Source organism: Leifsonia sp. Root227 (assembly GCF_001428745.1).
Lineage (GTDB): Bacteria > Actinomycetota > Actinomycetes > Actinomycetales > Microbacteriaceae > Leifsonia.
On sequence record NZ_LMIO01000004.1, the window covers coordinates 278,853 to 502,371 of the forward strand.

Consider the following 223,519-nt stretch of genomic DNA (forward strand, 5'->3'; position numbering starts at 1 on the left):
TCGACGACCTCGGGAGGAAAGCTCTGCATGCCTCGATCGTATGCTGCACGGACCGCCCCCCATCAGCGGTTAGAATCCTTGGACCAGGGACAACGATCCATCGGGGGATGGCAGATGCGGCGACGAGCGAGCGGGGCGAGACGGTTCACCGTCGTCGCTGTGGCGAGCGTCATCGCCCTGATCCTCACGGCGTGCACCCCCAACGCCGGCGCGACCTCGGATCTCCCCCAGCAGGTCGCAGGCGGTTTCTCCTCCGACGTCTCCGGCAAGCTCAAAGCGGCCGTGACCGACGCGATGAAGCAGGCGGGCGCCTCCGGTGCGATGGTCGGCGTGTGGGCGCCATGGGCCGGCAGCTGGACGGCCGGTCTCGGCACCACGACGCTGAAGGGCTCGACGCCCGTCACGGCGAACATGACGTTCCGGATCGCGCAGAACACGATGCCGATGACCTGCAGCGTTCTGCTCTCCCTGGTCGATGCAGGCAAGGTCGAGCTGGACGACGCGCTCACGAAGTGGCTGCCTGGCATGGTCGGGGTCGACGGCGTCACGCTGCGCGAACTGTGCCAGAACACGTCCGGCATCGGCGACTATCAGGGCCAGCTCAACTCGATCTTCCTCAACAACCCCACCAGGCAGTGGCCGGCGCTCGAGCTCGCCAGCGACGGCCTCGCCACCCAGCCGTTCGGCAAGCCTGGCGAGAAGCTCGGGGTCTCGTCGACCAACTTCGTCCTGCTCGGCATGGCCCTCGAGAACGCCACGGGCAAGAGCTGGCAGGACCTCTACTCCAGCTACATCTTCTCCAGGCTCGGGATGCAGTCCAGCTCGTACCCCGGGTCGTCGCAGCTCACCGTGCCCGGCGCGCATCCGACCGGGTACTCGGTAGGCATCGACGCCGCTGGGGCCGTGGTGTGCACACCGATGCGGGATGTGACGGAGCTCTCGAACTCGATGGGCTGGACCGCATCCGGTGTCGTCTCGAACGTCCCGGACCTGAAGGCGTACGTGCAGGCGCTCGCGACCGGTTCCCTGCTGTCGAAGGCATCGGCGAAGGCGCAGGCGACCGGCATCCCGAACGGCTCGGACTGGCAGAAGTACGGGCTCGGGATGCAGATCCTGGGTCCGCTGCGCGGCAGCGCAGGCGCCATGCCTGGCTACCTGTCGGCGATGTACAGCGACCCGACGTCCGGGCTCACGATCGTCGTCGCTCTCAACAACTCGACGCCTGGACCGGCGTTCGCGCAGTACCTGGCGCAGCGGCTCGCGTCGATCGCGTCCAAGGCGCCCGCGAAGGTGAAGGGCGCGAAGGTCGTCGCCGGTCTTCCATGGTCCGAGGCGCAGATGACAGAGGCGATGGGCAAGACGGTGCCCTGCCCGCCCGCCAAGTAGCGGTCAGCGGGTAGCGGTCGGCCAGCTGGTTCGCGCTCAGGCTCCTGCGAGGGCGGCGAGTTCGGCCTGCACGGGGAACACGTCGTCGTCGAGCACGAGCTGCAGCCCTGCGCCCGTCGCGCGGTTCACCAGCACGGGAGCGGCGAGGTTCACCGTGCTGCCCTCGCGCGACGGAGTGACGACGACGAGCGCCAGCACCTCCTCGGCCGTGGTGACGCCGAGGTCGGCGGCCCTGTCGTCCGGCAGCTCCGGCGAGTATCCGGGCAGGTGCCTGGCCGCGTCGATCGTGAACAGCCGGATCTCCGGTCGCTCAGACGCCTGCAGCGTGTACAGGCCGTCCGCGCCTGCGACGGCGGTGAGCTCGAAGTCGACGAGCGGCTCCAGGCCGGGAGGCGGTGCGATGAAGCTGACGGCGCTCATCGGAGGAAGTCCATCAGCGTCGGCTGCAGCACGCGTGCCGTGACGGCGATCGCGGTCTGGTAGTTCACATCCTGGGTCTTCAGGTCGAGGAGGACCTTGCTGAGGTCGACGTCCTCGATGCTGGAACGCTGGCTCTCGAGCGAGGTGGAGTTGAGGGCGAGCGTGTCCTTCGCCTTGTCGATGCGGGTCTGACGCCCGCCGATCTCCGCGTGTTCTCCCACGATGGCCTTCATCCGATCGTCGATCTCCCCGAGCCGCGGCCCCGTGTTCACTCCCGTGCGCAGGTCGCTCACGGTGTTGTCGATGAGCGCGAACACCGAGGATGCGCCGACGCCGAACACGGCGGACCCGTCGGAGTCGACACGCACGGTCGAATCCGGGCCGACGCTGCGATCGACTGTACTCCCGGCGACGCCGGTGAACGAGTAGTCCGGCTGGAAGGCGACACCGGCGTTCGAGTTGCCTGCGAACACATTCCGTCCGAGGTATGTAGTGTTCGCGAGCGACAGCAGGCTCTTCTTCAGACCGTCCAGCTCGGTGGCGACCGACTCCTTCGCCTCCGGAGACAGTGCGCCGTCGTTGGATCCCTGCACCGTGAGGTCGCGCACCCTGCGCATGATCGCCTCCACGGAGGTGAGGGTGGAGTCTGCCGTGCTGAGCCAGGCGTCGCCGTTGTCGGCGTTGCGCGCGTACTGCGCGTTGGCAGCCTGGTCGGAGCGGACGCTGAGGGCGCTCGCCGTGGCCGTCGGGTCGTCCGACGGCTTGGTGATGAGGCGCCTGCTCGTCGCCTGATCGTAGAGCGCTGCCTGCCGCTGCAGGCTCGCCTGCAGGTTGTTCTGCGCGTTGAGCGTCTGGGTCGCGTTCGTCACACGGGTGAACACGGTTACCTCCCGACCAGTCCGGTGTGGTTGATGAGCACGTCGAGCGCTTCGTCGACCGCGGTCATCACGCGGGCGGCGCCCTGATACGCATGCTGGAACGCCAGCATGTTCATGTTCTCTTCGTCGAGGTCGACGGACGAGTTGGAGAGCTGCGCGTTGACGGCGCCCTTCGACGCGAGGTCGGCGAGCGAGGCCTGCTGCTGTTCCGACTTGCTGGCGACGCCGACGCGCACGACGAACGCGGACCACTGCTTGTCGATGGCGTTCGGCCCCGTGCCGAGCTGGGCGATGGCCCCGGCGAGACTGCCGTCGCTCCCGCCCGCGCCAGGCGTCCCCGTGGCGATCTGGCCGACAGTGGTCGGAACGACGGACAGGCCGAGAGCGGCCGGCTTGGTCGCGTCGATGGCGAAGAAGTCGAGGCCGGTCGCTCCGGTGGACGTGGTGCCTGTGCGGTGCAGGTCGTTGACCCGCTGCGCGAGGGTGACCGCGAACGCGTTGTAGCTGGCGGCGGCCTCTGCGAGCACTCCGCCCGTTCCGGATGCGTCTGCCGGCGCGAGCGTGGAGATCGCGCCGGAGATGGCGCCGCCCTCCATCGCGATCGCCTGGCCCGGCCGGTGCGCCCACTCCAGGCGCACGGGGTCGGCCGTCGCGTCGCCCATGACCCGTGCCCCAGCGGCCTGCACGGCATTGAACGTGGTGCCGGAGACGATCGCGTTTCCGCCGATCAGCACATCCACGGTGCCGTCGTCGAGCGGACGGACGACGCCGCCCGCGAGGTTGGCGATCTGGGTGGTGAGGACGTCGCGGCGGTCCATCAGCTCGTTCGCGGAGCCGCCGGCGGCGAGCGTCGCCCTGATGCGGCCGTTCAGGTCGGCGACCTGACTCGCGGCCTGGTTGAGGTCGGTGACCATGCCGTCGACGTTGGTGCGCAGGGCGCTCCACTGGCTGTCGACAGCGGCGTAGCCCTGCGAGATCTGGGTGACCAGGCTGCCGGCCTGGCCGAGCAGCACGCCGGCCGGCGCCTGCTCCCCCGCCTGGTTGGACACGTCGCTCCACGCCGACCAGAACTTCTGGAGCTGCGTGGAGATGCCGTTCGTGCCCGGCTCGTTGAGCGAGCCTTCGAGGGTGGCGAGCGCCGACGCCCTGGTGCCCGAGTATCCGGAGAGCGCCGTGGTGGTGCGGACGCGCGCATCCAGGGTCGCGTCGTCGAGCCGCTGGACGCCGTTGATGCTGACGCCCTGGCCTGGGCGGACGCCGCCGGTGAAAAGCCCCGCCTGGTTGAGGGCGGGAACGCCCGAGGTCGAGATGCGCTGCCTGGTGTACCCCTGCGTGTTGGCGTTTACCAGGTTCTGGCCGACGACGTCGAGGCCGGCCTTGGCCGCGACGAGGCCGGTGTACGCGGTGTTGAGTCCGCTGAAGGTGCTCATCCTGGTGTCGTCCTACGCTTCCGTGTCGAAGAGCCTGGCAGTGGATGCACCGGGCCGGCTCTCTCCGCCGGCGCCGTACACGCCGGGGTCTCCCGCGCCGCCGGCCAGGCCGTTGATGGTCTCCTGGGTGGAGCGGGCCGCCTCGCGCAGCAGACGCTCGTTGGTGTCGCGTACCTCGGCGATCTGACCGGTGAGTTCGGTCATCGCCGCGAGGTGCGACGAGAAGATGTCGGACCAGATCCCGTCCGGTGCGGCGACGGCGAGCTCACGGAGGCTGGAGTCAGGGCTGATTCCCCACTCCTCCGCGAGGGTAGCGACCTCGACCGTTCGTGCGAGGCCGACGGAGCGCATCCGCTCCATGACCTGCTCGACCTCGCGGGTCGCGTGCGAGATCCAGCGCGACTTGCCCGCGGTGAGCAGCAGCTGCTCCTCCTCGAGCTTGAAGAGCAGCAGCTCGAGCAGTTCGCGTTCTTTCCAGAGCTGTGCTGAGAGTTCGCTCGCCGCCATGTCGCCAACCTCCTCGTGAGTCGTCGTGCGCACATGGTCCCCTCGGGTCGTCGGCACACGGTCTGCGCCGTCAACAGGGACCATCGGCAGGGTTGGCCTCGATGTTAGGGGCGTCGAGCAATGAGTTCGCTGTGATCCCTAGCGCTTTTCACATGAATTTCAATATTCCCCGTACTGGGGGTACGCCCTGCCCCGTAGTGGGGGCGCGACACACGCGTGCTGGATTACTTGCAATTGTTACCGTGAACAACGAACGACCCCTAGCGCCTGTTCGGCACCCGAAGTAAGTCCGGACATCCACAGCACCGCCCGAGCACCACCCGCACCGAACCCCGGCAGACAACGCCGGCCGGCCAGCGGGCGCTCGGCAAACCAAGACAGGGGTCACCCGCGTGAACCGGACAGAACGCAACACGCTCGTCGTCGAGAACCTGCCGCTCGTCGGCTATCTCGTCTCCGACCTGTGTTCGCGCGCGACGCACCTGTCGCGCGACGACCTGGCGTCGGCCGGCGCTCTCGCCCTCGTCCAGGCGGCGGGCGCCTTCGACCCGACGCTCGGCATCCCGTTCGGGGCGTACGCGCGCACCCGTATCGTCGGTGCGTTCGCCGACGAGATGCGCGCGAGCGACTGGGCCACCCGCTCCGCGCGCAAGCGCATCAAGGAGACGATGGCGGTGCAGGAGAGCCTCACCGCTGGGCTGGGCCGCACGCCGACGGTCGAGGAGATCGCGAACGCGCTCGGCGTCGACCGCGAGACGGCTTCCGCTGCGCTCTCCGACGCATCCAGGGTGGTCACCACCATCGACGAGACCGTCGAGACGATCCTCGTCTCCGACGCCGCCACCCCCGAGGACTCACTGCTCGCCGGAGAGCAGACCGCGTACGTGCGGGCCGCCGTCTCCGCCCTTCCCGACCGGATGCGCTACGTGGTCGAGGCCATCTACTTCGACGACCGCACCGTGACCGAGGTCGCAGAAGAGCTCGGGATCACCCACTCGGCCGTGTCCCAGCAGCGCTCCGAGGCCATCCGCCTCATGCGCGAAGGCATGGCGACGCACTACGCCGACGAAGGCGACCCGGAGATCATCGAGGCCAAGACATCGCAGGCCCGCCGCAGCGCGTACCTCGCCAGGCTGGCCCAGCACGCGGTGGCCAACGTGGCGCGCCTGTCGCCCCCGCCGTCGTCCACGTCCGCACGCGCATCCTGAGCCGAGCGGCAATCGAATCGGATTGCCGCTAACGGGATGCACGGAGCGGCCGATAGAAGAAGTTGCGGCCCACGGATGGGCAGCACGAACCCAGTCATGGAGGAAAAGCAATCATGGGTATGCAGATCAACACCAACATCTCGGCACTCAACGCCTACCGCAACCTGAACAACACGCAGAGCGACCTGTCGAAGTCGCTCGAGAAGCTGTCCAGCGGCCTCCGCATCAACCGTGCGGCGGACGACGCGGCCGGCCTGGCCATCTCGGAGGGCCTGAAGTCGCAGGTCGGAGGCCTCACGGTCGCCGCCCGCAACGCTCAGGACGGCATCAGCGTCGTGCAGACCGCTGAAGGCCAGCTCACCGAGGTCCACTCGATCTTGCAGCGCGTGCGCGACCTGGCTGTCCAGGCCGGTAGCGACTCGAACAACGCCGACTCGCGCGGTGCTATCAAGACCGAGGTCGACCAGCTGACCAAGGAGCTCACGCGTATCTCCGGATCCGCGAACTTCAACGGCATCAACCTGCTCGACGGCTCGAACGCAAAGCTGACCTTCCAGGTCGGCGCAGGCTCTGTCGCCGCGAACGACCAGATCGACGTCGACCTGACCGGTGCCAACGTCGCGACGGTCGCGACCGCCGTTGGCGCCCTGACGTTCGACAGCGCTGCGAACGCGCTCACCTCGATCGCTGCGCTCGACACGCAGATCAAGGGCGTGTCCACCGCGCGCGCCAACCTCGGTGCGGTCCAGAACCGCTTCGAGAGCACCATCCGCAGCCTCAACGTCTCCAAGGAGAACCTGTCGGCCGCGAACTCGCGTATCACCGACACCGACATGGCGGAGGAGATGGTGAAGTACACCCGCTCCAACATCCTGTCGCAGGCCGGCACCGCGATGCTCGCGCAGGCCAACCAGTCCGGCCAGGGCGTTCTGCAGCTGCTCCGCTAGTAGGGCTGCGGCCGGGATGCGCAACCCCAAAGCGCATCCCGGCCGCACCACCGGCTGACCACCGCATCGCTGCGGAGGCCGGCCGACACGACGACAGAAAGGGAGTCCAGCATGGGCATGGCCGTCGACGGGCTCATCAGTGGCCTCAACACCACCCAGCTGATCGACCAGCTGATGCAGGCGGAAGCGATCCCGCAGACCCTGCTGAAGAACAAGGTCACAGACTCCACCACGTACATCAGCGCGATGCAGGCGCTCAACACCAAGGTCGCAGCCCTCGCGGACTCGGCGACCAAGGCGTCGAAGCCGACGGGCACCGACCTGCACATCGCCACCAGCAGCTCCACCTCGGTGACCGTCACCGCCGGCACCGGCGCTGTGGACGGCACCATCGACTTCACCGTCGACAAGGTCGCCCAGTCCCAGGTCATCGTCACCGGCCCGCTCACCGAGTGGCCGGACCAGCCGCCCGTGCTCACCTTCGTCGCGGCGGACGGCTCGACGAAGCAGGTCACCGCCGCGAGCTCGTCGCTCGCCGACGTCGCCGCCGCGATCAACAAGGCGGGCGTCGGCGTCAGCGCCACCCGCGTCGCCGCTGGACTCGACCCGGTCAGCGGCCAGCCGACGTACCGGCTGCAGCTCAGCTCGACAGCGACCGGCGCCGCGGCGGCGTTCACCGCATACCGCGGAACACCGGCCGATGTGACCGCCGGAACCGCCACGAACCTTCTCACCGAACCGGGCGCCGCCCAGGTGCGCGCTGCACAGGATGCACAGCTCACGCTGTGGAGCGGCACCGGCGCCGCCCAGTCGGTCACCTCGTCCAGCAACTCCTTCAGCGACGTGCTCCCCGGCGTCTCGATCACGGTGAGCGCCGCATCCACCACCCCGGTGACGCTGTCGATCGCCCGCGACGACAAGGCGATCACCGACCTCGCGAACTCCCTGGTCACCAGCCTGAACGACATCTTCTCGTACATCAGCTCGAAGCAGGCGGTGGCCACGAGCACGGATGCAGCAGGCGGGACGGTCGTCACGGCCGGATCGTTCACGGGCGACTCGACGGTGCGGGATGCGAACCAGAAGCTGATCGACGCCGCATCCGCCCCCGTCAACGGGGTGTCGCCGTCCACATACGGCATCAGCATCACCCGCGACGGAACGCTCACCTTCGACAAGGACATCTTCGGTGCAGCGCTCGCCGCCGATCCGGAGAAGGTGAAGGCGGTCGTCCAGACGATCGCCGGCCGGGTCGCCGACGCAGCGACGGCCGCCAGCGACAAGTACGACGGCACGATCACCACCAAGATCACCGGCGAGCAGGCCACGGTGAAGGGCCTCAACGACCAGATCACCGACTGGGACTCCCGGCTCGCCGACCGCCGCTCTACCCTGGAGAAGACCTACGCGAACCTCGAAGTGCAACTGCAGCAACTGCAGTCGCAGTCCTCATGGCTGACCGGTCAGCTCGCCTCGCTCTCATCGAGTTCCTCGTGAGCCTGCTGAGCGGCACGGCCGCGAAACTCAACGCGTACAACAGGGACGCGGTCCTCTCCGCCTCGCCTGTGCGCCTCCTGACGATGCTGTACGACAGGCTGGTCCTCGATCTGACCCGCGCGGAGACGGCGCAGAAGGACGGCAACTGGCCGGTGGCGTGGGAGAACCTGCGCCACGCGGACCAGATCGTCGCCGAGCTCGCCTCCTCCCTCCGCCTCGACGCCTGGGACGGCGCTGACGGCCTCCTGCAGCTCTACACCTACGTGGCCGACCTGATTGTCTTCGGCAACATCGAACGCGACCCTGAGAAGGTCCGCGAGGCCATCGACCTCATCGAGCCGCTCCGCCAGACCTGGCACGAGGCCGCGGCGCTGCTGCCGTCGGAGACAGGCGGAACCCTTGGCACAGCCTGACGACTTCGACCAGTGGGAGGCGGACGCTCCGAGTGACGAGCCCCACTCCCCCACCGGCTGGGACGACGCGCTGACCCAGATGGAGCACGACCTGCAGGGCGCACTCGCCACGATCGACCCTGTGCCGTGGCGCCCCCCGATCGCCCTCGGCCCCATCCCGCCCGAGCTGATGGAGCGCGCCGCGCGCATCCTCGAGGCGCAGATGCACACGATCCGCTACCTGGAAGACGTGCGCCAGACCACCGCGAAGCACCTCGCGGCCGTGCGCGCCGTGCCGGCGGCCGAGCCCGGCCCGCACCCGGTGTACTTCGACCTCATCGGCTGACCGGCCTGGTGCGGGTGCGCACAGAGTTCCCCACCTGTGGATAACTCTGTGCACAACAGGTGGATGAGGGCGGTAAACGTGTGGAGGACACGCGCGAGATGTGTGGACTCTCAGATCCTTTCAAGCTTCAAAATCACCTCTGATCAGGCTTTCTGAACGCCTTTCCCCAGATTCGAACGCGCGTTCGAAACTACCACCGTGTAATTCCAGGGGTGTGAACAGCTGTGGATGAAGCTGTGCACGAAGACGGTTACAGGGGAGTTCTCCACACCCGATCCAACGAATAGCTAACGACCTGCGCGCGGCTGCCGATAGCAGAGAGTGAGCACGGATCGCTCGCAGATCAGGCCACGGATCGGCCGCCACTCCAGATGATTTCCGATGGGATGCAGCTGTGCTCGAATCCGTGACCAGTGCCGCGCTCGCGAGTGCCCTCGACGGCCTCGCCGCCCGGCAGCGGGCGATCGCCAACAACATCGCCAACGTGAACACGCCCGGTTACACCGCGGAGCGCGTGTCGTTCGAGGATGCGCTCGCCCGCTCCGTCGCGCAGGGGGACGGCCATGCCGCATCCACTGTCGCCCGCTCGCTCGAGCCGACCAGGCTCGACGGCAACAACGTCAACCTCGACACAGAGACCCTGTCCAACGTGGACACCGTGCTGCGCTTCCAGTTCGCCTCGCAGGCGGCGGGCGGCCAGTTCTCGTCCATCCGAGCGGCACTGAGGACCAGCTGATGACATTCGACGCAATCGGCATCGCGGGCACGGGGCTCACCCTGCACCGCAAGTGGCTCGACGCCATCTCCGACAACCTCGCCAACATCAACACGGCGAAGCCGACGGACGGGGCGGCCTTCCAGGCGCGCTACGTCGTGGCGCAGGAGGGGGAGGGCACCACCGGCGTGTACGTCGCAGGCGCGGCATACGGCAGCGCGGAGGGCCGGATGGTCTACGAGCCGGACAACCCCGTCGCCGACGAGAACGGCTACGTGCGCTACCCGGACATCGACCTGTCGTCGCAGATGGGCGCCCTGATCATGGCGCAGCGCGGCTACCAGGCCAACGCAGCGGTCGTCGACCGCGCCAAAGAGTCGTACCAGGCAGCCCTCGAGATCGGACGCAACTGATGCCCATTCCCGCCATCGGCGCCGTCAGCGCTGTCGACACCACCGGCGCCACCAGCGCACTCTCCGCCGCATCCGGAGTCACCGGCACAGGGGGAGCGGCGTTCGGCAACTCCCTCACCGGCGCCATCGACAACCTGCAGCAGCTGCAGGGCACCAGTGACAAGCTCGCGATCCAGGCGGTCACGGGCAACCTCTCCGACATCCACGACGCCACCATCGCCTCGTCGCGCGCCCAGGTCACCCTCGAACTCGTCGCAGGCGTCCGCAACAAGGCCGTGGATGCGTTCAACGAGATCATGCGGATGCAGGCCTGATGCCACAGCAGGTCACAAGCTTCTTCCGGCGGCTCGGCGACACGATCCGCGGCTTCTCGATCGCGCAGCGCGTCATCGCGATCATCGGTGTCGCCGTGGTCGCGCTCGGCGTCACCGGGCTCGCGATGTGGGCGTCGCAGCCCGCGTACACGCCGCTGTTCTCAGGGCTGCAGGCGACGGATGCGTCCAGTATCGTCGACCAGCTCCGCACCGATGGCGTGCCGTACCAGCTCACCGACGGCGGAGGCACGATCCTCGTGCCGCAGCAGAAGGTGTACGACGAGCGCCTCAAGGCGGCGTCCGCCGGGCTTCCGACCGCGAGCACGGGCGGGTACTCGCTGCTCGACAAGATGGGGGTCACGTCGTCGGAGTTCCAGCAGTCCGTCACGTACAAGCGCGCCATGGAGGGTGAGCTCGGGTCGACGATCAGCGCCATGAAGGGCGTCAAGACCGCATCCGTTCGCCTGGCGATCCCGGAGGACACCGTGTTCGTGTCCGAGAAGAAGGACCCGACCGCGTCCGTGTTCGTGGAGACGCAGAACGGCGTGACGCTCTCCGCCGATCAGGTGCAGGCGATCGTGCATCTCACCAGCGCTGCCATCACCGGGATGCAGCCGACCGACGTGGCCGTGATCGACGCATCCGGCACGGTGCTCAGCGCGGTCGGGACCGGCGCCGTCGGGGGAGCGGACAAGCAGGCCAGCGACTACGAGACCCGCGTGAAGACGGCAGTGCAGACCATGCTCGACAAGGTCGTCGGCCCGGGGAACGCGACCGTCGCCGTCGCCGCAGACGTCAGCTCGGAGTCCGCGCAGCGCACGGAGGAGTCGTACACGACCCCGACCAACGCGCCGTCGCTCAGCGAGACGACGCAGTCGGAGACGTACACCGGCTCCGGCGGGTCTGCCGCCGGCGTGCTCGGACCGGACAACATCGCCGTCCCGAACGGCACCAACGGCAACGGCACGTTCAACTCCCAGTCCGCGACCAAGGACAACGCGGTCGACAAAGTCACCGAGCAGCGCACCATCCCGGCCGGCGCCGTGAACAGGCAGACGGTCTCTGTCGCCCTCAACAAGGATGCGGTGGGCGGCGACGTGAGCACCAACGAGATCCGCAATCTCGTCAACGCCGCGGCAGGGATCGACGTGACCCGCGGCGACTCGGTGAGCGTGGAGATGGTCAACTTCAGCAAGGCCAGCGCCACCGAGGCCGCCAAGGCGATCCAGGAGGCGAAGGACGCTGCGGCGGCCGACCAGCTCACCGGGATCATCCGCACCTCGATCATCGGGGCGGCCATCGTCGCCGCGGTGATCATCGTGTTCGCGCTCTACCGCCGCAGCCGCAAGCGCGCGGAGGAGGCGGCGGCCATCGACGGTGCCGACACCGTCGAACTGGACGCCGCGGCGTTCCCGATCGCGCTCGAACAGGCTCCGCCCACCGTGCCGATGCAGCTCGACCCGCTGCCCGAGCCGACAGCGCCGGAGCTGGAAGCCGAGCGCCGCCGCGCGGAGATCGAAGCGCTCGCAGAGCGCGACCCGCAGAAGACGGCGGAGTTCCTCCGCAGCCTGATGGATGAGCGGCAGGGCGTATGAACGAGCTCAAGGCGCCGCTGACCGGCGCGCAGAAGGCCGCCATCGTGCTGATGAACATGGATCAGCAGCGCGCGGCCCAGGTGATGAAGCAGTTCTCCGAGGAGGAGGCCGACGAGATCACCGCGGAGATCCTTCGGTTGCGCAGGGTCGACCCCGCCATCGCGGAGAAGGCGATCAGCGAGTTCCACGACATCACCGTGCGCGGCGGGATGAGCACCCGCGGCGGCAGGGACATCGCGGTCGGCCTGCTCGAAGCGTCGTTCGGCGCGGAGAAGGCCACCGGCGTCCTCAATAGGGTCGCCTCCAGCATGGCGGGAAAGCAGTTCGAGTTCCTGGACGCGGTCGAGCCTGGGCAGGTGCAGATGCTGCTGACCGGTGAGCTGCCGCAGACCAGCGCCCTGGTGCTCGCCCACCTGCGTCCCGACCACGCATCCCGCATCCTCGCCGGTCTCGACGAGACCGCGAGAGCAGACGTCGCCCACGCCATCGCGACGATGGGAAGCGCCAGCCCCGATGCGGTGCGCGTCGTCGCCGACACGCTCAAGCAGCGCGCCGGCGCGGTCGTCGGTTCGCGCGATTCGTCCGACGTGGTCGGGGGAGTGCAGCCGCTGGTCGACATCATCAACAGGGCGGATGCCAGCACGGAGAAGGCGCTCCTCGAAGCGCTCGAGCGCAGGAACCCCGAGCTGGCAGAAGAGGTCCGCTCCCGGATGCTCACCTTCGCCGACATCGTCAAGCTGGAGGACCGCGACGTGCAGCAGGTGCTGCGCGGCATCGACGCCGCCATGCTGGCCGTGGCGATGAAGGGCGCGACAGAGCAGGTCATCGAGACCATCACGGGCAACCTGTCCGAGCGCAACAGGGAGATCCTCGCGGACGAGATCCGCGTGCTCGGCCCCGTGCGCCTGTCGCAGGTGGAGGACGCCCGCGCCGAGATCGTGCGCGCCATCCGCGACCTGGAGGCGACGGGCGCGATCACCGTGCAGCGGAACGACGAGGACGCGTATGTCGAATGACGCCGTGTTCGCTCCCGTCGCGATCCCGGTGATCGCGGAGACCGCCGAGGCGGTCGCGCAGGGCGATGCCGCACGCTCGCGCGGCTATGCAGCCGGGTATGCGGACGGCCTGCGCGCGGCGGCGGAGGAGCAGCAGGCGTGGCTCGCGGCGGCGGATGCCGACCGCGAAGCGGACGACGCAGCAGCAGCCGAACGGCTCGCCGTGCTCGCCGCTGCGCTGAGGAACGCGGCGATCGAGCTGCGCGAGTCGACGGTGCCTGTGCTGGCCGAGGCGGAGAACTCCCTGGTCGAGGCGGCTTTCTCGCTCGCGCAGGCCGTGGTGGGGGATGCGCTGGCCGACCGGGTCGCCGCCGCCAACGCTGCCGTCTCGCGGGTGCTCGGCGGCGACGTTGCCGGGGCGGTGAGCGTCGTGCGGCTCAACCCGGAGGACCTCGCCGCGATCGGCCAGGGCGCTGCGGGCGACGCCGTGCGCCTGGTGGCCGACCCTGCGCTCGCACCGGGGGATGCGATCGGCGAGCTTCCGGACGGCTGGCTGGATGCGCGCATCCACTCGGCCATGGACAGGGCGAGGGAGGCGCTGGGATGAACGGAGCCGCCGAAACCGCCACCGCCGCAGGCACGGCAACGGCGACCGCCGTGCTCCCGCGCATCGCGGACGCCGTGCGCGCCGCTGGGGTGGAGAAGGTCGGTCGCGTCGTCGGGATCGTCGGACTCGGCGCGGAAGTCGAGGGCGTGCCGGCAGCGATCGGTGACATCGTCGTCGTGGGGGAGCGGCCGGGCGTGCACGCGGAGGTCGTCGCGACCTCGGCGGAGCGCATCAGGGTCATGCCGTTCGGCCGTCTCACCGGCATCGGCGCCGGCGCGCCTGTCCGCGCGCTCGGCGCCCCGCTGCTCGTCCCGACCGGGCGCGGGATGCTCGGCCGCGTCATCGACTCGCTCGGCCGCCCGGTCGACGGCAAGGGCCCGATCGAGCCGGACGGCTTCGTGCCCATCGACCACCGCGCCCCTGAGGCGATGCGGAGGGCGCGCATCCAGAGCCCGCTCGGACTGGGGGTGCGCGTGCTGGACACGCTCGTCACCGTCGGTCGGGGGCAGAGGCTCGGCCTGTTCGCCGGCTCCGGGGTCGGCAAGTCGTCGCTGCTGTCGATGATCGCCCGCGGAACGGAAGCCGAGATCTCGGTGATCGCGCTGGTGGGGGAGCGCGGCCGAGAGGTACGGGAGTTCCTCGAGGACGACCTCGGGCAGGAAGGGCTCGCCCGCTCCATCGTGGTCGTCGCGACCTCGGACGAGCCCGCCGTCATGCGCTTGCGCGCCGCGTTCACCGCCACCCGCATCGCCGAGTCGTTCCGCGACGCGGGAGCGCACGTCGTGCTGATGATGGACTCGCTGACCCGCGTCGCGATGGCGCAGCGCGAGATCGGCCTGTCGGTCGGCGAACCGCCGGCCACCCGCGGGTACCCGCCGTCGACGTTCTCCCTGCTCGCCCAGCTCCTCGAACGCGCGGGCACAGGCGAGACCGGGTCGATCACCGGCCTCTACACCGTGCTCGTCGACGGCGACGACCACAACGAGCCGATCGCCGACGCCGCCCGCTCGATCCTCGACGGCCACGTGGTGATGGACCGCCGCCTCGCCGTGGTCGGGCACTTCCCCTCGGTCGACGTCCTCGGCTCCATCTCGCGCCTCGCCTCCCGCGTCACAACGCCGGAGCAGCGCGCCGCCGCCGTCGCCCTGCGCAGCGTGCTCGCCGCCAAGGTCGCGGCCCAAGACCTCCTCGACGTCGGCGCATACAAGACGGGCACCAACCCGCGAGTGGATGCGGCCGTCGCGCACGAAGACGCCATCAACGCCTTCCTGCGCCAGAACCTCGGCGAGAACGCCGAACCGGCCGAGGCGTGGCAGCGTCTCGGCCACCTCGTGAACCTGCTCGGAGGTGTCTGATGGCACGGGCGTTCCAGTTGGCGGGTCTGCTGCGGCTGCGGCAGATCGAGAAGGACCACGCGGCGAGCGACCTCGCCGCGGCCAATGCGTTCCGGCGGGATGCGGGGGAACGCCAGGCGCGCGCCATCGCCGCCCTGCACGCTGTGCCGGTCGAGGCCACGGACGCGAGCACGCTGTTCGCGATGGCCGCTGCACGCGCATCCAGTCGCAGCATGCTCGCCGACCTCGCCGCCCTCGCCGAGCGCGCGGATGCCGACGTCGCCGAGGCGCAGACCGCATTCGGCGAGGCGAAAGCGCGGGCGGTCGGGCTGGAGAAGCTCGAGGCGCGGCACAACGCCAGCGTGATCGCGGGAGAACTCAGCGCGGAACAGGCCGCGATCGACGAAATCGCCACCGGCGCCTGGGTGCGCGAACGGGAAGGGAACGACGCATGACCGTCACCGACGCACTCACCAGGATCGCCCAGATCCAGGCCACGCTGGTGCAGATCGACAACCCGACAGCGGCGACGTCGTCGACGGGTTCGTCGTCCGGCTCGTCCAGCACCTCGGCGACCGACTTCGCGAACGCGCTCGCCGGGGCGGTCGGAGAGACCTCCGGTGTCGGCGCAACCGCGGGCGGAGGGTCGGTGACCGGCGCGGACGTGGTCGCCGATGCGAAGAAGTACCTCGGCGTCCCGTACGTCTTCGGGGGAACCACCTCCAGCGGCCTCGACTGCTCCGGCCTGGTGCAGCGCGTCTTCAAGGACCTCGGCATCGACGTCCCCCGCCTGGTCTCCGGCCAGTCGACCCTCGGCACGGAGGTGCCGTCGCTCGCGCAGGCGAAGCCCGGCGACCTGATCGTCACCAACGGCGGCGACCACATCGTCATCTACGCGGGAGACGGGAAGGTCATCCACGCGCCGAGCGAGGGCCGCAACGTGAGCCTGGTGGACAACTGGATGGACGACTCGGACATCGTCACCATCCGCCGCGTGGTGCCGGAGGCGAGCGCGGCGAGCGCGGCGCTGGCGAGCGCGCCGGCGGCGTTCAACGCGGCGGGCGGGCTGTCGGCGGCGGGGCTGAGCGGGTTGTCTGGGTTGTCCGGGTTGTCCGGGTTGTCCGGGTTGTCCGGGCTGACGGGCTCGTCAGGGCTCTCCGCTCTGTCGTCGCTGTCCGGCCTGTCCGGCCTGTCCGGCCTGTCCGGCCTGTCTGGCCTGTCTGGACTCTCCGGGCTCTCCGGGCTCTCCGCTCTCTCCGGTCAGTCGTCGTCCGGGTCCTCCGCCGCGGCGCAGGCCGTGCAACTGCAGGCGCTTCTCGCCTCGATGCTCGGCGGAGGTTCTGAATGAGCCCGACCATCGCTCCGGTGACCCAGACTCCTGCTGCGCAGGCACGCGCGGGCAAGCCCGGCACAGCGGGAGACGCGTTCCAGCAATTCCTCGCCGGCGCCACACCGGCCACGCCCTCCCCCCGCCCAGACGCCAGGGATGCGCGGGATGCGCGCCCCGCCGTCCGGGACGAGCCTTCCTCGCCTGCCGATTCGCGCCAGCGCAAGCCCGCGAAATCCAGTTCCCCTGACGCAGCCTCCGGCACCGCGAAGCCTGCTGGAACCCCCTCCGCGGAGAGCGCGGGTGCGGCCGCCCCGCCGCCCACCGCGCCGGCCACGCCGGCCGTCGCTTCCGCCGCTCTCGCCGACGGTGCGTCCGCCGCCACAGCGGACGGCACGACACCACAGACAGCGCTCGCCGAAGCGACCGCGACGGCGACCGCGGTCGTGGCCTCGGCGTCTGCTCCGGCCGGACCGGACACGGGCGGTCCCGGTCGCACCGCGAACGGAGCCGTTGACGCAACGGGGGCGACCCCGACCGTCACCGCATCGGCAGCCGCCCCCGGCCCCAGCGCACCCGCCGCTCCGGGAGGACCGGGAGACACGGGCGGGGGACGTGGCGGCGGCGCCGGTACGCCTGCTCCCGCACCGTCCGCACCGTCCGCATCGGCCGACAGCGACTCGTCCTCGCCGCTCTCGGCAGCCGGCTCGTCGGCCGTGTCCGGCTCCGCGTCATCGGCCTCGGCTTCTGCGGCCTCCGCTTCGGCTGCCGTCGCACCCGCCTCCGCTTCCGCGACCGTCGCGGCCGCGGCCGCCGTCCCGGTCGCATCCGCGTCGCCTGCCGTGCCGGCATCGTCCGCGACCACGGCAGCCACCGCGGCTTCGTCCGGGAGCGCGGCCGCCCCCGCACCCGCATCCGCAGCCACCGCCTCCACCTCGGCCACTGCCTCTACTGGCTCTGCCGCATCTGCCGCTGCCGCACCTGCTGCCCGCGCCACCACGCGCCCCGCCGACGATGCCGCCCCTTCCGCCGCGAGCGCGCCTTCCGCATCCGCGCCAGGCGTCGTCGCGGCCCCGGCCGTGGCCGCTGCCGCCTCCACCGCGCCCACGACCGCGACCTCTGCCTCGCACGCGCCCACCCAGACGGCCCAGCCCGCGCTCCCGCAGCAGCTCGCGCGCCCCATCTTCACGCTGGCCTCCGCCGGGCGTGGCGATCACGTCATGACCGTTCACGTCACCCCGGACACCCTCGGACCGGTGACCGTCCGCGCGCACGTCGGCACCGATGGCGTGCGGGTCGAACTGTTCGCCCCCACAGACGGAGGAAGGGACGCGCTGCGCGCCATCCTGCCCGACCTGCGACGCGACCTCAACGGCGCCGGGCTCTCCGGCAGCCTCGACCTGTCCAGCCAGAACCAGCCGCAGGCCGACGACCAGCGCAACGCCGAAAGCCGGCAGGGGAGCGGAGCCACCGCATCCAGGGCAGAGCCGGCAGCCGACCCCCGCACCGACCGAAGCGCGGCAGACCAGCAGCGCGCAGCGGCATGCTACGGCGGCGGCGGTCACACCATCGACCTCGTCGTCTGACCGGACGACCTCCACCATCCACCCTCCATCGACCCAACCGACCGAACCGACCAGCCTCACCGCAGAAGGGAGCCACCGTGGCCGTCGACCCCGTCACCGGAGCGAACGACACCGCCGCCACAGGCGGCATCTACTCCACCCTGCCCACCCGGCAGCCCAAGCAGTCCCTCGACAGTGAGGCGTTCATGCAGCTCCTGGTCACCCAGTTGCGCAACCAGGACCCGAGCTCGCCGATGGACACCAACCAGATGATCTCCCAGACCACGCAGCTCGCGACCATGGAGAAGCTCACCAACCTGGACACCACCAGCCAGGAGGGCTTCGCCCTGCAGATGCGCACCGCTGCGGCCGCCCTCGTCGGGCACACCGTCAGCTACATCGACAAGGACGGCGCAACGCAGACCGGCGTCGCCTCCTCCGTCTCGTACGCCGGCTCCGTCCCTGTCGTCACCGTCGGCGACCAGAAGATCAACCTCGACGCGATCTCCGGCGTGGTCACCCCCACACCGGCGCCCGCGCCGACCGCCTGACCTCACCGAACCTCACAGAAAGGCAGCATCGTGCTCCGTTCCCTCTACTCCGGAATCTCCGGCCTCCGTTCGCACCAGACCATGCTGGACGTGACGGGCAACAACATCGCCAACGTCAACACCACCGGCTTCAAGTCCTCCGCCGTGCAGTTCGAGGACACCCTCTCGCAGCTCGTGCGCGGAGCGGGCGGCGGCCAGGGAGAGACCGGCGGCACCAACCCCGCGCAGATCGGCCTCGGCGTGCTCGTGGCCGGCATCAACACCAACTTCACTCAGGGCGCAGCGCAGGCGACCGGCCGCGCCACCGACATGATGATCAACGGCGACGGCTTCTTCGTCACCAAGGTCGGCGGCGAGACCCTCTACACCCGTGCAGGCTCGTTCGACCCGGATGCGCAGGGTCGCCTGGTCGGTCCGGGCGGCGCGATCCTGCAGGGCTGGAACGCGGTCAACGGCGTCATCCAGCAGGGTGGAGCACTCGGCGACGTGACCATCCCGCTGAAGGCGGTCGCGCCGGCATCCGCCACCACCACGGGCACCGTCTCCGGCAACCTGCCGTCCGGCGCAGCGGTCGGCGACCAGCTTGTGCGCGACGTGAAGGTCTACGACTCCACCGGTGTGGCGCGCACGCTGTCGCTCACCTTCACCAAGACCGGCACCGGATGGGATGTGGCAGGCACGGACGGCACAGCCACCGGCACCGGCGCGCTCGCCTTCACGAACGGCGTGCTCACCTCCGGCGGCAGCATCACGGTCGGCGGCGTCGCGGTCGACCTCAGCTCGGTCACCGGATACGCCGACCTCACCACGGTCGCCTTCAAGGAGCAGAACGGCCGCCAGGCCGGAACCCTCGAATCGTTCAGCCTGTCCCAGGACGGCACACTGATCGGCCTGTTCTCGAACGGCGACAAGCAGGCGGTCGGCCGCATTGCCCTCGCCACGTTCGTCAACCCCGGCGGCCTCGAGAAGGCGGGCGGCTCCGGCTATCGCGCCTCCGTCAACTCCGGCAACCCGCAGCTGGGCGGTCCAGGCGACGCCGGCCTCGGCTCCATCCAGGGCGGCTCGCTCGAGATGTCCAACGTCGACCTCTCGCAGGAGTTCACCAACCTGATCGTCGCGCAGCGCGGCTTCCAGGCGAACGCCCGTATCATCACCACCTCCGACGAGGTGCTCCAGGAGCTCACCAACCTGAAGCGCTGACCAGCACCACTTCCGCCCCGCAGCGGTTCGGCGCGGAACGCATCCTCTGTCTCAGGACGGGCGTGCGTTCCGCGCCGTTCGTGTTCCAGGCGCGGGATGCGCATCCCCGCTCACTGCAGGCAGAACTCGTTTCCCTCCGGGTCGCGCATCATGATCGCGAACTCCTCGTACGGTCCCCACGCCTCCGTCAGCGTCTTCTCCACGGTCGCCCCGAGCGCCACGAGCCTGTCGCGTTCCGCCTCGAGTTCGTCCCTGGATGCGGGACGGTCCTCGAACGGCGTGATGTCGATGTGCATCCGGTTGCGCTGCCTGCGCTCGTGCGCGTAGCGGGTGAAGTAGAAGCGCTGGTGGCGCGGGTTATCGTCCCAGGCCACGGCGCGGGAGGCGATAGCGTCGTCGTCCAGCCCCGCCGCTTTCAGCTCCGCGATCTCCTCCTCCGTCCAGCCCGCCGGTTCCGGGTAACCCATCGTCGCGCTCCAGAAGCGGGCGAGGGCGGCAGGGTCCTGCGCGTGGATGGTGACGTTGGCGATGCGCGCTGTCATGCGTCGAGGATACGGCGTGACCGGCGCGGGCGGAACGCCTCGTACACTCGTCCCGTGCCCATCATCACCGAGCTCGGACCGACGCTGCTCGGCGTCCTGCTGCTTGCGGCGATGGCCACCGTCGTGCTCACCGTCTACCGGGTGCCGCGTCGGTGGGCTCCGCTGCTCGCCATCCTCCGCGGCGCGGTGCAGCTCGCGATCATCAGCGTGATCCTCTCCGGGGTCATCACCAGCCCGGTGTGGGTGGCGCTGGCGCTGCTCGTCATGTTCTCCGTCGCGGCGGCGACGGCGACGAGGCGGATCGGCTGGTCGCTCGAGCACGCGACCATGATGGGCGTCGCGATGGCGACCGGGATCGTCGTGACGCTCGCGGTGATCTTCCTCACCGGCGCGATCGAGTTCTCTGCCAGATACGCGCTCGCGATCGGCGGCATCGTCATCGGCAACGCGATGAGCATCGCCACTCTCACAGGGCGCCGGTTCACCGAGGCGACCATCGACCACTGGGATGAGGTCGAAGGCTGGCTCGCGCTCGGCGCGACCCCGAGGCAGTCGACCATGGAGCTGGCACGCGGCGCGGTCTACTCGGCGCTCATCCCCTCGGTCGACCAGACCAAGACGACCGGTCTCGTCACCCTGCCCGGCGCCTTCGTCGGCGCGATCTTCGGCGGCGTATCGCCTCTGGAGGCCGGTCGCTTCCAGGTGGTGGTGCTCGCGGCGATCATGGCGGCAGGGTCGATCACGGCGGTCATCGTGTCCGCCTGGCTGGCCCCGGTGCGGACGCGTCCCGTCGCGCTGGACTGAGTGCGGCGGCTACCCGGACGCCGTCGTCGTCGACCCGAGCGCCTGCGGGATGAGCTTGCGGATGGCGTCCGGCTGGTTCGACAGCACCACCACATCCACCCGCCGGTTGAGGGCGAGATCGGCGTCCGTCGTCCCCGTCGCGCTGGCGAGCGGACGCGCAGAGCCGTAGCTGAGCGCCACGATGCGTTCTTGCGGGAACCCGTCGGTCTCCACCAGGTGCCGCAGCACACTGGTGGCGCGTCCGGCGGACAGCTCCCAGTTGGTCGGGTACGGAGCGCCCGGCTGGCGCATGTCGGCGTGGCCCTCGACCGAGACCTGGTACGGCGTCGGCGCGAGCACCGGCCCGATGTCGTTGAGCACCTGGGTCGCCTGCACGCTCAGCTCCGCCCTGTTGGATGCGAAGAACGTCTCGTTGCCGACCAGCCCGATCGTGAGACCGCGCTCGTCGATGCGCAACTGGACCGCATCCTGCAGGCCGTCCTTCGTCAGCGAGGCCAGGATGCGCTCTTTCAGCTCCTTGAGGTTCTGCGCCTCCTGCTGGGCGAGCGCGAGGTCGGTGTTCTTGCCCTTGTCGTCGACCTGCGACGGCGGCACGATCACGCCGGTCGCCGTATCGATCTTCTGCGACTTCACCTGGCCGAAGCCGGTGGCGAGCGAGTCCTTCAGTTCCGCGAACTTCTTCTGATCCACCGTCGACATGGCGAAGAGCACGATGAACATGCACATGAGCACGGTGACCATGTCCATGTAGGAGGCCATCCAGCGCTCCTCGTTCTCGTGCTCCTCCTCTGGCTCGTGTTTGCGACGGCGGCGTGCGGACATCGCTACGCCGCTTCCTTGAGCTTCTCCGGCTTGGAGTCCTTGGCGTCCTTCTTGCTGCTGCCCGCATCGGGGACCATCGCGCGCAAGCGCTCGCCGAGGAGGCGCGGCTGGCTGCCGGACTGCACGGCGAGCACGCCCTCCATCAGCAGCGTCATGCGCTCCACGTCCAGCTCGGACAGGCGGCGGAGGCGCGCGCCGAGCGGCAGCCAGAGGAAGTTGGCCGACAGCAGACCCCACAGCGTCGCGACGAACGCGCTGGCGATCATCGGCCCGAGCTCGCCAGGCTCCGCCAGGTTCTCGAGCACGTGCGTGAGAGAGACGACGGTTCCGATGATGCCGATGGTGGGCGCGTACCCGCCCATGCCGCTGAAGAATTTGGCGGCGACCCTGTCCTTCTTCGACTTGGTGGCGATCTCGTCCTCCAGCAGGACGCGCAGCTCGTCGCCGTCCGTGCCGTCCGCGATGTTCTGCAGGGCGCGCTTGAGGAACGGGTCGTCGATGCTGTCCGCCTCCTGCTCCATCGCGAGCAGGCCGTTCGCTCTGGCCTTCTCGGCGAGGTCGACGACCTGGTCGATGACCTGCTGCGGCGGCTCGATCTTGCCGCGCAGCGCACGCGGGACGGCCTTCATGGCGACGACGAAGTCCTTGAGGGTGCCGCTGGCGATGCCGACGGCGAACGTCGCGCCGAACACGAGCACCATGGGGGCAGGCAGCACGAGCGCGCTGAGGTGCGCTCCCTCCATCGTCACCATGGCGACGACGGCGCCGAACGCCAGGACGATGCCGATTATGGTTGCGGGATCCATCACTTCTTCCTTGCACGGAGGGGAACGGTCCGAGCTTCGGGGTGCTCGCGGTGGTCATCCGGCGCCTCGTCGTCCCTGCCGGAGTCCGCAGGCGGGACGAGGCCGAGCTGAGGGGCGCCTGCGGGACGCGCGGTGGCGGAGGGCAGGTCGTGAGCGAGGGCGATGACCCTCGCCCGGTATGCGGCGATCTTCTCGATGACCTCTGACATGCTCTCCGTCACGATGAATTTCGCCCCGTCGACCATCACGAGGGTGGTGTCCGGGCTCGCGTGGATGCGCTCGATGAGGTCAGGGTTGACCGCGAACTGGCTGTCGTTCAATCGGGTGACGACGATCATGGGCGGCGAATCCTGGTCTCGGCTCCGGGTGAGCCGTCACAGGGGCACTATCGGCCGGCGGGGGCTGGGCGTAAGGTTGAGAGGCGGTGGATGAGGGAGATCACGGCGATCTCGTTCCATTCCGCGGCCGGTCCTAACGCATCCCGGCCCCCTGCCGATAGTCGGCACCGTGACCACCCTGCACGCCCCTGAGACCGCGCCCGAGGCGCCGGTGTACGACTTCCGGCGGCCGACCACGCTCGCCAGGGAGCACTCTCGCGTGCTCGAGCTCGCGTTCGAGACGTTCGCACGGCAGTGGGCGACGCAGTTGACCGCGAAGGTCCGCGTGCTCAGCCAGGTCGCGTGCGAGTCGGTCGCCATGCAGACCTATGACGAGTACGCCGCTTCGCTGCCTCCCACCACCGCCATGGTGCTGTGCGAGCTCGACGGGGTCGCTCCGAAGGGCGTCATCCAGTTCCCGACCGTCGCCGCCCTGTCCTGGGTGAACGCGATGCTGGGTGGAACCGGCACCCCCGTGGACGCTGAGCGCACGTTCACGCAGATCGAGCACGCGCTCGTGCGGCGGCTGATGGACGACGCGCTCGAAGACCTGCGGTACTCGCTCGGCGCGCTGCTCGTCACGCCCATCTCCGTCGACGCCATCCAGTACAACTCGCAGTTCGCGCAGGCCGCGGCGACCGCGGAGCTGATGATCGTGGCGACCTTCGAGCTGCGGGTGGGGGAGAACGTCGCTGAGGCGACGCTCGCGCTGCCGGCCATCGTGCTGCTTCCCCAGCTGGGAGAGACCAACCCCACCAGCAGTGCAGACGACGCACGCGAGCTGCTGGATGCGCAGCTCGCCCACGTGCCCGTCGACGTTTCCCTGCGGCTCACGCCGGCGCTGGTCAAGCCGAGCGTCGTGCTCGGGCTCGCCGTCGGCGACGTGCTGCCTATCCCGCATCCACAACACCGACCGTTCGATCTCGCCGTCGGGGGTCACCCCGTCGCCGGTGCAGCGCTGGGCTCCAGCGGCTCGCGGCTGGCGTGCGTGATCGTGAACACGGCGGACTAGAGACCACGCGGCCGAGAGATACAGAGGACTGAGACACCATGAGCATGACCAGCACAGGAAGCGCGACGGCACTGAACGCGTCCGACGCGCTCGCCGCGGCCAACGCCCTCGTCGGCGTCCTGCCGACGGGGACACCGCTCACCCCGCGCCTGCACACGCTCGGCGCGTTCGCCGGGGCGACGGGCAGTGCCGTGGTCGCCAGCTTCGTCGGCAACGTGTCCGCCGACCTCGCCGTGGTGCTGCTGGATGCGCCGAGCCTCGTCGACGACGCGGCGGACGGTTCGCCGGTCGTCGCGCTGCAGGACGTGCTCCAGCCGGCCATCGAGGCCGCGAGCGACACCCTCGGCGCCGGCGTGCTCGACGATGCGCGGGTCGAGGATGCGACGCTGCTGTTCGAGGATGCCGACACCACCGTGTTCGAGCTGGCAGGCGCATCCGGGATCGTCGGCTGGTTCGCCATCCGGGGACGCACGGGCAGCGCGGGACGCGATCTCGGCACCGGCTCGATGGCCGGGAAGCTGGGGCGTATCAGCAACGTCGAGATGGCGCTCACCGTGGAGATCGGCCGGACCAGGATGCCCGTGCGCGACGTGCTCGCGATGGAGCCGGGCGCCGTCATCGAGCTCGACCGCTCGGCGGGGTCGCCCGCCGACGTGCTGCTCAATGGACGCCTGATCGCGCACGGCGAGATCGTGGTCATCGACCAGGACTACGCGGTGCGCATCACCAAGATCCTCGACGCCTCGGAAGACCTGGACTGACTCTTCGTGGATACCGTGTTCGTCGCTCTCCGAGTGCTCGTCGTGCTCGGCGTGATCGTCGGGCTGCTCTGGTACGTGCAGCGCCGCGTCACCAAGGGCAAGCGCGGCGGCGTCCGCCGTGGGAACGCGGTGACCGTCGTCGGCCGTCAGGGCGTCGGCTCGAAGGCGTCCGTCGTGGTGGTGGACGTGGACGGGACACGGTTCGTGCTCGGCGTCACTGAGCGGAACGTCAACGTGCTCGCCTCCGGCGACCGGCCGGCTGACGTGGATGCGGAGATCACCCCGATCTCGCGGGTGCGCCAGACGTTCGCCAAACCAATCGACAGACAGAGCCCAACCGACCGGCAGAGCCCGATCGACCGGCAGAGCCCGATCCAGTCGGGCGACGTCGCCACAGCAGAATCCATCACAACCACCAAGGACGCCGCGCAGGATGCGCTCCCGTCCGCGACAGCAGCACGGCAGACGGGCGCCGCGAAGCCCGTGAAGAACACCAGGCAGGATGCCGATTACCTGACGGCGCAGGGACGCGCCTCCGTATTCGACGAGGCCCTCAAGGGCTCGATCCTGTCACCGGCAACGTGGAGGCAGGCGAGCTCGGCGGTGCGGCCCAAGAAGTGATCGCGGCGGCTGGGCGGCTGATCCGCTCCCCACGGTTCGTGGTCGCGATCGTGCTCGCCGTCATCACGGCGGTCGCCATGGTGCTCCTCACCGCGAACGTCGCGCACGCGGCCCCGCTGCCGATGGTGCCGGAGCCCGTCCCCACCCCGACCGGCCCAGCCGGCCCGGGCGGCGGAGGCACGGGCGGCGTCACCATCGACATCAACGGGCCGAACGGCACCCCCTCCGCGGCCATCCTGACGCTGCTGGGCATCACCCTGCTGTCCGTCGCGCCCGCGCTGCTGCTGATGATGTCGTCGTTCACCAAGATCTTCGTCGTGCTCGCGCTCACCAGGAACGCGCTCGCGCTTCCGTCCATCCCGCCGAACCAGGTGCTCGCCGGTCTCGCCCTGTTCCTCAGCCTGTTCATCATGAGCCCGGTGCTGGTCGACATCAACAACCACGCCGTTCAGCCGTACCTGAACGGTCACATCGACTTCACCGCCGCCGTCCATCTCGCCGAGGGGCCGCTCAGGAACTTCATGCTCGCGCACGTCCGCGAGGAGGACATCGCGCTGATGACCCGTGCAGCTGGGCGTCCCAACCCGGCGAATCCGTCCGCCGTGCCGATGCTGACCCTCATCCCCGCGTTCATGATCTCGGAGCTGCGGGCCGCGTTCATCATCGGCTTCGTGATCTTCGTGCCGTTCCTGGTGATCGACATGGTGGTCTCCGCGGCGCTGATGTCGATGGGCATGATGATGCTCCCGCCGGTGATGATCTCGCTGCCGTTCAAGATCCTGCTGTTCATCCTGGTCGACGGCTGGGGCCTCGTGATCACCAGCCTCATCACGAGCTATCGGGGTGGCGGATGAACGCGAACGCGGTCCTCGACATCGCCATGCAGGGCCTGATGATCACGGCGAAGCTGGCCGCCCCGATCGTGGTGACGGCGCTCGTCGTCGGCTTCGCCATCTCGCTCGTGCAGTCGATCACCCAGATCCAGGAGGTGACGCTGTCGTTCGTGCCGAAGGCGGCGGCGGTCGGGATCGCCCTGATCGTCTGCGGGCACTGGATGATCTCCGAGCTGATCACGTTCACGCACGTCCTGTTCGAGAAGATTCCGACGCTGCTGGGCGGCGGCTGATGTACATCCCCATCGACCTGTCCACCATCGAGGCCATCGCCCTGGCGTCGCTGCGCATGGTCGCGTTCCTGGTGATCGCGCCTCCGTTCTCCTACAACGGCATTCCCGCCCAGATCAAAGGGATGCTCGCGATCGGCCTGGCCGTCGCCGTCGCCCCGCGCGTGGCCGAGGGATACCACTCCGCCGACATCGGGATGTTCCTGATCGACCTGCTGCGGGAGCTGGCCGTCGGCGCGACGCTCGGCTTCCTCGTCTACCTGGTGTTCGCCGCCGTGCAGTCCGCAGGGAACCTGGTCGACCTGTTCGGCGGCTTCCAGCTGGCGCAGGCGTTCGACCCGCAGTCGATGGTCAACGGCGCCCAGTTCACCCGGCTGTTCCAGATGACGTCGCTGGCGCTGCTGTTCGCATCCGGTGCGTACCAGCTCATCATCGGCGGCCTCGTCCGTTCGTACGACGCCATCCCGCTCGCGGCGGGCATCGATCTCGCCGAGCCCGCGAAGCAGATGGTCGTCGGGGTGACGCAGATGTTCGTCGCGGCCGTGCAGATCGCCGGTCCCCTGATCGTCGTGCTGTTCCTGGCGGACGTCGGCCTCGGCCTGCTGACCCGTGTCGCCCCCGCGCTCAACGCCTTCGCGCTCGGCTTCCCGCTGAAGATCATGCTCACCGTCGTGCTCGCCGCCGTGCTCTTCGTGGCGCTGCCCGGCGTGGTCGAGGGCCTGACCGGAACGGCCGTCAAGACGATGCTGGGGGTGGGCCGATGAGCGACGCGCAGGAACGCACAGAGCAGGCGACCGACAAACGGATGAAGGAGGCCCGCGAGAAGGGCCGCCTCAGCAAGTCGATGGACCTCACCGCGTGGGTCGGCGTCGGCGCGGCCGCCGTGATGCTGCCGTTCACCATCGACCTCGGCACCCGCGCCGGTGTCGACCAGGTGTTCACCGTCCGCTCCATCATCGAGAACCCGGACCCTGCCGCTGCCCTGCACGCTCTCGGCGACGGCCTCGGCAGCATCCTGGCCACCATCGGCCCGCTGCTCGCCGTCGCCGCCATCGCGATCATCGGCGCAGCGGCCGCGCAGGGCGGCGTTCACCTCAAGAAGCTCGAGGGCAAGTACGAGCAGTTCAACATCGTCAAGGGCGTCGGCCGGGTGTTCGGGATGCGCGCGCTCTGGGAGGGCGCGAAGACGCTGCTCAAGTCCGCGGTCGTCGCCATCGGGCTGTACCTGGTGATCCAGGGGCTGATGCCCGTGCTGCTCACGGCGGGCAGCCTGTCGCTCACCGCGCTGCTCGGCGCGGCGACCAGCGGCGCGACCGGCCTCCTGCAGGCCGCTGTCGGGGCCGGGCTGGTACTCGCCGGGCTGGACGTGCTCGTCGTGATGCGGCGCAACCGCAAGCAGACCCGCATGACCAAGCGTGAGGTGCGCGACGAGCAGAAGAACAGCGACGGCGACCCGCTGATCAGGTCGCAGCGCCGCTCCCGCCAGCTCGCGATGAGCCGCAACCGCATGATCGCGGCCATCGGCTCGTCGGATGTGGTGCTCGTCAACCCGACGCACATCGCCATCGCCATCAAGTACGAGCCTGGCAAGTCCGCTCCGCGCGTGGTCGCGAAGGGGTCAGGAACGATCGCGCAGCGCATCCGCGAGAAGGCGGAGGAGGAGCGGGTGCCCATCGTCAAGGACATCCCGCTCGCCCGCGCGCTGCACGCCGGCTGCCAGCTCGGCGACGAGATCCCGGTCGACCTCTACAACCAGGTCGCCAGGGTGCTCGCGTTCGTCATGTCCCTCAAGGCCCGCGGCTCCGCATACGGAACCCACACCATGACCCCGATTCTGGGAGGCATCTCATGAGATCGACCACCGCCAAGGTCGCCGTCCCCATCGGGGTCGTCGGCATCATCATGCTGCTGGTGGTGCCGGTGCCCGCCTGGCTCCTCGACACGCTCATCATCGTCAACATCATGCTGGCGCTGGTCATCCTGCTCACCACGATGTTCGTCAAGAAGCCGCTCGACTTCTCGGTGTTCCCGTCGCTGCTGCTCGTGGCGACGCTGTTCCGGCTCGGCCTCAACGTCGCATCCACCCGCCTGGTGCTCGGCGACGGGTACGCAGGTCAGGTCATCCAGGCGTTCGGGCACGTCGCCGTCGGCGGGTCCATCATCATCGGCGCCGTGGTGTTCCTCATCCTCATCGTCATCCAGTTCATCGTGGTCACGAAGGGTGCGGAGCGCGTCGCGGAGGTCGGCGCGCGCTTCACCCTCGACGCCATGCCGGGCAAGCAGATGGCGATCGACGCCGACCTGAACGCCGGACTCATCACCGAGGAGCAGGCGCGCACCCGCCGCGCAGAGGTGTCGGCCGAGGCGGACTTCTACGGCGCGATGGACGGCGCGTCCAAGTTCGTGAAGGGCGACGCCATCGCCGGCATCCTGATCATCGTCATCAACGTGGTCGGCGGCATCGCGATCGGCATGATCCAGCGCGGGATGGAGCTCGGCGACGCGGTCAACGCATACACGCTGCTGACCATCGGCGACGGCCTGGTCACTCAGATCCCGGCTCTGCTGATGGCGGTCTCCACCGGCATGATCGTCACGCGCTCCAACGCGGAGACCGACATCGGCACCACGGCCAGCGGCCAGCTCAGCCAGTCCCGCAACGCTCTGACCATCGCCGGATGCGCCGCCATCGTCATGGCGCTCATCCCCGGGATGCCGCCCATTCCGTTCGTGCTGGTCGGCGCGTTCCTGATCCTCGCGGCGCAGCGCCTGAAGAACTCGCAGGCCGCCGCGAAGAAGGCGCAGGCGGCGCAGGCGGCCGTCGCCAACGCGGGCAAGGGAGAGACGACGGACGACCTGCTCGAACAGATGCGCGTGCACGCCCTGGAGATCACTCTCGCACCCGACCTGGTCGACATCGTCAGCGGCGCCTCGGACGACCTGCTCGCCCGGGTGCGCGCGCTGCGCCGCAAGATCGCACTCGAACTCGGCATCATCGTGCCGCCCGTGCGCACCAGGGACAGCGCAGACCTGCCGCCGTCCACATACGTCATCAAGATCGCCGGCGTCGAGGCCGGCCGAGGGCAGGCGCCGAGCGGGCGCGTGCTCGCGCTCGGCGACGCCCTGGATGCGCTGCCGGGCACGCCGACGGTCGAACCGGTCTTCGGGCTCGGCGCCAAATGGATCCCGAGCGAGATGCGGCACAGCGCGGAGCTCGGCGGCGCGACCGTGATCGACCGCGTCTCCGTGCTGATCACGCACCTGTCGTCGATCATCACCGCGAACGCCGCGCGCCTGCTCACCCGCGAGGACGTGCGCCAGCTGACCGAGGGCGTCAAGCAGGTGAGCCCGTCCGCCGTGGACGAGCTGGTGCCGAACCTGCTCACGCTGGCGGAGGTGCAGCGCGTGCTGCAGGGGCTGCTGGTCGAGCAGGTGGCGATCAACGACCTGCCGCGCATCCTGGAGGCGCTGGCGCTGCGGGCCAAGACGTCGAACGACCCGGAGGGGCTGATCGAGGCGGCGCGGAACGCGCTCGGCCCCGCGGTCGTCGCGCCCCACCTCGACGGGGCGACGCTGCGGGTCATCATGATCGACCCCGGCCTGGAGCAGGCGATGCTGGAAGGCCTGCGGCCCTCGGAGTTCGGCACGCAGATCGTGCTCGACCCCGCTCGGCTCGAAGCGGTGCTCGGATCACTCAGGCAGACCGCGGCGCAGCTCGACGACCAGGGAGTGTCTGCCGTACTGGTGTGCGCTCCTGCCCTGCGGCCGGCGATCCGGCGCCTCGTCGCCGGGCAGCTGAGCGGGCTCGCGGTGCTGTCGTACCAGGAGGTCACGGCGGTGCAGACGGAGATCGAGACGGTCGGGGTGGTGCGAGTTGCGGAACCGATCGCGGCCTGAATGGGTCGACGCGACCGGGCTGGTCGACGTGGAGGAGGCCGAGGTGCTGCCGGCGGTGTCCACGTCGTCGGCGGCGTTCGCGGCGATCCTGGACGACCTGGTGCGGGTGGTGGGGGAGACCGAGGCGAAGCCGGCGGTGGCGGACGAGCAGGTGGATGCGGACAGCAGGGTGGATGCGCACGGCGGTTCGGGAGCCGTCGCCGTCGCGTCCGCTCCCGTGGTCGACGAGCGCATCCTGCGCGCCGCCGCCGAGCGGGCGACGGCCGCGGAGGAGGGTGAGAGGACGGAGCCACGCGCATCCACTGCGCCTGTCGACTCCCCCTCCCCGCAGCCAGCCGCCCAGCAGCAGCCGAGCTCTCCGCCGCAGCCGCCCGCTCGGCTGCGCGGCCGGGGCGACCTCACGCTGGTCGTCGGCCTCGGCGCAGACGCCGTGACCGCATCCCGTGTCTTCGCCGCGTCCGTCGACGGCGCCGAGGTGCGCCCGGGCGGGAGCACCCGCGCATCCGCCCCGCGCGTCGACGACCGCCGCGGCGCCCTCCAGGCCCGCGCGGACGGCGTCCGCCGCGAGCGCTCCATCATCGCGGCCTTCGGTCTGGATCACGGCGCAGCGGACATCCCGGCGCTCGCCGAATCGCTCGCCGGTATTGCGCCCGATCAGGTCTGGGTGGCCGTCGACGCCTCCCGCAAGACCGAGGACACCGCCGCCTGGGTGGCCGCGGTGGATGCCGTGCTCGCGGTCGACGGGATCGCAGCGTGTGGCGCCGCCTTCACGGCGACGCCGGGATCGGTGGCGGCGCTGGGCTTCCCCGTCCTGTGGCTGGACGACGCGCCCCGCTAGGCTGAAGCAATGCTGGTATTGACGCGCAAGGTCGGGGAGCGGGTGCTCATCGGCGACGACATCGTCGTGACGATCCTGGATGCGCGCGGCGACGGCATCCGCATCGGCATCGACGCGCCGCGTGGCGTCCGCATCCAGCGCGACGAGGTCATCCGCGCGATCACCGAGGCCAACCAGCAGGCCACCGAGTCCGCAGCGACCACCGACGACCCGGAGTCGCTGATCAAGAAGTCGCTCGGTCTGTCCTGACGCGCCTGGTGTCGCCCCGTGTCCACCGATCGGCGGACACGGATGACAGCCGCCGGCCGGTGCCGCGCGCGAGCCCGCCAGGCGAGGCTGGAACCATGAAAACCTCCAGCGCGTCGAGGCTCGCGCTCATCGGCCTCATCCTCGCCGTCTCCATGACGACCATCGACCAGACGATCGTCGCCCTCTCCGCCCCGACCATCCAGCAGAACCTCGGTCTCAGCCACGACGGGATGCAGTGGGCGGTCAACGTCTACCTGCTCACCACCGCCGCGTTCTTCCTCCTCGGCGGCCGCGTCGCCGACGTGTTCGGGCACAAGCGCATGGCGCTCATCGGCATCGCAGGGTTCGGCATCACCTCGCTGCTCTGCGGCCTCGCCCCCGCAGGCGACGGCGCGGAGGCGTGGCTCGTCGCGGCCCGCGCGCTGCAGGGCGTGAGCGGAGCGATCATGTTCCCCGCCGCCATCGGCATCGTGGTCGAGGGCTTCGCCCGCGCATCCCGTGGCCGGGCGATGGCCATCTTCTTCGCCATCACCGGCGCGATGACCGCTCTCGGCCCGATCGCCGGCGGCTACCTCACCGTGTGGACCTGGCGGGCGATCTTCTGGGTGAACGTGCCGATCGCGATCGCCGCGTTCGTCATCGTGGCCATCGCTGCGCGCCCGTCCGCTCGCCGCACGGAGCGCATCGACTGGCTGGGCGCCGTGATCGTGGCGTTCGGGATGAGCGCCATCGTGTTCGGCCTGCAGCAGGCGAGCCCGTGGGGCTGGGACGACCCGTCCGTGTACGGCAGCCTCATCGCCGGTGTGCTGCTGATCGCGCTCTTCATCGTCCGACAGCGCCGCGTCGCGCAGCCGCTGGTGCAGCTCGCCGCGTTCCGCGACCGCGGGTTCACCCTCTCGACGCTGGCGACGCTGTTCTCGTCCATCGCGTTCATCTCCACGTTCTTCTTCCTCAGCGTCTACGGTCAGGTGTCGTTGCAGCTCTCCGCCCTCGACACCGGGCTGCTGTTCCTCAAGTTCTTCATCGGATTCGTCATCGCCAGCCGCATCGGCTCTGTCCGGTTCGACAAGCACGGCGCCCGCGGGGTCGTCATCCTCGGCGGTCTGGTCGGCGCGGCCGGCTTCGCGTGGCTCGCAAGCTCGGTCACGAATCTCAACATCCAGGCCGGTTCGTTCTTCAACGCGCAGACCATGCCGATCGTGGTGGCAGGCGCGGGCATCGGCCTGATGTTCAGCGCGGTGTCGACGGATGCGGTCAACCGGGCCATCGGCGCCAGCTACGGCGAGGTCACGGCCATCTCGCAGACCATGAAGAACTTCGGAGGGGCGCTCGGCCTCGCGGTGTTCACCACCATCGTCACCTCGCGGCTGACCGACCTGCTCACCGCATCGTTCGCGAAGCTCGGCGCCGGGCCGGCGGACGCGCAGCGCGCGGTCGACCAGATCTCCGGCGCATCCGGTGGCGGCAGCTCGCTCTCCGCACTGCCGCAGACCGTGCGCGACCAGATCATGCACGCCGTCCAGACCGACTACGCGTCGAGCGTTCAGTGGGCGTTCATCGGCATGGCGGTGGCGATGGCCATCGTGGCGGTGCTCGGGTTCTTCTACCCGGCAGGGCGCTCCTCCGCCGAGCCGGACGAGGCAGCAGCCGCCGCCGCCGACAGCGACCGAGCCGCTACAGTCTGAGCGTGGAGACCGTGACAGGGCAGCGCATCACCGACAGAGCACTCAGCGACTGGCTGTGGTTCTCCGGTGTCGCGACCGCGGCCACGGTCGTGATGATCCTGGCGAACCCGGTGGGCGGGTTCGCCGGCGCCGCGCTCGCCGCAGCGATCGTCCTGGCCCTCGCCCCGGTGTACTGGTTCCTGGCCAGGCCGAGCCTGGCCGGGCTGCGCAGCGACTCGCCGCGGGCGTGGGCGTACGTCGCCATCGCGATCGTGGCCTACCTGATCGCGCTCGGCCTCAACGACTGGACGAACGTCGCGCTGTTCGTGCTCTCTCCGCAGTTCTTCCTCCTGCTGCGGCCGTGGTTCGCCGGGGCGGCGATCGTCGTGCTCAACGCAGGAGGGCTGCTCGTGCGGGTCGGGCTCGGGCAGGTCGGCCCCGCCGATCTCGCCGAGCTGATCGGCTGGACCGTCCTGATCATCGCCGTCTCCATCTACTTCAGCAACAGGATGACCACCGTGACTCAGCAGAGCGAGGCGCGCGCAGCCCTCATCGAGCAGCTCAGGGAGCAGCAGACGGAGATCGCCACGCTCTCCGGCCAGCAGGGTGCAGCGGCAGAGCGCGAGCGCATCGCCCGCGAGATGCACGACACCCTCGCGCAGGGTTTCACGAGCATCGTCACGCTCGGCCACGCTGTGCAGGGCGAACTGAGCAGCGACCCCGAAGCCGCACGCAGGCACGTCGAGCTCATCACGGAGACTGCGCAGGAGAACCTGCAGGAGTCGCGCCGCATCATCGCGGCGATGACCCCCGGCAGGCTCTCCGAGGGCTCGCTCGCCCAAGCCGTCGAGCGGGTCACCCGCCGCTTCGCCGACGAGACAGGGGTGGATGCGCGGTTCAGCTCCACCGGCACGCCGCTCCCTGCCCCGCCCACCGCAGAGGTGGTCGTGCTGCGGGTGGCCCAGGAAGCCCTCGCGAACGTGCGGAAGCACGCGGCGGCGGCGCACGTCCACGTGGTGCTGGAGTACGGCGACGGCGGCGACGCAGGAGAGGGCGACGGCCGCGCGGCGGGGATCGCGCTCACCGTCTCCGACGACGGCCGGGGCTTCGACGGCGACGCACCGCGCGACGGGTACGGGATCGACGGGATGGCGTCGCGCGTGAGGGAGGTGGGCGGCGTGTTCGAACTGGACGCGCATCCCGGTGCGGGAACGACGGTGCGGGTGACCGTCCCCGTGAAGGAGGAGCAGTCATGATCCGCATCGTCCTCGCCGACGATCATCCGATGGTGCGGGAAGGCATCCGCGGGATGCTGCAGAGCTACGACGACATCGACGTGGTCGGCCAGGCGTCCAGCGGGCCGGAGGCGGTCGCGCTCGTGGCCGCCCTGCATCCCACTCTGGTGCTGATGGATCTCCGGATGCCGGGCGGCGACGGTGTCGAAGCGACGAAGGCGATCGTCTCCGCGCACCCAGGGACCAGGGTGGTCGTGCTGACGACCTACGAGACGGACCAGGACATCCTGCGCGCCATCGAGGCGGGCGCGAGCGGCTACCTGCTCAAAGACATCGCCCCTGCCGAGCTGGCCAGGTCGGTGCGCGCCGCCGCTGCAGGCGAGACGGTGCTCGCCGGGTCGGCGGCCACGGCGCTGCTCAGCCGGGTGCAGGGAGGGCAGGCCGCGCCGGCGCTCTCCGCGCAGGAACTCAACGTGCTGCGCCTCGCGGCCGACGGGCGCACCAACGCGGCGATCGGCTCCGAGCTGTTCATCGGCGAGGCGACCGTGAAGACCTACCTGAGCCGCGCGTACGAGAAGCTCGGCGTCTCCGATCGCACATCGGCCGTGCGGCGCGCCCTGGAGCTGGGACTGCTCGACTGACCGGCAGAATACCCGCATGGCAGTGATCAGAACGGAGCGCGGGCTCGACCGGCTCGTCAACTTCGCGGATGCGACGGTCGCCATCGCGATCACCCTGCTGATCCTGCCGCTCGTCGACGTCGCCGGCGACATCGCGCACGAGTCGGTCGGCGCGTTCGTCTCAGAGCACAACGGCGAACTGCTCGGCTTCGTGATCTCGTTCATCGTGATCGGCCGGTTCTGGATCATCCACCACCGCGTCTTCGAGCTGGTGCTCGACTACTCGCCGGCGATCATCTGGTACAACTTCCTCTGGCTCGCCTCGATCGTGTTCATCCCGTTCGCCACCAACCTCGTCTCTGCCATCGGCGGAGACCGCGGCGATGTGGATGCGGTCTACATCGGGAACATGGTCGTCGCGTCCGTCGCCATGCTGCTCATCGAACAGCACCTCTACCGCCATCCGGAGCTGCTGAGGGAGAACGCCCGCGACAGCATCGACCTGCTCCGCGGGCTGACGCCCGCCCTTCTGCTGGTCGTCGCGCTGGTGCTCGCCGTGCTCGTGCCGCAGGTCGGGCTGTTCTGGCTGCTGGTGCTCTTCCTCGGCAGGCCGCTGCACGCACTGCTGGTGCTGGTGTTCCGTCCGCGGGGTTCACAGAGCGGTCGGTGAGGGCTACCGTCGGCGCCACGACTAGGCAGGAGAACCGATGCGTCCCAAGTTTTTGATCATCCTCGTGATCGCCGGCATCGCTTACGTCCTCGGCGCGCGCGCCGGGCGCGAGCGCTACGAGCAGATCTCCACGGCCGTCACCTCGTTCTGGAACGACCCCAACGTGAAGAAGGCGCGCTCCGAGGCCAAGAAGAACGTCAACAAGGCCCGCAAGGCAGCTCAGAAGAAGCTCCGCTAGCGCTCGCTGGGCGCCGCTGGCCCTCGCTGGGCGCCGCTGGGCGCGAACGCCTCGTGCGAAACGTGCGGTCCCGATCTCCGGAACCGCACGTTTCGCACGACGCGTGTGTGCGTCAGCGGTCGCGTTCGGTGTAGTCGCCCTGCTCTTCCTCCGTGGTGGCTTCCTGCACCTCATCGGTGTCGGTGTAGCTGCCCTTGGTCTCCGGGTCGGGGCCGACGCCCTCCTCCTCGGTGTACTGACCGTGGACCGTGCGCTCGGTGGGTCCTTCGCCGTCCACTTCCGTGTATGTGCCCTCGAGGTCGTCCCTGTCGGCCGGTTCGCGCTCTGGCTGCTCGTTCGTGCTCATCCTGGCTCCTTCCGCCGGCGGCACAGCAGACCTCGCTCGCCGTCGGCACGCTGTCGTGAGGCAGAGCCTACGCCCGCGCCGGTGGTCCGGCTAGGGATGCGCGGCGCACGTTCGTGCAGCATCCGGCGCCGCCCGCATCCACTGCCGGCCACGCGCCCGCCGTGGACAGAACGGTAGACGACAAAACCTCATTCGGAGTAGTGTTCGCCCGTCACCAACGACGGGGTGGGCACCATGACGGACAGCACCACAGGCAGCAGCACAGGAAGCGCAGACGGCGGGCTGCAGCGGCCCCACCACATCCTCGAGTTGCGCATCCACGGGATCAAGAACACGCCACCGGCCGAGATGCTCGGCGTCGACAAGGCCGACCTGCGCCAGTACCAGGGGGATGAGAACGGCGGCTTCTGGCTGCCCACCCGGCTGCCGGAACCCGACCCGGACGACGACACCCCGAATCCCGCCGTCCCTCCGCCCGATGTGCGGCGAGAGGCGTACTCGTGGGGTGCGATGGCGCGGTACGGCGGGGGAGCGCTCGTCATCATCGGCCAGTTCTTCGTGCAGATCGCGTGGCTGCTGCTGCTCCCGTTCGGGCTGACGAACAGCGCGTACTGGACCAGGCGCATCCCGAACCAGCGGGCGGGCGGCGAGTGGCGCGGCGGCGTCGGCGTGACCTCGCTGCGGGTGTTCGCGCTCGGGCTGACGCTGCTGTACGTATGCGCGCTCGGCTCGGTGAGCCTCGACCTGATCGGCACCCAGTGCCTCGGCGGAGGGGCATGCCCCGCGCTTCCGTCCGGTGTCGTCGACTTCCTCACCTCCGGATTTCTCGCCGAGCGCGGACGGCAGATCGCCGTGCTCTCGCTCGTGCCCGTCGCCGGCGTGGTCGTGCTCTACCTCGTGTCGCACAGCGCTCGCACCCGCTACGAGGCAGGCATCTTCAACACCGTGCGCCGGATGCGCAACGCAGACACCCCCGCCCGTGCCACCGAGCGCAGGCCACTCAGCGTCGAAGGCTTCTGGCAGCAGTCCCGCGTCGGCTCGCCCACCGAGTGGCTTCATCTCGCCGGTGCGCTCTGCCTGGTCTCGCTGCTGCTCGTCTGGGACCGCGTGTTCGCCGGCGTCCCCGGCTGCGGCGAACTGCAGTCGTTCGGGCCGAGCGGATGCGTCGCCCGCCTCTTCGGCCCCGGCGGCGAGCTCTGGTACTTCACAGCGGCGGGCATCGTCGCCGCGGCGGGCATCGTCTGGATCGTGGTGCGCATCGTGCGCTCCTCCGACACGATCAACCACTCCGGCGAACGGCTCGCGGCGTTTCTCCGCGACGAGCAGCGCCGCAGGGAGACGGTCGCAGCGATCACCGTCGCCGCCGCGGTGCTGCTCTACCTGCTTGTGCTCATTGCACTGTTCCTCAATGGCGCCTATCACCGCTCTCCGTCGTTCGCGTTCCTCGGCCTGGTCTCCGCGCCCTCGATCATCCTGGGCGTGCTGGTCGCCATCTGCCTGTCGGCGCTCGGCTGGCGTCGAGGGGTACCGCACGTCCTCTCGATCGCGCTGATGACGGTCTCCGGGCTTACCTTCCTCATCGGGGTGTCGATGAACCCGGCACGGCTGGGCGGGCAGCCGGGAGCGCTCCAGTGGGTGTTCTACCTGATCGCCGGTCTGTTCCTGGCGGCACAGCTCGTGCTCGTGGGGGTGTGGCCGCGCATCCACGGCACCAGGGAGCGGTTCCGCACGGAAGGGTGGGCTGGCATGGGCCCCGGCGTGTGGATGCTGCTGTCGCTCGGCGCCGCGATGATCCTGTCCACGCTGCTGGTGCTCGGCGTGCAGAGCTGGCTGGGCAGCGGCACTCCGGCCTGCGGCTGCGCCGCCCCGGTCGGCCGTGCGCTGGAAGCCCCGATCGCGTACAGCAACTTCGGCGACGTCATCCCGATGATCGCCGTGCTGCTGTTGCTGTTCGTCGCCGGCATGGTGGTGCTCAGGCTGCTCTGGGTTCCCAAGCTGACCACCCCGCCGACCCCGGGCGGCACCCGCCCGCTGCTGGAGCCGGTCGAGGAGTACAAGGACGGCGTCGTCGAGCGGGGCAGGACGACGGACAGGCTCGCGATGAAGATGCTGCGCGCTCGCCGCTTCGCCGCCCTGTTCCACCGGGGCGAGCCGATCCTGGGCGTGCTGGCCGGCCTGCTCGCCGTCGGATTCGTGGCGGCGCTCGCCGTGTCGAAGACGCAGTTCTTCGCGTGGATCGACGGTTTCGTCGCCCCTGCGCTCGGGCTGATCGCCGTCAGCGCCGTGGTGATGATCGCCGAGAACGCGATCACCACCAAAGAGCGCCCGATCGGGGTGATGTGGGACCTGATGTGCTTCCTCCCGCGAGCGGGGCATCCGTTCGGACCGCCCTGCTACGCCGAGCGGGTGGTGCCGGAACTGCGCGACCGCGTGGTCGACTGGCTCACCCACGACCTGAAACCGCCTCCCGGCCTGACCGTCGCCGAGCAGCTCGCCTGGAAGGAGGAGCAGGAGGAGGACGCGCTCAGCCACGACCGGCCGTTCCGCGTGATCCTGAGCGCGCACAGCCTCGGGGCCGTGCTCGCCGTCTCCTGCCTGTTCACGCTGCGCCCCGACCAGCAGGATGCGCTCCGCAACGTCGGCCTCCTCACCTACGGCACGCAGCTGCGCACGTACTTCGGCCGGTTCTTCCCCGAGCTGTTCGGCCCTGGCCCGCTGGGCACGCCCACCCAGCTCACCCCGTCGCTGCGCCGCGCAGACCCCTGGTACACCCAGGTGCAGGCCGACCACGGCGGCACCGATGTGCCGCCTCCGCCTCCCGACACCACCGACCCCACGCTGGTCGGCCTGCTCACCCAGCCGGACGGCGAGATCGCCTGGTTCAACCTGTGGCGCCGCACCGACTACCTCGGGTTCCCCGTCTACAGCCACCGCCCGAATCCGGTCGACGGCGGAGCGGACGAGTTCGGGCCGCCGCGCTACCTGGTGAAGGTCGCCACGCATCCCAACTATCAGGCGACGCCCCAGTACGCCTCCAACCTCTCCCGCATGATCGCCCTCCTCTCCCGCTCCTCGCGTTGAGCCCTCGGGGACAGGGATGCGGCTTAAAACCGAGTGTTGTATGGTATTCGCAGCGACAGATCAGCCGTTCGAAGGAGAAACATGGTCAGCTTGCCCCGTGCATCCGAACTGAGCACCGAAGAGAAAGCCTCGCTCACCAGCGGGAAGAGCTTCTGGGAGTCCGAAGGCGTCGAGCGCGTCGGCATCCCGTCCATCTACCTCACCGACGGCCCGCACGGCGTGCGCAAGCAGGCGCAGGGCGGCGACCACCTCGGCATCGGCGACAGCGTGCCAGCCACCTGCTTCCCTCCCGCGGTCGCGCTCGGCTCGTCGTGGGATGCGGAACTCCTCGAACGCGTCGGAGCGGCGCTCGGCGAGGAGGCGAAAGCGGAGGGCGTCGGCGTGCTCCTCGGCCCCGGCATCAACATCAAGCGCTCTCCGCTCTGCGGCCGCAACTTCGAGTACCTGTCCGAGGACCCCATCCTGAGCGGTCGGCTGGGCGCCGCCCTCGTCAACGGCCTGCAGTCGCAGGGCGTCGGCGGCTCGCTCAAGCACTTCGCCGCGAACAACCAGGAGACCGACCGCCTGCGCGTCAGCGCCGACATCGACGAGCGCCCGCTGCGCGAGATCTACCTGCGCGGCTTCCAGCACGTCGTCCGGAACGCGAAGCCGTGGACCGTCATGTGCTCCTACAACCGCATCAACGGCGTCTACGCCAGCGAGGACCCGTGGCTGCTCACCCGCGTGCTCCGCGACGAGTGGGGCTTCGACGGCGTCGTCGTCTCCGATTGGGGCGCCGTCAACAACCGGGTGGATGCGCTGGTCGCCGGTCTCGACCTGGAGATGCCGTCGAGCGATGGCGTCACCGACGCGCAGCTCGTGGCCGCCGTCGGCGACGGCTCCCTGGACGAGTCGGTGCTCACCACGGCGGCCGACCGGGTCATCGACCTCGTGCAGAAGGCCGTCGACCACGCGGACGCCTCCGCGACCTATGACCGGGATGCGCACCACGCGCTCGCCCGCGAGGTGGCGGGGCGCAGCGTGGTGCTGCTCAAGAACGAGGGTGTGCTCCCTCTGGATGCGGCGTCGGGGCGGAGCGTCGCCGTGATCGGCGAGTTCGCCCGTACTCCGCGCTACCAGGGTGCAGGCTCGTCGCAGATCGTGCCGACCCGCCTCGACAACGCACTGGATGAGATCCGCGCCATCGCGGGTGACGGTGCCGTGACCTTCTCAGCCGGTTACGCGCTGGGCGACAGCGACAGCGACGGTGACGCCGCCGCGGACGCCTCCGCGCTCACCGCGGAGGCGGTCGCGGCTGCCGAGGCCGCAGACGACGTGCTGGTCTTCCTCGGTCTCCCCGGCGAGGACGAGTCGGAGGGCTTCGACCGCGAGCACCTGGAGCTGCCCTCCGCGCAGACCGCCCTCCTGGATGCGGTCATCGCGACCGGTGCGCGCGTCACGGTCGTCCTCTCGAACGGCGGCGTCGTCCGCGTCTCCGGCTGGGCGGACAGGGTGGCCGCGATCGTCGAGGGCTGGCTGCTCGGGCAGGCGGGCGGCGGGGCTGTCGCCGACGTGCTGTTCGGGGTGGTGAACCCGTCCGGTCGTCTGGCGGAGAGCATCCCGCTGCGGTTGGAGGACACCGCGTCCTACCTCAACTTCCCGGGCGAGAAGGGGCACGTGCGCTACGGCGAGGGCCTGTTCGTCGGCTACCGCGACTTCGACGCACGGGATGCGGCGGTCAGCTTCCCGTTCGGTCACGGTCTGTCGTACACCTCGTTCGCCTTCTCCGGCCTGACGGTCGCCGCCGACGCGGACGGCGACGGCATCGCGGTGTCGCTGGACGTCGCCAACATCGGGGACAGGGACGGCCGCGAGGTCGTGCAGGTCTACGTGTCCGTGCCCGGCTCGTCCGTGCAGCGTCCTGTCCGCGAGCTCAAGGGCTTCGCGAACGTGGCCGTGGCGGCCGGCGCGACCGAGCGCGTGACCGTGCGCATCCCGAACGAAGACCTGGCGTTCTATGACACGGCGCAGGAGCGCTGGACGGTGGAGGCAGGGGAGTACGAGGTCACGGTCGGCGCGTCCTCGCGCGACCTCCGCGGCTCTGCGACGGTGACCCTGGCCGGGGACGCCGGACTTCCGCTGCTCGCGTTCGACTCGACCATCGGCGAGTGGCTCGCCCACCCGATCGGCAGCCAGATCCTGATGGGCGCGCTCGCCCAGTCCGGCGGAGGCGCTGTCGCCGGGATGCTCGACGACCCCGGCCTGCGCCGCATGGCGGAGTCGATGCCGTTGAACCGCGTGGCAGCGTTCCCTGGCAGCCCGGTGACCGCCGAGCAGATCCAGCAGCTCGTGGCTGCGGCCAACGCGGCGACGGCGGCCAACCAGCCCGCGTAACCTACACCGCTGTCGAACCCGTCTGAACCCCCTTGCGAGAGCGAGGGGGTTCAGCGTTTGGTGGAGGGGAACCGAGGCGAGAGGAGCACCGGATGAGTGACACCAGCGGACTGCCGAACACGGACAGCAATGGCGTGCCTGCGGAGGAGGACCCGACCCGCTTCGAGAGCGGAAGCGGAGCCGACGCCGCCGACCGGGACGCACAGGCGAAAGAGCCGGCTGAGACCGAGGACCCCGGCGTTTCAGGCGCCGCCGACACCGGCGCCCAGGCCGAGCCGGACCCCACCACCGGTACCGCAGCATTCACCGGCACGGACGCCGCAGAGCCGCCCCCAGCCGAGCTCGACCCCGCTCAGAACCCGTCCAACCCCGACCTCGTCGACACCACAGAGGCCCCCGACTGACCCGAAGCAATCGAGCCGGGGGAGCCGGCGACGGATCAGCGGGGCAGGCGGGTCCAGCGGTGGATGACCACCGCTCCCGCGACACCGAGCGCAGCGGCGCAGAGCGCGCCGGCGAACACCAGGCCGACGCCGAGCCTGCTCAGCCCGGTGTCTGCGGCGAACGGGGGATGCGTCGCGGCCAGCGCGAGCGCTCCAGCGAGCAGGACGAGCAGGAGACTGGCGAGGTATCCGGCCAGCGCGTCGCTGCGGGCACGGAAACGGGTGCTGCGGTCGCTCGGTTCGCTCATCGGGCGAGCAGCCCGTCGATGACGTCCGCGATGCCGGCGCCGTACTCGTCGGCTCGCCGCAGCAGTTCGGCGTACGCCTCGGGGGAGACGCCGACCAATTCCTCGGTGCGCTCGGCGTTCACCCGCACCCGGTGGGGCACAGGCAGCCGGAGCAGCCGCCGCTCACGCAGGAACGCCAGATTGTCGGCGACCACGATGCCCATGCCGCCGTCGCGCTTCACCAGGGTGAGTCGTCCGCCGTCGACAGCGTCCGCCAGCTCGGGGTAGCGCATCCCGCACAGCTGCAGCAGGTCGGAGACGAACAGGAACTCGGGCAGTTTGTCCAGATACTCCTGCAGCACGGCCGCCCGCAACCGCCGCAGTCCAGGTCGCGGTGTGCCGCCGCCCGTTCCGCCGACGAGAGTGAGGTGCCGTTCCGCCAGGGGTTTCGCAGGCATCGGTCAGAGTCCCAACGGAGAGAGCGTGTCGACGAGGAGCTTGCCATAGAGCGCGTCCAGCAGCGCCAGGCTTCCCAGGAGCCCGCCGATGAGGAGGACCCCCGCGACAGCGCACACCACCACGATGGACACCAGTGGATGCGCTCCCCGCGGTGCGCGGACGTCATCGAGCATGGTCATGGCCGGTCTCCTCTGCGGTCGGGACCGTGGGCGGGGCCCGACCGGCCCCACCCACGAGGGACGCCGACACACCCGGTTCGGACGCCCGAGAGAGACCGCTGAGGCGAGCACCTCGCGCGATGGGATGTCTCTCACGAGAGGAGACACCGCACCGGCTGAATCCTGACGCGGAAGTGGAAGAAAATATCAGCGAGCGGAGAAAGGGTTCAGGGGCGCGGCTGCCGGGAGACGTACAGCCACACGGCGCCGACGACGAGGCCGGCGACGCACAGTGCGACGCCCGTGACCAGCACGGGCGAGCTGCCGCCGACGCGCGGAAGCACGAGGCCGAGGACGAAAGCGACCACGCCGACGTTGATGAGCACGGCCGCCAGCCAGCCGAGAGTCGTGCGCAGCGTCGCTTTCACGTTCGTATCGTAGGCCAGGGCAGCGCTGGACGGACGGGGGCGCGCATCCCGGTTGGCCCGAGACGGCTGAGTGTCTGCGGCCGGGCGGGTGCGGCCGGCTTCAGGCCTCGCCCTGGTTGCCCGTCGCACCCGGCGCGGGTTCGAGCGCTTCGTTGATGAGCGACGCGACCAGCATCTTCCAGTCCGACCCCTCGTGCAGCGTCTCGACGTGGCCGGGCGGAATGGCGCCGAACACGGGCTCGTGCTCCTCGCCCTCCCTGGAGACCCTGATCAGCACGCCGAGTTCGGCGTGGGAGTCGTCGAGCACGACCCACCGGCCCGGCGCCTGCTTCTCCACGTGGAAGATGCGGCTGCGGTATGGGAATCGCGTGCTGGACATTTCGAGCTCACTGGCGGACATGGCGTGCCCCTCTCGTCGGATGCCTCAGGCAGCATCCAACGCCCGCGCGGGCCGCGGCGCAAGAGTTTTGTACCAGCGGACGTATGTTTGGTCCCATGACCGACACCGTCCACAACCTCGACGACGCCATCGCATCCATCGCAGAGCACTGGCAGCCGCACCGGCTGACGAGCGTCAACGACTACGACGTGAAGGTCGTGAAGCTGCTCGGGGAGTTCGTCTGGCACACCCACCCGGACACGGATGAGCTGTTCCTCGTTCTCTCCGGCCGACTCACCATCCAGCTCCGCGACGGGGATGTGCACCTCGGGCCGAACGACGTGTACGTGGTGCCGCGGGGTGTCGAGCACTGCCCGCTCGCCGACGAGGAGGTGCGCGCCGTGCTGTTCGAGCCGAAGGGCACGGTGAACACCGGAGACGCAGGCGGTGAGCGGACGAGCCCGCTGCGGGAACTGCCGAGCTAACTCGCCGGGTCGTGCAGGAACTCGCGGCGTTCCTGGGCAGCGGCAGGTAACAGTTACAGCCCGCCCGTCACCCGGATGGTCGTCCCCGTCGCGTACGAGGCGTCCGGCGAGAGCAGCCATGCCACCGCCCCTGCGACCTCGTCCGGGCGGCCGCCGCGGCCGAGCGGAACCGTCGGCGCGACGATGTCCGGCCGGTCCGGCTCCGGGTGGAAGTCGGTCCAGATGGTCCCTGGCGCGACGCCGTTGACCCGGATGCCGAGCGACGCGACCTCCTTCGAGAGGCCGACGGTGACCGCATCCACTGCCGCCTTCGCCGCCGCGTAGTGGATGTACCTGCCCGGGCTGCCGAGGTAGGCCGACGCCGACGAGATGTTCACGATCGCGCCACCGGATGCGCCGGGTGCGCTCATCGCGCGCACGGCGTGCTTCGCGCAGATCAGCACGCCGACCAGGTCGACATCGATGTCGCGCCGCACCGCCGCGATGTCCGCGTCGGCCAGAGGCCCGAACGCGCTGGCCGATCCTGCGTTGTTCACGAGTCCCGTCACCGTGCCCAGCTCGGCGGCGGCCGCGAAGACCGCCTCCACCTGGGCTTCGTCCGTGGTGTCCACCGCGCAGGTGATCGCGCGCCGGCCGGATGCGCGCACGTCGGCCGCGACGGCCTCCGCTGCGGCGGCGTCGCTGCGGTAGCAGACCACGATGTCGTGACCATCGGCGGCGAGACGGCGGCTGATCGCTGCGCCGATGCCGCGGCCGGCCCCCGTGACGATGGTGAGGGGGGCTGTGACGGTCGGGGCTGCGACGGTCGGGCCTGCGGTGCGTGCTTCGGGGGTGCTCTGCGCGGCGTCGGACATGCTTTCAGAGTATTGCGTCGAGGTTCTCCAGCAGCGCGGCAGGGTCGTCGAACACGGCGAACGCTCCGGCGTCGGTGAGCTCCCGCGCGCCGACGCCGCCGCTGAGCACGCCGATCGAGCGCAGGTGCGCCCGCGCCGCCGCGGTCAGATCCCAGACAGAGTCGCCGACCATGATCGCGTCGGACGGCGTCGCCCCCGCCCGGTCGAGCGCCACCTCCAGGATGCCGGGGTCGGGCTTGGCCGTCTCGACGTCGTCGGCGGAGGTGGTGGCGTGGATCGCATCCGGAGCGTCGATGGTGTCGAGCAGCACCTTCAGCTCGTCGTCCGGCGCCGACGTGGCGAGCACCACCGCGATCCCGCGGGACGCGATCGCCCGCAGCAGCTCCTGCACCCCGTCGAAAGCGCGCAGGCGCGGCGCGAGCTCTTTGTAGTAGCGGGAGTGCAGGTCGGAGGCCCGGCGCATCCACTCGTCGTCGTGGTCGCCGGCGACCGAACGGAGCAGGCGGTCGGAGTCCTGCCCGATGGACCGGTGGATGCGCCAGGCGTCCGTCGGCGAGCCCAGCTCGGCGAGCGCGCGCTGCCAGGCGTCGACGTGCAGGAAGTTGGAGTCGACGAGCGTTCCGTCGATGTCGAAGAGCACTGCGGTGACCGTCATGCTCCCTGTCTACTCGTCGCTGGGCGGCTTGCAAGCCCGGGCACCTCGCGGTCAGGCCGGCAAGCGTTCGCGCGCGGTGAGCAGCCGCTTCTGCAGACCGGGCACCGCATCCGTCGGGAGCGCGTCGAGATCGAACCACTCGACCGCCTCGCTCTCGTCGCTGACGATCGGCACCGCATCCCGTGCCGTCTCGGCGGCGAACAGCAGGTCCAGGTGGATGTCGCAGCCGTTGAAGCGCTCGCCGAGCTGCTGCGCCTGCAGGTCGACGGCGTCGTCCGACAGCATCCGGAACGACGCCAGCCCGCTCTCCTCGCTCACCTCGCGCGCTGCCGCCGCCGCGATGTCCGCATCCCCCTGTTCGAGATGCCCGCCGAACTGCACCCAGAACCGCCCTTTGCGGTGGAACGCCAGCAGCACGCGCGTCCTGTCGGGGTCGAACACGACGCAGCTCGCCGTGACGTGCACGGGGCCGCCCTTGAACAGCAGGTCTTCTCCGCCCCGGATGCGCGTGGCCACAGAGTCGAAAAGCGTCCGCTCCGGCCGCCCGAACCAGGGCGGCGCCGTGGTGAAAAACGTGGTGGCAGTCTCGCGGTCCACGGTCCTCCTCTGCGGGGCGGCTCTCGGTTGCCTCCGAGAGTATCGCTCCGGGCCTCCCGCCGATACAGTTCCGCCGCCTCGGATGGCAGGGGGTGAGGAAGCCACGGGGCGGCGAAACTGTGGCGTTCGGCGACGCCGCTTCGACGGTACGCGCCCCCGTCATCCACACCACCCGCTTGACGCGGCCGCGAGATGCCGGTAACTGTCGCGCATCCCGGGCGTTTCGCGACAGTTACCGGTGTTTCGTCGGCCGCCCTACACCGTGGCGAGCGACGGCACCTCTGCGACCGCGCGCGTGCGAGCGGACTCGTACGCGCCGAGGATGATCCCGAGCACCTCGATGCCTTCCTTCTGCGTGTGGATGGGGCGGGTGCCGTTCAGGATGCTCGTTGCGAAGTGGCCGAGCTCCTCGCCGAACTGGTCGACAGGGTCGAGGGCGAGCACCACCGGTTCGCTGCCACGGAGGTGGTAGCTGAGCGTCGTGCCGTCGCTGGTGAGGCTGCCAAGCGAGCCGACCGCGGAGAAGCGCTCCGTGCTGTCCGCCGCGTCGTACGCCCAGCTCGTGACCACCGTGCCGATGACCCCGTTGTCGAACCGCACGACCACCGTCGCAGAGTCCTCGCCCTCCATGAAGCCGAGGCGGTGCGTCGCGAGCATCGCCGTCACTTCGACCGGCGCGCCGCCCGCCAGGTGCAGCAGCAGGTAGGTGGGGTGGTATCCCGTGTCGATGAGTTCGCCGCCCCCGCTCGTGGCCGCGTGCGCGCGCCAGCCCATCGTGGACGGGTCGAAGTCGTTGTAGAAACTGTCGGTGGTGCGCACCTCGTAGACCGTGCCGAGCGTGCCGGACTCGATCAGCTCCTTCGCCGCCGCCACAGCGGGGAGGAAGAGCTGGTTGTGGGCGCACATCAGCGTCACCCCTGCCTCCGAGACGGCCTCGGATACCTCGCGCGCCTCCTCGGGGGTGAGGCAGAGCGGCTTCTCGCACAGGATGTGCTTGCCTGCGCGGGCGGCCGCCACGATCGCGTCCTTGTGCAGGTGGTGCGGCAGGCAGATGTCGACGGCGTCGATGTCTGCGTCGGCGAGCATGTCGCGGTAGTCGGCGTAGATGACGGCTCCGGTGTCGCCTGCGCGCGCCTCCGCGTTCTCGCGCACGGGGTCTGCGACGGCCGCGAAGGTGATGGTGTCGGGGTTGAGCGCGTATCCGGCGACATGCGCGCCGGCGATGCCGCCGGCGCCGATCAGGCCGATGCGGACGGTGGATGCGGTGGTGGAAGTCATGATTCTCCTAGAGAAAAGAGGGTCGAGAAAGGAAACGGGGTCGCCGAAGCGACAGTGAACGGGGGGATGCGCGCGGCCGGCGTCAGCCCGCGCTGTGCACCGTGCGTCCTGTGACCGGCACGGCAGCGCCGCTCGCGGCCGAGGCGTTCGACGCGGCGACGATCCTCGTCAGGGCCAGCGCGTGGTCGAGGTTGCCGTCCGCCGTCGTGCCGGTGCGGATGCGCTCCACCCACTCCGCGAACGCGCCGTCGAGCGCATCCGGGATCGGCAGCTCCTGCCAGCCGTCGCCGTACGTGCCGCCGGTGACCAGCAGCTTCTCGCCGCCGAACCCGTAGATCGCCACGCCTTCCGTGCCGCGCAGCTCGATCGTGAACTGGCCGGGCGCAGAAGCGACGCTCGCCTCGAACACCCCGAGCGCTCCGCCGGGGAACGACGCCGTCACGACGGCGTTGTCCTCGACAGGATGCCCGGTGACCGACCCGTAGACCGCACTCACCGAGAGCGGTTCCGCGCGGTGGAACAGCCGGGTGAGGTATGCCGGGTGGCAGCCGAGGTCGGTGAGCGCGCCCCCGATCGCCTCCTCCGGGTTGCCGAACCGGTCTGGAAGCCAGCCGGCCACCCAGCCGTCGTGCGCGAGCCGCACACGCGAGTACGTGAGGGTTCCGAGGGTGCCGGAGTCGACGATGGCGCTGAGCGCCTGCGTGTATCCGTCGTAGAGGCGGGGCAGCGAGACGACGAGCGCGACACCGGCGGCCGTCGCAGCTGCGACGATGTCCTCCGCCTCGTCTGCGGTGGGGGCGAGCACCTTCTCCGTGAAGATGTGCTTGCCAGCTGCCGCCGCACGCAGCATCACGTCGTGGTGCTGGTCGGTGGAGGTGGTGATGGTGACCGCATCCAGGGTGTCGCGGGCGAGCAGTTCGTCGAGATCGGCGACGAACTCGACGCCGAACTCCTCGGCTGCGGCGCGGCCGCGTTCTTCGTCGTCGTCCCAGACGGCGACGAGCTGAGTGTCTGGATGCTGTTGCGCGGCGTGCGCGTAGTCTCCGGCGTGCACGTGCCAGAAGCCGATCGCGGCGACGGTGAGGGGTTGGGGCATTGCAGTAGGCCTCCCTGCCTGTATTCGTTGCGCGCGAACACATCCAGCCTAGCCAGTTCTGCCCGCCGTTCGTCAACTTTTGCCAGACCGCGAGCTGAAGTCGGCGGCCACGGTGACGGCGGCGCGCCGCGTTCGTTCACGAGGCGTTCAGACTGCGGTGATGGGATGGGTCCGTGAACACGCGAATCGCGGAGTACCCACGACCGGACCACTTCCTGGTCCACATCAGCGACACTCACCTCCTGGCGGGGGGTGAGAAGCTTTACGGCTCCGTCGACAGCACGCACCACCTCCGGTCACTGCTCGCGGAGCTCGAAGCGTCCGGCGGGCGACCGGAGGCGATCGTCTTCACGGGCGACATCGCCGACAAGGGGCAACCGGATGCGTACGCCACCATCCGCGACATCGTCGACCCTGTGGCCGAACGGCTCGGCGCCCGCGTCGTCTGGGTGATGGGCAACCACGACGAGCGCGGAGCGTTCCGGTACGGCCTGCGAGACGAACTGCCGGCCGTCGAACCGGTCGACGACGTGTTCTGGTTCGGAGGCCTGCGCGTGATCGCCCTCGACTCGAGCGTTCCGGGCCACCACTACGGAGAGGTCACGGACGCCCAGCTCGACTGGCTCGCCGCCGAGCTCGCGTCGCCCGCCCCGGAGGGCACGATCCTCGCCATGCACCACCCGCCCGTCCCGAGCGTCCTCGACCTGGCGGTCTCCGTCGAGCTGCGCGACCAGTCCGGGCTCGCCGAGGTGCTCGACGGCAGCGATGTGCGGAGCATCCTGGCCGGCCACCTGCACTACTCGTCGATGGCGACGTTCGCGGGCATCCCGGTCTCCGTCGCGTCGGCGAGCTGTTACACCCAGGACCTCAACGTGCCCGTCGGCGGCACCCGCGGCCGCGATGGAGCCCGCGCGTTCAACCTGGTGCACGTCTACCCGACCACCGTGCTGCACTCGGTGGTGCCGCTCGGCTCGCACCCCGCGCTCGACTACATCGATCCAGACGAGAGCGCTCGCCGCCTCGAGGCGGACGGCATCCGCATCCCGCCGGCGCTGGTGGATGCGCGGGGCCAGGTGACGTCGGCCGTGCGCCACGACCCGTCGCCCACCACCCCGATCCAGGTCATGGCCTGACCGACGCGGCTCCTGTGCTCTCGCGGGGCAGAAGCATGTGCGGTGCGACGATCTCCTGAGCGGGAAGGCTCGGGTCGTCGATCCTGGCTGCGATCCGCGCGATCGCCTGCTCGGCGATGAACGGCGTGTCCAGGGAGACGGTGCTGAGCGACGGCCGTGCGTACCGTCCCTCCTCGATGTCGTCGATGCCGACGATCGCGATGTCGTCCGGCACCTGCAGTCCTGCATCGAAAACGGCGCGTGCTGCGCCCATCGCGAGCAGATCCGAGAAGCAGAAGATCGCATCCGGTCGCGGCGACTCCGAGAGCAGCGACGTGGCCGCGGCGTAGCCGTCCGCCCTGCTGTAGTGGTCTGCCGATCGGACGAGCGATGGCTCAGGGCCGAGTCCGGCGCGCCGGAGCGCCGTGGTGTATCCCTCCGTACGTTGCAGCGGAGTCGTGTAGTGCTCCTTGGGCTGCGCGCCGATCGCGGCGATGCGGGTGCGGCCGATGGCGATCAGGTGGTCCGTCGCGTCGGCGGCCGCCTGCACGTTGTCGATCGCGACGTGGTCGAACCGGCCGTCGAAGGTGTGCTCGCCGAGGAGCACGAGCGGCATGCCCTGGGAGGCGTTGACCTCGCTGAGCTCCGCCTCTGTGGCGAGCGGGGCGAACAGCATCCCGTCGAAGAGCATGTTGCGGTCGGTGCCGCGCAGCAGATCCTGTTCGCGCTCGTGGTCGTGGCCGGTCTGGTCGATCATCACCTGGTAGCCGACCTCGGCCGCCGCCGTGATCACGTCTCTGGCCAGTTCGCTGAAGTACGGAACGTCGATCTCGGGGACGACGAGGGCCAGCAGGCCGGTCCGGCCGGTCCGCAGTGTGCGGGCGACAGGGTTGGGGCGATACCCGAGTTCGTCGATGGCCTGTTCGACGCGGGCGCGCATCTTCGAGCTCACGTGCTCGTAGCCGCTCACCACGTTGGAGACCGTGCGCACGGACACGTTGGCGTGTTCGGCCACATCCCTGAGCGTTGCTGGCATCCACATTCCTCTCGCCGCCGCGGCTTCAACCCGGTGTTTGCAACGATAGCAAACATCGAGTACGGTTTTGCATACGTTGGCAAACGGTAGACCGGGGAGCGACCAAGACCCTGGTCGCCGACACGAGGAACCCGTCCGGGACCCCCACCCGGACGACCGCACAAAGGAGTGTCATGAAGCCCACCACCCCGAGAGGGCGAAAGGCCGCGATCACGCGGATCGTCGCCATCGGAGCAGCAGGTCTCGTCGCCGTCGGCCTGTCCGGCTGCGGTCCGGAGATCGGCTCTGCCGACACGACGACCACGTCGAGCACGGTGCTGAAAGCGCCGACCGAGAAATCGCCGAAGGGCGAGATCACCATCTGGGACCGCTCCGGCGACCTCTTCAAGGTCTTCGACGCCGCTATCGCCGACTTCAACAAGGTGTACCCGGACATCAAGGTCAACCACGAGGCCGTCGACATCGACGCCAAGCTGCAGAACACCCTGATCACCGGCACCGACGTGCCGGACGGCGTCTTCCTCGACGACGCGAAGGTCGGCGGATACGCCGACTACCTCTGGAACCTCAAGGACGTGCTCGCGCCGTACAGCAAAGACATCGCGAAGCAGAAGGTCGACGTCAACACGGTGAAGGGCGGCACCTACGGTGTCCCGTTCGACCTCGATCCCGGCCTCCTGTTCTACAACGCCAAGGCCCTGAGCGCCGCCGGGATCGACCCGAGCTCGATCAAGACGTACGACGACCTCGTCGCGGCGGGCAAGAAGTACCAGGCGTACAAGCCGGGATCGAAGCCCATCCACCTGGAGCAGAGCGCCTTCCTCGGGCAGCTCCAGCTCGAGATGTACGCCAGCCAGCTCGGCACGAGCATCGCCGACGCGAACGGCAAGCTGCGCCTCGACTCCCCGGAGTACAAGCAGATCCTCGGCTGGCTCGACGATGTGCAGAAGCAGGGTCTCGGCACCCGCGCCGAATACCTCAGCCCCAGTGACATCGGAGCTCTCGACTCCGGCGACGAGGTCTTCTACCCGTGGTCGATCTGGTTCGACTTCGCCCCGCAGCAGCAGCTCACCGCCACGAAGGGCGACTGGAGGGCCATGCCGCTCCCCGCCTGGAAGGACGGCGGAGCGCGAAGCGGCGCGATGGGCGGATCGTCGTTCGTGCTGCCGAAGGCGGGCAAGAACTCGCAGCTCGCCTGGCTGTTCTACAAGTTCCTGATGTACGACAAGGCCGGTTACACGGCGGTCTACGGACCGAACGACGTGTACCCGGGCGGCCTGAACACCTCGATCCCGGCATACGAGCAGGCAGCCGACCCTGACAAGCCCCTGTTCAAGCCGATCGAGGCGATGGGCAACCAGGATCTCTGGTCGACGGCGATCGAAGCGGGCAAGGAGATCCCAGGCGGCGCCCCTCTGCCGACCTGGTGGTCGGGAGCTGTCGACTACCTCGGCAACGACATCCAGAAGATGCTGGACGGCTCGCTCACTCCCGACCAGGTCATCGAACAGTCCTCGAAGGACATCCAGACCAACCTGATCGACCGCCAGTAGCGATGCCAGGCCGACCCGACCGCCGAACCGAGGAACACCCGTGACCACAACGACAGCCGCGCCTCCTGCGCCCTCTGCTCCGCCCCGCGCGGCGAGGGGGAGCAGAGGTTATTCGATCCGCAGAGCGCTCGCGCCCTACCTGTTCGTGTTGCCGTTCGTCGCGATCTTCCTCGCGTTCAGCATCTATCCGCTCGTGTTCACGCTGCGTCTGAGCTTCACGAACTGGCACGGATCGGGTGCGGCGGAATGGGTCGGCCTCGGCAACTACGCCTACCTGCTCGGCAACGGCGCCTTCTGGGCGTCGCTGGGGAACTCCGGCATCCTCTGGTTGCTGATCGTTCCCATCCAGATCGTCGGATGCATCGTCGTGGCTGTGCTGCTCGACAACGCGAAGCTCCGGATGCGCGGGTTCTACCGGGTGGCGTTCATCGTCCCGTTCGTCACCCCTCTTGTCGCGGTGGCGCAGATCTGGATCGTGCTCTTCGACCAGAACTACGGGGCGGTGAACGGCCTGCTGAACCTCGTCGGCCTGCCCGATGTCGGCTGGCTGGTGACCAGCCAGTGGGCGAAGCCGACCCTGGCGCTGCTGTTCCTCTGGAAGACCAGCGGCTTCATCATCATCATCCTGCTCTCCGGCCTGCAGTCGATCGACGCGAACATCTACGAGGCAGCGTCGATCGACGGAGCCAACCGGGTGCGGCAGGTCTGGAGCATCACGGTCCCGCTGCTGCGACGCACGATCATGTTCGCCGTCGTGCTGCAGACCCTCGCGGTGTTCCAGATGTTCGCCGAGCCCTTCGTCGTCACGAAGGGGGGACCGTACGGCTCCACCACAACGGCGGGGCTCTACCTCTACAACCACATCACCAGAGCCGATCTCGGCACCGGTGCTGCCAACTCGTTCCTGCTCGTCATCGTCGTCATGGCGCTGTCGCTCGGGTTCGTGCGACTCCTGCGGGCGAAGGACTGAACCGTGACGACCATCACAGAGAACCCGAAGGCTCAGCGCACCGAACCTGCTGCGCGCCGCATCCGTCGACGGCCGCTGATCGGCTCCAACATCTTCCTGCTGATCCTCACCGTCGCGTTCCTGGCGCCGGTCGCCTGGGCGATCCTCTCGGCGTTCAAGCCGGCAGGGGACATCATCCGCGACCCGCTCGGCTTCGACCCGACCACGTTCACGCTCGACAACTTCCGCGGGATGTTCCAGGACGTGCCGATCGCGTCCGGCTTCCTCAACACCGGCATCGTGCTGGTGATCAAGGGCGCGATCACCCTGTTCTGCGCCCCGCTGGCCGGGTATGCGTTCGCGAAGTACGACTTCCGCGGCAAGAACCTCATCTTCGGAACCGTGCTGCTGACGCTGATGCTTCCGACGATCGTGCTGATCATCCCGCTGCTGCTCGAGATGAAGGAGCTCGGCTGGGTGAACACGTACCAGGCGCTGATCCTGCCCGGCTCGGTCGACGCGTTCGCGATCTTCTGGATGCGCCAGGTCATCTCCGCGGTGCCGGACGAACTGCTCGACGCCGCACGCGTCGACGGCTGCGGCGAGTTCGGCATCTTCTGGCGCATCGTCGTTCCCGTCATCCGGCCGGGCCTCGCCGGACTCGCCGTGCTCACGATCATGAACATCTACAACGACTTCGTCTGGCCGGTGGTCGTGGCGAGTTCGAGCAAGATGGCCACTCTCCAGGTGGTGCTGTCGACCCTCGCTCAGAACATCTCCGGCAACAAGGTCGGGGCGGACTACGCCACCGTCACCGGCGAGCTGCTCGCCGCGAGCTCCGTCGCCCTCATCCCCCTGCTCATCCTTTTCATCGTGCTCCAGAAGCACTTCATCAACGGCATCCTCGCCGGAAGCGTCAAAGGCTGACCGTGCTCGCCGAACGAACGAAAGGCACTACATCCATGTCCGTCCCGAAGCCCGAGTATCCGCGGCCAGACTTCGACAGGTCAGATCGCTGGCTCACCCTCAACGGCGAATGGGGGTTCGAGCCGGCCGAGGGCGAGCCGACCGCGATCGTGGTGCCGTTCGCCTGGGAGACCAGCGCATCCGGTGTCCGGCGCACCTGGCTGGAACGCGCTGTCTATCGTCGCGAGCTCGTGGTGCCAGGCGACTGGGACGGCAGGCGCGTCATCCTCTCCTTCGGCGCCGTCCACCATGTCGCACGCGTGCTGATCGACGGTATCCACGTCGGCACTCACACCGGCGGATACACCTCGTTCGAGTTCGACATCACCGGCTTCGTCACGCCGGGCGAGCCTTCGGAGCTCGTCGTCGAGGTGGACGCCCCCGCCGACAAGCGGGAGATCCCGCACGGCAAGCAGCGTTCGATCCCGCGCGACGACTACGACGGTGTCTCGTTCACGCCGACCTCCGGCATCTGGCAGTCCGTCTGGCTCGAAGCGCGCGGGCGCACCTACCTGGAGTCGGCCGCGCTGCGCGGCGACTCGCTGACCGGGTTCGCGGTCTCCGGCCGTGTGGCGGGCGACGCCCCGGCTGGCGCGGAGGTCGTCGCCACGGTCCACGGGCGCGCCACGACTCTTGTCGCCGACGCCGAAGGCAGGTTCGACGGCCTCCTGACCGTGGATGCGCCGCGGCTGTGGAGCCCGGCCGATCCGCACCTCTACGCCGTCGAGTTCCGCATCGGCGACGGCGATGCCGCCGACCAGGTGGTGGCGACGGCAGGGCTGCGCAGCATCGAGACGCGCGGAGAGCAACTCTTCCTCAACGGCCGGAGGCTCTACATCCGCGGCGTGCTCGACCAGGGGTACTGGCCGGAATCCGGTCTCACTGCGCCGGATGACGCCTCCCTCCTGCGCGATCTGGAGCTCGCCCGCGACCTCGGTTTCACCCTCGTCCGCAAGCACCTCAAGTTCGAGGAGCCACGCTGGCTGCACGCGGCGGATCGGATGGGCATGCTCGTCTGGGCGGAACCGGCCTGCCCCAGCCGGTTCACCCCTGACGCGGCTCTGGCGTTCGAAGAGCAGCTCCCCGGCCTTGTCGAGCGCGACGGCAACCATCCCTCCATCGTCGTGTGGGGACTGTACAACGAGGAGTGGGGCCTCGACTGGGACATCCCAGGCAGCCAGGAGCGCGCCGCCGCCGCGGTGCACGCGTACGACACGATGCGGGCGCTGGACGATTCGCGGCCGATCGTGGAGAACTCCGGCTGGGCGCACGTGCGTACCGACCTGGTCGACTGGCACTACTACGACGAAGATCCGGCGGCGTGGGCGGCGAACGTCGCTGCACTGGCCTCCGGCGAGAAGGAGACCTTCGAGGTCAAGCTCGGGCCGGACTTCGTCGTCGACAAGTCCTTCTACGGTTCCTCCGACTTCCCTCGGACGGGCGTCCCCATCCTGAACAGCGAGTTCGGAGCTGGTTTCACCAGCCTGGAGCGCGCCTGGCACGTCAGGTGGCAGACGCAGGAGATCCGCCGCCACGACCGGTTCGCCGGGTACGTGTACACCGAGCTCACGGACGTCGAGCACGAGATGGCAGGGCTGCTCGACACCGAGCGCCGTCCGAAGGACTGGGGCGGGCTGAACCCAGCGGACAGCAACGCGGACACGGTCATCGTGGTCGACATCGTTCCCCAGCGCGCAGGGGCGGACATCCCTGTCCCGACCGGCCCGCTGACGGTGGAGGTGCACGTCTCGCACCACGGGGATGCGCCGATCGACGCCACCCTGCACGCCGCCTGGGCGGCGTCCGGCTCCCCCGATCATCCCGTGACGGCCGAATCCGTGGATGCCCGTGCCGAGCTGACCGCCGCTCCGTACGCGGTCACCGCCCCTGTGGCCGTCACCGTGCCTGCGCCGTCCGGCGCAGCGCGGCTCCACCTCTGGCTCGAAGAAGGCGGCCGGTCGATCGCCCACACGTTCGTGGACGCGGCCGTCGTCGAGCAGCCGAACCGCCGCGGGGCTCGTCAGAGCTGAGCCGCGGACGGACGGACGGCGCGCGCTCTCCCTGCCAACGCGAGCGCGCGTCGTCTCCGTCTCAGTCCTCCACGCGCTCCCACGGCGCAGGGAAGGGGAAGTACCGCTCCAGGAAGTCGGTGACGGACCTGGTCCGCTCCTCCACACTGATCTCCGGCTTCGAGCCGTCGTTGAGGCAGAACATGTCCTGGTCGCGGCGCTTGAGCAGGCGCCGCATCTTCTCGGCAGCCTCGTGCAGCGTGGTCTCGATGTACTGCACCCTGGCCTGGGTCTGCACCACGGCCCGCCCGCTCATCAGCGCGTAGTAGTGGTACAGCGAGTTCGTCACCGAGATGTCGGTGGCCGAGCGGAACGGGCTCGCCGCCGTGCGCGCGAAGTCGTCCGGGAACTCCCGCTCCATCTCGTTGAGCACACTCACTCTGAGTGGCGCGGCGCAGTGCTCCAGGTGGCGGGTGGTGACCGCACCGAACCGCTCCCAGAGCAGGCGCCGGTTCACTCTGGCCGCGTTCTCGAAGCCGCTGCGGGCCGGGTCGCTTTCACCGAGGCCGATGCGTGTTCCCGCCTCGACGAACTTGGTCACGCCGCCGGGCGAGAAGAACAGGTCGGGGGAGATCGGACGGCCGATAAACATGTCGTCGTTCGAGTACAGGAAGTGCTCCGCGATGCCGGGGATGTGGTGGAGCTGGCTCTCGACGGCGTGCGAGTTGTGCGTCGGCAGCGTCGAGGTGTCGACGAAGAAGTCCTCGCTGCGCATGATGTGCACGTTCGGATGCGGGGCCAGCCAGTCCGGGAGCGGTGAATCGGTTGCGATGTAGATGTTGCGCACCCACGGCGCGAACATGTGCACGCTGCGCATCGCGTACTTGAGCTCGTCGATCTGCCGGTAGCGCGCCTCGTTGTCGTCGCCGTCGCCAACCACGTATGCGGCCTGCTGCGCTGCCCGCTTCCGCTGGAACTCGGCGCTCGACCCGTCCACCCAGGAGAACACGATGTCGATGTCGAACGCGATGTCGCTCGCCAGCGGATCGAACATGTGCTCCAGCGTGCGCCAGGTGCGACCGTACAGCTCCACTGCGGCCTCGATCGCCTCGTTGCGGGGGAGACGCGTGCGCATCAGCGCGTTAGGGCGCGGCGCCTCGATCTCCTCGTCGCCGAACCGCCAGAACTCGAGCTGCATGGCGGTGTCTGCGCCGTAGCGCAGGCGGCCGATCGGCTCCAGGCGGGGACGGTAGACCCGGAGGACGGAGGCCTTCCTGCTGGACAGCCTGCCGTCGGCGATCAGCGCGTCCACGCCGTCCACATCCTCTGGCCTGGCGTAGAAGGGCTCATCGGCGAACGCGGTCGCGAGCGCGGCGGTGACTTCCTTCCTGCGACGGCGGTCGACGGCGATCACCCTGCGGTCGTCGTCACCGCGCACCAGCAGGTGCTCGATGCCCGCCGCATCCAGGGCGTCCCGCACCGCGAGCAGGTCTTCCACCATGGATTCGCGCGGCGTGAACGGGCCGGATACGAGGGTGAGGACGCCCTTGCGCATCACGACATCGTCGCGGCGCAGAGTCGGGATGCTCGTGCGGGAGTCGCCGGAGACGACGACGGGTTCTGGCTGGTCGGACAGGGCTGGAGACGGGTGTTCTGCCATATGGTTGCCACTCTATGTCGTCCGGCGCGAAGTTCCAGTGCCGGGGATGTTCGGGGTCGCGTCCTGGCCGGCAGAGCGCCGGACCCGTATCGGCTTTACGGGGTTCGGTCAATCCCCCTGGTCGGGAAAGTTTTCCGCGCCGGGAATAGTGGACAATGGCGGTATGGGAAAACTGGTCTACGGCTCCGGACAGGAGTATGACCTCGACGATCGCGTGCTGAGTCACGTCAAGCTCGCCATCGTAGCGAAGCTTCGTCGGCACGAGAGTTTTCTCCTCAACTGGGATGTTCCGGTCGAGCAGGGCTCCGGCCGCGTCTCGCTCTGGATCAGTCGCGAGGTGCCGCTGTCGTTCCAGTTCAGCGGCAGCCGCCCTCCCGCGATCAACCCGCAGTGGCTCGAGGCGCTCATGCACACCTCGCAGCGCACGGGCGGGATGGTCGTGATGAGCGAGGACTCGGTCGAGCAGCACCTCCCGGCCTGATCCGCTCGGCGCCGTCGGTCGCGCTCAGTCGCGGGCTGCGCGCAGCGCCTTCTCCGCGTCCCTGAGCGCGGACTGCGCCTGGGTGATCCTGCGGCGCAGCTCCCGCTCGGCGGCGCGCGACTCCGCTAGTTCGTCCTGGGTGCGTTCGAGGCGGCGGGCGAGCGCGTCCCGTTCCGCCTCGAGGTCGGTGCGCCTGTCCACCTCCTCGTCGAGCTCGTCGTCGAGGGCGTCCGCGTCGGTGCGCGCGCGTTCGAGCGCTTTCTCCGCCGTCCGGATGCGACGCTCCCGCTCCCTGCGCTCGCTGGGCGACTCGGCGGGCTCTGCGGAGGCGGAGGCGGAGGCGGAGGCGGCTGTGGACGTGCCGGAGGCCCGCTTCGCGCGCACAGGCGGTGGCGCATCCACGTCGATGGGAAGCGCGACGGCGTCCGACACGTCCACCTGATCGACGCCGGTCGACTCCAGCGACCGCACCAGCAGGCCGCTCCGCACCGCCGCTGCTGCCGCCGCGTCGATGACGGCGGCCTGCAGGGTGTCCTCCACCTCGCGCAGCACGCCGGCGCTCGCGGCGCCGGCCGTGCGGGTCGCCTTCTGCAGGAGTCTTTGACGTTCACCGGTGAGTTCGCGGATGGCTGCGCGGTCCCGTTCGGCGAACGCCTCCCGCATCCGGTCGCCGACCTCCAGGATCGCGTCCACCACATCCGGATGCTCCCGCACCAGCGCGTTCACGGCCGCCGCAGACGCGGACGGCTTCCTGAGGCCGCGGATCTCCGCCGCAAGCGGGCTGCCTGCTTTGCCGGCCGCGGCGTTCCGCGATGCGGTGAACTCGGCCGTCGGCAGGGCGTACAGCTCGTCGGCCACCTCTCGCAGGTCCATGCCGTGAGTGTACGACGCCGGGTCCGCGCCGGTCAGTGGTTGCGGAGAGCGCTGATCAGTTCCTTCTTGTTCTTCGCTGAGTATCCGTGGAGGCCGAGCTCTTTGGCGCGCTTCTTGAGGTCGGGGACGGTCCAGTCGTCGTACGACCCCGATTCGCCGCCCTTCTTCCCCACCGACGAGCGCCCGCGCGCCGCTGCCGCGTTGGAGATCCTGGCGGACTTCTCCTTCGAGTTGCCCTCATCGCGGAGCTCTTCGTAGAGCTTCTGGTCCTTCAGTTCCGGTTCGCTTCGCCCTGGCATCGGCGGCTCCTTCCGTTCGCCCGGCACGGTACCCCGCCGGTGCTGGATGCGGAACCCGGCCCCCGCGATACGACGGATGGAGAAGACATGGGATCAGCGGGAGGCGGCACGCACCTGGGCAAGGAGGGTTGCGGCGACCGCGTCGAAGGCGGCGGTGTCGCCCGTGGCGCGGGAGAGCAGCACGGCGCCCTCGGAGGCGGCGAGCAGCAGGGTCGCGAAGCGCGCTGCGTCGTCGGTGGAGAGGCCGCCCCGGGTGAGGAGCGCGGCCAGGTGGTCCTGCCAGGTGCGGAACGCCGCCGCCGTGCGTGCGCGGAGGTCGGCGGAGTCGGTGTCGACCGTGACCGCGACGAGCGCGCATCCGGCTGCGAACCCGGAGCGGGTGAGCAGGAGGCGCCAGGAGTCCAGGAACAGTTCGGCCACCCGCTCCGCCGATTCGCCGGCGCGCTGGTCGAGCAGGGTCACCGCGTTCTCGGCCGAGCGGTCGATCGCCGCCGCGACGAGCTCGTCCTTCCCGCCGGGGAAGTGGTGGTAGATCGAGCCCCGCGGGGTCTCGGTGAGGTCGATCACGCTGGAGAACGACGTGCCGGCGAGGCCGCGGGTGGCGAGCAGGCGGATCGCTCCATCGACCATCCTGGTGCGCACATCGGTGGCCACGGCACTCCCTCCTTGACTATGACGGTCGTCATAATCTATCGTCTATGCACACCATCATAATTTCGTGAGGAGCATCCCATGCCCATGATCGACGTCTACGCGCCGGCCGACCTCTTCCCCGCAGACGCGGACGAGCAGCTCGGACACGAACTCACCCACGCCGTGCTGCGGGCGGAAGGCGTCGCCCAGCCGGGTCCGTTCCACCTCGACAACACGGCCGCGTTCATCCACCGGCTGCCGGCCACGGCCGTCTCGACCGCGAACACGCCATCGGCGCGCACCGTGCGCATCCAGGTGATCACCCCGCCCGGTTCGCTCGACCGAGACGGCCAGAAGCAGCTCGTGCGCGAGGCCACGGAGATCGCTGCGAGGTTCGCAGGGGACGAGACGCAGGCGGCCCGCACCTGGGTCATCCTGCAGGAGGCGGCGGAAGGCGGCTGGGGCCTCGCGGGCACCGCGTTCGGCGTCGAGGAGTTCACCGCCCTGGCGAAGGCGGCTGCAGCGGCCCGCGGCTGAGCGGCTGACGGCGAAGGGCCCCGGATGCACGTGCATCCGGGGCCCTTTGACGTCCGAGTCGTTCTAAACGGAGCGCCGACCACTGATCATGCGTACCAGCCACACGATGATGGCGAACACCAGGAGGATGATTCCCACCCAGAGCAGCCAGTTGAGGGCCTGCACGAATCCGCCGGTGAACAGGAGCACGATCGCGACGATCGCGATCACGATGAGCAGAATGTTCATTTTCCGTTACCTGCTTTCTTTTCCGGTCGACCATGACGACGACCGGCGCCCACGGTAGACCGGGGATCGCAGCGTGTGAAGTGCCTGTGCCGAACTAGCTCGTGCGGATCTGCTCCGGCGAGGTCAGGCGCGTGGCGCGCGCGACGCCTTCACTGCGGCGAAGTACTCGGAGGCGGGCCGCAGCCAGATCAGGATGGTCGCCACGATCGCCGCGATCACCTGGATGCCGCCGATGAAGTAGATGGTCGCGAGGTTCAGGAACGAGATGACCGTGAGGATCGTCAGCACGATGCGCGCCCAGTTGCGGCCGCGGCGCATGAAGGTCGCGAACAGTACGAACACGAGCGCCCAGAAGATAAGCGTCACGATCGCCCAGACGATGCCGAACGTTACCGCGGCGTCCGCGAGCGAGTTCGCGTCGAGGTTCGTGCCGTTGGTCTGCGCGTTCTTCAGGCTGTCCGTGACCTGCTGGAGGATGATCGCGCGGTTCGCCGACACCGAGATGGCGGTGGCGATGCCGCTGATGACGCTGAGCACGGCGGCCGCGATGTACAGCCAGAATGCGATCGTTACCTGCTGCGGCGGAGTGGTCGGGGCGGCGACGGGCGCTGAGGGCGTCGCCGAGTACGCTGGGAAGCCGCCGGTCGCGGCCGCCGGCGGGTAGCCGGGTGCCGAGGTGGGCGCCGCGAACGCCGGCGGCTCCGGCGCTGCGGGCTGCTCCGGCGCTGCGGGCGGCTCCGGCGCTGCGGGCGGAGGGGTGACGGGCTCCGCGGCGGCAGGCGGCTGGGCCGGCTCGGTGGGCGGAACGGGCGGGACGGCCCCTCCGGCGTCCGGCACAGGGGGAACGTTACCGCCGGTGGGCTGTTCCGGCTTGCTGTCGTCGTTGGGAATAGTCATGCCGCGACCCTACTGCGGGACAGACCGCCGTGACTACTCCTCGCCAGGCGCGGCGGGCGGGGGCGCGCTGTCGACCCTGGCGAGCGCGGCCGTCGCAGGGCCCTCCAGCACACTGCCGTCCGACGCGAACCGGGAACCGTGGAGCGGGCAGTCCCAGGACCGTTCCGCATCGTTCCAGCGCACGACGCCGCCCAGGTGGGTGCAGACCGCAGAAAGCGCGCAGGTCACCCCGTCCACGGTCGAGACGGCGACAGGCGCGGCGCCGCGATGACCGACGACACCCGTTCCTTCGGCGGGAGGCGGCGCATCCACCGCCAGCTGCTGCCCGGTCTCCGCACCGGCCCACTTCGTCAGGGCCGCCTTTCCGACGCCGGCGCCGAACGCGGCTCCCGTGGCGATGTCGATCGGATGCGTGACCCTGTGATGCAGCACGCGCGCCCACTCCAGGGTCTCGCCGGTGAGGTCGGCTGTGAGGCTGATGGCGGCGGCGACCGCATTGGTCATGCCCCACTTGTTGTAACCGGTCGCGAGGAACACCCGGCCTCTGCCGCGCGGCAGCCAGCCGACGAACGGCACCTGGTTGGCCGACCGGTAGTCCTGTGCAGACCACCAGTGCGTGCGGACGGCACCGGGGAAGGTCGTCTCCGTCCAGGCGGTGAGCTCCGCGACGAGCTCTGCGGGAGAGTCGGCGCGCCCGGCGACGTGGCCGTTCCCGCCGACGACCAGGAGCTCGCCGTCCGGCGTCGTCGCGGTCCTCAGCGAGCGCGCAGGAGACTCCGCCGACAGGTACATCCCCCGTGGAAGCTCGCCCGGCACCCGGAACGCCGCGACGTACGAGCGCAGCGGCTCCGTCTTGGCGAAGTACAGCCCGCGGTCGAGGATGGGTGTCCCACTCGCGAGGATGACGTTGGCGGCGCGGGTGGTCCCGGACGTGCTCGTCACCACGGCAGGCTCGGACGCCGACACTCCGGACACGCGCTCGCCCTCCACGATCACGCCGCCCAGCGCGCGCAGGTCGGCGGCGAGCGAGGCGAGCAGCGGCATCGGGTCGAGCTGCGCCTGCGCAGGCAATCGCAGGGCGGCCTCGACGGCGAACGGCAGCTCGCAGCCGCGCTCCTCCGTTGCGCCCAGCCCGGCGATGCGCGCGGCGGCGAGCTCGGCGTCCAGGCGGTCGCGTCCGTCGAGCGTCGTCGCGTACGTGTACGCGTCGCGCACCTCGTACGGGACGCTCCTGGCGTCCAGATAGTCGAGCAGCCAGCCCTGTCCTGCTGTGTTGGCGTCGACGTACGCGCACATCACCCTGTCTGTGGTGTGCCGTCGCATCTGCGACAGCGTCGTGCCCTGCAGCAGGCTGACTTTGCCCGTGGTGTTCCCGGTGGTCACGGCACCGACGGTGCGTGCTTCGAGGACGGCGACGCGCATCCCGTGCCTGGCCAGCATGAACGCCGTGCTGAGCCCGGTGAGCCCGGCGCCGACGACCACCGCGTCGTACTCGGCGTCCCGCTGGAACCGATCCGTGGGGATCTCGGCCGCGAGGTCAAGCCAGAGCGAGGTCATGTCGGACGCCGCGCGATCAGTTCAGCGAGTCGAAGTCGAACCAGAAGGCGTCGTCGTCGTCCGCTCCACCGTCGCCTGGGTCGCGCGGAATGGTGGCCGTCTCGATCCTGACCTTGGTCTGGCTCGTGACGAACACCTCGCTCGGCGGTCTGCTCGATTGCGTGATCTGTACGAAGTCTCCATCGGAGCGGCTGGCCTTCACGACGTTGCTCTTCAGCTCTTCAACGGGAGCGCGGTCGACGAAGGTGAACCGGAGGTCGTCGATGTAGACGTGGAACACCTGCATACCCTCTCCCGTATCCTCTGCTGTCTCGTCGCGATAGTACGCGGCGATTCGGGATGCACCAGTGCATCGGACGAACTTTCAGAGGTCGCCCGCGAAACGCCTCAGAGCAGATCCAGATCCAGACCGTCCGATTCCTCGGTTCCGCTCGTCACGAAACCGGCCCTGCTGGTGAGCGCCGCCATCTTCCCCTCGAGCGCTGCGACGAACTCGTCGTCGACGAGTTCCTCGATGCCCGGTGCGTTCTCCGCGAGGATCTGGCTGGCGGGCCCGAGGACCAGCATCACCTCTGTGACGTCTCCCGCCTCCGCGACCGCGGGAGCTGACACCTCGGCGGCCGTGCGATTCGACGCCAGTGCCGCGGCGTAACGCAGCAGCACATCGGCGATCGCGTCACCGGTCAGGAGGGACCCGCTCGCGTAGTGGATGCGTTTCATGAACCCATCCATACCGCCTCAGGGGAGGAGGTCAAGGGCCTTGAGGTTCGCGGAGGCGAGGGAGTCGGGGCCTGGCGGCTGTCGTACCTCCCCTGTCCGCGGCGCTAGCATGACCTCCGTGACCACGCCAGCGAGGGCCCCCGACCCGGCCCCCGACCCGGCCATCGTCGCGCGCCTGCGTGCGGCGGGCTGCGTGTTCGCGGAGGACGAGGCGCGCCTCATCGCCGAGGCTGCCTCGAGCCCACAGGAGCTGGAAGATCTCGTCGCCAAGCGCGTCTCCGGCCTGCCATTGGAGCCGCTGATCGGCTGGGCGGAGTTCTGCGGGCTGCGCATCCGCGTCGCGCCCGGCGTGTTCGTGCCGCGGCACCGCACGGAGTTCCTGGTGGAGCAGGCCGTGGCACTCGCCGCTCCGGATGCGGTGGTGCTCGATCTCTGCTGCGGAGCCGGCGCGATCGGGGCGGCGATCGCATCCAGGGCCGGCGCTGGCGTGGAACTGGTGGCGTGCGACGTCGAGCCCGCTGCTGTGCGGTGCGCGCGAGAGAACATCGAGCCGGCCGGCAGCGTCTACGAGGGCGATCTGTACGACGCGCTTCCCGCATCCCTGCGCGGGCGGGTGGACGTGCTCGCCGTGAACGCTCCGTACGTTCCGACGGACGCGATCGCGCTGATGCCTCCCGAGGCGCGGCTGCACGAGCCGGCTCTCGCCCTCGACGGAGGCGGTGACGGCCTGGACGTGCAGCGCCGCGTCGCCGCCGGCGCAGGCGAGTGGCTGGCGCCGGGCGGCTCGCTGCTGATCGAGACCAGCGGCGAGCAGGCGACGCAGACGGCAGCGCTGTTCCAGCGGGAGGGGCTGAGCGTTCGGATCGCGACCTCCGACGAATACGACACCACGGTCGTGATCGCTACGGCGTGACGGAGCGCCGTTGATGTCTAGCCCGGCTAGGCATATCGTGTGCCGCATGACCTCCGCCTCCACCTCCACCGCCGCGGCCACCTCGATCGGCGCCCGCCCTGTCGCCGCCGACCGGGTGCGGCAGGTCGCGGTGCTGGTCTCCGCCGTGCTCGCGCTCGTCGGCGCGTTCGTCGGCTCGGGAGCGGCGGGCGGAACCCCGATCGCCAAGGCCGCAGGCGGCGCGCTGAGCGCGGACGCCACGATGCTCTCGCCCGCCGGACCGGCTTTCGCCATCTGGACGGTCATCTACCTCGGCCTCGTCGGCTACGCGATCTGGCAGGCGTTCCCGTCGCAGGCCGCCAAACCGCGGCAGCGCGGCATCGGCTACTGGATGCTCGCCTCCCTCCTGCTGAACGCCTTCTGGATCCTCAGCGTCCAGTTCGGGATGCTCGCGGTCTCCGCCGTCCTCATCGCAGCGCTGCTCGTGGTGCTGATCGTGGCGTTCGTGCTGCTGCAGCGCATCCACGGAGGGTCGACGGCCGACGCGATCCTGTTCGATGGGACGACGGGCCTCTACCTCGGCTGGGTGATGGTCGCGACCGTGGCCAACGTGACGAGCCTGCTCGTCGCCGCCGGATTCGACGGCTTCGGCTGGAGTCCGCACGCCTGGGGGATCGCGCTCGTCGTGGTCGCGACCGTCCTCGGCGCCGCGCTCGCGATCTGGGACAGGGGTCGCCTGACGCCGGCCGTCGCCAGCGCGTGGGGTCTCGCCTGGATCGGGGTGTCCCGGCTGACCGGCACACTCGTCTCCGCCCCCGTCGCCATCACGGCCATCGCCGCCGCGGTCGTGTTGCTGATGATCGCGCTCGCCGTGCGGGTGGGCGGGAGGGGGAGAACCCCGGCTCGGTCGTGACGCCGGCTCCGTCCTGACGCCGGCTCGGTCGTGATCCGGGCTAGATCGTGATCCAGCCCGCCGCGAGCGCCACGATGGCCGCGACGGCCAGCAGCACGGCGACGACGCACAGCACCGCCTCGTACGGCCGGAACACCCGCAGCCCCCTCTCCCGCCTGGCCGCCACGAACAGCAGCGTGCCCGGAGCGTAGATGATGAACGTCAGCAGCAGATAGCCGGGCCCGGCCGCGACGATCAGGAACAGCGTGTAGATGGTCGCGATGATCGCCACCGTCAGCCCGCGCCTGCTGCGGCCGCCAGGGTCGTCGCCCGCGCGGGTCTCGAGCTTGAGGGCGTAGCCGGCCGTCAGCACGTACGGGATGAGGGCGAGCGAGCTGCACAGGCTCAGCATGAACTGGAAGGCGTTCTCCGAGAACAGCGTCACCACCAGCAGCGCCTGCACCAGCAGCGTCGTCAGCACCAGTGCAGCGACAGGGACGTTCCGCTTGCTGACAGCGGCGAGGAACCGCGGGGCGTCCTCGTTCCTGGCCGTGGTGAACAGCACCTCCGACGCCATCAGGGTCCACGACAGGTATGCGCCGAGCACGGAGACGACGAGACCGACGCTGATGAGCGTGTATCCCCACGGCCCGACGACCGCCTGCAGCACGCTCGCGACCGATGGCTCCCGCATCCCGCCGATCTCCGCCCGAGGGGCCACGCCGAACGACAGCACCGTGATGAGCACGAACAGGCACAGCACGCTGAGGAAGCCCAGCAGCGTCGCACGCCCGACATCGCGCCGGTTCTTCGCATACCGGGAGTAGACGGATGCGCCCTCGACGCCGAGGAACACGAACACCGTCAGCAGCATCGTCTGCTGGATCTGCCCGAACAGCGACGACAGATCCGGGCTGCCCGTGCCCCACAGGTTGAGGGTGAAGGTGTTCCAGTTGAAGCCGATCGCCACGACGATCACCAGGAACACCACCAGCGGCACCACCTTGGCGACCGCGACGATGGTGTTGATGAACGCGGCCTGCGGCACCCCGCGCCTGATCAGCAGGAAGAACCCCCACACGCCCACCGTCGAGACGGCGACGGCGAGCACGGTGTTCCCGGCGCCGAACGCGGGGAAGAGGGCGCCGATGGTGGAGCCGATCAGGACCCAGTACGTGACGTTCCCCGCGCATCCACTCGCCCAGTATCCGAACGCGGAGAAGAACCCGACGTAGTCTCCGAACCCGGCCTTGGCGTACGCGTAGATGCCGGAGTCGAGCGCGGGCTTGCGCACGGCGAGCCGCTGGAACACGAACACCAGGGTGAGCATCCCCGCTCCGGCGATGGCCCAGGCGGCGATCGCGCCGATCGCCCCGGTCGCGCCGGCGAACGTGCCAGGCAGCGAGAACACGCCGGCCCCGACCATCGAGCCGACGACCATGCCGGCCAGGACGAGAACGGGAAGTTTGCGTGTTGCGGTCACGTGCATCCATAGTACTTTCGCCTGCGCCCCCGTGGATGCGCGGGCCGCCTGCCGCGCCTACCTGTGCCTGCTGCCGCGCCCTGCTGCGCCTCCTGCGGCCCAACCGAATCTCCTTCCGAACGGACTCAGCGGCCCTGCGCGGCACGATCTCCTTCCGAACGGAGCCCGCGGCGGCGTGTCGTCCGAAGGTTCCTGCAATAGGGCCGTTCGGCGCTAACGCAGGAGGTCCCGGTCGACACGCCGTCCGCCACTCCGTCCGGAAGGAGATCGCGGTCGGCAGGAGCTCGGTTCTCCTTCCGAACGGAGACCGCGTGCGGCCGGGGCCGTAGGCTGGGACGATGGGCGGAGTGGTGATCGGGTTCGCGATCATCGCGTTCGTGATCGCCGTCGGCTACGTGGCGGGGCGCGCGGGGATCGGCGGCCCGCAGGCGGCGTTCGTGCTGAACCGGATCGCGTTCTTCGTCACCAATCCGGCACTGCTGTTCGTCACCCTGGCGAAGGCCGACCTGCATGTGGTCTTCTCGGCCCAGCTCGTCGTCTCCGCGGTCGCAGCCCTCGCGTCGGCCGGACTCTTCGTGCTGCTCTCGCGGCTGTTCTTCAAGCGGAAGGCGGCGGAGACCACCATCGGCGCGCTCGGAGCCGGGTACGTCAACGCCAACAACATCGGGCTGCCCGTCGCGGTGTACGTGCTGGGCAGCGCCTCCTTCGTCGCGCCCGTGCTGCTGCTGCAGCTCATCGTGTTCGCGCCGATCGCGCTCACCGTGCTCGACGTCACCTCCAGGGGCTCGGTCTCCGTGCGGTCGATCCTCACCCAGCCGATCCGCAATCCGATGATCATCGCCTCCGTGCTCGGCATCCTCGTCGACCTCAGCGGTGTCAAGCTGCCGGATGCGGTGTTCCAGCCGTTCGTCCTGCTCGGCGGAGCAGCGGTGCCGCTCGTGCTGATGGCGTTCGGGATGTCCCTGCACGGCTCCCGCCCGCTGAACGCCGACCACGGACGCGTCGAGATCCTGACGGCCTCGGTCATCAAGGCGGCTGTGATGCCGCTGATCGCGTTCCTCGTCGCCTGGCTCGGCTTCGGGATGCACGGGCACGCGCTGTTCGCGGCCGTCGCGCTCGCCGCGCTGCCCACCGCGCAGAACGTCTACAACTTCGCCGCCCGCTACGAGCGCGGGATGCCCGTGGCGCGCGACATCGTGCTGCTCACGACGCTGTTCGCGGTTCCCGCCCTGCTCCTCATCGCTGCCCTGCTCGCCTAGCGCGCTTTCGCACGGGTCGTGCGGAACGTGCGCTTCGCGCCTCCGCGACCGCGCCTTTCGCACGAGCCGCGACCGCGCCGAGCGCGCGTCAGCCGCGGTCGAGCGAGTGCAGGTACTCCGCGTTGCCGCGGATCGCCGCTTCGTACCGCAGCAGGTCCTCGGTGCGGATGTGGTCGACGGCCAGCTCCATCAGCGAGGCCACCGCCGCGTCGCTGCGCCCTGCCGCGTGCAGCGACAGCGCGTGCCACATCCGCACCGATTCCGACTTCGGGTACAGCGCGAGAGCCTGGTCGAGGGCCGCGAGCGATTCGTCGTACCTGCCCAGGTTGCGCAGCGTGCTGCCGTACTGCAGCAGGCAGCGGCGCAGCGTGTCGCCGGTGAGACCCGCATCCATCGCCTGCTCGTAGTAGCCGAGCGCCGTCTCCTCCTCGCCCGCCGTGTCGTACGACCCTCCGACGTCGTAGAGCACGTACGCGTTGCCTGGGTTCTCGGCCAGCACCTCCAGGAAGGCGTCGATGGTCGGCTGCATGTTCTGCCTGTCCCTGCGGTCGAAGATGTCGCGCAGACGCTGCTCGAGGTGCGGGGTGACATGGGCGACCATCGGGGTTCCTGTTCCTGTCGGGTTGAGGCCACTAAGTTGAGGCCACGATACCCGTGGGATGCGCGGCCCTGGTCAGCCGCGCGCGAGCAGCCCTAGAAGCGGCCCGGGCACCCGATCGGCGGGAAGGGCGAGCACAAGCGCGCGGCCGTAGTGCTCCTTGCGGCCGGAGGTGGTGCCGAGGAACCGGTGCAGCTGCTGCTCGACCGTCCTCGGCCGTTGCGCCGGCTGCTGCTGAAACATCCGGAACAGTCGCAGATCGCCCTCGTCGTCGAGCACAGCCTCCACTCCGGCCGTTCCGAGCGCCCGGATGAGCTCCCCTTCGAGGTCGGGACGGCAGACGTGGACGTCTGCCGGGCGCATCCCCGCCCTGTCGAAGAATCGCACCTCCGCCGCATCGCAGAGCCCGCGGAGCGCGAGCCCGAGCCCGTCCGGACCGAGCAGGCCGACGTACCGTCTGACACTCATGGCGCCGCCCATCGGGAGCACGGCCCAGCCGTCCGCTGCCAGGGAGCGTCCCTGCGTGTCGGCCAGCGCCTCCACCGCGGCGCGGTCGCTGGCACCTTCGACGAGCACGGCGACGTCGACGGACCCCGGTGGTGCTGGGGCGGCGGCGTCCCCGGCAGACCAGGCCGCGACGGCGTGCTCGAACGCGCGCACCTCTGCGCTGGTTCCGCTCTCGGAGCGGCGGACGCTCGACGGCTCCGACACGCAGCCATTCTGGCACCGAGGCGCTCCGCCGCGCCGCGCCGCGACGGTCGGCCCCCTGTCGCATCCGGAAGGGCGCGGGTACGGTGCGTGCAACAGACCACCATCGAGAGGACAACGATGAAATTCATCATCTTCCTGGCAGGAGCGGCCGTCGGCTTCGTGCTCGGTTCGCGTTCCGGCCGCAAGACGTACGACACCATCAAGCGACAGGTCAGCGGCTTCACCCACTCCGAACCCGTGCAGCAGGTGAAGGGCGCGGCAGGCGACCTCGCCAGTAAAGCCGCGAGCGAACTGGGCGACCGGGTGAGCGACGCCGTGGACAAGGCGAGCGGCAAGCTCGACGACCTCACCGGCAAGAGCACCAGCTAGAGCGGCGTCATGCCCCGAGCGGAGGGTCGGCCAGCAGGCCGACCCGCTCCGCGAGGTACGCCTCCAACGGAACGGCCGCATCCGGGGTCGCGGCGTTCCACCGCACGAACGCCCGCCCGTCGCGCACGAAGACGGGACCAGTGGATGCGCGCAGACCGTCCGCATCCACCTCGATGACCTCGGCGTCGTAGTTCACGGTCTCCCCGGCAGGGAAGTGGCCGCGTTGCGCTGCCGCCCGGTACGCGCGCCTGGTCTCGGCCGACAGCGATTGGTATGCGGGCCTGCCCGGCTCCGTCGCCCGCACGATCGAGCCCGTCGCCCGCAGCACGCCGTCGCCGTCGAGCAGCAGCACGCCCAGCCGCCACACCCGCCCGACCGGGCGCAGCACCGCCTCCCGCGTGACGAGCATCCGGCGCTGGCGGGGGACGAACACGGCCAGCGCCTCGTCGCGCGCACCGGCAGCGACGAGGCGCGCCACCGCGTCGGCGAGCGCCAGGTGGATGCGCGCGACGACGTCGGCATCCGCGCGTGCGTCTGCGTCCGCGCCGCTGGCCTGCCCTGCGTCTCCTGCCTCGCTCACGCAACGAGGATACCGAGCGCGCTCAGCGCAGAGGCCAGAGCTCCCGCACTTCGATCCGCCCGAATCGCGCCATCGGGTGCCGCGACGCCAGGTCGATGGCGTCTTCCATCGAGTCGCAGTCGATGACGTCGTACCCGGCCACCCACTCCTTCGCCTCGGTGAACGGCCCGTCCACCACGTCGAGCCGCCCGTGCCGAACCCGCACGGTCTTCGCCTCCTCGATCGGCCGCAGACGGTCCCCGTCCGCCTCCCTGCCGCGTGCATCCACCTCGGCGATCCACTCGTCGATGTTGTCCTCGCTCTTCCGGTACGGTTCGCCGTCGAGAGCGGTCTGGATCAGAAACAAATAGCGCATTCCGTGCCTCCTGAAGGGTGACGTTACGGTAATACGTCGAACGGCTCGTGGTGGTTTCGACTAAACGGTCAGCGCGCCGCATTAGACGTTTCGGACCCTCGGCTCGCTAGCATGAGGGTTCCGAACGAAGGACGGGTGTTCTGAAAGCCCCATCTCGCAGCCCACGCGGAGCAGTGTCGAGCATGATGCTCGCGACGACGATCTCCCGAGCGACGGGGTTCGCCCGAAACGTGCTGATCGTGCTGCTGATCGGCGGCACCAGCGCCGCCGTCGGCGGTCAGGCGTTCGGCGTCGCCAACGAGTTGCCAACGCAGGTGTACGGTCTGATCGCCGGTGGCCTGCTCGGAGCCGTGCTGGTCCCCGACATCGTGCGCGCCAGCCGGGCAGGCGATCACGGTGACATCAACCGGCTGATCACCTTCAGCGTGTGCGCGTCGCTCGTCCTCACCGTCGCCCTCACCGTTGCGGCGCCTGCACTGGTCCGGCTCTTCGCGTTCGGCTGGCCGGAGGAGTGGCTGACGCTCGCCACTTCGATGGCGTACTGGTGCATCCCCCAGGTCTTCTTCTTCGTCGTCTACACCGTGCTCGGACAGGTGCTCAACGCGCACCGAATCTACGGCCCGTTCGCGTGGGCTCCTGTGGTGTCGAACGTGGTCGCCGTCGCCGGGCTGGGCGTGTTCGCGCTCGCCTTCCCGTCCACGAACACGGCGCCCGATGCGTGGACGACGCCGATGGTCATCGTGCTCTGCGGAGCCGCGACGCTCGGGGTGGCGGTCCAGAGCGCGATCCTCGTTCTCTACCTCCGACGCCTGCCGTTCCGCATCCGCTGGCAGTTCGGGATGCGCGGGATGGGCGGGTCCGGGAGGACGGCGGCGCTCGCCTTCGGCGGTGTCGTCGCCGGTCAGCTCGCGTTCCTGGTCGTCAGCAACGTCGCCAACGGCGCGGGCGCCGAACTGCACGCGGCCGGGATCGACGGGGCCAGCCTCAACTCGTTGAACAATGCGTACCTGGTCGCGCTCCTCCCGCACGGCGTGTTCGCGGTCGCCCTGACGACGGCCCTCTTCACCCAGATGAGCCACCACGTCGAGGAGGGCCGACGCGACCTGGTCATCGAGGACACGCGATCCTCGCTGCGGCAGCTCGCGTTCGTCTCCGGGCTGTTCACGGCGATCCTCGTCGGTTGCGGCGCCCTGGTCGGCGCCGTCCTGTGGAACAGCACCGTGATAGGGGACGTGCTCACCCTGCTGGCGATCGGGATGACCGGGTTCAGTCAGATGTACGCGCTCAACAGGGTGAGTCTCGCACTGCGGTCCGGCGCGAGCGTGCTCGTCGCGCAGGTCGTCGTGGCGATCATCACGGCGGGAGCGGGTGTGGTCGCTCTGTTCGTGCGAGCCGACGTCGCCGTTCCGACGATCGCGGTCGGCATCTCGGTCGCCAACCTCGTGGGATTCCTGGTCAGCGCGTCCCTGCTCATCCGCACCCTGCGCCGACTTGGTGAGAGCGTGCGCATCATGGAGCTCTTGCGTCCGCTGTGGCCGAGCGCTGTCGGCACGGTGGCTGCCGGGGGCGGGGCATTGCTGGTGCGGACGACGTTGATCGATGTGCCTACCGGATGGTGGGAACGCGCGGGGCTGCTCGTCGTGAGTGCGTCTGTGGTCGCCGTCGTCTATCTGGCGGTCACCCGGATCTGTGGGGACCGGATCATGCAGTCGTCCGCGGCGGCGCTGTTTCAACGCGGACGGCGCTGAGCCGTCAGATCACCCCGTCACGCCGTCAGCGCGTGCGCATCCCGCGTCGCCTCGACCGCATCCTCCTGCCGGATGGAGAACGCGTTGTCGTCGCGCACCAGCAGCAGTTCGACGCCGTGCGCGTGCCGCAGCACCACGAGGGCGGAGGTGTCCGTCTCGAGGACGCGTTCCACCTGGCGGAGGAAGATGCGCGCCATCTCGTCGCTGACCCGGAATTCGCGGCCGAGGGCGTGCACGATGTAACCGGGCGCAGCCGCCGGGCGGGCTTCGAGGTGGGTCTCCGCGCGGAAGCGGTCGCACGCGTGCTGGTCAGCGTGGGAAATCGTCATGGTTCCTCCGTCGGTCGGAACTCGAACGGTAGACCGTTCCCCGAGGGGGTACAGGGGTTGCGCGACGGCCCAAGTCATGCATCCGGGCGGGGAGGGCGGCGATGAGCGCAGAATAGGGCAATGAAGACTTTCACCCTTCCGAACACCACCGTCGAAACCTCGAACATCATCCTCGGCCTCATGCGGATCACTCCGCTGGACGACGAGCAGATCCGCACGCTGGTGCGTTCGGCTCGGGATGCGGGCATCACGATGTTCGACCACGCCGACATCTACGGCGACGAGCGGCACGGCTGCGAGAAGCGGTTCGGCGACGCCGGTGCGATCCCCGCTTCGGAGCGCGACCAGGTGCAGATCCAGTCGAAGGTGGGCATCAGGGACGGCTACTTCGACTTCTCCCGCGAGCACATCCTGACCACGGTCGACGAGTCGCTCTCGGCCCTCAAGACCGACTACCTCGACCTCCTGCTCCTGCACCGCCCGGACACCCTGGTCGAGCCGGATGAGGTCGCTGCGGCGTTCGACGAGCTGTTCGAGTCGGGCAAGGTCCGCAACTTCGGCGTCTCCAACCAGACCCCAGGGCAGGTCGAGCTCCTGAAGCGTTCCGTCCGTCAGCCGATCGTGGTCAACCAGGTGCAGCTCAGCATCACCCACTCGCCGATCATCGCGCAGGGCATCGCGGCGAACATGGCCGCCCTCGACCAGTCCATCGACCGCGACAACGGCATCCTCGACTACAGCCGCCTCAACGGCATCACACTGCAGGCCTGGTCGCCGTTCCAGAAGGGCTTCTTCGACGGCGTGTTCCTCGGCGACCGCGAGAACTACCGCGAACTGAACGACGTGATCGACGCGCTCGCCGCGAAGTACGACGTGCAGCCCGCCGCGATCGCCGTCGCCTGGATCACCAGGCACCCCGCCAACATCCAGGTCGTGCTCGGCACCACGAACATCCACCACCTGCTCGACTCCGCCGCGGGCAGCGACGTGCCCCTCACCCGCGAGGAGTGGTACCGCCTGTTCACGACGGCGGGGCACATCCTCCCGTAGCGCGGGCGGACGTGGGAGGATCGACCCGTGACCGGGCGAACGATGCTTCTGGACAGTGCCTCCCTGTATTTCCGCGGGTTCTACGGGGTTCCGGATACGGTGCGCGCCCCAGACGGCACGCCGGTGAACGCCGTGCGCGGGTTCCTCGACATCATCGCCAAGCTGGTCACCGACTTCGGGCCGGACGAACTGGTGGCGTGCTGGGACGACGATTGGCGTCCCCGGTGGCGGGTCGACCTCATCCCGAGCTACAAGGCGCACCGGGTGGCCGAGGAGAACCCTGGCGGCGTGGACGTCGAGGAGACACCGGAGGCTCTGGTTCAGCAGGTCCCGATCATCCGGGAGGTGCTCGGCGCCATCGGCATCCCTATCGTCGGCGCTGCGCAGCACGAGGCGGATGACGTGATCGGCACGCTCGCGACGGGGGCCGCGCATCCCGTGGATGTGGTCACGGGCGACCGCGACCTGTTCCAGCTCGTCGACGACGCCGCGGACGTGCGCGTCATCTACACCGCGCGCGGCATGAGCAACCTGCAGACGCTGACCGAGTCGGTCGTCGTCGACAAGTACGGCGTGCGGCCGCAGCAGTACGCCGACTTCGCCGTGATGCGCGGCGACAGCTCAGACGGACTGCCTGGCGTCGCCGGCATCGGCGAGAAGACTGCGACCGCGCTCCTCACCGAATACGGCGACCTGGACGGCATCCTCGCCGCCGCGGCCGACCCCGGCAGCTCGATGAAAGCGCCGATGCGCGCCAGGTTCGAAGCCGCAGCCGACTACCTCGAGGTCGCGCCGCGCGTGGTCGAAGTGGTGCGCGACCTCGACCTGCCCACGGTGGATGCGCGCATCCCCACGCCGGACGGCACCCAGCTCGCAGCCCTGTCCGCCCTCTCCGAGAAGTGGGGCCTCGGCGGCTCTCTGGAGCGGGTTCTGCTCGCTCTCAAGAAGGACCGCTAAGCTCTGAGGCAGCGTCCGGCGATTTTCTGGCCGTTTCTTCGCAGCGATCCGCTGCCGAACGGACACTCACCGCACCATCCGCCCCTGCAGGTTCCGCGCAGCATCCGCCGCCGACCGCATCCAGGGGCCAGCAATCTCGCGCGTACCGCCGAACGGTTCGCGCAACACCGTCCGCGTCTTGAAAGGCGTGGTCGACGGGTCGCATCGCGTGGCCCGCAACACGAATAAAGGAATGACGATATGGCCACCGGCACCGTCAAATGGTTCAACTCCGAAAAGGGATTCGGGTTCATCGCACCCGATGACGGAACGAAGGATGTCTTCGCGCACCACAGCGCGATCGTCGGCGGCGACGCCGGCCACCGCAACCTCGAAGAGAACCAGAAGGTCGAGTTCGACACCGCCAACGGCCCCAAGGGTCCGCAGGCGGAGAACATTCGCGCCCTCTAGGGTTCGCTTTGCACGACGGGCAGGGCGGCTGAGCCGCCCTGCCCGTTTCTTGTGCCCAGGAGGCGCCCCGCCCCGCCGCCTACTGCTCGCCTGGCTCCCAGCGCCACAGCTCACGCTGAGCGAGCAGCGCCAGCTCGCGGAGCACGTCGAGATCCGTCTCGGACTCCGTCGGGTCGCGCGCCGTGCGGCCGAACACGCAGATCGCGCCGATCCTGGTGCCGTCCGGCGCCTCGACGGGGTAGCCGGCGTAGAACCGCAGGTGCGCGGGGCCCGTGACCATCGCGTTCTCCGAGAACCGAGGGTCGTCTTCCGCGTTCGGGACCACCATGCCGTCGTCGGTGGCGATCGTGTAGATGCACACCGACTCCTCCAGCGGGAACTCGGTCAGCGCCGTTCCGCTCGACGCGAGATGCCACTGCTTCTCGTCGTCCAGCACGGAGAACAGGGCGATGTCCGACTGCAGCGTGCGCCTGGCGGTGCCGATGAGACCGTCGAGCCGTGCATCGGGCGAGCGCTCGTGCAGGCGGAGCCGCTTGATCGCATCCACCCGGTCGGTGGCGGGCGCCGGTGGGATGGCGGTGACGGAGTCGGCGAGATCCGGCGCGACGACATCGGCGATCTGCCGCGCCCAGAACAGGTAGTCGGCAGGGGTGCGGTGCCCGGCGCTCGCGTTGTGCGGGGGCGCGCCCAACGGGATGAAGACGGTCGCCGCCGAACTCGCGCACACCTCGGCGGCCCGGCGGTTGAGCTCGGTGGCGGTGCGCTGCACGATGTCGCCGTACTCGTTGTCGTACGGCCGAATCGAGCGGATCGGCTGGCAGCCGAGCCACACGATGGTCGCGTCGGTCCGCGACCGGATGCGGCCGACCAGCGTGCGCATCCTGGCCTCCCACCGCTCGGGTGCCACCCGGTGCAGTGCATCGGTCATGGTGACGCTGACGACGACCGCCGCGTACCGGGACAGGTCGGCGTCGTCGAGGAGTGCGCCCACCGAGCGCACGCCCGTGTCGGTGCCCGGGATCACATCGACGACGGCACCGCGGCCGGTGGTCGCAGCGACGGCGCGGGCGAGCGCGCCCGGCAGGGCGAGATCGTGACTGCCGACGCCCCAGCCGGCGACAGGGCCGGAACCGACGACGAGCATCCGGATGCTGTCGCGCCCTGCTGCGTACGCCTGCGGCGCATCCCTCGGTCGGATCGTGCGCGAGCGCGCCGATGCGACGCGCCACAGCCACACCCGCGACGCGAGATTGCGGAGCGGGGACGGAAGCGAATCGACCTGCACTCTTCGACGGTAGCCCGGTAACGCGCGTGCAGCGAGCGTGCGGGCGGCGACACGCTGGCGGTCAGAGCGCGCCAGGGAGCCGGTCGAGCGTCATCGACCAACCGGCGTGGCAGTCGATTCCGTCCCAGTACGCCACCTGCTCCTCGGTGAGGTGCGGCGGCAGCGCCTGGTGCAGGCGCAACTCGGTGCGGTCGCCTGGCAGCGGCACGAGCTCGACCGTGACGCGGGGGACGTCCACGGCGTCGCGAGCGGCCGCATCCACCGGCAGCTCCGGCCAGCCGTCGACCGCTCCCCAGTCGAACACGATGCGCTGTCCGGGGGTGAGCTCGCGGTACACGCCGCCCGTCAGGTAGCTGGTGTCCTCGTCGATGACCATGCGCTGCCGCCATGCGCCCCCGACGGTCGGGTCCACCTCGATCGGCTCGTCCACGTGGCCGTTACCGCTGTAGAACCAGCCGAGCATGTCCGGTTCCGTCCACGCCTGGAACACCCGCTCCGGCGGCGCATTCAGCACGCGCACCACCGTGAACCCACGCTCCGCGTCGCCCGCGCGCGCCCCGCTCCCCGTGTCGTCTGCTTCGCTCACCGTTCCTCCTCGATTGCGCCCGATCTTCCCACGCCCACGGTCTCCACGACAGGGCGGACGATAGGGTGAACGCGACCCCTTCCCAGCTCGAAAGGCTCCGACGTGTCCGATCTTCGCCCGATCGCCGCAGCACCCAGCATCCTCCGCACGTCGTTCTGGCTGTGGATCGCCAGCGCCGTGGTGTCGTTCCTCTCCGGGATCGTCGGGGTGATCGTGGCCGTGCAGGCAGGGGCGTCTGGCTCGTCGGCGACGGCGGTGATGGCCGGTGCTGTCGTCGGCGCCATCATCGGCGCCGGCCTCAGGGTCGTCATCGCCGTCTTCATGGTGAAGGGCGTCAGCTGGGCGCGCATCATCCTCACGATTTTCGGCGGTCTGACCGCTCTCACCTCGCTGCCGTCGCTGTTCACCGGCGACCTGCTCGGGATCCTCGTGCTCGCGCTCACTGTCGCCGCCGGGATCATGATGTGGTCGCCCGCCGCGAGCGCGTACCTGCGCCGCCGGTACTGACAGTGCGAAGAGTCTCAGAAACAGTTCCGTCACGAAACCCGCGCTAGCCGGTCTTATCTGCTGAGCACACTCGGGGGGAGTCGGCTCCTGGCCCATTCGGGTTTGGGTCAGCGAAGGACCGGTGCATCGGGCGATGGTCCTTCGTCGAGGTGCCGACGGGAGTGGAGTCGGCGCCTCGGCTACCTCATGCCCGGCGCGCGAGAATGCCAGCATTCCTGAGAGTTCGATGAAACGGAGCGCCTCGGCGTCATAGTCGGCGCCGAACCCGGTCTTTTGAAGCGAGTCCGGCGATCTCGCCCCTCCCGAAAAGGAGGCGAGCGCTGGAGGAGGCGCTCACCCGAACGCCGCGACAACCATTCCTAGACCCAGACACGGGCCCCGTTCATCCGGGGTCCTCGCTTACCCGAGCACTCGTGCACACGCTGCGCCGTCCCTTCGGCGTGCGCGCGCACCGTCGCGCCACGACACCCGTACCGGCGCGCGGCCTGAGTGCACACACCCGAACCCGAATGCCCGAAAGGAACCGAGACATGCTCGGTCGCCACAGAACGACACCCAGCGACGCTCCCCCTGCGTCGCGCCGCCGCGCCAGGCATCGTGCCGACGGACGCGGCTGGTTCTCCACCCGCCGTCGCACCACGAAGATCGCGGCGACCGTGGCCGCGGCCGCCATCGCACTGTCGTCCCTGACCATCCTCAGCCCCGCCACGATCGCCGAAGCGACGACGCCCGGCACCCCAGGGGTCGCCCAGCCTGGGACCCCTGTCTACACCGAAGACTTCTCCAATCAGAGCGCGGCCGGCGGCGCCATCAGCATTCTGAACTACACGGGCAGCGCTGCGGCGGCCAACATGAAATACACCGCTGACCCGCAGTACACGCCGGCGGGCAACCAGTGCAACGGGTGGATCCTCGGCCCGTCCACTCCCCTTCCGGCGTCGGACAGCGGATGCACGAACAATCAGCCGGTCGGTTGGCAGCAGATTCAGCAACTCGCCCGCGAACTCGGCGCCGCGCAAGGACAGACTGCCGCGCAGGCGGCCACGAACCAGGCACTTTCGGAGTACACGAACAATTCGTCGGGAACCATCGCGGCAGGCACGGAGTTCAAGACGGCAAGCTCGAACGCCATCCCCGCGGTCGCTGGGCACTACTACGCCGTCTCCGCCTACTTCGCGCAGGCGAACTGCTTTGCGGCGCACGCCAAAGAGACGTTCAGCCTGATCATCAACGGCGTCCCCACCGCGCTCAGCTCCGGACTCGACCCGTGCGGCACGTACACGGGCGCCGTCGACCAGATCACGAAGCTGCAGTCCGCTGCGATCCAGATTCCGGTGGGGACGACGGCGTCCCTCGGGCTGTCGCTGTACAACGCGACCGCGAGCGGCAGCGGGAACGATGTGGCGTTCGATCTGCCCCAGATCGTGGATGTGACGCCGCAGATCGACAAGTCGTTCAGCCCCGCGTTGATCGCGCCTGGTCAGACGTCGACGGTCACGCTGACGGTGACGAACACCGCCGACCTGATGGCGAAGAACGACTGGAGCATCACGGACGCGCTCCCTGCCGGTCTGGCGATCGCGCCGACCCCCGCGGTCGGTGGGACGTGCGGGCAGGTCACCGGCGCAGCGTATGTCACGACGGCGGTCGCTGGGACCGGCACGTTCACCGCGACGGGCGGCGACCTCGCTGCCGGGCAGACGTCGTGCACCATCACGTTCAACGTCACCGCCGCCGCGGAGGGTACGTATACGAACGGTCCTGGCAACATCGTCTCGAATCTGAACCCGCCCGCGAACGCGGTCCTCGTGGTCCGCGCCCCGCGCATCACGTTGACGAAGGCGTTGGGTGCCCCGCGTGAGGCGGCGACGGATCAGTTCACGGTCGCGCTCAAGACCGGCGGCGCATCGGGGTCCGCGGTGGCGAGCGGGACGACGATCGGTACGGGCGCGGCGGTGACAGCCGGGTCGGGAACGACGGGCGCGTATGTGGCGACGGTCGGGACCGCGTACACCCTGACGGAGGCGGCGTCGGGGACGACGTCGCTGGCGAACTACGCCAGCACGATCACCTGCACCGACAGTTTCGGATTGCAGTCCGGTTTGCCGAACGGCGCCGCATACAATCCGGCGTCTCCGCCGTCGATCACCCCGGTCGCCGGCGCGAACATCGCCTGCGTGATCACGAACACGGCGCAGCCGATCATGTCGTGGAACAAGGTGGTCGACAAGGGCGCAGGGACGGTGGTGAACCCGGGCGACACTGTGAAGTACACGATCTCGGTGACGAATGCGGGGTCGGTGGCGAACCCGTCGTTCTCGGCGTTCGACGATCTGACGAATGTGGTGAACAACGCCACGTTCAACGCCGGCTCGATCGTGGTGTCTCCGGCGGGGACGGGGACCGCGACCTACGACGCGACGTCGAAGCATTTGACGTGGACGGGACCGGTGGCGGCGAACGCGACCGTGTCGGTGTCGTACACGGTCACGGTGAACGCGGGCGCGTTCGGGCAGTTGAAGAACGCGTTCATCGACAAGTCGGTGGTGAACCCGATCGGCGCGAGCCTGCAGTGGCGGAAGGTCGATGCGACCGCGGCGAAGAACGTCCTCGCGGGCGCGTCCTGGACGCTGACGGCGCAGCCGTCGGGCACCCCGATCACGGTCACCGACTGTGTGGCGGCGTCTGCTGCTTCCTGCACGGGTGCGGACACGGACCCGGCCGGTGGCCAGTTCCTCGTCAGGGGTCTGACCCCTGGCGGGTATCAGCTCGTGGAGACGAAGGCCCCTGTCGGGTTCGTCCTGAACTCCACCCCGATCGCCGTGACGGTCTCCGCCACGACGCAGACCACGGTCCTTCCGGATGTGGTCAACCAGCAGCAGACGGTTCCGGTCATCCCGTTGACCGGTGGTCTCGGCACCGACTACCTCGTCATCACCGGAGGCGGCCTGCTGGCCGTGATGGCCGGTCTCGGTCTCTGGCAGTTCCTCCGGCGGAGGCGCCTGGCATGAGGCATCCGCACCCGCAGCATCCGTTGCACCCGCACATCCCGCACAACCTCCCGCCGCAGCTCGCGGCGGATTCGAAAGGAAACGACAGCATGTCCGCAATCACCCGGAACCGGGGGCGCGCAGCGCTCGCGGTCGCGACGGCGCTCTCGCTCGGAGTGTTGGGAGCTTTGGCTTCCGGCGCTGCCGCGAATGCGTCGACGATCAACACCTCTTCGCAGGGTCAGATCATCGTCCACAAGTTCACGAACCCCGGCAACGGCACGATGAACCCGGACGGAACGGGCACCGCCCCGACCACCGCGCCCATCGCGGGCGTCGTGTTCCAGTACTGCACGATCAGCGGGATCAACCTGCTCGACGGCACGAACACCGGCTGGAACCAGATCAACGCGATCACGCCGGCGCAGAAGCAGGCGTCCGCCGGCGCCGGAGTGACCACCCTCGGCGCGTACACCCTCACCGGATGCACGTCCCTGCCCGCCACGGACGCCACCGGCACCGCGGCATCGGTCGCGACCCTTCCGCTGGGCGCGTATTTCGTGCGTGAGATCTCGGCGCCGTCGAACGTCGTCGCTCCTGCGGCCCCGTTCATCGTGACCCTGCCGACCCCGCAGAACAACACGACCCTCAACGGCAACTGGGTCTACAACGTCCACGTGTACCCGAAGAACACCACGGCGCAGGGTCCGGCGAAGAACGTCGTGAACCAGACCACGGACGGAGTCGCCCTCGGCGCTCCGATCGAGTACCAGGTGACCCAGCTCATCCCGGCGCTCGCGACCGGTCAGACGTACACGAAGTTCATCATGACCGACACCCTGGATGCGAAGCTCACCCCGATCACCACATACCCGGTGACCGTGAAGGCCGGCGCGACCACGTTCGTCTCCGGAACGGACTACAACGCGGTGTGGTCGGGTCAGACCCTGACCGTCACCTTCACGACTGCTGGCTTGGCGAAGCTTCAGGCCGGTCAGAACGTGGTGTTCGACTTCCAGGCGAAGGCGAACGCGGCAGGCACGATCACGAACCAGGCGTTCGCCAACCTGAACGACTTCACCCTCACCCCCGGCACCCCGAACGGACCGAACGGCTCCCCGTCGACCACGATCACCAGCCGCTGGGGCGACCTGACCGTGCAGAAGGTCAACGCGGCGAACACCTCCGACGGCCTCGCAGGCGCCCAGTTCCAGGTCTACATGGGCACCACCGACCAGCAGGCCTCCTGCACCGCCAGCATCACCGGCCTCACCCAGGTCACCACACCAGGCACCAGTAACCCGTACGTGGTCACCTCCGGCGCCAACGGAACGGTCACCATCCCCGGCCTCTGGGTCGGCGACACGCAGATGACGACCGCCGCCGACGGCACCGTGTCGAACACGACCGTCGCCGGTCACGACCTCACCCAGCGCTGCTACGTGCTCCAGGAGATCGTCGCCCCCACCGGCTACGTCCTCCCCACCGGCACCGCAGCGCTGACCCCGGTCATCGTCAAGGCAGGCGCCAACGGCACCACCCCGATCGCCACCATCGCGAACACGCAGCAGGGCGTCCCCTCGCTGCCGTTCACCGGCTCCAGCGTCCAGCTCGCCATGACCATCGGAGGCATCGCCCTCGTCGTCATCGCGCTCGGCGGACTGCTCCTGATCAGCCGCCGCCGCGCCCGTAAGAACGAGGCGTAACACAGACCGAGCGGGTGGCGGGCGTTTCCCCACCCCGCCACCCGCTCACCACACCCAACACCCCGAACCATGAACGAGCACCCGACCACACGCCGCCGCTGGCGGCCGAGCATCCTCCTGATCGCGACCGCCGTCGCCGCCTTCGCTGGCGCCACCGTCCTCGCATACTCGCCGGCCGCATCCTGGATCTCCTCCTACAACCAGTCCCTGATCGTCAGCCACTACACCGAAGACGTCCGCACCACCCAGCCGTCCGCCGCCGAACAGCTCGCCGAAGCCCGCGCATACAACGCCGCCCTCTCCTCCGGCGCCCTGGTCAAGGCCAACAGCAACATCCCCACCGGCAACGGCACCAGCAGCGACCAACGATTCGACTACGAAAAACTGCTGTCCACCCCGAACGGCACGATGGCCCGCATCCAGGTCCCCGCCATCGGCGTCGACCTGCCCATCTACCACGGCACCAGCGACGCCACCCTCGCCAAAGGCGCAGGCCACCTGGAAGGCACCTCCCTCCCCGTCGGCGGCGTCAACACCCACGCCGTGATCACCGCCCACCGCGGCCTCGCCGACGCCACCATGTTCACCGACCTCGACAAAGTGAAGACCGGCGACACGTTCATCATCACCACGTTCGGGAAAGTCCTCACCTACCGCGTCGTCGACACCCGCGTCGTCGACCCGTCCGACACGACCACCCTCCGCCAAGAAGCCGGACGCGACCTCGTGACCCTCATCACCTGCACCCCGCTCGGCATCAACACCCAGCGCATCCTCGTCACCGGGCAACGCGTGCTGCCCACCCCCGACAAAGACGCCGCCACAGCCGCCAAACCCCCCGTCCTCGTCACCTTCCCCTGGTGGCTGATCTTCTACCTCACCGCCATCGCCCTCATCAGCATCTACCTCTGGTGGGCGGGCAGGGTCCCCGACAAGACCCGCCGCACGGGCGCGGTCGACACAGCGCGAACGTTAGGAGGGCGGGCGCCGTAGCGTTCCGCGCGCGTGTTGCGTGCGCTCGTTCTCCGACGGAACGTCATCCGGTCTCGGCTTTTCCGAGCGAGACCGGCGCGCGCGGCGTCCAGGGGTCAGCGGCTTGTCACTGGTGACGAAACGCTCCCCGGCGTTGCGTTCGGACTCCAACTGCTCCACCCGGGCGAGCAGCGCTGTGGCGACGAAGTCCGACCACGTCTCGACGCCGTTCTCGCCAGCGGTGTGACGGTATGCGGCGCGAGCGCGCTCCCGATCTGAGCTCCTCAGGTAGAAGCTGACGCTCACGACCACGTCGTGCGGAGTTAGGGGATCGTGCGCAGGCGGGGTCACACCGAAGGGACCGGCAGAACGCCGATTCATGACGGCGACGGTGCGACCGGTCGCGCGACGGTGCCCGCGTTCGACATGGCATGCGATAGATTCCAGGCTATGTCGAACCAGCCGGATGCGCCGCAGCCGTCGCCCGCCGAGCCGGCCCCTTCGCCTGCGTACGCGAGCGTGCCGACTCCTCCGCCTCCATATGCGAGCGTGCCGACTCCTCCGCCTCCTGGATACTACGCCGCACCCGTCGTGCCAGGGCGCGGGCTCGGTATCGCCGGCTTCGTCCTGTCGTTGTTCGTCGTGGCTAACGTCGTCGGCTTGATCCTGAGCATCGTCGCGCTTATCCAGTCCAAGCGGGCTGGACGCCCCAACGGCTTCGCACTCGCCGGCATCATCATCGCCTCCGTCGGTGTCGTGCTCACCATCCTCGTGGTCGCGCTGACCGTGCCTGCCATTGTCCACGCCGCCAACACGTGTGCCCGCCTCGGGGATGGGGTCCACGTGATCGGCAATTCGACGTACACGTGCACACCCACGTCGTTCAACGTGTCCACTCACTTCTAACGCGTCGACCCTGACAGGTACGCCGCAGCAGTCATCCCCGCGCTTCGGGGTCACGCCCCTCGTTCGAGCCCGTCTGGTTGAACAGATAGTAGATGCTCAGCCCGGCGATCCCGACCAGCATGGCCGGAGCGTAGATGACGCCCACGCCGGTGAGCAGCGGGTAGAACAGGATCCCGGCCCCGAATCGGCGGAGCGCGCGGCGACGGTCCACCGGCTGCATCGAGCCCGACCGCACCTGAGCCAGGGTGATACGCCCGTACACGAACGTGAAGGCCACCGCGAAGCCCGTCGCGACACCACCATAGAGAACGGCGGCGACTCGGATGTCGGCCGGGCTGCCATCGGCGAGGGCGCCGGCAAGCGTCGCGGTGGTGAACGGGACGGCCGTGACGAACATGAGCAGGATGAGGTTCCAGAACATCAGTACCCTGTCCACGGTCGTCGCCAGCCGGAAGATCGAGTGGTGGTTGACCCAGATGACGCCGATGACGAGGAAGCTCACCACGAAGGCCACGAACGACGGCCAGGATGCGGCGAGCTGGGACACGAGGCTGCCGCCCTTGCCGGGGTCGAGATGCAGATCCAGCACCAAAAGCGTGATCGCGACCGCCAGGACTCCGTCACTGAACGCCTCGACGCGCCCTTTGTTCATTGCTCGTCCAGCACTACACGGTCAGCCATACTCAACGTCTCCCGGTTCCTCGTTCCCGCCCGAACAGCTCGAGCTAGCGCCATCCAGCGGCTTCGAGCACTTCCTGGGCGATGTCGCGGACGGATCGTCCGTCGGTCGATACCCGGTATACCGTGCTGTCGGTGTCCAGTCGAGCCGCCGCGGCCCTGCTGCGTTCGACGTGCTCCGCGAGCGCCGTGCCGATTTCCCGCTTCGCGAGTCGCCCGGCTGCCGTGTCGTCCGACGCTGTGAGCAGTACGCCGAACGAGCGGACGTCCGTGCCGAGCGCATCCGTGAGCGACGGCATCTGGAGCACGCTGACCGTGTTGGTGAAGATCAGGCGCGAGTAGCCGGCGATCCGGTAGTTCCGCCACATGGCGGCCAGATTCTGCTCGGCAAGGTCGACGCCCTCTCGCCACGGCTGCGGGTAGGCCTGGTCCAGATTGTCGCCTTCGATGAGGGCGTGACGGATGTCGTCTTCCGCCAGCATGAGCGATGCCTCCGCCGCCACACTGGACTTCCCGACTCCCGAACGGCCGCCGATGAAGATCACGTCGGTGTGGCTCTCGCTATCCATCCACTCATCCTTCCGTGCGTCGCGGCCGCAGACGATGTACCGGGACGTTCAGGGCTTCCCAACGATCAACCGGAGCGACCCGTCGAACGATGGCTGGGTGCGCAGGTGACCGTACCTGGCGTCCCACGCGCCGCCGGCGAGGTCGGCGCGGAGAGTGCGTTCGAACCGGTCGTGGACGGCTCGGTCGACGAAACTCCAGGCCGAGTTCGCGAGCCGCGCGCCAGGGTCGAGAAGGGATTCCGGTCTGCCGTAGTACGCCTCGGAGAAGCCGTCGGTGCACGTCAGCGGGATCGGAAGCGCCGTGACCGTCACGGTTCCGCCGACGCCTGACCGGATGGCCGCGATGGATGGGTACCGCCCTGCCTCCGTCGCGATGACCTCCGGCGCGTAGTCGTTCAGCCAGGACGACCGCAGCGCGTCCGGGTCGCAGGTGAGGATCACGACAGGTCCGCTCGTGACCCGGCGCGCCTCGCGCAGGCCGGCGTGCAGGTCGCGCCACTGGTGGACAGTGAACGAGGCGAGGGATGCGTCGAAGGCTGCGTCGGGGAACGGAAGGTGCTCGGCGACGGCGTCGATAACGGGAGCGGAGCCTGCTGGCCGTTGCGCGCGCATCGCGGCGCTTGGCTCGACGGCGGTCACGTCGAGGTCGGCCGGTTCGTACGAGCCTGCACCTGCGCCGATGTTCAGCAGGGTGGTCGCGTCGCCCAGCGCATCGTGGATCGCGGCCACGAAGGCGGGCTCCGGTCGCCGGTAGCTGGCGTAGTCGAAGCCGATGCTTCCGTAGTCGGCGTCACCGGCACTGCCGTCCTCGCTCCGGGGAGCTGTTCTGTGCTTCTCTTCGGACATGAGACCACTGTCGTCCCAGAAGCGGAGCGGCGCCATTGGCCTGCAGGTCAGTGCCAGCAAGGATCACGCCAATAGCGCAGAGCCCGACTCTAGGCAGCGGTCGCGTATGCGAGCTTGCTCTCCGGCGCGCTCACGAGGTCGCGGAGGCGTCTGCGTGCTCGGTAGGCGAGGGACCGGGCGGCCTCGGGTGTGATGCCGAGCGCCGCCGCCGTCTCGGCAGAGCTGCGGCCTTCGACGTCGCTCAGCCAGAGCACCGTCCTCCACTGCTGCGGCAGCAGCGCGAATGCGTCGCGGAGGGACAGGACATCGTCGTGGTCTGCGAAGCGGGCTGGAGTGGCGAGAAGTTCGGCGTCGACGAGGTCGGTCTCGCCGGCGGCCTGCCGCTTCGCACCCCAGTTGTTCACGACGGCGCGGAGGGTCTGGCGGAGGTATCCGCCGAAGCTCGTCGTCGGGCCGGACTGGTTCCGCAGCGCAGCGAGGATGCGCGTGAACGCTTCGGCGGCGACGTCGTCAGGGTCGAACGAGGAGGTGAGGCTGCGCGCGGTCGCGAACGCGAACCGGCGATAACGTCGCCAGAGCTCCGCGAAAGCGGTCATGTCGCCGGAGCGGGCGGCGCTCAGCAGTTCGGGTTCGCTGAGCAGTTCGGGTTCGCTGAGCAGTTCGGTGTCGAGCAGGGCGGTATCTCTGGTGGTGTGTGCGTTGATCATCCGGGTCTGGCCCGAGCGGGAAACGCACGTGGATCGGGTTCCACGGATTCGGGGCGTTCTCGGGCTCTTCCAGCCTTCCCGGCGGGGCGCGCGGGCATCAGGCGGAAACTACCTGTCCACTACGCGACCACTACCTGTCTCCGGTTCTCCGCTCGGTGTCGAGGTGGTCGCGGACCCACCCGGCGAGTTGCACGCGGGAGGTGAGTCCCAGCTTGCTCAGGATGCGTTGGACGTGCCCCTCCGCAGTGCGGACGGCGACGACCAGCGTTGTGGCGACCTCCTTGTTGCTGCGTCCTGCCGCGACCAGCCGCGCGACCTCCAGCTCCCGCTTGGTCAGTCCGCCGTCCGCGTCGGCGATGGGAGCTGCCGCGGGGGTCGCGACATCGGCCGCGAGCACCCAGTCGAGCCCAGCGGCGGGCGACGAGGCCCTGCCTTTGTCGTATTCGGCGGCGAAGTCGTGCTCGGGCACCGCGTTCCTGATGCGTCGTTCGTACGTGTCCCTCGGGGTTGTCGGCAGCCCGATGTCGTCACGCCGCATCCCGATGGCCGACCAGATGCTGTCCGCGATCCCGATGCACCGGGAGGCGTCTGCCACCCGCCCTGTGTCGACGTATGCGGCCGCGACGGCTTCGACAGTGTGCGCGGTCAGCGCGGACGGCGACAGCTGCCTGCGCATCCGGAGCGACGTCGTAGCGAAGTGGACCGCCTCCTCGGCGTCATTGCGTTCGATCGCGTCAACGGCGAGCCCGAACAGCAGGTATGCCCTGTCGTACATCTCGCCGGTCTGCTCGCTGCGGCTCAGGATGGTGTCCCGCAGCTCAGACGCCCGCTCCGTGTTCCCGAGTCTGTCGTGCAGCAGCGCGAGCCGGATGTGCGCTCCCGTCCTGGTGAGCATCAGCAGGTTCTGTGCGCCGTACGCCACGGCGCGTTCCAGAAGCTCGGCGGCGGCCGGTCCGTCCGGCATGAGCACGCCGACCCCTGCGTCGACCGATCTCGCCGTCCATTCGTCTCCCACGGCTTCTGCCTCGATGGTCAGTCGCCTCAGCTCGTCCGCGACCGCATCCAGCCCCAGCCGGGAGCCGACGATGTAGCCGTGCAGCAACCGGGCGCTCAGCCGAAGCGGATGCGCACCCGTCGTGGCCGACAGAGCCCTGTCGAGCAGGCGCTCCAGATCGCGCGCGCGCCCACGGGCCAGCCAGAACACGCGCCACATCGGGATGAGCAGCCCGAATGCCCTGTCGGGGTCGCCGCCTGGCCCGAGTGCCAGATCGAGGGCGGCGCGGATGTTCGGCATCTCGAGTTCGTGCCGCGCGATCCAGTCGAACTGCCGCGGACTGAACCAGTCCCGCTCCGCGGTGTCGAGGAATGCTGTGCACCACTCGCTGAGCAGCTGTTCGGCCGCCTCGATCTCGCCCTCGGCTCTGGCCTGCTCGATCCCGAACTCGCGGATGGCGAAGAGCATCGAGTATCGCGTGTGCGGCAGGCCGGGAGTCTTGGAGATGATCGACTTGTCCACGAGCGCTCGCAGCGGTTCCAGGGCGTCGACGCGACCGTCGCTCGACGCCGCGACGGTCTCGGCTGCGGCGATGTCGAAGCCGCCGGGGAACACGGCCAGGTACCGCCACAATCGGCGTTCGTCCTCTGTGCACAGCTCGTAGCTCCACTCGATCGAGGCGTACAGCGTGCGCTGCCTGGCCGATTGGATGCGCTTGGCGCTCTCCAGGAGGCGGAACGGCTCCTTCAACCTGTGCAAGATGTCGGCGATGGACAGGATGCGCGTCCTGGCCGCCGCGAGCTCGATCGCGAGGGGGAGCCCGTCGAGCCTGCCGCAGATCTCGAGAACGATCGAGAGGTCTTCTCCTGGATCGAATCCGGGATCGAGCGCCCTGGCCCTGGACACGAACAGGTCGACGGCCGGACTCGCGCCGGTGTCGTCCGCCTCGACCCTGAGCGGGGTGACGGGGTAGATCCGCTCCGCGTCGATGGCGAACGGCTCGCGGCTCGTCGTCAGCAGGACGACGTTCCCGCAGCGCGCGATGATCGTCTCCGCGATCGCCGCGCAGGCGTCGATCACCTGCTCGCAGTTGTCGATCACCAGCAGGATGCGGTGCTCCCCGATCCGGCGGACGACCGCGTCCAGGCTCGCGTCGCCTACCCGCAGCGCGACGCTCAGGAGCTCGATCGTCTGCTCAGGGGTGCCGGACGCTGACAGGTCGACGAAGCAGACGCCGTCGGGGAACGCGCGCCTGGCCTCCACGGCGACCCGGATGGCCAGCCGCGTCTTGCCGACGCCGCCGGGACCGCAGACGGTGACCAGCCTGGAGGACCCCAGGAGCGCCCGGATCTCGGCGACCTCGTCGCGACGCCCGACGAACGACGACACCTCCGCAGGCGGCGGCGTCAGCGACGCGACAGCATCGCTCGTCATGGGCAGGCACCCGGCGTTCTCATGTCTCTCATCATGCCGCGTGCGTTCCCGTTCGCGGGGACGGCTAGACGAACGACTCCAGCTCCAGCAGGTCCTCGATCGTCTGCCGCCGACGGATGAGGCGCGCAGCCCCGCCGTCCACCAGCACTTCCGGCGCCAGAGGGCGCGAGTTGTAGGTGGACGACATGCTCGCCCCGTATGCGCCTGCGTCGTGGAACACGACCAGGTCGCCGACCTCGACCGCGGGAAGCGGGATGGTCAGCACCTCTCCGCCCTCCGCCTGCGTGAAGACGTCGCCTGACTCGCAGAGCGGACCGGCGAGCACGGTCTCCGTCGTCCCTCCCGCTCGCTCGGCGCCGTCGGCGTCGAGGACCGTCACGCGGTGCGCAGCGCCGTACAGCGCAGGCCGCATCAGGTCGTTGAAGCCGGCATCCACCAGCACGAACCGGTTGGCGCCCACCCGCTTGAACGCGCGCACCTCGGCGACGAGCACGCCGGAGGACGCCACCAGGAACCGTCCGGGCTCGATCTCCAGCCGCACCGGATGACCGAGGTGCGCAGCCAGGCGCTCGCGGGCCGCATCCCAGAGCCGGAAGTACTCGTCGGTGTCGAGCTCCTGGTCGTCCTCGGCGTACGGGACCGGCAAGCCGCCGCCCGCCGAGATCGCCGGCACGTCACGCCCGGAGGCGATCACCAGCTCGACCATCGCATCCGCCACCCTGGCGAGGTGCTCGAAGTCGGCCCCCGAGCCGATGTGCATGTGCAGCCCGGCCAGTTCGAGCCCGAAGCGGTCGACGATCGCGAGACTGTCGGCCAGCTCCTCGTGCCAGATCCCGTGCTTGCTGAACGCGCCGCCCGTGTTCGTCTTGCGACTGTGCCCGTGGCCGAAACCGGGGTTGACCCTGATCCAGACGCGATGCCCTGGAGAGGCCTGCCCGAGCTGTTCCAGCATCTGCGGCGACCCGCAGTTCACGGTGACCCTGTCGCGCACCACGCGCGCAAGGGTGGGGCGGTCGAGAACGTCGGCGGTGAACACCACGGGGTCGTCGTCCTCATCGGCACCGGCAGCACGGGCAGCGTCAGCGCCCACCGGATACCCTGCTCGCCGCGCCCGTTCGAGCTCCCCGGCGGAGACCGCATCCACCTGCACCCCCTCCTCCCGCATCAGCGACAGGATGTGGATGTTCGAGCACGCCTTCTGCGCGAACCGGATCGTGTCGAACGACCGCAGCGCGGCGATCCTGTGCCGGATGCTCGCGGCGTCGTACACCCACACCGGCGTCCCGGACTCGGCCGCGATCCCCGCGAGGCCGACGGCCCCGGCGACGACGGGCACTAGTCCTCCACGTACAGGCCGAGCTGTTCGCCGAGCCTGTCTCGTTCGAGGAGCCGGCGACCTGCGCCCTTCGCGCTCGCCGTGGTCAGGGTGGTGAGGATGTGGATGACGAGGGCGACCGAGGTCGGCGAGTTCGCGAACGACGCGCTCGCCGTGTCGACGACGAGGCACTCGTCCGCGATCGCGACGAGGGGCGCATCCGGAGCGTCGGTGATCACCACGAGGGTGCCGCCGGCCTGCTTGAACAGTTCGGCCATGTCGATCGTGTACTTGCGGTAGCGGGCGAGCGAGAACGCCACGAGCACGTCGCTGGTGCGCACGTCGCTGAGGACGTCGAGCGGGCGCACGATCGTTCCGTCGATGAGCGTGACGTTGGCGAGCCCCGCGCTCAGGTCCATCGCCAGCAGCGACGCGAAGGTGAACGACTTGGCCGCGCCGAGCACGAAGCGGCGGCGGGCGGCGACGATGAGTGCGGCGATCCGCTCGAAGGACGGGTCGTCCTTTGCCCAGTCGAGCGCGTGCGAGAGCTGTTCACGCTCCTGTTCGACCACGCGACGCTTGAGGACGAGCGCCGATCTGCGCTGCACCCTGGCGTCGTATCGTTCGTGCGGACTGTTGAGTTCTCCCGGATTCACAGTTCACCCTTCCGAAGCCGTAGACAGCAGTATCACAGGAGATGCCTCCGCAGTTCATCGCCGGCAGAGCGCATGGTCGCGAGCACCCGGTCGCGCACCTCGGAGCCGCGCTGCCAGTTGGCGAGCACGGCGTACGCGATCCTCCGGCCGGGCGACATCACGAGCCCGGTGTCGGCTCGCACGGTGGAGATCGTTCCCGTCTTGTTCCAGAGCCACACGTCGCGATCGAAGTAGTAGTGCGCGAGCGGGTCGAGGCCGAACGCGGAGGCCACCATCGACAGATCCATGCCGGCGCCGAGCCAGCGCTGCAGCGTGTCGGAGGAAGCAGCGCTGAGGTCGGCGGCGTGCGCCGTCCTGGTGACGAAGCGCACGAGCTCGTCGGCGTTCGCGTGCGAGAGCGTCCGGGGCGCGCCGGGAGGCAGGGGCCAGCGGACGACGTCGTCGAGGCCGGAGTGCTCGTAGCCGAGCGCGCGGGTGTGCTCCTGCACGGTGGGAAGGCCGATCACCCTGCAGAGCGTGTTCGTGGCCGCGTTGTCGCTGACGGCTCCGATCAACGCGGCCACGTCGTAGAGCGACAGCGTGTCGGCCTGGAGCAGATACCAGAGTCCTGAGTTGTCCATCCACTCCGATGGGCGCCGCGTGACGCGGTCCTCGAGGGAGCGGGTTCCGGCATCCACCTCGGTGAGCAGCCGGTGCAGCAGGAACACCTTGCCGACGCTGGCGGTGTCGAGGACGAGGTCTGGCCGGTGGCTGAACAGCGTCTCACCCGAGTCGATGTCGACAGCGAGCGCCGAGAACCGGAGCCCGGGCAGGTCGTGTTCGAGGTCTTCGAATGGCACGTTCACGAGGCTGGGATTCCTGTGACGTGCGCGCGCAGCTGCTCGCCGATGCCGTGCATGGCGCGCAGCACGGGCGCGCGCAGATCGTCGGCAGAGTCCTTCCAGTTCGCCGCCACAGCATAGGCGACGGTCGCTGCGCGGCCGGCGAGGTGACCGATCTCGATGCGGGCGAAGGAGGTGCTTCCCGTCTTGTGGCGCAACACCATGCCCTGGTACTCGTCGTCGACGTGCGCGAGCGGATCGAGGAGGAGCGCATCGGCGACCATCGAGGTGTCGACGTCCGCCGAGAGCCAGTCCAGCACACGCGCGCTGACGGAGGGCGAGACCACGTCGCCGGAGCCCAGTCGGCGCATGAGCTGCGCGAGCTCCGCCCCCGTGCCGTACGACGGCGTCCACGGCAGGTCGGGGGTGCGCTCGTTGCGGATGAAGTCGTGCAGAGAGGTGTCGGAGAAGCCGAGCGACGGCGCCACCGCGCGCACCCTGTCGAGCCCGCACAGCCAGAGGAGGGCGTTGGTCGCGAGATTGTCGCTGACGGCGCCGACGAGCAGGGCGGCGTCGAGCACGGTGACGCGCTGATCGCGCATCCGGTAGAGCAGCCCGGAATCGGCGACGCGATGCTCCTCCGGGATCTCGATGCGCTGGTCGGGATCGAGCTCTCCTGCCTCCAGCCCGCGGGCCACCTCGATCAGCAGGAACACTTTGCCGATGCTCGCCGTCTCGCAGACGACGTGAGGCTCGTGGGTCGCGAGGGTGCTTCCTGTCACGGCGTCGATCACGCTGACCGACCACCGCACCCGCTGGTCGAGCGGGGGGAGACGGACAGCCATCAGAGCGATCCCCCGATGGTCAGCCGGACGGGTTCGTCCGAACGGGCGATGAGCGCTCCGTCGACATTGAGCGGGATACTGAGGGCGTCAGGGTCGTGCCCGAAGCCCTGCTCCCACAGCACAGGCACGCCGAGGCTCGGCAGCAACTCCTCCGCGAGCGCCCGCACCGCTTCGAGGTCGCCGCAGTTGTGCCACGACCCGAGGACGATCCCGGATGCGTCCGCCAGTCGTCCGGCGCGGCCGAGCTGCACCAGGAAGCCGTCGAGCCTGTACGTCTCCTCGTCGACGTCCTCGAGGAAGAGGATGCCGCCTGGACGGTCGAGCGACTCCGCCGCACCCATCGCGCCGGCGAGCAGGCTGAGGTTGCCCCCGGTGAACCGTCCCTCTGCGACCCCTGGCACGAGTACGGACGTCTCCCGGCCGACGATGTCCCGGCCGCGCCACGGCTCGAACAGCCAGCGTCGCACATCGTCGCGCACGAACGCCGAATCGCGGAACACGTCGTTCCCGACCATCGGGCAGAACAGCGTCGGAACGTCCAGGTTCACCCGGAACGCCTCGTGAAGGGCCGTGATGTCGGAGGATCCGGTGAGGAGCTTCGGGCGTCCATCGCGACGGAGCGCAGCATCCCGCAGCTGCCCCCAGTCGAGACCGTCGAGCAGCCGCATTGCGCCGTAGCCGCCCCTGATGCACACCACGGCGTCCGCGTCGGGGTCGAGCCACGCATCCACCAGGTCTTGCCGGCGTCCGTCGTCGGCCCCGGCAAGGTAGCTCGCGCGTGGATGCGGGTCGAGCACGTGCTCGCCGACGACCACCTCCAGCCCCCAGTCCCGGTAGTAGCCGACCGCGCGCTCGAGGCTCTCGGCGCTGCCCAGCCCGGACGGCGACACGAACCGCACGCGGTCGCCTGGCTGCAGGGGAGCGGTGTCGAGGTACGCGGACCTGTCGATCGCGATGGTCGGCGTGCTCATGCCAGCCTCCGCTCGATGCTGGGTGCCGCCGCGAGCAGACGGCGCGTGTACGGGTGCTGAGGATCGAGCAGCACCTGTTCCGTCGGTCCGTACTCCACGATGGCTCCCTCGTACATGACGGCGACGGTGTCGGCGATGTTCCACGCCAGCCCGAGGTCGTGCGTGATCACGAGCGCGCTCAGGTCGAGCCTGTCGCGCAGCGAAAGCAGCAGCGCCAGGATCTCGCCGCGCACCGAGGCGTCCAGCGACGCCACCGGCTCGTCGGCGACCAGCAGTTGCGGGCCGACCGCCAGCGCGCCGGCGATCACCGCTCGCTGCCGCTGACCGCCGGAGAGCTCCTGCGGGATGGCGCGGAAGAAGCGTTCCGGCGGGAGCAGCTCGGCGTCGGCGAGGCTCTGCGCAACGCGTTCCTGCTCGTCGCCCTGGAAGCGTTGCACCCGCAGGCCCTCTGCGACGGATTCGTAGACGCTGATCTTCGGGTTCAGAGCGGCAGACGGGTCTTGGAGCACCATCTGCACCTCGCTGCGGAAGTCGCGCAGGGCGCGTCCGCGGTGCGGGATGTCCTTGCCGCGGAACCGGATGACCGACCCCTCGTCCGCCCGCTGCAGCCCGACGATCGTGCGGGCCAGCGTGGTCTTGCCCGACCCCGACTGCCCGACGAGCGCCAGGATCTCGCCCCGCCGGAGGCTCAGGTTCACGTCCTTCACGGCTGCGAGCGGTTTGCCCCGCCCGTGATACGTCACGGTGACCCCGCGCGCTTCCAGCACAACATCGTCCGAGAGTTCGCGCGTCTTGTCCGTGACGGCGTCCGTGCGGCGGGTCACGGGGTTGAGGCGTGACGCGGGGTCGCCGATGGTCGGGAACGCCTCCGACAGCTGCCGGGTGTACGGGTGTTGTGGGCTCGTGCACACCTCGTACGCGTCTCCGACCTCGACCAGCTCGCCGTCGCGCATGATGGCGATCCGCTCGCAGGCGGTCGCGAGCACCGACAGGTCATGGCTGATCATCAGCATCGAGATGCCGCGCTGGGCGACCAGGGCGCTGATCATGTCCAGGATCTGCTTCTGCACGATCACGTCGAGGGCCGTGGTCGGCTCGTCGGCGATGATGATGTCCGGTTCGCACGCGAGGGCCATCGCGATCATGACGCGCTGCTTCTGGCCGCCGGACAGCTCGTGCGGATACGCCTCCGCCTTCGCCGGTGCCAGATCGACGGCGTAGAGGAGTTCGAGTGCGCGCGCCTTGCGGGCTTTGTCGGTGCGCCAGGCGTCGGAGACGTGCAGTTCCAGCGCCTCCACGATCTGCTGGCCGACCGTGCGCACGGGGTTGAGGGAGTGCATCGCGCCCTGGAAGACGATGGAGGCCTCCGCCCACCGCAGCGCCCTCAGCTCGCCGAACCGGAGGTCGGCGATGTCGGTGTCGCCGATCAGGACGCGGCCGCCCAGCCTGGCGTTCGCGGGCAGGAGACGCAGGACGCTCATGGCCAGGGTCGACTTGCCCGATCCGGACTCGCCGGCGATCCCGAGGGTGCCGCCTGCGGGCAGCACCAGCGAGACGTTCTTCACCGCGGCGATCTCGCCCTCGTCGTTTCGCCCGGCTGTGCGGTAGGTGATGCAGACGTCGTCGAAGGTCAGATCCGGCATCAGCGGCTCCTCAGAGTCGGGTTCACGATGGTCTCGACGGCACGGCCGATGAGGGTGAAGGCGAGGACGACGAGCACGATCGCGATACCGGGCACGAGGATGTACCACCAGTAGCCGGCGGTGGCTGCCGAGACGTCCATCGAGTTCTTCAGCACGGAGCCCCACGATTGAAGCGTGGTGTCGCCGAGCCCGAGGAACGACAGCGTCGACTCCGCGATGATCGCCGAGCCGACGGTGAGCGTGGTGTTCGCGAGCACGAGCGGCAGCACGGCGGGAAGCAGGTGCTTGACGATGATGTGCCAGTGCCCCGCCCCCAGCACCCTGGCGCGCTCGATGTAGTCGCGCGATTCGACAGAGAGGGTCTGTGCCCGCACCACGCGCGCTGTTCCGGCCCACGAGGTCAGGCCGATGGCGATGACGATCGTCCACACGCCGCGCGAGAGCACAGAGGAGAGGACGATCGCGAGGATGAGCGACGGCAGCACGAGGAAGAAGTCGATGATGCGCATCAGGAGGCCGCCGGTCCAGCCGGTGAAGTGCCCGGCAGCGATGCCGACGATGGTTCCGATGATCATCGACACCGCGGTGGCGGCGAAGCCGACGAGCAGCGAGACTCTGGCGCCCCAGATCATCCGCACCCACAGTTCGCGTCCCTGGTCGTCGGTGCCGAGTGGATGCGCGAACGACGGGGGAGCGAAGCGCGGCTGTTCGAGGAGCTTGGTGACGTCGAGCATCCACGACGGCGCGAGGACGGGGGCGAGCAGCGCGAGCAGGATGACGACGACGAGGAAGATCAGTCCGGCCATCCCAGCGCGGCTGTGGGAGAACTCCCGGCAGAAGCCGCCGAAGGCGTGCCGCCGCCGCGCCCACGCCATGCTGCGGGGTGAACGTGCTGCGGTTGCGGTGGTGCCGCTCATCCGCGCCTCACTCTCGGGTCGAGCCGACGGTACACGAAGTCCGCGACGAGGTTCATGACGATGATGATGGCCGAGAACACCACGAAGGTGCCCTGCAGCAGAGGCAGGTCCGGTCCCTGGATCGCCTGGTAGGTGAGCTTGCCGAGACCGGGCCAGGAGAAGACGGTCTCCACCGTGACGGCGCCGGCGATGAGCCCGCCGATGTGCATGAACACCAGCGTCACCGTGGGGAGCATGGCGTTCGGAACGGCGTGGCGCCTGCGGAGGTCGTCATCCCTCAGCCCTTTCGCCCGCGCGGTGACCAGGTAGTCGGCGCTCTTCTCCTCCATCACGGATGCGCGCATCACCATCACGTACTGGGCGTACACCACGGCGACCATCGTGATCACCGGGAGCACCATGTGCGATGCGACGTCGAGCACGACGCCGAGCGGGTCGTCTGGAGGGTTGGGAGACGTCATGCCGCCGGTGGGGAACCAGTGCAGCGTGCCGCCGAACACCATCAGCAGGATCAGAGCCAGCCAGAACGTCGGCACGGACCACAGCACCAGCGAGGTGCCGGTGGTGACCTTGTCGAACAGCGAGCCGGGTCGCCAGCCCGCCTTCTGACCCAGCCAGAGGCCGAGGGCGATGGCCAGGATCGCGGACGTCCCCGTCAGCAGGATCGTGTTCCAGAAGTACTCGCCGATGAGCGATGCGACGCTCTGCTTGTAGACGTAGCTCTGGCCGAAGTTGAGGGTGAAGACGTTGCCGAGGTACTCGCCGAACTGTTGCCAGAGCGGCTTGTCCAGGCCGAGCTGCTCGCGGAGCTGCGCCATCTGCGCGGAGGTCATCGGATGCTCGCGCGCCATCGCGGCGACCGGGTCGCCCGGCAGGATCTTGAAGGCGAAGAACCCGAGGACGATCACCATCAGGAGGCTGATCGCCGCTCCGCCGATCTTGTTGAGCGCGTATTTCAGCGCGGGGGCGCTGCGGACGGTCGCCTCGCCTTTTTCCTCGAGGATCACCGCCTCGGTGACGGGGGTTGCGTTGCTCATATGCCTTCTCTTCTGACGCGACGGGAGAGCGGTGGCCGCGACGGGAGTCCGCCGCGGCCACCCGATCGACTACTCGACGTCGGCGCTCTTGCGTCGGCGCACCACGAAGAAGATGATCGCACCGATCACGATGAGGACGATCACCCCTCCCGTGACGAGAAGGCCGACGTTGGGGCCCGAGTCGCTGCTTGAGCCGTCTGCGACGGGGGCGACGTCCATGAAGCCCCAGTAGCCGGACTGGTTGGCGATGATCCCGCCCTTCGACGGCATCATCCGGAAGTCCGTGAACCGGTCGGAGCGGTATGCCTCGAGGCCGTTGGCGTACCAGTACACGATCTGAGCAGTGTCGGTGAAGTTGAGCTGCAGCATCTTCTGGACGATGGCTTCGCGCTTCTTCGCGTCCGTCTCGGTCTGCTGCTCCTTGTAGAGCTTGTCGTACTCCGGGTTGCACCAGCCGTCCTGCGAGGTCGCTCCGGTGCCGTCCGTCTTGGTCGGCAGGCTCGAGCAGGTGTTGATGCTGAGCTGGTAGTCCGGGTCGGGTCCGACGCTCCATCCGCTGAAGTAGATGTCGTAGTTGCCCTTCAGCGTGTCGGCGTTGATGGTGTCGGAGTCGGTCGAGATCAGCTGGATGTCGATGCCGATCGCCTTCATCCACGGCTGGAAGTACTGCGCGGCGGTCTGCTCCTGCGGGTCGGTGGCGTCGACGAAGAGGCGGAGCGAGAGGCGCTGGCCGTCCTTGACGCGGATGCCGTCCGCTCCGGCCTTCCAGCCGGCGGCGTCGAGCTTCGCTTTCGCCTTCTCCGGGTTGTACGCGAGCGCCTTCACGGCCGAATCGTCGGTGGGAAGCGTCCACTGCGGGTACGACGACGGGATGAAGCTCGTGCCGGGGTTGCCGAGGCCGTTGAGCACCTTCGACAGCAGCGTGTCTGTGTCGGTGCCCATCCGGATGGCCTGACGCACGTCCACGTCCTGCAGTGCGGGGTTTCCGTTGCCGAACGGCTGGCCGTCGACCGTCTTCAGCCCGGAGTTGAAGCTGAACGAGGAGAAGCGGCGGCCGATGCCCGAGTGCTCGGTGATCCCCTCCGCGCCCTTCAACGCCTGGTACTGGGTGGGGGTGAGGCCGGTCACGAAGTCCACGTCGCCGGAGCGGAGCGCCTGGACCTGCGCGTCCGAGTTCGTGTAGTACACGTACTGGATCGTGTCGATCTTCGGGGCGCCCTTCCAGAACTTCGGGTTCGCCTTCATGGTGATGAACTGGTTGGCCTTGTAGCTCTCCAGCAGGAAGGGGCCGGAGCCGACGACGTCTTTGTCGTTCGCGTATGTGGCGGGGTCGGAGATCTTCTCCCAGATGTGCTTGGGGAGGATCGGGACCTCGATGCCCGGGTTCGGTGCCTGCGGTGCCTTGAGGTCGATGACGACGGTCTTGGCGTCCGGCGCCTTCACGTCGGAGAAGTTGGCGAGGAAGTTGCCGTTCGCGACGGCGAGGTCGGAGTTCGTCATCATCTGATCGAAGGTGTACTTTACGTCGGCCGACGTGATGGCCTTGCCGTCGGACCAGGTGAGTCCGTCCTGCAGGGTGTACACCCACTTCTTGCCGCCGTCTTCGACCTTCCAGTGGTCGGCGAGGCCCTTCGTCGGCGAACCGTCGACGTCGCTGTTCTGCACCAGGTTCTCGTACATGTAGCGGAAGAGGTTGGTCGGGAGCAGGTAGATCGAGGTCCACGGGTTGAAGCTGTCGACGAAGCCGGAGGTCGCGATCCGCATCGTCTTGGCATCCTTGCCGGACGAGGGGGACGAGCTCGGGTCGGCGGCGTGAACGCTGTGCGGTTCCGCGGCATTCGCTGCGCCGGCCGGTGCGGCGATGATCGCTGCTGCTGCAACGAATGACAGCGCGCGGATCAGATGTTTGCGGTGCCTGGTGCGCATAGGAGTCCTTCCATCGGCCGAGGTCCAGAGCAGGACCACGAGGGTTGCAGTAATGGAACAGCATGGAGCACGTCCGGGTCAACGTATTCGTACCAGATGTTAATGAATTCGTAACGGCGCGGGGATGGAGCGCATTACTGCCAGTTCACGAATTCTGCACACAATTGCGCGCGCAATCGCCCGATTCGCACACCAAACCGGCGCAAAACGCCGGATTCGTGAACAAAGTGCCATTCAGCGTCCCGTCCGGTATTCGCGAATATCCGTTGCGGGTGGAAGATGATCCGTACCGGATAATTCCACTCAGGCGAGGAGAAGCGATGCCAGGGGTACCGAGGGCCGATCCGCCGGACATGTGGCGCACCCGGCTGGTACGCGCAGACACGGACGCAGGATGGACCGGGCGACAGTGGATGTCCGGCGTGCTCGAACCGGGATGGGCGGGCGATCCTGGCGCAGACCAGGCCGTCGCGTCGTGGAACCTGGACCCGGCCGCCACGGCCGTGGTCGAACTGCGCGCGCGCACCGCCGACGGCCGCTGGCATCCCTGGCAGACCCTGGCGCACTGGGGCAGCGAAGGCGAGCGCAGCAGCCTGGCGCAGCCGGAGGCCGGTCTCACGCACGCGGCGCCGACGGTCGACACCGACGTCCTGACGGCGGGGAGCGCTGGCCGATTCGACGCTGTCCAGCTGCGCGTCACCCTCGGAGAGGCGGCCGCGGACAGCCAGGCGCTGCGCCTCGCCGCGGTGAGCTTCAGCTCCCCTGGTGCTGCGTCTGGGCCCGCCGCCCTCGGCCCAGGAGCCGCGACGGGAGCGGTCGGCGTCGCCGCCGCCGTGCAGCCGCTGTCCCAGCGCGCCTATCCCGCTCGCGGCGACCTCGGCGGCGGAGGCCCGGCCTGGTGCTCGCCGACGTCGCTGACAATGGTCGCGGCGGCGTGGGGTGCGGAGATCCCGTCCGCAGCGGACGAAGACGTCCCGCCCGGCGCCGACCCGCGCGTCCCGTGGATGGCGCGCGCTGTGTACGACACGGCATACGGCGGCACGGGCAATTGGTCGTTCAACGCCGCTGTCGCCGGGGCGCTCGGCTTCGACGCGCTGGTGACGAGGCTGTCGTCCCTGCACGCGGCTCGGACGCTGACGGATGCCGGCATCCCGCTGGTGGCGTCCGTGTCGTTCGCTGCAGGCGAGCTCCCCGGCGCGGACTACGACACTCCCGGTCACCTGCTCGTGATCCGCGGCTTCGACCCCGACGGGGATGTGCTGGTGGCCGACCCGTCGAATCCCGGCGGCGTCTCCGGCCTGCGCAGCTATCCCCGCCGCGCCTTCGACGACGCATGGTCGCACAGCCGCCGCACGGCCTACCTGATCGTGCCGCGCGGCCACGCGCTGCCGCCGAGCCCGGCAGGGGAGTGGTGAGGTGACGCCGGAGCGGCGGTCAGCGAGCCGGACGAGCGGGCACGGCCGGGTCCTCGAGCACCGCCGTGAGCAGGTCGATCCGTTCGCCGAGCGAGCTGAGCGACAGATGCTCGGTCGCCGCGTGAGCGCCGCCGCCACGCGGGCCGAAGCCGTCGACCGTCGGGATGCCGAGGCTCCCGAGAAGGTTCGTGTCTCCAGCGCCGCTCGCCGGCCGGCCGGTCACGACCTGTCCGATACGCGCGCCGGCGGTCGCGATCGCCGACAGCAGCTCGCCGTCGGCGGACGACGGGCTCCAGGCGGGGCGATGACTGAGCAGCTTCGTCGCGATGACCGCCCCGCTTCGCACCGGGGAGAGCGTGCGCAACGCATCGAGCACGGCGCCCTCCGCCTGCCCGTCCAGGAACCGCAGCCCGATCTCGGCTTCCGCCTCCGCCGGGATGACGTTCGCCCGGCCGCCGCCCGCGATCGTGCCGACGTTGCAGAGCACCTCCGAGCGCAGCGATGCATCCGCCACGATGGCCCTGAGCGCCACCAGCTGGTCGACGAGCTCGTCGATCGCCGAGATCCCGCTGTCCGGGTCGAGGGCGGCGTGCGAGGCGCGTCCGCGCACGGTCAATCCGACGCGCGTGCTGCCGCGCCTCCCCACTTTCAGCGCGCCATCCGGATGCGGAGACTCGAATCCGATCGCACCGGACACGCCACCGGCGCAGGCGCGAAGGAGCGCCTGGGTGGTGGGCGAGCCGACCTCCTCGTCGCACACGACGACCACCCGCACGCTGCGGTGCCTGCGACCGCGCAGGCGCTCGGCGGCGGCGAGCATCACGAGCAGCCCGCTCTTCATGTCGTAGACGCCAGGGCCGCCGACGGTGTCGCCGTCGACGTACCACGGCACCTGGTCCTCGATGGCGCCGTGCGGCCAGACGGTGTCCGAGTGTCCGACGAGCAGCAGAGGGTCGCCGACGCCATCGAGGTCGGCGACGAGGCTGGCGCCCGCCGCCGTCCGTTCGATGCGCACGGCCGCGCCTGCCGCATCCCACCATCCGGCGAGGACCTCCGCCATCCGCTCGCTCGCCTGTGCGTCGAACGACGGCGATTCGATGCGCGCGAGGCCTTCCAGCCGCGAGAGCGTTTCAGCTGCTTCTTCGTTCACCTCGTACGCCACGCCGGCCTCTCTCCATTGTTTTACGAATCATATCGTTTGCTTGATCGGGCCGCGATGAACGCGATAGCCTGGCGGTCCACGCCTTCCGCGCTCAAACATAGGAAACGTATCGTGTCCCAGGCCTCTCTTTCTTCGCTTCGCGCGGAGACGTTGATTTCGGGTGAGGAGTTCCGCGCGGCGGCCGCTTTGTACACCAGGGTCTTCGGATACGAGCGTCCTGAGTTCTCGCTCAACCCCAATCTTCTCAGCGCGCTCGCGCGCAACGGCGGGTCCGCGGTCGGTGTTCGAACCGCGGACGACGAACTCATCGGTTTCGCATACGGCTTCGCAGGCCGCGACGCGCTGGGGAACGACTTCCACTATTCGCAGGCTGCCGTGGTGGATGCGGCGCACCAGGGCGCCGGCGTCGGCCGGATGCTCAAGGAGCGACAGCGCGAGGTCGCCCTGGGCTGGGGGCACCGCACAATGCGCTGGACGTTCGACCCCGTGCTGTCGAGGAACGCGCACTTCAACTTCTCGTCGCTGCGCGCGGAGGGCGTCGGGTTCGTACCGGACTACTACGGCAGGCCTGGCACGGACCGCGTGGTGGTCGAGTGGGACCTGACTCGCGACGACGACCCGTTCTCCGACCCGTTCGACGACCTCAGACGCGCTGAGCCCCCTGCCCTCGGCCGTGGCGACTGGGGCCGGGCCGTCTACGGGCCGATCTCCCGCCGAGACGGCTCCGTCGGGGAGGCTGCCTGGCTGGCCGTCCCCGCGCAGGCCCCTGCCGTCTCCGACGACGAGGAGGAGCGCGCCTCTCACGACCTTCTGCGCGCGAACGTGCGCCAGTCGCTCGCTACTCTGATCGGCGACGGCGCCGTCCTCGTCTCCTGCGTGCGCGTCGACCAGGCGACCGCCGTCTACCTCGCCGTCGAGCGTCCATCCCGCCCCGATTCCGGCAAGGAGCCCTCCGTATGAGAATCGACCGGTTGCGCCTGTTCGACGTCACCCTTCCCCTCGTCCACAGCTTCGAGACGAGCTCGCATCGCAAGACGGGGCTGAACCACATCCTCGTCGAGGCGACGGATGCGGACGGCCGGGTGGGCTGGGGGGAGATCGCGACGCCCTCCGACCCGTACTACGGGTCGGAGACGACGCAGACGGCGTGGAGCATCGCGGAGCGCTACCTCGCGCCCGCCGTTCTCGGCACCACCTGGGAGACGCCGGAGGACGTGGAGGCGGCCTGGCGGCGCGTCCGCGGCCACGAGTTCGCCAAGGCGGGCTTCTCCATCGCGTGCTGGGATCTTCATGCGCGCTCGACCGGTCGCTCGCTCTCCTCGGATCTCGGGGGAACGCGCACCGCCGTCGAGGCCGGAGTCTCCCTCGGCATCGAGCCGACGGTGGACGAGCTCCTCGCGCAGGTCGGCCGCCAGGTGGATGCGGGCTACGGGCGCGTGAAGCTGAAGATCGCGCCCGGCTGGGACGTCGAGCCTGTGCGCGCCGTCCGCGCCGCGTACCCGGACCTCGACCTCCACGTGGATGCCAACGGCGCATACCAGGACACGGAGGCGTCCACGGCGGTGATGCTGGCCCTCGATGCGTACCGCCTGACGATGATCGAGCAGCCGTTCGCCCCGCGGGACTTCGTCGCTCACGCGCGCCTTCAGGCCGCCATCGACACCCCCGTCTGCCTGGACGAGTCCGTCGTCGATCTGGGCGATCTGCGCACGATGCTGGCGCTGGACGCCGGGCGGGTGCTCAACATCAAGGTCTCCAGGATGGGCGGCCTCGCCTCCGCCCGTCGTGCGCACGACATCGCACGGGATGCCGGCGTCCCTGTCTGGTGCGGCGGGATGCACGAGTTCGGGGTTGGGAGGGCGGCGAACGTGGCGATCTCCTCGCTGCCGAACTTCACGCTCCCCTCCGACGTCTCCGGCTCCGACAAGTACTACGCGCGCGATGTGATCGTGCCTCCCGTCGTCGCCACCGCCGGAATCGTGCAGGTTCCGGCCACGGCGGGCATCGGTCACGATGTGGATGTGGAGTGGGTATTCCAGAACGCGGCTCGCACACTCGACACCTCGGCTGTGGCCGACTGATCAGGAGGACACCATGAAGACCCTCACCCTGCACCGCCTCGACCTCGGCTCGGACGCGAAGGCGGAGGACTGCCTGACCAGCATCGACCCGCAGTCGGCGCTCCTGACCGCCACCGATCTGTCCGCGACCCGCGGAGACGGCATCTTCGAGACGGTCGTCGTGGTCGACGGCGTGCCGCAGGCGCTGGAGGCGCACCTCGATCGTTTCGAGCGTTCGGCCGCGATGCTGGACCTGCCTGCGCCGCGCCGCGAGCTGTGGCGCCTCGTCGTCCTGGAGGCCGCAGCAGCTCTCCGCATCCACACCGCGCGCGGCGCCGTGAAGTTCGTGATGTCACGCGGCGACGAGGCTGGCGATCCGGTTCCGACGGGATGGGCGATCGGTTTCGCCCCTGACAGCCGCCCGGGAGGAGAGACGCCGGAAGTGGACGTGGTGCTGCTGGATCGCGGCTACCGTCACGATGTCGCTCAGACCTCCCCGTGGTTGCTGCAGGGAGCGAAGACCCTCTCATACGCCGTGAACATGGCGGCCTTGCGCGAGGCCAGGCGTCGCGGCGCTCAGGACGTGGTCTTCGTCAGCAGCGACGGCTACGTTCTCGAGGGACCGAATTCCACGGTCATCGCCAGGATCGGCGGCGCATACGTGACGCCGCCCACCGAGCTGGGGGTGCTGCCCGGCACGACGCAGGCGGACGTCTTCGCCGCGTTGGCCGCGTCGGGCGATCCGGTCGAGACGCGCGTTCTCGACGTCGCGGAGCTGCGTTCCGCCGACGCCGTCTGGCTCTGCTCCAGCACCCGCGGCGCCGCCCCTGTCCGCTCGCTCGACGGCGAAGCGGTCGCTGTCGACGCAGACGTCACCGAACGGATGAACGGCGCTTTGAACGAGCGGACGGCATGACGGCGATGATCCCGGTCGTCGACGGTCACAACGATCTCGCCTGGGCTCGCCGCGAGCACCACCGCTACGAGGTCGCCGGGCTGGATGCGTCATGCCCCGACCTGCACACCGACCTCCCTCGCCTCGTGGCCGGCGGTGTCGGCGGCCAGTTCTGGTCGGTGTGGGTCGATCCCGTCCTGCAGGGAGCGGAGCAGGTGACGGCCACCCTGGAGCAGATCGACTTCGTGCACCGGCTGGTGCAGGAGTACCCGGAGCGGTTGCGGTTCGCCCGCACAGCGGACGACGTGCGTGCCGCGATCGCAGAGGGTCGAATCGCGTCGCTGATCGGAGTCGAGGGCGGCGATCAGCTGAACGGCTCGCTGGCCGTCCTGCGGCAGTTCGCCCGTCTGGGCGCGCGCTACGTCACGCTGACCTGGTCGCGCACGACGGACTGGGCGGATTCCGCGACAGACGAGGCGCGCCACGGCGGCCTGACCGATTTCGGGCGCGAGGTGGTGCGGGAGATGAACCGCATCGGAGTGGTGGTCGACCTCGCGCACGTCGCGCCGTCCACCATGCGCGACGCGCTGGCGGTCTCCACCCGGCCGGTCATGGTGAGCCACTCCTGCGCGCGTGCACTGTGCGATCACCCGCGCAACGTGCCGGACGATGTCCTGCGCGCGATCGGCGATGGCGGAGGGGCGGTCATGGTGGCGTTCGTTCCTTCGTTCCTGTCGCAGGAACGCGCCGAGTGGGTGCGCGGCGGCCAGCACGGTGAGGCCCCGCCGGTCGGCATCGCCGACGTCGCGGATCACGTCGAGCACGTGCGTGACGTCGCCGGCATCCACGCGGTCGGCCTCGGGGCGGACTACGACGGCACGGATTCCATGCCGTCCGGCCTGGGGGATGTGTCGCGCTATCAGGACCTCCTCGACGAGCTGCGCATCCGTGGCTGGTCGGAGCACGAGCTCCTGGCGCTCGCGCACGAGAACGTGCTGCGCGTCCTCGAAGCGTCCGACCCCGACCATCTCGCGTTCCTGAACGGTTCTGCGCCGTCTCCGCGCCCGGCGGCGCTTACTCCCGCCGTGGATGTGGCAGCGCGCGAGGCGCCGGACGGACCGGATGCGCCGCGCGTGCTCGTGGTCGTCAACGCGAAGGAGTCCGCCCCACGCCGCCTCGGACGCTGGCTCGAGGAGCAGGACATCGTCGTCGAGCCCGTGCTCGGAACCGACGGCCTCCCTGACAGCCTCGACGGGTACGCGGGGCTTGTGATGCTCGGCGGCGGACTCATGCCGGACGACGACGCCCGCGCTCCGTGGCTCGCACAGGAGCGCGCCCTGGCGAGGGAGGCCATCGACGCCGATCTGCCGACCCTGGGCATCTGCCTCGGTGGGCAGATTCTCGCCCACGTCGCGGGCGGGGAGGTGCGCGCGGCTTTCGGGCCGAAGGAGCGGGGCGCGACCCTCATCTCGACGTCGGATGACGGCCGCCGCGACCCCGTCATCGGCGGGCTGGGCGCAGCGGCCCCCATGATCGAGAACCACCAGGACATGATCACGGCGCTTCCTCCTGACGCGGTGCTCCTGGGATCGAGCGAGGCCATCGACATCCAGGCGTTCCGCCTCGGCGAGCGCGTCTACGGGCTGCAGTTCCATCCCGAGGTCTGCGCGGACGACCTGCTGCGCTGGAAGGAGCCGACAACGGCGGCGCCGGGTGACCGCCCGGTGGCCGAGCTGGTCGAGGAGGCCCGCAGTGTCGACGAGGAGAACACGCGCGCCAGCCGCGCGCTCGTGAGCGGTTTCGCCGACCACGTGCGCACGTTCGCCAGGGAGAGGGCCGCCGGATGACCGAGGATGCGGCGCTCGCCGGCGGTGCCGGCACTGCCGATCTCGCGGCAGCGGCCGGAGACGCGCTCGCTGCGCGCCTGGACGGCTCGACGGTGCGGCGGGCACCCGCATCCATTGCCGCTGTCGTCTGCAGGGGGCGCGTCGTCGCGGTGAGCACGCACGGCGAGCCGCGCAGAGACGGCGCAGTGACCGCCGAGAGCACGATCTTCCGGATCGCGTCCATGTCGAAGAGCTTCCTGGGTGCGACAGCACTCGCGCTGCGCGATGACGGGCTGCTCGACCTGCATGCGCCGGCGACCGAGTACGTGCCAGAGCTGTCGGCCACGCGATTCGGGGATGCGGGGGCCGCCGTGACCCTCGACGCGCTGCTGTCGAACAGGGGCGGTCTCGCGGAGGACAACGCGTGGGGCGACCGGCAGCTCGGCGCATCCAGGGCGGAACTCGCGGCGGTGGTCTCCGCCGGGCTCACGCTTTCCACTCAGCCCGGCACCGAGTACCAGTACTCCAACATCGGGATCTCCCTCATCGGCCGGGCCATCGAGAGGGTCACCGGCCGCGAGGTCGAAGCGGTGGTGCGCGAGCGGATGCTCGAGCCGCTCGGGCTGACGGACACGCGGGCGGCGGCGGACCTGTATCCCACCGGCGCCGACCTGGCCGCCGGGTTCCGCACCTTCGACGACGGTGAGACCTTCGCGCAGGAGCCGTACGTCGGCTCCGGGGCGCTGGCGTGCATCGGCAGCTTGTTCAGCACCGTGAGGGACATCGCGCTGTGGGCCGACTTCCTCGGCTCGGCGTTCGGCGACGAGCCGGCGGGGAACGCCGTGCTGAGGGCCTCGTCCCGGCGCGAGCTGCAGACGGCGCGCACGTTGATCACCGGAGGGGCGCCATCCGGCGGCCGCGAGCTCGACGGTCTCGGGTACGGCTACGGCCTCGTGGTCGAGCACGATCGGCGCTTCGGCCGCATCGTGCAGCACGCAGGAGGACTTCCCGGATTCTCGTCGCACATGCGCTGGCAGACCGCCACCGGCATCGGGGTGATCGTCTTCGGCAACTCGGACGCGTTCGGCGCCGGCAGCATCGCGACCGACATCCTCTCCGATGTCCTCTCCCGTGTGGATGCGCCTGCCGCCGTCGTTCGTCCCTGGCCGCAGACGCTGACCGCTGCGCGCCGGATCGACGAGCTGGTCGCGGCCGGCCGGTCGCTGTCCGACGCGCAGGCGCTGCTCGCGGCCAACGTGCTGATGGATGTGCCGGAAAGCGTCCGCGCGGACCGGCTCGCCACCGCGCTGGCGGAGGTCGGCCCGGTTCGCCGGGACGGTGCGCCGTTCGCCGAGCGCATCGTGGCCGCGGCGGATCAGTCTGCTCTGCGCTGGGTCGTCCCGTGCGAGCGCGGTGCTCTCGTGTGCGACGTGCATCTGGTGGGCCTGCACGACCCTGTCGTGCAGGAGTTCACCGTCCGGGTGGCCGGAGAAGGTGGAAGCAAGCCACGTGACGAGACCGCCCGCGTCACCGACCACCATCGGATCGCTCTCGACCGGGACCTGCTCGACCGGCACTCGCTCTAGGGGCGCCCGCCGCCGGTGAGGTCGGGAGTCAGATCGTCGAGCACGTCGTTCAGGAAACGAAGGAACAGCGCCGTCGAGTCGGCGGGCGCGGCAGGGGAGACCAGCGCGAACACCTCGCGGCTCAGCCGCGCATCCTGCACTTCCAGTACCTCGACGCCGGCGGGCAGCTCGCCGAGCGCCACCTCGGGCATCAGCGTTGCCGCGTATCCGGTTGCCACGATGTCGAGCGTCACGGCGAAGTCGTCGCAGCGCGCCACCACGCGCGGACGCAGACCGTGCTCGTCGAAGAACGCGTCGATGACGGCGGCGTCGCTGGACCCGGGGTGGTGCAGGATCCACGGACGCCCGGCGAGCTGATCCACCGCGATGGGACGCTGCCCGTGAAGCCGCCACGCGGTCGGGACGACGAAGCGCATCGGGTCGTCTCCGATGCGGACAGGACGGGCGGAGCGCGGCCAGGTCAGTCCGCTGTCACCGACCCAGTAGACGAGCGTGACGTCTGTCTCCTCGCCCCGTCGCATCGCCTGGATCGCGGGCGACGGATCACGCACGCTCAGCCGGAGCGCGATGTCGGAGGCAAGCCATTCCGGCGATCGCAGCAGGCGGGGGAGCACAGTGCGCGCGAGGCTGGGGTAGAGGCTGACCCGCAGCTCGGCCCGCGAACGATCAGCGCTCCCCGCCGATTCCAGCAGCCGGTCGATGTCGGCGAGCACCGTCGTGGCGTGACCGGCCATGACGATGGCGGCCTCGGTGGGGCGGACGCTCTTCGCCGTCCGCTCGAACAGCCGGGCGCCCGTGTCGTGTTCGAGCGCCGCCATCTGCTGGGACACCGCAGAGGCCGTGTAGCCCAGTCTGTTCGCGGCTGCGGCGAAGGAGCCGAGGCGGACGACCTCGAGCAACGTCCGGAGGTGCACCGGATTGACCATAAGCATTCCTTTGTCTCAGCGACGCAGACTGCTGCCCACCGCCCCTGGTTGGCGGAATTCTGCGTCGATAGCCTGGCAGGACGCGCACCCCGCACGCCCCCATCCTAAGGAACGCTGATGGTCACGACGCTGTACCGACACCGCACGATCCACCTTCTCGACGGTCGGCGGAGCACGGCGGAAGCGATGCTCGTCTCGGACGGCGTGATCGTCGCGATCGGCCGCGCAGAGGAAGTGGCCGATGCTGCGCCGGCGGGGACGGCGGTCTGCGACCTTCCCGGTGAGGCGGTCATCCCCGGTTTCCACGACGCGCACATCCACACCGCGAGCCTGGCGCGCAGCCTGGACGCCCTCGACCTGCGCGGGATCGACTCGGCGCACGAGGCGGAGGAGCGCATCCGGCAGCATCTGACAACGCATCCTGGCCGTGGCTGGCTGACCGGCGGCCGCTGGGACGCCAACCGCTGGGCAGACGGGGCGCCCACCCGGGATGCGCTCGACCGGATCGCGCCGGACAGACCGCTCTGCCTGTCGAGCGTCGACGGGCACTCCGTGTGGGCGAACAGCGAAGCCCTCCGACGTCTCGGGATGGATGCCGCGTCCGGCGATCCTGCCGGCGGACGCATCGAGCGGGACGCCGCAGGCGAACCGAACGGCATCCTGCGCGAGACGGCAGCGGACGCGATGATCGAGCGCGCCGAGCGGGAGTCTCCCGTCGACCTCGTCTCTCTTCTCGACCTGGCGCAGTCACAGCTCCTCAGCGAGGGCGTGACGCACGTCACCGATCTCGACGGCGAGGACGCGCGCGCGGCCTTCCTCCGCCTGAAAGCGAACGGCCTCCTGCGGGTCAGGGTGCACAAGGGCACGCCCGCGCAGGCGCTCGACCTCGCACTCGCTGAGGGCAGGAGGACCGGGGACGGCGACGCCTGGTTCACGAACGGCCCGGTGAAGCTCTTCTCCGACGGCGCCCTCGGATCGCACACAGCGCACATGGGCGCCGACTTCGCGGGCGAGCCGGGGAACCACGGCATCGAAGTCCTCGACGAGGCCGGGCTCTCCCTGCTGGTCGACCGCGCGGTCTCCGGCGGGATCGCGGTGGCGACCCACGCGATCGGCGACATGGCCAACCGGATCGTCCTCGACGCGTACGAGCGAGCGCACGATGCAGCCGTCCGCGCCGGACTCCGGCTGCGGATCGAGCACGCGCAGCACCTCCAACTCGCAGACGTCACGCGATTCGCACGCCTCGGCGTCATCGCGTCGCAGCAGCCGACGCACTGGGAGAGCGACCTCCCGCTCGTGTCGAGCCTTCTGCGCGGGAGGGAGCTCGCCGGCTACGCCTGGTCGGCCCTCCGCGACGCGGGCGCGGTCGTCGCCTTCGGTTCCGACGCCCCGGTGGAGCCGTCCGCACCGATGCTCGGTATCCGCGCGGCCGTGCTTCGCGGCACGAAGGGCTCGCCGGGTGGCGCGGAGACCGGCGTGCGGCCGCTCGGCGTCGAAGAGGCGCTGGCCGCGTACACCGCGGGTCCCGCATACGCGGCAGGCCTCGATCGCAGCGTCGGTCGGCTTGCCGTCGGGATGCGTGCCGATTTCGTCGCGCTGGATCGCGATCCGTTCTCCGTCGAGCCGGCAGAGCTCGGCGATATTCGTCCCGTCGCCACCGTTGTCGACGGGCTGGCGGCGTTCGGCCTCGGCTGAACCGTCCCCACCCGACTCACAGAGAGAGACGCTCATGCGAACCGCACCTTTCACCCGCTTGCCGCTCGTCGTCGCCATCGCCGGAATGATCGCCCTGGGAACCGCCGGCTGCGGCGCCCAGAGCCTCGCGGAGGCCGATGGGACGAACGCGGGTCCCGCCGCTGCTGCCATGCCGGTGCCCGCCGACGAGCCGGCCAAGGCTGTCATCGAGGCCGTCACCGCCGATGCGGGCCTCACCGCGAAGCTCAGCGACGAGCTGCGCACGAACGGCATCAAGTGGACGACCTCTGTCGGCTACCCTCCGATGGAGAAATGGGGCGCAGACGGCAAGGACGTGATCGGCGTCGACGCCGCCATCGCGCAGGCGATCACACGCAAGCTGGGCACCGGCATGACCATCCAGGACCAGGAATTCAACTCGATGATCCCCGGCTTGATCTCCGGTCGCTACGACGCTCTGATCTCCTCGATGACGGACAACGCGGAGCGGCAGAAGACCACCACGTTCGTCGACTACGTCAAGGCGGGGAACGCCTTCCTCGTGGTCGCAGGCAACCCGCAGCACATCGCGGAGCCGCAGGATCTCTGCGGCAAGACCGTCGCGGTGGTCGCCTCCGGCTCGTCCGCGGCGCTGGCTGAGCAGTACTCGGCACGCTGCGCGGCGGCGGGCTCACCCGCGTACGACATCCTGAAGTTCGAGGGGGACAGCGAGGCGAACCTGGCGGTGCAGAGCGGTCGCGCCGTCGCGACGATCACGGACTACCCGGTGGCGGAGGATCGCGCCGCCGATCCGGCCAACAAGGTGGCTGCCGTGAAGATCGAGGGAGACGAGTCGCTGTGGGGCATCGGGGTCGACAACTCCGACGCGGACTTCGCCGCCCTCGTGCAGAAGGCGCTTCAGGCCATCATGGACGACGGCAGCTACGGCAAGATCCTCGACGCGTACCACGTCGGCGGCATGGCCATCGAGTCGGCGACGATCAACGGCGGCAAATGATGACCTCCCTGGCAGGCGGGCGAAGGGTGCGACGCGGATGAGCGTGCGCCATGAGCCCATCCCCCTGGCGGACGGCACCGCGGTCCCCATCGTCCCGCGCTGGCACGCCGGGCGGTGGGTCGTCGGAGCGCTCGCCATCGCTCTGGTCGGCTGGGCGATCTCGATCGTCATTCTGAATCCGCACATCCGCTGGAACTACGTCTGGCAGTACCTGTTCTCGCCGAACATCCTGAGCGGAGTTGTGGTGACGCTCTGGGTCAGCGTGGCAGCGACGCTCCTCGGGCTCGTCCTCGGCGTGATCTTCGCGATCATGAAACTGTCGAAGAACCCCGTGCTGCGCTGGATCGCGGAAGGCTACATCTGGTTCTTCCGCGGCACGCCGGTGCTCGTGCAGCTCATCTTCTGGTTCAATCTCGCCTTCCTGCTGCCATACCTGACCCTGCAGATCCCGTTTACGCAGATCGGCTTGCGCTGGGACACCAACCAGGTGATCAGCGGCTCGGTCGCGGCTCTGCTCGGACTCGGGCTGAACCTCGCGGCGTACTTCGCCGAGACGGTTCGCGCTGGCATCCAGGCGGTGGACAGGGGGCAGACGGAGGCGGCGCTCGCCGGAGGGATGACGCAGGCGACCGCGATGCGGCTCATCGTGCTGCCGCAGGCTCTGCGCATCATCATCCCGCCGACCGGGAACGAGTTCATCTCGATGCTGAAGACGACCTCGCTCATCGTGGTGGTGGCAGGCAACGACCTGATGACCAACGCGAGCAGCATCTACAAACAGAACAACCTCATCATCGAACTGCTCATCGTGGTGAGCATCTGGTACATGTTCATGACCGCGGTCGCCACGTACCTGCAGTCATTGCTAGAGAAGCGGTTCGGCCGCGACAGGGTGCGCCTGGTGCGCGGCAGCGGGTTCAGCCAGCAGCTCATCCGGATGGCGACGGGTGCTGTTCCCGCCCAGCGGCGGCGAGCGGCGCAGCGCACAGACGAAGAGGCGGCGTCATGACGGACGCGCTCGTGGAGGCTCGCGGCCTCGCCAAGTCGTTCGGAGCGCACGAGGTGCTGCACGGCGTCGACTTCACCGTGATGCCGGGTGAGGTCAGCTGCATCATCGGCCCGTCCGGCTCGGGGAAGTCCACGTTCCTTCGCACGATCAACGCCCTGGAGACCGTCGACGGCGGCAGCCTCGTCGTCGGCGGCGAACAGGTCGGCTACGCACTGGAGAACGGCCGCTATCGGCCGTGGCGCGATCGCGATTTCGCACGCTTCCGCGCTTCCATCGGCATGGTGTTCCAGCGGTTCAACCTCTATGCGCACCTCGATGCGATCGAGAACGTGGCAGCCAGCCTCATCCACGTGAAGCACCTGCCGAAGCGCGAGGCGCACGAGCGTGCTGAACGGGAGCTCGCCCGGGTCGGCCTGGCCGAGCACGCGCTCAAACGGCCGCACCAGCTCTCCGGCGGCCAGCAGCAGCGTGTCGCCATCGCCCGCGCGCTGGCGATGGACCCCGCCCTGATGCTGTTCGACGAGCCCACGAGCGCACTCGACCCCGAGCTGGTGGATGAGGTGCTCGAGACCATGCGATCCCTCGCGCGGGGCGGCATGACGATGATCGTGGTCACCCACGAGATCGGCTTCGCCAGGGAGGTGGCCGACTCGATCGCGTTCTTCGACGGCGGCCGGGTCGTCGAACGCGGCGAGCCGGAGCGCATCCTGACCGATCCGGAGAATGATCGGACCAGGAACTTTCTGGAGAGGGTGCGGTGATGGACTCCACGGCACGAGCGCGCCTCGAAGACCTCGGGGTCAGCCTCGGCGGGTATCCGCGTGGGCGCCACAACGCGATCACGGACGTGCCAGGCGTGCTGGTGGGCCACGCGACGGTGCACACCGAGCGACTCAACACCGGCGTGACCGCCATCGTCCCGGAGGTCATCGGTGCCGGACGGCGCTGGATTCCCGCCGGGCTCGCCGTCGGGAACGGCTACGGCAAGCTCATCGGAGCGACCCAGCTCCAGGAGCTCGGCGCCATCGAGACGCCCATCCTGCTCACCAGCACGCTCTCGGCGTACCGCGTCGCGGACGCCCTGCTCGGCCACATGCTGTCGGAGCCAGGCTACGAGACGGTCACGACGCTGAACCCTGTCGTGGGCGAGACCAACGACGGGTTCCTCTCCGACATCCGTTCCCGTCCGGTCGGCGCACCCGAAGTCGAGGCGTCGCTGGCTGCCGCTTCCGCCGGACCTGTCGCCGAGGGGAGCGTCGGTGCGGGGTCGGGGACCGTCGCGCTCGGATTCAAGGGCGGGATCGGAACGTCGTCCAGGACGGTGACCGTCGGGGATGGCGCGTACACCGTCGGAGCGATCGTCCAGTCCAACTTCAGCGGCACGCTCTCGATCGCCGGGGTGCCGATGCCGTCGAGCGAGCTCGTCCCAGGCCCGACCGCGCAGACCGTCGGCAACTCGTGCATGATCGTCGTCGCGACCGACGCTCCGCTCGACGCCCGTCAGCTCGCGCGCTGCGCCAGGCGCGCGGTCTTCGCGATGCGCGGCGTCGGAGCCGACTTCGCCCAGGGCAGCGGCGACTATGCGATCGCGTTCTCGGTGGGGCACAGCACGCCGCCAGACGACGCCGTGCTCTCACCGCTGTTCCAGGCGACGATGGATGCGGTCGAGGAAGCCCTGGTGAACTCGATCCTCACCGCCACGACGCAGTCGCACGCCGACGGCCACGTGGCCCACGCCATCCCGCTGGACACGGTTCGCGAACGGCTCGCCGCCACCGGTGTCGTCGGCGTCATGGATTCGAACGGATAGAGTCTCTTTCATCGGCGGGTTGCGTCTGGCGCCAACGGCCGGCAACCCGCCGCCTTCCTTTTTCGCGGCGGCTGCGCGGCGGCTTCCACCGGTCAGCGGCCGCAGAGCCCCGCCCAGGGAGCCTCCCCCGCGCTCTCGTCCCTGGCGAGGTGACGACGTTCCGGGTCGACCTCCCGCAGTAGTGCCGCCCCTCTGCACGGGATGGCGAGCAGGTCTCCTGCACGCACATCCCGGACCAGTTGCGGCACGACGAGTCGGTCGGCGCTGTCGCCGGCCGCGCCGATCGTGCGCAGCCGCACCTCGACGTCCGCCGCGGTCGACACCCGCCCGATCATCCGCGTCTCGCTGACGAGCGCGGTGTCGTCGAGCCGCGCGTCGATCCACACGTCGAGAGCGCCGGCCATCCCTCTGCTCACCCGCACCACCCGTGCGACGACCACGGACGCGAGCTCGGTCGCAGACGGCATCCCGCCCGTGCCGGGGACGACGGCGGCCGCGGTGTGGACGCACGGCGTCCCGCACCACTCGGCGAGCCGGACCAGCGAGACACCGGCGACGGTCACGTCCGCGATGGTCGTGGTGGTGAACTCCGGCCAGAGGTCCCTGCTGATGGGGTTGGGCACCGAGGCCCTGAGCGTGGGGATGATGTGCGTCAGGGTCATGAGAGGCCCGCCTGATTCGTGTTGGTCACGAAAGAGTTCTACGCCGCGCGGCAACGGGGTGGCGCGGCCATTACGGAACCCTGACGGCCGCCCAGCGGACGCTAACGGTTCCCTAGCGCGCCGTCCACGACTGCGCCGTCCACCACTGCGCCGTCCACCACTGCGCCGTCCACCACCCTGCCGTCCACCACCGTCACCAGTTCGTCGAGCGCCGCGCTGTGCGCCAGGTCGTGGGTCACCAGCAGGGTCGCCGTGTCCAGCTCCCTGCTGAGCCGCCCGATCAGCTCCATGATCGCCGCACCGCGCTCCTGGTCGAGGGCGCTGGTCGGCTCGTCCACGAGCAGCACCCGTGGCTCCCGCACCAGGGCGCGCGCGATCGAGACGCGCTGCCGCTGCCCACCGGAGAGCTGCGCCGGGCGCCGGTCGGCCTGGTCGCTGAGCCCGACGGCATCGAGCAGCTCGTCCACCCGTCCGCGCACCGCACGCCGCACCCCGCGGGGTCCGCGTGCGCCGCGGTCGCCGAGCTCGCCCATCACCTGCAGCTGTTCGCGGGCGGTGAGGGACGGCAGCAGGTTCGACTGCTGGAATACGATGCCGATGCGGGAGCGGCGGAGAGCCGTCGCCTCGTCACGGGACAGGCCGGCCGCATCCACGCCGTCGATGATCACGCGGCCGGAGTCCGGGCGGATGAGCGTTCCTGCGATGGCCAGGATGCTCGACTTGCCGGAGCCGGACGGGCCGGTGATCCCGGTGACGCGGCCGGCGCGGCCGTGCAGGGTGACAGCATCCACTGCCGTGACGCGGGATGCGCCGTCTGGAAAGGTGAGGGTGACGTTGTCGAGGGTGATCATCTGTTGCTCCCGAGTGCGGTGAGGGGGTCCGCCGACGTGACGGTCCGAAGGGCGACGGCCGCGCCGGCGAGACCGAGGACGGCCATCGCCAGGGCAGGCACGATCGTGGTGAGCGGGCTGATGAGGAACGGCAAGGCGCCGCCCGCGAGCGCACCGAGGCCGACGACCGCCGCGAGGCCGATCCCGATCCCGACGACGAGGACCACCAGCGCCTGCCCGAGCGCGTCCCGCACCAGCGAGCCCGTCGTCGCGCCGAGTGCTTTCAGCACGGCGATGTCGCCAGAGCGCTGCATGGTCCACACCGTGAAGAACGCGCCGACCACCAGCGCCGAGATGCCGAACAGCATCACCACCATGAGCGCGAGCGAGCCGATCTCCGACTTGAAGGTCTCCAGAGCGGTGAGGCTCGCGAGGGGCGCGAACGCCACCGTGCCCGTCGCCTTCGCGACCGCATCCCAGTCCGGGTCGCCGCTCACGGCCAGGACAGTGGCCGCGCCGCTGCCGCCCATCCGCTCAGCGGTGTCCCGGGCGGCCCCGGTGGTCATGGCGATCGCGGGAGTGTGGCTGTACCAGAGGTCGCCGCCGACCGACGCGACCCGGTATGCGGTCCCCGCGATGCTCACCCGGTCGCCGACGCGTGCATCCAGGTCGGCGGCGGCGCCCGTCGACAGACCGATCTCGTTGGCGGTGTGCGGGGTCATCCGGCCGAGCGCGGAATCGTCGCCGCTCGGCATCCCGAACACCGCGACCCCCGCCGTCTTCCCGTCCGCCTGTGCGCGGCTCTGCAGGATGCTCACCGGCAGCGCCTCGTCCACCCCAGGCGCGCTGCGCCACGCATCCACGGTGTTCTCCGACAGCTCCGATTCCGAGAAGCTCGCCTTCCCGTCCGTCTGCTGCAGCACCAGCCGGTTGCCGGGCAGGTCGAGCACGGCGGATACGTTCTGGAACGCCAGACCCCCGGTCAGCCCGGCGAGAAATCCGACGAGCACGGTGATGAGCGCGACGACGGCTCCGATCAGGATGAAGCGGCCCCGTGCGAAACGGAGGTCCCGCCATGCGACGAACACGATGATTCCTTTCCGGCCGGGAGGAGGAACATCCCGGCACGTCTTCCAGCCTCCTTTCCTCGTCGTCTCCGGTCATCGCCAGCCCTGTGGATGCTGCGCTCGAACTTTCGATGGATGCCCCCGCTTCGCCGAGTGCATACGCTGGGAGCGTCATGCCGCACAACACGCTCACTCCCGTCTTTGTCGGGCTGCGCACGGGCCTCCACCTGCTCGTGGTCGGCCTGCTGACGCTGGTGCTGGCCAGGGTGTTCGTGGTCGGCGGCCCCTCGCTCGCGCCGTCGCTCGCGCTCACCGCGGCGTTCGCCGTCGTGTACGCGCTGGTCGCGCTGATGCGGTTCGTGCCGGAGCGGAGCAGAAGGATCGCGGCCGCGTGCTGGATCGCCGGGCTCTCGGTGATCTGGATCGGGCTGATCGTGCTCGTCCCCGAGGCGGCGTACCTCGTCTTCCCGATGTTCTTCCTCTACCTGCACGTCCTCCCCGGCCTGCTCGGTCCGACGGCTGTCGTCGCGGCGACCGTCGTGGCGATCGTCGCTCTCGGGATGCACAGCGGCTTCACCATCGGCGGCGTGATCGGCCCCGTCGTCGGCGCGGCCGTCGCACTGCTGATCGGCCTCGGCTACCGGGCGCTCGCCCGCGAGGCCGCCGAACGGGAGGCGCTGCTTGCCGAGCTGGTCGCCACCAGGGACCGGCTGGCAGCGAGCGAACGGGAGCAGGGGATGCTCGCGGAGCGTTCCCGGCTGGCCCGCGAGATCCACGACACGGTCGCGCAGGGCCTGTCGAGCATCCAGTTGCTGCTGCACGCGGCGGAGCGCGCCGACGGGGACCGGCCGGGCGCCGAGCATGTGCGGCTCGCGCGGGAGACCGCGGCGGAAGCGCTCGCAGACACCCGCCGCTTCATCAGGGAGCTCGCATCCCCGCTGCTCGACGACGGCCTCGCGCAGGCGCTCACCCGCCTCGCCGAGCAGCAGACGGCCGCGGACGGCGCGCTGCGCGTCGAGGTGCAGGCGTCGCAGACGGGCCACCTGCCGATGACCGTGCAGACCGCGCTCCTGCGGATCGCGCAGGGCGCCTTGGCGAACGTGCGTCAGCACGCGCACGCGACGCACGCCAGGATCGTGCTCGACGCGACGGACACCGAGGTCACGCTCACCGTGTCCGACGACGGCGACGGGTTCAGCTTCGAACCGGAACTGGTCGGCGCTCGCGCCGCTGGCTCCGACTCGTTCGGGCTGCGGGCCATCGCGGAGCGGGTCGAACAGCTCGGCGGCGACCTCAGCGTCGACACTGCTCCGGGCGACGGCACGACCCTGACGGTCACGATCCGATTGGATGCGTCGTGATCCGGGTCGTGATCGCGGACGACCATCCCGTCGTCCGCGCGGGTATCAGGGCGCTACTGGACGGCGAGGACGACATCCAGGTGATCGGCGAGGCGGGAACGCCCGACGAGGCCGTCGCACTGGCGGAGTCCACAGCTCCGGAACTCGTGCTGATGGACCTGCAGTTCGCGGAGGGCGAGAGCGGCGCGGACGCGACCAGGCGCATCAGGGCTCTGGATGCGGCGCCATACGTGCTGGTGCTCACCAACTACGACACCGACGGCGACATCCTCGGCGCGGTGGAGGCTGGGGCGAGCGGCTACCTCCTCAAAGACGCGCCGCCCGGCGATCTGATCGCCGCCATCCGCAGCGCGGCCGCCGGAGAGAGCGCGCTCGCCCCCGCCATCGCTGGCCGCCTGATGGAACGCCTGCGCTCGCCGAGGGTGAGCCTGTCTGCCCGCGAGATCGAGGTGCTGCAGCTCGTCGCGGACGGCGCTTCGAACGCCGAGATCGCTCGCCGCCTCTTCGTGACGGACGCCACGGTCAAGTCGCACCTGGTGCACGTCTTCTCGAAGCTCGGGGTCGCATCCCGAACGGCGGCGGTGTCGACGGCCCGCTCGCTCGGGGTGCTGCGCTAGGGAGGGTGCTGCGCTAGGCAGGGGTGCTGCGCTCGGCAGGGGTGCTGCGCTCGGCAGGGGTGCTGCGCTCGGGAAGCAGAGCTAGCCACACCCGCGCATCGCGTCTACCGTCCGGCGCATGGATGCGATCCCCACCGACTTCTCCGCCCTCAGTGCGCTGTTCATCAACACCACGCTCACCCGTTCGCCAGGGGTCAGCCATACGCAGCGGCTGATCGACGTCAGCGCGGGCATCATGGCGAAGCAGGGGGTGAAGGTCGATCAGTTCCGCGCGGTCGACTATCCCATCGCGTCCGGCGTGTACCCGGACATGCGCGAGTACGGCTGGGAGGAGGACGCCTGGCCCGACCTGTTCCCGCGCGTGCAGGCCGCCGACATCCTCGTGATCGCCGGGCCGATCTGGCTCGGGGACAACAGCAGCGAGACCAAGAAGATCATCGAGCGGCTCTACGCCCACTCGGGCGAGCTGAACGACCGCGGGCAGGCCGGCTTCTACGGCAGGGCAGGTGGATGCATCATTACCGGCAACGAGGACGGCATCAAGCACTGCGCATCCAATGTCCTCTACAGCCTGCAGCACATCGGGTACAGCATCCCGCCAGAGGCGGACGCGGGATGGATCGGCGAGGTCGGCCCTGGCCCCAGCTACGGCGACGAGCTCGACGACGGAACGCGCGCCGGGTTCGAGAACGACTTCACCAACCGCAAGATCACGTTCGCCACCTGGAACCTGATTCACCTGGCTGCCATGCTCACGGCGGCGGGCGGGTTCCCTGCTCACGGCAACCAGCCGGAGGAGTGGGCGGCGGGGACGCGGTTCGACTTCGAGAACCCCGAGTACCGGGGGTAGGCGAAGCCGGTCGCGGAACCCGGCCGCGTCACTTCTTCCCCAGAGCCTCCTTGACGATGAGTTCGCGCACGGTCGGTGCCCCTGCCGAGGTCGAAACTGCGACGATCTTCCTGGCGTAATCGTCCTCTGTCGCCTGCCGGAGCAGCACGTTCGCCAGATCGGCGCGGGAGGTGAACGCCCCTGGCGTGTAGCGCTCTGCGTAGTCGTACTCGCTCACGCCCGGCGCATCGAACAGTCCGGACGGGCGCACGATGGTCCAGTCGACCTCGCTCGCCGAGACGATGGCCTCCATCCGGCGCATGTCGGCGTAGAGCTGCTTGCCGAACACGTTGACGATCACCGGCTGCAGCACCCGCTCGAAGAAGAAGCCGCCGTGCGGCCCTGCTGCGGGGTCGAGGGCGCTGGAGCTCACGCAGGCGAAGCGCCGGACGCCCGTGGCGCGCATCCCGGCGAGGATGTTGGTCGCGCCGTCGGAGTACACGGTGATCGGCTGCCGGCCGTATGGGACGCCGAGGGCGGACAGGACCGCGTCGGCGCCCGCGATCACGGAGGCGACCGCGGCGGCATCGTGCACGTCGGCCTCTGCAACGGTGAGAGCCGGATGCTCCAGCGGGAATCGCGCCGGGTCGCGGGTGACAGCGGTCACGGTGTGCCCCTCCGCCAGAGCCTGCTCGACGAGAAGGCGACCGGTCGGGCCGTTGGCCCCGAAAACGACGATACGCATACGGACTCCGCTACTCTTGGGTTAGAAAACCATATAATACGGAAACGATACCATATGACTTCAGGACCATCCTCGGTGCCCGATCGGCGACTCCAGCGCCGCGCGGCCGCAGCAGTGAAGCAGTCCCTCAGAGACCTCAGGGTGCAGCTCTCGACGCTCAACCACCAAGTGGGCGTCGCCGCCGAACTGCGCGACACCGACCTCGACTGCCTCGACCTCATCTCGAACGACGGCCCCCTCAGCCCGAGCGCCCTGGCCCGGCTGGCCGGGCTGCACCCCGCGACCCTCACCGGCATCCTCGACCGCCTCGAGAAGGGTGGCTGGATCGCCCGCGACCGTGATCCGGCCGACCGCCGCTCTGTGCTGCTGCGCGCACTTCCCGACCGCAGCAGAGACATGTTCCGGCTCTATGCGGGCATGAACGCCAGGATGGACGACCTCTGCGCCGGCTACGACACAGAACAGCTCGAGCTGATCGGCGACTTCCTCCAGCGGGCGACCCGTGCGGGGCGCGACGCCGCGGAGCGGTTCGGCGACGAGAGCGCCTGACGAGCGCACGTGATCGCAGGCGCCATCGCGCGGTCGGCATCCCCGGTGGATGCTTCCGCCCGCTCCTGCCATGATCGTGACCATGACCCAGGTGCTCGGCGACCTCATCCCGTATGCCGTCGCTGTCGCGACCAGTCCGCTCCCGCTGATCGTCGTGCTCCTGCTGTTCCGCTCCCCGCACGCGCGCGCTGCGTCTGTCGCGTTCCTGGTCAGCCGCTTCCTGGTGGTGGCGGTGGTCGCCGGCGTCGTCGCGTTCGCGGCAGAGTTCCTTCCGGAGTTCGACGACTCCTCGTTGCCGCTCGCCGTGCTGCGCATCCTGGTCGGGCTTGCGCTGATGGTCTGGGCAGTCGTCAAGGTGCTGAAACGCCCGAAGCGCGGTGACGATGTGGACATGCCCGGCTGGATGGCCTCGATCGAGAACTCCACCATCCCCTCCGCCGCCCGGCTCGGCCTGCTGCTGTCGGCGGCGAATGTCAAAGAGCTCGCGTTCGGTTTCGGTGCAGGGCTCACCATCGCGAGCGCCGACCTCGCCGTGGGCCCCACGATCCTGATCGCCGTGCTTTACGCGCTCGTCGCCTGCCTGGCGCTCCTCGTCGTGATCGTGGCGTTCCTCGTCGCGGAGCAGCGGGTCCGCGGGCCGCTCGACAGCGCGCGCGGCTGGCTGGTCCGCAACAACTCGGTGCTGATCGCCGGGGTGCTGCTCATCATCGGCGCCATCCTCGTGGGCGAGGGCGTCAGCAGCCTGTGACGCTCGGGGGCAACGTGGATGCGCGGGATACCGACCCGGATGCCCGACCCGGATGCTCGACCCGGATGCTCGACATGGGCCTGCGGTGCCTGCTATGGTCCCTGAGTCCGTGACACGCACTGAGGAGGTGAGACCCATGAACGCAGTTTCCATGTGGTGCTCCCCCTCCATTTCACGGTAGGGCGGCCGACGCAGGCGTCGCCGGGAGCACCGAACACGGCTCCCGAAAGGCAACGCCCATGAAATTCAGCTCTGAAACCCTCGCCCCAACGTCCGGCTCCGTCGTGGAGCGCACCTTCGCACTGGATGCGGCGTCCGGTGATGGTCCCGTCCCCGGCGTCCTCTGGACCCCGGCCGACGCATCCATAGCAGGCACATCCACGTCCGCCCCGGCGCCCCTCGTGCTGATGGGGCACGGCGGCGGCCTGCACAAGAAGGCGGACGGCCTCGTGGCGCGCGCCGTCCACCTGGTCGAGACCTACGGCTTCCGTGTCGCGAGTCTCGACGCGCCGGGTCACGGCGACAGGACGCGCTCGCCGGAAGACGAGCGCTGGGTCGCCGCGATGTTCCGGGCGCGCGCGGACGGCGACTCCATCGCGCCCATCGTCGCCGAGTTCAACGCCTCGCTCGTCGAGCGCGCCGTGCCCGAGTGGCAGGCAGCATTGGATGCCCTGCAGACGCTCCCCGAGATCGGCGCGCACGGGCCGGTCGGGTTCGGCGGGCTGACGCTCGCCTCCGCGATCGGCATCGCACTGGCGTCCGTCGACCCCAGGATCACCGCAGCCGTCTTCGGCGGTGTCCTCGTCTATCCGGCTCTCACGGAGGCGGCGAAGCGGGTCACCATCCCGCTGCACTTCATCCTGCCGTGGGGCGATGCGGAGATCGACCGCGCATCCGGCCTCGCGCTGTTCGATGCGTTCGGCTCGGCGGACAAGTCGCTGCACACGACGCAGGGCGGCCACCACGAGGTGCCCTGGTACGAGGTGGAGGAGACAGAGCGCTTCTACGCCAGGCAGTTCGCGGCGCAGCAATCCGCGGGGCAGCAAGCCGCCCGTTAACGAACGAAACGGAGGGAAAACTCCCTCCGCCACTTCTAATATATAGCACACCAGGGGGCTTGCCACAAGCCCCCTGGTCGGGCGGAGAATCGTCCATCGTGACTCTCCTCTCCTCTGCCTTCGCCCTTCCGGAGCGTCTCGCAGCCAAGCGCGACGCCCACCTGATCGCCCGCGACGACGAGCAGTTCGCCGCCATCGCCGTGAGCCTCGCCGAGCAGATCGCCGAACTGGAACGCCGCCTGACGGACGAGCGACTCGCCCCGGTCGGCGATGGGCAGGCCGCCCTCGATCGCGACATCGAGATCCACAGGCTCACCGCGCGGCTGCGGGCACTGCGCCGCTTCACCCTCGACCTCTGCCTCGGCAGGATCGTCCAGGACGACGGGTCGGAGCCGGTGTACATCGGGCGCCTGAGCCTGTCGGACAGGGATGGGCGCAGGCTGCTCATCGACTGGCGCGCCCCGGCGGCCGAGCCGTTCTTCGCGGCGACGCACGCGCATCCGCAGGGCCTCGCCAGTCGTCGTCGCTACCGGTGGACCCGCGGCAGGGTCAGCGACTACTGGGACGAGGTCTTCACCGAGGACGGTCTGCAGAACGACGCGGCGCTCGACGACCAGTCGGCGTTCATCGCCAGCCTCGGCAGCAGCAGGTCGCCGAGGATGCGCGACGTGCTCAGCACCATCCAGTCCGATCAGGATGCGATCATCCGGGCAGGCTCGCGTGGCGCCCTGGTTGTCGACGGCGGACCTGGCACGGGCAAGACCGTCGTCGCCCTGCACAGGGCGGCCTACCTGCTGTACGCCGACCCGCGCATCTCCCGCGGCGACGACGGCGTGCTGTTCGTCGGACCGAGCCAGGGCTACCTCGCCTACGTCGACGACGTCCTCCCGAGCCTCGGCGAGGAGAGCGTGCAGAGCTGCACCATCCGCGACCTGGTGGTGGAGGGCGCCGCGGCCGTGGCGGAGAGCGATCCGCGGGTGGCGGCGCTCAAGTCGTCCGGCGCGCTGGTGGATGCGGTGGAGGCGGCGGTCCGGTACCACGAGACGCCCCCATCCACTGGTCTGACGGTGGAGACGCCGTGGGCCGACCTCCTGCTGAGCCCGGCCGAGTGGGCGGAGGCGTTCGACGCTGCCGACCCAGGCACGCCGCACAACGAGGCGCGCGACCAGGTGTGGGAGGCGCTGCTCGACATCCTCACCGACGGGTTCGACGACGAGGAGGTGCCCCCGCACCAGGTGCGCAGGGCGCTGCTGCAGAACGAGGAGCTGACCAGGACGTTCGCGAAGGCGTGGCCGGTGCTCGACCCGGTGGGCGTGGTCGGCGACCTGTGGTCGGTGCCCGCCTACCTCCGGGTGTGCGCGCCGTGGCTGACCCAGGAGCAGGCCGCGCTGCTGCACCGGGTGGATGCGCGGGCCTGGACGCTCTCCGACCTCCCGTTCCTCGATGCCGCCCGCCAGCGCATCGGCGACCCTGAGGCGTCCCGGCGTGCCAGGAGGCGGGCGGCGACCATCGCGGCGGAGAAGGAGCAGCTGGCGAAAGTCATCGACGACCTCATCGCCTCCGACGACTCCGAAATGCTTGTGATGTCGATGCTGCGCAGACCGGACGCGCAGAACAGCCTCATCGACGAGGCCGCTCTGCCCAGTGCGGACCCCGACCTGCTGGCCGGTCCGTTCGCGCACGTCATCGTGGACGAGGCGCAGGAGCTGTCCGACGCGGAGTGGCACATGCTGCTGCGCCGCTGCCCGTCCCGCAGCCTCACGATCGTCGGCGACCGCGCGCAGGCCAGGCACGGCTTCACCGAGACCTGGCAGGAACGCCTCGACAGGATCGGCCTGCCGCACGCCGAACTCGCTTCCCTCACGATCAACTACCGCACCCCGGAAGAGGTGATGACGGAAGCGGAGCCTGTCATCCGCGCCGTGCTGCCCGACGCGAACGTACCCACCTCCATCCGAAGCAGCGGTGTTCCGGTGACCTACGGTCAGGTGGTCGACCTGCAGCCGATCCTGGATGCGTGGCTCGCCGAGCACGAGGAAGGCGAGGGCATCGCGTGCGTGATCGGGGCGGCGGCAGCGCCCAGGGACGGCGCCGGACTGTTCACACCGTCGCCGCGCATCCGGTACCTGACGCCGGAACTGTCGAAGGGCCTCGAGTTCGACCTCGTGGTACTGCTCGACCCCGAGCGGTTCGGCGACGGGATCGAGGGCGCGGTGGACCGGTACGTGGCGATGACGCGGGCGACGCAGCGGCTGGTGGTGCTGGGGGTGTGATGGGTGGCACGCGATCCGGGTGATCGCGTGAGGCCGCCACCGCCCGCCCGCCGAGGTGGTTGACTTTCGAGGACGGCAATCGCGGTCTGGTCGGAGGAAACACAATGAACACAGTGCTGGAGGGCCGTCGGGTCCTGGTGACGGGTGCCGCGCGGGGGCTCGGGCGGGCGATCGCGGTCGCCTGCGCGCAGGCCGGGGCGGATGTGGCGCTGGGGGTGCGCGACGAGAATGCGGTGGGCGAGCTGGTGGCCGAGATCGAAGGCTTCGGCAGGCGGGCGCTTCCCGTGCGGATGGATGTGACCGATCTCGCGCAGAGCTATGCGGCCGTCGACAGGGCCATCGAGGAGTTCGGCGGGCTCGACATCCTGGTCAACAACGCGGGAGGCGGCGTGCCGGATCGTCCGATCGAGGCGTACACGGTCGACGTGTTCGACGCGCTGATCGACCTCAACGTCAAGTCGACGTTCTTCCTCAGCCAGTATGTCGGCGCGCACCTGATCGCGAACGGCGGAGGCTCGATCGTGAACATCGGCTCGCAGGCCGGCGCCGTGGCGCTGCCGGGGGAGGCGGTCTACTGCCTGAGCAAGGCGGCCGTGTCTCAGCTCACCAAGAGTTTCGCAGTGGAGTGGGGTGTGCACGGCGTGCGTGTGAACTGCGTCGCCCCGACCTTCGTGCGCACCGACGGCACCGAGGAGATGCTGGCCGACCCCGCGTTCGAGGCGGACGTGATCGACCGGATCGCCGCCCTGCACCGCATCGGCGAGCCGCGAGAGGTCGCGGACGCTGTGGTGTTCCTCGCATCGGAGGGGGCGTCGCTGATCTCGGGGCAGACGCTGCTCGTGGACGGGGGCTGGACAGCGCGCTGACGCGACCGCCGACTCAGGCCGTGCCGCGCTGTCCTTCCCGTGCCCTGACGAGATACCAGTAACTGCTGCCATACCGTGATTCGTGGTGCAGCTACTGGCATCTCGTTTGTGCGGGGCGCGCGAGTTGGGGAGAAGCGTGTGGACACGGCCGTGCGTCTCGCATCCACGGCACGGTGGACGATGATGGAGGTACGAGTCGAAAGCGGGAGGAGCGTCGATGAACGCAGGACCGACGAGCGGGGAGCGCGGGTCGCTCAGCGGGATGCTCGGGATCGACGTCCCGGTGTTCCTCGGGCCGTTCGGCGGACTCTCCTCGGTGGAGCTGACGGCGACGGTGAGCGAGCTCGGCGGCCTCGGCGGCTATGGCCTCTACGGGTACGACGCCGCGCGCATCCAGCAGACGGCGGCCGAACTCCGGGCGAAGACCGCGCGGCCGTTCGCGCTGAATCTGTGGCTGCCCCTCGAGGAGCCCGGCGAGGCGGCAGACGCTGCGGACGCCGCCTTCGACCAGGCAGTGGATGCCCTCCGCCCGATCTTCGACGAGCTCGGCCTTGCTGTGCCGGCCCGCCCTGACCGTTACCTACCGTCGTTCGACGAGCAGGTGGAGGCGGCGCTCGCCGCATCCCCTGCCGCCCTCAGTTTCGTGTTCGGCGTGCCGCCCGCGGAGGTGGTCGAGGCCGCGCACCAGCGCGGGATCGCCGTAGTCGGCACCGCGACCACCGTCGATGAGGCCGTCGCCCTCGCCGAGGGCGGGGTGGATGCTGTCGTGGCGACCGGGATGGAGGCGGCAGGCCACCGAGTGTCGTTCCTGCGCCAGGCGGAGGAGTCGCTGGTCGGGTCGTTCGCGCTGATCCCGCAGGTGGTGGATGCGGTGGACGTGCCGGTGATCGCGGCCGGCGGCATCGCGGACAGGCGGGGAGTCGCGGCGGCCTTCGCACTGGGGGCGAGCGGGGTGCAGGTGGGCACGGCCTTCCTGGGGACGCGTCAGTCGGCGGCGACGGACGCGCACCGTAGAGCCATCGGCGAGACTCCCGCCGATCGCACCGTGCTGACGCGGGCGATGAGCGGCCGGCTGGCGCGGGGTGCGCTCAACAGGGCCGTCCGGCAGATCGAAGACGCGGGGAGGATCGCGCCGTTCCCCGTGCAGAACTGGCTGACAGGGCGCTTCCGTGCCGAAGCAGGCAGCCGCGGCATCGGGGAGCTGCAATCGCTGTGGCTCGGGCAGGCCGCGAGTCTCGCCCGGTTCGCCGACGCCGCCGACGTGTTCGCTGAGCTGGTGGCCGGCGTCCCGGCCCGCGAGTGACCGCTGCCGACCGAGCCGACCCGCGCCGAGCGCTCCCGGTCAGTGGAACTGGGGCACGATCAGCCACAGGCCGTAGAGCACGGCCGCGACACCGACCGCGAAGCACAGCACAGCACCGACCGTGGCGACGGCCGGTCTCGGGCGCGCGACGGACGCCGAGGAGAGCGGTGGGGCATCCCGTCGCCCGCGCTCGTCCGACCCGTCCGCCGGTGAGCCGACCGCGAGCAGGCGCAGACCGACCGAGTAGAAGACCACGATGACCGTCGTGGCCACGAGTGCGACGAGGAAGACGACGACGAACGAGCCCCAGTCGACCCCGAGGAACTGGCCGGCCCCGGGGAGGCGGCGGTGCGTGCAAGCGTGAACATGGTCATCCCTCCTTCGACGCGACCGTGGTCGACACGGTGCGTCGGTCGTCGTCCTGATCCGTCGCCGGTTCCTCGTTCACGTTCTCCCTGGTGACCGGGTGCCGACGTGCGAGCACGAAGAGACCGGCCCCGCAGGCCGTCGCCACGACGGCGACCGCGATGAGGCCGACGATGCTGGTCGATGCCGCCCAGGCGGCCAGGCCGCCGACCAGCGCGGCGGCGGGAAGCGTGACGACCCAGGCGGTTGCGATCCGTCCAACCACCCCCCAGTGCACCGAGGCGAGCTTCTTTCCGAGGCCACTCCCGACGACGGCACCGGAGGTCACCTGGGTCGTCGACAGGGCGAACCCGAGGTGCGATGACACGAGGATGGTCGCTGCCGAGCTGGTCTCCGCCGCGAAGCCCTGAGGCGCCTTCACGTCGGTGATGCGCTTGCCGACGGTGCGCATGATGCGCCAGCCGCCGAGGTAGGTGCCGAGGGCGATCGCGAGCCCGCATGATGCGATCACCCAGAACTGCGGGGGAGTGTCCGCGCCCTGGTACCCGGCAGCGATGAGGGTGAGCGTGATGACCCCCATCGTCTTCTGCGCGTCGTTCGTGCCGTGGGCGAGCGACACGAGCGACGCCGAGATGGTCTGACCGTGCCGGAATCCGGCCTCCGCGCCGCGGGTGCGGGCGTTCTGGGTGATCCGGTAGGCGCAGACGGTGGCGACGAGCGCGACCGCCCCGGCGACGACCGGCGACAGAAACGCCGGCACCACCACCTTGGTCAGGACGGCGCTGAAGTTGACGGCGTCGAATCCCGACCCGATGATCGCGGCACCGATGAGGCCGCCGAGGAGTGCGTGCGTCGAACTCGACGGGAGCCCCAGATACCAGGTGGCGAGGTTCCAGAGCACGGCGCCGACCAGGCCGGCGAAGATCATCGTCGGCGTGATGTCCACGCCGGAGCTGCCCTCGTTGATGATGCCGCTGGAGATGGTCTGGGCGACCTCGGTGGAGAGGAACGCGCCCACCAGGTTGAGGACCGCCGAGATGAGGACGGCGACCCTCGGTCTCAGCGCACCGGTGGCGACGGATGTGGCCATCGCGTTCGCTGTGTCGTGGAAGCCGTTCGTGAAGTCGAAGATCAGCGCGACGACGATGACGACGATGACGGTCAGGAGCATGTCCATGATGTCGGTCCTCTCGGGGCGGAGGTGGGCGCGACTGCACCCACGCTCCTGAGTACGCCGATCCGCACCGGTCAGGGTGAACGACGGATGAACCCTGGGCGGAGAGCGCGTTGACGGACGTTCCGCGCTGCGCAGGTCAGCGGGTCAGACGAGGCGCTCGCGGGACTGCGTCGCCCAGAGGGTGCGGAGCGCGTCGGCGAGGCTGGGGAAGGTACCGAGCTGGCGGTCCGCCCAATCCCAGAGCAGGAAGCCGGCGGCGGTGCGCCACACCTGACCGGCGACGAGCAGGGTCTCGCGGAGCTGGATGTCCCAGCGTCCTTCTCCGGCGTCGACGATGTCGAATGCCTCTGTGTACGTCATGGTCCACCTCCTGGTCCGTTGGCCGCACGCTACGCGCCGAGTGTGACGCGCAGGCAAAGAGTGGGCGACATTTCATCTCCGAATCGCGCGGCCGCTGTGCAAAACTGACCCTGCCGAGCAGGAAATCCGCCAAGGAGGCCCGCAATGCCGAAACAGTCCAAGCTCCAGAAGACCGCGACCGACGCTCTCAAGAAAGCAGAGGAGGCGCTCGCCGACGCGAAACGCGCGGCCAAGAAGGTCGACAAGAAGGCCCGCAAGAAGGTCGACGAGCTCGCGAACGAGTTCGAGCGCCTGCGGAAGTCCGCAGGAAAACCGGCGCAGAAGGGCACGGGCAAGAAGGCGACGGCGAAAGAGCCCGCTGGCAAAAAGGCCGCGGCGAAGACGCCGTCCAGCAAGAAGGCCGCTGTGAAGGCGCCCGCGGTGAGCAAGCCCGGTGCGGTGAGCAAGCCCGTGTCGGCGAGCAAGCCCGTGTCGGCGAGCAAGCCCGTGTCGAAGGCCGCCCCCGCGAAGGCCGCCCCCGCGAAGGCCGCTCGCAAGGCCGCCGCCCCCGCGAGCGCTCCCGTAAAGCAGCCCGTCGCAAAGCAGCCCGCCGCACGGAAGCCCGCCGCCAAGCGCACCACCGCGCCGGCTCCCGCATCCACCACCGTCACGCCCGTCCCGGCGGCCGAGGTGCTCTCCGAACTGACCGTCGTCGAGCTGAGACGACGGGCGCGCAGCCGCAGCATCGTGGGGTACTCCTCGATGACGAAGGTCCGCCTGGTGGAGGCGCTGTCGGGGGTGAGCTGATCGTCGTTCACCTCCCGGCTACTCCGGGCGGCTAGTTTCTGGTCTCCTCACCTTTCCGGATGGAGTGACACGTGACCGAAGCTCGCACGGGCATCCTGGCGCGTGGCGCGTTCGCTGCCGAGCCCCGCACGCTGCTGGATGTCCTGCGCGCGACAGCGGCCGCGCATCCGGATGCGTCAGCGCTGGAGGACGGGCGCGGAGCACTCAGCTATCGCGAGCTGATGGCGGCTGTGGTGCGGGTGGCCGCCCGGCTGACCCTGGCCGGAGTGCGTCGCGGCGACCGGGTGGGCATCCGGCTGGCGTCGGGGACGCGCGAGCTCTACATCTCGATCCTGGCCGTGATCGCGGCGGGAGCGGCGTACGTCCCCGTGGATGCGGACGATCCGGAGGAGCGCGCCGAGCTGGTCTTCGGCGAGGCGGCCGTGCGCGGCATCATCACCGGAGACGCGGAATACGTCCCCGCCGACCCGAACGACGCCAACGACGTAGCCGACGCGCAGACGGACGACGACGCGGACGCACCTGCCCACCTCTTCGAGGGAGCCCCCGCGCATCCCAGCACCGCCACCACCCCCATCATCTCCGCCCCGACGCCCGCCGACGACGCCTGGATCATCTTCACCTCCGGCTCCACGGGGACGCCGAAGGGCGTCGCCGTCAGCCACCGGTCCGCCGCCGCCTTCGTGGATGCGGAGGCCGGGCTGTTCCTGCAGGACGAGCCGATCGGCCCTGGCGACCGGGTGCTCGCCGGACTGTCCGTCGCGTTCGACGCCTCCTGCGAGGAGATGTGGCTGGCCTGGCGGCATGGCGCCTGCCTGGTGCCGGCGCCGCGGTCGCTGGTGCGCAGCGGCATGGACCTGGGGCCGTGGCTGACGACGCGCGGCATCACGATCGTCTCGACCGTCCCGACGCTCGCCGCCCTCTGGCCGGCCGAGTCCCTGGAGAACGTGCGGCTGCTGATCTTCGGCGGGGAGGCGTGCCCGCCGGAACTCGTGGACAGGCTCGCGGTCGACGGGCGCGAGGTGTGGAACACCTACGGGCCGACAGAGGCCACCGTCGTCGCGTGCGGATCGCTGCTGCGTCCGGGGGAGCCGGTGCGGATCGGCCTGCCCCTGGACGGCTGGGATCTGGCCGTGGTGGATGCGGACGGGCAGCCGGTCGGCGACGGGGAGGTCGGCGAACTCATCATCGGCGGCGTCGGCCTCGCCCGCTATCTCGACCCCGCGAAGGACGCGGAGAAGTACGCGCCGTTCCCGACGCTCGGCTGGGAGCGGGCGTACCGCAGCGGCGATCTCGTCCGATTCGACAGGGCAGGGCTGCTGTTCCAGGGTCGCGCCGACGACCAGGTGAAGGTCGGCGGCAGGCGGATCGAGCTGGGCGAGATCGAATCGGCCCTGCAGCAGCTGCCAGGCGTCTCCGCTGCTGCCGTCGCCGTGCGGACGACCGAGGCGGGCAATCAGGTCCTGGTCGGCTACCTCTCTGCCGTCGATCCCACGGCGTTCGACAGGGCCGCGGCGATCGCACGGTTGCGCGAGGAGCTGCCCGCCGCCCTGGTGCCGCTGCTCGCGTTGCTCGGCGAGCTGCCGACGCGCACCTCTGGCAAGGTGGACAAGGCCGCCCTGCCGTGGCCGCTGCCGTCGAACCTCGGGGCGGCCGATGGCGCCGGCGGTGCGCGCGGCTCGGGCGGCGCACCCGGTTCCCCCGGCGCATCAGGCGACTCCGCCGGCTCCGCCGCCGATCCCGCCGTGGTCGCGCTCGCCGTCGACTGGCAGGCCGTCCTCGGCCTCCCGGTCTCCGGCGAGGACGACAACTTCTTCGACCTGGGCGGTGGCTCGCTCGCGGCCGCCCAGCTGGTCACGCGCATCCGGCAGCGCGACCCGGAGTTCACGGTCGCGGACATCTACGCGCATCCCCGGCTCGGCGCGATGGCCGCGGAGCTCGCTTCCCGCGCCTCCGGAGCGCACGAGGCGACCGCATCCACCCATGCTGTCCCGCCCACCCCGGCCAGGATGCAGTGGCTGCAGACCGTGCTCGGCGTCCCGCTGTTCGTGCTCAGCGGCGTGCGCTGGCTGCTCTACGCGCTCACCGCGGCCGCCATCCTGCGCGGCTTCGACGGGTTCGGGTTCCTCCCGGCGACGCCGCTCTGGTTCCTCATCGTCGGGCTGCTCGTCTTCGCGACCCCGTTCGGCCGCATGGCCATCTCGGTGGTCTGCGCCAGGCTGCTGCTCACCGGTGTGCGCGCTGGAGACTACCCGCGCGGCGGCGGCGTGCACCTTCGACTGTGGCTGGCCGAGCAGGTCGCGCACCAGGTGGGAGCGGTCAGCCTAGCCGGAGCGCCCTGGATCTCGTACTACGCCCGCGCGCTCGGCGCACGCATCGGCCCGAACGTCGACCTGCACGCCCTCCCTCCCGTCACCGGGATGCTCCGCATCGGCGAGGGTGCGGCGATCGAACCGGAGGTGGACCTCTCCGGCTACTGGATCGACGGCGACCTGCTGCGCATCGGCGCGGTGCGGATCGGAGCGAACAGCACGGTCGGTGCGCGGAGCACGCTGCTGCCCGGCACGCGCATCGGCAAGAACGCGCAGATCGACCCTGGTTCGTCGGTCTTCGGCCGCGTGCGCTCCGGTGAACGCTGGGCTGGTTCGCCCGCGGTGCGCGTCGGAGCGAGCGAGCCGTGGTGGGAGGCGGAGCGCCCCCCGCTTCGCAAGCGCTGGCTGGTCGCATACGCGGTCGGCGGCGTGGTGGTCGCTCTGCTGCCGATCGTGGCGTTCGCGGTAGGAGGCGTGATTGTGGCGTTCGGGATGGCGGGGTCTGCATCCATCGGGGAGGCCGCGCTGCGCGCCGCTGCCGCCCTCGTGCCTTCTGCGCTGGTGGCTGGCGTGGTGCTCGCCGGACTCATCCTGGCGATCGTGCGGCTGCTCGGCCTGGTGCTGAAGGAGGGCGTCCACCCCGTCCGCAGCGCGGTCGGCTGGGCGGTCTGGGCCACTGAGCGCGTGCTCGACCTCGCCCGCACGCTGCTGTTCCCGCTCTATGCCTCGCTGTTCACGCCCGTCTGGCTCCGGATGCTCGGGGCCGAGATCGGGCGGGACGTCGAAGCATCCACGGTGCTGCTGATCCCGGCGATGACGCGGGTGAGAGACGGCGCGTTCCTCGCCGATGACACCCTGGTCGCGTCGTACGAGCTGGGCGGCGGCCGGGTGAGGGTCGCCCGCTCGGACATCGGGGCGCGAGCGTTCCTCGGCAACTCCGGCATGGCCGCCGCGGGCCACCGCGTGCCGAAGGACGGCCTGGTGGCCGTGCTGTCCGCGGCGCCGCGCAAGTCCAAGCCAGGGTCGTCCTGGCTCGGCTCCCCGCCGGTGCGGCTGCGGCGCACCGCCGCGAGCGGCGACGTGAACCGCACGTACAGCCCGTCTCCGTGGCTGCGCGTCGCGCGCACGCTGTGGGAGCTGTGCCGCATCGTCCCCGTGTTCGTCACCTGCGCCATCGGGCTCGGCGTTCTGTTCACGCTGACAGCGCTCGCCGAAGCGTGGGGCGTGTGGGCGGCCGTGCTGCTGAGCGGTGTCGTGATGCTGGCGTTCGGAGCCGTGGCCGCCGCGGTCAGCACGGCCGCCAAGTGGATGCTCGTGCAGCGCATCCGGGTGGCCGAGCATCCCCTGTGGTCGTCGTTCGTGTGGCGCAGCGAGGTGTCGGATGCGTTCGTCGAGATGGTCGCTGCACCGTGGTTCGCGCAGGCGGCGTCCGGCACGCCCGCGCTGGTCTGGTGGCTGCGCAGCCTCGGCGCGCGGATCGGGCGCGGGGTGTGGTGCGAGAGCTACTGGCTGCCGGAGGCCGACCTGGTGCGGCTGGGCGACGCATCCACTGTGAATCGGGGCTGCGTGGTGCAAACGCACCTGTTCCATGATCGAATCATGAGCATGGACACGGTGACCTTGGAGACCGGCGGCACCCTCGGGCCGCACAGCGTCATCCTCCCAGCGGCCAGGATCGGAGCGCACGCGACGGTCGGGCCCGCGTCGCTCGTGATGCGCGGGGAGCTCGTGCCGGATCGCAGCCGCTGGAGCGGCAACCCGATCGGCCCGTGGCGCGAGGTCAAGGTCGCCGACTACCACGCCACCGTGTCATGACGTCCGCGACAGCGGGCTCGCGCGGCGTCGGCGACGACTACCTGCCGCACTCCGGCAACGGCGGATACGGCGTCGACCTCTACGATCTCGACCTGCGATACCGCGTGGCGACCAACCGGCTGGATGCACGCGCCGTCATCACCGCGACGGCGAGCCAGGAGCTGACATCGTTCAGCCTCGACCTAGTGCGCCTGAAGGCGGGCAAGGTCACCGTCGACGGCGGCCGTCGCACCAGGTTCAGGCAGGCGGCGTCGAAGCTGGTCGTCACCCCGGAGCGGCCGATCGCGGCCGGGCAGACGTTCACGGTGGACGTCGAGTACGCCGGAACTCCCGCGCCGCGGCGCAGCCCGTGGGGCCTCGTCGGCTGGGAGGAGCTGACGGACGGCGTGATCGTGGCCGCCCAGCCGTCGGGAGCGCCGACTTGGTTCCCCTGCAACGACCACCCGTCCGACAGGGCGCGGTACCGCATCCGGGTGTCGGCGGAGCAGACGTACGCCGTCGTCGCGACGGGCGAGCTGGTCGAGCGCACGGTGTCGTCCGGCCGCGCGACCTGGACGTACGCCTGCGACGTTCCCACGGCCACCTACCTCGCCACGGTGCAGGTGGGGCGGTATCAGCTGGTCGAGCGAGAGACGGCCGCCGCGACGGTCGGCTTCGCGTACCCGGCCGAGCTGGAGCAGCGCGTCGCGGCGGACTTCGCGCCGCTGCCGGAGATGCTGTCCTACTTCTCCGACGCGTTCGGGCCGTACCCATTCGACGCGTACACGGTGGTGGTCACCGCCGACGACCTCGAGATCCCGCTGGAAGCGCAGGCCGCGGCGATCTTCGGCGCCAACCATGCGGACGGAGCGGGAGGCTCGGAGCGACTCATCGCGCACGAGCTCGCGCACCAGTGGTTCGGCAACAGCGTCGGGCTGGCGGCGTGGAAGCACATCTGGCTCAACGAGGGGTTCGCCTGCTATGCGGAGTGGCTGTGGTCGGAGCGGGCGGGCAGGGAGCACGCAGACACCCTGGCCCGCCGGTTCCACGCCGGGCTGCTCCGGCTTCCGCAGAACATTGTGCTCAGCGACCCAGGAGCGGCCGGCATGTTCGACGACCGCGTGTACAAGCGCGGAGCGCTGACGCTCCACGCGCTGCGCCTCACGGTCGGCGACGAACGGTTCTTCGCACTGCTGCGCGGCTGGACGGAGCGCTACCGGTACGCCACGGTGACGACGGACGACTTCCGCGCCTTCGCCGCCGAGGCGACAGGGGCCGACCTGGATGCGTTCTTCGACGCCTGGCTGGACGGCGTCGCGCTCCCTGCCCTCCCGGCGACCGGCGTCACCGTTCGAGCGCGACGGTGACGAACAGGTCGTCGCCGAGGTGCGCATCCCGCACCAGGTAGCGGCGCGGATCGCCAGGCACGGCGGCGAGGAGCAGGTCGTCGGTCTGTTCGAACACGACGGTGGCAGGGTCGACACGCAGGCCGCGGCCGTCTGCCTTCAGCACGGCCTCGATGCGGGTCCACTGGCGCAGCTCGTCTGCGGTGTGCGGGGCGGGCGCGGAGTCGCCGGCGTCCGTCATCGCCGTGCTCTCCCCTGGCGTGCGCTGTTCCGCATCCACCCCCACCGAGCCGCCCACCAGCGCAGCCGCCACGGTGATGTCACCGCTGTGCGCGAGCGAGACGCGGACCTCCGTCGCTGCATCCGGAGCCATCACGACGGGGCGGCCGTGCTCCCCGCCGCAATCGGGGCAGCGCGCCACGATCCGCACGTCCTCGGGCGCGACGGCCGCCAGCTCTGCCACCAGGGTGCGCAGCATGGCGCGGCCGTCGACGGCGGCGCCGCGTCGGAGGAGCAGGTCGCCGGTGCGCACGCGCCCAGTGTGCCACGGGATTCACAGCTTTTGGTCACCTGCTCACGCCACGCTTCGAACATGCCCGAGAAGAAGACCGAACGCGCAGCGATCGACGACGTGATCACCCGGCTCAAGAAGAAGTACCCGGATGCGTCAGGCAAGCACATCGAGAAGCTGGTCGAGGAGAACTACGACTCCTTCAAGAACGCGCGTCTCAGGGACTACATCGCCGTGCTGGTCGAGCACGGGGCGAAGTCCACATTGCAGCAGGAGAAACGGAAGAAGAAGTAGTCGCCTCCGCTCTTCCCGTGACGGTGCGTCGGTCGCTACGCTCAGACCAGTCCGCGCCGCCGGGCGCCGACCCGAGAGCAGGGGTGTTTGATGAGCACTTTGACGCAATGGGAACAGGACGAAGTCGCGAAAGCGAACGAGAGCGGGAAGCGGCCGGTGGTGTTCGTCCACGGGCTGTGGCTGCTGTCGAGCAGTTGGGACAAGTGGAGGGCGCTGTTCGAGGCCCAGGGGTACTCGACGATCGCACCCGGCTGGCCGGACGACCCGGACAGCGTCGAGGAGGCGCGGCGCGACCCTGAGGTCTTCGCCAAGAAGATGGTCAAACAGGTCACAGAGCACTACCTCGAGGCGATCGACGCCCTCGAGCACGAGCCAGCGGTGATCGGCCACTCGTTCGGCGGTCTGATCGCTCAGAAGATCGCGGGCGAAGGTGTCGCAGCAGTGACGGTGTCCATCGACAACGCGCCGTTCCAGGGGGTGCTGCAGCTCCCGGCGTCATCGCTGAAGTCCGCTGCGCCCGTGCTCACCAACCCGACCAACATCGGCAAGGCGGTGTCGCTCACCTTCGAGCAGTTCCGCTACGGCTGGGCGAACCACGTGGACGAGGCCGAGGCGCACGAACTCTACGAGACCTATCACGTGCCCACCTCCGGGGTGCCGCTGTTCCAGGCGGCGACGGCCAACTTCAACCCGTTCGCGGAGACGAAGGTCGACTCGAAGAACCCCGAGCGCGGCCCGCTCCTGCTGATCTCGGGCGAGGGCGACAACACCGTGCCGACGGCGATCGTGGATGCGAGCTACAAGATCCAGTCGCGCAACGAGGGCGTCACGCGCCTGGCGACGGTCCCCAACCGTGGTCACTCGCTCACGATCGACAGCGGCTGGCGCGAGGTCGCAGACATCGCCCTGGAGTTCGTGCAGGAGTTCGCGCCCGTCGAGGCCTGATCGCCCTCTCGGGCTCAAGCGGTGAGGGATTTCAGGGAGGCGAGGGCGGCGCGGACGCTGTCGGCGATGCCGGGAGTGGCGAGGTCGGCGGCGATCCAGTGCTCGAAGCCGACCTTGAAAACGGTGACGGCCGTCTCCGCGGCGAGCGTTGCGGCCGGGTCGGCGACGCCGCGCGCCCGCAGCGCGTCGGCTGCCGCGGTGCCGAGCGTCGCCATCTTGAGCAGCTCGCGCTCCTGCAGGCTGGCGTTGGCGGCGATGACCTGTGCGCGCAGCTGCGCGTACGGGCGGCGCTCGTCCAGCATCGTCGCTGCGCGCGCGATGGCCTCCGCCGCGATGTCGACGGGCGAACCGTCGCTCGCGTCAGCGATGTTCTGCACGACAGCGTTCTGAAGCGCGTTCGACCCGTCGAACAGCGCCTCGCGCTTGTCGGCGAACTGGCGGAAGAACGTGCGCTCCGTCACCCCGGCGCGTTCGGCGATGTCCGCGACCGTCGTCCGGTCGTAGCCGCGCTCCGCGTACAGCTCGAGCGCGGCGACGGCGAGGCGCCCGCGCGCATCCGGTTCCCATCGTGCCACGGAGTCGAGTCTACTGATGACAGTCGCTGACATGAAGTGCTATCGTGTGATGACAGGCACTGACATCAATGGTCCTGCGCTGATCGCAGGACCGGAAGAAGGCATCTCATGCGCGTTTTCGTCACAGGAGCATCCGGTTGGATCGGCTCCGCTGTCGTCCCCGAACTCCTCGACGCCGGCCACCACGTCGTCGGCCTCGCCCGCTCGGACGCGTCGGCCGCCGCCATCGAGGCCGCGGGGGCCGATGTGCGCCGCGGCGGACTCGACGACCTCGACAGTCTGCGTTCCGGCGCCGCCGAGGCCGACGCGGTCGTCCACCTCGCGTTCAACCACGATTTCTCCGACTACCAGGGCGCCGGCCGCACGGAGCGCGCCGCCATCGAGACGCTCGCGGGCGAGCTCGAAGGCTCCGATCGGCCGTTCCTGTTCGCCTCCGGCGTCGCCCTGCTCGCGCCGGGCCGCCTGGCGACGGAACGCGACGTGTCGCCGTACGACGGTCCGGATGCGCCGCGCGGGGGTGCAGAGCCGCTCGCGCTGAGCTATGCAGAGCGCGGCGTCCGCCCGGTGAGCCTGCGTTTCGCCCCGACCGTGCACGGCGACGGCGATCACGGCTTCACGGCCGCGCTCGTCGACATCGCCCGGCGCACGGGCGTCGCCGGCTACATCGGCGACGGAGCGAACCGCTGGCCGGCGGTGCACCGCCTCGACGCCGCGCACCTGGTGCGTCTCGCGCTCGACGGCGCCCCGGCGGGCAGCGTGGTGCACGCGGTCGGAGAGGAGGGCGTGCCGGCCCGCGACATCGCCGCGGCCATCGGAGCGGGGCTGGACCTGCCCGTGGTCTCCGTCTCGCCGGAGGACGCACCGGAGCACTTCGGCTGGCTTGCCCGCTTCTTCGGCGTCGACGTCCCGGCGTCGAGCGCGATCACGCAGGAGCTGCTCGGCTGGACGCCGACGCATCCCGGCCTCCTCGACGACCTCGCGGCGGGGTACTACTTCCGCGCCTGACCGGCACGCGCGGCGCGCACGGCGCGCACGACTCGTGCCGACCGGCGCGGGTCGGCTCGTGCCGAACATGCGCTCGACGCGGTCGCGACCGCATGTTTTGCACGAGCCGTGCGGCAGCTTCCATGCTCGATGGTACGTTATTGGTACTGCGTGGTACAGCGCGTGTCTAGCGGCCGGGAGGCGTCATGGAAGCGGTCGGATCGAGCCCAGTCGTGCTCGTGAACCATCTCGGCTACGACAGCGCCGCGCCGAAGGCCGCGATCGTGGCGGCCCCTGCCGGTGCCGTGGTCGAGCGGCTGCGCATCGTCTCCGCTCAGGGCGACGAGCGGGCCACAGTGGATGCGTTCCCCACCGCATCCACGCCGGAGCAGGTCCCCGGCTGGCGATCCGCCGCATACGCCAGGTTCGACTTCTCCGAGCTCACGCAGCAGGGCAGCTACCGCGCCGTCGCGACGGTCGACGGCGTCGAGGTGCGCAGTGCGCCGTTCGTGGTGGCCGAGCACCGCATCCCGTCGCTGGTGGTCTCCGACGTCACCGCGTACTTCCGGTCGCAGCGGTCGAGCGGCGAGATCGACCGCAAAGACGCAGCGGCGCGCTTCTACGGCGACGACTCCGGCCGCACCGTCGACGCGCGCGGCGGCTGGCTGGATGCGTCCGGCGACTACAGCAAGTTCCTCAGCCACCTGACGTACACGCGCATGATGAGCCCGCAGCAGATCCCGCTGTGCGCGTGGGCGCTGCTGACCGCTGGGCGGGAGTTGCGCGAGGCGCACCAGGCCTTTGAGACCAGCCAGTACCCGCGCCTCCGCGACGAGGGCCTGTTCGGGGCCGACTTCCTCGTGCGGTTCCAGTCCGACGATGGCTATTTCTACACCGGCATCTTCGACGCGCTCACCAAGGACCTCGACGAGCGTGTGATCAACGCGCCCCTGCAAGATAGCGTCCGTACCCAGCGGTGGCAGGCGGCGTACCGCCACGGCGGAGGGCTCGCCATCGCCGCGCTCGCGCTGGCGTCGACCCAGGATGCGTCAGGCGACGTCGACGCCGACACCTATTTCGCCTCGGCCGTGCGCGGCTTCGAGCACCTCGAGGCGCACAACGCGGAGTACCTGTTCGACGGCCAGGAGTCGGCGCTCGACGACTACTGCGCCCTGCTCGCCGCGGCCGAGCTGGCGGACGCCGCCGCGGCGCGCGGCGCGGACGCCGGCGCGTTCCTGGACGCGGCCGCCCGTCGCGCCGACGCGTTGACCGCCCGCGTGCGCCGCGACGGAAGCGGCGCTGCCTACCTGGTGGGCGATGTGGATGGGCGCCCGTACTTCCACGCGGCGGAGTCCGGCCTGCCGGTGGTCGCCCTCCTCCGCTACGCCGACGTGATCGAACAGCGAGCAGGCGCCGCCGCCACGACAACGGCCACGGACGCGACCGCAGCCGCCGCCCGCGCCACCGCCATCGACCTCATCCGCGGCACCATCGCCCGAGTGGATGCGGTCCCCAACCCGTTCGGCTACCTGCGGCAGCGGGTCCAGCCGGTGGGCGGGGAACCTCGGGACGCCTTCTTCTTCCCGCACGAGAACGAGACCGGCTACTGGTGGCAGGGTGAGAACGCCGGGATCTCGTCCGTCGCGTATGCGGCGAGCCGAGCATCCATCGTCCCCGAGTGCGACGACGCCACCCGTGAGCGGCTGCGCCGCCTGGCCGCCGACCTCACATCGTGGGTCGGCGGCCTGAACCCGTTCGACTCGTGCATGATCCAGGGGCGAGGCCGCAACACCGTCGAATACTCCGGCGTCTACCAGAACAGTCCTGGCGGCATCGTCAACGGGATCACCGGCGGCTGGACGGACGAGGACGACATCGCGTTCCTCCCCGCCGACGCATCGGACGGCAACGAGTGGCGCTGGGCCGAGCAGTGGATCCCGCACTCGGCGTGGTTCCTGCTGGCCGTCTGCGCGCAGCGCTGACTACGGGGCCGGAGCGGGGGCTGCTGCGGGCGCCGATTCATCGAGCAGCGGCGCCGGGTCCTCTTCGGAGAAGTCCATCACCGGCGGCTTGCGGCGGAATCCGCCGGTGATGATCGCGAGGATCAGCACGCCCACCAGCACCCAGATGCCGCCGGCGATGAAGGTCGTGGTCGAGAGGCTGGTCCACAGCCAGACCGTGAGCACGAAGCCGATCGCCGGGGCGACGATGTATGCGAGCACAGCTCGCGTGCCGCGCTCCTTGCGGTCGATGACGTAGTGCTTGATCACCGCGAGGTTCACGAAGCTGAACGCGACGAGCGCGCCGAACGAGATCACGGACGCGGCGATGTCGAGCGGGAGGAACAGTGCTCCGCCGAGCCCGACGACGCCGACGACGATCACCGCGAGCCACGGCGTCTTGAAGCGGGCATGCACCACCCCGAACACGCGGCGGGGGAGCTGGCCGTCGCGTCCCATCGCGTACAGGATGCGGGCCACGCTCGCCTGGGACGTCATCGCCGAGGCGAAGCTGCCGGCGATGTATGCCGCCGTGAAGAAGGTGAACAGCGCCGTTCCTCCGATGCGGGTCATCACATCCAGTGGTGCGGAGTCGAGGTCGGTGAAGTTCTTGTAGTCGGGGAAGACCAGCCCGGCCACGTATGCGGTGACGATGAAGAGCAGGCCGCCGGCGAGCGTGCACAGCAGGATCGCCCTCGGGATGGACTTCCTGGCGTCCTTGGCCTCCTCGGACAGGGTGGACACCGCGTCGAAGCCGAGGAAGGCGAGGGCGAGGATGGCCGAGCCTGCCGCGATGGAGGAGAGCGGGGTGTCTGCGGAGAAGAACGGCGAGAGGAGGTCGGGGACCTGCGCTGCGCCGGTGAGGTAGGCGATGCCGGTGACGACGAACACCACGATGAAGACGATCTGCACGCCCACCAGGGCGAGGTTCGCTCCGGAGACCAGGTTGATCCCGATCACGTTCAGCACGGTCACGAGCACCACCGACGCCACGACGAAGGCCCACGCGGGCACGACGGGGAACGCCGCATTGAGGTAGATGCCGATCACCAGGTAGTTGAGCAGCGGGAGGGCGAGGTAGTCGAGCAGGAGCGTCCAGCCGGTGAGGAAGCCGAGGTGGCGACCGAACGACCGCTGCGTGTACGTGTACGCCGACCCGGCGACAGGGTACGCACGCACCATGTTGGCGTAGCTGTACGCGGTGAAGAGCATGGCGATCGTCGTCACGAGGTATGCGCCAGCGAGGTGGCCGCCCGTCGTGTCCGTGACGAGGCCGTACGTCGTGAAGACGGCGAGCGGCAGCATGTACGCGAGCCCGAACAACAGGAGGGCCGGTGTGCCGAGGGCGCGCTTGAGGCGAGGCGTGGATGCGGAACCGGCTGCTGCTGCGCCGGCTTGGCTGGAGGTGCGGGTCACGGGTGTTCCCTTCGTTGCGTTCACTCGTATCGATGTGGGAAAGCGTTTACCGAGAATGTACACCTTTGGTCTGCCATTGGTTAAGCAATTTCTGAAAGTCCACGAGTGGTATGAATGAGGCGTGCGTTGGGCCAGCGGAGGGTGTCGCCTGTGATCGATGAAGCCGAGGACACGGCGGCAGCAGTCGCCGTCATCCGTCCCGACTACCCTGAGCCGCTCTGGATCCAGGCCGTCAACCTGATCAACAGGGAGATCGCCGCGGGCATCCTCAAGCCGGGGATGCGCCTGCCGCCGGAGCGCGAGCTCTGCCAGCAGCTCAGCATCTCGCGCGTCACACTGCGGAAGGCGCTCACCAAGCTGGTCGAGGACGGCGTGCTCAGCGCATCCCACGGCCGCGGCTGGTACGTGGCGGAGACCGCGCGTGCTGCCGGCACGTCGGGGACCGAGTTCCCGAACAGTCTCGAATCGTTCACGGAGACGGCCGCCAGGATGGGGCTGTCCGCCGGTTCTCTCGTGCTGCGCGCGGAGACGCGGCCTGCCACGCTCGACCAGGCGGAGGAGCTGTCCATCGCGCCGGGAACGCCGCTGTTCCACCTGGAGCGCGTGCGCCTGCTCGACAATGTGCCGATCGCGCTCGACGTCACGCGCATCCCCGCGCAGATGGCGCCGTCCCTCACCGAGGCCGACTTCGCAGAGGACTCCCTCTACGAGAAGCTGGCGGAGGCGGGCATCGAACCGCTGCGGGCGGACGCGACGATCGAGGCGCGCGAGGCGGATGCGACCGTCGCGGAGCACCTGGATCTCGTGGAGGGCAAGCCGGTGCTGGTGATGCGTCAGGTCGCGGTCGACCGCTCGGAGCGTCCCCTGTTCGTGTCGACGATCACCTACGCGGGCGACCGATACCGCCTCCGGACGTTCTTCGCACGCTCCCGCTGAGCGGGGGCACGCGGCGTCACGCCGGCGTCAGCGTCCCCAGCAGCGCCGTCACCGCGGCATCGCCCTCCCACGAGCGCGCCCAGTGCGCCCCGTCGGCGCTCGGCCCTGGGTCGCTCTCCGTCACGAGCACATGCGGCGCATCCAGGTAGCGCTCAGGGTCGACCACGAACGGCTCCGACTTCGGGTCGGGCGCGGCACGCACGAGCAGCTGGGTGTACGGATGCACCGGGTTCAGGATGACCTCGCTCGATCCGCCGCGCTCCACAACGCGGCCGTTGCGCATCACCACGATCTGCGACGAGAAGTGTCGCGCCGTCGCGAGGTCGTGCGTGATGTACAGCACGGCGAGGTTGCGCTCCTTCTTGAGGTCGTCGAGGAGCTGCAGGATCTCCAGGCGGATCGACACGTCCAGCATCGACACCGGCTCGTCGGCGATCAGCACCTCCGGCCGAGGGGCGAGCGCCCGCGCGATGGCGATGCGCTGCCGCTGGCCGCCGGAGAGTTCGTGCGGGTACTTGGCGAGCATCGCGTCGGCAGGGCCGAGGTTCACCGAGTCGAGCAGGCGCCGCAGCTCGCGCTCCTCCTCCGCCCGGTTCTTCACGATCCCGTGGATGCGCAGGGGCCTGGCGAGCTGGTGCCGGATCGGAAGCGACGGGTTCAGCGACGAGAACGGGTCCTGGAACACCATCTGCACGCGCGAGCGGTACTGCTTGGTCGCCCTGCGCCCCTTCCCGATGGCCTCGCCGTCGAGCGTGATGTCTCCTGCGGTCGGCTCCACGAGCCTGATCAGCATCTTCGCGATGGTGGACTTGCCGCTGCCGCTCTCGCCGACCAGCGCGACGGACTCGCCAGGCCGCACCACGATCGAGACGTCGTCGACCGCCTTGAGGACCTTGTTGCGCAGGCCGGTGCCGCGGATGTCGTAGTTCTTGCGCAGGTGCAGCGCTTCGAGGGTGGTCATGCTGTGACCTCTTCTTCCCTGTCGATGTAGCGGGTGCCGGTGAGCGGCACGTCGCCGCGGAGGCTGGGGAACGAGCGCAGCAGGTGCCTGGTGTACTCGTGCGACGGGTTCTCCAGCAGCACGTCAGGGGTGTCCTGCTCGACCAGGCGGCCGGAGAGCATCACCCCGACCCTGTCGCTGATCTCCAGCAGCAGGCCGAGGTCGTGGGTGATGAAGAGCACAGCGAAGCCGAACTCGTGGCGGAGGCGGTTGATCTCCTCGAGGATGTTGCGCTGCACCACCACGTCGAGGGCGGTGGTGGGCTCGTCCATGATGATCAGGCGGGGGCGGAGGGCGAGAGCCATCGCGATCATGACGCGCTGGCGCATCCCGCCGGAGAGCTCGTGCGGGTAGCTGCGCAGCCGGTCGGCAGGGATGCCGACGGTCTGCAGCAGCTCGGCCGCGCGTTCGCGGCGCTGCTTCTTGCTGAGGCCGCTCTTGTGGTCGATGAAGACGTCCTCGATCTGCGAGCCGATGCGGTGCACGGGGTTGAGGGCGTTCATCGCGCCCTGGAAGACCATCGAGATCTCCTGCCAGCGGAACGCGCGCAGCGCTGGACCGTCGAGCGTGAGGATGTCGGTGCTTCCTCCGTCTTCTCGCTGCCACTCGATGGAGCCGCCGGTGATCTCGGCCGGCGCCTGGAGCAGCCGGGTGATCGTGTACGCCAGCGTCGACTTGCCGCAGCCGGACTCACCGGCCAGTCCGACGATCTCGCCGGGGTGGATGTCCAGGGACACCGCGTTCACGGCCCGGACGGGGGATGCGGTCTGGTAGTCGACCGTGAGGTCGCGGATGCTCAGCAGCGGGCTCGCTGACGATGCTGCGGTGTCGGTCATCAGTTGGCGCCTTTCGCCTTGCGTGCGTGCTTGACGATGGCGGCCGTGCGCAGGCGCGGGTTGATCCGCTCGTCGATGCTGAAGTTGATGAGGCCGAGCGCCGCACCCAGGATCGCGATGCAGAGGCCGGGCGGAACGAACCACCACCAGGCGCCGAGCGTGATCGCCTGAGCGTTCTGCGCGAAGAACAGGATGCTTCCCCACGACTTGCCGCCTGGCGCTCCGAGTCCGAGGAACGACAGTCCCGCCTCGGCCAGGATCGCGCCGAGGGCGCCGAACACGAACTGCGCCGCGATGATCGGCATGAGGTTCGGCAGGATCTCGCGCAGCATGATGCGCCAGTTCGACTCGCTGGCGACGCGGGCAGCGTCCACGTAGTCGCGCGAGCGCACGGAGAGCGTCTGCGCCCGGAGGACGCGCGCCGCTCCCGCCCAGGAGACGAGGGCGATGACGACCGAGATCACGATGATGTCGCGCGACTCGACGTAGTCCGTGACGATGATCAGCAGCGGAAGGCCGGGGATCACCAGGAAGACGTTGCTGACGAGTGAGGACGCGTTGTCCCAGAACCCGCCGAGGAATGCGCCGCCGACGCCGAAGATCATCGAGAGGACGACCGTGATCGCCCCGGCCACGACGCCGATGACCACCGAGCCGGTGGTGCCGGCGATCACCTGGCCGAGCACATCCTGGCCGATGTTGGTGGTGCCGAACAGGTGGTCGAGCGATGGCGGCTGCAGGCCGACGGGGCTCGACTGGTTCGGGTTGGGCACGAGGAACGGGGCGACGATCGCGAGCAGCGCGAAGAACGCGCAGACGCTGATGCCCACCCAGAACTTCCAGCCACGGGATGTGCGGCTCCTGCCCGTGCTGCGGCCGGCGGCGCGGAAGAAGCCGGTGCGGGGCGCTCCGTCGTCGGCGAGGTCCGGCTCCGAGCCGGACAGCTCGGGGTCGGCGAGTTCTTGTTGCGTGAAGCTCATGGTGCTCTCCTAGTCCGTCGCTCGTCAGTTGGCCAGCCGCGTGCGCGGGTCGATGAAGCCGTAGACCAGGTCCACGACGAGGTTCGCCCCGAGGACGGCGAGGGTGATGACGAGGAACAGGGCCTGCATCAGGGGGTAGTCGTTGTTCTGGACGGCAGTCAGCAGGGTGAAGCCGACGCCGGGGTAGCCGAAGACGCTCTCCGTGACGACGGAGCCGTTGACGATGAAGCCGAGTGACATCGCGAACCCGGCGACAGACGGCAGCAGGGCGTTGCGCATCGCGTACGAGCCGAACACCCGGCGCGGGCGGAGACCCTTGGCGCGTGCGGTGACCACGTAGTCCTCCGCCATCGTCGACACCATCATGTTGCGGGTGCCGAGAAGCTGTCCGGAGACCGAGGCGAGCACGATCGTGATGGCGGGGAGCATCCCGTAGAGGAGCACGGAGCCGATGAACTCGGGCGTGAAGCCGGGGGTGATGGTGAAGTCGTACCCTCCGCTCACCGGGAACCAGTGCAGGATTGAGCCGAACACGTAGACGAGCACGAGCGCGAGCCAGAAGTACGGGATGGCGGAGAAGAAGGTCGAAGCGGGGAGGATCGCGTCCGTCCAGGTGCCGCGGCGCCAGCCGAGCCAGGAGCCGAAGACGATGCCGATCAGGTAGCTGATCACGGTGGCGAGTCCGACCAGGCCGACGGTCCAGGGCAGCGCCTGCATCACGACGTCGATCGCGGGGGTCGGGTAGTAGCTGACGGAGAGGCCGAAGTTGCCGGTGAAGAGGTTGCCGAGGTAGTGCACGTACTGCACGATCAGCGGGTCGTGCGTGACGCCGAACTGCAGTTCGAGCGCGTGCCGCGCCTCTGGCGGCATGGGGGCGACGCCCTGCGTCTTGGCGAGGATCACGTCGACAGGGCTGCCTTTGACGAGTCGCGGCAGCAGGAAGTTGAGCGTGATCGCGATCCAGGCCGCGATCAGATAGAAGCCGAGCTTGTTGAGGTAATAGCGCATGGGGGTGCTTTCCGCCGGTGTCCGGGGCGGGAGGCGACCTGGACCGGCCGCCTCCCGCACGCGAGTTACTTGACTGGTTTCAGCTTCTTGGCGATGAAGCCGATGTTTCCGGACAGCCAGTTGGAGGGCGTCGCCCACAGGTTGTCGGTGGTGGGCATCCCGGTGAAGTACTGGTCGCGGTAGGTGGTGACCGCGCCGTTCTGGCTCAGGATGATGTACGGCTGGTTCTCGGCGAAGTATGTGCCGAGGGCCTGGTACGCCGCGGTGAGCTTGGCCGGGTCGTTGGTGCTTCCCGCCTCGGCGATCAGCTTGTCGACGTCCGGGTTGTCGAAGCGGACGAAGTTCGCGTTCGCCGCCTGGCCGACCGGAGCGGACTTGGCGGAGTCCAGGCTGTCGCTGAACTGCTGGAACGGGTTGGGCCCGGTCGGGATGCGGTCGTCGAGCAGGTCGAACGTCCCGTTCTGGCGAGCGGTCGAGTACGCGCCGAGCGACAGCTCCTCCGGCGTCGCCGTGACACCGATCTTGGCGAAGTCCTGCACCAGGAGCTGGTTGGCGGTGATCGTGTCCGTGTACCCGGTCACGGTCGTGATCTTGAACGCCACCGGCTTGCCGTCCTTGCCGATGAGCTTGTCACCGGAGTACGTGTATCCGGCGCCGGTCAGGATCTTCTTCGCCTGGTCGATGTTCTGGTCCAGGGTCTTGCCCTTGTACGCATCCGGGATGTACGCCTCGTCTCGCGGCTGCAGCAGGCTGGTCGGGTTGCCGGGGGTGTCGGTGCCGCCGAAGGCCTGCTTGATGATCGAGTCGCGGTCGATCGAGAGGCTGAGCGCCTGACGGAAGGCCACGTCGTTGAACGGCGCCTTGGTCAGGTTGGGCATCAGCGCCTTGATGTCGGCGGGGATGGACGTGTACTTGTTGTGCTTCGGGTCCTTGTCGACGAACGACTTCTGCACATCCTGCAGGGCGATGCCCGCCCAGTCGATCTGACCGGCGTTGAGGGAGTTGAGCGCCGCCGCGTTTCCGGTGGAGGTGACGAGACGGATGCCGGGGATGGCCGGCTCGCCCTTCTCGTAGTAGTCCTTGTTGGCGACGAGCGTGACCGACTGCGGCGTGAACGCGCCGAACGAGAACGCTCCGGTGCCGATCGGCTTGGTGTTGGTGGTCTTCTCCGGGTCGGCGATCGACTTCCAGATGTGCTCGGGCACGATGAAGGTCAGGCCGAGCAGGCGGTACTCGTTGGGGTAGTCGGCCTGGGTGAGGGTGATGGTGGCGTGCGTGTCGTCGACGGCCTTCGCATCCGCGATCTTGAGACCGTAGAGGTTGAGCGACGGCTTCGACTTCAGCAGGTTGTACGTGTATGCGACATCGGCGGCGGTGAACGGCTTGCCGTCCTGCCACTTCACGCCGCTCTTGAGCGTGATCGAGTACGTGAGGCCGTCCGGGCTGACCGAGTATTCGGAGCCGAGCCAGGGCTGCGGCTTCTCGTTCTTGGCCGAGTTGAAGTAGAACAGCGGCTCGTAGACCGCGCCGAGGACCGCACCGTTCGCCCCGTAAGCCACGTCGCTCACGAAGGGGTTGAAGTTGTCGGTGAGGTTGCCGGGGCTTCCGGAATAGACGTTGATGTACCGCGAGCTCGACGAGCCGCTGGCGCCGGAGCCGGAACAGCCCGTGATGATGAGCGTGGCGGCGGCCACGGTCGCGATCGCCGCTGCGACGCGCATCCGTAACGGTTTGCGTGGTTGCACTTCACTTCTCCTCTGAATTGCCCGATGGGTGTGCTGTGGGTGGTTCATGTGGCCGGCAGTGACGAATGCCCCGATGCAGACCGTGTGTTGACGAGAGAGTACATTGCTAGACCAAGAGGTAGCAAGAGGTATTTGTTTCTGGAAGATTAACTCTGAATATGTAGACCAATCGCGTACCACCTGGTTACTATGTGGAACACGCTTCTGAAGGAGGAAATGTGATTCGTGTCGGTCTGCTCGGTTCCGGGTTCATCAGTGACACCTATGCCGACGCGCTACAGGACGTGCGCAACGCGGAGATCGTCGCCAACTATTCGCGCGACCTCTCCCGCGCCGTGGCGTTCGCGGAGAAGTGGGGTCCCATCCCGGACCAGTACGACTCGATCGAGGCGCTCTGCGCCAACCAGGACGTCGACCTCGTGGTGATCGCCCTCCCCAACGAGGTGCACGTCGAGGCGGTGCGGATCGCAGCCGCGGCGGGCAAGGGCATCGTCTGCACCAAGCCGCTCGCCCGCACCGGCGCCGAGGCGGCCGAGATCCTGCGGATCGTCACGGAGGCGGGGGTCTGGCACGGCTACGCGGAGAGCTCGGTGTTCTCGCCGAACATCGCCAAGGCGCACCAGATGGTGGCCGCAGGAGCGATCGGCGACGTGCTCACGATGCGCGCCCGCGAAGCGCACTCCGGCCCGCACGCCCCGCACTTCTGGGACGCGGAGACCGCAGGAGGCGGCGCACTCCTCGACATGGGCTGCCACACCGTCGAATCCGCCCGTCACTTCTTCGGCAAGGACAATCCCGTCACCGAGGTGTTCGCGTGGGGTGCCACCATGGCCCACGCCGACAAGACCACCGGCGAGGACACCGCCATCGCCCTGCTCAAGTTCGCGGGAGGCCAGCTCGCCCAGATCGAGTCCTCCTGGATCGAGAAGGGCGGGATGCAGCTCCGCCACGAACTCGTCGGTAGCGCAGGCCGCATCGTCACCGACACCTCGCAGACTCCAGTCTGGGGCTTCATCGAGAACCCGGCAGGCTACCTCGTCGAGAAGGCGGATGCGGAGACCGGCTGGGTGTACCCGGTGCCCGAGGAGGCGCGCGCGTACGGCTTCAGCCAGGAGATGCGCCACTTCGTCGACCGCTTCGCCGCCGGTGAGGTGCCGATCGAGACGTTCGGCGACGGCTTCATCGTCAACTGCATCCTCGACGCCTGCTACGCGTCGATGGCCTCCGGGGTGTGGGAGAAGGTGAGCTTCGAACGATGACCGCCAACCAGCAGTTGAGCCTCGGGGATGCGGGCATCCGCGTCGACTACCCGGAGCCGCTCTGGGTGCAGGCCACGGACGCGCTGCGCGAGCAGCTCGCCTCGGAGGGGCTGCGCCCCGGATCGCGGCTCCCACCGGAGCGCGAACTCTGCCAGAACCTCGGCATCAGCAGGGTCACCCTGCGCAAGGCGCTGCAGGCCCTGGTGGAGGACGGCGTTCTCACGCCGTCGCACGGTCGCGGCTGGTACGTGGCAGGGGCGGCGGAGGACCGCAACGAGTGGCCGAACAGCCTGGAGTCGTTCAGCGAGACGGCGGACAGGATGGGGCTCGTCGCCTCCAGCCGCGTGCTGCGCTCCGAGGTCACCGCCGCGACCATCGACGAAGCGGAGCAGCTGGCCATCGCTCCCGGCACACCGCTGTTCCGGCTCGGCAGGGTCCGGATGCTCAACGAGGTGGCGATCGCGGTCGACCTGTCGCTCGTGCCCGCTTCGCTGCTGCCCGATCCCGCGCGCCACGACTTCCGCATCCACTCGCTGTACCAGGCGCTCGCGGAGGCCGGCCATCAGCTCGCGAACGCGGAGACCACGATCGAGGCCCGCGAGGCGTCCGCCGAGATCGCCGAGCAGCTGGATGTCGCGCCTGGCTCGCCGACGCTCGTCATGCACCAGCTTGTGAGCGGCCGCACCGAGCGACCGGTCCTCGCCTCCACCATCCAGTACGCGGGCGACCGCTACCGCCTGCGGACGTACTTCGCCCGCCACAACCGAACGGAGCTCCTGTGACCGACACCGCCGTCCCCCGTACCGTGCCGGCATCCGCCGGCGCCGCATCCCCCGTGGCCGCCGCCCTCGGCTCGCTGCGCGCAGAGGAGATCGAGGCGTCCCGCGCCATCCTGGTGCGCGAACGCCTGCTCGGCGAGAACACGCACGTCTCGTACTTCGGGCTGCTCGAACAGGACAAGCGCTCCCTGCTCGCCCCCGGCGCCGTGCCGGAGGCGCGTCGTTTCCGCGCGATGCTCGTCGACCTCTCCTCCGGCGCGTCGCACGACGTGGTCGTCTGCCCGGCAGAGGACCGCATCGTCTCCGCCGTCGAGCTCGACCTCGCAGACGGGCAGGTGCCGGTCGTGCTCGCCGAGTTCGGCCTGGTCGAGGAGATCGTGCACCAGGACGAGCGCTGGCTCGCCGCGATGGCCAAGCGCGGCCTCACCGACCTCAGCACGCTGCGGGTCAACCCGCTCTCCGCCGGGGCGCTCGCGCCGGACGAACAGGGCCGCCGCATCCAGCGCTGCTTCACCTTCGTGCAGAAGACGCCGGACGATCTCGGCTGGGCGCACCCGGTGGACGGCGTGACCGTGATGGTCGACGTCGTCACCCGCGAGGTGCTCGACGTGATCGACTACGTCGAGCTGCCCGTCCCGCAGGAGGACGGCAACTTCCACCTCCCCGAGTGGGTCGGGCGGCCCGACCGGCAGGGCCTCAAGCCGATCGAGATCACTCAGCCGGAAGGCCCGAGCTTCACGATCGACGACGACGGCGTGCTCTCCTGGGCGGGCTGGAACCTGCAGGTGTCGTTCGATCAGCGCGAGGGCCTGGTCTTCCACAACATCTCGATCGACGACGCAGGGGTGCAGCGGCCGGTCGTGTACCGCGCATCCATCGCCGAGATGATGGTGCCGTACGGCGACCCGAGCCCGCAGCGCTGGTTCCAGAACTTCTTCGACTGCGGAGAGTATCTGCTCGGCGGTTTCGCCAATTCGCTCGAGCTGGGCTGCGACTGCGTCGGCGACATCACCTACCTGGATGCGACGCTCGCCGACAACGCGGGGAACGTCCGCGTCATCCCGCAGGCCATCTGCATCCACGAGGAGGACACCGGGATCCTCTGGAAGCACTTCGACAACTGGAACGGGTCGAGCGACTCCCGCCGCAACCGCCGACTGGTGGTCTCCTTCTTCGTCACGGTCGGCAACTACGACTACGGCTTCTACTGGTACTTCTCGCTCGACGGCAGCATCGAGCTGGAGGTAAAGGCGACCGGGGTCGTGTTCACCTCCGCATACCCGGGCGATGGCTACCTCTACGCCTCGGAGCTCGCGCCCGGCCTCGGCGCCCCGTACCACCAGCACCTGTTCAGCGCACGCCTCGACATGATGGTGGACGGCCAGGACAACGCGGTGGACGAGCTGGAGGCGGTGCTCGTGCCGCGCGGGGAGAGCAACCCGACAGGCACGGGCATCACGCAGACGGTCACCCGCCTGCACACGGAGTCGGAGGCGCAGCGGCTCGCCGACAACGCCAAGAACCGGGTCTGGCTGGTGTCGAACCCCGGCGTGAAGAACCGGCTCGGCGGAAGCGTCGGCTACGTGCTCTTCCCGGAAGGCAAGCCGGTGCTGCTCGCGGACGAGCAATCGGACATCTACGCCCGCGCGACGTACGCGGCCAAGCACCTCTGGGTCACGCCGTACGAGCCGAACGAGCTGTACCCGGCGGGCGACTTCGTGAACATGCACCCCGGCTGGGCAGGTCTTCCGGCCTGGACGGCCGCCGACCGGAGCGTGGGCGACACCGACATCGTGCTCTGGCACACCTTCGGCCTCACCCATTTCCCTCGCATCGAGGACTGGCCGATCATGCCGGTCGACTCCGCGGGCTTCGTGCTGAAGCCGCACGGCTTCTTCGGCAGGAATCCAACGCTCGACATCCCGGCCACGGTGAGCGATCACTGCACCCCCGGCGCAGGGCACGCCCACCACGAGCAGCACGAGCCGGAGCACGCGGCGGCAGGGCACGAGGGCACGCACGAGCAGCACGAGCACCACGAGCACCACGACAACAGCGATCACGAAGGACAGCACTGATGACCACCCCGCTCGGCGTCCAGCTCTACAGCGTCCGCGACGACATCGGCCAGGATGCGCTCCCCGCCACGCTCGCGCGCCTCGCCGCCCTCGGCTTCACGCATGCCGAACCGTTCGACATCCTGAGCGACACGGAGGGGCTCGCCGCCGCGCTCGACGCCTCCGGGCTGCGTGCCACCACCGCGCACGCCAAGATCACCGAGCTGGACAGGGACGCGGTACTCGCCGCCGCCGTGCGCCTGGGCGTTGAGACGGTCATCGTGCCGTGGGTGCGCCCGGAGTCCATCGCCACGCGCGATGGCGTCGAAGCGCTCGCCGCGGCGATCAACGAGGCGTCGGCCGCAGCGGCAGCGCACGGTATCCGGGTCGGCTACCACAACCATGATTTCGAGTTCGCGCAGCACATCGACGGCGTTCCCGCCTACGAGCTGCTGGTCGGCCTGCTCGACCCGGCCGTCGTGCTGGAGCTCGACACGTACTGGGCCGCGGTCGGAGGCGCGGATGTGACAGAGCTCCTCCCGCGCCTCGGCGACCGCGTGCGCTTCCTGCACGTGAAGCACGACGACGCCAACCCGTTCGACATCGCCGACGTGATCCCCCGTGCGAGCAGCCTCGAGCTGCCGGTGGTCGAGGTCGTCGTGCACGAAGGCGACGTCTTCCCGCTGATCGAGGAGAACGCGCGCTACTTCCTCGGGCTGGTGAACGCGTGACCGGCCGGCCCACCGGCGTCGGAATCATCGGCGCCGGCAATATCTCCGACGAGTACCTGCGCTCGCTCACCACATACCCGGATGTGCTGGTCGTCGGCATCGCCGACCTCGACGTTCCCCGGGCGGAGGCGCAGGCCGCGACGTACGGCATCCCGTTCGCCGGGACAGTGGATGCGCTGCTCGCGCTCCCCGAGGTCGAGATCGTCGTCAACCTGACCATCCCCGCTGCGCACGCCGAGGTCGGCCTGAAGGCCGTCGCGGCAGGCAAGCACGTCTGGGGCGAGAAGCCGCTTACGCTCGACCTCGCAAGCGCCCGCGCGCTGCTGGATGCGGCGGAGGCCGCCGGTGTCGTGGTCGCGAACGCGCCGGACACCATCCTGGGCGAGGGCATCCAGAACGCCCACCGCCTGCTCGCGGACGGCGCCATCGGCACCCCGCAGACGCTGCTCACTCTGATGCAGGGCCCTGGCCCGGACTCCTGGCACCCTCGGCCGCAATTCCTCTTCGCGCGCGGCGCGGGCCCGCTGTTCGACATCGGTCCGTACTACGTGAGCACGATGGTCCAGCTCCTCGGGCCGGTCGAGTCGGTCGAGGCGATCGGCCAGCGTCCGCGCGCCGAGCGCGTGATCGGCTCCGGCCCGGACGCAGGTCAGTCGTTCCCGGTGGAGGTCAGCACGCACGTGAGCGTGCTCACCCGGTTCCGTTCCGGCGCCGTCGGCACGTCCATTTACAGTTTCGACTCCGCACTTCGGCGGCAGACCTTCGAGATCACGGGCTCCGGCGGTGTGCTCGAGGTTCCGGTCAGCGGCTTCGACGGCCCGACCAGGCTGCTCGCCGGCGACGACCGAGAGACCGACTGGGTGGAGCTGCCTCCGCCGGGCGCGCACCGCGAACGCGGCGTCGGCGTGCTGGAGATGGCACGCGCCATCCGGGACGGCCGCACGCCGCGGGCGAGCGGAGAGCTCGCGTACCACGCGCTCGACGTGATGCTCGCGATCGAGGAGTCCATCGAGATGGGAGGGCCGGTGCGCATCGCCAGCACGGCCGCCGCCGTCGAACCGCTCCCGGTCGACTGGGACCCTGCGGCGCGCACCGCCTCCGGGGAGCCGACAGCGGAGACGACAACAGCGGAGACGACAACAGCGGAGACGACAACAGCGGAGACGACAACAGCGGAGACGACAACAGCGGAGACGACAACAGCACTGAGGGGACCAGCATGAACGGCTACATCACTTTCGCGGAGGCGCGCGCGACCCAGGCGGAGGAGCTCGGCAGGGCGATCCCGCTGATCGCGGCGCAGCTCACCGAGCGCCAGGCGGCGGGAGAGCTGGAGGGTCCCGGGCCGGTGTTCGTCGGCATCGGCGCAAGTCTCGCCGCTGCGTGCGCTCCCGTCTGGGAGCTGCGCTCGCGCGGCATCCACTCGTGGCGGCTCGGCGCCGGCGACTTACCGATCCCGTTCCCGGAGAGCGCGCATCCCATCGTCGGCATCTCGCAGAGCGGCCGCAGCGCAGAGACGCTCGCCGTGCTCGAGTCGACGCCGCCGCAGCTCCGCCTCGCCGTCGTCAACACCGAGCCGTCGCCGATCGCCCAGCTCGCATCCACCATCTCGCTCGGCAGCCTCGCCGACAGCTACGCGTCCACGCTCGGATACACGGCCACCGTCGCCGCCCTCGGGATGCTCGCCGATGCCTGGGACGGCGGCCGCATCGACCAGGGCTGGTTCACGCTGCACGAGACGTTCGCCGCGGTGGAGGCCGACCTCACCGGGCGCGTGAGCGCCCTGGCCGAGCTGTTCCGCACGGTCCGGTCGAGCGACTTCGTCGGCGCAGGACCGGCGGTCGGCTCCGCGGAGGCCGGGGCGCTGCTGTTCCGCGAGGTCGCGCGCATCCCCGCGACCGGCATGAGCACGCGGCAGTACCTGCACGGCTCGATGGAGTCTGCGGGCGACGGCGTTCATGTCATTTTCGGCGACAGCCGCGAGCTGGACCTGGCCACGACCCTCTCCGAGGCCGGGCACCACGTCATCCTGATCTCGGGTGAGCCTGTCGCATCCACGGAGACGCTGCACGTGGTGCAGCTGCCGAAGCTGCGTGCGTCGCAGCGGGCGGTGCTCGAAGCGCTGGTGATGCAGATCCTGGTCGGGGCCGTGGCTGCCGTGCGCGGTGTCGAGATCGAGGAGTTCGTCTTCCACAACGCCGACACCAAGGTGCCGGTGGACGCCGGCGGTGCCGCATGACGGACGTCGTCGTCGGACTGGATGCGGGCGGCACCAAGCTCGGGGTGCGCGTCGAGACGCTGGATGGCACGCGCATCGCCGACGTGTCCCTGCCGGCGGAGGACTGGAGTGCGACGCCCGCGGAGAGCGCAGCCCGGTGGCTCGTCGACCGGATGGAACGCGTGCTGGGAGGCGCCGCCGACCATCGGGTGGTCGCCGTCGGCGTCGGCGCGCAGGGCTGCGACACCGCAGAGCACTGCCGCGAGCTGGAAGAAGCGCTCGCCGCGCTCGGCTACCCGGCGCTGGTCGTGAACGACGCCGCGCTCCTCGTGCCTGCCGCCGGCCTGGATGCGGGGATCGGCGTGATCGCGGGGACGGGGTCGATCGCTGTCGGCCAGGACGCCGACAGGAATCCGCTGTTCGCCGGGGGCTGGGGCTGGGTGCTCGGCGACGACGGAGGGGCGCCCGCGATCGTGCGCGAGGCCACCATCGCAGCCCTCGCGGCGCACGACGACGGCGCACAGGACGACGGCCTGCTGGCCGCGCTGCTGCGTGCGTTCGGCGTCGCCTCCGCGCCGGCGCTGGCCAGGGCGGTCAACGACACCCCGACCCCGGAGAACTGGGGGCCGAGGGCCGTGGCCGTGTTCGCCGCCGCCGACGCGGGGTCCGCGCTCGCTGTCGACGTGATCGGCGCGGCGGCCGACCATCTCGCCAGGCTCGTCGGGCAGCTCGTCCGCCGCGGAGCGGTCGGCGGCGCCGTCGTCACGAGCGGCAGCGTGATCGTGCACCAGCCCCGGCTGTTCGCCGCGCTGTCCGCGCGGGTCGCGGCCGCGCATCCACAGCTCACCGTCGTGCTCCTCGGCGACGCGCCCGTCGCGGGAGGCGTCGCCATCGCCCGCCACGTCCACCAGCGATCGAGCCCGGAGTCGTTCATGCGACACGCCGGGGTCACCGGGGTATGACTCCGGACTCGATTCCACGAGCCACAGCCAGAGCAAGAGCCACAGCCACAGAACAAAGGAGTCAGCATGGCCATCGCCACCATCAACCCGTCCACGGGTGAGACGCTCAAGACCTTCGAGCCGCATACGGCCGCCGAGATCGAGCGCATCGTCGCCTCCGCCCACGACACATACCGCGAGCTCGCAGCCACCACGTTCGCCCAGCGCGCCACGTGGATGCGCGCGGCCGCCGACATCCTCGACGCCGAACTCGACGAGGTAGCCTCCCTGGTCTCCACCGAGATGGGCAAGACCATCGGCACGGCGAAGTACGAGGTGTCGAAGTCCGCCCGAGGGATGCGCTGGTACGCCGACCACGCCGAGGAGTACCTGGCGGACGAGCACCCCGTTCAGCCGGGCGACGTCGGCGCATCGGCGGTGAGCGTGCGCTACCAGCCGATCGGCGCGGTGCTCGCCGTGATGCCGTGGAACTACCCGTTCTGGCAGGTCATCCGCTTCGCGGCCCCCGCGCTGATGGCGGGGAACACCGGCATCCTGAAGCACGCGTCGAGCGTGCCGCAGAGCGCGCTGTACCTCGGCACGCTGTTCGCACGCGGCGGCTTCCCTGACGGCGCGTTCCAGACGCTGCTCGTCGAGGGCGGCGCCGTGGCTCCGCTGCTGGACGACCCGCGCATCCGGGCGGTCACTCTCACCGGATCGGTCGGCGCCGGTTCCGCGGTGGCGGAGGCTGCTGGACGCAACATCAAGAAGTCGGTGCTCGAGCTGGGTGGGACGGACGTGTTCGTGGTCATGCCGTCCGCGGACGTGGCGGCCGCAGCGACGGCGGGCGTGAACGCGCGCGTGCAGAACTCCGGTCAGAGCTGCATCGCCGCCAAGCGCTACTACGTGCACGAGGACGTCTTCGACGCCTTCGAGGACGCCTTCGTGGCCGGGATGCGCGCCCAGGTCGCAGGCGACCCGTTCGACCCTGCGACGTCGTTCGGCCCGCTCGCCACGGAGCAGGGCCGCCGCGACGCGCACGCGCTGGTCGAGGACGCACGTGCGAAGGGCGCGAACGTGCTCGCGGGCGGCGAGGTGCCTGACGGCCCTGGCTGGTTCTACCCCGCAACGGTGCTGACCGGCGTGACGCCGGAGATGCGGATCTACCGCGAAGAGTGCTTCGGTCCTGTCGCCTGCCTCTACAAGGTGTCCAGCGCCGAGGAGGCGATCGAGCGCTCCAACGACAGCGAGTTCGGCCTGAGCTCCAGCGTGTGGACGAACGACGACGCGGAAGCGGACCTGTTCCAGAACGGCATCGAGGCGGGCGGCGTTTTCGTCAACGGCCTCACGGCGTCGTTCCCGCAGCTCCCCTTCGGGGGCGTGAAGGACTCCGGATACGGTCGCGAACTCTCGGCGCTCGGCATCCGCGAGTTCACGAACGTGAAGACCGTCTGGCGCGCGTGACGGTGCCCGCGACCGCACGACTCGTGCGAACCGTGCGGTCGCGCGATGGGGCACCGCAGGTTTCGCACGAGGCGTCGGCGTCGGCGTCGGCGTGGGCGTTCGTGCGCGAAGGGGCGATGCTCGCCGTGATGGTGGCGGTGATGGGTGCCGCGGCGCTTGCGGGGCACGGAACGGCGCCGATGCTGGGGGCGGCGCTCGTGTTCGCGGCGCTGTCGTTCGGGTATGCGCCACTGGCGCGCACGCGGGCGTGGGCGCGCGAGCACGTCGTCGATCTGTGGGCGATGGTGCTGGTGATGATCGCGCAGGCGGTGGGGGCTGGGGCGTCCGGCGCGGCAGGAGCGGGCGGGATGGCCGGGATGGCGGGGACAACCGGGATGGCCGGACACGGACTGGGCGCCACCGCCGTCGCCACCGCGGCGGCGTCGACCGTCACCGCGTCGACCACCGCTACCACCGCGGCCTCCCTCACCATCACCACCACCGCCATCCTGCTCGCGTGGCTCATCGCCCGCGCCGTCCTCGCCAGGCGGGGCTGGCGCATCCACTCGCTCGTGTCGCTCGTCGGCTGCGGAGCGTGCCTCGCCTGGATGCTCGTCGCCTAGCGGCGAACACGGCTCGGGATGCGCATTCCCGCGAGCCGGGAGTCCCGGTAGGCTGGGGCGGTGAGCGAGACGCAGAGCGACGCAGGGCCGCGCAGGCCGGCCACCCTCGACGACGTCGCGCGGCACGCGGGGGTGTCGCAGCCCACCGCATCCCGGGTGCTCAACGGCAGTGACCGCAAGGTCGCGGAGAGCTACCGCAAGCGGGTGCTGGATGCGGCGCGCGAGCTCGGATACGCCCCCAACCTGGCCGCACAGAACATGGCGCGCGGCACGTCCCGCACGGTCGCTCTCGTGATCAGCGGGATCTCCGACCCGTACTTCTCCGCGATGGCCGCCGCCATCATGCGGCAGGCGGAGGCCGCCGGTCTGCGGGTGTCGATCGCGGTCACCGAGCGCAAGGTGGACCGTGAGCTCGACCTGGTGCGCGAGCTGCGAGGGCAGCAGCCGAGGGCGATCATCCTCGCCGGCACAGGGTACGTCGATCCGCCGTCTGTCGATCAGCTCGTCGCCGAGCTGCAGCGCTACGAGGAGACAGGAGGCCGGGTGGTGCTCATCAGCCGCACCGACCTGCCGTTCGAGACGGTCACCTTCGACAACCACGATGGCGCCCGCCAGCTCGCGGTCCAGCTCTCCGGCCTGGGCTACCGGCGTGCGCTGGTGCTCGGCAGCGGCACGCCGCTGCTCTCGATGCGGCAGCGCGTCGACGGGTTCGTGGCGGGTTTCACAGAGTCGGCGGACGGCGCGGAGACGACGGTCCACCTTCCGGAGTTCAGCTGGGAGGGCGCGCGCGACCTCGTCCTCGGCCTCGACGACGCGGAGCTGCGCCGGTTGCAGCTGGTCTTCGCGATCACCGACGACATGGCGCTCGGTGCGATCGCCGGCCTCCGGGCGCGCGGGCTGCGCATCCCGGACGACATCGCGGTCGCCGGTTTCGACGACATCACCACGCTGCGGGATGTGGTCCCTCCGCTGACCACGGTGCACGTCGCCCTCGACACGGTCGCGTCCGAGGCCATCGCCCGCGCCATCGAGACGGACGGGCCGACCCGCACGGTGCCCGCGTATCCGGTGATCCGCGCGAGCACCCCACCGCTCCCCGCACCCGCCGGATAGTGCCGGCACCGCACGGGTATGGTGGACCCGTGAACGACACCGCGGCCACCCTCACGCAGGTCGCGGCGCACGCCGGGGTCTCGCTCGCCACCGCATCCAGGGCTTTGAACGGCAGCGCGCGCAAGGTCAACCCCGAGCTGCAGGCGCGGGTGCTCGCATCCGCCGCCGCCCTCGGCTACAGCGCCAATGTGCAGGCGCAGGCGGTCGCCAGGGGGACGACCAATACCGTCGCGGTCGTCGTCGGAGACATCGCAGACCCGTACTTCTCGAGCATCGCGTCCGGGATCATCCGGGTGGCGGACGAGCGCGGGCTGATCGTCACGATCACCGCGACGGAAGCGGACGCCGCCCGCGAGGGCGCAACCCTCGTCGCGGTCAAAGGCCAGCGGCCGCGCGCGGTCATCGTCGCGGGCAGCAGGCGCCTCGGTGCCGCGGACGGCGACGCGGCGGCGGAACTCGCCGCGATCGAGCGCGGAGGGGCGAAGGTCGCGCTGATCGGTGCCGCCGTGCCTGGGCTGCGGTCGGTCCCCGTGCAGAACAGGGAGGGCGCGGCAGCCCTCGCGACCGCGCTCACCGAGCGTGGATACACGGACTTCGTCGTGCTCGCCGGTCCGGACGACCTGCTCACGGCGCGCGAGCGCACCACCGGGTTCCTCGACGTCGCGCCCGGCGCGCGCGTGGTGCACGGCGCGTTCTCGCGCGACGGCGGCTACGAGACGATGGATGCGCTGCTCGCGTCAGGCGAACTCACCGCCGCCCAGCCGAACGGCCAGGCCGGCACCACCGGCCGTGTCTGCGTCTTCGCCGTCACCGACGTCATGGCCGTCGGCGCGATGGCGGCGATGCGCGACCGCGGCATCGCTCCCGGCGCGGACATCGCCGTCGCCGGCTTCGACGACATCCCCCTGGTGCGCGACGTCACACCGTCGCTGACCACGGTGGCGCTGCCCCTCGCATCCATCGGCGCCCGTGCGCTCGAACTCGCGCTCGCCGACGACCAGGATGCGACCCTCGCCGAACCCGTCGCCGGCACCGTGATCGTCCGGGCATCCACGCCATAGCGCGGCACACCTGGAGGGCACGCGCTAGATCTTCACCCCGCCCGAGATCAGGTCGATCTTCCAGTAGCGCTGGAGCGACAGGAACAGGATCGCCAGCGGGACGATCGACACCAGCACGCCGGCGATCACGATCGAGTACTGCGCCGCCTGCCCTCCCGTGATGATCATCAGCCCGTACAGGCCGAGGGTCAGCGGGTAGAGCTGGTCGTTGTTGATCATCACGAACGGCAGCAGGAAGTTGTTCCAGATGCCGATGAACTGCAGCAGGAACACCGTCACCAGCGCCGGCATCATGAGACGGGAGCCCACCGACCAGAAGATGCGCCACTCGCTGCCGCCGTCGATCCGCGCCGCCTCCATGATCTCGTCCGGCACCGACGCCTCCGCGTAGATCTTGCAGAGGTAGATCGCGAACGGCGACACCAGCTGGGGAAGGATCACCGACGCGTAGTTGTTGGTCATCCCGAACTTGGCGAGCAGCAGGAACTGCGGGATCGCGAGCATGATCTGCGGGAGCAGCACGGCCGCGACGATCAGGCGGAAGATCCACTTCGACCCGGCGAACCGGTACTTCCCGAGCGCATACCCCGCGGCCCCGGCGACCGCCGTCGAGAGGATGCCGCCGCCGATCGCGTAGATCACCGAGTTGAGTGCCCAGCGGCCGAAGATGCCGTTGTTGTACGTGAACAGCGCCTGCATGTTCGTCCAGAAGCCGCCGTTGAACTCCGGCAGGAACGGCGGGGTGGAGAACAGCTCGTCGTTGGTCTTGGTGGCGGCGATCACGATCCACAGCACGGGGAGCACGCAGTAGAGGGCGCCGACGATCAGGATGAGGGTGGGCACGATGTGCAGGCCGCTCCTGGTGCGGCGGGGGCCGGCATCCCTGGCAGCGGATGCGCCGGTCGCCTGGGTGAGCGTGGTCATTTGGTTTCCCTCCGGGCGATGCGCCGGCCGATGACGTTGACGAGCACGGTGGCCGCGACCGTCATGATGATGAGGATGAACGAGGTCGCGGCTCCCTCGTAGATGCTGTTGTTCACGAACGCGTCCGTGTACACGCGCATCAGCGGCACCCAGGTGGATGAGATCGCGTTCGCGAGCGGCTTGAGCGTCGTCGGCTCGTTGAAGAGCTGCAGCGCGCCGATGATCGAGAACAGGGCGACCATCGTGATCGCGGGGGCGATCAGCGGCAGCTTCACCCGGAGGGCGATCTGCAGCTCGGATGCGCCGTCCAGCTCCGCCGCCTCGAACAGGTCTTTGGGGAGGCTGCGGACGGCGGTGTACAGGATGACCATGTTGAACCCGACCACACCCCAGACGGCCACGTTCGCCACCGAGAAGAAGATGCCCGTGCTGCCGAAGTAGTCGATCACCTGGCCGCCGATCGGGCTGGTCGCCGGAAGGTACATGAAGCCCCAGAGCAGGGAGGCGACGACGCCGGGAACCGCGTACGGAAGAAAGATCGCGAGCCGGGTGAACCCGACCAGCCTGGTCCGCTTCGCGTCGAGGCAGAGCGCGAAGACCGTGGAGAGGACGATGGTGAGCGGCACTCCGATGACCGCGACGATGAGCATCCTGCCGAGGCTCGCCCAGAACTCCGGGTCGACGAGCGTCGAGACGTAGTTGGCGAAGCCGGCGAAGACCTCCACGGTCCCTCCGCCGCCGAGCAGCCCTCCGCCCACCTTCACCTGCAGGAAGCTGAGGATCACCGCGTAGATCGCGGGGGCGATGGTGAACAGCAGCAGCAGGATGACGGCGGGTGCGACCAGGAGCACCGGCAGGAGGCTGCCGCGTTTCCGTCGCGGGCGGCGGTGCGGTTCGGCCGCTGTGCCGACCGGGGCACGGGATGCGCTCCCTCGCGTGGGCGTCGGCGGCGTCGACGCTGTGCTGTCTCCGATGACGGCCATGTGTGAACTCCTCGGAACGGACGGTGCTGGTGCAGGCGTCGTGGTTCGGTTTCGTGGTGCGACGCCGGTGGCCGAGTCTCGCGCTCAGGCCACCGGCGTCGGTCGGGGGCGGATCAGCCGGTGATCTTGAAGCCCAGCTTCTTCATGTCGGCCACGGTGTCCGTCTGCATCTTGTCGAGCGCGCCGGAGAGCTGCGTCTTGTTCTGCAGGGCGGCGGCGAACGCGTTGGAGTACGAGTCGAACGTGACGTTCGCGTTCGGACCCCAGATGTCGAAGGTGCGGACGCCCTTGGCGACGGTCGCCATCAGCGTGTTGTAGTCCGGCTGGTTCGACATGAACGGCGGCGGGGTCTGCAGCGCGGGCAGCGACTGGTTCGGGATGCTCGCGGGGAAGACCTGCACGTTCTTGATCAGCGAGTTGACGCCGTCCTTGGAGGAGTTCATCCACTTGACGAACTTCGCGGCCTCCGCCGGGTGCTTCGAGTTGGTGGTCACCGCCTCGGTCTCGCCGCCCCAGATGCCGACCGTGTCGTCACCGGCGGTCCAGGCGGGAAGCGCTGCGGCCTGCCACTTGCCTGCGGTGTCCTTGGCGATCGACGGGAGCTGGTTGGGGCCCCACTGCGCACCGACCCAGCCGACGAGCGTTCCGTTGTTCATGTCGGTATTCCACTGCGCAGACCAGTTCGGCTCAGGGCTGACGAGCGCCTTGTTCACCAGGTCGCCCCAGTAGTCCGCGACTTTCTTGCTCTGCGCGTCGTTGATCGCGACGGTCCACTGGTCGCTTCCCGATGCGCTCCACCAGTTGGCGCCCGCCTGCTGCGCGAGCCCCGCGAACCATCCGGGGTCCGCCGCGGTGAAGTTGCCGATGTACTTCTTCGGGTCGGCCGCGTGGATGGCGGCGGCGTCTGCCGCGTACTCGTCCCACGTGGTGGGAGCCTTGAGGCCGAGGGAGTCGAAGATGTCCTTGCGGTAGAAGAACACCATCGGGCACACGTTCTGGGGCACGCCGTACGTCTTGCCCTCGAACTGCACCTGCGCCAGCGTCGACTTCGAGAACTCGCCGGAGAGGTCGCCGACGTACTTGTCGATCGGGATGACGACATTGTTCGCGATCAGGGCGGGGAGCGCCTGGTACTCGACCTCTGTCACATCCGGGTTGGTGCCGGCCTTGTTGTTGGTGATGAGCTTGTTGTAGAGGGTGTATCCGGTGCCGGACGGCTTTGTCAGCTTGACCTGGATGTTCGGGTTGGCCTTGTTCCACTCGTCGACGACGGCCTGCATCCCTCCGTCCCAGTTGACGTAGTTCAGGGTGACCTTGCCGCCGGAGCTGGCGGCATCCCCAGAGCCGGAGCTCGAGCATCCGGTCAGGACCGTCGCCGCCGCGGCGAGCACGCCGACTGTGGCGCCGAGTGTCCTCAGCGTTGTCTTTCTCACTGTGTACATCTCCTTTGATGGGTGGTTGCGATTGCTCGGCCGTCAGCGGTGCGCTTCGGGCGTCGGCCGGGGGTTCAGAGGCTTCAGCCCTCTGCCCAGGCCGGGTATGTCGTCGGCGTCGTCTGGATGCCGATCCACTGCCGGTGGGTGAAGCCGGCGAGCTGTCCCTCGCCGCCGTGCCGCGCGTAGCCGTCGTTGACGTGCACCTCGTTGCTCTTGACCTGCTCGGCGAAGGCGAGCCCCCGCATGGGGTCGCCGGTGAACACCGAGTTCATGAGCGTGCGGTGCCGGTTGACGAGGGCGAGCGCCTCGGCTTCGGTGTCGACCACGGTGATCGGCATCACCGGGCCGAAGATCTCTTCGGTGAAGACCGGCATCTCCGGGGTGACCCCGGTGAGCACGGTCGGCTGGTAGAACAGGCCGTCGAAGCTTCCGCCGATGGCGACGGTGGCCCCGGAGGCGATGGACGGCTGCACCAGCCCTTCGTGGAAGCGGCGGAGCTGGGTCTCGCTGATGATCGGTCCGAGGTCCACGTTGTCGTCGAGTCCGTTGCCGACCCGCAGCCTGCTGACGCGTTCCACGACGGCCTCGGTGAACGCATCCGCCGCGCTGCGGAGCACGATGTGGCGTCCGGCGGTGATGCAGGTCTGGCCCTGATACCAGAGGGCCGACCACACGGCGCAGCTCGCTGCCTGGGCGATGTCGGCGTCGTCGAGGACGACGAACGCATTGTCTCCGCCGAGTTCGGTGGCCACAGGCTTGAAGGAGCGCGCCGCGAAGTTGGCGATCTGGTGTCCGACCTCGAACGAACCGGTGAAGTGCACGAGGTCGAGGTCGGGATGCTCGGAGAGCGTGCGCCCGGTGGTCGGCCCGTCGCCGGGGACAACGTTGAACACGCCGTCAGGCACCCCGGCGGCCTGCGCGGCCTCCGCGAGGATCTGGCCACCGGCGAACGGGGTGAGCTCTGCCGGCTTGAGCACGACGGCGTTGCCGTATGCGAGGCCGGGCGCGAGGGCGCGCATCGCGAGGCTCATCGGGTAGTTCCAGGGGACGATGAGGCCGATGACGCCGAGCGGGACGGCGCGGGAGAGCGAGATCTTGCCGTCCTTGTACGGCGGCAGGATCGCTCCGGCGTTCTCGGTGAGCTGGGTGGCGGAGTTGTTGAGTTGCGTGATCGCCTGGCCGAGCTCCTCCTCCGCCTTCTCCGCCGTGCCGCCTGTCTCGCGGATGATCAGGGTGAGGAGCTCGTCGCGCCGCAGCTCGAGCTGGCGGGCGAAATCGCGGACGATCTCGCTGCGACGGTTGGCGTTGACCCCTGCCCAGCCCGGCTGCGCGGCCTTGGCGACGCGGACGGCGCGGTCCACCTGCGCAGCGGAGGCGTTTCCGTACGTGCCGAGCAGCGTGCTGGACGCCTTGTCGAGCACGGGCAGATCGCGGTCGCCGTCCGGCGCCTCGAAACGGCCGTCGATGAAAACCTGTGCGGTGTACTCGCGGAGCTGATGCATGGTCGCCTCCCGGCGCGAAAACGGATGTGGTCGGGTCTCAGTCTCGGACAGGTTCTGGGGCGTGAGGGTCTCAGGCAACGGCGATCAGAGCTTCTTTCGTGACGGGGAACGCCGCCGGCGCGCCGGCGACGAACAGTTCGGCCTCGCGCCTGGCGCACGCGCCGAGCCGTCGCAGCTCTGTGCCGAGTGCTCCGGCGACGTGCGGGGTGAGGACGACGCCGTCGAGCTCGCGGAGCTGGTGCCCTGACGGCAGCGGTTCCGGATCGGTGACGTCGAGGATGGCGCGGAGCCCGCGATCCCGCACGGCCGCGGCCAGCGCATCCTGATCGAGGATGGGGGCGCGAGCCGTGTTGATGACGGTGGCGTCGTCCGGCAGAAGAGCGAGCTGCTTCGCGCCGACCATGCCGACGGTCTCCGGCAGCAGCGGGGCGTGGATGCTCACGATGCTGGACAGCGCGAACAGCTCGTTCAGCTCGACCCGCCTGGCATCGGCGAGAACAGGATCGCCTGCCGAGAGGTGCGGATCGTAGAGCAGCACCTGCAAGTCGAACGGCCGCAGCAGTTCGATCACCCTGCGCCCCACCCTGGAGGCCCCGACGATGCCGACCGTGCGCCCGAAGTTCCCGATCGACGGGTCGGGCGACTCGTCGTAAAGGGCGGGGTCGACCGCGTAGCGCCGGATGTAGTCGGGCACCCGTTTGCCGGCGAGCAGGATCATCGCGAGCGTGTACTCGGCAACGGGATACGCGTTGGCGCTCGCCGCGCTCGTCACCCGGATGCCGCGATCCCACGCCTCGTCGTCCAGGTGACCCTTGACGCTGCCCGCCGCGTGGATGACCGCCGAGAGGCGGGGCATGGCGTTCAGTTCGGCGCGCCCGATCGGTGGGCATCCCCAGCCGGTGATGAGCACCTCGACGGAGGCGAGGGCGTCGGAGGCGGTGGTGGAGGTGGAGCCCGCGATGGGGAACGTGGTGATGGTGGGGAAAGCGGTGGCGGGCGCTTCAGCGGAGGGGGTGGCCGCTGCGGACGCCGTCTCGAAGTCGAGGATGCGGGAGAGGGTGGCGAGGTCGTCGTCCGAGAAGAGGAGCCCTGGCAGGTCGGGGCGCATGGCGAACGCGGCCACCGGCTTGTGCGGGTCAGTCATCGTCGACTCCTCTGGATTGCGTCGTTGCTGGCGGCTTGTGACTCCGCCTGTCCGGATTGCGCATTCCCAGAATGCGCATTCCTTATCATGAATCCTCCCGGCCGATTCGTCAAGCGCGACTTCTCACAGGTTGGCGCATCGGGTCGGAATGCGCTTACCATTCGAGGACGTCGACGGAAGGAACCCCATGCCACCCCACACCCTCATCCTCAGCGGCGCCGGACGATACGCCGACCCCTGGCACCCGTTCGTCGCGACCTCCTCCCGAATCGCCGACATCCTCCGCGGCGAAGGCATCGAGGTCGAGATCTCGGATGACGTGGATGCGCGCCTGGCCGCCCTGGCCGACGGTGAAGCGGGATCCGCCCCCGACCTGCTGGTCCTCAACATCGGCGATCCCGCACTCACCGACCCCGAGCATCCACAGCCGGAAGCAGAGCGTCTCGCCCGCGCCGGGCTGCTCGCGCACCTCGCCGCCGGCCGCTCACTGCTCGCCATGCACGTCTCGTCCACCTCGCTGCGTGGCGTGCCGGAGTGGGAGGACATCCTCGGCGGCGTGTGGGTGCGCGGGACGACGATGCACCCGGACTACTCGCGGGCGCGCATCCACGTGTATCCGGAGCGGCATCCGATCGTCGCCGGGCTGACCGACTTCGAGGTGGAGGACGAGCGGTACACCTACCTGCGGACGGCGCCCGACCTGGTTCCGCTCGCCACGCACGAGCACGACGGCGCCGAGTTCCCGCTGCTCTGGGCGCGCGACTACGGCGACGCCAGAGTCGTCTACGACGCCCTCGGCCACGACGAGGCGTCGTACGAGTCGGACACCCACCGCGCCATCGTCGCGGCGGCCGCCCGCTGGCTGCTGCGCGCGTAGTCGCGGTTAGCACCCGCCGCACCCGCACCCATCCGTTGCGGGCGTTTGACGAGACAGCCGCGTTCGCCTAGTCTGGTAAGCGCTTTCCCAACGACAGCAACACCACCACCGCACCGAAGGAGTTCCCGTGTCAACGTCGACCATCGGCATCATCATGAACGGCGTATCCGGCCGCATGGGCTACCGGCAGCACCTGCTGCGCAGCATCCTCGCCATCCGCGAGCAGGGCGGCGTGCTGCTCTCCGACGGCAGCAGGGTGCAGGTCGAGCCCATCCTGGTCGGCCGCAGTGAGGCCAAGCTGGCAGAGCTCGCCGCCAAGCACGGCATCGAGAACTTCACCACCGATCTGGATGCGGCGCTAGCCGACGACCGCTGGCAGATCTACTCCGACTTCCTCGTCACTCAGGCCCGCGCATCCGCCATCAAGAAGGCCATCGCGGCAGGCAAGGCCATCTACACGGAGAAGCCCACCGCCGACTCGTTCGAGGAGGCGCTGGAGCTCGCGCGTCTCGCCCGGGAAGCCGGCGTCAAGAACGGCGTCGTGCACGACAAGCTCTACCTGCCAGGCCTGCGCAAGCTCAAGCGGCTGATCGACTCCGGCTTCTTCGGCCGCATCCTGTCGGTGCGCGGCGAGTTCGGCTACTGGGTGTTCGAGGGCGACTGGCAGGCAGCGCAGCGCCCGAGCTGGAACTACCGGGCCGAGGACGGCGGCGGCATCGTCGTCGACATGTTCCCGCATTGGTCGTATGTGCTGGAGAACCTGTTCGGCACGGTCAGGTCGGTCTACGCCCACGCCGTCACCGAGATCCCGACCAGAGTCGATGAGAAGGGCGAGCCGTACGCCGCCACCGCCGACGACGCCGCGTACGCGATCTTCGAGCTGGAGGGCGGCATCACCGCGCAGCTCAACTCCTCCTGGACCACCCGCGTCAACCGGGACGAGCTGGTCGAGTTCCAGGTGGACGGCACCCTCGGCAGCGCGGTCGTCGGCCTGTTCGGCTGCAAGATCCAGCCGCGTAACGCCACCCCCAAGCCGGTCTGGAACCCGGACCTGGCCGACGAGCACGACTACGACACCGACTGGATCGAGTCGCCGGCGAACGACGTGTTCGAGAACGGCTTCAAGACGCAGTGGGAGGAGTTCATCCGCCACGTGGTCGAGGACGCGCCGAACGCCTACGACTTCCTGGCCGGAGCGCGCGGCGTGCAGCTCGCAGAGCAGGGCCTGATCTCGTCACGCGAGGGCCGCCGCATCGACCTGCCGGAGGTCAGCCTCTGATGGGCGACCTCGTCCTCCTCTCCGCAGACGGCAGCACGAGCACCCTCGACCTGCAGGCCGCCCCCGCGTACGCCAAGCCCGCCGCGCCGCTCGCCTCTCGCGTCGCGTACGCCGCGGCTCACGTCGTGCCGAAGCCGTGGGCGGACAACGTGCCAGGCTCCCCCGCCGACATCGACTGGGATGCGACGCTCGCCTTCCGCCACCACGTCTGGTCCTGGGGCCTCGGCGTGGCGGACGCGATGGACACCGCTCAGCGCAACATGGGCCTGGATGCGCGCGCCACTCGCGACCTCATCTCCCGCAGTGCCGCAGAGGCGCGAACGGTCGGTGGCGCGATCGTGGTCGGCGTCAATACCGACCACGTCGACGACGAGGTCATCTCCCTCGATGCCGTGATCGACGCGTACGTCGAGCAGCTTCACTTCACCGAGGACGCGGGGGCAGGGGTCGTGCTGATGGCCAGCCGCCACCTCGCCCGCGCCGCGACCTCGGCGGCAGACTACGAGCGGGTGTACCGCGCGGTGCTGGCCGCCGCATCCACCCCCGTCGTGCTGCACTGGCTGGGCGCCGCGTTCGACCCGGCCCTCGCGGCGTACTTCGGCTCGACGGACTCCGCAGAGGCCAGCGAGACGGTGCTGCGGATCATCGACGACAACGCCGACAGGGTCAGCGGCATCAAGATGAGCCTGCTGGATGCGGACGCCGAGGTCGCCCTCCGGTCCCGCCTCCCAGAGACGGCCAGGATGTTCACGGGAGACGACTTCAACTACGTCGGCCTCATCGAGGGCGACGGCGACGCCCACTCGGATGCGCTGCTCGGCGCGTTCGCGGCCGTCGCGCCGAGCGCGTCCGCGGCCATCCAGGCGCTCGACGCCGGGGACGTCGCCCGCTACCGTGCGGTCCTCGGCCCCACCGAGGAGCTGTCGCGCCAGGTGTTCGCCGCTCCGACCTTCTACTACAAGACGGGCGTGGCCTTCCTCTCCTGGCTGAACGGCCACCAGCCGTCGTTCACGATGATCGGCGGCCTGCACGCCGCCCGCAGTCTGCCCCACCTGTCGGAGATCGTGCGCCTGGCGAACGCCTCCGGTGCCCTCGAGCGCCCCGAGCTGGCCGCCGACCGCTGGCACGGACTCCTCCGACTGAACGGATTCACCGCATGACCGGCATCGCCGTGACCCCGCATCCGCGTCTCTCGATCAACCAGGCGACCATCAAGTACGCCGACCTCGGAACCGCTCTGCGCCTGACCGCGGAGGCGGGAGTGCAGAGCATCGGCCTCTGGCGGGAGCCGGTCGCCGAGGTCGGGGTACGCGAGGCTGCCGCGCGCGTGGCCGACTCCGGTCTGCGCGTGTCGAGTCTCTGCCGGGCCGGGTTCTTCACGGCTCCGGAGGGCGAGGAGCGCCGCCGATCGCTCGACGACAACCGCGCCGCGATCGAGGAGACGGCCGCCCTTGCAGCAGCGGGGGCCGCCGGCTCCGCCGCCGTGCTCGTCCTGGTCGCCGGTGGCCTGCCTGCCGGCTCCACCGACCTGCGCGGAGCCAGAGAGCGGATGCGCGACGCCGTCGCCGAGCTCGAACCGGAGGCGCGCGCGGCGGGGGTCACCCTCGCGCTGGAGGCCCTGCATCCCATGTACGCGGCCGACCGGGCCGTGCTCTCCACGCTCGGCCAGGCGCTCGACGTGGCGGAGCAGTTCCCCGCGGAGTCGGTCGGCGTCGTGGTCGACACCTTCCATGTCTGGTGGGACCCGGCTGTGCGCGACCAGATCGCGCGGGCGGGCGCATCCGGCCGGATCGCCAGCTACCAGGTCTGCGACTGGGTCACCCCGCTCGCCGCCGATGTGCTCCTCGCCCGCGGCATGATGGGCGACGGCCACATCGACTTCGCGAGCATCACCGCCGCGGTGAACGCGGCGGGGTACACGGGTGACGTCGAGGTGGAGATCTTCAACCAGGCGATCTGGGATGCGTCGCCGGCGTCGGTCGTCGAGCGCACCGTTCGGGCGTTCGCCGAGCACGTGCCACTGTAGTGGGATGCCGTACACCGTTGTCGTAGCACCAGACTCCTTCAAGGGGTCGGCGACGGCCACCGCTGTCGCCGGAGCGCTCGCGGCCGGGTGGTCGTCCGTGCGGCCGGACGATCGTCTCGTGCTCGCCCCGATGGCGGACGGCGGCGAGGGAACGCTCGACGCCTTCGACGTGGCGGTCCCTGGCTCCGTCCGCCACCCGATCACCGTGCTCGGCCCGGCAGGCGCAGCCGTGGATGCGTCCTGGCTGTCCCTCCCGGACGGCACCGCCGTGGTCGAGCTGGCGGAGACCAGCGGCCTCTCCCACATGCCGGCCCTCGCCCCGCTCGACGCCCACACCTTCGGCTTCGGGCAGGCGATCGCCGCAGCACTGGATGCGGGCGCGACCGGACTTCTGCTCGCCATCGGAGGGAGCGCATCCACCGATGGCGGCGTCGGAGCCCTCGCAGCGCTCGGCGCCCGGTTCGCGGACGCGACCGGCCGTCCGATCCGCCTCGGCAACCGCGGCCTCGGCACGCTGGCCCGCGCCGACCTGTCCGGGCTGCCGGCGCTTCCGCCGGGCGGGGTGCGCATCCTGAGCGATGTGACCAACCCCCTGCTCGGCACCACGGGAGCGGCGGCCGTATTCGGCCCGCAGAAGGGCGCGACGCCGGAACAGGTGGCTGGGCTGGAGTCCGGCCTGGTGCGGTTGGCGCGCGTGCTCGGCGGAGGTCAGGTGCCCGGCGCGCGGCCCGTGCGCCCCGGCACGCCCGGCGCTGGAGCGGCGGGCGGAACAGGCTACGGCCTGCTCGCCTGGGGCGCGCAGCTCGCACCGGGCTCTGCGGCGGTGGGAGACGCGCTCGGCCTGCCGGCGCTGGTGCGCACGGCCGACGCCGTGATCACGGGCGAGGGCCGCTTCGACACCCAGTCGGCAGCGGGAAAGGTGCCGGCGTACGTATCGCAGCTGGCACGGGATGGCGGCATCCCTGCGCTCCTCGCGGCCGGGGCGATCGACGCGGAGACGGAAGGATTCGCGGCCGCGGCCTCGCTCAGCGCGCTGGCCGGGGGAGCGGAGGGCGCGATGGCGGAGCCGGAGCGCTGGGCGCGGGCGGCGGGGGCTGCGCTGGCCGCGACGGTGCGGTGACGCGCGCGGGTCATGCGCGCTCGCTCGCCTGCTGGCCGCGCGGTCTCGCGCGGCGACCTCGCACCGCGCTGGTTCACGCACCCCGCAGCAGCGACACCTGAAACCCGCGCAGCTCCCCGCGCGCGAACCCTTCCGCGATCACCGGGTCCTCCTCCATGAAGGCTCTCGCTTCCGGTTCGTCCTCGGCGTCGAACACGCAGATGCCGGTGTTGACGTGCCCCAGCGTCGGCCCCACCAGGATCACGCGCCCGTCGGCGAACGCGCGTTGCAGCCGCGCCCAGTGCCGCCCCCACGCCTCCTTCTCCGCGTCCGTCATCGTCGCCGCGAAGTCGTCGCGGGGCGGATGGATGAAGTAGATCCACTGGCTCATCAGGCCATCATGCGCTCACCCGTTCCCGTCGCGCATCCCGAGGAGGACAATCGGTCACGGAAGGGAACGATCATGGACGATCTCACCGGGTCATCGACCGAACGCGCTCACCGCCTCGCCAGCCTCGAAGGGGAGGCCGACTCCCCTCTGCCTCCGGACTGGGTGCGACGCCAGCTCGGCCTCGCGCTCGCCGCGTGGGCGGAGGACGAGAGGAGACTGGACGTGGATGCGGAGGGCCGCGAGGACTTCTGACCCACCGGGCCACACGTCGGCAGCGCCGGCAGCGCCCGCCCGCCTCGTCACTCCCGCAGCAGCCCCCGCAGCGTCTGGATCGTGTCGGCCTCTGCCGCATCCTTGTCGTCGCGGTACCGCTTCACCCGCGCGAAGCGCAGCGCGATCCCGCCCGGATACCGGCTGGAGCGCTGCACCCCGTCGATCGCGATCTCCACGACGGTCGTCGGCGTCACCCACACCGTCCCCGCCGTGCGGCGCACCTCGATCTCCTGGAAGTGCTCCGTCTGCCAGCGCAGCAACTCGTCGGTGAGGCCCTTGAACGTCTTGCCCACCATCACGTAGCCGCCCGGTTCGCCGAAATCGCCGTCCGGGTCGAGGGCGCCGAGGTGCAGGTTCGACAGCCAGCCCCGTCGTCGCCCGGAACCCCACTCGCACGCGAGCACCACCAGGTCGTAGGTGTGCACGGGCTTCACCTTGATCCAGGACGACCCGCGCCTCCCCGCCGCGTACGGAGAGTCGATCGCCTTCACGACCACGCCCTCCTGACCGGCCGCCAGTGCATCCTCCGCGATCCGCTCCGCCACCGCAGGGTCGTCGGTGACCTCGCCCGGGATGCGGTGCGCGCCCGCGATCCGCTCCAGCTCGGCGATCCGCGTAGACAGCGGCTCGTCGAGGAGGTCGCGGCCGTCGACGTGCAGCACGTCGAAGAACCATGGATGCAGGACCGCCTCCCGCGCGGCCTCCGCCCCGAACCGGGACATCGTCTCCTGGAACGGACGAGGCGCGCCGTCCTCGTCGAGAGAGAGGGTCTCCCCGTCGAGGATGACGTCGCGCACCGGCATCCCGCGCACGACCTCGACCACCTCCGGCACGCGACGGGTGATGTCGGCGAGGTTCCTCGTGAACACCCGCACGTCGTCGCCGGACCGGTGCACCTGGATGCGCGCACCGTCGAGCTTGAACTCGACCGACGCCTCGCCGGTCGTCGCCAGCGCGGCCGATGCGCTCGCTGCCGTTCCCGCGAGCATCGGCTGCACGGGCCGCCCGACCACCAGGCCGACGTCGGCGAGCTCTGCGGCTGTGCCCGTCAGTGCGAGCCTGGCCGTCTCGCCGAGGTCGCCGGTCAGCATCGCCGCGCGCCGCACCACCTCCCCTGGCCGGTCTGCCGCCCTGGCGATGGCGTCGGTGAGGACGCCCTCCAGGGCGCCCGTGCGCATCTCGCCCAGGAGCGCCCTGGCGATGAAGTCCTGTTCCTCCGCGGTGGCGCGCTCGGTGAACGCGCGCAACTCGCGGGTGCGGTCCCCGGCCGACCCTGTGCCCGACAGCGCGGCGAGCCGGTCGAGCAGCGCATCCAGGTCGTCGATGGTGAGGCTGGGCTGCGGCGCGGGTGCGCCGATCGCGGCGGACAGTCCGCGCCAGCCGACGCCGACCCTGCCCTGGCGCGGCTTGCCGACGAGCAGCCCGACCGCCGGTGCGATCTCCTCCGGCGCGAGCTGCGAGAGCAGCCCGGCGAGCGCATCCACTTTCGCCAGCCGCGACCGAGTGGATGCGACGGCCTCCGAAGTCTTCACCAGCGCGTCAACCAGCACCCCCTCATCCTCCCACCGCCCTCCGACACCCCTCCCCAAGCAATCGAGCCGGGACTTATGCACGCCTGCGCCCGGCGTGTCGCATGCACAAGTCCCGGCTCGATTGCGTCGGAGGGAGGGGGAGAGGGGCCGGGAGCGGGTAGCGTTTGGGTGTGAGCGCGCGAGGGTTGCGGGTCGTGGTGGTGATCGTGGCGGCGGTCGCGGCGCTGACCGCGTGCTCGCCCACCCAGGCCACCCGCGTCGAGGAGGACCTCGGTGCCCGCCCGTACGTCGGCAGCTTCTATCGCGTGCCGTCTCCGCTGCCGAGCGGCGCGCCTGGCTCTCTCATCGCCACCGAGGAGGCGCCGGGGCAGCCGGCCGGCGCCGCCGCATGGCGCATCATGTTCCGCTCCACGGACCTCGACGGAAAGCCGGTCGTGAACAGCGGGCTCCTCGTCGTCCCCGACGCCCCCGCCCCGGCCGGCGGCCGGACGATCGTCTCGTGGGGTCACCCGACCACCGGAAGCGCGGAGAAGTGCGCGCCGTCGCGGTTCTTCGACCCGTACGTCTTCGTCGAAGGTCTCACCGACCTGCTCGCCCGTGGATACGCCGTCGTCTACACCGACTACACCGGGATGGGCGTGCCGGGCCCCGACTCCTACCTCGTCGGCGAGACGGAGGGCAGGAACGTGCTCGACGCCGCCAGAGCCGCCCGCGACGTCCTCGGCGCGGAGGCCAGCAACCGGGTGGTGCTGTGGGGTCACTCGCAGGGCGGTCAGGCCGTGCTGTTCGCCGCCCAGCTCGCCGCATCGTACGCGCCGGACCTCGACATCCGCGCCGCAGCGGTGGCCGCGCCGGCCACCGATCTCGCCAGCCTGATGCGCGCCGACATCGGCGACGTCTCCGGGGTGAGCATCGCGTCGTACGCGTTCGCCGCGTACTCCGACGTGTACGACGTCCCGGTGCGGAGCATCCTCACCCCTGCGGCAGTGGATGCCCTTCCCACGATGAACGGCTTCTGCCTCCTCACCCAGAACTCGGCCATGCACGCGGTGGCGAAGCCGCTCATCGGCACCTTCCTGTCCGCCGACCCGGAGACGACGGAACCGTGGTCTGGGCTGCTCGCGGCGAACACGCCAGGCGCAGCCAGGATCGCTGTGCCGCTGTTCGTGGCGCAGGGGCTGGCGGACAAGCTGGTGCGCCCCGAGGCGACGGACGCGTTCGTCGCGCGCGAGAAGGGCGATGGCACGGCGGTCACCTATGACCGCATCCCCGGTGCCACGCACGGCACCGTGGCGAACAAGGCGATGCCGCGGGTGCTGGACTGGCTGGATGCGAACGGCGGCGGTGCGGCGAACGCACGCTAGCCGAATCCCGACCTGCGCCATACTCTCGCACTGTGGACCTTCACCTGAACGGCAAGACCGCCATCGTCACCGGTGCCAGCAGAGGCATCGGACTCGCCATCGTGCGCACGCTGCTCGCCGAGGGCGCGCACGTGACCGCCATCGCCAAGACCGTCACGGACGACATCGCAGCCCTGCAGGCCGACGACCGATTCCGTTTCGTCTCCGTCGACCTGTCCGACCCGGCCAGGATCACCGCGCTCGCCGACGAGGTCGACGCACCGGTCGATCTCCTGGTCAACAATGTCGGGGCCGCACCGTCGCGCCCCGGCGGGTTCGCCTCCATCACCGACGACGACTGGATGCGCACCTACGGCCTCAACACGCTCGCCACGGTGCGCGTCACGCGCGCGCTCCTCGGGAAGATCCCGGACGGCGGCTCGATCGTCAACATCGCCAGCGAGAACTCGAAACTCGCCGACCCGCTGGTGATGGACTACAGCGCCGCGAAGGCCGCCGTGCTCAGCTTCAGCAAGTCCCTCTCGAAGGAGCTCGGTCCGCGCGGCATCCGGGTGAACGCGATCAGCCCTGGCCCCGTCGCGACGGCGCTCTGGCTCGGCGACGGCGGAGTGGCCAAGGCGGTCTCCGCAGCGGGCGGCGGTACCCCGCAGGAGGTGCGGCACGGCGCGGAGCAGGCGATGGTGACGGGCCGCTTCACGACGCCGGAGGAGGTCGCCGCCCTCGTCACCATGATCGCGTCCCCGCTCCTCGGCAACCTGACAGGCGCCGACATCGTCATCGACGGCGGGATGCGGCAGACGATGTGAGCCGGTGATGTCCGCCCTCCCGTGTCCCCGGCGCGTGAGAGGCTGAGTCCCATGCCCGACACCCCCACTCCCGCCGGGTGGAAGGCGCAGGTCTCCGGGCTCACCCGTCCCGCCGCCTCCGCGGCTTCTCTGGCCGCCGCGCCCGCCCGCGCCGCCGCGCTGGGGCTGCAGTTCGAGCTGCGGGAGCGCACGCGCGCATCCACGGGCCGGTGGGATGCGCCGACGTCCCGCACCGCGACCGCCGCGGCAGTCGCGAACGCAGGCAAGGGCGCTCGCGGGATGCTGCGGCTGGGGGTGCGTCCCGTCATGCGGAGCGGCACGGGCAACTGGGTTCGCGGGTCGCTCACCTGGTCGGCGCTGCCTCATCTGCTCAACCGGTTGTCGCTCGATCCGGCGCAGCACGCCTGGTTCGGGCAGTTCGCCGCGCTGCACCGGGCCGGTCGGGATGTGTATGTGCCAGGCGAGGCGGACTGGCTCTCCATCGACGAGTTCGCGAGTCCACTGCTGTGGCCGCTGCTCGAGGAAGGGGAGCGGCTGGGCATCGCGCTCGTCACGGGGAAGCGCGAGACGGATGTCGACGTCGCCGATGGCGCGTCCGTGGCAGTGGATGCGGACACACTGCCAGACGGCGGCCTGCGATTGCGCACGGTCGCCATCGTGGGGGAGACGGCGCATCCAGGGTCGGCGGCCGGGGCCATCGCCGACCACGGCATCTACCTCTGGAGCCTCGACCCAGTACCCCGGTTCACGCTCGCGCGCACGGCGAGGCCGCTGAGCGCTGAGCAGCGGCGGCTGCTCGCCGCCGACGACACCATCGAGGTGCCGGCGGACGAGACGGACGAGTTCCTGCGCTCCTACTATCCGCGGCTGCAGGGCGTGGTCGAGGTGGTGAGCACGGATGCGTCCGTCGAGTTTCCGGAGATCCTGCCGCCCGTGCTCGTACTCACGGCCACCTTCGCCGGGAACGACAGGCTCGAACTGGACTGGGCATGGCTGTCCGCGATCGGCGAGGAGCCGGTGGATGCGCATCCCGTGCCCAGCGGACTGGTCGATGCGCTGGGGTGGCGCCCGCACGCCGCAGAGCTCACCGGGCTCGACGCGGCGGAGTTCTCCGCGACGCTCCTGCCCGCGCTGGAACGCCGGAAGGACGTACGGGTCGACATCGTCGGGGACCGGCCGGACTACCGCGAGCTGGTGGACACGCCGAAGCTCGTGGTGACCACGGTGGAGACGGACAAGCGCGACTGGTTCGACCTGGGCGTACTGGTGACCGTCGAGGGGCGCACGATCCCGTTCACTCCGCTGTTCAAGGCGCTCTCGCAGGGCCGGCCGAAGCTGCTCCTGGTCGACAAGTCCTATCTGTCGCTGCAGCAGCCGGTGTTCGACCGGCTGAGGGCGCTCATCGACGAGGCGAAGTCGCTGGACGAGTGGGAGCCGGGCTCGCTGCGGATCAGCCGGTATCAGGCGAGCCTCTGGTCGGAGTTCGTGGAGCTCGCCGACGAGGCGCACCAGGCCGAATCGTGGCGGCGTACTGCGGAGGGTCTGCGGGCGATCCGCGATGGCGAGTCGCCCGACGATGTCGCCGTGCCCGCGTCCGTCGCGGCGACCCTACGGCCATATCAGGTCGACGGCTTCCGCTGGCTCGCCTTCCTGTGGGAGCACGGGCTGGGCGGCGTCCTCGCCGACGATATGGGGCTCGGCAAGACGCTGCAGACCCTCGCGCTGATCGCCCACGCCCGTGGCAGGGAACCCGGCGGTCCGCCGTTCCTCGTCGTCGCGCCCACCTCCGTGGTCTCGAACTGGGTCGCGGAGGCCGCGCGATTCACACCGGAGCTCAGCGTGCGCGCCGTCACGGCCACCCAGGCGAAGAGCCGCCGCCCGCTGCGCACCATCGCGGACGGCGCGGATGTGGTGGTCACGTCGTACGCACTGTTCCGGCTCGACAGCGCCCGCTACCAGGCAGTGGGATGGGCGGGGCTGATCCTCGACGAGGCGCAGCTCATCAAGAACAGGACATCGAAGGCGCACGAGGCCGCCCGCGATCTGCGGGTGCCGTTCAAGCTCGCGATCACCGGCACCCCGATGGAGAACGACCTCCTCGACGTCTGGTCCATCTTCCGCGTCGTCTCGCCTGGCCTGCTGCCCCCGCGGTCGAGCTTCACCGACCGGTACCTCAAGCCGCTCGCGGCGGGCGACCGACCCGACCTGCTGGTCCGGCTGCGGCAGCGGGTGCGGCCGCTCATGCTGCGGCGCACCAAGGAGGCGGTCGTGTCCGAGCTTCCGCCGAAGCAGGAGCAGGTGCTGCGCGTCGAGCTGGCACCGAAGCACCGCAGGCTGTACGACCTCGTGCTGCAGCGCGAGCGCCAGAAGATCCTCGGACTGGTCGACGATCTGGACCGCAACCGCTTCATCGTGTTCCGCTCGCTCACGCTCCTGCGGATGCTGGCGCTCGACGCGACCCTGGTCGACGCACAGTATGCGGGCATCCCGTCGGCGAAGATCGACGTGCTGCTGGACGAACTCGCCGATGTGGTGGCCGGCGGCCACCGGGCTCTGATCTTCAGCCAGTTCACGAGTCTGCTGCGCACGGTCGCCGTCCGGCTCGACGAGCGCGGCATCGGGTACGCATACCTCGACGGCTCGACCCGCCGCCGTGACGAGGTCATCGACGGCTTCCGGGACGGCGACGCCCCGGCGTTCCTGATCAGCCTCAAGGCGGGCGGTTTCGGCCTGAACCTGACAGAGGCCGACTATGTCTTCCTGCTCGACCCGTGGTGGAACCCGGCGACGGAGTCGCAGGCCATCGACCGCACCCACCGCATCGGCCAGCAGAAGAACGTGATGGTGTACCGGATGATCGCCGACGACACCATCGAAGACAAGGTGATGGCGCTGAAGGAGCGCAAGGCCCGCCTGTTCGAGGCGCTGATGGACGACCCGGGCGGTGCGTTCGACGGGACGCTGAGTGCGGACGACATCCGGGGGCTGCTCGACAGCTGAGGCGGGATGGGCCCGGATGGGCTGGGCCGGGATGGGCTGGGCCGGGATGGGCTGGGCCGGCTTGGAGCGTTCGTCGAGGTTCGTGTCACATCCCGGACTCGGCCGGTGTCCTGATGGTGCATGGATACGAAAAAGGGAGACACCATGACCACCCAGCACCAGGTCGTCGTCATCGGCGGAGGATACGCCGGTGTGACCGCCGCCAACCGCCTGACGAAGCGCGACGATGTCGCCGTGACGCTCGTGAACGCGCAGCCGATGTTCGTGGAGCGCATCCGGCTGCACCAGCTCGTCGGCGGCTCCGACGACGCCGTCGTCGACTTCGGGAAGGTGCTCGCCGACCGCATCCGCCTCGTGGTGGACACGGTCGACCGCATCGACGCAGCCCGGCGGACAGTGATCCTCGCGTCCGGCGGCAGCATCGCATACGACCACCTCGTCTACGCGGCGGGAAGCGGCCGCGGCGACCTCGGGGTGACCGGCGCCGCCGAGCACGCGCTGCCGATCGCCGAGTTCGCGGATGCGGAGCGGCTACGGGATGCGCTCGCCGCGGCAGATCCGGCGGCTCCGGTGAGCGTCGTGGGCGCCGGCCCGGCCGGCATCGAGACCGCAGCGGAGCTCGCCGAGCAGGGCCGTGACGTCGTGCTGTTCTGCGCCGGTCAGCTCGGCCCGTCGCTGCACCAGCGCGCTCGCCGGGTGGTCGCACGCCGCCTGGCCGCCATCGGCGTGCGGATCGAGGACGGCCCAGGCTCGCGGGTGACCGCTGTGACTCCGGATGCGGTCGAGCTGTCAGACGGTCGCCGCATCCCGAGCGCGGTGACGATCTGGGCGACCGGCTTCGGCGTGCCCGACCTCGCGCGCCGCAGCGGCCTGACGACCGACGCGATCGGTCGCCTGGTCACGGACGAGACACTGACGAGCGTGGACGACGACAGGATCGTGGCGGCGGGCGACTCTGCCGCTCCGTCCGACGTTCCGGTGCGGATGAGCTGCCAGGCGGCGGGCCCGCTCGGCGGTCACGCGGCCGACACGGTGCTGCGCAGGATCGCGGGAGAGCAGCCGACGCCGTTCTCCCTCGGCTTCGTCGGCCTCTGCCTGAGCCTCGGACGCGACAGCGGGATCTTCCAGTTCGAGCACAGGGACGACACCGCGACGCGCGCGTTCATCTCCGGCCGCGCGGGCGCGAAGGTGAAGGCGCTGGTGTGCTGGGGAACGGTCGAGCAGCTCACGCTCGAAGCGCGGCACCCGGGAGCGACCAGGCTGCCGGCGGCCTTCGGCGATCGGGACCGCCGCCGTATGCTCGCAGAGTCGGACACGCTGGCGGTGGCCGGACGAGGGGAGCGGAAGTGAGCGGGGATGCACGTGGGGACGAGCCGGGCGTTGCGCGGGGGGACGAGCCGCGCGGCGAGCTGACTGACGAGCTCGCGGACGAGCAGGCAGACGAGGGAGACGCCGCCTCCGAGGACGCGACGGAGTTCTTCGTCGCGCACCGCAACCTCCTGTTCACGGTCGCTTACGAAATGCTCGGCTCCGCGGCCGACGCGGAGGACGTGCTGCAGGAGACCTGGCTGCGCTGGGTTCGCGTCGACCGGTCGAAGGTCCAGAACGAGCGCGCATACCTGGTGAGGATCGCGACCAGGCTGGCGCTCAACCGGCTGCGTTCCGTGCAGCGTCGCCGCGAGGCGTATGTCGGCCCGTGGCTGCCAGAGCCGCTGCTGACCGCGCCGGACGTCGCTGAGGACGCCGAGCTCGCGGAGAGCGTCTCGATGGCGCTGATGGTGGTGCTGGAGACCCTCGGCCCGACCGAGCGCGTGGTGTTCGTGCTGCGCGAGGTGTTCGGATTCAGCTTCGACGAGATCGCGGCCGCCGTCGACAGGGCTCCGGCCACGGTGCGGCAGATCGCCCACCGCGCCCGCGGCCACGTCGAGGCCAGGCGTCCGCGCGTCCCGGTGTCGGCCGCGGAGGCGCGGGCCGCGCTTGAGGCGTTCCGTGTCGCCGTGGAGACCGGGAACACGGAAGCGGTGCTGTCCGTGCTCGCGCCAGACGTCGTGCTCGTCAGCGACGGAGGTGGTCTGAAACAGGCGGCACTCCGCCCGATCGTCGGCGCGGACAAGGTGGCGCGCTTCATCGCCGGCGGCATCCGCAAGACGGGCGCGACGGTCACCGGCGCTCCGACCACGGTCAACGGCAACCCTGCCCTGGTCCTCAGCGTCGACGGCGTGATGGACGGCGTCCTCGCCGCCCAGGTCGCTGACGGCCGCATCGTCGGCCTCTACTTCGTCCGCAACCCGCAGAAGCTCACCAGGGTCACGGAGGAGACGCCGCTGTCGCGCCGGTGAGGGTGGATGCGCGTGCGGCGTTGCCTCGGTACTCTGGGCCGATGCGGGGGATCGTGGTGTGGGCGCTGCTCACTGTTGCTGTCGTGCTGGTCGTGATCGGCGGAGCCGTGCTGCTGTTCGTGCCGGCCACGTTCGGCTGGACCGCGTACTCGCCGCTGTCGTCCAGCACGTTCAGCGGCATGTACCCGCTGACCGAGGAGCGTGCGATCGGCGCGACCTGCGCGATCGTCGGTCTGCTGATCGGCGCCGGCCTGGTCGGCTGGGGGATCGGGCGCCGGTCGGCGTCGCGCCCCGGTCAGGATGACGAGCAACCCTGACCCACTGAAATCCAATGTATGCGCCCTGGTCTGGGGGCGCGGAGTCAGTGGATTTCCTGAAAGACTGCTGTTCGTGTCTGCTTCGCGCCCCACCCTGCAATCGTCCGCCGAGAGCAGCGGAGAGCGGGCAGGCCGGCCGGCGCACCACGATCGCCGGGAGAGCCTGCGACGGCGAGCAGCGGCCGTCGTCGTCGCCGCGGGGCTGATCGCGGCCCTCGCCGCCTGCGGGGCGACCGCCGCAACGCCCCAGAGCAACGGAGCGGCGCGCAGCTCCACGCCGACCCCCGCCGTCACCCCCGAGCCGGATGCGCCCGATCTGGTCTCCGCGCCGGTCGACGCCGCATCCGTCGTCGCCTCGGCCACGCAGACCACCGCGACCGCCCTCCTGGAGACGCTGCCGGTCAAGGGACGCGCGCCCAAGACCGGCTACGACCGCACGGGCGAGTTCGGCGCGGCGTGGCTCGACGTCGACCGCAACGGATGCGACACGCGCAACGACATCCTCGGCCGCGACCTCCACCCGGCGACGGTGAGCGGCGGCTGCCGGGTGGTGTCGGGGACGCTGCTGGACGCGTATACGGGAAAGACGATCCCGTTCACCCGCGGGAACACCACATCGCTGGCCGTGCAGATCGACCACGTCGTCCCGCTGCTGAACGCGTGGGAGACCGGCGCCCAGAACCTGACGCAGGCACAGCGGATCAGTCTGGCGAACGACCCCCTGAACCTGATCGCGGTCGGAGCCGCCGTCAACGCCCAGAAGAGCGCGGGCGACGCAGCCACGTGGGTGCCGCCGAAGAAGGACTTCCGGTGCGCGTACGTCGCCCGCCAGGTGTCGGTGAAGGCCACATACGGACTGTGGGTGACGAAGGCCGAGCACGACGCCATCGCCCGCGTGCTCTCCGGATGCGCGGACCAGCAGGCACCCGTGTCGCCGTTCGCACCGCTTCCCGTTCCGCAGCCGGAGTCGACGGCCGAATCGGTGAACGCCGACCCTGCGCCGCCCGCACCCGCTGCGCCTGCGCCGGCTCCGCCTGCGCCGGCTCCGCCAGCCCCCGGCCCGCCCGCTCCGCCAGCCCCGGCTCCGCCCGCGCCCGCCGACGCCTTCTACCCCAATTGCGCAGCAGCACGGGCGGCAGGCGTCGCGCCCATCCACGTCGGCGAGCCCGGCTACTCGCGCAAGCTCGACCGTGACGGGGACGGCGTCGCCTGCGAGTAGCCGGTCAGCACCGTCCGCGCGCCCCTACCGGCGAAGCGCAGCCACGGCTATCTTCGTCGCCTCGGCGAGCAGAGCGTTGTCCGGCGTCGCGTCCGGCGCGTCCTTCCTCGTCAGCACCACCACGACGATCGGCGCCCGCCCTGCCGGGTACACCACGGCGATGTCGTCGCGCACGCCGTACTCGCCCGTTCCGGTCTTGTCGGCGACCGGCCAGGCGGGGTCGACGCCTGCGCGGATGGTGTCGTCGCCCGTCGTGTTGTCGAGCATCGTGTTCCGCAGCAGTGTGCGGTCGGCGGTCTCGAGGGTCTTCCCCAGCACCACCGAGCGCAGGTCGGTGGCGAACTGGGCGGCCGTCGTCGTGTCGCGGGGGTCGCCGGGGATCGCCGCGTTGAGGTCGGGTTCGACGCGGTCGACGTTCGTGACGCGGTCGCCGATCCCGCGCATCCACTGTTCCACCGCATCCGGGCCGCCGAGACGGGCGACGAGCAGGTTGGCCGCCGTGTTGTCGCTGAAGCGGAGCATGGCGTCGATGAGCTCGCGCACGGTCATGCCGGTGTCGACGAAGCGGCTCGTGATCGGGGCGTAGTCGAGGAGGTCTGCTTGCGTGTAGTGGATGACGGTATCGAGGTCGGCCGTCGTCGCGCGCTGCAGGGTGGCGGCGGCGATGAACGTCTTGTTCGACGACGCGAACGGGAAGCGCTCGTCCGCCCGGAAGCCGACGGTGCGCCCGCTGCCGGTGTCGATCGCGGTGACCCCGAGGGCCGCTGCGTGGCTGCGCTCGAGAGCGGCGAACGCCCGCGTCGTGGCCTCGGAGGTACCGGAGGTGGACGAGACAGCGGCCGTCGGCGCAAGGGCGGTCGGCGAGGCCACCTGACATCCGGTGACCGCGGTGGAGACCGCGACGGACACCACCGCGGCGCGGAGGACGAATCGTGTGCGAGAGTTCATCCCCTCACCCTCGCCTGTCCGACTCATCCCGTCGAAGACCGGATCGCGCCGACCCATGCTGATCGGGCATGAGCGTAGGCTGCTGCGGTGGACCTGATCGCGGCTTTCCGGGTGCTCGTCGAACTCGACGAGCGCGGCACGGTCACGCGCGCGGCCGCTGCCCTGGATGTGGCGCAGTCCGTCGCGAGCCGCCGCATCCTTGCGCTCGAGCGGCACTTCGGCGCGCCGCTCCTCGAACGGAACGCGCGCCGCGCGGTCCTCACGGCGTTCGGCCGCGACCTCGTGCCGTCCGCGCGCAGGCTGGTCCGCCTGGCCGACGAGGTGGAGCTCGACGCCGAACGCGCGCGGCTCCGCCCTGTGACGGTCGCGGTGCCGACCGGATGCCCGACCAGGGATCTCGCGGTCGCCGATGCGGCAGGTCGCGCTGTCGGCCTGCGGCTGGAGTTCCGCACGGCGCCTCCTCTCCGGCGCGCCGAGCTGGCAACGACCCTCGCGGTGCGGGTCGCGGTGCTCGCTGTGCCGGCGGATGAGGCGGCCTGGATCGCGGAGCTCGGCGCCGCGGGGCGCCGCCCGTCCGATCGCCCGCTCCGGCTGGACGGGCTGCGCACGTCCCGCGGCGCCAGCGCGCGACGGGATGGTGACGCTGGCTCACGCATCCGGATCGGGCCGGAGGACGACCTCCCGCACGTCCGGGACCTGCTCACCCGCGCCGGTTACGCCGCCGGACTCCTGCCAGGGCAGCTCCCGGTGGATGCGTCGATCACGTCCGCCCTCGCCGCGGTGCTCGCCGACGGGGATCTGCTGCTCTGCACCAGAGCGGAGGCGGACGACCTCGGGCTGCACTGGCGGCCCTTCGCCGGGCTCGACATCGCCCGCGGTTACGCCCTCGCCGGGGACAGCGCGCACGACGTGGACGTGGTGCGCGCGGCGGTAGCGGATGAGCTCGCGGCGGCGCTCGGTGCGGTGGATGCGCTGCGACCGCCCGCGGTGCGGGCGCTCGGGGTGCGATCGCCTGCGGTGCGACCGCCTGCGGTGCGACCGCCCGGAGACCCGCATGCCTGACCAGCGCCTCCTCTCCGACATCCGTGCCGGCCTAGCCGGCGCCGGGCTCCGCGCATCCATCGTCGTCCGCGACATCGACTCCGGCCGCGAGGTCGCCATCGACGCGGACGTTCCTACGCCGGCCGCGTCGCTCGCGAAAGTCCCGATCGCCCTCTCGGTCCTGCTCAGAATCGCCGACGGAAGACTCGACGGCGCCTTCCCCGTGATGGTGCCGCCCGGCGATCCTGCGGAGGGCACGCCTGGCACGGGCAGGTTCCGTCACCCGTCGACCGTCGCCGTGGACGATCTCGTGTCGCTCGCGATCACCATCAGCGACAACGGTGCAGCGGACGCTCTGCTCGGCATCGTCCCCGCCGCAGCGGTGATGGCCGACCTGGACAGGCTCGGCATCAGGGGGGTCGCCGTCCGGCACCCGTTCGCCGACCTGTCAGACACACCGCTCGAACGCCTCGGGCCGGACGACGCCCACCTCGCCCACACGCTCGCGATCCGCGGAAGCACCCCGGCGAACGGCCATCCGGTGCGGCAGCTCGACGTTGCCAGGACGAACACTGTCACCGCGAGTGGCTTCGCCGACCTCCTGGAGGCGATCTGGCGCGAGCGGGGCATCCCGTCCGCTGCCGCCGAGCGACTCCGCGAGCACCTGCACGGCAACACCGCGCGCCACCGCCTCGCTCCCGACCTCGCCTCCGACGACGCCCGCTGGGCATCCAAGACGGGAACGCTGCTCAACCTGCGGCATGAGGCGGGGGTGCTCGAGCACGCGGACGGTTCCCGCTTCGCGATCGTCGCGCTCAGCGCATCCACTGTCCCCGCAACCACGCAGCCGGCGGCGGAGGCGGCACTGGGCGCGGCGGTGCGGGAGCTGCACGCCCGCCTGCGGGGGTGAGCGGTGAGGCGTGGCGCTGCAATCTGTACTTCGCAAAGACCGCCCTGGCGTCCGCGGAAGAACTTTATGCAGCCAGGGCGTAGCCGATCGCGCCTGACCGGACGGCCATCGCCGTCACCACGAGCTCATCGCCCGCTCACCACGCCCCCGACCCCCGAGTAGTCCGCCACGATCCGTCTCGTCACGCCGTCGACCTCCATCAGCCCGCCGTACGGCAGGATCCACTGGGGCCGCGTGTGGCCGAACGGCACGCCGGTGCAGACGACCGCATCCGGGTTGTATCGCAGCACCTCGGAGATCACCGTCGCGCTCTGCTCCGCCCGGTACGCCGTTCGGTCGGGCGCGGACGGAATGTTCCCGAACTCGCTCGCCGGGGGCCGCGCCAGCAGCACAGCAGAGACGGCCTCGAGCACTCCGCGCTCGCCGAGGGCGCGCACCCAGCGCATGACCACCCGAGCCGGCGGCACCTCCTCGCTCGTCTCCAGCAGCAGGATGCCCCCGCGCAGCGCCTGCACCGGCGGCAGCCGGTCGGCGACCGCGAGCTGGTCCACTACTTCGATGCAGCCGCCCCAGGTCGGACCGACCACGCGCTTCTCCGCTCCCGCCCACACCCACGGCTCCGTCGCCTCGCGGTCGCCGTGCTCGGTCAGGGCGAGCGGGGAGCGCCAGTCGATCCCGAAGTCCTCGGAGACGCCGGGGTCGGTCACGTCGAGCCGTCCGCCGTCGAGGAGCGCGGCCAGCAGCGCGGCCAGGTGGATGTCGTCGATGCCGGGTCCTGCGCCCAGCTGCACCTGGGTCGAACCGCCGTAGTACGCCGCGATCCCGAGGTTCCAGAGCCAGTTGAGGATGTTCGTGTTGTCGCTGTACCCGAGGAAGATCGTCGGGTTCGCGACAGCGGCGGCCGCGTCGAGGTGGGGGATCACCGTGATCTGGTCGTCGCCTCCAATGGTCGCCAGAATCGCGCGGATGGCCGGGTCGGCGAAAGCGGCGTTGAGGTCGGCAGCGCGCGCTTCGGGAGAGGCATCGAGCAGCCGTGTCGTCGAGAACTCGACGGGAACGAGCCCGGTGGCCTCCGCGAGTCTCCGCATCGCCTGCTCGTGCACCTCCGGCGCGAACCCCGGTGCGGCGAACGACGGCGAGAGCACGGCGACCCGGTCGCCCGGCCGGAGCTTGGGCGGCGAGATCAGCGGCGAGGGAGCCAGGCGATCAGCCATGCCGACGCACCCCGTCAAGTTCGTCCAGCGCCGGCCGCTCCGCCGTCGCTCCGCCGATGGCGCCCGTGCCGCCGAGGATCACCGCGCGCATCCGCATCCCCCCTGTGATGGTGTCCACTGCAATCTACCGGCAGTGGATGCGCTACCGGCAGTGGATGCTCGGCGCGCTTCGGTCAGCGCTCCAGCTCGATCACCAGTTCCGAGTGCGTGGCTATCCGCAGCCCGGTCTGCACGAACCCCTCGCGTTCCAGCGGCACCAGCCCCCAGCTGTCGGGCGTCGCCGGGGTCTCCGCGTATTCGATCAGCCACACGCGCTCGATCCCGGCGAGGCGGTCGCGGGAGTCGGCCTGGTCGACGGTGTACGCGGTGTCGTGCCAGGTGTAGTTCTGCTGGAACGGCACCTCGAGCGTGACGTCCACCAGCCCGGTGAACCCGGCGGGGTAGGTGTGCATGGCCAGCCGGGGCCGCCGGGAGGGGCGGGCGCCCTCGTCGAAGATCACGCCGTCCCCCGGATGCGCGTGGGCGCCGATCACCGCGCTGAGCTCCGCCCAGTCGCTGTCGTTCTTGGCGTACGGCGTGCGCTGCCCGACGTAGACAGGGACGATCAGGGCCAGCAGCACCGCCCCGGCCGCGATGCCCGCCCAGGCGCGCAGCGTGAACAGCGTCCGGAGCCCGTACGCCACCAGGATCGCGGCGGCCGGAGCGCAGAACGAGACGTAGCGGGCGGTGAAATCGGGGATCACGGTGTGCGCGGCGACGAGCACCCCGGTCGGCACGACCAGCCAGGCGACCCCGACCGCGATCGGCGTCGGCGTGGTCCCGGTCACCATCCAGGAGTTGCGCACGCCGGCGCGCGTCCGCATCCACCACGGGATGCACACAGCGGCCAGCATGAGCGCCCAGGCCGCAGCGGCCACCCACCAGGAGCTGAACCAGAGCGAGCTGAACAGGATCTGGAACGATGCCTGATCCGTCTGGGTCAGGTAGGAGATCTGGTGGTGCTCGAGGAGCCCGACGACACCGAGAGGCAGCGCGGCGACCGCGGCTCCGGCGACCGCGGCCGCCCAGCCGATCAGGGTCGCCCTCCGCACGCGCACCGTAGCGAGGATGATCGCGTGCACCAGGACGAACAGGGCGACGTAGAGGAACACGTAGGTGCCGACCGCGAGGATCGCACCGTATGCGAACCACCAGCGGCGGCCCACCTCCCGCCTGTGCAGGATCTCGACGAGCAGCACAGTCAGCCAGGCGGCAGCGGCGGCGCTGAACGCGAACGAGCGGGCTTCCTCGCCCATGTACGTGACGCGAGGCAGGATCATGCAGACCGCTCCGGCGACGATCGCCATCCGGCGTCCGTCCAGTCGCCAGATCAGCACCACCACCGCGGCAGTCGTCAGTCCGACGGCTACCGCGCTGGGGAAGCGCAGCACGAACGGGGAGGTGCCGAAGAGGTGCACCCACACGTGCAGGCCCAGATAGTACGCGCCGTGCACGGCGTCCACGTGGCCGAGCATCGACGCCAGAGACGGCAGGGAACGCTGGGCGGACATGAGGCTGGCAGCTTCGTCGCCCCACAGCGACGGGATCCACGAGCCGGCAGCGGAGAGCAGAGTCGCCAGGAGCCCGGCGACGGTCGCGACGAACCAGCGGGCGTCGGAGAGCGGCCGGACACGGGTCGGCGCTGGACGCGTCGCGACGAATGCCACCGGGTGACCTCCCCTCTCACAGGCGAACCCACGCAGGGCGGACTGTTCCCCCCAGCCCATCCTGTTGTGTCTCAGAATCCTCCAAGACAGCGCGACACGCTAGGAACCTGAGCGGATCGGCAGGCTGGGCAGGCTCAACCTGAGCACCGTCCCGTCGCCGCCGGTCGCCGCCACGTCGACGCTCCCTCCCGCACGCGCTGCGAGGTCGCGGACCAGGGCGAGGCCGATTCCGAAGCTCGGGCGAGTACTGCTCGCAGAACGGGATGCGGCACCACCGTCGCCCGTCGCGGTCCTGGGCGCCCGCGCGAACCGGTCGAAGATCCGTCGGGGGTCGATCCCCTGGATGCCGCCGCCCTGGTCGGTCACCGTCAGCAGCACCGTCCGTCCCTGCACGCGCACCGCGACCGTGATCGTCGACCCGTCCGGCGAGTGGGCGATGGCGTTGTCCACCAGCGCGGTGATGCAGCGCTGCAGGCTCGCAGCAGGCATCGCGACCTGCGGGTCCTGCTCGGTGTCCGAATCCACCTGCACCAGGATGCCGTGCGGCTCGGCGAGCACGCGCATCGCGTCGACGGCCCTGCCGACGGCGGCGAGGACGCGGGTCGGGCCAGCCGGCGCATCCTGGACGGGCTCCGCGGCGAGCAGCAGGTCGTTCACGATGTCGATCAGGGCGCGCGTGTCCGTGCGCAGCTCTGCGACGATCGGCGAGGACGGGTCGTCGGCTGCGAGGGCGCGCTGCAGGATCTGCAGGCGCGCGTCGAGCACGGCCAGCGGAGTGCGCAGCTCGTGACTCGCGTCCTGCACGAACGTCCGCTGCATCCGCAGCGCCCTTCCGAGCGGCTCGACGGCGCGGCGCGTGATGATGAGGCTGGCGAGCCCTGCCACCGCGACCGCGAGCACACCGACCACGACGAACGCGACCATCGCCTCTGTGGTGTCGATGTAGATCTTGTGCTCGCCGGGCCGCGGCTTCTCCGCGAGCTCTGCAGGCCGGAGCTGGTCGAGGACGAAGAAGAACGCCACTCCGATCGCGGCGATGACCAGCGCGCCGGAGGCGATGGTGATCTGCAGGCCGACCACCCTGGATGCACGACGGACGGCCGTCGCATCCACATCGTTCTCTGCGCGGCGCGTCACGGCCGCCCCAGCCGGTAACCCTCGCCGCGCACCGTGCTGATCAGGTCTTTGTCCGTCTTGCGTCGCACGTAGTGCACGTAGGTGTCGACCGTCCCCGGCTGCTCGTCGCTCTCGAACACTTCGCTCAGGATCTGGCGGCGGGTGAACGTGCGCAGCGGGTTCTCCGCGAGGAGCCGCAGCAGCGCGTTCTCCCGCACGGTCAGCTGGATGCGCCCGTCGTACGGCGAGTAGATGCAGCGGCTCTCCGGGTAGAACTGCCACTCGCCCACCGGCAGCGACGGACCCTCGCCGGTGAAGGTCCGCGTGATCGCGCGGAGCCTGGCGAGCAGCTCGTCGAACTCGAACGGCTTCACCAGGTAGTCGTTCGCGCCCGCATCCAGACCGTCGACTCTGTCGCCGAGGCTGCCGAGCGCCGTCAGCATCAGGATGGGCGTGACGACCCGGCGGGCGCGCAGCGTCTCCACGATGGTCGCCCCGTCCAGCCCGGGGAGTCTGCGGTCGACCACGATCGCGTCGAAGCTCCCCTCCAGACCGACGCGAAGCCCGTCGTCGCCATCGGCGACCAGCGTGACATCGTAGGTCTCCGCGAGCACCTGCTCGATCAGCGGGCCGAGCTGCTGGTCGTCCTCCACCAGCAGCAGGCGTTGTCTTTCCCGGTCCATGATCGCTCACCATACTGCCCGGCCAGTGGATGCGCCTTAGCGCTTTCTTGGAACCGACTCGGCAGAGTGTGCTGGTGCTGCGCAACAAAGTCCCAGAGGTGACCGCCCTGTTCTGGGTGGCGAAAGTGCTGACCACGGCGATGGGGGAGACCACCTCCGACTTCCTGGTGCACCAGATCGATCCGCCCGTGGCGGTGGCATGCGCCGCGCTGGTGCTCGCTGTCGCCCTCGTGCTGCAGTTCGCCGTTCGCAGGTACATCTCCTGGGTCTACTGGTTCGCCGTGCTGATGGTGGCGGTGTTCGGGACGATGGTCGCCGACGTCATCCACGTGCAGTTCGGCGTGACGTACCTGGTCTCCACGACGGCGTTCCTGGTGATCCTGGCCGCGGTGTTCGCACTCTGGTACGGCACGCAGCGCACCCTGTCCGTGCACACGATCGACACCAGGCCGCGCGAGTTCTTCTACTGGGCGGCGGTGATGACCACGTTCGCGCTCGGCACGGCGGTCGGCGACCTCACCGCGGTCACCTTCGGTCTCGGCTACCTGGCGTCCGGCCTGGTGTTCCTGGTGCTGTTCGCCCTCCCCGGCGCCGCATACCGGTGGTGGGGCCTCGGCGGCACGGCCGCGTTCTGGATGTCGTACGTGCTCACCCGGCCGTTCGGCGCATCCATCTCGGACTGGCTGGCCGTGTCGCACGCGCGCCACGGGCTGGGCTTCGGAACGGGGCAGGTGAGCCTCGTGCTGTTCGCTGCGATCGTGATCGTCGTCGCGTTCAGCGGGTCGCGCGGGACGCGCGGGTCGCGCCGGAAGCAGCAGGGGCTGCGTGCTGGGCAAACCCATAGGAAGGCCTCAGCCCCTCCCCAGCCGGAGTAAGAATCGCGCAAGAATCACCAGCGATCGTTGATGTCATGGAGATCAGACCATGACAGCGATCGCGACACCGCGCAGAGTCGCAGCGCGCGCAGCCGGCCACGCGGCCAGGCGGCGGCGTTCCCTCACCGTCCGCATCGTGCTGGCGGCCGGTCTCGTCGGGGTGCTGTGGATGTGGTGGGCCACCGTGCCTGCCACGTTCACCACCACCCCGGCCAGCGTCGCGACCACCGTCGGCGAGCTGAGCGGGATGCTCGGCGCCTACCTCGTCTGCGCCCAGGTGCTCCTGATCGCCAGGGTGCCGTGGTTCGAGCGGGCGGTCGGGCTCGACCGGCTGGTGTCCTGGCACCGCTCGCTCGGCGCATCCGTGGTCTTCCTGGTGATCACGCACGTCGTCTTCATGGTCATCGGAGGCGAACTGCTCGACAAGGCGATGCCGTGGGACGAGTTCGTCTCGATGCTGCAGAGCTACCCGGACATGCTGACCGCGCTCATCGGCACCATCGCGTTCCTCGTTGTCGGGCTGAGCAGTGCCAGGTGGATCCGTTCGAAGCTGTCGTACGAGGTCTGGTACTGGCTGCACGTCACCACGTACGTCGCGATCTTCCTCACCTTCTTCCACCAGCTCAGCGGCGGGGTGCACTTCGTCGGGGAGCCGGTCAACCGCATCCTGTGGATCGCGCTGTACCTCGGGACGGCCGCAGCCGTGCTCACCTGGCGTTTCGTGCTCCCGACGATGGATGCGTGGCGTCACCGGATGCGCGTCGAAGCGGTCATCCAGGAGGCGGAGGGTGTGTCGAGCGTCTGGCTCAGCGGTCACCGGCTGGGCGACCTCGGCGTCCGCGGAGGCAACTTCATGAACTTCCGCTTCCTGGCCTGGGGGCACCTGCTCACGGCGCACCCGTACTCGGTGTCCCGCCTGCCGTCCGACGGCTACCTGCGCATCACGGTCGGCGCTCTCGGCGACCACTCGACCAGGCTGGCCGGCCTGAAGAAGGGCACGCTCGTCTTCGCGGAGGGACCGTTCGGTCACTTCACCGCCGACAGGGCGAGCAGGTCGCGCATCCTGCTGATCGCGGGAGGAGCGGGCATCGGGCCGATCCGGGCGCTCGCAGAGGAGTTGGTCGACCGCGGCGCGCAGCCCGTCGTCCTGTACCGCGCGCACTCGACGGCTCACCTCGCTCTGCTCGCCGAACTGCAGGCCATGCGCGGCGTGACCGTGGTGCCGGCGCCCGGCAGGCGTAGCGAGCTCGGCTACGACCCGCTCGATGTGCCTGCGATGCAGAACTTCATCCCCGCTCTGCGCGACTGGGAGGCCTTCATCTGCGGCCCCGAGGGCATGGCGGACAGGGCGGAACTGACCCTCCGAGAGCTCGGGATGCCCGGGCGCTTCATCCACCGAGAAGAACTGAGCATGTCATGAGTCAGAAGAAGTGGCGCGGGACGATCCTGTTCACGGTGATCGTCGTGGTGATGGGCGGGACCATCGGCCTGAAGCTGTACGGCATCGGCGAGCAGGGCACGGCGACGACGGCGGCCGTCGCCGGGACGACGAGCTCGGGGACGGGGTCGACGGGCTCCGGAACGGGGTCGACCGGCACGACCGGTTCGACGTCCACCGGCACGGGTTCGTCCGCCTCCACCCCCAGCCCGTCTGCGACGTCGACCCCGTCGACAGCGACGGCGTCGGCCACCAAGGTCATCACGGGGAGCACGGTCGACACCCGCTACGGTCCCATCCAGCTCCAGGTGACGTTCTCCGGTTCGACCATCACGGCGATCACCGCGTTGCAGACCCCGAACCAGGACAGGCGAAGCGTCTCGATCAACGAGCAGGCGGTGCCGATGCTCACCCAGGAGGCGATGTCGTCGCAGTCCGCGAAGATCGACACGATCTCTGGCGCGACGTACACCTCGGAGGGCTACATCCAGTCGCTCCAGTCGGCGATCGACCAACTGTGAGGTTCGTCGAGACCGTCATGGGCATCCCGATGTCCATCGACATCCGGGATGCGGGCGACCACTCCGACGCGGCAGCGCGCGCCTTCGCCGTGCTGCGCGAGGCGGATGCGCGGTTCAGCGTCTACCGGCCGGACAGCGAGGTGAGCGCTGCCAACCGCGGTGAGCTCGGCCCTGCCGCGTTCAGTGCGGACCTGGCCGAGACGATCGCGCTGGGCGAGGAGCAGAGCGGGCGTCGGGTGGCGCGTTCCGCATCCACAGGCCGGACGGGACGCTCGATCTGGACGGCGTGGTCAAGGGCTGGGCGGCCGCGCGGGCGGCCGGGGAGGTGCGTGCGGGCGGGGTGCGCCGGTTCTGCCTGAACGCGGGTGGCGACGTGGTGGTCGGGGACGGCCCTGGCGGTGTCGGTTCTCAGGGTGACGGGCAAGGCGGTGACGGGGAAGGCGTGGCGGCGGTGGAAGCGTGGAACGTCGGGGTCCGCACCCCCACCGATCCCGCCGCGATGCTCGCGGTGCTGTCGGTGAGCAACGCCGCCGTCGCGACCTCCGGCGCGTACGAGCGCGGCGCCCACATCGTGGACGGCCGCACCGGCGCGCCGGCGACCGGCCTGCTCAGTGCGACGGTGATCGCCGACGACCTCACCACCGCCGACATCCTCGCGACAGCCGTCTTCGCCCTCGGCCCTGCCGGGATCGACTGGGCTGTGCTGCGCGGTGCTCGCGGCGTGCTGGCCCTCACCGACGCCGGGGAACTGCTCGGGGCCGGTGTCATCGACTTCGCGCATCCACTGGCGTGAACGGGATGGAGCAGGGAGCGGACACCTATACTGCGACAGTGAACGGGACACCCCGCGTACTGGTTGCCGAGGACGACGCACGCCTGGCCGGGATGCTGACCGAACTGCTCGCCTCGGAGGGCTACGAGGTCGTCGTGGCGAAGGACGGCCAGCGCGCACTGCACCTCGGGCTGACCGAGGAGGTCGATGTGATCGTGCTCGATCGCGGGCTCCCGATCATCGACGGGCTCGACGTGCTGCGCCGTCTGCGCGCCAGCGGTGCGACGGTCCCCGTCCTGATCCTCTCCGCGCTCGGCAACGCCGCCCACAGAGTCGAAGGCCTCGACGGCGGTGCGGAGGACTATCTGGCGAAGCCGTTCGACATCGACGAACTGCTGGCCAGGCTGCGCGTGCTGAGGCGCAGGGGCGCATCCACTGGCTCCGCCGCCTCCGCAGTGCGCTTCCGCGGCGGGATGCTCGACGTCGGAAACAGGACGGTCGTCACAGCGGAGGGCGAGCGCGTCGTCCTCTCCGAGCGCGAGTCGGCGCTGCTGGAACAGCTCGCCAGGCGCCCGACGCAGGTGTTCTCCCGCGCTGTGCTCCTGGAGAGCGTCTTCGCCGACGCAGACGACCCCGGCGTGGTCGACACCTACGTGCACCACCTCCGCAAGAAGTTCGGCCGCGATCTGATCGAGACCGTCCGCGGCCTCGGCTACCGGATGGGGTCGGCATCGTGACGTCCCCGGAGCGCAGGGAGGCCCGTTCCGCCGCGACCAGGCTCGCCGTGCAGTTCACCGCGGTCATCCTGGTGCTGTTCGCCGTGCTCGGCTTCGTGGTCTACGCGGTCGTCTCGGCCGGCCAGGCGGAGTCGGCGAAGCGCACGCTGGCCGACGCATCCATGGTCGACTCCGTGCACGACGCCCCGCGCAACCTGCTGATCACGGTGATCTCGCCGCAGGGCACGGACAGTTCGCCCGGGATGCCGGACGGCCTGCCGGACCAGGCGGCCCTCTCCCGCGTCGAGGCGGGCGGCGCTCCGGAGACGTCGACCATTCAGGCGGACGGCATCAGCTATCTGACCGTGACGGACGTGCGCCGCGGCAAGGTGGTGCAGATCTCCTACAGCCTCGCCGAGCAGCAGGAGGAGCTGAACCGGCTGGTCGTCGCCCTCGTCATCTCCGGCATCGTCGCCGCTGTCGCCGCCGCGTTCATCGCCGTGTTCATCGCCCGTCGAGCGATGCGACCGCTGGCCGACGCGCTCGCCCTGCAGCGGCGCTTCGTCGCCGACGCGAGCCACGAGCTGCGCACCCCGCTGACGCTGCTCAGCACGCGCGCCCAGCTGGTGCGACGCAGGGCACGGGATGCGTCCCCCGCCGTCGACCAGGAGGTGCGGTCGGGCATCGACGAGATCGTCGACGACAGCAAGGCCCTCACCGAGATCGTCGAAGACCTGCTGATCGCGGCCGACCCGCGCCAGGCGACGGAGGCGGAGCAGGTGGACCTCGGCGCTGTGGCCGCCGCTGTAGCGCGCGCGGCGGAGGCGCGCGCGGTGGAGCGCGGGGTGCGGATCGAGACGCGCGGGGGGAGCGAGGCGGGAGGCGGGAGCGAGACGGGTGGCGGGAGCGAGGCGGGTGCTGAGCCCGCGGGCGTGGCCGTGGCGGGCGGTGGGGCTGCGTCGACGCCGGCCGTCGTGTCCGGCGCCCCCGTTTCGCTGCGGAGGATGGTGGTGGCGCTGGTCGACAACGCGGTGGATCACGCCGCATCCCGAGTCCTCGTCGAAACCAGGCGAGACAGGGGCTCGGTGATCCTCAGCGTCAGCGACGACGGCCCTGGCTTCGCGGACGGAGCCGACCGCCGCGTCTTCGAGCGCTTCGCATCGTCACGGGCGACCGACGAGGGCGCGCGCCACTACGGCCTGGGCCTCGCCCTCGTCGCTGAGGTGGTCGAACGCCACCGGGGGACGGTCGCGGTGAGCAACGACGGCGTCGGCGGCACCGGTGCCGGAGGCCGCGTCACGGTGCGCCTCCCCGCATCCCCGCGCGGCTGACGGTCCGGCGAGTCCGGTCGGGACGGGTCAGAACGCGAAGACCTGCCCGAACACGATCACCAGGATGAGGAAGATCCCGACGATTCCGCCGATGACCCCGAGCGTGCGCTTCGACAGCTTCGCGATTCCGAAGCCGACCAGGAACGGCAGCGCGAGGCACCCCAGCGCCAGAATCCACCAGAACGCCTGGAACCCGAACTGCGACGCCGACTCGAGCCTCCCGCCGAACAGCTTCTGCGTTGCCGGATGCGTGGCGAACGCGATGCACGCCGACAGCGGATACGCGATCAGCACCGCGACGATCAGCCCGGCGAACGCACCCCACGCACCCCGCCCGACTCCCGCCCCGATGTCGAGCGTCTCTTCCCGATGCGGCCCCTGCTTGCTCTTCGTGCTCATGCGCACAGCATAGGGGGCGGTCGGGTGCCCGGTCAGGATTCGCTGGACGCGATGAACGATATGGACGTTTTGAACGTTTTGGGCGATAATCTATTCATGATCGCTAACACACGCGCAAGGAGCAAGGACCCAGTTGTCGTTGACCCGCCGCAGGATCTCCGCGAACTCCTGGACCTAGCGCAGTTCCTTGAGCACCACACGGCGCCCGCTGTCCTGGTTGGCCCCGACGGCGAGCAAATCCCTCTGCCCATTGAGGCATACGATGTGCTGCGAGAGGTCGTGAAGGCGATGCAGCACGGCGAATCCGTGAGCGTTGAACCGATCGATCGGCAGTTGACGACGCAGCAAGCTGCCAGCTTGCTCGGTGTGAGCCGCAGCACGCTCGTCCGACTCCTCGACGAGAATGAACTGCCGTTCGATCGCCTGGGGGACTCGCGCCATCGCCGCCTGCGACTACACGATGTGCTCGCATATCGGGAGCGCAAGAGGGCGGATCGGCGCGCCCGCCTCGATGAGTTGACTCGTCAGGCGGACGAGGATGGTCTATACGACGTGGACGCTGACGCATATCAAGATGCCTTGGCTGCGGCGCGGAAGTCGTAGCGTTGGCCATCTTCTCGGCCTTTCTGGACGCGTGCGTCCTGGTGCCCGTCGCACCGTGCGACACGATGCTTCGGATGGCTGACAATGGAGCGTTCCGGCCCCTGTGGTCCGCGAAGGTCATTGACGAGGCTCAGCGTGCTCTGGAGCGCATTCACCCAGACGTTGACCCGAATCGGTTTCGTAGCCGGTTCAGGTCGATGAACGAGGCATTCGACGATGCCCTGGTCAGGGGTTGGGAAACGCTGGTGAACTCCATCGAGCTTCCGGATCCGAACGACGCGCACGTGGTGGCGGCCGCGTTGGTTGGCAGGGCCGACGTGATCGTGACGGAGAACACGAAAGACTTTCCAGACCGCGCGCTTGGTGCTCTTGGACTCAAAGCTGTCCGGCTCGATGAGTTCCTACTCGACCAGTTCGACCTCTCACCGAAGGGCGCGTGCCGAATCATTACCGAGCAGGCGGCCGCGATGAAGCGTCCGCCGGTCGAACCCGCGCAACTGCTGGATCGGCTCTCGCGCAGCGGAGCGCGGGTTTTCGCTCAACGCGTGCGTGACGAGCTGGCTGCATAGGGTGCAACGGCTGTCGCGCCCTCGGTGCCAGGCGCCTCACGGTAGGACGCTTTAGGTGGGGTATCACCGTGTGCGCCTCGCCAATGACACGCGAGGACCGGGACCAGCCACGCCAGACCCCATAGCGCCGACCGCGGCACAGGATTAGGCTCCGAACCAGATCCACCTCGTCAGCACCGAGTCATCATCGCGTCGTCGAAGGAGGCCGGACATGGCTCTCGGCTCGAATCCGCAGCATCAGCAGCGCCCGCACCACTCGCATGGCCCGTTCTCCGACGGGTTCTTCCACAACCCGGATTTCGACTTCGAGCTGCGTGTCGTGCTCGGGCACGCGTTCTCGGGCGCCGCGGACACCGGGGAGGTGCTTGCGGCGGTGGAGTCCGTCGGCGAGCACGACCATGAGGCGTGGTTCGCGGCGTGGCTGGCGCTCGGGTCGCGCGTCCGCGCGGCGGGCGACGATCAGGCCGCGGCCGGGAACGACATCAGCGCCTCGCGTTCCTACCTGCGAGCGGCCACCTACCTCGGCACGGCCCTCAATGCGGTGGCGTCGCTGCCGTCGTCGGATGCACTGCTCTCGACGTTCCGCGCGCACCGGGCCGCGTGGGACCGGTTCGTGGACACCACGCCCGTCTCAATCCACCGGGTGAGCATCCCGTATGAGGGCACGACGCTGCCCGGCTACTTCTTCCGTCCGTGGGGGCTCGCAGGATCGGGGCGCACGCTCATCATGAACAACGGCAGCGACGGCGCCATCAGCTCGCTGTGGGCGAGTGGCGGAGCCGGGGCGCTGCAGCGCGGGTACAACGTGCTCATGTTCGACGGCCCAGGCCAGCAGGCGATGCTGTTCGAGCACGGGATGCCGTTCCGGCACGACTGGGAGGCCGTGATCACTCCGGTCGTCGACTACCTGCTCGGGCGGGATGACGTCGACCGCGACAAGATCGCGCTCTACGGCATCAGCCAGGGCGGCTACTGGGTGCCGCGGGCGCTCGCGTTCGAGCACCGGATCGCCGCGGCCGTCGTCGATCCTGGCGTCGTGGATGTGTCCAGTTCGTGGACGGGGCACCTGCCGAAGAGCATGTTGAAGCTGCTGGCGGAGGGCGAGAGGGAGAAGTTCGACCGCGACATGGAGCTCGCCATGAAGTTCTCGCCGGACCTCGCACGCACCTGGGAGTTCCGGGCGCGGCCGTACCAGAAGGACGGCTACTTCGACACGATCACCGCGGTCCTCAACTACCGTCTCGACAACGTCGCGTCCTCGATCAGGACACCGCTGCTCATCACCGACCCGGAGGACGAACAGTTCTGGCCTGGCCAGTCCCGCCGTCTCGCCGAGCTCACCCCCGGCGTCTCCACCGTGGTGCCGTTCACCGCAGACGAGGGCGCGAACTTCCACTGCGAGCCGCTCGCCCGCTCGCTGGTCGACCAGCGGATGTTCGACTGGCTGGATGCGCGGCTCGCCTGAGCGGAGGCGCGCAGCACGGCCGGCGAACGCCTACTCGAAGACCGGCGTCGTGAAGCGGCGCTCGTAGCGGCGGATGCAGCCGGTGTCACGCGCGTACTGCACGGCGGCGACGCATTCCGGGTCCGTCGCGGCTGCCGTGCGGTATTTCTCGTACTCGGCCATGGACGGGAACGTGAACAGCGCGAACGCCTCGTCGCTGTCCCCCTCGCTCGGCATGAAGTAGCCGTGGTGGTCGCCACCCAGCTTCTCGACCAGCCGGATCCAGCGTCTGCCGTACTCGGTGAACTCCGCGAGCTTCGCGTCGTCGATCTGGTAGCGGAGGTGCACAGTGATCACGGTCGGTCTCCCCTTCGTCGGCCGGTGATGCCGATCGGATCGGCGGCGCCCAGCCTATAACGCCAGGGTCAGGAACGCGCTGTTCGGATCGTCCGTGTACGAGCCGAACGGGCTGGACTCCACGAAGCCCGCCCGAGCGTACAGCCGCCTGGCCGGGGCGAAGAACGCCATCGAACCGGTCTCCAGGGACACCCGCTCGACGCCGCGCTCGCGTGCGTCGCCGAGCACGAACTCCAGCAGCGCCGCGGCGATGCCCTCGCCGCGACGCGCCGGGTCCGTGCGCATGCTCTTGAGCTCTTCGTGGCCGGGCTCCTCGAGCGCAGCCAGGGCCGCCGTGCCGACGATGGTTTCCCCATCCCGCGCCGTCCAGAGGCGGACGTGCGGCGCCTGCAGCGCGGCCAGGTCGAGGGCGTGCCTGCTCTCCGGCGGCGCCGTCGGCTCCATGTCGTCCAGGTGCGCCTGCAGGAACTCGCGCAGGGCGGGGGAGGCGAAGTCGGCGCGGGCGATCACGAGGGTCGGAGGCATAGGACGACGCTACAACGGCCGCGTGGAGGTGTTCGAGTCCGACTCCGTGAACGCGTGCCGGCGCACCGCGAGGGTCAGTCGTCCTGCGCGGTGGGCGCGTGGGTGTGCATCCTCGCCCCTTCGTCGTTGAAGATGCTGATGACCTGCGCCGGCTTGCCGCCCGTCGCCGACATCGCGTGCGGGGTGCGGGTGTCGAACTCGGCGGCCTCGCCGCGGGTGAGCGTGAGGTCCTGGTCGCCGAGCCTGAGGCGCAGCCGGCCCGAGAGCACGTAGAGCCACTCGTAGCCGTCGTGCACGCGCAGCTCGGGGAGGGTCACGACGGGAGGGTAGGTGATCTTGTACGTGTGCACCGGTGAACCCTCGGGGGCGAGCGGCGCAATGATCAACCCGTCGCGCCGGATCACCGGGCGGTGGATGCGCGGATCGGGGGCGTCGACGCTGATGAGGTCGTCGACGCGGATGCCGAGCTGCCTGGTCAGCGGGAGCAGCAGCTCCAGGCTGGCCTGGCGTTTGCCGGACTCCAGGCGCGAGAGGGTGCTCGCGGACATCCCGGCGCGCGAGGCGAGCTCGTCGAGGGTCCAGCCGCGGGAGCGCCTGACCACCCGCAGCCTGGGGCCGACCTGTGCCAGCTCTTCGCGCATCCACTGTCCCGTCTGCCGAGGTCCGTGCTTGCCAATTCCGCAAGCGTGCTTGCGATTCTGTCACGGATCGCCTGGACTGGCCAGATGAACACTCCAGACCCCACCACCGCTCGGGATGCGATCGTCATCGGGGGCAGCGCCGCCGGCCTGTCTGCCGCGCTGCTGCTCGGCAGGGCGCGACGCAGGGTGCTCGTGGTCGACGCAGGGCTCCCGCGCAACCGCTTCGCCGAGCACATGCACGGCGTGCTCGGGAACGAGGGTGCGGCGCCGGCAGACTTCGTGAGGAAGGGCAGGGAGGAGGCGGCCGGGTACGGCGTCGAGTTCCTGGACGGCGTCGTCGAGAGCGTGACCGAGAGCGTCGTCGACGCCGAGGGCGGGCTGACGGTGACGCTCGCGGACAGCCGGGTGGAGACGGCTCGCGCCGTGGTGGTGGCGACCGGCATCGCCGACGAGCTGCCTGCCGTCCCCGGCCTGGCGGAGCGCTGGGGGAAGACGGTGCTGCACTGCCCGTACTGCCACGGCTGGGAGGTGCGCGGCGCGCGTCTCGGCGTGCTCGCGACGTCGCCGATGGCGCTGCACCAGGCACGGCTCGTGCGGCAGTGGAGCGACAGTGTCGTGCTGTTCTCGGCAGGGGCAGGGCCCATCGACCCCGTGGATGCGCGGAGACTGCGTGCGCGGAACGTCGCGCTCGTCGAGTCCCCGGTGGTCGAGGTGCTGGGCGACGGCGCGCAGGTCACCGGGGTCCGCACCGCGGACGGGCAGGTGACGGAGCTCGACGCACTGTTCACAGCCGGTGTCCCGAGGCCACACGATGGCTTCCTCGCCGCGCTCGAGCTGCCGCGCACCGACTTCCCGATGGGGCTCGGTTCGTTCCTCACCGTCGATCAGGCGGGGAAGACCGGGCACGCGCGCGTCTGGGCGGCCGGCAATGTCGTGAATCCGATGGCGACGGTGCCGATGGCGGTCGGAGCCGGCGCACTCACCGGTGGAGCCGTGAACGGTGCGCTGATGGAGGAGGACTTCGACCTGGCCGTGGCCGACACCGACGCCGACGCGGACGCCGACGCCGACGCCGACGAGCTGGCCGACGCCCGGCCCTAGCGGGCTATGCGCTGCGCGTGCGCGCGGCCGAGTACTGCTCCTCCGTCACCTCTTCCAGCCAGGTGGTCTCCGGAGCGTCGCTCCCGTCCGTCTCCCAGATGGCGAGGTGCTGCATGAAGAGCTCCGGCGTCGCTCCGTGCCAGTGCTCCTCGCCGGGAGGGCAGACGACCGTCTCTCCTGGATGCGCCTCGAACACGACGCCGTCCCTGGTGCCGACCAGTGCCACGCCTGCGACGACGTGGAGGGTCTGGCCGAGCACGTGACGGTGCCAGAACGTGTGCGCCCCTGGCGCGAACCGCACGGTGTTAACGCGGACGCGGGAGGGCTCCTGCCCGGCGACGATGACGTCGAACCAGACGTTCCCGGTGAACTGCGCAGCGGGGCCGGCGCCGGTGGGCGTTGCAGTGGTGAACTTCATGATCGTCTCTCCTTCTGATCGGGGGCACTATTCATCGTCCTGAAGCTTGGATACAACCTCTTTGCCCCGATGAACTTCGCGGGCGATGACGGGAGTCGTGATGACTAAATAGGGATTGACCGGGGTCCAAAGTCGCTGGACGCGGTGATCCCGGTCTACCGGCTCAATCGGACGAGGGGTGCCTGGTGCCACTCACGTTTGAGGCCATCGACATCACCGAGACCACGGCGACCATCCGATTCACCACAGACACTACGGCTCATTGTGTCGTGGATTGGGTACCGTGTTGATACTCGGTCGACGCCGCGCCGCGCATCGGGGATAGGGACTTGACGGCAACGGCGACGAGTTCGCGTATCCGGCGAACTCGTCGCCGCTTCCAGTGGGGGGTCGCTCTTGCGTTCTACGTTCCGCAGATGTCCATCCCGGTGAGGTCACTCCCGTCATCAGCTCGAAAACGTTTTCGTGGTACACGCTGACATCACCCGATGGGAAGGGAGGTGGGTGCCGTCGAGACGAGTCCAATGCCCTACGCGCCGTTCTTCCTCCGACGTGGCTCGGGTCGTGTGTAAGCAGGGTCGCGCACGGGGCGAGTTGCTCAGATGACCAAGAACGGGTACACGACCGCGGGAACCACTAGAAGTAGTAGCGCTTGTAGAGAGGCGTCATTCATTGCACAAAGCGTCATAAGAATCGCCACCGCGATCACGGCAGGCAAAAACGTGAAGAGCGCACGTTGAAGCGGTGGGTGGGGCTTTTCGGCCGGAATGAGGGAAGACAGGAGAGGGGAAGGATCAGGATTAGGAGCCCCGCGGCGAAGACGATTACCCCTCCGGGGGGAACGCGCAGTTGCGCGAGCCCGATAAACATGATGACTGCCGCTACAACGGCACCAATTATGGTGATCCAGCCAGCTGATTGCCTCATATCAACAATCCGAGACCAGGTAGCCGATCCCTGCCGCATGTACTCCCGGTCATTCCCACTTGCTGGGACGAAGCACGTAGAGGAACGCAAGTGCGACAATCAGGACGGCCGACCCGGCAACGAGCCCGGCCACGCTCCAGACATTCCCTGAGCCACGTATCACCGGTATGAGGAAGACGACCAACGACACTATGATCACCAAAACGGCGAGGCTAAGTATGTAGAAGAACGTTGTTCTCTTGGTCACGACTGCTTCCAACCTTCGAATACCGCCACTATCCGCATGCGATTCCGATGAGAAGACTCGGTGCGCCGGTCGCAAGCGATACCGCACCGGCAGCGCCAGCTACGAGGCTTGCCCCTCCGGTCACGGGAGCCGCCGCAACTGCGGCTACTCCACCTGCGACAATACCGACAACGGCGGCCCCAAGAGAGATCGCTCCGAAGACGTTAGCAGCGGTACTTGCACCGTCCGCACACATGCCGGACGGATCACAATTATTGATGGGGTCGCTGCCGACGAAGGCGTAGCGGTTGGCGTTGGCGGGGTCGAGTGGGACGCAACGCGTATGTGCCCCTGAGCGCCGCCGCAGCGGGCGCGGAGGGCGCGCATCCACCGTCAGATCGCGGCGGGCGCGTGCTCAGCGAGCAGGGAGAGAGCCAGGCGGACGGCGCCGCGAACCGGATCTTCCCTGACCACGACCAACTCGAGCTGTAGTTGCTCCCTCAATCGCTCCGAGAGGGCGAGCTCCAGCATTGGCTGATTGGCTATGACGCCGCCGCCGGCGACCACTCCGTCTATCGCCGCGCCCCGGTCGCGCAGATGACGCACGAGGTCGACGACCCTTTGGGCGCCATCCTCCAGTGTTGCGCGTGCGATCGCCGAGCCGGCTTCTGCCGCTTCGAACACGGCGGGGGCCCACGCCGCCCACTCCGACGGAGTCAGGCGATGCAGAACCTCGACCAGCCCTCGAAGCGAATGGACTCCGGCGAGACGCAGCAGTGCGTAGCGCAGTGGATCGTTCGCCCGACCGGCATCGGACTCCTCGGTGAGGCGTCGGATGGATTCCCGGACCACACCCCACGCCGAGCCTGGGTCGCCGACCAGCCAACCCCAGCCGCCTGCATACAGGGATTTCCCGTCCGGCGTCTTCGCGACGACGATCGAGCCGGTCCCGAGGACCAAGTTCGCTCGACGGTCGGTACCGTCGTCGACGGTGTGCTGCAGGAGCACCGCGTCATTGACGACCTCGACGGCACAGGCCGACCTGACGGCGATGGCCGAACGGAGTTCCTCGCACTCGGCGTCCGAGTCGCAGCCGTGCGCGCCGATCCCGACCGCCGCAGGGTCGGCGAAAGAGGACGAAGCGATCAGCTCGACGATGACGTCGGCCTTTCCGGCGGCATCGAGGGAGGTCCAGCCTTCGCTCGGCACGATGACGTCCCCGAGGAGCTCTCCGCCGGAGGCGCTCGCGCGAAGATGGATCTTCGTCCCGCCGGCGTCGATCCCGAGCACGTATGGCAGTGCAGCGCTCATCCGACGGTGGCCGCCGCGCTGTAGAACCGGAGGGACGCGGAAAGGGTGGCACGCGCGTCGCGCACGGAGACCAGAGGTGTGGTGTCCGACTGCACGGCGTCGACGAGCGCATCCAAGGTGTCGAACGTGTCGGACGGCAGGGCGCGGTGTGTCCACGGCTCTCCGTCGAAGGACCAGCCGAGCATGCCCGTCGTGCTGTCGTAGAAGACGGAGCCTTCGCTCCCGACCAGGTGCCCCCGGTTGCTGAACCCGCCGGGAGACGAGACCCAGGTGTCTTCGACGGTGACGACGGCGCCGCTGGCGAGTGTGAAGACGGCGTGGCCGTAGTCCTCGACGGGCAGGCCGGTGTGAGCGATCGTCGACACCACTCCGGTCGTGCCCACCACTTCGCTGCCGAAGAGCCAGCGCATCCGGTCGATCTGATACACGGCGTGGTCGATCCAGGCACCTCCCGGTGTGCGGCGGGGGTCGATCCACCAGCCCGCACCGCTCTCGCCCGGCCACGCTTTCGGCAGCGAGCTGTTCATGGCGAAGGCACCGCTCCGCAGCTCGCCGAGCCTGCCGCCGTGCACCCACGAGGACAGAGCGGCGGCGAGCGGTGAGGTGCGACGCGATTCGCTCGGGATGAAGACGACACCGGACTCCTCCACCGCGTCGACGACCGCGTCCGCCTCGGCCATCGTCATCGCAAGCGGTTTGACCGAGACGATGTGCTTTCCGGCCCTCGCAGCCGCTTTGCAGAGTTCGGCGTTTTGGTCGACGCTGGTGAAGCAGGCGATCGCGTCGATGGACGAGTCTTCGATGACGGCGCCGGGATCCGTTTCGACGCGTTCGCATCCCAAGCGCCCAGCGATCTCGGACGCCCGAGCGGGGTCGCGATCGACGACGGCGGCCAAGATCGTGTCATCGCGGCGGGCGACCTGTTCTGCGAACGGGATCGCCGCGTACCAGTGGTCGAGGCCGACGACGGCGATGCGGAGAGGACTGGACATCGTGCTCCTTGTCGAGACGCTGCTAGAAGGTGGTGGTGAGGTCGACGATCCGGTTTTCGCGCGCGGAGGTCGCGACGCCGAGCATGACCTCCAGGGCGTGCCTGGCGTGCTCGGCGCTCATGACGGGCTTTGTGCCGTTGAGGACGCAGTCCGCGAGATGGCCGACCATGATCGCCCGGCCGAACCTCGCTCGTCTCGCGCTCACGGCGAGTGGTTCGGAGGGTTCGATCCAACCGTCGGTGCCCGGCAGGAGGTCGGTCTTGTAGACCTCGAGGTCGGGTGCGCCAGGTCGCAGGATGTTCAGGACCCCGCGACGGCCGAAGATCTCGACCTTCGGGCTCTTGGATGCGAGGAGGTTGTACGACCCGTCAATGACAGCAAAGGTCGAGTCCCCGAAATCGAGCATGAACAGGCTGTTGTCGTCGGCCTCGACGGGCATCTCCAGCCCCGCGAACGGACCGCCGCGGACCACGCGCACCGGATCGGTGACGCCGGAGAACGCGACGACGCGTTTCGCGGGGCCGAGGATCCCGGTGATCTCATGGATGCCGTACACGCCCATGTCGAGGAGCGGCCCTGAGCCGTCACGATAGAACCACGACGGATCAGACGCCCACCCGCGGGGCCCGCCCCCAGGGCCGGCGTGCGAGCTGTGGACTCTGGCGAAGGCGATGCGGCCGAGCTGGCCGGAGCGGACAATTTCGGCGGCGCGCTCGTACGGCTCGAAGAGCATGTCGGGGGGAGCGCAGACGATGGTGAGCCCGGCACGGTCGGCGATGCTGATCAGCTCGTCCGCTTCGGCCATGGTCGAGGCGATCGGCTTCTCGGTGACCAGGTGCAGGCCGCTTTCGAGGATCAGCCGGGACGTCGCGAAGTGGAACGGGATCGGGGTGAGATTGACCACGGCGTCGATCTCCCCGGCGGCGATCATCTCCTCGAGCGAACCGTAGACAGCCGGGATGTTGAAACGCGCTGCGACCGCACGTGCCTGTTCGGCCACCACATCCGCGATCGCGGCGACGGAGATCTCCGCATAGTGATGCAGGTTCGGCAGCACCCCGTAGTCGGCGGTCGCGATGCCGCCGCTGCCAAGCACTCCGATGCGCAACCGGCCGTTGTCGTTACTCAAGCGTGTCCTCCATCCGGGCGATCTGCGGTGACGCCCCGGCAACGATTATTAGTCAGGAATCTTGCCAGATCAATAGGAGGCTCCGGGGCAATCATCCTTCTCCTCCGCAATCTCGGGATTATTTCCGGCAGATTAACTCAGCCCGGCTCTTGCAAACTGACAAGAATCCTTGCAATACTTTCGGCCAGGCAGTCGCAATATCACCGACGATTCGTGAGGAGCCAGCATGGCAGTCAGAGGAACACCCTCGTGGTTGGGCGATCAGAACGCCGCCCTCGCGCTCGGGAACCTGCTCGAACACGGGCCGCAGAGCCGCAACGGCATCGGCACTCTGACCGGCCTGTCCAAGCAGACGGCGGCGCAGATCGTCGCACGGCTCGAGGAGCGCGGGCTGATCCACGCTGTCGGGGAAGAGGCGGCGACCAGGGGGCCAAGCGCGACGGTTTACGGCGTGCGGAACGACACGATGTACGGCGTCGCTGTCAACATCGACCAGCAAGGCGTGCAGTCGGTCGTCGTGGACGTGCTCGGCAACTCCTTGCCTGTTGCACGCGAGACTGCTGCCGGCCTCGACGGTGAACGCAGCGCCGCGCGGGATGTGGCCAGCGCAGTGATCCGCGCCTGCCGTCTCGCCGAGATCGATCTCGCAGCGGTCAAGCACGTCAACATCGGCGTGCCGTCGAGCGTCGACCCGCGATCCGATGAGCTGAGCAGCGTCGAAGCGCTTCCGGGCTGGTCGCGAAAGAGCGTTCGGCGCCAGATCGAGGATGCGCTCGGGTGCGAGGTCCGAGTGGACAACGACGTGAATCTGGCCGCAGTGGCTGAGCGCCGCTCCGGAGCCTTCGAGCAGGATGCGATCCTCGCCCTGTTCTGGGTCGGATACGGCATCGGCCTCGCGCTGGACATCGGCGGCACCGTCCTGCACGGTGCCTCCGGCGGAGCGGGTGAGATCGGCCACTTGCCGGTTGCCCGGGCTCTGCTCGGCGCTGCAGGGGAGAACACCGACCTCGAAGATCTCATCGGAGCCGTCGCGCTCGAGCGGCTCGCCCGTGAACTCGGCGAGAACGAGTTCACCTTCGAGGGGATGCTGGCCGGGGCTGCACTCCCCGTCAGAGTCATCGAAGCCCTGGCACCGCGACTCGCGCTCAGCGTCATCCCGGTTCTCGGCGTCATCGACCCCGATGAAGTCGTCCTCGGCGGTCCGGTCGGCCGCGCAGGCGGAGCTCAGCTCGCCGAACTGACCAGGGCCGCCATCCGCAATCACACCCGCTGGGACCCCAGCGTGAATGTCTCCCGCATCGCGGAGGACGCGGTCCTCCGCGGCGCCCGATCGGTCCTGCTCACCGACCTGCGGGAGAGCCTCGTCGCTCAGGCCCGCTCGACAGACACCGCAGAGGACCGCTCTCGCATCATCGAGAGCAACCTGCGCGGAATCCACTGAGTCGCACCCTCCGGCTCAGCCAACGAAGAACATCAGGAAGGCACCACGAATGAAATCGAAGAAGATCCTCATCGCCGCCCTGGCGATATCGGCAACGACGATGCTCGCCCTCTCCGGCTGCTCGGGCGGAGGAGACGGGGACGTCGCCGCGAAGGCTCCGGATCACCTCTCCGGCACCGTTTCGCTCTGGCACCACTACTCGGACAGAGAAGCCGAGGTCATCCAGAGCGTCGCCGACGATTTCGAGAAGGCGAACCCCGGCGTCAAGGTCGAGGTGCACGCTGGACAGCAGGACACGAAGATCACGCAGGTGGTGGCGACGAGCTCCAACGTGGACGTGATGATCACCAACGTCAACGCCACCCTCGGGACGCTGTGCAAGTCGATGGCCGATCTGGCTCCGTACATGAAGCGCGACGGGGTGAAGGAGTCGGACTTCCAGGGAATCTTCGCCTCCGCCACCGCCTTCGACGGTCGCCGCTGCAGCCTGCCGACGACCTCGGATGTCTACGGGCTCTACTTCAACAAGGACCTCCTCGGCGCGGCTGGTTACACCACTCCGCCGAGGACCCTGGACGAGCTGGAGAAGATGGCCGTCGCGATGACGACGTATAACCCGGACGGGTCGATCAAGACCCTCGGCTTCAACCCGCTCATCGGTTTCCAGCAGAACACGGCGGCGACGATGGGCGCCAGCGCCGGTGGCGACTGGATGAAGGACGGCAAGGCAACGCTCGCCTCGTCATCCCAGTGGAAGGACCTGATCACCTGGCAGAAGGCGTTCGTCGACAAGATCGGCTACGACAAGCTCAAGACCTTCAGCGCCGGGCTGGGCGACGAGTTCTCCGCGAACAACGCCTTCCAGAACTCGCGGATCGCGATGGCGCTCGACGGTGAGTGGCGTGTCGCGTTCATCGAGGACCAGGCGAAGGGCCTTGACTACGGCACGGCACCCTTCCCCGTCCTTCAGGGCAGCGGGCAGCAGTACGGCGGCGGATACGCCTCCGCTGCTGACATCGGCGTCAGCAACAAGTCGAAGAACAAGGAAGCCGCATGGGCACTTGCGAAGTACTTCGCAAGTGACACGGCTGCGGCGGTCAAACTCGCCAACGGCTTCAAGAACATCCCGACCCTGAAGACGGCAGCCGAGTCGCCCGACCTGGAAGCGCCCGATACATACAAGACCTTCATCGAGGCGTCGAAGAGCGAGAGCTCGAAGTCGTCTCCGGTGACCGCGATCGGCTCGACCCTGACGCAGACGCTCGACAGCTTCTGGAGCAACTATCAGACGGGGTCAGGCTCCGGTCTCGAGGCAGGGCTGAAGAAGGTCGACACGGACATCGACAACGCGCTCAGCCTGCGCGGGGCGAAGTGAGCCGATGACTCAGCTCGAACTCACCCGGGCGGTCGAGGAGATCTCTTCGCCCGCCCGGGCGCCCCGGCGCCGCACGCCGGCGCTGCGATCCCGCCTGCCGATCTGGTCGATGATGGCGCTCGGAATGATCGGCCTCATCGTCTTCTTCGTCTACCCGCTGATCGCGAACCTGTATTACTCGTTCACCAGCTTCGACCTCGTCAGCTCGCCGACGTGGATCGGGCTGCGGAACTACATCTACCTGTTCACCCAGGACAGCAGGGTGGGAACGGCCGCGCTCAACACGCTCTGGTTCGTAGTCTTCCTCGTCCCCGTGCGCATCATCTGCTCCCTCGGCATCGCCATGCTGCTCACCCGCCGCAAGCGCGCGTCCGGGTTCTGGCGCACCCTCTTCTACGTGCCGGCCCTCGTGCCGCCGGTGGCGAGCGTTGTCGCATTCGTCTTCCTGTTCAACCCGGGAACCGGTCCGATCAACACGATCCTGCGCTTCTTCGGCATCCAGGGCCCGCTCTGGTTCAACGACCCTGCCCTGTCGAAGCCGTCTCTGCTCCTGCTCGGCGTGTGGATGATGGGCGACATCATGGTGATCTTCCTCGCCGCCCTTCTCGACGTGCCGCGCGATCAGTACGAGGCTTCGTCACTCGACGGGGCGAACGGCAGGCAGCGGTTCTGGTTCATCACCCTTCCGAACATCTCCCCTGTCATCCTCTTCTCGGCGGTCACGGGTGTGATCGCGGCCCTCCAGTACTTCACCGAGGCCGCCGTCGCCTCCAGCGTCGCGAACGGCAAGACCGGGATCGACGCCGGCCCTGATCAGCTTCTGGGCTATCCCAACGACTCGCTCCTCACATACACCCAATGGATGTACGTGCAGGGCTTCACCAGCTTCCAGCTCGGCTATGCGGCCGCGATGGCCGTGATCCTCTTCGTCGTCGCCGCGGTCGTCATGGCGGTGCTGCTGCGCAGAGCCGGGCTGTTCAAACAGAAAGAGAGGTGAGCCGGATGGTCGTCCGTTCCGCTCTCGCCTGGCTCGCCGAGCACGCACTGCTCGTCGCGCTCGGCATCATCTTCCTCGTGCCCGTGGTGTTCGTCGCACTCACCTCTTTCATGGGCACCCAGCAGACGCTGACCGGCGCGCTCTGGCCATCGCCATGGGAGTTCGGGAACTACGCGAAAGCGTTCACGACCGCGCCTCTTGCGCTCTGGTTCGGCAATTCGTTCCTCTACGCGGCGCTCGCGACGGTGTTCATGCTAGTCTCGTCCGTACCGATGGCGTACGTGCTCGCGAAGGTGCGGTTCCGGTTCGAGAACGTCGTCTTCTTCGTCGTGATCATCGCTATGCTGCTACCGCCGCAGGTGACGCAGGTCCCGCTCTATGTGATGTGGTCCGGACTCGGCCTGACCGGGACGCTCTGGCCGCTCATCCTGCCGCACCTGTTCGGCAGCGCCTTCTCGATCTTCCTCCTGCGTCAGTTCTTCGTGAGCCTACCGACCGAGTACGTCGACGCGGCCAGGATGGACGGCAACGGCGAGTGGGGCATCCTCACCAGAGTGATGGTCCCGATGGCCAAGCCAGGGATCGCCGCCGCCTCGATCTTCATGTTCTTCCAGTGCTGGAACGACTACTACGGCCCCTTGCTCTACTCGTCCGAGAACCCGTCGAGCTGGCCTGTCGCCTACGGTCTTGCCAGCTTCCACGGATCGCACTCGACCGACTGGGGAGTGATCATGGCCGTCACAACGCTGGCGACGCTTCCCGTCGTGCTCGTCTTCTTCTTCGCCCAGCGAACCTTCGTCGAGGGCATTACCCTCACGGGGATCAAGGGCTGACCCGTACTTCACACCAACCTCTAGGAGCAACTGTGTCCACTCGACCACTCGGCATCGGCATCGTCGGCGCCGGCTTCATCGCGCGCTTCCACGTTCGTTCGTGGGAGGGCATCCGCGGTTCCGACATCGTCGCCGTCGCCTCCCGCACTCAGGACAAGGCGGAGGCACTCGGCGCGTATGCGGAGGAGCTCGGCGTCGGTGTCGACGTCACCGCCTACGCCGACATCGCCGCCCTCGTCCGGGATCCCCGTGTCGACGCCGTCTGGGTGCTCACGCCGAACGACACCAGGGTCCAGGTGGTCCGGGCCGTCTGCGACGAAGTGGTGTCCGGCAGGGCGACCCTGATCGGCATCGCGGTCGAGAAACCGCTCGGCCGCAACCTGCGGGAGGCGAAAGCGGTCGCGGCAGCCGTGCGCGAAGCCGGCCTTCTGCATGGCTATCTGGAGAACCAGGTCTACGCGCCCCGCCTCACCAGGACCCGCGACCTGGTCTGGGCCCGCGGCGCAGCACCCTCGGGATCGCCGTACCTCGCCCGCTGCATCGAGGAGCACTCCGGGCCGCACTCCCAGTGGTTCTGGGATAGTGAAGCGCAGGGTGGAGGCGCTCTCAACGACCTCATGTGTCACTCCGTGGAGGCGGGTCGCTTCCTGCTAACTCCTCCCGGCGTCGACCCGGACGACTGGCTCACCCCGGTCTCGGTGACGGCCACGATCGCGTCACTCCGCTGGGGCCGGGAGGTGTACGCCTCGAAGCTCGAGCGGGACTACCCGGGCATCCAGGACTACCGGAGGACGCCCTCCGAGGACTATGCGAGCGCCACGTTCCGGTTCGTGAACGGCGACGGGGAACCGGTCGTCGTGGAAGCGACGACCTCGTGGGGGTACATCGGCGCCGGGATGCGGTTGTCGTTCGAACTCCTCGGTCCCGAGTACTCGATGGCGGCCCACTCGCTGAAGGGCGACGCCGAGCTGTTCCTCTCGCGAGACCTCGACCAGGAACGCGGGGAGGACATGCTCGAGAAGCAGAACGCCGAACAGGGACTCATGCCTGTCATCGCGAACGAGCCGGCGGCGTACGGGTACGTCGCGGAGAACACGGCCATAACCCGGATGTTCGCGGCCGGGCGTCAGCCCCTCGAATCACTGGACAGCGGTGTCGCCGTGACGGAGCTCCTGATGGCGGCGTACTACGCCGCGGAAACGGAGACGGTTGTCAAATGGCCGGTGGATCTGGACGACTACATTCCCGCCGTCGCGAAGCGCGAGTGGCATCCGCGAGCAGAAAGCGCGATCGGAGCGGAGGTCGCTCATGTCTGAAGCCATCAAGCAGATCGGGTTCGCGGAGGGCCGGAGCGCCGAACTCCACGCGCTTCGCAGGGTCTCCGGTGAGGGCGAGCGGCTCATCGCCGACGTGTGGCGCGACGGATGGCGCCGCATCGTCCTCGCCGGGATCGGCGCCAGCTACGCGGCGCTGGCCACACCGCTGTACCAGCTCCGTGCAGCCGGCTTCGACGCCTACCGGTCCGACTGCTCCGACCTTCCAGTCGTTGCCGACCCGCGCCCGGATCTGCTGCTGGCGGTGTCGCAGAGCGGGCGCAGCCGGGAGACCACGGACGCGGCACAGCGTTTCGCGGATCGCCGCGTTGCGACCGTCGCCATCACGAACAGCGAGAGCAGCCCGCTGCGCTCGGCCGTCGAATCCTGCGTCACCCTCGGCGGCGCTCCCGACAGCAGGGTCTCGACCGTCGGCTTCGTGACCACGTTCACCGCTCTCGGGATGCTGACCGATCTGATCACAACCGGAGAGGTCGACCCAGGATGGTCGGACCTGGCCGCCACGATCGAGCGGGCTACTGAGTCCGCACGGGAGACCATCCGGGCCTTCGCCACCGACCACCTGGCGGACGGAGCTGTCGACGTCGTCGCGAGTGCGGCGCAGCTCACCAGCGCGGAAGCGATCGCACTGCTTTTCCGCGAGGGGCCGCTGGTCGCCTCCACTGCCTACGGCACACGCGGATATCTGCACGGGCCGATGGACATCGCGGGCGGCCCGGTCAGTCACATCCTCATCGGGGGCGAACGCGAGCTCCAACTCGCCAGGCAACTGCAAGAGAAGACGGACTCCGTGCTTATCGTTACCGACGAGTCGACACCGACACCCTTCGGCGTCCCCACGGTGACCGTTCCTGCCGGGCTCACCCCGAGCCAGCGTGCACTGGTCGAGATCTGCGTGCTTCAGGAACTCGTCGCGGCCGCCGCCACCGTGCGAGGCAACTCGGTCGACGACACTGTCTTCACCCGCCAAGACACCAAGATCGACGATCTGACGGAGTTGCGCCTCGACTGAGTGTGGCGTCGGGGCTTTGGGCACGAGCCTGATCGTCTTAGCCGCAACCTCATCGCCAGGGGTGCAGCGAGGAGGGCCTCTGTGTGCTCGACCATTTCACGGGGGCCGTCATGCTGGCGGAGGGCCTCGCCGATGCGTTGGGCGGCCGTCCGGTAGGCGGGGCTGCCGGAGACCCTCCGCCATGCGCGCAGGATCGCCTGCCCAGGCGACGCGGGCTGCGACTTCCGGCTTGTCCAGGTCTCCGCCCGCGATCACCAGAGGCACGTCGTGGTGCAACGCAGCCAGCACTCCCCCACCGGCCGCAGCCCGTTCAGGTCGAACGGGTTCTGTCGGGCGTTTTGGCAGCATGTTAGCCATGACGAGCGTGTACATCACCGGAGCGGAGCGAAACGAGTCGCGGGACCCGGGTCCCGCAGGATCGACAGCACCTGCGCATCCACACCCCGCAGCGACGAGTTCCGCGTGCGGTGGGGCGCCCACAACGTGCGCAGGCACGGCACGGGCGTGAAGCGATTCCATCACGCGGTCGTCGGCGATCTGACACTCGCCTTCGAGGGTCTCGAGTCCACGGCGGAGCCAGAGCTGTCGTTCCTCATCTACACGGCAGAGCCTGGCTCGCCATCGGAAGAGCGGCTCCGCCTGCCCGCCAGCTGGGCGGCCGGCCGGCCCGCCGCCGGTGTGGATTCGCTCACCGCGCCGTAGCGACCGCATCCAGTCGGATCCCGCTGCATCGCATCCCATCGCAGCGGAACACTTTTGCTTGCATAACGCGTCTGCCTACTGTATACAGAATACAGACCAGGAGAGGCCTCACCCGTGGGCCCCCAATTGCAAGAGACACTTCAAGGAATGAGGTAGGCATGTCTCGCGTCGACTCGAAGATGAGAAGGCTGGTGGCCGTGGGGGCGGCTGTCGCGATCGCACTCAGCATGGCAGCGTGTTCAGGGTCGGGATCGGGGGGATCGGGCAGCAAGACGGTCGTCTGGTCCACCTGGGGCACTCCGGAGGAGCTCGCCCGCTACAAGGACTTCGACAACACGTTCATGAAAGAGCACCCCGACATCAAGGTCGTGCTGCAGCCGGTCGCCGACTACGGCGACTACCACACCAAGCTCCTCGCCCAGCTCGCGTCCGGCACAGCACCGGATGTGTTCTACATCGGCGACGACAAGATCGGCCAGTTCGTCAACTCGAAGGCACTCATGCCGCTGACCGACCTGATGAACTCCAGCGCGAGCAAGACCAAGCCGGAGGACTTCGCGCAGGGGCTGTTCGGCGCCACCAAGAAGGGTGACCAGATCTACGCAGCCCCCAACGACTCCAACCCGGATGCGCTCTGGTACGACAAGGTCGCGCTCAAGAAGGCCGGTGTCACAGAAGACCCGGCCACCCTCGCCTCCGAGGGCAAATGGACGACGGCGACCTACCTCGACATGAACGAGAAGCTCAAGAAGGCCGGCCTCACCGGCTCGATGTTCTGGAACTACTGGTCCACCCACTACTCCTGGATCTCGTCGCAGGGCGGCAAGGCGTTCGACGACTCGGGGAAGTTCGTCGCGAACACCGACCAGACCAGTGTGAAGGCGATGGATGTGCTGGCCAAGAACTTCCAGAACGGCACCTTCGTCGTCGCGGACACGCTTCCGCAGGGCGCAGGCGCCGACAGCGTCTTCGTCACCCACAAGGCCGGCTTCTTCGTCCAGGGCCGGTACACGATCGGCACCGTCACGTCGGCAGGAGACCCGGAGAACTACGACGTCGCTCCGTGGCCGACCCCGGACGGCAAGGCCGCCCCGACCGGCACAGCGGTGAGCTACCTCGCCATCAACGCCAAGACAAAGAACAAGGACGCGGCGTTCGAGTTCTGGACCAACTACCTGTCGGCAGCCGGCCAGACCGCGCGGTTGAAGGGCGGCGGCAACGCCGTCCCGTCGATCAAGGGCGCCGACTCCGTCGTGCTCGACGGCTATCCGAAGCACGCTCAGACGCTGCTCGACATGCGCGACATCGGGTTCGAGGACTACGCGACGGAGGCATCCGTCCCCGGTCTCTCCAGCGACATCAGCGACAAGATGCTGGCGCTCTACGAGGGCAAGGCGTCCACGAAGGCGACGCTCGACGACGTCGCAGCGATGATCAAGAGCAAGACAGGTAAGTAAGGGATCGACGCGTGAGTGCAATCCGAGGGTCGCTGACCGACACCCCCGACACGAGGGGGTCGGCGAAACCCGCAGGCACCGAGCCGGGCGGACTCCGAGGGGAGTCCGCCTGGCGGCGGCGCGACCGGCGCTGGGGCTACGTGTTCGTCGGCCCGCAGCTCATCGGCATGGCACTGTTCGTCGTGCTCCCGTTCGCGGCGAGCCTGGTGCTCGCCTTCGCCCAGTGGGATGGTCTGAACGACCTGAGCTGGGTGGGCTTCGACAACTTCCGCAACCAGCTAGCCGACCCGCTGTTCGGCAGGGCGATCGTCAACACCCTGCTCATCGCGGTCATCACCGTGCCGGTCGGGCTCGGCCTCGCCGTGGTGATCGCGGTGGCACTGGAGAAGCTGAAGACCAAGACGCTGTACCTGATCCTGTTCTTCGCCCCGGTGGTGACCTCGTCGGTCGCCGTCGCGATGATCTGGCAGCAGCTCTTCCGCAAGGACGGCGTGATCTCCGGCTTCATCGCCAGCGTGTTTCACGTTCCCGCGCCCGACTGGCTCGGCGACCCGCACCTCGCGCTCATCGCCGTCTGCATCGTCTCGATCTGGTCGTCCCTCGGTCTCAACGTGATCATCTTCCTGGCCGGGCTGCAGAACATCTCGCCCGCGGTCATCGAGGCGGCACGGATCGACGGGGCAGGCGCGCTCACGCTGTTCTTCCGCATCCGGATGCCGCTGCTGTCGCCGATCATGTTCTTCTCGTCGGTCATCGCGTTCATCAGCTCGCTGCAGACCTTCGACACCGTGTTCATCCTCACCGCGAACGCCGGCCCGGACAACGCCACCCGCACGATCGTCTACCACATCTACGATCTCGGCTTCGGCAAGTTCCAGTTCGGCCCGGCCAGTGCCGCGTCGGTGATCCTGCTGCTGATCACGCTCGTCATCACGGGCATCCAGTTCACGGCGCAGAAGAAGTTCGTCCACTACGAGGATGGTGCAGCATGACCACCGCCGTCAGAACCGCATCCGCCCAGGCTCCCGCGCCCGGCTCCGCTCCCGCAGGGCCGCAGAAAGCGTCCCGCGAGGGCCGTGCAGGCGCACGCACCCGCAAGACGATCCTGCACATCGTGCTGGCGCTCGGCGGCATCGCGATGGTCTTCCCGTTCATCTGGATGCTCATCACCTCCTTCAAGACGCTGCCCCAGCTCCTCAACGACCCGCTGAGCTTCCTGCCGCAGCCGTTCACCTTCCAGAACTACGTGGATGCGTGGAACGACGCCCCGTTCGCGCAGGCGTACGTCAACAGCATCTACATCGCGATCCTCGTGGTCATCGGCACGCTGATCACGGCAGCGATGGCCGGGTACGCGTTCGCGCGTATCAAGTTCCGAGGCAGCCGGGTGCTGTTCATCGTGTTCCTCGCCACGCAGATGATCCCGATGCAGGTCACGCTCATCCCGTTCTACTTCCTGATGGCCAAGCTCGGCTGGGTGGACTCGCACCTGTCGCTGATCATCCCGGCCGCGCTCGCGAATCCGTTCGCGGTGTTCCTGATGCGCCAGTTCGTGCTGTCGCTGCCGAAGGAGCTGGAGGAGGCCGCGCTGGTCGACGGCGCCGGCCGCTGGCGGATCTTCTGGAGCATCATCCTGCCGAACCTGCGACCGGGGCTCGGCGCGCTCGCGATCATCGTGGCGCTCTCCACCTGGAACAACTTCCTGCTGCCTCTCGTGCTGCTCAACAGCCAGGACCTCTTCACCGTTCCGCTGCTGCTGCAGAGCTTCCGAGGCCAGTTCGGGTCGATCAACTACGGGCTGATCATGGCGGCTTCCGCCGTGGCGACAATCCCGATGCTGGTCGCGTTCGTGATCGGGCAGCGCCGCATCCTCAACAGCATGGCGGCCTCCGGGTTGGGCGGCCGATGAGCGGGACGGTCTCCCTGGCCCGGGATGCGGCCGACCGCGCAGCGCGCTTCCTCGACCTCGAGAACGCGCCGTTCACGCTGCCGGGATCGCGCATCCTGGTGCAGCGGACGGACGGCGGCGTGACCATGCGGCTGGCCGAGTACGAGCGCGGACTCGACGACTGCGTGGTGGTGCGCGCCGTGCGGGTGTTCGGAGCGGACGGGCGGATCGCGGAGATCGCGGACGTGCGCCCGGAGAGCATCGCGTTCGACGGCGGCGTGACGCTGACATTCGACGGGCCGACGGCGCTGAGCCTCGGCGGCGATACGCGCTGGACGGTCGAGCTCACGCTGCCTGGCGCCCTCACCGCACCCGGCCGCTGGTCGCCCGGGCTGCCCTCGGCGCCCGAAGCGTCCTGGCGGGCGGCGGGCGCCGACGACCTGCTGGTGCGGGGGGCGCACGGCGACACCGTGGTGCGGCTGTCGTTCGCCGGCGGCGACGGGGCGGGACTGCGGATCGCGCTGGGCCCAGCCACGATGGACGCCGAGCGCACCCACGCCGACGCCCTCGCGGCGACCACCGGCGTCTGGGACGACTGGTTCGCCCGCACCCCGGCGGTGCGCAGCGACCTCGCCGACCTCACCGCGTTCTGCTGGTGGGTGCTCGGCGCCAACGTCGTCACGCTGCCGGGCCGCGGCGACGCGCGCGCTGTCGTGCCGTCCAAGATCGGCTACGTGGGCCTCTGGCAGTGGGATGCGTACTTCATCGCCGCCGGGCTCCGCCACGGCGACCCGGAGCTCGCCCGCGAGCAGCTCGCGCTCGCCTTCGGCTTCCCGTCCGCGAACGGCCAGCTTCCCGACGTCGTCCACGACGATGGCATCCTCGCGTCGAGCGACGACCTGCCGCCCGGCGACAGGGAGAACCTCCGCCGCGCAGGCTCGGCGATCGCCGACCCGACCGCCCCCATCCCGCTGACCAAGCCGCCGTTGGCGGCCTGGGCTCTCCGCTCCCTCGACGGCCTGGTCGACGACCCCGCGTGGTTCGACGACGCTTGGGCGACGGTCGCACGCAGCCAGGAGTGGTGGTTCGCACACTCCGACCTCGACGGCGACGGGATGCCGGAGTACGGCCACCCGTACTCCTCCGGCCTCGACGACAGCCCGATCTTCGACGGAGAGCTGCCGGTCGCGTCGCCTGACCTCGCGGCGTACCTCATCCTGCAGGACGACCTCCTCGCATCCCGCGCACGGTCGGTCGGCGACGCCGAGGCCGCCGACCGCCACACCGCCCGCGCCGAGCGGACGCTCGCGCTGCTGGAGGGGATGTGGGACGACGACGCAGGCTTCTTCCGTTCCCGCGGCGCTGGCGCACCGCTTCGCGCCGAGACTGCGGTGAGCCTTCTTCCGCTGCTCACCGGCCGCCTGCCAGGCCGCATCGTCTCCCGGATGCTCGAGGCGCTCGACGACCCCGACCGGTTCGCCACCCCGTGGGCCGTGCCGACGGTCGCGGCCAGGGACGCGGACTTCTCCGCCGAGCGGATGTGGTGCGGCCCCGTCTGGGTCAACATCAACGCCCTCGTCGCGGAGGGGCTGGCGGTGTCAGGCCACGCTGAGCGCTCGCGCCAGCTGGTCGAGGCCACCTTGCGGCTGGTGCAGCACGCCGGGGGTCCGCACGAGTACTTCAACCCGCTGACGGGTGCGAAGGCCAGGACGGCGACGACGTCGTTCGGCTGGTCTGCCGCGCTCTGCATCGACCTCGCGGTGCGCGCCACCGGCTGACACCGGGCGCTCCGCGGGGGAGGCGGGATCGTTCTGCGTCTCTAACTGTATACAATATTCAATCGACAAAGGAGTCATCATGAAACGCTTGCGAACGCTCGTTCCCATAGCCGCCGCGGCGCTGGTCCTCAGCGGCTGCGCGATGGCGGGGACCGCATCCGGCCCCGCTGCGACCATCGACCCGAACGCGAAGGTGTCCGGCAGCATCACCGTCTGGTCGTGGGATGCGGCAGCCGTGTCTCTCAAGCGCCTCGCGGGGGAGTACGAGAAGAAGCACTCCGGCACGACGATCAAGGTCGTCGACATCGGCTACGACAACGCATACGACAAGCTGTCCGTCGGGCTCCAGGCAGGAACCGGCCTCCCGGACGTGGTCACCATCGAGACCGACCACACCCCCGGCTACCTCAGCCAGTTCCCCAAGGGCTTCGCCGACCTCACCCCGATCATCGGCGACAAGAAGGCCGACTTCGACCCGTCCAAGTGGGCGGCGTCCGTCGACAGCGCCGGAGCGATCAAGGCCGTGCCGTGGGACTCCGGCACTGTCGGCCTGTTCTACCGCTCCGACTACCTCGACGCGGCAGGCGTCGACCCGGCGAGCCTGACCACCTGGGACGCTCTGGTCTCCGCCGGTGAGAAGATCAAGGCCGCGACCGGTCACACCCTCCTCACCGCCGATGTCTCCTCCGGTGGCCTCTTCCAGATGCTCCTGCAGCAGCAGGGCCAGGGGCTCTTCGACGCGAAGGGCGACATCACCGTCTCGTCTCCGCAGGCCGTGAAGGCGCTCGCACTGCTCAAGGAGCTCAACGACAAAGGCCTCCTCAAGAACGTGAAGGGCTGGGATGCGCGGGTCACCAGCGCCAAGAACGGCGACTCCGCTGTCACCCCGGAGGCCGTGTGGTGGATCGCGACGCTGACCGGAGAGGCGGCAGAGCTGAGCGGCAAGTACGGCGTGGCAGAGCTGCCGGCGTTCGACTCGGACGGCGCCCGCACCTCGAACAGCGGAGGCTCCGCGCTCGCTGTTCCCACTCAGGCGAAGAACCCGCAGCTCGCCGCGTCGTTCGCCGCGTTCGCGCTCGCCGACACCGCCAACCAGGTGTCGATGATGAAGAAGGACGGCCTGTTCCCGTCCTACCTCCCCGCGCTGAAGGACCCGCTGTTCCAGCAGCCGGACCCGTACTTCGGCGGCCAGAAGGTGTACCAGCTGTTCGCGGAGCAGACCGCGAAGATCCCCGCGATCGCCTACACGGCCGACAACGCGAAGGCGGGGGACATCGTCGCCAACGCCGTCGTCTCGTCGGTGATCAACGGCGCAGACCCTGCCAGCGCGCTGAAGGATGCGGCAAAGCAGATCGCGACGGCGACCGGCCGCACGATCGCGGGCTGAGCATGGCCACCGTCGACTCCGTCACCGCGGGTCGCACGGCGGCGCGGCCGAGAGCGGCCAGGTCGCTGGGGCGCAGGCTCCAGCGCCCTGGCGCCTGGTTCGCGCTGCCCGCCGCCGCCCTGTTCGCCGTGTTCTTCGCGTATCCCCTCGTCGTCTCGCTCTGGCAGAGCTTCTTCAGCACCAGGGGCGGCGCATCCACCTGGGTGGGGCTTGACCAGTACGCACGGCTGTTCGAGGACCCTCTGGTGCTCACCAGCCTCGGCAATGCCGGGCTGATCCTCGTGGTGCAGGTGCCGATCATGATCGGCACGGCGCTGCTGCTCGCATACACGCTCAACCAGACCTGGCTGAAGTTCCGCACCGGGTTCCGGCTGATCTACTTCCTGCCGGCCGTGACGACCCTCGTCGCGTACTCTGTGGTGTTCCGGGTGATGCTCGCCACGGACGGCGGGGCGGTGAACCAGCTCATCGGCCTGTTCGGCATAGCGCCCGTCGACTGGCTCAACGACGAGCTCTGGGCTCGCGTGGCGCTCATCGCATCCATCACCTGGCGGTGGACCGGATACAACATGGTCATCCTGCTCGCCGGGCTGCAGAGCATCCCCGCCGAGCAGTACGAGGCGGCGCGCGTCGACGGCGCCGGCCGCTGGGCGACGTTCTCGAAGGTCATCGTGCCGCAGCTCCGCCCCGCGATCGTGTTCACCACCATCACGTCGACCATCGGCGCCCTGCAGCTGTTCGACG

General features: G+C 69.5%; 227 protein-coding genes (2 of these 227 only partly in view). 136 read left to right on the top strand and 91 right to left on the bottom strand.

The features are described from left to right. Window positions 1–29: the beginning of a DUF2470 domain-containing protein gene (locus ASE16_RS16045; protein ID WP_055897348.1), read on the bottom strand. It extends 274 nt beyond the left edge of the window; the window shows 29 of its 303 coding nt (coding positions 1–29); it begins with the start codon at window positions 27–29; its stop codon lies beyond the left edge, outside the window. An 85-nt stretch (window positions 30–114) separates the two neighbouring features. On the opposite strand from ASE16_RS16045, the gene ASE16_RS16050 reads away from it, so the two are divergent. Then, window positions 115–1,386, top strand: a complete 1,272-nt coding sequence (locus ASE16_RS16050; RefSeq protein WP_055897351.1) for a serine hydrolase domain-containing protein — start codon at window positions 115–117, stop codon at window positions 1,384–1,386. A 36-nt stretch (window positions 1,387–1,422) separates the two neighbouring features. On the opposite strand, the gene ASE16_RS16055 is transcribed toward ASE16_RS16050, so the two are convergent. The 4 genes from ASE16_RS16055 to flgN are packed head-to-tail and all read right to left on the bottom strand — an operon-like array spanning window position 1,423 to window position 4,621. Then, window positions 1,423–1,806: a flagellar assembly protein FliW gene (locus tag ASE16_RS16055; protein ID WP_055897354.1), complete on the bottom strand. Its 384-nt coding sequence runs from the start codon at window positions 1,804–1,806 to the stop codon at window positions 1,423–1,425. Beyond that, window positions 1,803–2,687 (bottom strand): flagellar hook-associated protein FlgL, encoded by an 885-nt coding sequence (gene flgL, locus ASE16_RS16060; protein WP_055897357.1) that lies wholly within the window; start codon window positions 2,685–2,687, stop codon window positions 1,803–1,805. Before flgL ends, ASE16_RS16055 begins: the two co-directional genes overlap by 4 nt. Before the next feature lie 2 nt (window positions 2,688–2,689). Next, a complete protein-coding gene (gene flgK, locus ASE16_RS16065) occupies window positions 2,690–4,114 on the bottom strand; it encodes a flagellar hook-associated protein FlgK (protein ID WP_055897359.1) in 1,425 nt (474 codons plus the stop codon). A gap of 12 nt (window positions 4,115–4,126) precedes the next feature. Beyond that, complete coding sequence (gene flgN / locus ASE16_RS16070; protein WP_055897362.1) at window positions 4,127–4,621, bottom strand: flagellar export chaperone FlgN; 495 nt, start codon at window positions 4,619–4,621, stop codon at window positions 4,127–4,129. 392 nt (window positions 4,622–5,013) lie between these two features. On the opposite strand from flgN, the gene ASE16_RS16075 reads away from it, so the two are divergent. The 17 genes from ASE16_RS16075 to ASE16_RS16155 all read left to right on the top strand — a co-directional run bounded on the left by ASE16_RS16075 (window position 5,014) and on the right by ASE16_RS16155 (window position 19,627). Further along, on the top strand, window positions 5,014–5,829 hold the full coding sequence (locus ASE16_RS16075) for a sigma-70 family RNA polymerase sigma factor (protein ID WP_055897366.1): 816 nt from the start codon (window positions 5,014–5,016) through the stop codon (window positions 5,827–5,829). Window positions 5,830–5,942: 113 nt separating this feature from the next. Then, entirely contained in the window at window positions 5,943–6,776 is an 834-nt protein-coding gene (locus ASE16_RS16080) for a flagellin (protein WP_055897367.1), read from the top strand. Between the two features lie 111 nt (window positions 6,777–6,887). Further along, window positions 6,888–8,273, top strand: a complete 1,386-nt coding sequence (gene fliD, locus ASE16_RS16085) for a flagellar filament capping protein FliD (protein ID WP_055897371.1) — start codon at window positions 6,888–6,890, stop codon at window positions 8,271–8,273. After that, window positions 8,228–8,686 (top strand): flagellar export chaperone FliS, encoded by a 459-nt coding sequence (gene fliS, locus ASE16_RS16090; RefSeq protein ID WP_200949675.1) that lies wholly within the window; start codon window positions 8,228–8,230, stop codon window positions 8,684–8,686. The genes fliD and fliS overlap by 46 nt, the downstream gene beginning before the upstream one ends. Further along, complete coding sequence (locus tag ASE16_RS16095; RefSeq protein WP_235500540.1) at window positions 8,673–9,011, top strand: hypothetical protein; 339 nt, start codon at window positions 8,673–8,675, stop codon at window positions 9,009–9,011. Before fliS ends, ASE16_RS16095 begins: the two co-directional genes overlap by 14 nt. A gap of 394 nt (window positions 9,012–9,405) precedes the next feature. Then, window positions 9,406–9,747, top strand: coding sequence for a flagellar basal body rod protein FlgB (locus ASE16_RS16100; RefSeq protein WP_055897377.1), 342 nt, complete (start codon window positions 9,406–9,408; stop codon window positions 9,745–9,747). Continuing rightward, entirely contained in the window at window positions 9,747–10,139 is a 393-nt protein-coding gene (locus tag ASE16_RS16105) for a flagellar basal body rod protein FlgC (protein ID WP_055897381.1), read from the top strand. The genes ASE16_RS16100 and ASE16_RS16105 overlap by 1 nt, the downstream gene beginning before the upstream one ends. Beyond that, a complete protein-coding gene (gene fliE / locus ASE16_RS16110) occupies window positions 10,139–10,453 on the top strand; it encodes a flagellar hook-basal body complex protein FliE (RefSeq protein WP_055897384.1) in 315 nt (104 codons plus the stop codon). Before ASE16_RS16105 ends, fliE begins: the two co-directional genes overlap by 1 nt. Continuing rightward, complete coding sequence (gene fliF, locus ASE16_RS16115; RefSeq protein ID WP_055897387.1) at window positions 10,453–12,048, top strand: flagellar basal-body MS-ring/collar protein FliF; 1,596 nt, start codon at window positions 10,453–10,455, stop codon at window positions 12,046–12,048. Before fliE ends, fliF begins: the two co-directional genes overlap by 1 nt. Continuing rightward, window positions 12,045–13,064 carry a flagellar motor switch protein FliG gene (gene fliG / locus ASE16_RS16120; protein WP_055897391.1) on the top strand — a complete coding sequence of 340 codons (1,020 nt, stop codon included), beginning with the start codon at window positions 12,045–12,047 and terminating at the stop codon, window positions 13,062–13,064. The genes fliF and fliG overlap by 4 nt, the downstream gene beginning before the upstream one ends. Beyond that, complete coding sequence (locus ASE16_RS16125; protein WP_055897394.1) at window positions 13,054–13,650, top strand: FliH/SctL family protein; 597 nt, start codon at window positions 13,054–13,056, stop codon at window positions 13,648–13,650. The genes fliG and ASE16_RS16125 overlap by 11 nt, the downstream gene beginning before the upstream one ends. Beyond that, a complete protein-coding gene (locus tag ASE16_RS16130; RefSeq protein ID WP_055897397.1) occupies window positions 13,647–15,005 on the top strand; it encodes a FliI/YscN family ATPase in 1,359 nt (452 codons plus the stop codon). Before ASE16_RS16125 ends, ASE16_RS16130 begins: the two co-directional genes overlap by 4 nt. Next, window positions 15,005–15,439 (top strand): hypothetical protein, encoded by a 435-nt coding sequence (locus tag ASE16_RS16135; RefSeq protein ID WP_055897399.1) that lies wholly within the window; start codon window positions 15,005–15,007, stop codon window positions 15,437–15,439. The genes ASE16_RS16130 and ASE16_RS16135 overlap by 1 nt, the downstream gene beginning before the upstream one ends. Then, window positions 15,436–16,332, top strand: a complete 897-nt coding sequence (locus tag ASE16_RS20290; RefSeq protein WP_082581520.1) for a C40 family peptidase — start codon at window positions 15,436–15,438, stop codon at window positions 16,330–16,332. The genes ASE16_RS16135 and ASE16_RS20290 overlap by 4 nt, the downstream gene beginning before the upstream one ends. Beyond that, the gene (locus ASE16_RS16145; protein WP_055897402.1) at window positions 16,329–17,897 is read left to right on the top strand and encodes a flagellar hook-length control protein FliK; all 1,569 of its coding nucleotides are present in this window, start codon (window positions 16,329–16,331) and stop codon (window positions 17,895–17,897) included. Before ASE16_RS20290 ends, ASE16_RS16145 begins: the two co-directional genes overlap by 4 nt. A gap of 77 nt (window positions 17,898–17,974) precedes the next feature. Then, window positions 17,975–18,427: a flagellar hook assembly protein FlgD gene (locus ASE16_RS16150; RefSeq protein ID WP_055897405.1), complete on the top strand. Its 453-nt coding sequence runs from the start codon at window positions 17,975–17,977 to the stop codon at window positions 18,425–18,427. 30 nt (window positions 18,428–18,457) lie between these two features. Continuing rightward, window positions 18,458–19,627 carry a flagellar hook protein FlgE gene (locus ASE16_RS16155; RefSeq protein WP_055897407.1) on the top strand — a complete coding sequence of 390 codons (1,170 nt, stop codon included), beginning with the start codon at window positions 18,458–18,460 and terminating at the stop codon, window positions 19,625–19,627. Window positions 19,628–19,737: 110 nt separating this feature from the next. On the opposite strand, the gene ASE16_RS16160 is transcribed toward ASE16_RS16155, so the two are convergent. Beyond that, a complete protein-coding gene (locus ASE16_RS16160; RefSeq protein ID WP_055897409.1) occupies window positions 19,738–20,169 on the bottom strand; it encodes a VOC family protein in 432 nt (143 codons plus the stop codon). A gap of 54 nt (window positions 20,170–20,223) precedes the next feature. Here ASE16_RS16160 and ASE16_RS16165 point away from each other — a divergent pair, with 54 nt between their 5' ends. After that, window positions 20,224–20,973 (top strand): ABC transporter permease, encoded by a 750-nt coding sequence (locus ASE16_RS16165; RefSeq protein ID WP_055897413.1) that lies wholly within the window; start codon window positions 20,224–20,226, stop codon window positions 20,971–20,973. A gap of 9 nt (window positions 20,974–20,982) precedes the next feature. Here ASE16_RS16165 and ASE16_RS16170 read toward each other — a convergent pair whose 3' ends face one another. The 3 genes from ASE16_RS16170 to ASE16_RS16180 are packed head-to-tail and all read right to left on the bottom strand — an operon-like array spanning window position 20,983 to window position 22,939. Further along, window positions 20,983–21,795, bottom strand: a complete 813-nt coding sequence (locus ASE16_RS16170; protein ID WP_055897416.1) for a flagellar motor protein MotB — start codon at window positions 21,793–21,795, stop codon at window positions 20,983–20,985. A gap of 2 nt (window positions 21,796–21,797) precedes the next feature. Next, window positions 21,798–22,601 carry a motility protein A gene (locus ASE16_RS16175; protein ID WP_055897419.1) on the bottom strand — a complete coding sequence of 268 codons (804 nt, stop codon included), beginning with the start codon at window positions 22,599–22,601 and terminating at the stop codon, window positions 21,798–21,800. Continuing rightward, window positions 22,601–22,939: a flagellar FlbD family protein gene (locus ASE16_RS16180; RefSeq protein WP_055897421.1), complete on the bottom strand. Its 339-nt coding sequence runs from the start codon at window positions 22,937–22,939 to the stop codon at window positions 22,601–22,603. The genes ASE16_RS16175 and ASE16_RS16180 overlap by 1 nt, the downstream gene beginning before the upstream one ends. A gap of 169 nt (window positions 22,940–23,108) precedes the next feature. Here ASE16_RS16180 and ASE16_RS16185 point away from each other — a divergent pair, with 169 nt between their 5' ends. From ASE16_RS16185 to ASE16_RS16255, 15 genes are all read left to right on the top strand, one after another. Then, window positions 23,109–23,990 (top strand): flagellar motor switch protein FliM, encoded by an 882-nt coding sequence (locus tag ASE16_RS16185; RefSeq protein WP_055897423.1) that lies wholly within the window; start codon window positions 23,109–23,111, stop codon window positions 23,988–23,990. Between the two features lie 44 nt (window positions 23,991–24,034). Beyond that, window positions 24,035–24,751: a flagellar motor switch protein FliN gene (fliN, locus tag ASE16_RS16190; protein WP_055898892.1), complete on the top strand. Its 717-nt coding sequence runs from the start codon at window positions 24,035–24,037 to the stop codon at window positions 24,749–24,751. Window positions 24,752–24,757: 6 nt separating this feature from the next. Beyond that, on the top strand, window positions 24,758–25,372 hold the full coding sequence (locus ASE16_RS16195) for a flagellar biosynthetic protein FliO (protein WP_055897426.1): 615 nt from the start codon (window positions 24,758–24,760) through the stop codon (window positions 25,370–25,372). Window positions 25,373–25,449: 77 nt separating this feature from the next. Next, entirely contained in the window at window positions 25,450–26,226 is a 777-nt protein-coding gene (gene fliP / locus ASE16_RS16200) for a flagellar type III secretion system pore protein FliP (protein WP_157480472.1), read from the top strand. Continuing rightward, window positions 26,223–26,498, top strand: coding sequence for a flagellar biosynthetic protein FliQ (locus ASE16_RS16205; RefSeq protein ID WP_055897429.1), 276 nt, complete (start codon window positions 26,223–26,225; stop codon window positions 26,496–26,498). Before fliP ends, ASE16_RS16205 begins: the two co-directional genes overlap by 4 nt. Next, a complete protein-coding gene (locus tag ASE16_RS16210) occupies window positions 26,498–27,259 on the top strand; it encodes a flagellar biosynthetic protein FliR (protein ID WP_055897433.1) in 762 nt (253 codons plus the stop codon). The genes ASE16_RS16205 and ASE16_RS16210 overlap by 1 nt, the downstream gene beginning before the upstream one ends. Next, window positions 27,256–28,347: a flagellar biosynthesis protein FlhB gene (locus ASE16_RS16215; protein ID WP_055897435.1), complete on the top strand. Its 1,092-nt coding sequence runs from the start codon at window positions 27,256–27,258 to the stop codon at window positions 28,345–28,347. Before ASE16_RS16210 ends, ASE16_RS16215 begins: the two co-directional genes overlap by 4 nt. Then, window positions 28,344–30,392, top strand: a complete 2,049-nt coding sequence (locus ASE16_RS16220; protein WP_055897438.1) for a flagellar biosynthesis protein FlhA — start codon at window positions 28,344–28,346, stop codon at window positions 30,390–30,392. The genes ASE16_RS16215 and ASE16_RS16220 overlap by 4 nt, the downstream gene beginning before the upstream one ends. Then, entirely contained in the window at window positions 30,370–31,230 is an 861-nt protein-coding gene (locus ASE16_RS20005) for a hypothetical protein (protein WP_055897441.1), read from the top strand. Before ASE16_RS16220 ends, ASE16_RS20005 begins: the two co-directional genes overlap by 23 nt. A 9-nt stretch (window positions 31,231–31,239) precedes the next feature. Then, window positions 31,240–31,479 (top strand): carbon storage regulator CsrA, encoded by a 240-nt coding sequence (gene csrA / locus ASE16_RS16230; protein WP_055897444.1) that lies wholly within the window; start codon window positions 31,240–31,242, stop codon window positions 31,477–31,479. Window positions 31,480–31,574: 95 nt separating this feature from the next. Further along, entirely contained in the window at window positions 31,575–33,164 is a 1,590-nt protein-coding gene (locus tag ASE16_RS16235) for an MFS transporter (protein ID WP_055897447.1), read from the top strand. 2 nt (window positions 33,165–33,166) lie between these two features. After that, complete coding sequence (locus ASE16_RS16240) at window positions 33,167–34,399, top strand: sensor histidine kinase (RefSeq protein WP_055897450.1); 1,233 nt, start codon at window positions 33,167–33,169, stop codon at window positions 34,397–34,399. Continuing rightward, window positions 34,396–35,019, top strand: a complete 624-nt coding sequence (locus tag ASE16_RS16245) for a response regulator transcription factor (RefSeq protein ID WP_055897453.1) — start codon at window positions 34,396–34,398, stop codon at window positions 35,017–35,019. The genes ASE16_RS16240 and ASE16_RS16245 overlap by 4 nt, the downstream gene beginning before the upstream one ends. A gap of 16 nt (window positions 35,020–35,035) precedes the next feature. Then, a complete protein-coding gene (locus ASE16_RS16250; RefSeq protein ID WP_055897456.1) occupies window positions 35,036–35,668 on the top strand; it encodes a TMEM175 family protein in 633 nt (210 codons plus the stop codon). Window positions 35,669–35,705: 37 nt separating this feature from the next. After that, window positions 35,706–35,906, top strand: coding sequence for a hypothetical protein (locus ASE16_RS16255; RefSeq protein WP_055897459.1), 201 nt, complete (start codon window positions 35,706–35,708; stop codon window positions 35,904–35,906). 112 nt (window positions 35,907–36,018) lie between these two features. On the opposite strand, the gene ASE16_RS16260 is transcribed toward ASE16_RS16255, so the two are convergent. Beyond that, window positions 36,019–36,252: a hypothetical protein gene (locus tag ASE16_RS16260; protein ID WP_055897462.1), complete on the bottom strand. Its 234-nt coding sequence runs from the start codon at window positions 36,250–36,252 to the stop codon at window positions 36,019–36,021. A 234-nt stretch (window positions 36,253–36,486) separates the two neighbouring features. On the opposite strand from ASE16_RS16260, the gene ASE16_RS16265 reads away from it, so the two are divergent. From ASE16_RS16265 to ASE16_RS16275, 3 genes are all read left to right on the top strand, one after another. Continuing rightward, window positions 36,487–39,333 carry a hypothetical protein gene (locus ASE16_RS16265; protein WP_055898899.1) on the top strand — a complete coding sequence of 949 codons (2,847 nt, stop codon included), beginning with the start codon at window positions 36,487–36,489 and terminating at the stop codon, window positions 39,331–39,333. Between the two features lie 81 nt (window positions 39,334–39,414). Beyond that, the gene (locus ASE16_RS16270; protein WP_055897465.1) at window positions 39,415–41,706 is read left to right on the top strand and encodes a glycoside hydrolase family 3 C-terminal domain-containing protein; all 2,292 of its coding nucleotides are present in this window, start codon (window positions 39,415–39,417) and stop codon (window positions 41,704–41,706) included. Window positions 41,707–41,798: 92 nt separating this feature from the next. After that, the gene (locus ASE16_RS16275) at window positions 41,799–42,110 is read left to right on the top strand and encodes a hypothetical protein (RefSeq protein ID WP_055897468.1); all 312 of its coding nucleotides are present in this window, start codon (window positions 41,799–41,801) and stop codon (window positions 42,108–42,110) included. Window positions 42,111–42,145: 35 nt separating this feature from the next. On the opposite strand, the gene ASE16_RS16280 is transcribed toward ASE16_RS16275, so the two are convergent. The 5 genes from ASE16_RS16280 to ASE16_RS16295 form a co-directional block, all read right to left on the bottom strand. Continuing rightward, a complete protein-coding gene (locus ASE16_RS16280) occupies window positions 42,146–42,397 on the bottom strand; it encodes a hypothetical protein (RefSeq protein ID WP_055897471.1) in 252 nt (83 codons plus the stop codon). Then, the gene (locus tag ASE16_RS16285; RefSeq protein ID WP_157480429.1) at window positions 42,394–42,834 is read right to left on the bottom strand and encodes a hypothetical protein; all 441 of its coding nucleotides are present in this window, start codon (window positions 42,832–42,834) and stop codon (window positions 42,394–42,396) included. The genes ASE16_RS16280 and ASE16_RS16285 overlap by 4 nt, the downstream gene beginning before the upstream one ends. A gap of 3 nt (window positions 42,835–42,837) precedes the next feature. Next, window positions 42,838–43,014, bottom strand: a complete 177-nt coding sequence (locus tag ASE16_RS19825) for a hypothetical protein (RefSeq protein WP_157480430.1) — start codon at window positions 43,012–43,014, stop codon at window positions 42,838–42,840. A 206-nt stretch (window positions 43,015–43,220) separates the two neighbouring features. Beyond that, window positions 43,221–43,421 (bottom strand): hypothetical protein, encoded by a 201-nt coding sequence (locus tag ASE16_RS16290; protein ID WP_055897477.1) that lies wholly within the window; start codon window positions 43,419–43,421, stop codon window positions 43,221–43,223. 100 nt (window positions 43,422–43,521) lie between these two features. After that, on the bottom strand, window positions 43,522–43,800 hold the full coding sequence (locus tag ASE16_RS16295; RefSeq protein WP_235500541.1) for a hypothetical protein: 279 nt from the start codon (window positions 43,798–43,800) through the stop codon (window positions 43,522–43,524). Between the two features lie 116 nt (window positions 43,801–43,916). Between ASE16_RS16295 and ASE16_RS16300 the strand changes: the two genes are divergently transcribed. After that, the gene (locus tag ASE16_RS16300; RefSeq protein WP_055897482.1) at window positions 43,917–44,285 is read left to right on the top strand and encodes a cupin domain-containing protein; all 369 of its coding nucleotides are present in this window, start codon (window positions 43,917–43,919) and stop codon (window positions 44,283–44,285) included. 53 nt (window positions 44,286–44,338) lie between these two features. Here ASE16_RS16300 and ASE16_RS16305 read toward each other — a convergent pair whose 3' ends face one another. The 5 genes from ASE16_RS16305 to ASE16_RS16325 form a co-directional block, all read right to left on the bottom strand. Next, window positions 44,339–45,139 (bottom strand): SDR family oxidoreductase, encoded by an 801-nt coding sequence (locus ASE16_RS16305; protein ID WP_082581521.1) that lies wholly within the window; start codon window positions 45,137–45,139, stop codon window positions 44,339–44,341. A 4-nt stretch (window positions 45,140–45,143) separates the two neighbouring features. Then, window positions 45,144–45,794: an HAD family hydrolase gene (locus tag ASE16_RS16310; protein WP_055897485.1), complete on the bottom strand. Its 651-nt coding sequence runs from the start codon at window positions 45,792–45,794 to the stop codon at window positions 45,144–45,146. Window positions 45,795–45,845: 51 nt separating this feature from the next. Beyond that, the gene (locus tag ASE16_RS16315; protein ID WP_055897488.1) at window positions 45,846–46,391 is read right to left on the bottom strand and encodes an NUDIX hydrolase; all 546 of its coding nucleotides are present in this window, start codon (window positions 46,389–46,391) and stop codon (window positions 45,846–45,848) included. Window positions 46,392–46,646: 255 nt separating this feature from the next. Further along, window positions 46,647–47,669 carry a Gfo/Idh/MocA family protein gene (locus tag ASE16_RS16320; protein ID WP_055897490.1) on the bottom strand — a complete coding sequence of 341 codons (1,023 nt, stop codon included), beginning with the start codon at window positions 47,667–47,669 and terminating at the stop codon, window positions 46,647–46,649. Window positions 47,670–47,751: 82 nt separating this feature from the next. Further along, window positions 47,752–48,765: a Gfo/Idh/MocA family protein gene (locus ASE16_RS16325; protein WP_055897493.1), complete on the bottom strand. Its 1,014-nt coding sequence runs from the start codon at window positions 48,763–48,765 to the stop codon at window positions 47,752–47,754. Window positions 48,766–48,938: 173 nt separating this feature from the next. On the opposite strand from ASE16_RS16325, the gene ASE16_RS16330 reads away from it, so the two are divergent. Next, window positions 48,939–49,898, top strand: coding sequence for a phosphodiesterase (locus ASE16_RS16330; protein WP_082581523.1), 960 nt, complete (start codon window positions 48,939–48,941; stop codon window positions 49,896–49,898). Here the strand turns inward: ASE16_RS16330 and ASE16_RS16335 are convergent. Continuing rightward, a complete protein-coding gene (locus ASE16_RS16335) occupies window positions 49,888–50,913 on the bottom strand; it encodes a LacI family DNA-binding transcriptional regulator (protein WP_055897496.1) in 1,026 nt (341 codons plus the stop codon). The two genes, ASE16_RS16330 and ASE16_RS16335, sit on opposite strands and share 11 nt — an antisense overlap. Window positions 50,914–51,086: 173 nt before the next feature. Here ASE16_RS16335 and ASE16_RS16340 point away from each other — a divergent pair, with 173 nt between their 5' ends. The 4 genes from ASE16_RS16340 to ASE16_RS16355 are packed head-to-tail and all read left to right on the top strand — an operon-like array spanning window position 51,087 to window position 56,411. After that, window positions 51,087–52,466, top strand: a complete 1,380-nt coding sequence (locus tag ASE16_RS16340) for an ABC transporter substrate-binding protein (protein ID WP_055897499.1) — start codon at window positions 51,087–51,089, stop codon at window positions 52,464–52,466. A 40-nt stretch (window positions 52,467–52,506) separates the two neighbouring features. Continuing rightward, window positions 52,507–53,436 carry a carbohydrate ABC transporter permease gene (locus ASE16_RS16345; RefSeq protein ID WP_055897502.1) on the top strand — a complete coding sequence of 310 codons (930 nt, stop codon included), beginning with the start codon at window positions 52,507–52,509 and terminating at the stop codon, window positions 53,434–53,436. A gap of 3 nt (window positions 53,437–53,439) precedes the next feature. After that, window positions 53,440–54,342 (top strand): carbohydrate ABC transporter permease, encoded by a 903-nt coding sequence (locus ASE16_RS16350; protein WP_235500542.1) that lies wholly within the window; start codon window positions 53,440–53,442, stop codon window positions 54,340–54,342. Window positions 54,343–54,377: 35 nt separating this feature from the next. Next, window positions 54,378–56,411 carry a glycoside hydrolase family 2 protein gene (locus ASE16_RS16355; protein WP_055897509.1) on the top strand — a complete coding sequence of 678 codons (2,034 nt, stop codon included), beginning with the start codon at window positions 54,378–54,380 and terminating at the stop codon, window positions 56,409–56,411. Window positions 56,412–56,472: 61 nt separating this feature from the next. Here ASE16_RS16355 and ASE16_RS16360 read toward each other — a convergent pair whose 3' ends face one another. Continuing rightward, complete coding sequence (locus tag ASE16_RS16360; RefSeq protein WP_055897512.1) at window positions 56,473–58,050, bottom strand: stealth family protein; 1,578 nt, start codon at window positions 58,048–58,050, stop codon at window positions 56,473–56,475. Between the two features lie 163 nt (window positions 58,051–58,213). Between ASE16_RS16360 and ASE16_RS16365 the strand changes: the two genes are divergently transcribed. Beyond that, window positions 58,214–58,531: a hypothetical protein gene (locus tag ASE16_RS16365; protein ID WP_055897514.1), complete on the top strand. Its 318-nt coding sequence runs from the start codon at window positions 58,214–58,216 to the stop codon at window positions 58,529–58,531. A gap of 24 nt (window positions 58,532–58,555) precedes the next feature. Here the strand turns inward: ASE16_RS16365 and ASE16_RS16370 are convergent, their stop codons facing one another. The 3 genes from ASE16_RS16370 to ASE16_RS16380 form a co-directional block, all read right to left on the bottom strand. Next, complete coding sequence (locus ASE16_RS16370; protein ID WP_055897517.1) at window positions 58,556–59,404, bottom strand: hypothetical protein; 849 nt, start codon at window positions 59,402–59,404, stop codon at window positions 58,556–58,558. Between the two features lie 32 nt (window positions 59,405–59,436). Further along, window positions 59,437–59,703 (bottom strand): Rho termination factor N-terminal domain-containing protein, encoded by a 267-nt coding sequence (locus ASE16_RS16375; RefSeq protein ID WP_055897519.1) that lies wholly within the window; start codon window positions 59,701–59,703, stop codon window positions 59,437–59,439. Window positions 59,704–59,796: 93 nt separating this feature from the next. Then, a complete protein-coding gene (locus ASE16_RS16380; RefSeq protein ID WP_055897523.1) occupies window positions 59,797–60,357 on the bottom strand; it encodes a TetR/AcrR family transcriptional regulator in 561 nt (186 codons plus the stop codon). Between the two features lie 78 nt (window positions 60,358–60,435). On the opposite strand from ASE16_RS16380, the gene ASE16_RS16385 reads away from it, so the two are divergent. Beyond that, window positions 60,436–60,873 carry a tautomerase family protein gene (locus tag ASE16_RS16385; RefSeq protein ID WP_055897526.1) on the top strand — a complete coding sequence of 146 codons (438 nt, stop codon included), beginning with the start codon at window positions 60,436–60,438 and terminating at the stop codon, window positions 60,871–60,873. A gap of 63 nt (window positions 60,874–60,936) precedes the next feature. Here ASE16_RS16385 and ASE16_RS19880 read toward each other — a convergent pair whose 3' ends face one another. The 5 genes from ASE16_RS19880 to ASE16_RS16405 all read right to left on the bottom strand — a co-directional run bounded on the left by ASE16_RS19880 (window position 60,937) and on the right by ASE16_RS16405 (window position 64,275). Beyond that, a complete protein-coding gene (locus ASE16_RS19880) occupies window positions 60,937–61,101 on the bottom strand; it encodes a DUF4175 domain-containing protein (protein ID WP_143465476.1) in 165 nt (54 codons plus the stop codon). A 123-nt stretch (window positions 61,102–61,224) separates the two neighbouring features. Further along, window positions 61,225–61,998, bottom strand: a complete 774-nt coding sequence (locus ASE16_RS20165) for a hypothetical protein (RefSeq protein ID WP_235500543.1) — start codon at window positions 61,996–61,998, stop codon at window positions 61,225–61,227. Between the two features lie 33 nt (window positions 61,999–62,031). Next, the gene (locus ASE16_RS16395; protein WP_055897528.1) at window positions 62,032–63,555 is read right to left on the bottom strand and encodes an FAD-dependent oxidoreductase; all 1,524 of its coding nucleotides are present in this window, start codon (window positions 63,553–63,555) and stop codon (window positions 62,032–62,034) included. A gap of 16 nt (window positions 63,556–63,571) precedes the next feature. Then, on the bottom strand, window positions 63,572–63,841 hold the full coding sequence (locus tag ASE16_RS16400; protein ID WP_055897532.1) for a hypothetical protein: 270 nt from the start codon (window positions 63,839–63,841) through the stop codon (window positions 63,572–63,574). A gap of 101 nt (window positions 63,842–63,942) precedes the next feature. Next, window positions 63,943–64,275: a hypothetical protein gene (locus tag ASE16_RS16405; RefSeq protein ID WP_055897535.1), complete on the bottom strand. Its 333-nt coding sequence runs from the start codon at window positions 64,273–64,275 to the stop codon at window positions 63,943–63,945. Between the two features lie 118 nt (window positions 64,276–64,393). On the opposite strand from ASE16_RS16405, the gene ASE16_RS16410 reads away from it, so the two are divergent. Both ASE16_RS16410 and ASE16_RS16415 read left to right on the top strand, forming a co-directional pair. Further along, a complete protein-coding gene (locus ASE16_RS16410) occupies window positions 64,394–65,188 on the top strand; it encodes a putative protein N(5)-glutamine methyltransferase (RefSeq protein ID WP_235500544.1) in 795 nt (264 codons plus the stop codon). 46 nt (window positions 65,189–65,234) lie between these two features. Then, complete coding sequence (locus ASE16_RS16415; protein WP_055897541.1) at window positions 65,235–66,080, top strand: TspO/MBR family protein; 846 nt, start codon at window positions 65,235–65,237, stop codon at window positions 66,078–66,080. 40 nt (window positions 66,081–66,120) lie between these two features. Here the strand turns inward: ASE16_RS16415 and ASE16_RS16420 are convergent, their stop codons facing one another. Beyond that, complete coding sequence (locus ASE16_RS16420) at window positions 66,121–67,548, bottom strand: basic amino acid/polyamine antiporter (RefSeq protein ID WP_055897544.1); 1,428 nt, start codon at window positions 67,546–67,548, stop codon at window positions 66,121–66,123. 332 nt (window positions 67,549–67,880) lie between these two features. Here ASE16_RS16420 and ASE16_RS16425 point away from each other — a divergent pair, with 332 nt between their 5' ends. After that, window positions 67,881–68,801 carry an AEC family transporter gene (locus tag ASE16_RS16425; protein WP_055897547.1) on the top strand — a complete coding sequence of 307 codons (921 nt, stop codon included), beginning with the start codon at window positions 67,881–67,883 and terminating at the stop codon, window positions 68,799–68,801. 88 nt (window positions 68,802–68,889) lie between these two features. Here ASE16_RS16425 and ASE16_RS16430 read toward each other — a convergent pair whose 3' ends face one another. Beyond that, complete coding sequence (locus ASE16_RS16430; RefSeq protein WP_055897550.1) at window positions 68,890–69,402, bottom strand: tetratricopeptide repeat protein; 513 nt, start codon at window positions 69,400–69,402, stop codon at window positions 68,890–68,892. 72 nt (window positions 69,403–69,474) lie between these two features. Continuing rightward, entirely contained in the window at window positions 69,475–70,110 is a 636-nt protein-coding gene (locus tag ASE16_RS16435) for a TOPRIM nucleotidyl transferase/hydrolase domain-containing protein (protein WP_235500546.1), read from the bottom strand. A gap of 117 nt (window positions 70,111–70,227) precedes the next feature. On the opposite strand from ASE16_RS16435, the gene ASE16_RS16440 reads away from it, so the two are divergent. Next, the gene (locus ASE16_RS16440) at window positions 70,228–70,479 is read left to right on the top strand and encodes a YtxH domain-containing protein (protein ID WP_055897553.1); all 252 of its coding nucleotides are present in this window, start codon (window positions 70,228–70,230) and stop codon (window positions 70,477–70,479) included. Between the two features lie 7 nt (window positions 70,480–70,486). On the opposite strand, the gene ASE16_RS16445 is transcribed toward ASE16_RS16440, so the two are convergent. Both ASE16_RS16445 and ASE16_RS16450 read right to left on the bottom strand, forming a co-directional pair. Continuing rightward, window positions 70,487–71,059 (bottom strand): hypothetical protein, encoded by a 573-nt coding sequence (locus ASE16_RS16445; protein ID WP_055897555.1) that lies wholly within the window; start codon window positions 71,057–71,059, stop codon window positions 70,487–70,489. A 22-nt stretch (window positions 71,060–71,081) separates the two neighbouring features. Beyond that, window positions 71,082–71,414, bottom strand: a complete 333-nt coding sequence (locus ASE16_RS16450) for a YciI family protein (RefSeq protein WP_055897558.1) — start codon at window positions 71,412–71,414, stop codon at window positions 71,082–71,084. Window positions 71,415–71,596: 182 nt separating this feature from the next. Here ASE16_RS16450 and murJ point away from each other — a divergent pair, with 182 nt between their 5' ends. Next, window positions 71,597–73,162 (top strand): murein biosynthesis integral membrane protein MurJ, encoded by a 1,566-nt coding sequence (murJ, locus tag ASE16_RS16455; RefSeq protein WP_055897561.1) that lies wholly within the window; start codon window positions 71,597–71,599, stop codon window positions 73,160–73,162. 17 nt (window positions 73,163–73,179) lie between these two features. On the opposite strand, the gene ASE16_RS16460 is transcribed toward murJ, so the two are convergent. Next, window positions 73,180–73,491 carry a hypothetical protein gene (locus tag ASE16_RS16460; protein ID WP_055897564.1) on the bottom strand — a complete coding sequence of 104 codons (312 nt, stop codon included), beginning with the start codon at window positions 73,489–73,491 and terminating at the stop codon, window positions 73,180–73,182. A gap of 120 nt (window positions 73,492–73,611) precedes the next feature. Here ASE16_RS16460 and ASE16_RS16465 point away from each other — a divergent pair, with 120 nt between their 5' ends. The 3 genes from ASE16_RS16465 to ASE16_RS16475 all read left to right on the top strand — a co-directional run bounded on the left by ASE16_RS16465 (window position 73,612) and on the right by ASE16_RS16475 (window position 75,948). Continuing rightward, window positions 73,612–74,541: an aldo/keto reductase gene (locus ASE16_RS16465; protein WP_055897567.1), complete on the top strand. Its 930-nt coding sequence runs from the start codon at window positions 73,612–73,614 to the stop codon at window positions 74,539–74,541. Window positions 74,542–74,583: 42 nt separating this feature from the next. Next, window positions 74,584–75,498, top strand: coding sequence for a 5'-3' exonuclease (locus ASE16_RS16470; RefSeq protein ID WP_055898915.1), 915 nt, complete (start codon window positions 74,584–74,586; stop codon window positions 75,496–75,498). Between the two features lie 240 nt (window positions 75,499–75,738). After that, entirely contained in the window at window positions 75,739–75,948 is a 210-nt protein-coding gene (locus ASE16_RS16475; protein ID WP_055897570.1) for a cold-shock protein, read from the top strand. A 79-nt stretch (window positions 75,949–76,027) separates the two neighbouring features. On the opposite strand, the gene ASE16_RS16480 is transcribed toward ASE16_RS16475, so the two are convergent. Further along, window positions 76,028–77,233, bottom strand: a complete 1,206-nt coding sequence (locus ASE16_RS16480) for a GDSL-type esterase/lipase family protein (protein ID WP_055897572.1) — start codon at window positions 77,231–77,233, stop codon at window positions 76,028–76,030. A 61-nt stretch (window positions 77,234–77,294) separates the two neighbouring features. Then, on the bottom strand, window positions 77,295–77,819 hold the full coding sequence (locus tag ASE16_RS19885) for an SRPBCC family protein (protein ID WP_055897575.1): 525 nt from the start codon (window positions 77,817–77,819) through the stop codon (window positions 77,295–77,297). Between the two features lie 102 nt (window positions 77,820–77,921). On the opposite strand from ASE16_RS19885, the gene ASE16_RS19890 reads away from it, so the two are divergent. From ASE16_RS19890 to ASE16_RS16515, 5 genes are all read left to right on the top strand, one after another. Continuing rightward, entirely contained in the window at window positions 77,922–78,326 is a 405-nt protein-coding gene (locus ASE16_RS19890) for a hypothetical protein (RefSeq protein ID WP_055897578.1), read from the top strand. Window positions 78,327–78,856: 530 nt separating this feature from the next. Further along, complete coding sequence (locus ASE16_RS16495; RefSeq protein WP_055897581.1) at window positions 78,857–81,337, top strand: SpaA isopeptide-forming pilin-related protein; 2,481 nt, start codon at window positions 78,857–78,859, stop codon at window positions 81,335–81,337. 89 nt (window positions 81,338–81,426) lie between these two features. Further along, window positions 81,427–83,022 carry a SpaH/EbpB family LPXTG-anchored major pilin gene (locus ASE16_RS16500; RefSeq protein ID WP_162255984.1) on the top strand — a complete coding sequence of 532 codons (1,596 nt, stop codon included), beginning with the start codon at window positions 81,427–81,429 and terminating at the stop codon, window positions 83,020–83,022. Window positions 83,023–83,091: 69 nt separating this feature from the next. After that, complete coding sequence (locus tag ASE16_RS16505) at window positions 83,092–84,015, top strand: class C sortase (protein ID WP_082581526.1); 924 nt, start codon at window positions 83,092–83,094, stop codon at window positions 84,013–84,015. A 429-nt stretch (window positions 84,016–84,444) separates the two neighbouring features. Then, window positions 84,445–84,900 (top strand): DUF4190 domain-containing protein, encoded by a 456-nt coding sequence (locus ASE16_RS16515; RefSeq protein ID WP_055897589.1) that lies wholly within the window; start codon window positions 84,445–84,447, stop codon window positions 84,898–84,900. Between the two features lie 31 nt (window positions 84,901–84,931). Here the strand turns inward: ASE16_RS16515 and ASE16_RS16520 are convergent, their stop codons facing one another. From ASE16_RS16520 to ASE16_RS16585, 14 genes are all read right to left on the bottom strand, one after another. Beyond that, window positions 84,932–85,552 carry a TMEM175 family protein gene (locus ASE16_RS16520; RefSeq protein WP_055897593.1) on the bottom strand — a complete coding sequence of 207 codons (621 nt, stop codon included), beginning with the start codon at window positions 85,550–85,552 and terminating at the stop codon, window positions 84,932–84,934. 73 nt (window positions 85,553–85,625) lie between these two features. Next, the gene (locus ASE16_RS16525; protein WP_055897596.1) at window positions 85,626–86,147 is read right to left on the bottom strand and encodes an AAA family ATPase; all 522 of its coding nucleotides are present in this window, start codon (window positions 86,145–86,147) and stop codon (window positions 85,626–85,628) included. Window positions 86,148–86,195: 48 nt separating this feature from the next. Next, window positions 86,196–86,993, bottom strand: a complete 798-nt coding sequence (locus ASE16_RS16530; RefSeq protein WP_055898918.1) for a class I SAM-dependent methyltransferase — start codon at window positions 86,991–86,993, stop codon at window positions 86,196–86,198. A gap of 89 nt (window positions 86,994–87,082) precedes the next feature. After that, a complete protein-coding gene (locus ASE16_RS16535; protein WP_055897599.1) occupies window positions 87,083–87,700 on the bottom strand; it encodes an RNA polymerase sigma factor in 618 nt (205 codons plus the stop codon). Between the two features lie 130 nt (window positions 87,701–87,830). Then, the gene (locus ASE16_RS16540; RefSeq protein WP_055897601.1) at window positions 87,831–90,128 is read right to left on the bottom strand and encodes an ATP-binding protein; all 2,298 of its coding nucleotides are present in this window, start codon (window positions 90,126–90,128) and stop codon (window positions 87,831–87,833) included. A 64-nt stretch (window positions 90,129–90,192) separates the two neighbouring features. Next, window positions 90,193–91,464, bottom strand: a complete 1,272-nt coding sequence (lysA, locus tag ASE16_RS16545) for a diaminopimelate decarboxylase (protein WP_055897605.1) — start codon at window positions 91,462–91,464, stop codon at window positions 90,193–90,195. After that, a complete protein-coding gene (locus tag ASE16_RS16550; protein ID WP_055897608.1) occupies window positions 91,464–92,099 on the bottom strand; it encodes a MurR/RpiR family transcriptional regulator in 636 nt (211 codons plus the stop codon). Before ASE16_RS16550 ends, lysA begins: the two co-directional genes overlap by 1 nt. A 32-nt stretch (window positions 92,100–92,131) precedes the next feature. Then, window positions 92,132–92,938 carry a serine hydrolase gene (locus ASE16_RS16555; protein WP_235500547.1) on the bottom strand — a complete coding sequence of 269 codons (807 nt, stop codon included), beginning with the start codon at window positions 92,936–92,938 and terminating at the stop codon, window positions 92,132–92,134. Between the two features lie 2 nt (window positions 92,939–92,940). Continuing rightward, window positions 92,941–93,765 (bottom strand): serine hydrolase, encoded by an 825-nt coding sequence (locus tag ASE16_RS16560; RefSeq protein ID WP_055897614.1) that lies wholly within the window; start codon window positions 93,763–93,765, stop codon window positions 92,941–92,943. Next, the gene (locus ASE16_RS16565; protein ID WP_055897617.1) at window positions 93,765–94,736 is read right to left on the bottom strand and encodes a S66 peptidase family protein; all 972 of its coding nucleotides are present in this window, start codon (window positions 94,734–94,736) and stop codon (window positions 93,765–93,767) included. The genes ASE16_RS16560 and ASE16_RS16565 overlap by 1 nt, the downstream gene beginning before the upstream one ends. Further along, window positions 94,733–96,379, bottom strand: coding sequence for an ATP-binding cassette domain-containing protein (locus ASE16_RS16570; RefSeq protein ID WP_055897620.1), 1,647 nt, complete (start codon window positions 96,377–96,379; stop codon window positions 94,733–94,735). The genes ASE16_RS16565 and ASE16_RS16570 overlap by 4 nt, the downstream gene beginning before the upstream one ends. Beyond that, entirely contained in the window at window positions 96,379–97,296 is a 918-nt protein-coding gene (locus tag ASE16_RS16575; RefSeq protein ID WP_082581527.1) for an ABC transporter permease, read from the bottom strand. The genes ASE16_RS16570 and ASE16_RS16575 overlap by 1 nt, the downstream gene beginning before the upstream one ends. Beyond that, window positions 97,293–98,333, bottom strand: coding sequence for an ABC transporter permease (locus tag ASE16_RS16580; protein ID WP_055897626.1), 1,041 nt, complete (start codon window positions 98,331–98,333; stop codon window positions 97,293–97,295). The genes ASE16_RS16575 and ASE16_RS16580 overlap by 4 nt, the downstream gene beginning before the upstream one ends. Window positions 98,334–98,402: 69 nt before the next feature. After that, a complete protein-coding gene (locus ASE16_RS16585; RefSeq protein ID WP_082581528.1) occupies window positions 98,403–100,259 on the bottom strand; it encodes an ABC transporter substrate-binding protein in 1,857 nt (618 codons plus the stop codon). A gap of 320 nt (window positions 100,260–100,579) precedes the next feature. Here ASE16_RS16585 and ASE16_RS16590 point away from each other — a divergent pair, with 320 nt between their 5' ends. Continuing rightward, complete coding sequence (locus ASE16_RS16590; protein ID WP_162255986.1) at window positions 100,580–101,674, top strand: C39 family peptidase; 1,095 nt, start codon at window positions 100,580–100,582, stop codon at window positions 101,672–101,674. Window positions 101,675–101,693: 19 nt separating this feature from the next. Here the strand turns inward: ASE16_RS16590 and ASE16_RS16595 are convergent, their stop codons facing one another. Further along, on the bottom strand, window positions 101,694–102,824 hold the full coding sequence (locus ASE16_RS16595; RefSeq protein ID WP_235500548.1) for a M20/M25/M40 family metallo-hydrolase: 1,131 nt from the start codon (window positions 102,822–102,824) through the stop codon (window positions 101,694–101,696). A 123-nt stretch (window positions 102,825–102,947) separates the two neighbouring features. Between ASE16_RS16595 and ASE16_RS16600 the strand changes: the two genes are divergently transcribed. Genes ASE16_RS16600 through ASE16_RS16620 form a run of 5 tightly spaced genes read left to right on the top strand, consistent with a single transcriptional unit; the run spans window position 102,948 to window position 109,203 of the window. Beyond that, on the top strand, window positions 102,948–103,796 hold the full coding sequence (locus ASE16_RS16600; RefSeq protein WP_157480431.1) for a GNAT family N-acetyltransferase: 849 nt from the start codon (window positions 102,948–102,950) through the stop codon (window positions 103,794–103,796). After that, window positions 103,793–104,917: an o-succinylbenzoate synthase gene (menC, locus tag ASE16_RS16605; protein WP_055897638.1), complete on the top strand. Its 1,125-nt coding sequence runs from the start codon at window positions 103,793–103,795 to the stop codon at window positions 104,915–104,917. The genes ASE16_RS16600 and menC overlap by 4 nt, the downstream gene beginning before the upstream one ends. Before the next feature lie 13 nt (window positions 104,918–104,930). Next, a complete protein-coding gene (locus ASE16_RS16610; protein WP_055897640.1) occupies window positions 104,931–105,812 on the top strand; it encodes an aminodeoxychorismate lyase in 882 nt (293 codons plus the stop codon). Further along, window positions 105,809–107,638: a membrane dipeptidase gene (locus ASE16_RS20335; protein ID WP_082581530.1), complete on the top strand. Its 1,830-nt coding sequence runs from the start codon at window positions 105,809–105,811 to the stop codon at window positions 107,636–107,638. Before ASE16_RS16610 ends, ASE16_RS20335 begins: the two co-directional genes overlap by 4 nt. Further along, window positions 107,635–109,203 carry a serine hydrolase domain-containing protein gene (locus tag ASE16_RS16620; protein WP_055897643.1) on the top strand — a complete coding sequence of 523 codons (1,569 nt, stop codon included), beginning with the start codon at window positions 107,635–107,637 and terminating at the stop codon, window positions 109,201–109,203. Before ASE16_RS20335 ends, ASE16_RS16620 begins: the two co-directional genes overlap by 4 nt. Here the strand turns inward: ASE16_RS16620 and ASE16_RS16625 are convergent. Beyond that, entirely contained in the window at window positions 109,200–110,117 is a 918-nt protein-coding gene (locus ASE16_RS16625; RefSeq protein ID WP_162255987.1) for a LysR family transcriptional regulator, read from the bottom strand. The genes ASE16_RS16620 and ASE16_RS16625 overlap by 4 nt on opposite strands. A gap of 129 nt (window positions 110,118–110,246) precedes the next feature. On the opposite strand from ASE16_RS16625, the gene ASE16_RS16630 reads away from it, so the two are divergent. From ASE16_RS16630 to ASE16_RS16650, 5 genes are read left to right on the top strand one after another with little or no spacing between them, the layout of a single operon-like run. Continuing rightward, window positions 110,247–111,827: an amidohydrolase gene (locus ASE16_RS16630; RefSeq protein ID WP_055897649.1), complete on the top strand. Its 1,581-nt coding sequence runs from the start codon at window positions 110,247–110,249 to the stop codon at window positions 111,825–111,827. Window positions 111,828–111,861: 34 nt separating this feature from the next. Beyond that, window positions 111,862–112,824 carry a transporter substrate-binding domain-containing protein gene (locus ASE16_RS16635; protein WP_055897652.1) on the top strand — a complete coding sequence of 321 codons (963 nt, stop codon included), beginning with the start codon at window positions 111,862–111,864 and terminating at the stop codon, window positions 112,822–112,824. Window positions 112,825–112,861: 37 nt separating this feature from the next. Further along, window positions 112,862–113,833 (top strand): amino acid ABC transporter permease, encoded by a 972-nt coding sequence (locus ASE16_RS16640; protein ID WP_055897655.1) that lies wholly within the window; start codon window positions 112,862–112,864, stop codon window positions 113,831–113,833. Then, window positions 113,830–114,594 (top strand): amino acid ABC transporter ATP-binding protein, encoded by a 765-nt coding sequence (locus tag ASE16_RS16645; protein ID WP_055897658.1) that lies wholly within the window; start codon window positions 113,830–113,832, stop codon window positions 114,592–114,594. Before ASE16_RS16640 ends, ASE16_RS16645 begins: the two co-directional genes overlap by 4 nt. Then, entirely contained in the window at window positions 114,594–115,643 is a 1,050-nt protein-coding gene (locus ASE16_RS16650; RefSeq protein WP_055897661.1) for a P1 family peptidase, read from the top strand. The genes ASE16_RS16645 and ASE16_RS16650 overlap by 1 nt, the downstream gene beginning before the upstream one ends. A 92-nt stretch (window positions 115,644–115,735) precedes the next feature. On the opposite strand, the gene ASE16_RS16655 is transcribed toward ASE16_RS16650, so the two are convergent. From ASE16_RS16655 to ASE16_RS16665, 3 genes are all read right to left on the bottom strand, one after another. After that, window positions 115,736–116,305: a hypothetical protein gene (locus ASE16_RS16655; RefSeq protein WP_055897665.1), complete on the bottom strand. Its 570-nt coding sequence runs from the start codon at window positions 116,303–116,305 to the stop codon at window positions 115,736–115,738. A 101-nt stretch (window positions 116,306–116,406) separates the two neighbouring features. Then, window positions 116,407–117,156, bottom strand: coding sequence for an ABC transporter ATP-binding protein (locus tag ASE16_RS16660; RefSeq protein ID WP_055897668.1), 750 nt, complete (start codon window positions 117,154–117,156; stop codon window positions 116,407–116,409). Then, window positions 117,153–118,223 (bottom strand): ABC transporter permease, encoded by a 1,071-nt coding sequence (locus tag ASE16_RS16665; RefSeq protein WP_055897671.1) that lies wholly within the window; start codon window positions 118,221–118,223, stop codon window positions 117,153–117,155. Before ASE16_RS16665 ends, ASE16_RS16660 begins: the two co-directional genes overlap by 4 nt. Before the next feature lie 152 nt (window positions 118,224–118,375). Between ASE16_RS16665 and ASE16_RS16670 the strand changes: the two genes are divergently transcribed. The 3 genes from ASE16_RS16670 to ASE16_RS16680 all read left to right on the top strand — a co-directional run bounded on the left by ASE16_RS16670 (window position 118,376) and on the right by ASE16_RS16680 (window position 121,030). Then, window positions 118,376–119,563 (top strand): sensor histidine kinase, encoded by a 1,188-nt coding sequence (locus ASE16_RS16670; protein WP_055897673.1) that lies wholly within the window; start codon window positions 118,376–118,378, stop codon window positions 119,561–119,563. Then, entirely contained in the window at window positions 119,560–120,180 is a 621-nt protein-coding gene (locus ASE16_RS16675; RefSeq protein ID WP_055897675.1) for a response regulator, read from the top strand. Before ASE16_RS16670 ends, ASE16_RS16675 begins: the two co-directional genes overlap by 4 nt. Before the next feature lie 118 nt (window positions 120,181–120,298). Next, a complete protein-coding gene (locus tag ASE16_RS16680) occupies window positions 120,299–121,030 on the top strand; it encodes a flavodoxin family protein (RefSeq protein ID WP_055897678.1) in 732 nt (243 codons plus the stop codon). 28 nt (window positions 121,031–121,058) lie between these two features. On the opposite strand, the gene ASE16_RS16685 is transcribed toward ASE16_RS16680, so the two are convergent. Continuing rightward, window positions 121,059–121,754: an NAD(P)-dependent oxidoreductase gene (locus ASE16_RS16685; RefSeq protein WP_055897681.1), complete on the bottom strand. Its 696-nt coding sequence runs from the start codon at window positions 121,752–121,754 to the stop codon at window positions 121,059–121,061. 54 nt (window positions 121,755–121,808) lie between these two features. Here ASE16_RS16685 and ASE16_RS16690 point away from each other — a divergent pair, with 54 nt between their 5' ends. The 6 genes from ASE16_RS16690 to ASE16_RS16715 all read left to right on the top strand — a co-directional run bounded on the left by ASE16_RS16690 (window position 121,809) and on the right by ASE16_RS16715 (window position 128,551). Continuing rightward, window positions 121,809–122,303 carry a MarR family transcriptional regulator gene (locus tag ASE16_RS16690; RefSeq protein ID WP_055897685.1) on the top strand — a complete coding sequence of 165 codons (495 nt, stop codon included), beginning with the start codon at window positions 121,809–121,811 and terminating at the stop codon, window positions 122,301–122,303. 82 nt (window positions 122,304–122,385) lie between these two features. Continuing rightward, window positions 122,386–123,051, top strand: coding sequence for a GAP family protein (locus ASE16_RS16695; protein ID WP_235500549.1), 666 nt, complete (start codon window positions 122,386–122,388; stop codon window positions 123,049–123,051). Window positions 123,052–123,290: 239 nt separating this feature from the next. Next, window positions 123,291–124,109, top strand: coding sequence for a dienelactone hydrolase family protein (locus ASE16_RS16700; protein WP_055897691.1), 819 nt, complete (start codon window positions 123,291–123,293; stop codon window positions 124,107–124,109). Between the two features lie 95 nt (window positions 124,110–124,204). Further along, the gene (gene helR / locus ASE16_RS16705) at window positions 124,205–126,382 is read left to right on the top strand and encodes an RNA polymerase recycling motor ATPase HelR (RefSeq protein ID WP_055898925.1); all 2,178 of its coding nucleotides are present in this window, start codon (window positions 124,205–124,207) and stop codon (window positions 126,380–126,382) included. A 104-nt stretch (window positions 126,383–126,486) separates the two neighbouring features. Continuing rightward, window positions 126,487–127,248, top strand: coding sequence for an SDR family NAD(P)-dependent oxidoreductase (locus tag ASE16_RS16710; RefSeq protein WP_055897694.1), 762 nt, complete (start codon window positions 126,487–126,489; stop codon window positions 127,246–127,248). Between the two features lie 217 nt (window positions 127,249–127,465). Further along, window positions 127,466–128,551: an NAD(P)H-dependent flavin oxidoreductase gene (locus tag ASE16_RS16715; RefSeq protein WP_082581533.1), complete on the top strand. Its 1,086-nt coding sequence runs from the start codon at window positions 127,466–127,468 to the stop codon at window positions 128,549–128,551. Window positions 128,552–128,590: 39 nt separating this feature from the next. Here the strand turns inward: ASE16_RS16715 and ASE16_RS16720 are convergent, their stop codons facing one another. The 3 genes from ASE16_RS16720 to ASE16_RS16730 all read right to left on the bottom strand — a co-directional run bounded on the left by ASE16_RS16720 (window position 128,591) and on the right by ASE16_RS16730 (window position 130,454). Next, a complete protein-coding gene (locus ASE16_RS16720) occupies window positions 128,591–128,824 on the bottom strand; it encodes a hypothetical protein (RefSeq protein ID WP_235500550.1) in 234 nt (77 codons plus the stop codon). Window positions 128,825–128,921: 97 nt separating this feature from the next. Next, on the bottom strand, window positions 128,922–130,094 hold the full coding sequence (locus ASE16_RS16725; RefSeq protein WP_055897697.1) for an inorganic phosphate transporter: 1,173 nt from the start codon (window positions 130,092–130,094) through the stop codon (window positions 128,922–128,924). 144 nt (window positions 130,095–130,238) lie between these two features. Next, window positions 130,239–130,454: a hypothetical protein gene (locus ASE16_RS16730; RefSeq protein WP_055897700.1), complete on the bottom strand. Its 216-nt coding sequence runs from the start codon at window positions 130,452–130,454 to the stop codon at window positions 130,239–130,241. 144 nt (window positions 130,455–130,598) lie between these two features. Here ASE16_RS16730 and ASE16_RS16735 point away from each other — a divergent pair, with 144 nt between their 5' ends. The 3 genes from ASE16_RS16735 (at window position 130,599) to ASE16_RS16745 (ending at window position 136,713) form a co-directional block, all read left to right on the top strand. Beyond that, a complete protein-coding gene (locus tag ASE16_RS16735; RefSeq protein ID WP_055897703.1) occupies window positions 130,599–131,240 on the top strand; it encodes a hypothetical protein in 642 nt (213 codons plus the stop codon). Between the two features lie 71 nt (window positions 131,241–131,311). Beyond that, on the top strand, window positions 131,312–135,367 hold the full coding sequence (locus tag ASE16_RS16740; protein WP_055897705.1) for a Pls/PosA family non-ribosomal peptide synthetase: 4,056 nt from the start codon (window positions 131,312–131,314) through the stop codon (window positions 135,365–135,367). Further along, the gene (locus tag ASE16_RS16745) at window positions 135,364–136,713 is read left to right on the top strand and encodes a M1 family metallopeptidase (protein WP_055897708.1); all 1,350 of its coding nucleotides are present in this window, start codon (window positions 135,364–135,366) and stop codon (window positions 136,711–136,713) included. The genes ASE16_RS16740 and ASE16_RS16745 overlap by 4 nt, the downstream gene beginning before the upstream one ends. Here the strand turns inward: ASE16_RS16745 and ASE16_RS16750 are convergent. After that, window positions 136,691–137,224, bottom strand: coding sequence for a 4'-phosphopantetheinyl transferase family protein (locus tag ASE16_RS16750; protein WP_055897710.1), 534 nt, complete (start codon window positions 137,222–137,224; stop codon window positions 136,691–136,693). The genes ASE16_RS16745 and ASE16_RS16750 overlap by 23 nt on opposite strands. Before the next feature lie 60 nt (window positions 137,225–137,284). Between ASE16_RS16750 and ASE16_RS16755 the strand changes: the two genes are divergently transcribed. Continuing rightward, window positions 137,285–137,497, top strand: a complete 213-nt coding sequence (locus ASE16_RS16755) for a three-helix bundle dimerization domain-containing protein (RefSeq protein ID WP_055897713.1) — start codon at window positions 137,285–137,287, stop codon at window positions 137,495–137,497. A 90-nt stretch (window positions 137,498–137,587) separates the two neighbouring features. Then, entirely contained in the window at window positions 137,588–138,442 is an 855-nt protein-coding gene (locus ASE16_RS16760; RefSeq protein WP_055897716.1) for an alpha/beta hydrolase, read from the top strand. 14 nt (window positions 138,443–138,456) lie between these two features. Here the strand turns inward: ASE16_RS16760 and ASE16_RS16765 are convergent, their stop codons facing one another. Next, window positions 138,457–139,017, bottom strand: a complete 561-nt coding sequence (locus ASE16_RS16765; protein WP_055898933.1) for a TetR/AcrR family transcriptional regulator — start codon at window positions 139,015–139,017, stop codon at window positions 138,457–138,459. 108 nt (window positions 139,018–139,125) lie between these two features. Here ASE16_RS16765 and ASE16_RS16770 point away from each other — a divergent pair, with 108 nt between their 5' ends. Then, entirely contained in the window at window positions 139,126–140,022 is an 897-nt protein-coding gene (locus tag ASE16_RS16770; protein ID WP_055897719.1) for an SDR family oxidoreductase, read from the top strand. Between the two features lie 185 nt (window positions 140,023–140,207). Beyond that, window positions 140,208–141,983: a cellulase N-terminal Ig-like domain-containing protein gene (locus ASE16_RS16775; protein WP_055897722.1), complete on the top strand. Its 1,776-nt coding sequence runs from the start codon at window positions 140,208–140,210 to the stop codon at window positions 141,981–141,983. Here ASE16_RS16775 and ASE16_RS16780 read toward each other — a convergent pair whose 3' ends face one another. Further along, on the bottom strand, window positions 141,984–143,417 hold the full coding sequence (locus ASE16_RS16780; protein WP_055897725.1) for an APC family permease: 1,434 nt from the start codon (window positions 143,415–143,417) through the stop codon (window positions 141,984–141,986). Between the two features lie 150 nt (window positions 143,418–143,567). Here ASE16_RS16780 and ASE16_RS16785 point away from each other — a divergent pair, with 150 nt between their 5' ends. Then, window positions 143,568–144,353: a GntR family transcriptional regulator gene (locus ASE16_RS16785; protein ID WP_055897728.1), complete on the top strand. Its 786-nt coding sequence runs from the start codon at window positions 143,568–143,570 to the stop codon at window positions 144,351–144,353. Window positions 144,354–144,369: 16 nt separating this feature from the next. Here ASE16_RS16785 and ASE16_RS16790 read toward each other — a convergent pair whose 3' ends face one another. From ASE16_RS16790 to ASE16_RS16810, 5 genes are all read right to left on the bottom strand, one after another. Next, window positions 144,370–145,314, bottom strand: a complete 945-nt coding sequence (locus ASE16_RS16790; RefSeq protein ID WP_055897731.1) for an ABC transporter ATP-binding protein — start codon at window positions 145,312–145,314, stop codon at window positions 144,370–144,372. After that, the gene (locus ASE16_RS16795) at window positions 145,311–146,189 is read right to left on the bottom strand and encodes an ABC transporter ATP-binding protein (protein WP_055897734.1); all 879 of its coding nucleotides are present in this window, start codon (window positions 146,187–146,189) and stop codon (window positions 145,311–145,313) included. Before ASE16_RS16795 ends, ASE16_RS16790 begins: the two co-directional genes overlap by 4 nt. Continuing rightward, window positions 146,189–147,169, bottom strand: a complete 981-nt coding sequence (locus ASE16_RS16800) for an ABC transporter permease (RefSeq protein WP_055897738.1) — start codon at window positions 147,167–147,169, stop codon at window positions 146,189–146,191. The genes ASE16_RS16795 and ASE16_RS16800 overlap by 1 nt, the downstream gene beginning before the upstream one ends. A gap of 24 nt (window positions 147,170–147,193) precedes the next feature. Next, window positions 147,194–148,177: an ABC transporter permease gene (locus tag ASE16_RS16805; RefSeq protein WP_055897742.1), complete on the bottom strand. Its 984-nt coding sequence runs from the start codon at window positions 148,175–148,177 to the stop codon at window positions 147,194–147,196. A 65-nt stretch (window positions 148,178–148,242) separates the two neighbouring features. Then, window positions 148,243–149,922 (bottom strand): ABC transporter substrate-binding protein, encoded by a 1,680-nt coding sequence (locus ASE16_RS16810; RefSeq protein WP_235500551.1) that lies wholly within the window; start codon window positions 149,920–149,922, stop codon window positions 148,243–148,245. A gap of 218 nt (window positions 149,923–150,140) precedes the next feature. Here ASE16_RS16810 and ASE16_RS16815 point away from each other — a divergent pair, with 218 nt between their 5' ends. The 11 genes from ASE16_RS16815 (at window position 150,141) to ASE16_RS16865 (ending at window position 162,147) form a co-directional block, all read left to right on the top strand. Further along, entirely contained in the window at window positions 150,141–151,181 is a 1,041-nt protein-coding gene (locus ASE16_RS16815) for a Gfo/Idh/MocA family protein (protein WP_055897750.1), read from the top strand. Continuing rightward, window positions 151,178–151,963 carry a GntR family transcriptional regulator gene (locus tag ASE16_RS16820; protein WP_055897754.1) on the top strand — a complete coding sequence of 262 codons (786 nt, stop codon included), beginning with the start codon at window positions 151,178–151,180 and terminating at the stop codon, window positions 151,961–151,963. Before ASE16_RS16815 ends, ASE16_RS16820 begins: the two co-directional genes overlap by 4 nt. Beyond that, window positions 151,960–154,038, top strand: coding sequence for a primary-amine oxidase (locus ASE16_RS16825; RefSeq protein ID WP_082581537.1), 2,079 nt, complete (start codon window positions 151,960–151,962; stop codon window positions 154,036–154,038). Before ASE16_RS16820 ends, ASE16_RS16825 begins: the two co-directional genes overlap by 4 nt. Then, the gene (locus tag ASE16_RS16830; protein ID WP_055897756.1) at window positions 154,038–154,748 is read left to right on the top strand and encodes a sugar phosphate isomerase/epimerase family protein; all 711 of its coding nucleotides are present in this window, start codon (window positions 154,038–154,040) and stop codon (window positions 154,746–154,748) included. Before ASE16_RS16825 ends, ASE16_RS16830 begins: the two co-directional genes overlap by 1 nt. Further along, window positions 154,745–155,971 (top strand): Gfo/Idh/MocA family protein, encoded by a 1,227-nt coding sequence (locus ASE16_RS16835; protein WP_082581538.1) that lies wholly within the window; start codon window positions 154,745–154,747, stop codon window positions 155,969–155,971. Before ASE16_RS16830 ends, ASE16_RS16835 begins: the two co-directional genes overlap by 4 nt. Then, on the top strand, window positions 155,968–156,987 hold the full coding sequence (locus ASE16_RS16840) for an SIS domain-containing protein (protein ID WP_055897758.1): 1,020 nt from the start codon (window positions 155,968–155,970) through the stop codon (window positions 156,985–156,987). The genes ASE16_RS16835 and ASE16_RS16840 overlap by 4 nt, the downstream gene beginning before the upstream one ends. Then, window positions 156,984–157,928: a BadF/BadG/BcrA/BcrD ATPase family protein gene (locus tag ASE16_RS16845; protein WP_055897761.1), complete on the top strand. Its 945-nt coding sequence runs from the start codon at window positions 156,984–156,986 to the stop codon at window positions 157,926–157,928. The genes ASE16_RS16840 and ASE16_RS16845 overlap by 4 nt, the downstream gene beginning before the upstream one ends. A 66-nt stretch (window positions 157,929–157,994) precedes the next feature. After that, window positions 157,995–159,371, top strand: coding sequence for an aldehyde dehydrogenase AldH (aldh, locus tag ASE16_RS16850; protein ID WP_055897765.1), 1,377 nt, complete (start codon window positions 157,995–157,997; stop codon window positions 159,369–159,371). Further along, window positions 159,368–159,973, top strand: coding sequence for a hypothetical protein (locus ASE16_RS16855; protein ID WP_055897768.1), 606 nt, complete (start codon window positions 159,368–159,370; stop codon window positions 159,971–159,973). The genes aldh and ASE16_RS16855 overlap by 4 nt, the downstream gene beginning before the upstream one ends. 60 nt (window positions 159,974–160,033) lie before the next feature. After that, window positions 160,034–161,086 (top strand): LacI family DNA-binding transcriptional regulator, encoded by a 1,053-nt coding sequence (locus ASE16_RS16860; protein WP_055897773.1) that lies wholly within the window; start codon window positions 160,034–160,036, stop codon window positions 161,084–161,086. A 29-nt stretch (window positions 161,087–161,115) separates the two neighbouring features. After that, a complete protein-coding gene (locus ASE16_RS16865) occupies window positions 161,116–162,147 on the top strand; it encodes a LacI family DNA-binding transcriptional regulator (protein ID WP_055897776.1) in 1,032 nt (343 codons plus the stop codon). 24 nt (window positions 162,148–162,171) lie between these two features. Here ASE16_RS16865 and ASE16_RS16870 read toward each other — a convergent pair whose 3' ends face one another. The 5 genes from ASE16_RS16870 to ASE16_RS16890 all read right to left on the bottom strand — a co-directional run bounded on the left by ASE16_RS16870 (window position 162,172) and on the right by ASE16_RS16890 (window position 168,136). Beyond that, window positions 162,172–163,071 (bottom strand): carbohydrate ABC transporter permease, encoded by a 900-nt coding sequence (locus ASE16_RS16870; protein ID WP_055897779.1) that lies wholly within the window; start codon window positions 163,069–163,071, stop codon window positions 162,172–162,174. Then, on the bottom strand, window positions 163,068–164,054 hold the full coding sequence (locus ASE16_RS16875; protein WP_082581539.1) for a carbohydrate ABC transporter permease: 987 nt from the start codon (window positions 164,052–164,054) through the stop codon (window positions 163,068–163,070). The genes ASE16_RS16870 and ASE16_RS16875 overlap by 4 nt, the downstream gene beginning before the upstream one ends. A 113-nt stretch (window positions 164,055–164,167) precedes the next feature. Beyond that, complete coding sequence (locus ASE16_RS16880; RefSeq protein ID WP_235500552.1) at window positions 164,168–165,487, bottom strand: ABC transporter substrate-binding protein; 1,320 nt, start codon at window positions 165,485–165,487, stop codon at window positions 164,168–164,170. 83 nt (window positions 165,488–165,570) lie between these two features. After that, entirely contained in the window at window positions 165,571–166,992 is a 1,422-nt protein-coding gene (locus ASE16_RS16885) for an aldehyde dehydrogenase family protein (protein ID WP_055897787.1), read from the bottom strand. Between the two features lie 70 nt (window positions 166,993–167,062). Further along, window positions 167,063–168,136 carry a hydroxyacid dehydrogenase gene (locus tag ASE16_RS16890; protein WP_055897790.1) on the bottom strand — a complete coding sequence of 358 codons (1,074 nt, stop codon included), beginning with the start codon at window positions 168,134–168,136 and terminating at the stop codon, window positions 167,063–167,065. 187 nt (window positions 168,137–168,323) lie between these two features. Between ASE16_RS16890 and ASE16_RS16895 the strand changes: the two genes are divergently transcribed. The 5 genes from ASE16_RS16895 (at window position 168,324) to ASE16_RS16915 (ending at window position 173,438) form a co-directional block, all read left to right on the top strand. Next, window positions 168,324–169,013, top strand: a complete 690-nt coding sequence (locus ASE16_RS16895; protein WP_055897794.1) for a ThuA domain-containing protein — start codon at window positions 168,324–168,326, stop codon at window positions 169,011–169,013. Window positions 169,014–169,167: 154 nt separating this feature from the next. Next, the gene (locus ASE16_RS16900) at window positions 169,168–170,292 is read left to right on the top strand and encodes a Gfo/Idh/MocA family protein (protein WP_055898940.1); all 1,125 of its coding nucleotides are present in this window, start codon (window positions 169,168–169,170) and stop codon (window positions 170,290–170,292) included. Further along, the gene (locus ASE16_RS16905; protein ID WP_055897797.1) at window positions 170,292–171,452 is read left to right on the top strand and encodes a dihydrodipicolinate synthase family protein; all 1,161 of its coding nucleotides are present in this window, start codon (window positions 170,292–170,294) and stop codon (window positions 171,450–171,452) included. Before ASE16_RS16900 ends, ASE16_RS16905 begins: the two co-directional genes overlap by 1 nt. Next, a complete protein-coding gene (locus ASE16_RS16910; protein ID WP_200949676.1) occupies window positions 171,449–172,318 on the top strand; it encodes a sugar phosphate isomerase/epimerase family protein in 870 nt (289 codons plus the stop codon). Before ASE16_RS16905 ends, ASE16_RS16910 begins: the two co-directional genes overlap by 4 nt. Before the next feature lie 4 nt (window positions 172,319–172,322). Next, entirely contained in the window at window positions 172,323–173,438 is a 1,116-nt protein-coding gene (locus ASE16_RS16915) for a glycerate kinase (RefSeq protein ID WP_055897800.1), read from the top strand. Between the two features lie 73 nt (window positions 173,439–173,511). On the opposite strand, the gene ASE16_RS16920 is transcribed toward ASE16_RS16915, so the two are convergent. Next, on the bottom strand, window positions 173,512–173,808 hold the full coding sequence (locus tag ASE16_RS16920; protein ID WP_055897803.1) for a YciI family protein: 297 nt from the start codon (window positions 173,806–173,808) through the stop codon (window positions 173,512–173,514). Between the two features lie 72 nt (window positions 173,809–173,880). Between ASE16_RS16920 and ASE16_RS16925 the strand changes: the two genes are divergently transcribed. Continuing rightward, window positions 173,881–174,060 carry a hypothetical protein gene (locus tag ASE16_RS16925; RefSeq protein WP_055897804.1) on the top strand — a complete coding sequence of 60 codons (180 nt, stop codon included), beginning with the start codon at window positions 173,881–173,883 and terminating at the stop codon, window positions 174,058–174,060. 47 nt (window positions 174,061–174,107) lie between these two features. On the opposite strand, the gene ASE16_RS16930 is transcribed toward ASE16_RS16925, so the two are convergent. Beyond that, window positions 174,108–175,631 carry an ATP-dependent DNA ligase gene (locus tag ASE16_RS16930; protein ID WP_055897808.1) on the bottom strand — a complete coding sequence of 508 codons (1,524 nt, stop codon included), beginning with the start codon at window positions 175,629–175,631 and terminating at the stop codon, window positions 174,108–174,110. Between the two features lie 152 nt (window positions 175,632–175,783). Here ASE16_RS16930 and ASE16_RS16935 point away from each other — a divergent pair, with 152 nt between their 5' ends. The 7 genes from ASE16_RS16935 to ASE16_RS16965 all read left to right on the top strand — a co-directional run bounded on the left by ASE16_RS16935 (window position 175,784) and on the right by ASE16_RS16965 (window position 184,658). Then, window positions 175,784–176,977 carry an alpha/beta fold hydrolase gene (locus ASE16_RS16935; protein WP_157480432.1) on the top strand — a complete coding sequence of 398 codons (1,194 nt, stop codon included), beginning with the start codon at window positions 175,784–175,786 and terminating at the stop codon, window positions 176,975–176,977. A gap of 32 nt (window positions 176,978–177,009) precedes the next feature. Next, window positions 177,010–177,783, top strand: a complete 774-nt coding sequence (locus tag ASE16_RS16940) for an SDR family NAD(P)-dependent oxidoreductase (protein WP_055897814.1) — start codon at window positions 177,010–177,012, stop codon at window positions 177,781–177,783. Between the two features lie 51 nt (window positions 177,784–177,834). Next, window positions 177,835–180,783 (top strand): DEAD/DEAH box helicase, encoded by a 2,949-nt coding sequence (locus ASE16_RS16945; protein WP_055897817.1) that lies wholly within the window; start codon window positions 177,835–177,837, stop codon window positions 180,781–180,783. Between the two features lie 144 nt (window positions 180,784–180,927). Further along, the gene (locus ASE16_RS16950) at window positions 180,928–182,133 is read left to right on the top strand and encodes an NAD(P)/FAD-dependent oxidoreductase (RefSeq protein ID WP_055897821.1); all 1,206 of its coding nucleotides are present in this window, start codon (window positions 180,928–180,930) and stop codon (window positions 182,131–182,133) included. Between the two features lie 170 nt (window positions 182,134–182,303). Beyond that, window positions 182,304–183,122 (top strand): RNA polymerase sigma-70 factor, encoded by an 819-nt coding sequence (locus ASE16_RS16955; protein ID WP_414843041.1) that lies wholly within the window; start codon window positions 182,304–182,306, stop codon window positions 183,120–183,122. Window positions 183,123–183,163: 41 nt separating this feature from the next. Beyond that, the gene (locus ASE16_RS16960) at window positions 183,164–183,439 is read left to right on the top strand and encodes a hypothetical protein (RefSeq protein WP_055897824.1); all 276 of its coding nucleotides are present in this window, start codon (window positions 183,164–183,166) and stop codon (window positions 183,437–183,439) included. Window positions 183,440–183,512: 73 nt separating this feature from the next. After that, on the top strand, window positions 183,513–184,658 hold the full coding sequence (locus ASE16_RS16965) for a GmrSD restriction endonuclease domain-containing protein (RefSeq protein WP_055897827.1): 1,146 nt from the start codon (window positions 183,513–183,515) through the stop codon (window positions 184,656–184,658). Between the two features lie 24 nt (window positions 184,659–184,682). On the opposite strand, the gene bla is transcribed toward ASE16_RS16965, so the two are convergent. Further along, window positions 184,683–185,606, bottom strand: coding sequence for a class A beta-lactamase (bla, locus tag ASE16_RS16970; RefSeq protein ID WP_055897830.1), 924 nt, complete (start codon window positions 185,604–185,606; stop codon window positions 184,683–184,685). Window positions 185,607–185,693: 87 nt separating this feature from the next. On the opposite strand from bla, the gene ASE16_RS16975 reads away from it, so the two are divergent. Together ASE16_RS16975 and ASE16_RS16980 are read left to right on the top strand one after the other, a co-directional pair. Next, complete coding sequence (locus ASE16_RS16975) at window positions 185,694–186,668, top strand: LysR family transcriptional regulator (RefSeq protein ID WP_082581541.1); 975 nt, start codon at window positions 185,694–185,696, stop codon at window positions 186,666–186,668. After that, the gene (locus ASE16_RS16980) at window positions 186,661–187,557 is read left to right on the top strand and encodes a serine hydrolase (protein ID WP_055897834.1); all 897 of its coding nucleotides are present in this window, start codon (window positions 186,661–186,663) and stop codon (window positions 187,555–187,557) included. The genes ASE16_RS16975 and ASE16_RS16980 overlap by 8 nt, the downstream gene beginning before the upstream one ends. Before the next feature lie 125 nt (window positions 187,558–187,682). Here ASE16_RS16980 and ASE16_RS16985 read toward each other — a convergent pair whose 3' ends face one another. From ASE16_RS16985 to ASE16_RS17000, 5 genes are all read right to left on the bottom strand, one after another. Then, window positions 187,683–188,771: a S66 peptidase family protein gene (locus tag ASE16_RS16985; protein ID WP_055897838.1), complete on the bottom strand. Its 1,089-nt coding sequence runs from the start codon at window positions 188,769–188,771 to the stop codon at window positions 187,683–187,685. Then, a complete protein-coding gene (locus tag ASE16_RS20295; protein WP_268765825.1) occupies window positions 188,764–188,889 on the bottom strand; it encodes a hypothetical protein in 126 nt (41 codons plus the stop codon). The genes ASE16_RS16985 and ASE16_RS20295 overlap by 8 nt, the downstream gene beginning before the upstream one ends. Window positions 188,890–188,944: 55 nt before the next feature. Continuing rightward, window positions 188,945–190,477, bottom strand: a complete 1,533-nt coding sequence (locus tag ASE16_RS16990) for a glycosyltransferase family 39 protein (protein WP_055897842.1) — start codon at window positions 190,475–190,477, stop codon at window positions 188,945–188,947. Window positions 190,478–190,576: 99 nt separating this feature from the next. Then, window positions 190,577–191,614 (bottom strand): sensor histidine kinase, encoded by a 1,038-nt coding sequence (locus tag ASE16_RS16995; RefSeq protein ID WP_157480433.1) that lies wholly within the window; start codon window positions 191,612–191,614, stop codon window positions 190,577–190,579. Beyond that, window positions 191,611–192,276: a response regulator transcription factor gene (locus ASE16_RS17000; protein WP_055897848.1), complete on the bottom strand. Its 666-nt coding sequence runs from the start codon at window positions 192,274–192,276 to the stop codon at window positions 191,611–191,613. Before ASE16_RS17000 ends, ASE16_RS16995 begins: the two co-directional genes overlap by 4 nt. 74 nt (window positions 192,277–192,350) lie before the next feature. Between ASE16_RS17000 and ASE16_RS17005 the strand changes: the two genes are divergently transcribed. From ASE16_RS17005 to ASE16_RS17030, 7 genes are read left to right on the top strand one after another with little or no spacing between them, the layout of a single operon-like run. Beyond that, complete coding sequence (locus tag ASE16_RS17005) at window positions 192,351–193,151, top strand: hypothetical protein (protein WP_235500554.1); 801 nt, start codon at window positions 192,351–192,353, stop codon at window positions 193,149–193,151. A 49-nt stretch (window positions 193,152–193,200) separates the two neighbouring features. Further along, window positions 193,201–194,571 (top strand): ferric reductase-like transmembrane domain-containing protein, encoded by a 1,371-nt coding sequence (locus tag ASE16_RS17010; protein ID WP_055897852.1) that lies wholly within the window; start codon window positions 193,201–193,203, stop codon window positions 194,569–194,571. Next, window positions 194,568–195,110, top strand: coding sequence for an FMN-binding protein (locus tag ASE16_RS17015; RefSeq protein WP_055897855.1), 543 nt, complete (start codon window positions 194,568–194,570; stop codon window positions 195,108–195,110). Before ASE16_RS17010 ends, ASE16_RS17015 begins: the two co-directional genes overlap by 4 nt. Continuing rightward, window positions 195,107–195,469, top strand: coding sequence for an FAD:protein FMN transferase (locus tag ASE16_RS20170; protein ID WP_235500555.1), 363 nt, complete (start codon window positions 195,107–195,109; stop codon window positions 195,467–195,469). Before ASE16_RS17015 ends, ASE16_RS20170 begins: the two co-directional genes overlap by 4 nt. Beyond that, complete coding sequence (locus ASE16_RS17020) at window positions 195,397–195,903, top strand: FAD:protein FMN transferase (RefSeq protein WP_235500556.1); 507 nt, start codon at window positions 195,397–195,399, stop codon at window positions 195,901–195,903. Before ASE16_RS20170 ends, ASE16_RS17020 begins: the two co-directional genes overlap by 73 nt. Before the next feature lie 38 nt (window positions 195,904–195,941). After that, the gene (locus ASE16_RS17025) at window positions 195,942–196,619 is read left to right on the top strand and encodes a response regulator transcription factor (protein ID WP_235500557.1); all 678 of its coding nucleotides are present in this window, start codon (window positions 195,942–195,944) and stop codon (window positions 196,617–196,619) included. Then, the gene (locus ASE16_RS17030; RefSeq protein WP_235500558.1) at window positions 196,616–197,929 is read left to right on the top strand and encodes a sensor histidine kinase; all 1,314 of its coding nucleotides are present in this window, start codon (window positions 196,616–196,618) and stop codon (window positions 197,927–197,929) included. Before ASE16_RS17025 ends, ASE16_RS17030 begins: the two co-directional genes overlap by 4 nt. Window positions 197,930–197,956: 27 nt before the next feature. Here ASE16_RS17030 and ASE16_RS17035 read toward each other — a convergent pair whose 3' ends face one another. Further along, a complete protein-coding gene (locus tag ASE16_RS17035; RefSeq protein WP_055898951.1) occupies window positions 197,957–198,328 on the bottom strand; it encodes a hypothetical protein in 372 nt (123 codons plus the stop codon). Between the two features lie 24 nt (window positions 198,329–198,352). Between ASE16_RS17035 and ASE16_RS17040 the strand changes: the two genes are divergently transcribed. From ASE16_RS17040 to ASE16_RS17050, 3 genes are all read left to right on the top strand, one after another. After that, complete coding sequence (locus ASE16_RS17040; protein WP_235500559.1) at window positions 198,353–198,931, top strand: helix-turn-helix domain-containing protein; 579 nt, start codon at window positions 198,353–198,355, stop codon at window positions 198,929–198,931. Window positions 198,932–198,933: 2 nt separating this feature from the next. Further along, on the top strand, window positions 198,934–199,500 hold the full coding sequence (locus ASE16_RS17045; protein WP_055897862.1) for a PIN domain-containing protein: 567 nt from the start codon (window positions 198,934–198,936) through the stop codon (window positions 199,498–199,500). A gap of 211 nt (window positions 199,501–199,711) precedes the next feature. Beyond that, the gene (locus ASE16_RS17050; protein WP_055897865.1) at window positions 199,712–200,965 is read left to right on the top strand and encodes an alpha/beta hydrolase family protein; all 1,254 of its coding nucleotides are present in this window, start codon (window positions 199,712–199,714) and stop codon (window positions 200,963–200,965) included. 30 nt (window positions 200,966–200,995) lie between these two features. On the opposite strand, the gene ASE16_RS17055 is transcribed toward ASE16_RS17050, so the two are convergent. The 3 genes from ASE16_RS17055 to ASE16_RS17065 form a co-directional block, all read right to left on the bottom strand. Continuing rightward, window positions 200,996–201,301 (bottom strand): NIPSNAP family protein, encoded by a 306-nt coding sequence (locus ASE16_RS17055; RefSeq protein WP_055897869.1) that lies wholly within the window; start codon window positions 201,299–201,301, stop codon window positions 200,996–200,998. Between the two features lie 54 nt (window positions 201,302–201,355). After that, the gene (locus ASE16_RS17060; protein ID WP_055897872.1) at window positions 201,356–201,826 is read right to left on the bottom strand and encodes a GNAT family N-acetyltransferase; all 471 of its coding nucleotides are present in this window, start codon (window positions 201,824–201,826) and stop codon (window positions 201,356–201,358) included. 74 nt (window positions 201,827–201,900) lie between these two features. Then, a complete protein-coding gene (locus ASE16_RS17065; RefSeq protein WP_055897877.1) occupies window positions 201,901–202,467 on the bottom strand; it encodes a helix-turn-helix domain-containing protein in 567 nt (188 codons plus the stop codon). An 84-nt stretch (window positions 202,468–202,551) separates the two neighbouring features. Here ASE16_RS17065 and ASE16_RS17070 point away from each other — a divergent pair, with 84 nt between their 5' ends. Further along, window positions 202,552–203,568, top strand: coding sequence for an NAD(P)/FAD-dependent oxidoreductase (locus tag ASE16_RS17070; RefSeq protein WP_055897880.1), 1,017 nt, complete (start codon window positions 202,552–202,554; stop codon window positions 203,566–203,568). Between the two features lie 4 nt (window positions 203,569–203,572). Here the strand turns inward: ASE16_RS17070 and ASE16_RS17075 are convergent, their stop codons facing one another. From ASE16_RS17075 to ASE16_RS17095, 5 genes are all read right to left on the bottom strand, one after another. After that, complete coding sequence (locus tag ASE16_RS17075) at window positions 203,573–203,986, bottom strand: cupin domain-containing protein (RefSeq protein WP_055897883.1); 414 nt, start codon at window positions 203,984–203,986, stop codon at window positions 203,573–203,575. A gap of 976 nt (window positions 203,987–204,962) precedes the next feature. Beyond that, window positions 204,963–205,160, bottom strand: a complete 198-nt coding sequence (locus ASE16_RS17080) for a hypothetical protein (protein WP_055897888.1) — start codon at window positions 205,158–205,160, stop codon at window positions 204,963–204,965. A 372-nt stretch (window positions 205,161–205,532) separates the two neighbouring features. Beyond that, on the bottom strand, window positions 205,533–206,429 hold the full coding sequence (locus tag ASE16_RS17085) for an N-acetylglucosamine kinase (RefSeq protein WP_200949678.1): 897 nt from the start codon (window positions 206,427–206,429) through the stop codon (window positions 205,533–205,535). 17 nt (window positions 206,430–206,446) lie between these two features. Beyond that, entirely contained in the window at window positions 206,447–207,442 is a 996-nt protein-coding gene (locus ASE16_RS17090; protein WP_055897896.1) for a Gfo/Idh/MocA family protein, read from the bottom strand. 22 nt (window positions 207,443–207,464) lie between these two features. After that, the gene (locus ASE16_RS17095) at window positions 207,465–208,571 is read right to left on the bottom strand and encodes a Gfo/Idh/MocA family protein (protein WP_200949680.1); all 1,107 of its coding nucleotides are present in this window, start codon (window positions 208,569–208,571) and stop codon (window positions 207,465–207,467) included. A gap of 226 nt (window positions 208,572–208,797) precedes the next feature. Here ASE16_RS17095 and ASE16_RS17100 point away from each other — a divergent pair, with 226 nt between their 5' ends. The 13 genes from ASE16_RS17100 to ASE16_RS17160 all read left to right on the top strand — a co-directional run. After that, entirely contained in the window at window positions 208,798–210,012 is a 1,215-nt protein-coding gene (locus tag ASE16_RS17100) for an ROK family transcriptional regulator (protein WP_055897902.1), read from the top strand. A 49-nt stretch (window positions 210,013–210,061) separates the two neighbouring features. After that, on the top strand, window positions 210,062–211,387 hold the full coding sequence (locus tag ASE16_RS17105; RefSeq protein ID WP_055897905.1) for an extracellular solute-binding protein: 1,326 nt from the start codon (window positions 210,062–210,064) through the stop codon (window positions 211,385–211,387). 4 nt (window positions 211,388–211,391) lie between these two features. Further along, complete coding sequence (locus ASE16_RS17110; protein WP_055897907.1) at window positions 211,392–212,384, top strand: carbohydrate ABC transporter permease; 993 nt, start codon at window positions 211,392–211,394, stop codon at window positions 212,382–212,384. 5 nt (window positions 212,385–212,389) lie between these two features. Beyond that, entirely contained in the window at window positions 212,390–213,217 is an 828-nt protein-coding gene (locus tag ASE16_RS17115; protein ID WP_055897911.1) for a carbohydrate ABC transporter permease, read from the top strand. A 32-nt stretch (window positions 213,218–213,249) separates the two neighbouring features. After that, entirely contained in the window at window positions 213,250–214,533 is a 1,284-nt protein-coding gene (locus ASE16_RS17120; RefSeq protein ID WP_055897919.1) for a Gfo/Idh/MocA family protein, read from the top strand. Beyond that, a complete protein-coding gene (locus tag ASE16_RS17125) occupies window positions 214,526–215,563 on the top strand; it encodes an SIS domain-containing protein (protein ID WP_055897922.1) in 1,038 nt (345 codons plus the stop codon). The genes ASE16_RS17120 and ASE16_RS17125 overlap by 8 nt, the downstream gene beginning before the upstream one ends. Window positions 215,564–215,833: 270 nt before the next feature. After that, window positions 215,834–216,265: a hypothetical protein gene (locus ASE16_RS20340; protein WP_321164267.1), complete on the top strand. Its 432-nt coding sequence runs from the start codon at window positions 215,834–215,836 to the stop codon at window positions 216,263–216,265. 158 nt (window positions 216,266–216,423) lie between these two features. After that, the gene (locus tag ASE16_RS17135; protein ID WP_055897925.1) at window positions 216,424–217,722 is read left to right on the top strand and encodes an ABC transporter substrate-binding protein; all 1,299 of its coding nucleotides are present in this window, start codon (window positions 216,424–216,426) and stop codon (window positions 217,720–217,722) included. An 11-nt stretch (window positions 217,723–217,733) separates the two neighbouring features. Beyond that, on the top strand, window positions 217,734–218,714 hold the full coding sequence (locus tag ASE16_RS17140; RefSeq protein WP_235500561.1) for a carbohydrate ABC transporter permease: 981 nt from the start codon (window positions 217,734–217,736) through the stop codon (window positions 218,712–218,714). Further along, entirely contained in the window at window positions 218,711–219,631 is a 921-nt protein-coding gene (locus tag ASE16_RS17145) for a carbohydrate ABC transporter permease (RefSeq protein WP_082581543.1), read from the top strand. Before ASE16_RS17140 ends, ASE16_RS17145 begins: the two co-directional genes overlap by 4 nt. Continuing rightward, the gene (locus ASE16_RS17150) at window positions 219,628–221,388 is read left to right on the top strand and encodes an amylo-alpha-1,6-glucosidase (RefSeq protein WP_055897929.1); all 1,761 of its coding nucleotides are present in this window, start codon (window positions 219,628–219,630) and stop codon (window positions 221,386–221,388) included. The genes ASE16_RS17145 and ASE16_RS17150 overlap by 4 nt, the downstream gene beginning before the upstream one ends. Window positions 221,389–221,467: 79 nt before the next feature. Then, window positions 221,468–222,775 carry an ABC transporter substrate-binding protein gene (locus ASE16_RS17155; RefSeq protein ID WP_157480435.1) on the top strand — a complete coding sequence of 436 codons (1,308 nt, stop codon included), beginning with the start codon at window positions 221,468–221,470 and terminating at the stop codon, window positions 222,773–222,775. Between the two features lie 2 nt (window positions 222,776–222,777). Beyond that, on the top strand, window positions 222,778–223,519 hold the 5' portion of the coding sequence (locus ASE16_RS17160; protein WP_082581544.1) for a carbohydrate ABC transporter permease. It continues 182 nt past the right edge of the window; the window shows 742 of its 924 coding nt (coding positions 1–742); its start codon is at window positions 222,778–222,780; its stop codon lies off the right edge, out of view.

Bases quoted from the DNA above. Each gene is read 5' to 3' on its own strand.
- ASE16_RS16050 (WP_055897351.1), top strand. From the start codon at position 115: ATGCGGCGACGAGCGAGCGGGGCGAGACGGTTCACCGTCGTCGCTGTG.
- ASE16_RS16055 (WP_055897354.1), bottom strand. From the start codon at position 1,806: ATGAGCGCCGTCAGCTTCATCGCACCGCCTCCCGGCCTGGAGCCGCTC.
- flgK (WP_055897359.1), bottom strand. From the start codon at position 4,114: ATGAGCACCTTCAGCGGACTCAACACCGCGTACACCGGCCTCGTCGCG.
- flgN (WP_055897362.1), bottom strand. From the start codon at position 4,621: ATGGCGGCGAGCGAACTCTCAGCACAGCTCTGGAAAGAACGCGAACTG.
- ASE16_RS16080 (WP_055897367.1), top strand. From the start codon at position 5,943: ATGGGTATGCAGATCAACACCAACATCTCGGCACTCAACGCCTACCGC.
- fliD (WP_055897371.1), top strand. From the start codon at position 6,888: ATGGGCATGGCCGTCGACGGGCTCATCAGTGGCCTCAACACCACCCAG.
- fliS (WP_200949675.1), top strand. From the start codon at position 8,228: ATGGCTGACCGGTCAGCTCGCCTCGCTCTCATCGAGTTCCTCGTGAGC.
- ASE16_RS16105 (WP_055897381.1), top strand. From the start codon at position 9,747: ATGACATTCGACGCAATCGGCATCGCGGGCACGGGGCTCACCCTGCAC.
- fliE (WP_055897384.1), top strand. From the start codon at position 10,139: ATGCCCATTCCCGCCATCGGCGCCGTCAGCGCTGTCGACACCACCGGC.
- fliF (WP_055897387.1), top strand. From the start codon at position 10,453: ATGCCACAGCAGGTCACAAGCTTCTTCCGGCGGCTCGGCGACACGATC.
- fliG (WP_055897391.1), top strand. From the start codon at position 12,045: ATGAACGAGCTCAAGGCGCCGCTGACCGGCGCGCAGAAGGCCGCCATC.
- ASE16_RS16125 (WP_055897394.1), top strand. From the start codon at position 13,054: ATGTCGAATGACGCCGTGTTCGCTCCCGTCGCGATCCCGGTGATCGCG.
- ASE16_RS16130 (WP_055897397.1), top strand. From the start codon at position 13,647: ATGAACGGAGCCGCCGAAACCGCCACCGCCGCAGGCACGGCAACGGCG.
- ASE16_RS16135 (WP_055897399.1), top strand. From the start codon at position 15,005: ATGGCACGGGCGTTCCAGTTGGCGGGTCTGCTGCGGCTGCGGCAGATC.
- ASE16_RS20290 (WP_082581520.1), top strand. From the start codon at position 15,436: ATGACCGTCACCGACGCACTCACCAGGATCGCCCAGATCCAGGCCACG.
- ASE16_RS16145 (WP_055897402.1), top strand. From the start codon at position 16,329: ATGAGCCCGACCATCGCTCCGGTGACCCAGACTCCTGCTGCGCAGGCA.
- ASE16_RS16160 (WP_055897409.1), bottom strand. From the start codon at position 20,169: ATGACAGCGCGCATCGCCAACGTCACCATCCACGCGCAGGACCCTGCC.
- ASE16_RS16170 (WP_055897416.1), bottom strand. From the start codon at position 21,795: ATGTCCGCACGCCGCCGTCGCAAACACGAGCCAGAGGAGGAGCACGAG.
- ASE16_RS16175 (WP_055897419.1), bottom strand. From the start codon at position 22,601: ATGGATCCCGCAACCATAATCGGCATCGTCCTGGCGTTCGGCGCCGTC.
- ASE16_RS16180 (WP_055897421.1), bottom strand. From the start codon at position 22,939: ATGATCGTCGTCACCCGATTGAACGACAGCCAGTTCGCGGTCAACCCT.
- fliN (WP_055898892.1), top strand. From the start codon at position 24,035: ATGACCAGCACAGGAAGCGCGACGGCACTGAACGCGTCCGACGCGCTC.
- fliP (WP_157480472.1), top strand. From the start codon at position 25,450: ATGGTGCTCCTCACCGCGAACGTCGCGCACGCGGCCCCGCTGCCGATG.
- ASE16_RS16205 (WP_055897429.1), top strand. From the start codon at position 26,223: ATGAACGCGAACGCGGTCCTCGACATCGCCATGCAGGGCCTGATGATC.
- ASE16_RS16210 (WP_055897433.1), top strand. From the start codon at position 26,498: ATGTACATCCCCATCGACCTGTCCACCATCGAGGCCATCGCCCTGGCG.
- ASE16_RS16215 (WP_055897435.1), top strand. From the start codon at position 27,256: ATGAGCGACGCGCAGGAACGCACAGAGCAGGCGACCGACAAACGGATG.
- ASE16_RS16220 (WP_055897438.1), top strand. From the start codon at position 28,344: ATGAGATCGACCACCGCCAAGGTCGCCGTCCCCATCGGGGTCGTCGGC.
- csrA (WP_055897444.1), top strand. From the start codon at position 31,240: ATGCTGGTATTGACGCGCAAGGTCGGGGAGCGGGTGCTCATCGGCGAC.
- ASE16_RS16235 (WP_055897447.1), top strand. From the start codon at position 31,575: ATGAAAACCTCCAGCGCGTCGAGGCTCGCGCTCATCGGCCTCATCCTC.
- ASE16_RS16245 (WP_055897453.1), top strand. From the start codon at position 34,396: ATGATCCGCATCGTCCTCGCCGACGATCATCCGATGGTGCGGGAAGGC.
- ASE16_RS16250 (WP_055897456.1), top strand. From the start codon at position 35,036: ATGGCAGTGATCAGAACGGAGCGCGGGCTCGACCGGCTCGTCAACTTC.
- ASE16_RS16255 (WP_055897459.1), top strand. From the start codon at position 35,706: ATGCGTCCCAAGTTTTTGATCATCCTCGTGATCGCCGGCATCGCTTAC.
- ASE16_RS16260 (WP_055897462.1), bottom strand. From the start codon at position 36,252: ATGAGCACGAACGAGCAGCCAGAGCGCGAACCGGCCGACAGGGACGAC.
- ASE16_RS16265 (WP_055898899.1), top strand. From the start codon at position 36,487: ATGACGGACAGCACCACAGGCAGCAGCACAGGAAGCGCAGACGGCGGG.
- ASE16_RS16270 (WP_055897465.1), top strand. From the start codon at position 39,415: ATGGTCAGCTTGCCCCGTGCATCCGAACTGAGCACCGAAGAGAAAGCC.
- ASE16_RS16275 (WP_055897468.1), top strand. From the start codon at position 41,799: ATGAGTGACACCAGCGGACTGCCGAACACGGACAGCAATGGCGTGCCT.
- ASE16_RS16280 (WP_055897471.1), bottom strand. From the start codon at position 42,397: ATGAGCGAACCGAGCGACCGCAGCACCCGTTTCCGTGCCCGCAGCGAC.
- ASE16_RS16285 (WP_157480429.1), bottom strand. From the start codon at position 42,834: ATGCCTGCGAAACCCCTGGCGGAACGGCACCTCACTCTCGTCGGCGGA.
- ASE16_RS19825 (WP_157480430.1), bottom strand. From the start codon at position 43,014: ATGACCATGCTCGATGACGTCCGCGCACCGCGGGGAGCGCATCCACTG.
- ASE16_RS16295 (WP_235500541.1), bottom strand. From the start codon at position 43,800: ATGTCCAGCACGCGATTCCCATACCGCAGCCGCATCTTCCACGTGGAG.
- ASE16_RS16300 (WP_055897482.1), top strand. From the start codon at position 43,917: ATGACCGACACCGTCCACAACCTCGACGACGCCATCGCATCCATCGCA.
- ASE16_RS16305 (WP_082581521.1), bottom strand. From the start codon at position 45,139: ATGTCCGACGCCGCGCAGAGCACCCCCGAAGCACGCACCGCAGGCCCG.
- ASE16_RS16310 (WP_055897485.1), bottom strand. From the start codon at position 45,794: ATGACGGTCACCGCAGTGCTCTTCGACATCGACGGAACGCTCGTCGAC.
- ASE16_RS16320 (WP_055897490.1), bottom strand. From the start codon at position 47,669: ATGACTTCCACCACCGCATCCACCGTCCGCATCGGCCTGATCGGCGCC.
- ASE16_RS16325 (WP_055897493.1), bottom strand. From the start codon at position 48,765: ATGCCCCAACCCCTCACCGTCGCCGCGATCGGCTTCTGGCACGTGCAC.
- ASE16_RS16335 (WP_055897496.1), bottom strand. From the start codon at position 50,913: ATGCCAGCAACGCTCAGGGATGTGGCCGAACACGCCAACGTGTCCGTG.
- ASE16_RS16340 (WP_055897499.1), top strand. From the start codon at position 51,087: ATGAAGCCCACCACCCCGAGAGGGCGAAAGGCCGCGATCACGCGGATC.
- ASE16_RS16355 (WP_055897509.1), top strand. From the start codon at position 54,378: ATGTCCGTCCCGAAGCCCGAGTATCCGCGGCCAGACTTCGACAGGTCA.
- ASE16_RS16360 (WP_055897512.1), bottom strand. From the start codon at position 58,050: ATGGCAGAACACCCGTCTCCAGCCCTGTCCGACCAGCCAGAACCCGTC.
- ASE16_RS16365 (WP_055897514.1), top strand. From the start codon at position 58,214: ATGGGAAAACTGGTCTACGGCTCCGGACAGGAGTATGACCTCGACGAT.
- ASE16_RS16370 (WP_055897517.1), bottom strand. From the start codon at position 59,404: ATGGACCTGCGAGAGGTGGCCGACGAGCTGTACGCCCTGCCGACGGCC.
- ASE16_RS16375 (WP_055897519.1), bottom strand. From the start codon at position 59,703: ATGCCAGGGCGAAGCGAACCGGAACTGAAGGACCAGAAGCTCTACGAA.
- ASE16_RS16385 (WP_055897526.1), top strand. From the start codon at position 60,436: ATGCCCATGATCGACGTCTACGCGCCGGCCGACCTCTTCCCCGCAGAC.
- ASE16_RS19880 (WP_143465476.1), bottom strand. From the start codon at position 61,101: ATGAACATTCTGCTCATCGTGATCGCGATCGTCGCGATCGTGCTCCTG.
- ASE16_RS20165 (WP_235500543.1), bottom strand. From the start codon at position 61,998: ATGACTATTCCCAACGACGACAGCAAGCCGGAACAGCCCACCGGCGGT.
- ASE16_RS16395 (WP_055897528.1), bottom strand. From the start codon at position 63,555: ATGACCTCGCTCTGGCTTGACCTCGCGGCCGAGATCCCCACGGATCGG.
- ASE16_RS16400 (WP_055897532.1), bottom strand. From the start codon at position 63,841: ATGCAGGTGTTCCACGTCTACATCGACGACCTCCGGTTCACCTTCGTC.
- ASE16_RS16405 (WP_055897535.1), bottom strand. From the start codon at position 64,275: ATGAAACGCATCCACTACGCGAGCGGGTCCCTCCTGACCGGTGACGCG.
- ASE16_RS16415 (WP_055897541.1), top strand. From the start codon at position 65,235: ATGACCTCCGCCTCCACCTCCACCGCCGCGGCCACCTCGATCGGCGCC.
- ASE16_RS16420 (WP_055897544.1), bottom strand. From the start codon at position 67,548: ATGCACGTGACCGCAACACGCAAACTTCCCGTTCTCGTCCTGGCCGGC.
- ASE16_RS16425 (WP_055897547.1), top strand. From the start codon at position 67,881: ATGGGCGGAGTGGTGATCGGGTTCGCGATCATCGCGTTCGTGATCGCC.
- ASE16_RS16430 (WP_055897550.1), bottom strand. From the start codon at position 69,402: ATGGTCGCCCATGTCACCCCGCACCTCGAGCAGCGTCTGCGCGACATC.
- ASE16_RS16440 (WP_055897553.1), top strand. From the start codon at position 70,228: ATGAAATTCATCATCTTCCTGGCAGGAGCGGCCGTCGGCTTCGTGCTC.
- ASE16_RS16450 (WP_055897558.1), bottom strand. From the start codon at position 71,414: ATGCGCTATTTGTTTCTGATCCAGACCGCTCTCGACGGCGAACCGTAC.
- murJ (WP_055897561.1), top strand. From the start codon at position 71,597: ATGATGCTCGCGACGACGATCTCCCGAGCGACGGGGTTCGCCCGAAAC.
- ASE16_RS16460 (WP_055897564.1), bottom strand. From the start codon at position 73,491: ATGACGATTTCCCACGCTGACCAGCACGCGTGCGACCGCTTCCGCGCG.
- ASE16_RS16465 (WP_055897567.1), top strand. From the start codon at position 73,612: ATGAAGACTTTCACCCTTCCGAACACCACCGTCGAAACCTCGAACATC.
- ASE16_RS16470 (WP_055898915.1), top strand. From the start codon at position 74,584: ATGCTTCTGGACAGTGCCTCCCTGTATTTCCGCGGGTTCTACGGGGTT.
- ASE16_RS16475 (WP_055897570.1), top strand. From the start codon at position 75,739: ATGGCCACCGGCACCGTCAAATGGTTCAACTCCGAAAAGGGATTCGGG.
- ASE16_RS16495 (WP_055897581.1), top strand. From the start codon at position 78,857: ATGCTCGGTCGCCACAGAACGACACCCAGCGACGCTCCCCCTGCGTCG.
- ASE16_RS16500 (WP_162255984.1), top strand. From the start codon at position 81,427: ATGTCCGCAATCACCCGGAACCGGGGGCGCGCAGCGCTCGCGGTCGCG.
- ASE16_RS16505 (WP_082581526.1), top strand. From the start codon at position 83,092: ATGAACGAGCACCCGACCACACGCCGCCGCTGGCGGCCGAGCATCCTC.
- ASE16_RS16515 (WP_055897589.1), top strand. From the start codon at position 84,445: ATGTCGAACCAGCCGGATGCGCCGCAGCCGTCGCCCGCCGAGCCGGCC.
- ASE16_RS16520 (WP_055897593.1), bottom strand. From the start codon at position 85,552: ATGAACAAAGGGCGCGTCGAGGCGTTCAGTGACGGAGTCCTGGCGGTC.
- ASE16_RS16525 (WP_055897596.1), bottom strand. From the start codon at position 86,147: ATGGATAGCGAGAGCCACACCGACGTGATCTTCATCGGCGGCCGTTCG.
- ASE16_RS16530 (WP_055898918.1), bottom strand. From the start codon at position 86,993: ATGTCCGAAGAGAAGCACAGAACAGCTCCCCGGAGCGAGGACGGCAGT.
- ASE16_RS16535 (WP_055897599.1), bottom strand. From the start codon at position 87,700: ATGATCAACGCACACACCACCAGAGATACCGCCCTGCTCGACACCGAA.
- ASE16_RS16540 (WP_055897601.1), bottom strand. From the start codon at position 90,128: ATGACGAGCGATGCTGTCGCGTCGCTGACGCCGCCGCCTGCGGAGGTG.
- ASE16_RS16560 (WP_055897614.1), bottom strand. From the start codon at position 93,765: ATGGCTGTCCGTCTCCCCCCGCTCGACCAGCGGGTGCGGTGGTCGGTC.
- ASE16_RS16565 (WP_055897617.1), bottom strand. From the start codon at position 94,736: ATGAGCACGCCGACCATCGCGATCGACAGGTCCGCGTACCTCGACACC.
- ASE16_RS16570 (WP_055897620.1), bottom strand. From the start codon at position 96,379: ATGCCGGATCTGACCTTCGACGACGTCTGCATCACCTACCGCACAGCC.
- ASE16_RS16575 (WP_082581527.1), bottom strand. From the start codon at position 97,296: ATGAGCGGCACCACCGCAACCGCAGCACGTTCACCCCGCAGCATGGCG.
- ASE16_RS16580 (WP_055897626.1), bottom strand. From the start codon at position 98,333: ATGAGCAACGCAACCCCCGTCACCGAGGCGGTGATCCTCGAGGAAAAA.
- ASE16_RS16585 (WP_082581528.1), bottom strand. From the start codon at position 100,259: ATGCGCACCAGGCACCGCAAACATCTGATCCGCGCGCTGTCATTCGTT.
- ASE16_RS16590 (WP_162255986.1), top strand. From the start codon at position 100,580: ATGCCAGGGGTACCGAGGGCCGATCCGCCGGACATGTGGCGCACCCGG.
- menC (WP_055897638.1), top strand. From the start codon at position 103,793: ATGAGAATCGACCGGTTGCGCCTGTTCGACGTCACCCTTCCCCTCGTC.
- ASE16_RS16610 (WP_055897640.1), top strand. From the start codon at position 104,931: ATGAAGACCCTCACCCTGCACCGCCTCGACCTCGGCTCGGACGCGAAG.
- ASE16_RS20335 (WP_082581530.1), top strand. From the start codon at position 105,809: ATGACGGCGATGATCCCGGTCGTCGACGGTCACAACGATCTCGCCTGG.
- ASE16_RS16620 (WP_055897643.1), top strand. From the start codon at position 107,635: ATGACCGAGGATGCGGCGCTCGCCGGCGGTGCCGGCACTGCCGATCTC.
- ASE16_RS16630 (WP_055897649.1), top strand. From the start codon at position 110,247: ATGGTCACGACGCTGTACCGACACCGCACGATCCACCTTCTCGACGGT.
- ASE16_RS16635 (WP_055897652.1), top strand. From the start codon at position 111,862: ATGCGAACCGCACCTTTCACCCGCTTGCCGCTCGTCGTCGCCATCGCC.
- ASE16_RS16640 (WP_055897655.1), top strand. From the start codon at position 112,862: ATGAGCGTGCGCCATGAGCCCATCCCCCTGGCGGACGGCACCGCGGTC.
- ASE16_RS16645 (WP_055897658.1), top strand. From the start codon at position 113,830: ATGACGGACGCGCTCGTGGAGGCTCGCGGCCTCGCCAAGTCGTTCGGA.
- ASE16_RS16650 (WP_055897661.1), top strand. From the start codon at position 114,594: ATGGACTCCACGGCACGAGCGCGCCTCGAAGACCTCGGGGTCAGCCTC.
- ASE16_RS16655 (WP_055897665.1), bottom strand. From the start codon at position 116,305: ATGACCCTGACGCACATCATCCCCACGCTCAGGGCCTCGGTGCCCAAC.
- ASE16_RS16660 (WP_055897668.1), bottom strand. From the start codon at position 117,156: ATGATCACCCTCGACAACGTCACCCTCACCTTTCCAGACGGCGCATCC.
- ASE16_RS16670 (WP_055897673.1), top strand. From the start codon at position 118,376: ATGCCGCACAACACGCTCACTCCCGTCTTTGTCGGGCTGCGCACGGGC.
- ASE16_RS16680 (WP_055897678.1), top strand. From the start codon at position 120,299: ATGGATGCGATCCCCACCGACTTCTCCGCCCTCAGTGCGCTGTTCATC.
- ASE16_RS16685 (WP_055897681.1), bottom strand. From the start codon at position 121,754: ATGCGTATCGTCGTTTTCGGGGCCAACGGCCCGACCGGTCGCCTTCTC.
- ASE16_RS16690 (WP_055897685.1), top strand. From the start codon at position 121,809: ATGACTTCAGGACCATCCTCGGTGCCCGATCGGCGACTCCAGCGCCGC.
- ASE16_RS16695 (WP_235500549.1), top strand. From the start codon at position 122,386: ATGACCCAGGTGCTCGGCGACCTCATCCCGTATGCCGTCGCTGTCGCG.
- ASE16_RS16700 (WP_055897691.1), top strand. From the start codon at position 123,291: ATGAAATTCAGCTCTGAAACCCTCGCCCCAACGTCCGGCTCCGTCGTG.
- ASE16_RS16710 (WP_055897694.1), top strand. From the start codon at position 126,487: ATGAACACAGTGCTGGAGGGCCGTCGGGTCCTGGTGACGGGTGCCGCG.
- ASE16_RS16715 (WP_082581533.1), top strand. From the start codon at position 127,466: ATGAACGCAGGACCGACGAGCGGGGAGCGCGGGTCGCTCAGCGGGATG.
- ASE16_RS16725 (WP_055897697.1), bottom strand. From the start codon at position 130,094: ATGGACATGCTCCTGACCGTCATCGTCGTCATCGTCGTCGCGCTGATC.
- ASE16_RS16730 (WP_055897700.1), bottom strand. From the start codon at position 130,454: ATGACGTACACAGAGGCATTCGACATCGTCGACGCCGGAGAAGGACGC.
- ASE16_RS16735 (WP_055897703.1), top strand. From the start codon at position 130,599: ATGCCGAAACAGTCCAAGCTCCAGAAGACCGCGACCGACGCTCTCAAG.
- ASE16_RS16745 (WP_055897708.1), top strand. From the start codon at position 135,364: ATGACGTCCGCGACAGCGGGCTCGCGCGGCGTCGGCGACGACTACCTG.
- ASE16_RS16755 (WP_055897713.1), top strand. From the start codon at position 137,285: ATGCCCGAGAAGAAGACCGAACGCGCAGCGATCGACGACGTGATCACC.
- ASE16_RS16760 (WP_055897716.1), top strand. From the start codon at position 137,588: ATGAGCACTTTGACGCAATGGGAACAGGACGAAGTCGCGAAAGCGAAC.
- ASE16_RS16770 (WP_055897719.1), top strand. From the start codon at position 139,126: ATGCGCGTTTTCGTCACAGGAGCATCCGGTTGGATCGGCTCCGCTGTC.
- ASE16_RS16775 (WP_055897722.1), top strand. From the start codon at position 140,208: ATGGAAGCGGTCGGATCGAGCCCAGTCGTGCTCGTGAACCATCTCGGC.
- ASE16_RS16790 (WP_055897731.1), bottom strand. From the start codon at position 145,314: ATGACCACCCTCGAAGCGCTGCACCTGCGCAAGAACTACGACATCCGC.
- ASE16_RS16795 (WP_055897734.1), bottom strand. From the start codon at position 146,189: ATGACCGACACCGCAGCATCGTCAGCGAGCCCGCTGCTGAGCATCCGC.
- ASE16_RS16800 (WP_055897738.1), bottom strand. From the start codon at position 147,169: ATGAGCTTCACGCAACAAGAACTCGCCGACCCCGAGCTGTCCGGCTCG.
- ASE16_RS16805 (WP_055897742.1), bottom strand. From the start codon at position 148,177: ATGCGCTATTACCTCAACAAGCTCGGCTTCTATCTGATCGCGGCCTGG.
- ASE16_RS16820 (WP_055897754.1), top strand. From the start codon at position 151,178: ATGACCGCCAACCAGCAGTTGAGCCTCGGGGATGCGGGCATCCGCGTC.
- ASE16_RS16830 (WP_055897756.1), top strand. From the start codon at position 154,038: ATGACCACCCCGCTCGGCGTCCAGCTCTACAGCGTCCGCGACGACATC.
- ASE16_RS16840 (WP_055897758.1), top strand. From the start codon at position 155,968: ATGAACGGCTACATCACTTTCGCGGAGGCGCGCGCGACCCAGGCGGAG.
- ASE16_RS16845 (WP_055897761.1), top strand. From the start codon at position 156,984: ATGACGGACGTCGTCGTCGGACTGGATGCGGGCGGCACCAAGCTCGGG.
- aldh (WP_055897765.1), top strand. From the start codon at position 157,995: ATGGCCATCGCCACCATCAACCCGTCCACGGGTGAGACGCTCAAGACC.
- ASE16_RS16870 (WP_055897779.1), bottom strand. From the start codon at position 163,071: ATGACCACGCTCACCCAGGCGACCGGCGCATCCGCTGCCAGGGATGCC.
- ASE16_RS16875 (WP_082581539.1), bottom strand. From the start codon at position 164,054: ATGGCCGTCATCGGAGACAGCACAGCGTCGACGCCGCCGACGCCCACG.
- ASE16_RS16885 (WP_055897787.1), bottom strand. From the start codon at position 166,992: ATGCATCAGCTCCGCGAGTACACCGCACAGGTTTTCATCGACGGCCGT.
- ASE16_RS16890 (WP_055897790.1), bottom strand. From the start codon at position 168,136: ATGACTGACCCGCACAAGCCGGTGGCCGCGTTCGCCATGCGCCCCGAC.
- ASE16_RS16895 (WP_055897794.1), top strand. From the start codon at position 168,324: ATGCCACCCCACACCCTCATCCTCAGCGGCGCCGGACGATACGCCGAC.
- ASE16_RS16900 (WP_055898940.1), top strand. From the start codon at position 169,168: ATGAACGGCGTATCCGGCCGCATGGGCTACCGGCAGCACCTGCTGCGC.
- ASE16_RS16905 (WP_055897797.1), top strand. From the start codon at position 170,292: ATGGGCGACCTCGTCCTCCTCTCCGCAGACGGCAGCACGAGCACCCTC.
- ASE16_RS16910 (WP_200949676.1), top strand. From the start codon at position 171,449: ATGACCGGCATCGCCGTGACCCCGCATCCGCGTCTCTCGATCAACCAG.
- ASE16_RS16915 (WP_055897800.1), top strand. From the start codon at position 172,323: ATGCCGTACACCGTTGTCGTAGCACCAGACTCCTTCAAGGGGTCGGCG.
- ASE16_RS16920 (WP_055897803.1), bottom strand. From the start codon at position 173,808: ATGAGCCAGTGGATCTACTTCATCCATCCGCCCCGCGACGACTTCGCG.
- ASE16_RS16925 (WP_055897804.1), top strand. From the start codon at position 173,881: ATGGACGATCTCACCGGGTCATCGACCGAACGCGCTCACCGCCTCGCC.
- ASE16_RS16945 (WP_055897817.1), top strand. From the start codon at position 177,835: ATGCCCGACACCCCCACTCCCGCCGGGTGGAAGGCGCAGGTCTCCGGG.
- ASE16_RS16950 (WP_055897821.1), top strand. From the start codon at position 180,928: ATGACCACCCAGCACCAGGTCGTCGTCATCGGCGGAGGATACGCCGGT.
- ASE16_RS16955 (WP_414843041.1), top strand. From the start codon at position 182,304: ATGCTCGGCTCCGCGGCCGACGCGGAGGACGTGCTGCAGGAGACCTGG.
- ASE16_RS16960 (WP_055897824.1), top strand. From the start codon at position 183,164: ATGCGGGGGATCGTGGTGTGGGCGCTGCTCACTGTTGCTGTCGTGCTG.
- bla (WP_055897830.1), bottom strand. From the start codon at position 185,606: ATGAACTCTCGCACACGATTCGTCCTCCGCGCCGCGGTGGTGTCCGTC.
- ASE16_RS16980 (WP_055897834.1), top strand. From the start codon at position 186,661: ATGCCTGACCAGCGCCTCCTCTCCGACATCCGTGCCGGCCTAGCCGGC.
- ASE16_RS16985 (WP_055897838.1), bottom strand. From the start codon at position 188,771: ATGGCTGATCGCCTGGCTCCCTCGCCGCTGATCTCGCCGCCCAAGCTC.
- ASE16_RS17000 (WP_055897848.1), bottom strand. From the start codon at position 192,276: ATGGACCGGGAAAGACAACGCCTGCTGCTGGTGGAGGACGACCAGCAG.
- ASE16_RS17010 (WP_055897852.1), top strand. From the start codon at position 193,201: ATGACAGCGATCGCGACACCGCGCAGAGTCGCAGCGCGCGCAGCCGGC.
- ASE16_RS17015 (WP_055897855.1), top strand. From the start codon at position 194,568: ATGAGTCAGAAGAAGTGGCGCGGGACGATCCTGTTCACGGTGATCGTC.
- ASE16_RS17035 (WP_055898951.1), bottom strand. From the start codon at position 198,328: ATGAGCACGAAGAGCAAGCAGGGGCCGCATCGGGAAGAGACGCTCGAC.
- ASE16_RS17050 (WP_055897865.1), top strand. From the start codon at position 199,712: ATGGCTCTCGGCTCGAATCCGCAGCATCAGCAGCGCCCGCACCACTCG.
- ASE16_RS17060 (WP_055897872.1), bottom strand. From the start codon at position 201,826: ATGCCTCCGACCCTCGTGATCGCCCGCGCCGACTTCGCCTCCCCCGCC.
- ASE16_RS17065 (WP_055897877.1), bottom strand. From the start codon at position 202,467: ATGCGCGAAGAGCTGGCACAGGTCGGCCCCAGGCTGCGGGTGGTCAGG.
- ASE16_RS17070 (WP_055897880.1), top strand. From the start codon at position 202,552: ATGAACACTCCAGACCCCACCACCGCTCGGGATGCGATCGTCATCGGG.
- ASE16_RS17075 (WP_055897883.1), bottom strand. From the start codon at position 203,986: ATGAAGTTCACCACTGCAACGCCCACCGGCGCCGGCCCCGCTGCGCAG.
- ASE16_RS17090 (WP_055897896.1), bottom strand. From the start codon at position 207,442: ATGTCCAGTCCTCTCCGCATCGCCGTCGTCGGCCTCGACCACTGGTAC.
- ASE16_RS17100 (WP_055897902.1), top strand. From the start codon at position 208,798: ATGGCAGTCAGAGGAACACCCTCGTGGTTGGGCGATCAGAACGCCGCC.
- ASE16_RS17105 (WP_055897905.1), top strand. From the start codon at position 210,062: ATGAAATCGAAGAAGATCCTCATCGCCGCCCTGGCGATATCGGCAACG.
- ASE16_RS17110 (WP_055897907.1), top strand. From the start codon at position 211,392: ATGACTCAGCTCGAACTCACCCGGGCGGTCGAGGAGATCTCTTCGCCC.
- ASE16_RS17115 (WP_055897911.1), top strand. From the start codon at position 212,390: ATGGTCGTCCGTTCCGCTCTCGCCTGGCTCGCCGAGCACGCACTGCTC.
- ASE16_RS17125 (WP_055897922.1), top strand. From the start codon at position 214,526: ATGTCTGAAGCCATCAAGCAGATCGGGTTCGCGGAGGGCCGGAGCGCC.
- ASE16_RS17135 (WP_055897925.1), top strand. From the start codon at position 216,424: ATGTCTCGCGTCGACTCGAAGATGAGAAGGCTGGTGGCCGTGGGGGCG.
- ASE16_RS17145 (WP_082581543.1), top strand. From the start codon at position 218,711: ATGACCACCGCCGTCAGAACCGCATCCGCCCAGGCTCCCGCGCCCGGC.
- ASE16_RS17150 (WP_055897929.1), top strand. From the start codon at position 219,628: ATGAGCGGGACGGTCTCCCTGGCCCGGGATGCGGCCGACCGCGCAGCG.
- ASE16_RS17155 (WP_157480435.1), top strand. From the start codon at position 221,468: ATGAAACGCTTGCGAACGCTCGTTCCCATAGCCGCCGCGGCGCTGGTC.